Annotated in this window: 229 protein-coding genes, 1 tRNA gene, 1 other RNA gene, 2 pseudogenes and 2 other annotated features (2 of these 235 only partly in view); of the genes and pseudogenes, 88 read left to right on the top strand and 145 right to left on the bottom strand. The window is 40.1% G+C overall.

The features are described 5' to 3' along the window. On the top strand, nucleotides 1-254 hold the 3' portion of the coding sequence (gene leuD, locus DWW33_RS01675) for a 3-isopropylmalate dehydratase small subunit (protein WP_022243891.1). It extends 235 nt beyond the left edge of the window; only the last 254 of its 489 coding nucleotides appear in the window; the start codon falls outside the window, past its left edge; it ends in the stop codon at nucleotides 252-254. On the opposite strand, the gene DWW33_RS01670 is transcribed toward leuD, so the two are convergent. Further along, nucleotides 241-1,050 carry a hypothetical protein gene (locus DWW33_RS01670; protein WP_117841096.1) on the bottom strand — a complete coding sequence of 270 codons (810 nt, stop codon included), beginning with the start codon at nucleotides 1,048-1,050 and terminating at the stop codon, nucleotides 241-243. The genes leuD and DWW33_RS01670 overlap by 14 nt on opposite strands. Before the next feature lie 281 nt (nucleotides 1,051-1,331). On the opposite strand from DWW33_RS01670, the gene DWW33_RS01665 reads away from it, so the two are divergent. Both DWW33_RS01665 and thrC read left to right on the top strand, forming a co-directional pair. Continuing rightward, on the top strand, nucleotides 1,332-2,747 hold the full coding sequence (locus DWW33_RS01665) for a WD40/YVTN/BNR-like repeat-containing protein (RefSeq protein WP_118638721.1): 1,416 nt from the start codon (nucleotides 1,332-1,334) through the stop codon (nucleotides 2,745-2,747). A 72-nt stretch (nucleotides 2,748-2,819) separates the two neighbouring features. Continuing rightward, a complete protein-coding gene (gene thrC / locus DWW33_RS01660; RefSeq protein ID WP_118638802.1) occupies nucleotides 2,820-4,310 on the top strand; it encodes a threonine synthase in 1,491 nt (496 codons plus the stop codon). Between the two features lie 122 nt (nucleotides 4,311-4,432). On the opposite strand, the gene DWW33_RS01655 is transcribed toward thrC, so the two are convergent. Continuing rightward, nucleotides 4,433-5,314: a chemotaxis protein CheX gene (locus DWW33_RS01655; protein WP_118638720.1), complete on the bottom strand. Its 882-nt coding sequence runs from the start codon at nucleotides 5,312-5,314 to the stop codon at nucleotides 4,433-4,435. Between the two features lie 2 nt (nucleotides 5,315-5,316). Beyond that, nucleotides 5,317-5,694, bottom strand: a complete 378-nt coding sequence (locus DWW33_RS01650; RefSeq protein WP_118638719.1) for a response regulator — start codon at nucleotides 5,692-5,694, stop codon at nucleotides 5,317-5,319. A gap of 216 nt (nucleotides 5,695-5,910) precedes the next feature. Between DWW33_RS01650 and DWW33_RS01645 the strand changes: the two genes are divergently transcribed. Next, nucleotides 5,911-6,255, top strand: a complete 345-nt coding sequence (locus DWW33_RS01645) for a hypothetical protein (protein WP_117946991.1) — start codon at nucleotides 5,911-5,913, stop codon at nucleotides 6,253-6,255. Between the two features lie 126 nt (nucleotides 6,256-6,381). On the opposite strand, the gene DWW33_RS01640 is transcribed toward DWW33_RS01645, so the two are convergent. Next, nucleotides 6,382-7,743, bottom strand: a complete 1,362-nt coding sequence (locus DWW33_RS01640; protein ID WP_117698988.1) for a citrate/2-methylcitrate synthase — start codon at nucleotides 7,741-7,743, stop codon at nucleotides 6,382-6,384. Between the two features lie 220 nt (nucleotides 7,744-7,963). Between DWW33_RS01640 and deoC the strand changes: the two genes are divergently transcribed. The 9 genes from deoC (at nucleotide 7,964) to DWW33_RS01595 (ending at nucleotide 17,975) form a co-directional block, all read left to right on the top strand. Further along, the gene (deoC, locus tag DWW33_RS01635) at nucleotides 7,964-8,608 is read left to right on the top strand and encodes a deoxyribose-phosphate aldolase (protein WP_117699001.1); all 645 of its coding nucleotides are present in this window, start codon (nucleotides 7,964-7,966) and stop codon (nucleotides 8,606-8,608) included. An 80-nt stretch (nucleotides 8,609-8,688) separates the two neighbouring features. Beyond that, nucleotides 8,689-9,096: a cytidine deaminase gene (locus tag DWW33_RS01630; protein ID WP_022243882.1), complete on the top strand. Its 408-nt coding sequence runs from the start codon at nucleotides 8,689-8,691 to the stop codon at nucleotides 9,094-9,096. An 83-nt stretch (nucleotides 9,097-9,179) separates the two neighbouring features. Then, a non-coding RNA gene (gene ssrS, locus DWW33_RS01625) (6S RNA) lies at nucleotides 9,180-9,359 on the top strand. A 182-nt stretch (nucleotides 9,360-9,541) separates the two neighbouring features. Continuing rightward, complete coding sequence (locus DWW33_RS01620; RefSeq protein ID WP_158577439.1) at nucleotides 9,542-11,770, top strand: SpoIID/LytB domain-containing protein; 2,229 nt, start codon at nucleotides 9,542-9,544, stop codon at nucleotides 11,768-11,770. A gap of 2 nt (nucleotides 11,771-11,772) precedes the next feature. Next, on the top strand, nucleotides 11,773-12,627 hold the full coding sequence (locus DWW33_RS01615) for a YihY/virulence factor BrkB family protein (RefSeq protein ID WP_117698998.1): 855 nt from the start codon (nucleotides 11,773-11,775) through the stop codon (nucleotides 12,625-12,627). 47 nt (nucleotides 12,628-12,674) lie between these two features. After that, nucleotides 12,675-12,891 (top strand) — a binding site (T-box leader). Nucleotides 12,892-12,990: 99 nt separating this feature from the next. Then, on the top strand, nucleotides 12,991-14,010 hold the full coding sequence (gene pheS / locus DWW33_RS01610; protein ID WP_117698997.1) for a phenylalanine--tRNA ligase subunit alpha: 1,020 nt from the start codon (nucleotides 12,991-12,993) through the stop codon (nucleotides 14,008-14,010). A gap of 82 nt (nucleotides 14,011-14,092) precedes the next feature. Next, a complete protein-coding gene (pheT, locus tag DWW33_RS01605) occupies nucleotides 14,093-16,516 on the top strand; it encodes a phenylalanine--tRNA ligase subunit beta (RefSeq protein ID WP_118057488.1) in 2,424 nt (807 codons plus the stop codon). Between the two features lie 17 nt (nucleotides 16,517-16,533). Then, a complete protein-coding gene (queA, locus tag DWW33_RS01600; protein ID WP_117841091.1) occupies nucleotides 16,534-17,559 on the top strand; it encodes a tRNA preQ1(34) S-adenosylmethionine ribosyltransferase-isomerase QueA in 1,026 nt (341 codons plus the stop codon). 74 nt (nucleotides 17,560-17,633) lie between these two features. Next, nucleotides 17,634-17,975 carry a PilZ domain-containing protein gene (locus tag DWW33_RS01595; protein ID WP_022243876.1) on the top strand — a complete coding sequence of 114 codons (342 nt, stop codon included), beginning with the start codon at nucleotides 17,634-17,636 and terminating at the stop codon, nucleotides 17,973-17,975. Between the two features lie 147 nt (nucleotides 17,976-18,122). Here DWW33_RS01595 and aroA read toward each other — a convergent pair whose 3' ends face one another. From aroA to aroF, 3 genes are read right to left on the bottom strand one after another with little or no spacing between them, the layout of a single operon-like run. Further along, on the bottom strand, nucleotides 18,123-19,400 hold the full coding sequence (gene aroA, locus DWW33_RS01590; protein WP_118638717.1) for a 3-phosphoshikimate 1-carboxyvinyltransferase: 1,278 nt from the start codon (nucleotides 19,398-19,400) through the stop codon (nucleotides 18,123-18,125). 54 nt (nucleotides 19,401-19,454) lie between these two features. Beyond that, nucleotides 19,455-20,552 carry a prephenate dehydrogenase gene (locus DWW33_RS01585; protein ID WP_118638716.1) on the bottom strand — a complete coding sequence of 366 codons (1,098 nt, stop codon included), beginning with the start codon at nucleotides 20,550-20,552 and terminating at the stop codon, nucleotides 19,455-19,457. 1 nt (nucleotide 20,553) lies between these two features. Continuing rightward, nucleotides 20,554-21,570, bottom strand: a complete 1,017-nt coding sequence (aroF, locus tag DWW33_RS01580; protein ID WP_022243873.1) for a 3-deoxy-7-phosphoheptulonate synthase — start codon at nucleotides 21,568-21,570, stop codon at nucleotides 20,554-20,556. Between the two features lie 319 nt (nucleotides 21,571-21,889). Between aroF and DWW33_RS01575 the strand changes: the two genes are divergently transcribed. From DWW33_RS01575 to DWW33_RS16260, 19 genes and pseudogenes are all read left to right on the top strand, one after another. Further along, nucleotides 21,890-23,983: an elongation factor G gene (locus DWW33_RS01575; RefSeq protein ID WP_117841088.1), complete on the top strand. Its 2,094-nt coding sequence runs from the start codon at nucleotides 21,890-21,892 to the stop codon at nucleotides 23,981-23,983. A 73-nt stretch (nucleotides 23,984-24,056) separates the two neighbouring features. After that, nucleotides 24,057-25,358 carry an InlB B-repeat-containing protein gene (locus DWW33_RS01570; RefSeq protein ID WP_118172550.1) on the top strand — a complete coding sequence of 434 codons (1,302 nt, stop codon included), beginning with the start codon at nucleotides 24,057-24,059 and terminating at the stop codon, nucleotides 25,356-25,358. Nucleotides 25,359-25,469: 111 nt separating this feature from the next. After that, entirely contained in the window at nucleotides 25,470-27,890 is a 2,421-nt protein-coding gene (gene leuS, locus DWW33_RS01565; RefSeq protein WP_117698990.1) for a leucine--tRNA ligase, read from the top strand. A gap of 317 nt (nucleotides 27,891-28,207) precedes the next feature. Next, on the top strand, nucleotides 28,208-29,491 hold the full coding sequence (locus DWW33_RS01560; protein ID WP_118638715.1) for a hypothetical protein: 1,284 nt from the start codon (nucleotides 28,208-28,210) through the stop codon (nucleotides 29,489-29,491). A 39-nt stretch (nucleotides 29,492-29,530) separates the two neighbouring features. Continuing rightward, nucleotides 29,531-29,728 (top strand): hypothetical protein, encoded by a 198-nt coding sequence (locus DWW33_RS01555; RefSeq protein WP_243088485.1) that lies wholly within the window; start codon nucleotides 29,531-29,533, stop codon nucleotides 29,726-29,728. Continuing rightward, nucleotides 29,706-30,896, top strand: a complete 1,191-nt coding sequence (locus DWW33_RS01550; protein WP_008703824.1) for a CHAP domain-containing protein — start codon at nucleotides 29,706-29,708, stop codon at nucleotides 30,894-30,896. The genes DWW33_RS01555 and DWW33_RS01550 overlap by 23 nt, the downstream gene beginning before the upstream one ends. Nucleotides 30,897-31,054: 158 nt before the next feature. Further along, nucleotides 31,055-31,267, top strand: a complete 213-nt coding sequence (locus DWW33_RS01545) for a helix-turn-helix domain-containing protein (protein ID WP_008703822.1) — start codon at nucleotides 31,055-31,057, stop codon at nucleotides 31,265-31,267. Nucleotides 31,268-31,272: 5 nt separating this feature from the next. Next, the gene (gene vanR, locus DWW33_RS01540) at nucleotides 31,273-31,974 is read left to right on the top strand and encodes a VanR-ABDEGLN family response regulator transcription factor (RefSeq protein ID WP_004853366.1); all 702 of its coding nucleotides are present in this window, start codon (nucleotides 31,273-31,275) and stop codon (nucleotides 31,972-31,974) included. Further along, nucleotides 31,961-33,046, top strand: a complete 1,086-nt coding sequence (locus DWW33_RS01535) for a sensor histidine kinase (protein ID WP_008703821.1) — start codon at nucleotides 31,961-31,963, stop codon at nucleotides 33,044-33,046. The genes vanR and DWW33_RS01535 overlap by 14 nt, the downstream gene beginning before the upstream one ends. A gap of 137 nt (nucleotides 33,047-33,183) precedes the next feature. After that, nucleotides 33,184-34,038 (top strand): hypothetical protein, encoded by an 855-nt coding sequence (locus DWW33_RS01530; RefSeq protein WP_226841040.1) that lies wholly within the window; start codon nucleotides 33,184-33,186, stop codon nucleotides 34,036-34,038. Nucleotides 34,039-34,042: 4 nt separating this feature from the next. Next, nucleotides 34,043-34,756, top strand: a complete 714-nt coding sequence (locus DWW33_RS01525; protein ID WP_004853372.1) for an ABC transporter ATP-binding protein — start codon at nucleotides 34,043-34,045, stop codon at nucleotides 34,754-34,756. Further along, nucleotides 34,746-35,930 (top strand): ABC transporter permease, encoded by a 1,185-nt coding sequence (locus DWW33_RS01520; RefSeq protein ID WP_117456454.1) that lies wholly within the window; start codon nucleotides 34,746-34,748, stop codon nucleotides 35,928-35,930. Before DWW33_RS01525 ends, DWW33_RS01520 begins: the two co-directional genes overlap by 11 nt. A 27-nt stretch (nucleotides 35,931-35,957) precedes the next feature. Next, nucleotides 35,958-36,461 (top strand): hypothetical protein, encoded by a 504-nt coding sequence (locus tag DWW33_RS01515; RefSeq protein WP_015514509.1) that lies wholly within the window; start codon nucleotides 35,958-35,960, stop codon nucleotides 36,459-36,461. Between the two features lie 43 nt (nucleotides 36,462-36,504). After that, nucleotides 36,505-37,461, top strand: a complete 957-nt coding sequence (locus DWW33_RS01510; RefSeq protein ID WP_012744280.1) for a D-alanyl-D-alanine carboxypeptidase family protein — start codon at nucleotides 36,505-36,507, stop codon at nucleotides 37,459-37,461. Nucleotides 37,462-37,466: 5 nt separating this feature from the next. After that, nucleotides 37,467-37,925, top strand: coding sequence for a winged helix-turn-helix domain-containing protein (locus DWW33_RS01505; protein WP_012744279.1), 459 nt, complete (start codon nucleotides 37,467-37,469; stop codon nucleotides 37,923-37,925). A gap of 441 nt (nucleotides 37,926-38,366) precedes the next feature. Beyond that, on the top strand, nucleotides 38,367-38,969 hold the full coding sequence (locus tag DWW33_RS01500) for a hypothetical protein (RefSeq protein WP_118638714.1): 603 nt from the start codon (nucleotides 38,367-38,369) through the stop codon (nucleotides 38,967-38,969). 42 nt (nucleotides 38,970-39,011) lie between these two features. After that, the gene (locus DWW33_RS01495; protein WP_012744277.1) at nucleotides 39,012-39,596 is read left to right on the top strand and encodes an SOS response-associated peptidase; all 585 of its coding nucleotides are present in this window, start codon (nucleotides 39,012-39,014) and stop codon (nucleotides 39,594-39,596) included. A gap of 23 nt (nucleotides 39,597-39,619) precedes the next feature. Then, nucleotides 39,620-40,078: a YaiI/YqxD family protein gene (locus tag DWW33_RS01490; RefSeq protein WP_117841085.1), complete on the top strand. Its 459-nt coding sequence runs from the start codon at nucleotides 39,620-39,622 to the stop codon at nucleotides 40,076-40,078. A 132-nt stretch (nucleotides 40,079-40,210) separates the two neighbouring features. Next, nucleotides 40,211-40,354 (top strand): annotated as a pseudogene (locus tag DWW33_RS16260) (tyrosine-type recombinase/integrase); the annotation flags it as partial. Nucleotides 40,355-40,505: 151 nt separating this feature from the next. On the opposite strand, the gene DWW33_RS01480 reads toward DWW33_RS16260, so the two are convergent. After that, on the bottom strand, nucleotides 40,506-40,796 hold the full coding sequence (locus DWW33_RS01480; protein ID WP_117698642.1) for a hypothetical protein: 291 nt from the start codon (nucleotides 40,794-40,796) through the stop codon (nucleotides 40,506-40,508). Nucleotides 40,797-40,860: 64 nt separating this feature from the next. Next, a complete protein-coding gene (locus tag DWW33_RS01475) occupies nucleotides 40,861-41,190 on the bottom strand; it encodes a hypothetical protein (RefSeq protein ID WP_117841084.1) in 330 nt (109 codons plus the stop codon). Nucleotides 41,191-41,302: 112 nt separating this feature from the next. Between DWW33_RS01475 and DWW33_RS15775 the strand changes: the two genes are divergently transcribed. After that, entirely contained in the window at nucleotides 41,303-41,443 is a 141-nt protein-coding gene (locus DWW33_RS15775; protein WP_197420807.1) for a hypothetical protein, read from the top strand. Between the two features lie 151 nt (nucleotides 41,444-41,594). On the opposite strand, the gene DWW33_RS01470 is transcribed toward DWW33_RS15775, so the two are convergent. Both DWW33_RS01470 and DWW33_RS01465 read right to left on the bottom strand, forming a co-directional pair. Further along, nucleotides 41,595-41,822 carry a hypothetical protein gene (locus DWW33_RS01470; RefSeq protein ID WP_022243866.1) on the bottom strand — a complete coding sequence of 76 codons (228 nt, stop codon included), beginning with the start codon at nucleotides 41,820-41,822 and terminating at the stop codon, nucleotides 41,595-41,597. 65 nt (nucleotides 41,823-41,887) lie between these two features. Then, nucleotides 41,888-43,639: an Rqc2 family fibronectin-binding protein gene (locus tag DWW33_RS01465; RefSeq protein WP_118638713.1), complete on the bottom strand. Its 1,752-nt coding sequence runs from the start codon at nucleotides 43,637-43,639 to the stop codon at nucleotides 41,888-41,890. A gap of 151 nt (nucleotides 43,640-43,790) precedes the next feature. Between DWW33_RS01465 and DWW33_RS01460 the strand changes: the two genes are divergently transcribed. From DWW33_RS01460 to DWW33_RS01415, 10 genes are all read left to right on the top strand, one after another. Next, nucleotides 43,791-44,669 (top strand): YicC/YloC family endoribonuclease, encoded by an 879-nt coding sequence (locus DWW33_RS01460; RefSeq protein WP_117698640.1) that lies wholly within the window; start codon nucleotides 43,791-43,793, stop codon nucleotides 44,667-44,669. A gap of 42 nt (nucleotides 44,670-44,711) precedes the next feature. Beyond that, entirely contained in the window at nucleotides 44,712-44,975 is a 264-nt protein-coding gene (locus tag DWW33_RS01455) for a DUF370 domain-containing protein (RefSeq protein ID WP_117698639.1), read from the top strand. Between the two features lie 3 nt (nucleotides 44,976-44,978). After that, a complete protein-coding gene (gene gmk, locus DWW33_RS01450) occupies nucleotides 44,979-45,614 on the top strand; it encodes a guanylate kinase (RefSeq protein ID WP_117698638.1) in 636 nt (211 codons plus the stop codon). A 3-nt stretch (nucleotides 45,615-45,617) separates the two neighbouring features. After that, complete coding sequence (rpoZ, locus tag DWW33_RS01445) at nucleotides 45,618-45,872, top strand: DNA-directed RNA polymerase subunit omega (protein WP_022243861.1); 255 nt, start codon at nucleotides 45,618-45,620, stop codon at nucleotides 45,870-45,872. An 89-nt stretch (nucleotides 45,873-45,961) separates the two neighbouring features. After that, entirely contained in the window at nucleotides 45,962-47,284 is a 1,323-nt protein-coding gene (gene rimO, locus DWW33_RS01440) for a 30S ribosomal protein S12 methylthiotransferase RimO (RefSeq protein WP_118638712.1), read from the top strand. Further along, entirely contained in the window at nucleotides 47,281-47,823 is a 543-nt protein-coding gene (pgsA, locus tag DWW33_RS01435) for a CDP-diacylglycerol--glycerol-3-phosphate 3-phosphatidyltransferase (protein ID WP_022243859.1), read from the top strand. The genes rimO and pgsA overlap by 4 nt, the downstream gene beginning before the upstream one ends. Nucleotides 47,824-47,834: 11 nt before the next feature. Continuing rightward, complete coding sequence (locus tag DWW33_RS01430) at nucleotides 47,835-48,329, top strand: CinA family protein (protein WP_117698637.1); 495 nt, start codon at nucleotides 47,835-47,837, stop codon at nucleotides 48,327-48,329. Next, complete coding sequence (rsmD, locus tag DWW33_RS01425) at nucleotides 48,329-48,883, top strand: 16S rRNA (guanine(966)-N(2))-methyltransferase RsmD (protein ID WP_117698636.1); 555 nt, start codon at nucleotides 48,329-48,331, stop codon at nucleotides 48,881-48,883. Before DWW33_RS01430 ends, rsmD begins: the two co-directional genes overlap by 1 nt. A 6-nt stretch (nucleotides 48,884-48,889) precedes the next feature. After that, nucleotides 48,890-49,375 carry a pantetheine-phosphate adenylyltransferase gene (gene coaD, locus DWW33_RS01420; protein ID WP_022243856.1) on the top strand — a complete coding sequence of 162 codons (486 nt, stop codon included), beginning with the start codon at nucleotides 48,890-48,892 and terminating at the stop codon, nucleotides 49,373-49,375. A 12-nt stretch (nucleotides 49,376-49,387) separates the two neighbouring features. Then, a complete protein-coding gene (locus DWW33_RS01415) occupies nucleotides 49,388-50,017 on the top strand; it encodes an ATPase (RefSeq protein ID WP_117698635.1) in 630 nt (209 codons plus the stop codon). 7 nt (nucleotides 50,018-50,024) lie between these two features. Here DWW33_RS01415 and DWW33_RS01410 read toward each other — a convergent pair whose 3' ends face one another. Beyond that, the gene (locus tag DWW33_RS01410) at nucleotides 50,025-50,780 is read right to left on the bottom strand and encodes a hypothetical protein (protein ID WP_330408373.1); all 756 of its coding nucleotides are present in this window, start codon (nucleotides 50,778-50,780) and stop codon (nucleotides 50,025-50,027) included. A 200-nt stretch (nucleotides 50,781-50,980) separates the two neighbouring features. Here DWW33_RS01410 and DWW33_RS01405 point away from each other — a divergent pair, with 200 nt between their 5' ends. The 23 genes and pseudogenes from DWW33_RS01405 (at nucleotide 50,981) to rsfS (ending at nucleotide 70,745) form a co-directional block, all read left to right on the top strand. Continuing rightward, on the top strand, nucleotides 50,981-51,835 hold the full coding sequence (locus DWW33_RS01405; protein ID WP_158577438.1) for a M23 family metallopeptidase: 855 nt from the start codon (nucleotides 50,981-50,983) through the stop codon (nucleotides 51,833-51,835). Nucleotides 51,836-51,933: 98 nt separating this feature from the next. Next, entirely contained in the window at nucleotides 51,934-52,650 is a 717-nt protein-coding gene (locus DWW33_RS01400; protein ID WP_118638709.1) for a pseudouridine synthase, read from the top strand. A 4-nt stretch (nucleotides 52,651-52,654) separates the two neighbouring features. Further along, nucleotides 52,655-54,625 (top strand): YgiQ family radical SAM protein, encoded by a 1,971-nt coding sequence (locus tag DWW33_RS01395; protein WP_117698631.1) that lies wholly within the window; start codon nucleotides 52,655-52,657, stop codon nucleotides 54,623-54,625. Between the two features lie 12 nt (nucleotides 54,626-54,637). Continuing rightward, nucleotides 54,638-55,594, top strand: coding sequence for an RluA family pseudouridine synthase (locus DWW33_RS01390; protein WP_117698630.1), 957 nt, complete (start codon nucleotides 54,638-54,640; stop codon nucleotides 55,592-55,594). 50 nt (nucleotides 55,595-55,644) lie between these two features. Next, nucleotides 55,645-56,292 (top strand): histidine phosphatase family protein, encoded by a 648-nt coding sequence (locus tag DWW33_RS01385; protein ID WP_118087457.1) that lies wholly within the window; start codon nucleotides 55,645-55,647, stop codon nucleotides 56,290-56,292. Then, nucleotides 56,292-56,825, top strand: a complete 534-nt coding sequence (locus DWW33_RS01380) for a Holliday junction resolvase RecU (protein ID WP_117698628.1) — start codon at nucleotides 56,292-56,294, stop codon at nucleotides 56,823-56,825. The genes DWW33_RS01385 and DWW33_RS01380 overlap by 1 nt, the downstream gene beginning before the upstream one ends. 93 nt (nucleotides 56,826-56,918) lie before the next feature. Continuing rightward, complete coding sequence (hisZ, locus tag DWW33_RS01375; RefSeq protein WP_117841073.1) at nucleotides 56,919-58,112, top strand: ATP phosphoribosyltransferase regulatory subunit; 1,194 nt, start codon at nucleotides 56,919-56,921, stop codon at nucleotides 58,110-58,112. A 2-nt stretch (nucleotides 58,113-58,114) separates the two neighbouring features. Further along, nucleotides 58,115-58,768 (top strand): ATP phosphoribosyltransferase, encoded by a 654-nt coding sequence (hisG, locus tag DWW33_RS01370; RefSeq protein WP_118172565.1) that lies wholly within the window; start codon nucleotides 58,115-58,117, stop codon nucleotides 58,766-58,768. A 2-nt stretch (nucleotides 58,769-58,770) separates the two neighbouring features. Continuing rightward, on the top strand, nucleotides 58,771-60,069 hold the full coding sequence (gene hisD / locus DWW33_RS01365) for a histidinol dehydrogenase (RefSeq protein WP_117841071.1): 1,299 nt from the start codon (nucleotides 58,771-58,773) through the stop codon (nucleotides 60,067-60,069). Nucleotides 60,070-60,084: 15 nt separating this feature from the next. Then, on the top strand, nucleotides 60,085-60,678 hold the full coding sequence (gene hisB / locus DWW33_RS01360) for an imidazoleglycerol-phosphate dehydratase HisB (RefSeq protein ID WP_022243844.1): 594 nt from the start codon (nucleotides 60,085-60,087) through the stop codon (nucleotides 60,676-60,678). Nucleotides 60,679-60,686: 8 nt separating this feature from the next. Continuing rightward, nucleotides 60,687-61,967, top strand: a complete 1,281-nt coding sequence (gene hisIE / locus DWW33_RS01355; RefSeq protein ID WP_118172566.1) for a bifunctional phosphoribosyl-AMP cyclohydrolase/phosphoribosyl-ATP diphosphatase HisIE — start codon at nucleotides 60,687-60,689, stop codon at nucleotides 61,965-61,967. Nucleotides 61,968-62,047: 80 nt separating this feature from the next. Beyond that, nucleotides 62,048-62,359 (top strand): hypothetical protein, encoded by a 312-nt coding sequence (locus DWW33_RS01350; RefSeq protein ID WP_147404693.1) that lies wholly within the window; start codon nucleotides 62,048-62,050, stop codon nucleotides 62,357-62,359. Nucleotides 62,360-62,413: 54 nt separating this feature from the next. Then, nucleotides 62,414-64,279 (top strand): TIGR03960 family B12-binding radical SAM protein, encoded by a 1,866-nt coding sequence (locus DWW33_RS01345; protein ID WP_118638708.1) that lies wholly within the window; start codon nucleotides 62,414-62,416, stop codon nucleotides 64,277-64,279. After that, nucleotides 64,263-64,985 (top strand): TIGR03936 family radical SAM-associated protein, encoded by a 723-nt coding sequence (locus DWW33_RS01340; protein ID WP_118638707.1) that lies wholly within the window; start codon nucleotides 64,263-64,265, stop codon nucleotides 64,983-64,985. Before DWW33_RS01345 ends, DWW33_RS01340 begins: the two co-directional genes overlap by 17 nt. Beyond that, nucleotides 64,978-66,243 carry a ribonuclease E/G gene (locus tag DWW33_RS01335; protein ID WP_158561848.1) on the top strand — a complete coding sequence of 422 codons (1,266 nt, stop codon included), beginning with the start codon at nucleotides 64,978-64,980 and terminating at the stop codon, nucleotides 66,241-66,243. Before DWW33_RS01340 ends, DWW33_RS01335 begins: the two co-directional genes overlap by 8 nt. A 222-nt stretch (nucleotides 66,244-66,465) precedes the next feature. Beyond that, on the top strand, nucleotides 66,466-66,771 hold the full coding sequence (gene rplU / locus DWW33_RS01330) for a 50S ribosomal protein L21 (protein WP_022243838.1): 306 nt from the start codon (nucleotides 66,466-66,468) through the stop codon (nucleotides 66,769-66,771). A gap of 16 nt (nucleotides 66,772-66,787) precedes the next feature. After that, nucleotides 66,788-67,117 carry a ribosomal-processing cysteine protease Prp gene (locus tag DWW33_RS01325; RefSeq protein ID WP_022243837.1) on the top strand — a complete coding sequence of 110 codons (330 nt, stop codon included), beginning with the start codon at nucleotides 66,788-66,790 and terminating at the stop codon, nucleotides 67,115-67,117. Nucleotides 67,118-67,120: 3 nt separating this feature from the next. Continuing rightward, the gene (rpmA, locus tag DWW33_RS01320; protein WP_022243836.1) at nucleotides 67,121-67,411 is read left to right on the top strand and encodes a 50S ribosomal protein L27; all 291 of its coding nucleotides are present in this window, start codon (nucleotides 67,121-67,123) and stop codon (nucleotides 67,409-67,411) included. A 150-nt stretch (nucleotides 67,412-67,561) separates the two neighbouring features. Continuing rightward, nucleotides 67,562-68,851, top strand: coding sequence for a GTPase ObgE (gene obgE / locus DWW33_RS01315; protein WP_117841065.1), 1,290 nt, complete (start codon nucleotides 67,562-67,564; stop codon nucleotides 68,849-68,851). A 6-nt stretch (nucleotides 68,852-68,857) separates the two neighbouring features. Further along, the gene (yhbY, locus tag DWW33_RS01310; RefSeq protein WP_117698619.1) at nucleotides 68,858-69,151 is read left to right on the top strand and encodes a ribosome assembly RNA-binding protein YhbY; all 294 of its coding nucleotides are present in this window, start codon (nucleotides 68,858-68,860) and stop codon (nucleotides 69,149-69,151) included. A 45-nt stretch (nucleotides 69,152-69,196) separates the two neighbouring features. Beyond that, nucleotides 69,197-69,784 (top strand): annotated as a pseudogene (gene nadD, locus DWW33_RS16255) (nicotinate-nucleotide adenylyltransferase); the annotation flags it as partial. A gap of 30 nt (nucleotides 69,785-69,814) precedes the next feature. Continuing rightward, entirely contained in the window at nucleotides 69,815-70,399 is a 585-nt protein-coding gene (gene yqeK, locus DWW33_RS16250) for a bis(5'-nucleosyl)-tetraphosphatase (symmetrical) YqeK (protein ID WP_242997800.1), read from the top strand. Continuing rightward, a complete protein-coding gene (gene rsfS / locus DWW33_RS01300; RefSeq protein ID WP_118172571.1) occupies nucleotides 70,392-70,745 on the top strand; it encodes a ribosome silencing factor in 354 nt (117 codons plus the stop codon). The genes yqeK and rsfS overlap by 8 nt, the downstream gene beginning before the upstream one ends. 154 nt (nucleotides 70,746-70,899) lie before the next feature. On the opposite strand, the gene lexA is transcribed toward rsfS, so the two are convergent. After that, nucleotides 70,900-71,517: a transcriptional repressor LexA gene (gene lexA, locus DWW33_RS01295; protein ID WP_022243831.1), complete on the bottom strand. Its 618-nt coding sequence runs from the start codon at nucleotides 71,515-71,517 to the stop codon at nucleotides 70,900-70,902. A gap of 165 nt (nucleotides 71,518-71,682) precedes the next feature. On the opposite strand from lexA, the gene DWW33_RS01290 reads away from it, so the two are divergent. The 3 genes from DWW33_RS01290 (at nucleotide 71,683) to DWW33_RS01280 (ending at nucleotide 73,847) form a co-directional block, all read left to right on the top strand. Then, complete coding sequence (locus DWW33_RS01290; RefSeq protein ID WP_118638706.1) at nucleotides 71,683-72,159, top strand: LysM peptidoglycan-binding domain-containing protein; 477 nt, start codon at nucleotides 71,683-71,685, stop codon at nucleotides 72,157-72,159. Between the two features lie 227 nt (nucleotides 72,160-72,386). Further along, entirely contained in the window at nucleotides 72,387-73,004 is a 618-nt protein-coding gene (locus DWW33_RS01285; RefSeq protein ID WP_022243829.1) for an SGNH/GDSL hydrolase family protein, read from the top strand. Nucleotides 73,005-73,133: 129 nt separating this feature from the next. Then, nucleotides 73,134-73,847, top strand: coding sequence for a lysophospholipid acyltransferase family protein (locus tag DWW33_RS01280; RefSeq protein WP_022243828.1), 714 nt, complete (start codon nucleotides 73,134-73,136; stop codon nucleotides 73,845-73,847). Nucleotides 73,848-73,984: 137 nt separating this feature from the next. Here DWW33_RS01280 and DWW33_RS01275 read toward each other — a convergent pair whose 3' ends face one another. Then, a complete protein-coding gene (locus tag DWW33_RS01275; protein WP_117946960.1) occupies nucleotides 73,985-75,034 on the bottom strand; it encodes a tyrosine-type recombinase/integrase in 1,050 nt (349 codons plus the stop codon). Next, entirely contained in the window at nucleotides 75,027-75,755 is a 729-nt protein-coding gene (locus DWW33_RS01270) for a tRNA 2-thiocytidine biosynthesis TtcA family protein (protein WP_118638705.1), read from the bottom strand. Before DWW33_RS01270 ends, DWW33_RS01275 begins: the two co-directional genes overlap by 8 nt. A gap of 116 nt (nucleotides 75,756-75,871) precedes the next feature. On the opposite strand from DWW33_RS01270, the gene dtd reads away from it, so the two are divergent. The 9 genes from dtd (at nucleotide 75,872) to DWW33_RS01240 (ending at nucleotide 81,059) form a co-directional block, all read left to right on the top strand. Further along, a complete protein-coding gene (gene dtd, locus DWW33_RS01265) occupies nucleotides 75,872-76,321 on the top strand; it encodes a D-aminoacyl-tRNA deacylase (RefSeq protein WP_117946959.1) in 450 nt (149 codons plus the stop codon). A gap of 350 nt (nucleotides 76,322-76,671) precedes the next feature. After that, the gene (locus DWW33_RS01260; protein WP_118638704.1) at nucleotides 76,672-77,616 is read left to right on the top strand and encodes a rolling circle replication-associated protein; all 945 of its coding nucleotides are present in this window, start codon (nucleotides 76,672-76,674) and stop codon (nucleotides 77,614-77,616) included. Further along, complete coding sequence (locus DWW33_RS15600) at nucleotides 77,603-77,767, top strand: hypothetical protein (protein ID WP_158577437.1); 165 nt, start codon at nucleotides 77,603-77,605, stop codon at nucleotides 77,765-77,767. Before DWW33_RS01260 ends, DWW33_RS15600 begins: the two co-directional genes overlap by 14 nt. Before the next feature lie 4 nt (nucleotides 77,768-77,771). Beyond that, complete coding sequence (locus tag DWW33_RS01255) at nucleotides 77,772-77,999, top strand: hypothetical protein (RefSeq protein WP_118638703.1); 228 nt, start codon at nucleotides 77,772-77,774, stop codon at nucleotides 77,997-77,999. A 7-nt stretch (nucleotides 78,000-78,006) separates the two neighbouring features. Next, a complete protein-coding gene (locus tag DWW33_RS15595; RefSeq protein ID WP_158577436.1) occupies nucleotides 78,007-78,183 on the top strand; it encodes a hypothetical protein in 177 nt (58 codons plus the stop codon). 151 nt (nucleotides 78,184-78,334) lie between these two features. Then, nucleotides 78,335-78,499 carry a major coat protein gene (locus DWW33_RS15590; RefSeq protein ID WP_158577435.1) on the top strand — a complete coding sequence of 55 codons (165 nt, stop codon included), beginning with the start codon at nucleotides 78,335-78,337 and terminating at the stop codon, nucleotides 78,497-78,499. A gap of 72 nt (nucleotides 78,500-78,571) precedes the next feature. Further along, on the top strand, nucleotides 78,572-80,188 hold the full coding sequence (locus DWW33_RS01250; protein ID WP_118638702.1) for a hypothetical protein: 1,617 nt from the start codon (nucleotides 78,572-78,574) through the stop codon (nucleotides 80,186-80,188). Between the two features lie 10 nt (nucleotides 80,189-80,198). Next, on the top strand, nucleotides 80,199-80,426 hold the full coding sequence (locus tag DWW33_RS01245; protein WP_118638701.1) for a hypothetical protein: 228 nt from the start codon (nucleotides 80,199-80,201) through the stop codon (nucleotides 80,424-80,426). Between the two features lie 12 nt (nucleotides 80,427-80,438). Further along, a complete protein-coding gene (locus DWW33_RS01240) occupies nucleotides 80,439-81,059 on the top strand; it encodes a zonular occludens toxin domain-containing protein (RefSeq protein ID WP_118638700.1) in 621 nt (206 codons plus the stop codon). 1,745 nt (nucleotides 81,060-82,804) lie between these two features. Here DWW33_RS01240 and DWW33_RS01235 read toward each other — a convergent pair. The 7 genes from DWW33_RS01235 to DWW33_RS01205 all read right to left on the bottom strand — a co-directional run bounded on the left by DWW33_RS01235 (nucleotide 82,805) and on the right by DWW33_RS01205 (nucleotide 88,593). Further along, nucleotides 82,805-83,434, bottom strand: coding sequence for a cytidylate kinase-like family protein (locus tag DWW33_RS01235; protein WP_022243824.1), 630 nt, complete (start codon nucleotides 83,432-83,434; stop codon nucleotides 82,805-82,807). Between the two features lie 180 nt (nucleotides 83,435-83,614). Next, nucleotides 83,615-84,535 carry an RluA family pseudouridine synthase gene (locus DWW33_RS01230; protein ID WP_118638699.1) on the bottom strand — a complete coding sequence of 307 codons (921 nt, stop codon included), beginning with the start codon at nucleotides 84,533-84,535 and terminating at the stop codon, nucleotides 83,615-83,617. Nucleotides 84,536-84,550: 15 nt separating this feature from the next. Then, nucleotides 84,551-85,072: a signal peptidase II gene (gene lspA / locus DWW33_RS01225; protein WP_118057458.1), complete on the bottom strand. Its 522-nt coding sequence runs from the start codon at nucleotides 85,070-85,072 to the stop codon at nucleotides 84,551-84,553. A 62-nt stretch (nucleotides 85,073-85,134) separates the two neighbouring features. Next, nucleotides 85,135-85,887 (bottom strand): YlmH family RNA-binding protein, encoded by a 753-nt coding sequence (locus DWW33_RS01220; protein ID WP_118176843.1) that lies wholly within the window; start codon nucleotides 85,885-85,887, stop codon nucleotides 85,135-85,137. A gap of 36 nt (nucleotides 85,888-85,923) precedes the next feature. After that, complete coding sequence (locus DWW33_RS01215) at nucleotides 85,924-86,445, bottom strand: cell division protein SepF (protein ID WP_117699220.1); 522 nt, start codon at nucleotides 86,443-86,445, stop codon at nucleotides 85,924-85,926. A gap of 19 nt (nucleotides 86,446-86,464) precedes the next feature. Then, nucleotides 86,465-87,157 carry a YggS family pyridoxal phosphate-dependent enzyme gene (locus DWW33_RS01210; protein WP_118638698.1) on the bottom strand — a complete coding sequence of 231 codons (693 nt, stop codon included), beginning with the start codon at nucleotides 87,155-87,157 and terminating at the stop codon, nucleotides 86,465-86,467. 59 nt (nucleotides 87,158-87,216) lie between these two features. Continuing rightward, nucleotides 87,217-88,593: an HlyD family efflux transporter periplasmic adaptor subunit gene (locus tag DWW33_RS01205; RefSeq protein WP_117841054.1), complete on the bottom strand. Its 1,377-nt coding sequence runs from the start codon at nucleotides 88,591-88,593 to the stop codon at nucleotides 87,217-87,219. A 91-nt stretch (nucleotides 88,594-88,684) separates the two neighbouring features. Between DWW33_RS01205 and DWW33_RS01200 the strand changes: the two genes are divergently transcribed. Beyond that, nucleotides 88,685-88,897 (top strand): DUF378 domain-containing protein, encoded by a 213-nt coding sequence (locus DWW33_RS01200; protein ID WP_022243817.1) that lies wholly within the window; start codon nucleotides 88,685-88,687, stop codon nucleotides 88,895-88,897. A gap of 65 nt (nucleotides 88,898-88,962) precedes the next feature. On the opposite strand, the gene DWW33_RS01195 is transcribed toward DWW33_RS01200, so the two are convergent. The 28 genes from DWW33_RS01195 to rlmH all read right to left on the bottom strand — a co-directional run bounded on the left by DWW33_RS01195 (nucleotide 88,963) and on the right by rlmH (nucleotide 119,117). Continuing rightward, nucleotides 88,963-89,382, bottom strand: a complete 420-nt coding sequence (locus tag DWW33_RS01195) for a twitching motility protein PilT (protein ID WP_117698372.1) — start codon at nucleotides 89,380-89,382, stop codon at nucleotides 88,963-88,965. Between the two features lie 82 nt (nucleotides 89,383-89,464). Further along, on the bottom strand, nucleotides 89,465-90,457 hold the full coding sequence (locus DWW33_RS01190) for a D-alanyl-D-alanine carboxypeptidase family protein (RefSeq protein WP_022243815.1): 993 nt from the start codon (nucleotides 90,455-90,457) through the stop codon (nucleotides 89,465-89,467). Beyond that, nucleotides 90,441-90,836 (bottom strand): methylglyoxal synthase, encoded by a 396-nt coding sequence (locus tag DWW33_RS01185; RefSeq protein ID WP_022243814.1) that lies wholly within the window; start codon nucleotides 90,834-90,836, stop codon nucleotides 90,441-90,443. The genes DWW33_RS01190 and DWW33_RS01185 overlap by 17 nt, the downstream gene beginning before the upstream one ends. Before the next feature lie 4 nt (nucleotides 90,837-90,840). Next, entirely contained in the window at nucleotides 90,841-91,953 is a 1,113-nt protein-coding gene (locus tag DWW33_RS01180) for an FtsW/RodA/SpoVE family cell cycle protein (protein WP_117698373.1), read from the bottom strand. A gap of 27 nt (nucleotides 91,954-91,980) precedes the next feature. Then, entirely contained in the window at nucleotides 91,981-92,256 is a 276-nt protein-coding gene (minE, locus tag DWW33_RS01175; RefSeq protein WP_117698374.1) for a cell division topological specificity factor MinE, read from the bottom strand. A 13-nt stretch (nucleotides 92,257-92,269) separates the two neighbouring features. Next, on the bottom strand, nucleotides 92,270-93,061 hold the full coding sequence (minD, locus tag DWW33_RS01170) for a septum site-determining protein MinD (RefSeq protein ID WP_022243811.1): 792 nt from the start codon (nucleotides 93,059-93,061) through the stop codon (nucleotides 92,270-92,272). A gap of 22 nt (nucleotides 93,062-93,083) precedes the next feature. Continuing rightward, nucleotides 93,084-93,761 carry a septum site-determining protein MinC gene (gene minC / locus DWW33_RS01165; RefSeq protein ID WP_022243810.1) on the bottom strand — a complete coding sequence of 226 codons (678 nt, stop codon included), beginning with the start codon at nucleotides 93,759-93,761 and terminating at the stop codon, nucleotides 93,084-93,086. Between the two features lie 18 nt (nucleotides 93,762-93,779). Then, a complete protein-coding gene (locus tag DWW33_RS01160; RefSeq protein ID WP_118638697.1) occupies nucleotides 93,780-96,641 on the bottom strand; it encodes a penicillin-binding transpeptidase domain-containing protein in 2,862 nt (953 codons plus the stop codon). After that, nucleotides 96,634-97,152 (bottom strand): rod shape-determining protein MreD, encoded by a 519-nt coding sequence (gene mreD, locus DWW33_RS01155; protein WP_022243808.1) that lies wholly within the window; start codon nucleotides 97,150-97,152, stop codon nucleotides 96,634-96,636. The genes DWW33_RS01160 and mreD overlap by 8 nt, the downstream gene beginning before the upstream one ends. Further along, entirely contained in the window at nucleotides 97,152-98,009 is an 858-nt protein-coding gene (mreC, locus tag DWW33_RS01150) for a rod shape-determining protein MreC (protein WP_117698377.1), read from the bottom strand. The genes mreD and mreC overlap by 1 nt, the downstream gene beginning before the upstream one ends. 9 nt (nucleotides 98,010-98,018) lie before the next feature. Then, nucleotides 98,019-99,035, bottom strand: a complete 1,017-nt coding sequence (locus tag DWW33_RS01145) for a rod shape-determining protein (RefSeq protein ID WP_022243806.1) — start codon at nucleotides 99,033-99,035, stop codon at nucleotides 98,019-98,021. A 19-nt stretch (nucleotides 99,036-99,054) separates the two neighbouring features. Beyond that, nucleotides 99,055-99,732: a RadC family protein gene (radC, locus tag DWW33_RS01140; RefSeq protein WP_118057451.1), complete on the bottom strand. Its 678-nt coding sequence runs from the start codon at nucleotides 99,730-99,732 to the stop codon at nucleotides 99,055-99,057. A gap of 62 nt (nucleotides 99,733-99,794) precedes the next feature. After that, complete coding sequence (locus DWW33_RS01135; protein WP_117841050.1) at nucleotides 99,795-101,096, bottom strand: methionine gamma-lyase family protein; 1,302 nt, start codon at nucleotides 101,094-101,096, stop codon at nucleotides 99,795-99,797. Between the two features lie 90 nt (nucleotides 101,097-101,186). After that, entirely contained in the window at nucleotides 101,187-102,137 is a 951-nt protein-coding gene (gene miaA, locus DWW33_RS01130) for a tRNA (adenosine(37)-N6)-dimethylallyltransferase MiaA (protein WP_118638696.1), read from the bottom strand. A 6-nt stretch (nucleotides 102,138-102,143) separates the two neighbouring features. Next, complete coding sequence (mutL, locus tag DWW33_RS01125; protein ID WP_118638695.1) at nucleotides 102,144-104,117, bottom strand: DNA mismatch repair endonuclease MutL; 1,974 nt, start codon at nucleotides 104,115-104,117, stop codon at nucleotides 102,144-102,146. A gap of 17 nt (nucleotides 104,118-104,134) precedes the next feature. Further along, complete coding sequence (gene mutS, locus DWW33_RS01120; protein ID WP_118638801.1) at nucleotides 104,135-106,759, bottom strand: DNA mismatch repair protein MutS; 2,625 nt, start codon at nucleotides 106,757-106,759, stop codon at nucleotides 104,135-104,137. A 58-nt stretch (nucleotides 106,760-106,817) separates the two neighbouring features. Beyond that, nucleotides 106,818-108,425 carry an NAD(P)/FAD-dependent oxidoreductase gene (locus tag DWW33_RS01115; RefSeq protein ID WP_118638694.1) on the bottom strand — a complete coding sequence of 536 codons (1,608 nt, stop codon included), beginning with the start codon at nucleotides 108,423-108,425 and terminating at the stop codon, nucleotides 106,818-106,820. Next, a complete protein-coding gene (locus DWW33_RS01110) occupies nucleotides 108,422-109,666 on the bottom strand; it encodes an NAD(P)/FAD-dependent oxidoreductase (protein WP_118638693.1) in 1,245 nt (414 codons plus the stop codon). Before DWW33_RS01110 ends, DWW33_RS01115 begins: the two co-directional genes overlap by 4 nt. A 101-nt stretch (nucleotides 109,667-109,767) precedes the next feature. Continuing rightward, entirely contained in the window at nucleotides 109,768-110,145 is a 378-nt protein-coding gene (locus tag DWW33_RS01105; protein WP_117698382.1) for a hypothetical protein, read from the bottom strand. A gap of 85 nt (nucleotides 110,146-110,230) precedes the next feature. Further along, nucleotides 110,231-111,889, bottom strand: coding sequence for a putative polysaccharide biosynthesis protein (locus DWW33_RS01100; protein WP_118638692.1), 1,659 nt, complete (start codon nucleotides 111,887-111,889; stop codon nucleotides 110,231-110,233). Between the two features lie 29 nt (nucleotides 111,890-111,918). Next, a complete protein-coding gene (locus DWW33_RS01095) occupies nucleotides 111,919-113,031 on the bottom strand; it encodes a DUF3048 domain-containing protein (protein ID WP_118638691.1) in 1,113 nt (370 codons plus the stop codon). Between the two features lie 15 nt (nucleotides 113,032-113,046). Then, nucleotides 113,047-113,544, bottom strand: a complete 498-nt coding sequence (gene ybeY, locus DWW33_RS01090; RefSeq protein ID WP_022243795.1) for an rRNA maturation RNase YbeY — start codon at nucleotides 113,542-113,544, stop codon at nucleotides 113,047-113,049. Continuing rightward, nucleotides 113,541-114,722 (bottom strand): hypothetical protein, encoded by a 1,182-nt coding sequence (locus tag DWW33_RS01085; RefSeq protein WP_118544383.1) that lies wholly within the window; start codon nucleotides 114,720-114,722, stop codon nucleotides 113,541-113,543. The genes ybeY and DWW33_RS01085 overlap by 4 nt, the downstream gene beginning before the upstream one ends. Next, entirely contained in the window at nucleotides 114,709-115,707 is a 999-nt protein-coding gene (locus DWW33_RS01080; protein WP_022243793.1) for a PhoH family protein, read from the bottom strand. Before DWW33_RS01080 ends, DWW33_RS01085 begins: the two co-directional genes overlap by 14 nt. After that, nucleotides 115,694-116,953 carry a sporulation protein YqfD gene (locus DWW33_RS01075; RefSeq protein WP_118638690.1) on the bottom strand — a complete coding sequence of 420 codons (1,260 nt, stop codon included), beginning with the start codon at nucleotides 116,951-116,953 and terminating at the stop codon, nucleotides 115,694-115,696. The genes DWW33_RS01080 and DWW33_RS01075 overlap by 14 nt, the downstream gene beginning before the upstream one ends. 9 nt (nucleotides 116,954-116,962) lie before the next feature. Continuing rightward, complete coding sequence (locus DWW33_RS01070) at nucleotides 116,963-117,229, bottom strand: YabP/YqfC family sporulation protein (protein WP_118638800.1); 267 nt, start codon at nucleotides 117,227-117,229, stop codon at nucleotides 116,963-116,965. Between the two features lie 51 nt (nucleotides 117,230-117,280). Next, nucleotides 117,281-118,588: a pyrimidine-nucleoside phosphorylase gene (locus DWW33_RS01065; RefSeq protein ID WP_199650688.1), complete on the bottom strand. Its 1,308-nt coding sequence runs from the start codon at nucleotides 118,586-118,588 to the stop codon at nucleotides 117,281-117,283. 46 nt (nucleotides 118,589-118,634) lie between these two features. Continuing rightward, on the bottom strand, nucleotides 118,635-119,117 hold the full coding sequence (gene rlmH, locus DWW33_RS01060) for a 23S rRNA (pseudouridine(1915)-N(3))-methyltransferase RlmH (protein WP_117841040.1): 483 nt from the start codon (nucleotides 119,115-119,117) through the stop codon (nucleotides 118,635-118,637). A 102-nt stretch (nucleotides 119,118-119,219) separates the two neighbouring features. On the opposite strand from rlmH, the gene DWW33_RS01055 reads away from it, so the two are divergent. Then, nucleotides 119,220-119,699 carry a hypothetical protein gene (locus DWW33_RS01055; RefSeq protein ID WP_118057445.1) on the top strand — a complete coding sequence of 160 codons (480 nt, stop codon included), beginning with the start codon at nucleotides 119,220-119,222 and terminating at the stop codon, nucleotides 119,697-119,699. Nucleotides 119,700-119,745: 46 nt separating this feature from the next. Continuing rightward, nucleotides 119,746-120,324: a xanthine phosphoribosyltransferase gene (locus DWW33_RS01050; protein ID WP_117698389.1), complete on the top strand. Its 579-nt coding sequence runs from the start codon at nucleotides 119,746-119,748 to the stop codon at nucleotides 120,322-120,324. 82 nt (nucleotides 120,325-120,406) lie between these two features. Here the strand turns inward: DWW33_RS01050 and DWW33_RS01045 are convergent, their stop codons facing one another. From DWW33_RS01045 to DWW33_RS00955, 19 genes are all read right to left on the bottom strand, one after another. Next, nucleotides 120,407-121,555, bottom strand: a complete 1,149-nt coding sequence (locus DWW33_RS01045) for a chitobiase/beta-hexosaminidase C-terminal domain-containing protein (protein WP_118638689.1) — start codon at nucleotides 121,553-121,555, stop codon at nucleotides 120,407-120,409. A 9-nt stretch (nucleotides 121,556-121,564) separates the two neighbouring features. Beyond that, on the bottom strand, nucleotides 121,565-122,407 hold the full coding sequence (folD, locus tag DWW33_RS01040; RefSeq protein ID WP_117841038.1) for a bifunctional methylenetetrahydrofolate dehydrogenase/methenyltetrahydrofolate cyclohydrolase FolD: 843 nt from the start codon (nucleotides 122,405-122,407) through the stop codon (nucleotides 121,565-121,567). A gap of 8 nt (nucleotides 122,408-122,415) precedes the next feature. Continuing rightward, nucleotides 122,416-124,086 carry a formate--tetrahydrofolate ligase gene (locus DWW33_RS01035; protein WP_118638688.1) on the bottom strand — a complete coding sequence of 557 codons (1,671 nt, stop codon included), beginning with the start codon at nucleotides 124,084-124,086 and terminating at the stop codon, nucleotides 122,416-122,418. Nucleotides 124,087-124,126: 40 nt separating this feature from the next. Next, the gene (locus tag DWW33_RS01030; RefSeq protein WP_118638687.1) at nucleotides 124,127-126,742 is read right to left on the bottom strand and encodes an FtsK/SpoIIIE family DNA translocase; all 2,616 of its coding nucleotides are present in this window, start codon (nucleotides 126,740-126,742) and stop codon (nucleotides 124,127-124,129) included. 13 nt (nucleotides 126,743-126,755) lie between these two features. Next, nucleotides 126,756-127,628 carry an undecaprenyl-diphosphate phosphatase gene (locus tag DWW33_RS01025; RefSeq protein WP_199535111.1) on the bottom strand — a complete coding sequence of 291 codons (873 nt, stop codon included), beginning with the start codon at nucleotides 127,626-127,628 and terminating at the stop codon, nucleotides 126,756-126,758. A gap of 89 nt (nucleotides 127,629-127,717) precedes the next feature. Further along, nucleotides 127,718-128,545 carry a ClpP family protease gene (locus DWW33_RS01020; RefSeq protein WP_118057440.1) on the bottom strand — a complete coding sequence of 276 codons (828 nt, stop codon included), beginning with the start codon at nucleotides 128,543-128,545 and terminating at the stop codon, nucleotides 127,718-127,720. A gap of 106 nt (nucleotides 128,546-128,651) precedes the next feature. Further along, nucleotides 128,652-130,109, bottom strand: a complete 1,458-nt coding sequence (gene glgA / locus DWW33_RS01015; RefSeq protein WP_117841034.1) for a glycogen synthase GlgA — start codon at nucleotides 130,107-130,109, stop codon at nucleotides 128,652-128,654. An 18-nt stretch (nucleotides 130,110-130,127) separates the two neighbouring features. After that, on the bottom strand, nucleotides 130,128-131,411 hold the full coding sequence (locus DWW33_RS01010) for an O-acetylhomoserine aminocarboxypropyltransferase/cysteine synthase family protein (RefSeq protein ID WP_118540653.1): 1,284 nt from the start codon (nucleotides 131,409-131,411) through the stop codon (nucleotides 130,128-130,130). A 90-nt stretch (nucleotides 131,412-131,501) separates the two neighbouring features. After that, entirely contained in the window at nucleotides 131,502-132,230 is a 729-nt protein-coding gene (locus DWW33_RS01005; RefSeq protein ID WP_022243778.1) for a YebC/PmpR family DNA-binding transcriptional regulator, read from the bottom strand. Between the two features lie 33 nt (nucleotides 132,231-132,263). Next, on the bottom strand, nucleotides 132,264-133,172 hold the full coding sequence (locus DWW33_RS01000; protein ID WP_118638686.1) for a hemolysin family protein: 909 nt from the start codon (nucleotides 133,170-133,172) through the stop codon (nucleotides 132,264-132,266). Between the two features lie 66 nt (nucleotides 133,173-133,238). Continuing rightward, entirely contained in the window at nucleotides 133,239-133,586 is a 348-nt protein-coding gene (locus DWW33_RS00995; RefSeq protein ID WP_022243776.1) for a type II toxin-antitoxin system PemK/MazF family toxin, read from the bottom strand. Between the two features lie 64 nt (nucleotides 133,587-133,650). Beyond that, nucleotides 133,651-134,820 carry an alanine racemase gene (gene alr / locus DWW33_RS00990; protein ID WP_118176813.1) on the bottom strand — a complete coding sequence of 390 codons (1,170 nt, stop codon included), beginning with the start codon at nucleotides 134,818-134,820 and terminating at the stop codon, nucleotides 133,651-133,653. A 21-nt stretch (nucleotides 134,821-134,841) separates the two neighbouring features. Beyond that, nucleotides 134,842-136,329 (bottom strand): NAD(P)H-hydrate dehydratase, encoded by a 1,488-nt coding sequence (locus tag DWW33_RS00985; RefSeq protein ID WP_118638685.1) that lies wholly within the window; start codon nucleotides 136,327-136,329, stop codon nucleotides 134,842-134,844. Between the two features lie 3 nt (nucleotides 136,330-136,332). Further along, the gene (locus tag DWW33_RS00980) at nucleotides 136,333-136,986 is read right to left on the bottom strand and encodes a hypothetical protein (protein WP_117946931.1); all 654 of its coding nucleotides are present in this window, start codon (nucleotides 136,984-136,986) and stop codon (nucleotides 136,333-136,335) included. An 11-nt stretch (nucleotides 136,987-136,997) separates the two neighbouring features. Then, nucleotides 136,998-137,648, bottom strand: coding sequence for a redox-sensing transcriptional repressor Rex (locus DWW33_RS00975; protein WP_022243772.1), 651 nt, complete (start codon nucleotides 137,646-137,648; stop codon nucleotides 136,998-137,000). A 77-nt stretch (nucleotides 137,649-137,725) separates the two neighbouring features. Continuing rightward, nucleotides 137,726-139,714 (bottom strand): ABC-F family ATP-binding cassette domain-containing protein, encoded by a 1,989-nt coding sequence (locus DWW33_RS00970; RefSeq protein WP_118638684.1) that lies wholly within the window; start codon nucleotides 139,712-139,714, stop codon nucleotides 137,726-137,728. A 115-nt stretch (nucleotides 139,715-139,829) separates the two neighbouring features. Continuing rightward, nucleotides 139,830-141,038: an NADP-dependent isocitrate dehydrogenase gene (locus tag DWW33_RS00965; RefSeq protein ID WP_117841030.1), complete on the bottom strand. Its 1,209-nt coding sequence runs from the start codon at nucleotides 141,036-141,038 to the stop codon at nucleotides 139,830-139,832. A gap of 18 nt (nucleotides 141,039-141,056) precedes the next feature. Next, a complete protein-coding gene (locus tag DWW33_RS00960; RefSeq protein ID WP_117698399.1) occupies nucleotides 141,057-141,716 on the bottom strand; it encodes a GntR family transcriptional regulator in 660 nt (219 codons plus the stop codon). Between the two features lie 17 nt (nucleotides 141,717-141,733). Then, nucleotides 141,734-143,116 (bottom strand): isopropylmalate/homocitrate/citramalate synthase, encoded by a 1,383-nt coding sequence (locus DWW33_RS00955; protein ID WP_022243768.1) that lies wholly within the window; start codon nucleotides 143,114-143,116, stop codon nucleotides 141,734-141,736. A gap of 186 nt (nucleotides 143,117-143,302) precedes the next feature. Here DWW33_RS00955 and DWW33_RS00950 point away from each other — a divergent pair, with 186 nt between their 5' ends. Next, entirely contained in the window at nucleotides 143,303-143,506 is a 204-nt protein-coding gene (locus DWW33_RS00950) for an alpha/beta-type small acid-soluble spore protein (RefSeq protein WP_022243767.1), read from the top strand. 130 nt (nucleotides 143,507-143,636) lie between these two features. On the opposite strand, the gene DWW33_RS00945 is transcribed toward DWW33_RS00950, so the two are convergent. The 4 genes from DWW33_RS00945 to DWW33_RS00930 all read right to left on the bottom strand — a co-directional run bounded on the left by DWW33_RS00945 (nucleotide 143,637) and on the right by DWW33_RS00930 (nucleotide 149,969). Next, on the bottom strand, nucleotides 143,637-145,703 hold the full coding sequence (locus DWW33_RS00945; RefSeq protein ID WP_118638683.1) for a methyl-accepting chemotaxis protein: 2,067 nt from the start codon (nucleotides 145,701-145,703) through the stop codon (nucleotides 143,637-143,639). A gap of 142 nt (nucleotides 145,704-145,845) precedes the next feature. Then, on the bottom strand, nucleotides 145,846-147,906 hold the full coding sequence (gene recG / locus DWW33_RS00940) for an ATP-dependent DNA helicase RecG (protein WP_118638682.1): 2,061 nt from the start codon (nucleotides 147,904-147,906) through the stop codon (nucleotides 145,846-145,848). Nucleotides 147,907-147,917: 11 nt separating this feature from the next. Further along, nucleotides 147,918-149,594, bottom strand: a complete 1,677-nt coding sequence (locus DWW33_RS00935; RefSeq protein ID WP_117698402.1) for a DAK2 domain-containing protein — start codon at nucleotides 149,592-149,594, stop codon at nucleotides 147,918-147,920. Between the two features lie 15 nt (nucleotides 149,595-149,609). Beyond that, nucleotides 149,610-149,969 carry an Asp23/Gls24 family envelope stress response protein gene (locus tag DWW33_RS00930; protein WP_022243764.1) on the bottom strand — a complete coding sequence of 120 codons (360 nt, stop codon included), beginning with the start codon at nucleotides 149,967-149,969 and terminating at the stop codon, nucleotides 149,610-149,612. Nucleotides 149,970-150,191: 222 nt separating this feature from the next. Here DWW33_RS00930 and rpmB point away from each other — a divergent pair, with 222 nt between their 5' ends. Continuing rightward, entirely contained in the window at nucleotides 150,192-150,377 is a 186-nt protein-coding gene (gene rpmB, locus DWW33_RS00925; protein WP_117698403.1) for a 50S ribosomal protein L28, read from the top strand. Between the two features lie 318 nt (nucleotides 150,378-150,695). Here the strand turns inward: rpmB and DWW33_RS00920 are convergent, their stop codons facing one another. From DWW33_RS00920 to proB, 17 genes are all read right to left on the bottom strand, one after another. Next, nucleotides 150,696-151,142: a GerW family sporulation protein gene (locus tag DWW33_RS00920; RefSeq protein WP_117698404.1), complete on the bottom strand. Its 447-nt coding sequence runs from the start codon at nucleotides 151,140-151,142 to the stop codon at nucleotides 150,696-150,698. A gap of 36 nt (nucleotides 151,143-151,178) precedes the next feature. Further along, the gene (locus DWW33_RS00915) at nucleotides 151,179-152,147 is read right to left on the bottom strand and encodes a DUF2953 domain-containing protein (RefSeq protein ID WP_118638681.1); all 969 of its coding nucleotides are present in this window, start codon (nucleotides 152,145-152,147) and stop codon (nucleotides 151,179-151,181) included. Nucleotides 152,148-152,149: 2 nt separating this feature from the next. Beyond that, nucleotides 152,150-152,491: a hypothetical protein gene (locus DWW33_RS00910; protein WP_022243761.1), complete on the bottom strand. Its 342-nt coding sequence runs from the start codon at nucleotides 152,489-152,491 to the stop codon at nucleotides 152,150-152,152. 44 nt (nucleotides 152,492-152,535) lie between these two features. Beyond that, nucleotides 152,536-152,988, bottom strand: a complete 453-nt coding sequence (locus tag DWW33_RS00905; RefSeq protein ID WP_022243760.1) for an NUDIX hydrolase — start codon at nucleotides 152,986-152,988, stop codon at nucleotides 152,536-152,538. A 133-nt stretch (nucleotides 152,989-153,121) separates the two neighbouring features. Then, entirely contained in the window at nucleotides 153,122-154,600 is a 1,479-nt protein-coding gene (locus DWW33_RS00900; protein WP_118087435.1) for a peptidoglycan D,D-transpeptidase FtsI family protein, read from the bottom strand. Then, nucleotides 154,524-155,912, bottom strand: a complete 1,389-nt coding sequence (locus DWW33_RS00895) for an FtsW/RodA/SpoVE family cell cycle protein (RefSeq protein ID WP_118638680.1) — start codon at nucleotides 155,910-155,912, stop codon at nucleotides 154,524-154,526. The genes DWW33_RS00900 and DWW33_RS00895 overlap by 77 nt, the downstream gene beginning before the upstream one ends. Nucleotides 155,913-155,925: 13 nt before the next feature. Further along, nucleotides 155,926-158,178, bottom strand: coding sequence for a peptidase U32 family protein (locus DWW33_RS00890; RefSeq protein WP_118638679.1), 2,253 nt, complete (start codon nucleotides 158,176-158,178; stop codon nucleotides 155,926-155,928). A 71-nt stretch (nucleotides 158,179-158,249) separates the two neighbouring features. After that, nucleotides 158,250-158,765, bottom strand: coding sequence for a cell division protein ZapA (locus DWW33_RS00885; RefSeq protein WP_117698409.1), 516 nt, complete (start codon nucleotides 158,763-158,765; stop codon nucleotides 158,250-158,252). Nucleotides 158,766-158,860: 95 nt separating this feature from the next. Next, nucleotides 158,861-159,853 carry a Holliday junction branch migration DNA helicase RuvB gene (ruvB, locus tag DWW33_RS00880; protein WP_022243755.1) on the bottom strand — a complete coding sequence of 331 codons (993 nt, stop codon included), beginning with the start codon at nucleotides 159,851-159,853 and terminating at the stop codon, nucleotides 158,861-158,863. Between the two features lie 12 nt (nucleotides 159,854-159,865). Beyond that, on the bottom strand, nucleotides 159,866-160,483 hold the full coding sequence (gene ruvA / locus DWW33_RS00875; protein ID WP_118087432.1) for a Holliday junction branch migration protein RuvA: 618 nt from the start codon (nucleotides 160,481-160,483) through the stop codon (nucleotides 159,866-159,868). Further along, nucleotides 160,447-160,956 (bottom strand): Gx transporter family protein, encoded by a 510-nt coding sequence (locus DWW33_RS00870; protein ID WP_118057426.1) that lies wholly within the window; start codon nucleotides 160,954-160,956, stop codon nucleotides 160,447-160,449. The genes ruvA and DWW33_RS00870 overlap by 37 nt, the downstream gene beginning before the upstream one ends. Nucleotides 160,957-160,964: 8 nt before the next feature. Further along, nucleotides 160,965-161,342, bottom strand: coding sequence for a NusG domain II-containing protein (locus DWW33_RS00865; RefSeq protein ID WP_118638678.1), 378 nt, complete (start codon nucleotides 161,340-161,342; stop codon nucleotides 160,965-160,967). Beyond that, on the bottom strand, nucleotides 161,343-162,782 hold the full coding sequence (miaB, locus tag DWW33_RS00860; protein WP_118638677.1) for a tRNA (N6-isopentenyl adenosine(37)-C2)-methylthiotransferase MiaB: 1,440 nt from the start codon (nucleotides 162,780-162,782) through the stop codon (nucleotides 161,343-161,345). A gap of 30 nt (nucleotides 162,783-162,812) precedes the next feature. Further along, a complete protein-coding gene (locus DWW33_RS00855; RefSeq protein WP_118057425.1) occupies nucleotides 162,813-164,057 on the bottom strand; it encodes a glutamate-5-semialdehyde dehydrogenase in 1,245 nt (414 codons plus the stop codon). Nucleotides 164,058-164,069: 12 nt separating this feature from the next. Then, nucleotides 164,070-164,657 carry a 5-formyltetrahydrofolate cyclo-ligase gene (locus DWW33_RS00850; protein ID WP_118638676.1) on the bottom strand — a complete coding sequence of 196 codons (588 nt, stop codon included), beginning with the start codon at nucleotides 164,655-164,657 and terminating at the stop codon, nucleotides 164,070-164,072. Further along, nucleotides 164,629-164,856: a DUF896 domain-containing protein gene (locus DWW33_RS00845; protein WP_118638675.1), complete on the bottom strand. Its 228-nt coding sequence runs from the start codon at nucleotides 164,854-164,856 to the stop codon at nucleotides 164,629-164,631. Before DWW33_RS00845 ends, DWW33_RS00850 begins: the two co-directional genes overlap by 29 nt. Before the next feature lie 4 nt (nucleotides 164,857-164,860). Then, nucleotides 164,861-165,715, bottom strand: coding sequence for a glutamate 5-kinase (proB, locus tag DWW33_RS00840; protein ID WP_118087429.1), 855 nt, complete (start codon nucleotides 165,713-165,715; stop codon nucleotides 164,861-164,863). A gap of 174 nt (nucleotides 165,716-165,889) precedes the next feature. Here proB and DWW33_RS00835 point away from each other — a divergent pair, with 174 nt between their 5' ends. Then, nucleotides 165,890-166,921 carry an FAD:protein FMN transferase gene (locus DWW33_RS00835; protein ID WP_243088478.1) on the top strand — a complete coding sequence of 344 codons (1,032 nt, stop codon included), beginning with the start codon at nucleotides 165,890-165,892 and terminating at the stop codon, nucleotides 166,919-166,921. A 12-nt stretch (nucleotides 166,922-166,933) separates the two neighbouring features. Here DWW33_RS00835 and DWW33_RS00830 read toward each other — a convergent pair whose 3' ends face one another. From DWW33_RS00830 to rsxC, 7 genes are all read right to left on the bottom strand, one after another. After that, on the bottom strand, nucleotides 166,934-168,328 hold the full coding sequence (locus tag DWW33_RS00830) for an MATE family efflux transporter (RefSeq protein ID WP_118638673.1): 1,395 nt from the start codon (nucleotides 168,326-168,328) through the stop codon (nucleotides 166,934-166,936). An 82-nt stretch (nucleotides 168,329-168,410) separates the two neighbouring features. Further along, nucleotides 168,411-169,202, bottom strand: coding sequence for an RnfABCDGE type electron transport complex subunit B (locus tag DWW33_RS00825; protein ID WP_117946913.1), 792 nt, complete (start codon nucleotides 169,200-169,202; stop codon nucleotides 168,411-168,413). Between the two features lie 13 nt (nucleotides 169,203-169,215). Further along, a complete protein-coding gene (gene rsxA, locus DWW33_RS00820) occupies nucleotides 169,216-169,791 on the bottom strand; it encodes an electron transport complex subunit RsxA (RefSeq protein ID WP_118638672.1) in 576 nt (191 codons plus the stop codon). 14 nt (nucleotides 169,792-169,805) lie between these two features. Further along, on the bottom strand, nucleotides 169,806-170,528 hold the full coding sequence (gene rsxE / locus DWW33_RS00815) for an electron transport complex subunit RsxE (RefSeq protein ID WP_118638671.1): 723 nt from the start codon (nucleotides 170,526-170,528) through the stop codon (nucleotides 169,806-169,808). Next, nucleotides 170,528-171,136 (bottom strand): RnfABCDGE type electron transport complex subunit G, encoded by a 609-nt coding sequence (locus tag DWW33_RS00810; protein WP_117841015.1) that lies wholly within the window; start codon nucleotides 171,134-171,136, stop codon nucleotides 170,528-170,530. The genes rsxE and DWW33_RS00810 overlap by 1 nt, the downstream gene beginning before the upstream one ends. Then, on the bottom strand, nucleotides 171,129-172,076 hold the full coding sequence (locus DWW33_RS00805; RefSeq protein ID WP_118638670.1) for an RnfABCDGE type electron transport complex subunit D: 948 nt from the start codon (nucleotides 172,074-172,076) through the stop codon (nucleotides 171,129-171,131). The genes DWW33_RS00810 and DWW33_RS00805 overlap by 8 nt, the downstream gene beginning before the upstream one ends. 21 nt (nucleotides 172,077-172,097) lie before the next feature. Then, nucleotides 172,098-173,426, bottom strand: a complete 1,329-nt coding sequence (gene rsxC, locus DWW33_RS00800) for an electron transport complex subunit RsxC (RefSeq protein WP_118087424.1) — start codon at nucleotides 173,424-173,426, stop codon at nucleotides 172,098-172,100. Between the two features lie 196 nt (nucleotides 173,427-173,622). Here rsxC and DWW33_RS00795 point away from each other — a divergent pair, with 196 nt between their 5' ends. Beyond that, nucleotides 173,623-174,729: a ribonuclease H-like domain-containing protein gene (locus DWW33_RS00795; protein ID WP_118638669.1), complete on the top strand. Its 1,107-nt coding sequence runs from the start codon at nucleotides 173,623-173,625 to the stop codon at nucleotides 174,727-174,729. A 123-nt stretch (nucleotides 174,730-174,852) separates the two neighbouring features. Here DWW33_RS00795 and DWW33_RS00790 read toward each other — a convergent pair whose 3' ends face one another. The 16 genes from DWW33_RS00790 to DWW33_RS00715 all read right to left on the bottom strand — a co-directional run bounded on the left by DWW33_RS00790 (nucleotide 174,853) and on the right by DWW33_RS00715 (nucleotide 190,383). Further along, a complete protein-coding gene (locus DWW33_RS00790; RefSeq protein WP_022243737.1) occupies nucleotides 174,853-175,626 on the bottom strand; it encodes a CheR family methyltransferase in 774 nt (257 codons plus the stop codon). 20 nt (nucleotides 175,627-175,646) lie between these two features. Continuing rightward, the gene (gene rpsA, locus DWW33_RS00785; protein ID WP_117946910.1) at nucleotides 175,647-176,738 is read right to left on the bottom strand and encodes a 30S ribosomal protein S1; all 1,092 of its coding nucleotides are present in this window, start codon (nucleotides 176,736-176,738) and stop codon (nucleotides 175,647-175,649) included. Further along, nucleotides 176,719-177,597, bottom strand: coding sequence for a 4-hydroxy-3-methylbut-2-enyl diphosphate reductase (gene ispH / locus DWW33_RS00780; RefSeq protein WP_022243735.1), 879 nt, complete (start codon nucleotides 177,595-177,597; stop codon nucleotides 176,719-176,721). The genes rpsA and ispH overlap by 20 nt, the downstream gene beginning before the upstream one ends. A 1-nt stretch (nucleotide 177,598) precedes the next feature. Further along, nucleotides 177,599-178,264 (bottom strand): (d)CMP kinase, encoded by a 666-nt coding sequence (cmk, locus tag DWW33_RS00775; protein ID WP_117946909.1) that lies wholly within the window; start codon nucleotides 178,262-178,264, stop codon nucleotides 177,599-177,601. A 36-nt stretch (nucleotides 178,265-178,300) separates the two neighbouring features. After that, complete coding sequence (locus DWW33_RS00770) at nucleotides 178,301-179,536, bottom strand: NAD(P)/FAD-dependent oxidoreductase (protein ID WP_117946908.1); 1,236 nt, start codon at nucleotides 179,534-179,536, stop codon at nucleotides 178,301-178,303. Continuing rightward, nucleotides 179,529-180,458, bottom strand: coding sequence for a MurR/RpiR family transcriptional regulator (locus DWW33_RS00765; protein WP_022243732.1), 930 nt, complete (start codon nucleotides 180,456-180,458; stop codon nucleotides 179,529-179,531). The genes DWW33_RS00770 and DWW33_RS00765 overlap by 8 nt, the downstream gene beginning before the upstream one ends. Nucleotides 180,459-180,531: 73 nt before the next feature. Then, a complete protein-coding gene (locus DWW33_RS00760) occupies nucleotides 180,532-181,173 on the bottom strand; it encodes a hypothetical protein (RefSeq protein WP_117841009.1) in 642 nt (213 codons plus the stop codon). A gap of 240 nt (nucleotides 181,174-181,413) precedes the next feature. After that, entirely contained in the window at nucleotides 181,414-182,832 is a 1,419-nt protein-coding gene (locus DWW33_RS00755) for an oxaloacetate decarboxylase subunit alpha (RefSeq protein WP_022243730.1), read from the bottom strand. Nucleotides 182,833-182,842: 10 nt separating this feature from the next. Further along, a complete protein-coding gene (locus DWW33_RS00750; RefSeq protein WP_117697187.1) occupies nucleotides 182,843-183,994 on the bottom strand; it encodes a sodium ion-translocating decarboxylase subunit beta in 1,152 nt (383 codons plus the stop codon). A 10-nt stretch (nucleotides 183,995-184,004) separates the two neighbouring features. Beyond that, the gene (locus DWW33_RS00745; RefSeq protein ID WP_117946906.1) at nucleotides 184,005-184,367 is read right to left on the bottom strand and encodes a biotin/lipoyl-containing protein; all 363 of its coding nucleotides are present in this window, start codon (nucleotides 184,365-184,367) and stop codon (nucleotides 184,005-184,007) included. 28 nt (nucleotides 184,368-184,395) lie between these two features. Further along, nucleotides 184,396-185,130 carry an OadG family protein gene (locus DWW33_RS00740; RefSeq protein ID WP_117697185.1) on the bottom strand — a complete coding sequence of 245 codons (735 nt, stop codon included), beginning with the start codon at nucleotides 185,128-185,130 and terminating at the stop codon, nucleotides 184,396-184,398. Between the two features lie 13 nt (nucleotides 185,131-185,143). After that, the gene (locus DWW33_RS00735) at nucleotides 185,144-186,580 is read right to left on the bottom strand and encodes an acyl-CoA carboxylase subunit beta (RefSeq protein WP_117697184.1); all 1,437 of its coding nucleotides are present in this window, start codon (nucleotides 186,578-186,580) and stop codon (nucleotides 185,144-185,146) included. A 141-nt stretch (nucleotides 186,581-186,721) separates the two neighbouring features. Further along, entirely contained in the window at nucleotides 186,722-187,984 is a 1,263-nt protein-coding gene (locus DWW33_RS00730; protein ID WP_243088476.1) for a D-alanyl-D-alanine carboxypeptidase family protein, read from the bottom strand. Nucleotides 187,985-188,075: 91 nt separating this feature from the next. Beyond that, complete coding sequence (scpB, locus tag DWW33_RS00725; protein ID WP_117841006.1) at nucleotides 188,076-188,645, bottom strand: SMC-Scp complex subunit ScpB; 570 nt, start codon at nucleotides 188,643-188,645, stop codon at nucleotides 188,076-188,078. 23 nt (nucleotides 188,646-188,668) lie between these two features. Beyond that, on the bottom strand, nucleotides 188,669-189,418 hold the full coding sequence (locus DWW33_RS00720) for a segregation and condensation protein A (RefSeq protein ID WP_022243723.1): 750 nt from the start codon (nucleotides 189,416-189,418) through the stop codon (nucleotides 188,669-188,671). A gap of 107 nt (nucleotides 189,419-189,525) precedes the next feature. Continuing rightward, nucleotides 189,526-190,383, bottom strand: a complete 858-nt coding sequence (locus tag DWW33_RS00715) for a metallophosphoesterase (RefSeq protein ID WP_118638668.1) — start codon at nucleotides 190,381-190,383, stop codon at nucleotides 189,526-189,528. Between the two features lie 98 nt (nucleotides 190,384-190,481). On the opposite strand from DWW33_RS00715, the gene DWW33_RS00710 reads away from it, so the two are divergent. Beyond that, complete coding sequence (locus DWW33_RS00710) at nucleotides 190,482-191,744, top strand: D-alanyl-D-alanine carboxypeptidase family protein (RefSeq protein WP_118638667.1); 1,263 nt, start codon at nucleotides 190,482-190,484, stop codon at nucleotides 191,742-191,744. 8 nt (nucleotides 191,745-191,752) lie between these two features. On the opposite strand, the gene cls is transcribed toward DWW33_RS00710, so the two are convergent. The 17 genes from cls to galE form a co-directional block, all read right to left on the bottom strand. Beyond that, entirely contained in the window at nucleotides 191,753-193,288 is a 1,536-nt protein-coding gene (gene cls, locus DWW33_RS00705; RefSeq protein WP_118638666.1) for a cardiolipin synthase, read from the bottom strand. Nucleotides 193,289-193,446: 158 nt separating this feature from the next. Then, nucleotides 193,447-194,337, bottom strand: coding sequence for a S8 family peptidase (locus DWW33_RS00700; protein ID WP_118056739.1), 891 nt, complete (start codon nucleotides 194,335-194,337; stop codon nucleotides 193,447-193,449). A gap of 239 nt (nucleotides 194,338-194,576) precedes the next feature. Beyond that, complete coding sequence (locus DWW33_RS00695; protein WP_117697175.1) at nucleotides 194,577-196,670, bottom strand: polyribonucleotide nucleotidyltransferase; 2,094 nt, start codon at nucleotides 196,668-196,670, stop codon at nucleotides 194,577-194,579. Nucleotides 196,671-196,963: 293 nt separating this feature from the next. Then, nucleotides 196,964-197,230, bottom strand: coding sequence for a 30S ribosomal protein S15 (rpsO, locus tag DWW33_RS00690; protein ID WP_022242572.1), 267 nt, complete (start codon nucleotides 197,228-197,230; stop codon nucleotides 196,964-196,966). Nucleotides 197,231-197,374: 144 nt separating this feature from the next. Continuing rightward, nucleotides 197,375-198,493, bottom strand: a complete 1,119-nt coding sequence (locus DWW33_RS00685) for a C40 family peptidase (RefSeq protein WP_117946901.1) — start codon at nucleotides 198,491-198,493, stop codon at nucleotides 197,375-197,377. Nucleotides 198,494-198,667: 174 nt separating this feature from the next. Beyond that, entirely contained in the window at nucleotides 198,668-199,591 is a 924-nt protein-coding gene (locus tag DWW33_RS00680; RefSeq protein ID WP_022242574.1) for a bifunctional riboflavin kinase/FAD synthetase, read from the bottom strand. Between the two features lie 32 nt (nucleotides 199,592-199,623). Next, nucleotides 199,624-200,556: a tRNA pseudouridine(55) synthase TruB gene (gene truB, locus DWW33_RS00675; RefSeq protein WP_022242575.1), complete on the bottom strand. Its 933-nt coding sequence runs from the start codon at nucleotides 200,554-200,556 to the stop codon at nucleotides 199,624-199,626. A gap of 12 nt (nucleotides 200,557-200,568) precedes the next feature. After that, the gene (locus DWW33_RS00670) at nucleotides 200,569-201,519 is read right to left on the bottom strand and encodes a DHH family phosphoesterase (protein WP_118638665.1); all 951 of its coding nucleotides are present in this window, start codon (nucleotides 201,517-201,519) and stop codon (nucleotides 200,569-200,571) included. 35 nt (nucleotides 201,520-201,554) lie between these two features. Then, nucleotides 201,555-201,917 (bottom strand): 30S ribosome-binding factor RbfA, encoded by a 363-nt coding sequence (gene rbfA, locus DWW33_RS00665; protein WP_022242577.1) that lies wholly within the window; start codon nucleotides 201,915-201,917, stop codon nucleotides 201,555-201,557. A gap of 23 nt (nucleotides 201,918-201,940) precedes the next feature. Continuing rightward, the gene (gene infB, locus DWW33_RS00660) at nucleotides 201,941-204,898 is read right to left on the bottom strand and encodes a translation initiation factor IF-2 (protein ID WP_118638664.1); all 2,958 of its coding nucleotides are present in this window, start codon (nucleotides 204,896-204,898) and stop codon (nucleotides 201,941-201,943) included. 15 nt (nucleotides 204,899-204,913) lie between these two features. Beyond that, nucleotides 204,914-205,231: a L7Ae/L30e/S12e/Gadd45 family ribosomal protein gene (locus tag DWW33_RS00655; protein WP_022242579.1), complete on the bottom strand. Its 318-nt coding sequence runs from the start codon at nucleotides 205,229-205,231 to the stop codon at nucleotides 204,914-204,916. Further along, nucleotides 205,218-205,496, bottom strand: a complete 279-nt coding sequence (gene rnpM, locus DWW33_RS00650) for an RNase P modulator RnpM (protein WP_022242580.1) — start codon at nucleotides 205,494-205,496, stop codon at nucleotides 205,218-205,220. Before rnpM ends, DWW33_RS00655 begins: the two co-directional genes overlap by 14 nt. Continuing rightward, nucleotides 205,483-206,643: a transcription termination factor NusA gene (gene nusA / locus DWW33_RS00645; RefSeq protein ID WP_118540631.1), complete on the bottom strand. Its 1,161-nt coding sequence runs from the start codon at nucleotides 206,641-206,643 to the stop codon at nucleotides 205,483-205,485. The genes rnpM and nusA overlap by 14 nt, the downstream gene beginning before the upstream one ends. A gap of 51 nt (nucleotides 206,644-206,694) precedes the next feature. Then, nucleotides 206,695-207,162, bottom strand: coding sequence for a ribosome maturation factor RimP (gene rimP, locus DWW33_RS00640; protein WP_022242582.1), 468 nt, complete (start codon nucleotides 207,160-207,162; stop codon nucleotides 206,695-206,697). A 144-nt stretch (nucleotides 207,163-207,306) separates the two neighbouring features. After that, nucleotides 207,307-210,024: a type I pullulanase gene (gene pulA, locus DWW33_RS00635; RefSeq protein ID WP_118638663.1), complete on the bottom strand. Its 2,718-nt coding sequence runs from the start codon at nucleotides 210,022-210,024 to the stop codon at nucleotides 207,307-207,309. A gap of 318 nt (nucleotides 210,025-210,342) precedes the next feature. After that, nucleotides 210,343-210,414 (bottom strand) — tRNA-Glu (locus DWW33_RS00630). An 83-nt stretch (nucleotides 210,415-210,497) separates the two neighbouring features. Continuing rightward, nucleotides 210,498-211,514 (bottom strand): UDP-glucose 4-epimerase GalE, encoded by a 1,017-nt coding sequence (gene galE / locus DWW33_RS00625; RefSeq protein ID WP_022242586.1) that lies wholly within the window; start codon nucleotides 211,512-211,514, stop codon nucleotides 210,498-210,500. A 184-nt stretch (nucleotides 211,515-211,698) separates the two neighbouring features. Here galE and DWW33_RS00620 point away from each other — a divergent pair, with 184 nt between their 5' ends. Further along, a complete protein-coding gene (locus DWW33_RS00620) occupies nucleotides 211,699-212,541 on the top strand; it encodes an AraC family transcriptional regulator (protein WP_117840997.1) in 843 nt (280 codons plus the stop codon). On the opposite strand, the gene spoIVA is transcribed toward DWW33_RS00620, so the two are convergent. The 9 genes from spoIVA to DWW33_RS00575 form a co-directional block, all read right to left on the bottom strand. Then, nucleotides 212,521-214,008: a stage IV sporulation protein A gene (spoIVA, locus tag DWW33_RS00615; protein ID WP_117840996.1), complete on the bottom strand. Its 1,488-nt coding sequence runs from the start codon at nucleotides 214,006-214,008 to the stop codon at nucleotides 212,521-212,523. The two genes, DWW33_RS00620 and spoIVA, sit on opposite strands and share 21 nt — an antisense overlap. 52 nt (nucleotides 214,009-214,060) lie before the next feature. Next, complete coding sequence (locus DWW33_RS00610; RefSeq protein WP_117840995.1) at nucleotides 214,061-214,990, bottom strand: diacylglycerol/lipid kinase family protein; 930 nt, start codon at nucleotides 214,988-214,990, stop codon at nucleotides 214,061-214,063. Between the two features lies 1 nt (nucleotide 214,991). Beyond that, nucleotides 214,992-216,509 carry a 4-alpha-glucanotransferase gene (malQ, locus tag DWW33_RS00605; RefSeq protein WP_117840994.1) on the bottom strand — a complete coding sequence of 506 codons (1,518 nt, stop codon included), beginning with the start codon at nucleotides 216,507-216,509 and terminating at the stop codon, nucleotides 214,992-214,994. Nucleotides 216,510-216,534: 25 nt separating this feature from the next. Further along, nucleotides 216,535-217,545, bottom strand: coding sequence for a LacI family DNA-binding transcriptional regulator (locus tag DWW33_RS00600; RefSeq protein WP_118638662.1), 1,011 nt, complete (start codon nucleotides 217,543-217,545; stop codon nucleotides 216,535-216,537). Nucleotides 217,546-217,599: 54 nt separating this feature from the next. Beyond that, the gene (locus DWW33_RS00595) at nucleotides 217,600-218,484 is read right to left on the bottom strand and encodes a carbohydrate ABC transporter permease (RefSeq protein ID WP_117840993.1); all 885 of its coding nucleotides are present in this window, start codon (nucleotides 218,482-218,484) and stop codon (nucleotides 217,600-217,602) included. Beyond that, nucleotides 218,484-219,326, bottom strand: coding sequence for a carbohydrate ABC transporter permease (locus DWW33_RS00590; RefSeq protein ID WP_117697151.1), 843 nt, complete (start codon nucleotides 219,324-219,326; stop codon nucleotides 218,484-218,486). The genes DWW33_RS00595 and DWW33_RS00590 overlap by 1 nt, the downstream gene beginning before the upstream one ends. An 85-nt stretch (nucleotides 219,327-219,411) precedes the next feature. Beyond that, nucleotides 219,412-220,806 carry an ABC transporter substrate-binding protein gene (locus DWW33_RS00585; protein ID WP_118087409.1) on the bottom strand — a complete coding sequence of 465 codons (1,395 nt, stop codon included), beginning with the start codon at nucleotides 220,804-220,806 and terminating at the stop codon, nucleotides 219,412-219,414. Nucleotides 220,807-221,036: 230 nt separating this feature from the next. Further along, on the bottom strand, nucleotides 221,037-221,447 hold the full coding sequence (locus DWW33_RS00580; protein WP_117946894.1) for a C-GCAxxG-C-C family protein: 411 nt from the start codon (nucleotides 221,445-221,447) through the stop codon (nucleotides 221,037-221,039). A gap of 90 nt (nucleotides 221,448-221,537) precedes the next feature. Then, a complete protein-coding gene (locus tag DWW33_RS00575) occupies nucleotides 221,538-222,275 on the bottom strand; it encodes a class II aldolase/adducin family protein (RefSeq protein WP_117697145.1) in 738 nt (245 codons plus the stop codon). Between the two features lie 228 nt (nucleotides 222,276-222,503). On the opposite strand from DWW33_RS00575, the gene DWW33_RS00570 reads away from it, so the two are divergent. Further along, nucleotides 222,504-223,778, top strand: coding sequence for a chloride channel protein (locus tag DWW33_RS00570; RefSeq protein WP_118638661.1), 1,275 nt, complete (start codon nucleotides 222,504-222,506; stop codon nucleotides 223,776-223,778). A 171-nt stretch (nucleotides 223,779-223,949) separates the two neighbouring features. On the opposite strand, the gene DWW33_RS00565 is transcribed toward DWW33_RS00570, so the two are convergent. The 6 genes from DWW33_RS00565 to argS form a co-directional block, all read right to left on the bottom strand. Then, nucleotides 223,950-225,653: a proline--tRNA ligase gene (locus DWW33_RS00565; RefSeq protein ID WP_118638660.1), complete on the bottom strand. Its 1,704-nt coding sequence runs from the start codon at nucleotides 225,651-225,653 to the stop codon at nucleotides 223,950-223,952. Between the two features lie 72 nt (nucleotides 225,654-225,725). Next, nucleotides 225,726-225,953 (bottom strand) — a binding site (T-box leader). 38 nt (nucleotides 225,954-225,991) lie between these two features. Next, the gene (locus tag DWW33_RS00560) at nucleotides 225,992-226,630 is read right to left on the bottom strand and encodes a DUF4340 domain-containing protein (RefSeq protein ID WP_118638659.1); all 639 of its coding nucleotides are present in this window, start codon (nucleotides 226,628-226,630) and stop codon (nucleotides 225,992-225,994) included. After that, nucleotides 226,630-228,735, bottom strand: a complete 2,106-nt coding sequence (locus tag DWW33_RS00555) for a Gldg family protein (RefSeq protein ID WP_118638658.1) — start codon at nucleotides 228,733-228,735, stop codon at nucleotides 226,630-226,632. The genes DWW33_RS00560 and DWW33_RS00555 overlap by 1 nt, the downstream gene beginning before the upstream one ends. Further along, nucleotides 228,735-229,676 (bottom strand): ABC transporter ATP-binding protein, encoded by a 942-nt coding sequence (locus tag DWW33_RS00550; protein ID WP_118638657.1) that lies wholly within the window; start codon nucleotides 229,674-229,676, stop codon nucleotides 228,735-228,737. The genes DWW33_RS00555 and DWW33_RS00550 overlap by 1 nt, the downstream gene beginning before the upstream one ends. 113 nt (nucleotides 229,677-229,789) lie before the next feature. After that, entirely contained in the window at nucleotides 229,790-230,437 is a 648-nt protein-coding gene (locus DWW33_RS00545) for an HAD family hydrolase (protein WP_118638656.1), read from the bottom strand. A 10-nt stretch (nucleotides 230,438-230,447) separates the two neighbouring features. Beyond that, a protein-coding gene (argS, locus tag DWW33_RS00540) for an arginine--tRNA ligase (protein ID WP_022242603.1) crosses the window boundary here: on the bottom strand, nucleotides 230,448-230,686 show its 3' end. 1,531 nt of this gene lie beyond the right edge of the window; 239 of the gene's 1,770 nt are visible here — the last part of the coding sequence; its start codon lies off the right edge, out of view; it ends in the stop codon at nucleotides 230,448-230,450.

The following is a 230,686-nucleotide window of genomic DNA, read 5'->3' as shown; positions in this document are numbered from 1 at the left end:
GTGTAAGTTGCGTCATAGCAGAGACTTTTGCACGTATTTTCTATCGTAATGCAATCAATATCGGACTTCCGATTATTGAATGTAAGGAAGCAGCTTTGGAAATCAAAGCAGGAGATGAGGTAGAGGTAAATTTTGATACTGGTGTCATTACCGACAAGACCACTGGAAAGAGTTTCCAAGGTCAGGCATTCCCACCATTTATGCAGAAGATTATCGATTGCGAGGGACTGGTAAATTACATCAATCAGAAATAGCAGAAAGTGTAGAAAGATAATTGATATATTTTGGAGAGATTTTAAGATTAGTATAAATTTCTGCATATTCTCTAGCGGATAGCTCTGTAATATAGTTTTCTTCAAAATTCTTATGAATACCGGCTGCCTTTGCCAGATCAACAGCTTTGTTGTAGGCAATGGCAGCTTTTTCTTCGGAAGAATAAGTACCAATGGAATAATTGCCATTGATATGGATAAAAGCCTGATAACGGAGGAGTCCGTTGTGTTCTGTTTGGGCAACTCCACGGTAGCGGTTAATGACAATAATATTGGCGTAGCTGTAATCGAAGGGGTTACCATTGGCGAAAGTGTAATCTACATCCAGTACCGCATGATTACGGACTCCATAGCGGGAAAGAATCCCGGTCTGCATGCCGTATTCATTTACAAAAAGCCGGCCACCACGCTGCATAATCTTGTGGCTGGAATAAAAGAATAAATCATCAATATCAAATTTATATTCCGTCTGTGGTGCGAGAAAATAGAGAAAATAATTCTGCTTCAGATAAATCGGATTCTTGATATAGACGCCGTTGTCACGGAAATTTAAAAGTGTAATGGCTTTGGCAAAATCTAAAAGTTTAATATATGCGGTATAATTTTCCAGTGTGATTTCAGACTCAGAAAGTAGAGAAGTCCCCTCTTTATAGGCAAGATGGGCTTCTTCTTCCGTTGGAAAGCTTCCAAGACTAATATGTTTTCTTTTATAGGTAAGGCTGGAACGGTAGTAGATGGTTCCGTCTTTTGTTTTGGCTGAAAAAGCACCGGAAAGCATGGTAAATCCTCACATTCTAAAATTCTTAGTTACAAATCATCTGTAAGAAGCTGCCGGTGGCGAGTTCTTACGGTAAGCGTCACTTTAAGTATAACATTTTTAGGAAAGCATGAAAACAGGAAAATATCTTAAGAAAATATCAAACTTTTGAAATGAAAAATATGCTATGATGCCAATATATATTGGAAATTGCAAGGATATAAAAATTCGTGGAAATATCAGGAATATTTGGCGGCGTTATTGGAATAGTGATATGATTGCAGGTGGAAAGGAGCAATTCGTTGAAGCAGGAAAATACAAGAAAGAAATATCAATTAAAAAACTGGCTAAAAGCAGGGATGATTCTGTTACTGGTATGCCTTGGAGGGTTATATTTTTTCAAGACATCCGAACGGTTTCAAAAAAGTGATGAAGTAAAGATAACATTAAAGCATGATAATTTCTTTGATGACAGTGTGGCAGGGATATTGGAGGATCTGGATAATGAAATCGGGCTTCCTAAGAAAATTTATCTGGTGAACCATTTTAATGTGACTTTCTATGCTACCGGAGAAATTGCTGCAATAGATACGTTTTTCTATGGTGAGGATGAGAATGGAGAAACCAGAACCTATCTTGTGGACTATAACCGGAAGAAAAGCAGCAAAATGACAGTTTACATCAATAATTATGCCAAGACAGATTATGAAGAAGATATGTGCCTGACACCGCTTTTTGAACTATTGGGAAATATAAAGGTGAAAGAACGTGTAGATAGCTGGTCAGAAGAAACAAAGAGCCATACCTTTGGAATAAGTTATTCGGGGAAAAGAGCTTTTACCAGTGCAGATAGCCTGCAGGTGATAAATGCAGAAAGTGCAGAGATAGATGAAAATGAAAATATAGATGGAAATGCAGATACAAATGAAAATTCAATTTTAAGCCAGTTGGAATATGGCGGAGAAGTTACAGGTTTTGCAGTTACATTTTCTACTGGTGGCGAAGAAAATACAGGTGAAATTATAACTTATATCATAAATCCAAAATATACCAGTGCTGCAGTGTTAGCCCAGCAAAACCGGCAGGAGCAGATTGATGAAGCAAAAAACGGTGCTGGAAATGACACAACGGATAACAACGGGAATGCAGACACCAATGCCGTAGCCGGCAATGATGGCAATGATGAGGAAGAGAGCGGAGATGGCACTCCGTGGACGGAAAACAGGGAAGATGGAAGCGTATACTTTTTCCTGGACAGCAATACCGGTTATCGTCTGTTGGTGGCGGATGCAGCTGCCGGCAGCCGTTTTTATGAGCTTGAAATGACAAAGGATGGCGGGCAGAGCTGGAATCAGCAAAATGCAGATCCGTTTGATGGAAATATTGGTGTGGCAGAAGGAATAGAATTCTATAATGAAAATCTGGGCGTTATCGGATTGGCTGGAGCGTCAGGTGATTATTCCACACTTTATCTGACACAGGATGGCGGGAAAACATTTTCCATGATTGAACTTTCCATGGATGAAGTGACAGAACTTCCGGACACGGCAGCAGAGTATGGATTTTCCATATCAGACTATGATTATTGCAAGATGCCACAGCAGAAAGATGGAAAACTTATAATAAAAGTAATATCTGCTATGGGTGAAAACGATGGAATTCTTTTTGAATCCATAGATAGTGGGAATACATGGAATTATTCTGGGATAAGTTATTGACAGTAAACTGCAGGTTCTTATATAATGAAAGACAGAACAAATTTTATGCAGAGAGCAAAAGAGGGACAAAAAATGGATTTGATTTACACAAGTACAAGAAACTCAGATGAAAAGGCAACAGCTTCACAGGCAATTTTAAAGGGTCTTGCAGGAGACGGTGGTTTATTTGTGCCGGATTCATTACCAAAACTTGACGTTGATATGGATACCCTGGCAAAAATGAGCTATCAGGAGACTGCTTATGAGGTAATGAAACTTTTCTTAACAGACTTTACAGAAGAAGAGTTAAAGCATTGTATCAATAGTGCGTATGATTCTAAATTTGATACAGAAGAGATTGCTCCGTTAGTAGATGCAGACGGTGCATATTATCTGGAGCTTTTTCATGGAGCTACGATAGCATTTAAGGATATGGCATTATCCATTCTGCCTTATCTTATGACAACTGCTGCAAAGAAAAATCATGTAAAGAATGAAATTGTTATTTTAACAGCAACTTCTGGTGATACCGGAAAAGCTGCTTTAGCAGGATTTGCAGACGTTCCTGGTACTAAGATTATTGTATTCTATCCAAAGAATGGTGTCAGCCCGATTCAGGAGAAGCAGATGGTTACCCAGAAAGGGGCAAATACACATGTAGTTGGTATTCATGGTAACTTTGACCAGGCACAGACCGGCGTTAAGAAAATGTTTTCTGATAAAGAACTGGCAGAATTGATGGACAAAGCCGGATATCAGTTTTCCTCTGCTAACTCCATTAATATCGGCCGTCTTGTTCCTCAGATTGTTTATTATGTATATGCATATGCAAAATTATATGAAAATGGTGCAATTGCAAAAGATGAAAAGATTAATATTGTAGTTCCAACCGGTAACTTCGGAAATATCTTAGCAGCTTTCTATGCAAAGAACTTAGGACTTCCGATTGCAAAATTAATCTGTGCTTCCAATGAGAACAAAGTATTATTTGACTTCTTCTCAACCGGAACCTATGACAGAAACCGTGAATTTGTACTAACTTCTTCTCCATCCATGGATATACTGATTTCCAGCAACTTAGAGCGTCTGATTTATCGTATTGCCGGAAATGATGCAGAGAAGAATGCAGAATTCATGCGTGCATTAACAGAAGAGGGCAGATATATGATTACCGATGAGATGCGTGCCCAGCTTGCTGACTTCTATGGCAATTACACCACAGAGGAAGAAACAGCAGAAGTAATCCGTGACCTCTATGAGAAGACCGGCTATGTGATTGATACACATACTGCTGTAGCAACCGGTGTATACCACAAATATGCAAAAGAGACCGGTGATAATACCAAGACTGTTATTGCATCAACAGCAAGTCCGTTCAAGTTTACCAGAAGCGTAATGGATGCCATTGATAAAGAAAAATATGATTCCATGACTGATTTTGAACTGGTAGATGAGTTAAGCAAGATTGCAAATGTAACAGTTCCACAGGCAATTGAAGACATCCGCAGTGCAGAAGTACTTCATAAGACAGAATGCGATGTAGAAGATATGCCTAAGACGGTAAAAGCATTTTTAAATATCTAAATGCTTATGTAAAACATAGAGAATCTGCTACCGGCAGTTTCTTATGGATACAAGGTAACAAAACCCTGTCAGAGAAATCTGACAGGGTTTCGTTTATGTAAATAAAATGTAAAGGTTTAAGATTAGATTTCCATCAGGAAGTGAATGGTTCCAAATGGGAAAATAATTGGAAATACATAAATCTTAGTGGCATTTGTAAGTGTTTCTTCCTCATGAACTTCCGGAGGACATAAGTTTAATTCCAGGGAAAATTCATTAGACATATTTACATTAAATAATCCGTTGTGAAGATTTAAGAAATCTTCGATAGAAGCTTTTACATACTCATCGAATTCATGGAATTCTTCTTTGGCATAACGGGATGCAAAAGCAATTGCAACAGATTTACTCATGTCTACACCAGAATTGAAAGAAAGTAAACCTTCATCTTTCTGGGTAACACAATAGTTGGTCATATACTCGGATTTCATCAGTGGATTTAATGGTGTAAAATCCTTTCCGATGAAACGAACGATATCATTAAAGAGAAGATTAAGGTATGCAACAATCTTTCCTGACATATCAGAATTATCAAAATGGAAGAATTTATGAATCAGCTTTTCAACCATATCATTCTGTTCGTTAGCAACATTTAAATCATCAATTTCATTACTTGCCTGATATTCTGCAAGTAATTCCTCAAACTGACTGTTGGTAAGCAGTCCGTCTTCAATCAAAATCTGACCTAAAAGCAGGTAGTCTGGTTTCTGCGAGGAGAGTAATTTGTCAACCTGTTCCTTTGTAAGATATCCGCCTTCGATTGCAATTTCACCAAATTTCTTGTCTTCATGGGTCTGACGGCATACAATAGCGTCAACCTGGGAAGCATTTAATAATCCGGCATGAATTGCCAGAGTACCTAATTTCAGATAGGAAGAGGACTGCCTCTCTAATGCATCTACCAGTTTATCTGCAGGAACAGCACCTTTGCTTAAAAGAAAATTACCAAAAAACTGTGTATACATAATTATCTCCCTTCAAAATGATTCTTCAGTACCCGCTCAATCTGTTCAACATTCAACGGTTTCTGGATAAAGTCCTTTGCACCGGCTTCAATTGCATTCTTTAACTGAGCCTGTGTACCAACAGAAGATACGATAATAATAACCGCTTTCGGGTCAGATTCTGTAATTTCTTTTACAGCGGCAATACCATCTTTTACCGGCATAACAATATCGAGAAAAACGATATCAGGTTTATCGGATTTGAATTTGTCAATTGCTTCCTGACCATTTGCTGCCTCAACAAAAGTTGTACCACCATACTGCGCAATAATGTCTTTTAACTGTTTTCTTGCCAGAATGGAGTCATCTCCAATCAGGATTTTTGCTTCGTCTAATTTCATATATAATCCCTCCAAATACAACTAGAATAATTAGAACATATTAATATACTACAATAGTTGACCAAAAGTTTCAATGGCTTTTTCGATAAAATTCGTGGTTTTGCATAAAAAACAAATAAAAATAGAAGGTTATATGATAAATATGTTCACATAGCAATGTAAAGTGTGGTAAGATAAATCAGAATCAGGAAAAAAGAGTAAAAGAGGTTACATATTATGAAAGTAAACTGGAATTTAGTAGTAGATGTTGTAGTAGCACTGGTAGGTATCTATGTTCTTATGAATGGCATATGGATGAAAAGTACCGGAAAGACAAGCAGCCTTCTGGCAACGCCGGAGGAATTAAAGAAATGTAAACATCCGGAGAAGATAAGAGAAGAGGTAACACCGAAAATGCTTCTTTGCGGAGCACTGGCATTAGTATATGGCATTGTGACGGCATTGGGTGAGACCATCTTTAAACTGCCGATTATTATTAAATCAGGAATCCTTCTGCTGCTGGTGTTATCTTGTCTGTTTTTGGTCAGTACATTAAAGAATGCCAGAGAGAAGTATTTATAAAAAATATTTACTTATAATAATTTATAAAAAACTGTAGTTTATATCTGGAAAAGATACCGGATAAGAACTACAGTTTTTTGTGTCTAAGCATTCCGTAAGAAACTGCAGGTGGCAGAAGCTTGCGATTTAACGTTTGTCAATCGGAACATATTCTTTGCGTTCCCCGATGTTACGATATGCAGGACGCATAATTTTTCCGTTCTGGGAAAGCTCCTCTAAGCGGTGGGCACTCCAGCCGGCAATTCTTGCAATTGCAAAAATCGGTGTATAAAGCTCTAATGGAAGGTCAAGCATATGATAAACAAATCCGCTGAAGAAGTCTACGTTCGGACTTACGCCTTTATAGATTTTACGCTCTTTGGCGATGATTTCCGGTGCAAGACGTTCTACTAAAGAGTAGAGTGCAAACTCTTTCTCATAGCCCTTTTCCTGGGAAAGTTTTTCCACAAAACCGCGGAAGATGACTGCTCTTGGGTCGGAAAGAGAATATACTGCATGACCCATTCCGTAGATAAGACCGGCATGGTCAAAAGCTTCTTTGTGAAGAAGTGCGGTAAGATATTTACCTACTTCGTCTTCATCTGTCCAGTCTTTTACAGTGCGTTTCATATCTTCAAACATCTGAACCACTTTGATATTGGCACCACCATGTTTCGGACCCTTCAGGGAGCCAAGGGATGCGGCAATAACAGAATAAGTATCGGTTCCGGAAGAAGATACCAGATGGGTAGTAAAGGTAGAGTTATTTCCACCACCATGCTCCATATGTAAGATTAATGCAATATCTAAAAGTTTTGCCTCTAATGGGGTATATTTACTGTCTGGCCGCAGAATATGAAGAATTGTTTCTGCAGTAGATAATTCCGGCTGTGGGGTATGAATATAAAGACTGGCACCATCATGATAATGGCGGTAAGCCTGATAACCATATACAGAAAGCAGTGGAAATAAGCTGATAAGCTGTAAACACTGTCTCAATACATTTGGAAGTGAAATATCATTGGCACGGTCATCATAGGAATAAAGTGTAAGCACACTTCTTGCCAGTGTATTCATCATATCTTTGCTTGGAGCTTTCATAATAATATCACGCACAAAGCTGGTTGGAAGTGTACGGTATTCGGAAAGCAGTCCGCAGAAGTTTTTTAACTGCTCTTTGGTTGGAAGCTCACCAAACATCAGAAGATAAGCACATTCCTCAAATCCAAAATGGCTGTCCGGTGCAATTCCTTTTACTAAATCTTTTACATTATAGCCACGGTAATAAAGTTCGCCCTCAGCTGGAATGTATTCTCCATTTACCAGCTTGGTAGAGCATACATCAGAAATGTGTGTAAGTCCTACCAGAACACCCTTTCCATTTAAATCACGAAGACCACGGTTAACATTATATTTCGTATATAATTCAGAAGGAATGATGGATGATGCGGAGCATTTATTCGCAAGTTCCATTATTTCCGGTGTGATTTCATAAAAACGTCCTGTCATATTGTTCCTCCTCTTTTAATTATTTTAATATGTTATCATATTTCGGTTGTAGAAAACAAGAAAAAAGTGTAAATTTTAAAGAAAGTTTAAAATTGTTTTCTAAAAAATTTAGAATTATAGGAAGATAGTACTAATGTAAAAATGTTCTCTGATAAAATGTTTTTTGCTGGATAAATTACAGAATATATATTACAATTAAAAAAAATACCGGAGGTACAAAATGGAAAAAGAAGAATTATATCGTTATGTGGATCATACTGCGTTAAAAGCCTTTACCACATGGAAGGACATAGAAAAATTATGTGAAGAAGCAATAAAATACCATACCGCATCGGTCTGTATCCCAAGCTGTTACATCAGCCGGGTAAAAGAAACTTACGGCGATAAAATCAAAATCTGTACCGTAGTAGGATTTCCGTTAGGATATGCGAACACTGAAGGAAAGCTGGCAGAGACAAAGAAAGCATTGGAAGACGGCGCAGACGAAATTGATATGGTAATTAATATCTGCGATGTAAAGAATGGGGCATATCATAAAGTAGAAGAGGAAATCCGTCTTTTAAAAGAGGCAACAGGAGGTAGGATCTTAAAGGTTATTATCGAAACCTGTTATCTTACAAAAGAAGAAAAGATTGCCATGTGCCATGCGGTAACCAATGCCGGAGCAGATTTTATCAAGACATCTACCGGATTTGGAACGGCAGGTGCTACCATGGAAGATGTATTATTAATGAAAGAACACATTGGAGCAGAGGTTAAGATTAAGGCGGCCGGAGGAATCCGTACCAAAGAAGATATGGAAAATTATATTAAGGCAGGCTGTTCACGGCTTGGCACAAGTTCTGCCGTTGATATTCTGGGATAGCAGATATTAAGAGCAATGAAGAATGATAAGATAATGAAAAAAATTTGTAAAACAGAAATAATTTAGAAAAGGTGAGTGTCATGGAGACGGACAAAAGACAATTATTAGAAGCGGCAAAAGAAGCCAAAAAATATTCCTATGCACCGTATTCCAATTTTCATGTAGGTGCAGCCCTTTATTGTAAGGATGGCAGTATCTATACCGGATGTAATATCGAAAATGCAGCCTTTACGCCGACAAACTGTGCGGAGCGGACAGCAGTTTTTAAAGCAGTATCGGAAGGAAAAAAAGATTTTCTGGCGATTGCTGTGGTAGGCGATAGGGAAGAACCGCTTACACCTTGTGGTGTCTGCCGGCAGGTGTTGACGGAATTTGTAGATGGAAGCACGTTTGAGGTAATTATGGAAGATGGAGCTGGCGGTATCAAAGTTATGAAATTAGAAGAGCTTTTTCCGGCATCCTTTTCACCGAAAGATCTGCAATCATAAATTGTTCCACAATTTGACAGGAATTTTACATTGAAAAACAACACATATTAGAGTATAATAACAATTACAAAAAGCAGATAGTTTTATGCCTGGGATGTTCGACACGCCTGTTATTTTGAACCTACATTTACTTTAAACGGGATTCCAATATTTCCAATAGGATGTCAGGCCTCCGTTTGCAGTGGAAGGCAGAGTATTGGTTGAGGTTACCCACCTAGCTTTGCTAGGAGTCAAAATACAGGAAACGGCATTTTGGGTATATTTGCTAAAGATAAGGTATGAATAGACGAAAGAATCTTTGTGTACAAAAGAATCATAAGGTACGGAAGATAAACATATAGTATACCAAAGAAGCATGTTTACAAAAGAACCGAAAATACAAAAGAGAAAAAAGAAGCTGCTGAAAAGCAGCTTCTTTTCTGCAACAGGCAATAAAGGAGTTATTATGCGAAAAGTGAAAAGTAAAAAAAGTAATTATCTGTTGCTGTTTTGTGGAGCACTTCTGGTTCTTATACTGGTGGTTCTGATAACGGATACAAAAGGGGAGAAAAATGGATATTCCGAGCAATGTGTTTATCGGAATGAGATTCCCTCCTTGTTGCAGTTTACTTATTATTCCAAGGACGAATGGGCTGAGAAACTGCCGCAACAGGGAACACTTACCTATGATGATGTAAGTGGCATTCTGGAATTGCTTCATTTAAAAGAATATATTCCTTTGGATGATTCGAAAAAAAACATTGACCGGGCAGCCTGGTTTGCTATATATGATGAAATTTTAAGTTATCTTGATACCGATACGTCTGTCTTAAAAAAGGACATTCTTGTATTGAAAAAAGAAAAAAAACAGCTTACCACACAGGATGGCACTTATGCCATTATATCCAATCCAAAGTGGTATCAAAAGCTTCACAGTTATGGTGTTTATCTGTTGGAGGATAAAGTAATCGGGGTCGCCGCAAAGGATAAAGAAGATGTGGCATTGAAAAATGCCTATCTCATTTCAAATATAGAAGGAAATCTTACATTTCTTTATCAGGGAACAGAATACCAGCTGCCGGTTGATACCGATGAAGAATTATCAAATGTCGTAGCAGACATTTTTTTCAGTGAAAAAGAGATACATAAAATCAGCCGGAAGGAAGATACCATTACCGGAAAGCTGATATCAAAAACAGATACCGCAATGGAGATTAAGGGATATGGACAAGTTGCGATAGATGAAGCTATGAAAATATATGCAACTTATGATGGAATCCGGGAAGTCTCCATGGATGCACTGATGCTGGAAAACATGGAAATTACATTTGTAGTGGCAGAAAAACAGATCTGCGCCATTCTTTTGACAGAGCCTGCTAAAATAGAAAACATCCGTGTTTTGTTATTAGACAATGATAATATGTTCCGTTCTGATGTATCATTGGTATCGGATGTGCCGGTGCATCTTTATTATGGAGAAACGGAAACTGTATTAGAAGCAGGAAGCGTGATTACAGCATCCTGTTATGCCAATATACTGACAACATCGTCTGTTTCATTAGTCGCAGAGGATGGCACATCGCCATTCTATTTTACTGACAATCAGGGCAATCGCATATCTCCGGCTTATGCAGGCAGCATGGAGCTTCGTATGTATCCGGAAGGATATACCGTGGTAAATGTAGTGGATTTAGAATCCTATGTAAAGGGCGTTATCCCAAGTGAGGTTCCATCTTCTTATGGAATGGAAGCCTTAAAAGCACAGGCTGTCTGTGCCAGAAGCTATGCTTATATCCAGATGATGCACAATAAATATGAAGCTTATGGAGCACATGTAGATGACAGTGTGAATTTTCAGGTGTATAATAAGCAGAATCAGACACCGGAAACGGTAGCTGCGGTAGATGAGACGAAAGGTCAGGTACTTTCTTATAAAGGTGATATTATAGAGACTTATTATTATTCCACATCCTATGGCCATACCGGAGATTACGAAGCCTGGAATCTTGATAAAGATGCTTATGGTTATTTGCAGGGCGTCTGGGTGCGCAGTGAAGAAAATCCCATTGATTTATCGGATGAAAAAAGCTTCTTGGATTATATCAGTAACGTAGACAGTGCCTGCTATGAATCGGATTTGAAATATTTCCGTTGGAATACTGTGCTTGATTTCCAGGGAAAAGATGAGACATTGCTTCATACGATAGCCGATAGAAAAGAGCACCAGCCGGAGGCAATTAGTTATTATAAAGATACATCTAAGACGGAAATAACAGACAGTTGCAGCAACTTTGGCTCATTGCAGGCAATAAATGTGGTAAAACGCAATCAGAGTGGTGTTATTTTAGAACTGGAACTTGATTTCCAGAATGGTGCAGTCAGCGTACAGTCTGAATATAATATGCGTGCAATTTTGGGCTGTGGTATTACGAATATTAACCTTTTGGATGGAAGCAGTGTGGAAATGAGTATTCTGCCCAGTGCTTATATCAGTATACAGGCAAAAGGGGATGGAACTTATGCAGTCCTTGGCGGTGGTTACGGTCATGGAATCGGCATGAGCCAGAATGGGGCACAAAAGCTTTGCGGGCAGGGCTTTGATTATAAAAGGATATTAAATTATTTTTATCAGGATACAGAACTGACTGAGTTATATCAGCCACAAAATACGACGAAGGAAGAAGGGGGTGCATAAGTTTGCTCTGGAAACTGATTGGAAATGTAAAATCATTTTTAGATAAATGTAAACGGGATAATATCAATGCATTTGCAGCACAGGCAGCATTTTTTATCCTCTTATCCAGTATCCCGTTTCTTATGGTGTTCAGTTCCCTTTTGCAGTACACGCCGGTAACGGAAGGGATGATTTTACAGATTGTAAATGAAACAATGCCTGAATATATTGCGCCGTTTCTGGTAAATATTATCAATGAAGTCTATACCAAATCCTTTGGAATCGTATCGATTGCAGCCATTGCAGCAGTGTGGTCGGCAGCCAAGGGTGTGCAGTATATGGCAAATGGGTTGAATGTGGTAAATGATATTGTGGAGACCAGAAACTGGTTTGTTCTCCGTTTCTGGGCGATTATTTATACCGTTGTATTTGTCATTGCTATTGTAATCTCGCTGGTATTACTGGTATTTGGCAAATCATTAGAACATCTTCTGGTGAAGCATATTCCGATAATGACACATATTGTAAGCCTCATATTTGAACGTGGAAGCCTTATTATGATACTGGTGTTAGTCATTCTCTTTGTAGTGATTTTTACATTGATACCAAACCGTAAGGCAACCTTTCGTTCCCAGCTTCCGGGTGCAGTACTTTGTGCCATTGCCTGGTGTGTGTTTTCTGCCGGATTATCTATCTATGTGAATTATTTTAATGGATTTTCCATGTATGGAAGCCTGACTACATTGGTATTAATTATGTTGTGGATGTATTTTTGCATGTATATCCTGATGTTATGTGCGGAATTCAATGTGGTATTCGACGAATATATTGCAGGATTCATACAGCAGAAGAAGGAGCGGAAACGGGATAAAAAATAACTTGAAGTTTTAGAAACCCTGTGGTATTATAACATTTAGTGAAAAAGTAAAAGGCAATGAAAGTGTTCAGTAGGTTATTGTACTTTTTAAAGAGAGAGGAAATCATCGGCTGAAAGTTTCCTTAAGGTAAGGCAGTAATTGAATTTCGCACGGAAGCTGCACAGGTGAATGTTAGTAGTCTGTGACGTGATACGCGTTAAGTATTTATAAGTGTCTAATGATTTAGAAATCAGGGTGGTACCGCGGAGTAATTTCGTCCCTATGGGAAGAAAATGCTTCGCGTTTTTTACGTGAAAAATTCGCAAAGCGTATTTCTCGTAGTTTATTTATGAATGAAATAAAATGATAGAAGGAGATATTATTATGAAAGAAAAGCTGCAGAAAATCAGGGAAGAGGCAATTCATCAGATTGAATCATCCGGCGAACTTGGCAAACTGAATGATGTCAGAGTTGCATTTCTCGGAAAGAAAGGTGAACTCACCGCAGTATTAAAAGGAATGAAGGATGTTGCACCGGAGGACAGACCTCTGGTAGGACAGCTGGTAAACGAGACCAGGGAAGCTATTGAAAAGAAATTAGATGAGACAAAGCAGAAATTAGAAGCTGCCCAGATGGAACTGAAATTAAAACATGAAGTAATTGATGTTACACTTCCGGCTAAAAAGAACCGTGTCGGCCATCGTCATCCGAATACCATTGCATTGGAAGAAGTAGAGCGTATCTTTACCGGTATGGGCTATGAAGTAGTGGAAGGACCAGAAGTAGAATATGATTATTATAACTTTGAAGCGTTAAATATTCCGGCAAATCATCCTGCAAAAGACGAGCAGGATACGTTCTATATTAATGATAAAATCGTGCTTCGTACCCAGACTTCACCGGTACAGGTCCGTGTCATGGAAAAAGGCAAGCTTCCAATCCGTATGATTGCACCGGGAAGAGTATTCCGTGCAGATGAAGTAGATGCAACCCATTCACCATCTTTCCACCAGATTGAGGGAATGGTAATCGATAAGAATATTACATTTGCAGATTTAAAGGGAACGCTGCAGGAGTTTGCAGCCCGTCTGTTCGGACCGGAAACCAAAGTAAAATTCCGTCCGCATCACTTCCCATTTACAGAGCCAAGTGCAGAGATGGATGTCACCTGCTTTAAATGTGGCGGTAAAGGATGCCGTTTCTGTAAGGGAGAAGGATGGATTGAAATCTTAGGCTGTGGAATGGTTCATCCGAAGGTGCTTCGTATGAGCGGTATTGATCCAGAAGAATATTCAGGATTTGCATTCGGAGTTGGTCTTGAGCGTATTGCTTTATTGAAATATGAAATTGATGATATGCGTCTCTTGTATGAGAATGATGACCGTTTCTTAAGACAGTTTTAATGAACAGGGAAGTTGAAGGGACATGTTTCCTGTAGTCGGAAAGAAAAGAACACAGTAGAGAGTTGATAGAAGGAGAAACAATATGAATACATCATTAAAATGGATAGAAGCTTTGGTTCCGGGACTTAATGTAGATGCACAGGAATATACCGATGCAATGATTCTGTCCGGTTCAAAAGTAGAATTTTACAAGAAAATGGATGCCGATTTAGAGAAAATCGTCGTTGGACAGATTAAGAAAATCGAGCCGCATCCGGATGCTGATAAATTAATTATCTGTCAGGTAGATGTGGGAACAGGTGAGGACGTACAGATTGTAACCGGTGCTCCGAATGTAAAAGAAGGAGATAAAGTTCCGGTTGTATTAGATGGCGGACGTGTTGCCGGTGGACATGATGGAAAGATGACAGAAGGCGGCATCAAAATAAAAAAAGGGAAATTAAGAGGAATTGAGTCCAATGGAATGATGTGCTCCATTGAAGAACTTGGTTCTACCCGTGATATGTATCCGGAAGCTCCGGAATATGGTATCTACATCTTCGCAGAGGATGAGGTAAAACCGGGTGATGATGCAATTAAAGCATTAGGCCTTGACGATACTATTGTGGAATATGAGATTACAAACAACCGTGTAGACTGTTTCTCAATCCTTGGAATTGCCAGAGAAGCAGCAGCAACCTTTAAGAAAGAATTTGTACCGCCGGTTGTAACTGAGACCGGAAATGATGAGGATGTCAATGACTATATTAAAGTAAATGTAGTAGACAAAGAATTATGTCCTCGTTATACCGCCCGTGTGGTAAAGAATATTAAGATTGCTCCATCACCAAAGTGGATGCAGCGCAGACTTGCAGCCCAGGGAATCCGTCCAATCAATAACATTGTGGACATTACCAACTATGTTATGGAAGAATACGGACAGCCGATGCATGCATATGACTGGGATACCATCGAGGGAAAAGAGATTGTTGTAAGACGTGCCGGAAAAGGCGAATTATTTACAACTTTGGATGGTCAGGAGCGTTCTTTGGATGAAAACGTTCTGATGATTTGTGATGGCAGGAAAGCAATCGGTATTGCAGGTATTATGGGTGGCGAGAATTCCATGATTACAGACAATGTAAAAACCATGCTTTTTGAAGCTGCATGCTTCGATGGAACCAATATCCGCCTTTCCGGTAAGAAAATCGGGCTTCGTACCGATGCGTCTTCCAAATTTGAAAAAGGTCTGGATCCGAACCTTGCTATGGAAGCTATGAACAGAGCCTGCCAGTTAATCGAAGAATTAGGCGCTGGTGAAGTAGTTGGCGGAGCCATTGATATTTACGAGAATAAGAAAGAGGGCAGACGGATTCCTTTTGAACCGGAGAAATACAATAAATTATTAGGAACCAATATTAAGCCGGAAGAAATGCTTTCCTATTTTAAACGTCTGGAATTAGGTTATGATAAAGAAACCAATGAAGTATTAGTTCCATCCTGGAGACAGGACTTAGAGTGTGATGCAGACCTTGCAGAAGAGGTAGCAAGATTCTTTGGTTATGCAAACATTCCAACAACCCTGCCAAGCGGAGAAGCTACTACCGGAATGTTATCCTATAAATTAAGAATCGAAGCAATTGCAAGAGAAATTGCAGAGTTCTGCGGTTTTTCACAGGGCATGAATTACTCCTTCGAAAGCCCGAAGGTATTTGATAAATTATTACTTCCGGAAGATTCACCATTACGCCAGACCGTAACAATTTCCAATCCTTTGGGAGAAGATTTCAGTATTATGCGTACCACATCCTTAAATGGAATGCTGACATCTTTATCAACCAACTACAACAGAAGAAATAAAGATGTACGTCTCTATGAATTAGGCAACATTTATCTGCCAAAGAGTGTACCGGTAACGGAACTTCCAGACGAGAGAATGCAGTTTACCCTTGGTATGTATGGTGAAGGTGATTTCTTTACCATGAAGGGTGTGGTAGAAGAATTCTTCTATAAAGTTGGAATGACGATGAAAGCTGAATATGATCCGAAGTCCGGAAGACCTTATCTGCATCCGGGCCGTCAGGCAAACATTGTATATGATGGTAAAGTAGTTGGTTACTTAGGAGAGGTTCATCCGATTGTAGCTGCTAATTACAATATCAAAGACAGAGTATACGTTGCAGTGATTGATATGCCATCTATTATGGATGAAACAACCTTTGACCGTAAATATGAAGGTATTGCCAAATTCCCGGCAGCAACCCGTGATATCAGTATGGTTGTTCCAAAAGAGATTCTTGCAGGAGATATCGAAAAAGTATTCGACAGCAAGGGCGGCGCTTACTTAGAAAGCTACGCACTGTTCGATATTTATGAAGGAGCCCAGATTAAACCGGGTTATAAATCTATTGCTTATTCACTGACCTTCCGGGCAAAGGATAAGAACTTAGAGGAAGCAGATTTGAGCGGAGCAATGAACCGCATTGTAAAAGCATTAGAAGCAATGAAGATTGAACTGAGAGCTTAGAAATAGAGGAAAGAAACATGGATGTAAAAGCTTTTGATTACGATTTACCGGAGGAACTGATTGCGCAGGATCCTCTGGAGGATCGTTCCAGTTCCAGACTCATGGTCTTGGATAAGAAAACAGGAGATATTGAACATAAAATATTCCGTGATGTAGTAGATTATCTGCAGCCGGGAGACTGTCTTGTGTTAAATAATACCAAGGTAATTCCGGCAAGACTGTTTGGAGTCAAAGAGGGAACGGAAGCCAAAATAGAGATTCTTCTTTTAAAGAGAAAAGAAAATGATATCTGGGAAACACTGGTAAAACCGGGAAAGAAATGTAAGCCTGGTGTTAAGATTTCTTTTGGAGAGGGACTTTTGACTGGAGAAGTCTTAGAGGTCGTAGAAGATGGTAACCGGCTGATTCAGTTTCACTATGATGGAATCTTTGAAGAAATTTTAGACCAGCTTGGTCAGATGCCATTGCCGCCTTATATTACCCATCAGTTAAAGGATAAGAACCGTTATCAGACAGTATATGCCAAGTATGATGGTTCTGCCGCTGCCCCAACAGCGGGACTTCATTTTACACCGGAATTATTACAGCAGATTCGTGATATGGGCATAGATATAGCAGAAGTTACCCTTCATGTGGGACTTGGCACTTTCCGTCCGGTAAAAGTAGATACCATCGAAGAGCACCATATGCATTCGGAATTCTACCGGATCGAACAGTCGGAAGCCGATAAAATCAATCGTGCCAAAGCAAATGGCCACCGGGTAATTGCCGTGGGAACCACCAGTACAAGAACTTTAGAGTCTGCAGCAGAAGAAGATGGCACCTTACGGGAAAAGAGCGGATGGACGGATATCTTTATCTATCCGGGCTATAAGTTTAAAGTTATAGATGCTCTGATTACGAATTTCCACCTGCCACAGTCTACCCTTGTGATGTTGGTGTCTGCTCTTGCAGGCAGGGAACATATTCTGGCTGCCTATAAGAAAGCAGTAGAAGAAAAATACCGTTTCTTTAGTTTTGGGGATGCTATGCTGATAAAATAATTTCTTATTGTCAGAATTCGAAATATAGGATAAAATAATTTTATTAGCTTTAATCTTGATAGAAGGAGAGGACTATGGACGAGAGAAGAAAACATAAACGATTGGATTTAGATGTATCTGTTCAGCTGGAACGTCTGGATCAGGATGATATTACTACTTTAAAATTTATTCATGTGGTAGTTACTGATATTTCACGTTCCGGAATCGGATTTGTTTCTGACCAGAATTTGAAAGTTGGAACCTACTATGATACCAAGATTCAGATTTGGACGAAAGAGGTCATTGATGCGGTACTTGAGATTGTCAGATGTGACCCGAAGGGGGACGGAACCTATAAATATGGCTGTGTATTTGTTGGAATGTCAGATACCGATGCATTAAAAATTGATATTTATCAGATTTTCAATGATGTCTAAAAGATAAACTGAGTTATAGAATAAAATGTGTTGATGAAAACCGCTTTTAACCCTTGAAAATAAAGGGCTGAAAGCGGTTTGATGTTTTCAAAACTGCCTGTAGCAGATTTTGTGCTTTTTAAGTGGATTTATAATCTGACATATGATTTACATAGATAATTTCTCTAAATCTTTGTAGAAATCAGGGTAAGAAACCTCTGCAATTTCGGAATGCTCTAATTCGATACCACCATCAATATTTAACGCAGCAATGGCAAAGCTCATAGCAATCCGGTGGTCAAGTCCTGCATCTATGGCTGCGGTGTGTAAGGTCTTTCCGCCGTGAATAATCATGCCATCATCCGTTGGGGTAACATCACAGCCTAATAACTTTAAGTTATCTGTTACCGTAAGAATACGGTCGGTTTCCTTTACCTTAAGTTCTGCAGCATCCCGGATAATGGTGATTCCTTCTGCAAAGGCTGCCATAACAGCAATCACAGGGATTTCATCGATTAAAGTCGGGATGAGTTCCCCTTCCACCACGGTACCATGAAGTGAACTGCCTTTTACCAGAAGGTCGCAGACCGGCTCACCGGATGCAGTTCTTGGATTCAGCCGTTCGATGGAGCCGCCCATTGCTTTGGCAACCTTTAAGATGCCGTCTCTTGTGGGATTGACTCCAACATTGCGGATTAAGACTTCGGAACCAGGAGTAAGTAACGCTGCCGCAATAAAATAGGCTGCCGAAGAAATATCTCCAGGAACTTCCACTTTCAGTCCGTTTAAAACAGGATCCGGTGCAATGGATGCAGTTGTTCCTTCAGAGGTGACTTTAGCACCGAAAGAGCGAAGCATTAGTTCTGTGTGGTTGCGGGAGAGTACCGGTTCCGTTACGCTGGTAATTCCGTCCGCATATAAGCCGGCTAAAAGGATACAGGATTTTACCTGGGCAGATGCAACCTTTGAAGTATAATCAATGGCATGTAATTCATGTCCGGTTATTTTTAAAGGAACACAGTTGTTATCCTTTAAACTTTCGATATCTGCCTGCATGAGACGAAGCGGTTCCATGATACGCTTCATGGGACGGGTGCGAAGGGAATCATCGCCATCTAACTGGCTGACAAACGGATTACCGGCTAAGATACCGGAAATCAGCCGGGTAGTAGTTCCACTGTTCCCTGCATCTAAGATATGCTGTGGAGCCTTTAGACCGTGTAATCCTTTTCCATGGACGAGTACACGGCTTTTTTCCCGTTCAATTTCAATGCCCATTTCCTGAAAGCAGGAAATCGTAGAAAGACAGTCGGCACCCTCTAAGAAATTGGTGATTTCGGTTGTGCCGTTGGAAAGCGAACCAAACATAATTGCACGATGGGAAATGGATTTGTCTCCCGGAATATTTATTTCTCCATGTAAGGCATGGGCTTTTTTGATCAGCATAATAAAATCCTTTCTGGATGTATTCTGAAATATTGTCAATATTTTATCTAAATATTATCGTTCATAAACTGTATAATGATATTTGCGAAGCAGTGCAATGGCACAGTTAAGTGCTTCTTCTTCATATAATTCAATACGAAGTACACCGTTTTCAAATTCACGGTTATGGATAATTCCAATATTTTTAATACTGATATTGTTGCTGGCAAGAATCGTTGCAATGGTCGCAATTCCACCAGCTTCATCAATCAGATCACAATAACATTCAAAGACTTTACGCAATGGACCGGAAGAAGTAATGGTGATAGAATCCCGGTAATCCTTGGCATGAGAGAAGAAATCATAGATTTCCTTTTCTTTTTTTTCAGCAATCAGACTACGCATGGTATTTAATTCTTCCGTATAGCAGTCAATGAGTGTTAAAATCTGCTCCCGGTTAGAGGCACAGATATGCTGCCACATTACAGGAGAAGAGGATGCAATTCTTGTAATATCTTTAAATCCGCCTGCTGCAATCGTCTTCATCGTCTCATTTTCATCATCGGTTTCGCGAATCAGATTCACAAGACTTGCTGCAATAATATGCGGCAGATGACTGATAGAAGCGGTTGCATGGTCATGGGTTTTCGCATCCATAATCATAGGAACTGAGCCTAAGGATGCAATATAATCCCGGAACGCATGAAGCACTGTGGTATCAGTTTTTGCAGTCGGGGTTAAAATATAATAAGCATTTTCCAATAAATAGGCGGTTGCAGCCTGATAGCCGGTCTTTTCAGAACCTGCCATAGGATGTCCGCCAATAAAAAAGGATTCTAAATCAAGGGCGGTAATACTTTCGTGAATATCCCCCTTGACACTTCCTACATCAGAAAGAATACAGCCCTTTTTCAAAAAGGGCTTTAATTCTTTTATGTATTCAATATTTTTCTGTACCGGACAGCAGAGAAAGATAATATCACAGTCGGAGAAATCTTTCATTGCAAGCAGCGTATCATTGGAAATAGTATGGTCCTCAAAAGCTGCAGTTATGGTAGAAAGATGACCGGATGTGGCAATCAGTTCTGTTTCCGGATAAATGCGTTTTATGGTCTTAGCCATCGAACCGCCGATAAGACCAAGACCAATAAAACCGATTTTCTTAAAGTCCATGTTACATTAAGCTCCTTCCGCTTAAGGAAATATATGGTTTGATATGTTCCATAACAGAATCGAACTGTTCGAAGTTCAGAGACTGCGGACCATCGGAAAGTGCATGTGCAGGGTCATTATGTACTTCAATCATCAGACCATCGGCACCGCAGGCAATACCGGCTTTAGCAAGCGGCTCAACGAAAGAGCGGACACCGGTTGCATGGCTTGGGTCAACGATGACCGGAAGATGGGTACGTTCCTTTAAGACACATACTGCACTTAAGTCTAAGGTATTTCTGGTGGAAGTTTCAAATGTACGGATACCACGTTCACATAATGCAACGTTTGGACTTCCGGAAGAAATAATATATTCTGCTGCATTCAACCATTCATCAATCGTAGCAGACAGACCTCTCTTTAATAAGACAGGAAGACCGGCACGGCCAACTTCTTTTAATAATTCGAAGTTCTGCATATTTCTGGCACCGACCTGAAGCATGCTGACATATTTTACAGCAGATTCTACGGCATGTGCACTGGTTACTTCACAAATGGTTGCAAGACCTGTTTCATCAGAAGCGGTCTTCATATATTTTAAACCTTCTTCCTCAAGACCCTGGAAAGAGTATGGGGAAGTACGAGGTTTGTAAGCACCACCACGAAGAATGGTTGCTCCTGCCTTCTTGACTGCACGGGCAATGCAAAGAAGCTGTTCTTCTGTTTCAACGGCACATGGACCTGCCATAATTGTCATGGTATCAGGACCGATTACGGTATCCTTAACCTTGAAACTGGTTGGCTGTGGGTGGAACTTCTTATTGGCTAGCTTGTAGCTTTCGGTAATCGGAACTACCTTTTCTACTTCAGGGCTGGCTTCAATGCGCTGAATATCTAATTTGGTTTTATCACCGACCACTCCGATGATTGTAACTTCTTCCCCATGTGAAAGATGTGTTTTTAATCCTTCTTTTTCCACTGCATCTACAATTTTATCTACATCCTGTGGAAGAGCGGATGGTTTCATAACAATAATCATAATTTATAATCCTCACTTAAAAAAATGTCACCTGACCGGACTATTATAATATGAGAAGAAACGGAATGCAACCGCATCTCTCCGGTGGTGCATGTATACTATAACGGAATCAGAATATAATGTCAATACTTTAAAGCATTAAAGTTTAACGTACGAAAATATAAAATTTCACAATAAAATTATCAAAAATAGTGCAAAATGTTTACTACACATTTACAATTCATTCATAAATGTTGTGTATAATACATAATATAGTTGAAGAAAATAACTTGATTTAGTAAAATATATACATAAATCTATAGTACAGGAGGAATAACATATGGAAGTATTTACAACGGACAGAATCAGAAACGTCGTGCTTTTAGGACATGGTGGAGCGGGAAAGACCAGTCTGGTGGAAGCAATGGCATATTTATCCGGCATGACAACCCGTATGGGAAAGATTTCTGATGGAAATACTATCAGTGATTTTGATAAAGAAGAAATCAAAAGACAGTTTTCCATCCATACTTCGGTTGTTCCGGTTATCTGGGATAATACCAAGATTAATTTCTTAGATACTCCGGGATATTTCGACTTTGTCGGTGAAGTGGAAGAAGCAGTCAGTGCCGCAGATGCAGCAATTATCGTGGTATCCGGCAAGAACGGAATTGAAGTGGGTACGAAGAAAGCCTGGGACATCTGCGAGAAATACAATCTTCCGAGAATGATATTTGTTACGGAGATGGATATTGATAATGCAAGCTTCCGGCAGGTAGTAGAAGATTTACAGCAGTTATATGGCAAGCGGATTGCTCCATTCCATCTGCCGATTCGTGAAAACGAGAAATTTGTAGGCTATATCAATGTGGTTCGTAAGAGTGCCCAGAGATGGAATGATAAGGGTGAAGTAGTAGAATGTGAGATTCCGGAATACAGCCAGAATAACCTTGGAATCTGTACCGATGCCCTGATGGAAGCGGTAGCAGAAACCAGTGAAGAATTCATGGAGCGGTATTTTAATGGTGATGAATTCTCAGAAAACGAAATACGTCAGGCACTTCGCGTGAATGTGGCGGATGCCAGCATGGTTCCGGTTTCCATGGGTTCCAGTATTCTTGCACAGGGTATGTACACCTTGTTAGATGACATTATAAAATACTTCCCAAGCCCGGATAAGCGTTCCTGTACCGGAATCAATGCCAAGAGCAATGAAGTATATTCTGCAGATTATGATTTCTCAAAGCCAAAATCAGCATATATTTTTAAAACAATTGTAGACCCGTTTATTGGAAAATATTCTCTGATAAAAGTAAATTCCGGTGTGTTAAAAACCGATGATTTGCTTTTTAATCATCATCGGGATACAGAAGGCAGGATTGGAAAGCTCTATGTAATGTGCGGCAGCAAACCACAGGAAGTACCGGAGCTTCATGCCGGAGATATCGGAGCATTAGCAAAGCTTTCCGGAGCTATGACAACCGATTCCCTGTCTACAAAAGCCAATCCGATACTCTTTATCCGGACAAGTATTTCAGAGCCATATACCGGCATGAGGTATAAAGCAAAGAATAAAGGTGATGAAGATAAAATTTCCCAGGCACTGCAGAAAATCATGCAGGAAGACTTAACCATTAAGACGGTAAATGACAGTGCTAATCACCAGACACTGATTTATGGTATCGGGGAACAGCAGTTGGAGGTTCTGGTAGAAACCTTAAAAAATAAATATAAAGTAGAGATTGAACTGAGCCGTCCGAAGGTTGCATTCCGTGAAACCATCCGAGGAACCTCAGATGTGGAATATAAATATAAGAAACAGTCTGGTGGACATGGCCAGTATGGACATGTAAAGATGCGTTTTTCACCATCGGGAAATCTTGAGGAAGCTTATGAGTTCTCGCAGGAAGTGGTTGGCGGAGCGGTTCCGAAGAATTTCTTCCCTGCAGTAGAAAAAGGGCTTCAGGAGGGCGTGCAGAAAGGACCTTTGGCGGCATATCCGGTACTTGGTATTAAGGCAGTGCTTTATGACGGTTCCTATCATGCAGTAGATTCTTCGGAAATGGCATTTAAGGTTGCTGCAAGAGAAGCCTTAAAGAAAGGAATCTTAGAAGCAAAGCCGGTGCTTTTAGAACCGATTGCCAGCCTTAAGATTACATTACCAGACGTTTATACCGGAGATGTAATGGGAGATTTAAATAAGAAGCGGGCAAGAGTTCTTGGTATGACACCGGATAACAAAGGAACCACCGAGATTTTAGCGGATATTCCTTATATTGAATTATATGGTTATGGCACAAGACTTCGTTCCATGACACAGGGAAGCGGAGATTTCTCCTACCAGTTTGCCAGATACGAACAGGCACCGGAGGAAGTCGCAAGGGTACAGATGGAAGAACGGGCATCCAAGCTTGCTTCAGAAGAAGATAAATAGTGTAGTGAGATAAGTGTAATGAGAAAAAATATCTGTTAAGACAAACGGATGACGAAAGAGAGGTGGTGGTGACATGGGAAAGAAAAGAACTTTTTTTGCAATTGTTTTAATTATTGCGCTGTTTTTCGATAATTCGCAGTTTTCAGAAGCAAAAGCACTTCGTTCTCTGCCAATCACTACCTCTCTTTATTACAGCATGGAGCCGGAAGATGCCAATGTATTAAAGGAAGATTATGATATCACCTATTACTTAAATGGTGGAATCCCTTCTTCTGATTTGACTTATAACTATATTATAGAAGAACTTCCTCTAACCCTTGATATACCGGAAAAACCGGGATATAATTTCGCTGGCTGGTATACCGAAAGCAGTTATCAGAATAAGATTACAGAGATAAACATTGATAATTTCGGAGACGTATCTTTATACGCAAAATGGACCAAGAAGATTGATTCTTCTTACAGCGTGGAAATGTATCCATATTCCACGGCATCACAGATGAGCGGAAATGACCGGATGTTAAAGGATTGTGGATTCAGCTTTGCCTATGATGTAAATATTCCGGGAATGCCATCCACCAGGGAACAGGATTATGCACAGAATATGACATCCACGGACAACCAGTGTCCGCAGGGAATCTGCATTACCGAAGATTATTATATGATTACAGCATATAATACGGATGATTCGGAAAGCCTTGGAGCCCTTTATATCTTTGACAAAGAGACCGGAGAATATATGGTTACTCTTGGCATGAAAAAGAACAGCCATCTTGGAGGACTTACCTACGATGGAAGAAATGTCTGGATCTGCCATTCGGACACAAGGTCTTTGGAGCGGCTTAGTTACAGTTATATAAAAAAGATTGCAGAGTCCAAACCGAAGATTTTTGTGGATGCCACCGGAATGTTTGAAGAATACCGTGTAGCGAATATGCCATCCTGCATTACCTGGCATGATGGAATTCTCTGGGTAGCAACACACAATGCCTTATTCAAATCCATTATGATTTCTTATAAATATCAGGATGGAGAACTGATGGAACAGCAGCGCTACCAGATACCGGAAAAGGTGCAGGGAATTGCTTTTGATGAACAGGACAGAGTGTATTTAAGCACATCCTATGGAAGAAGCAATTCATCCTATTTAAAGATTTACCAGAATGTAGATGCAATGGATACAAAGCCGCGGACACCGGAACTTAAGGTGGAAATGCCACCATGTTCCGAAGAAATTAATTATGCAGACGGCAATATCTATGTGCTGTTTGAATCGGCAAGCTCGAAATATTTTGAAGGCACAGACGGAAAAGGGAAGAGCATTTGTCCGATAGACCGGATTCTTACAATTGATACAAATACCATTTTTCCTTGACAAATTGAGGGCATGTGATAGAATTTTATGAGTATAAGTCTCTAAAAAGGCATTCTATCAGCATGTCCTTATTTTATGGACGAAAGCTGTTTAAATTAGGAGGAATTGAAGATGTCACAAACAACAGTACCGTATAATCATAGAGCGGTAGAGCAGAAATGGCGTAAAGTCTGGGAAGATAAGCCAATTAACGTAAATGATGGCAAGAAGCCGAAATACTATTGTCTGGATATGTTTCCATACCCATCCGGAAACGGACTCCATGTAGGTCACTGGAGAGGCTATGTAATATCTGATGTATGGAGCCGCTATAAGCTTATGCATGGATATTATGTCATTCATCCGATGGGATGGGATGCATTTGGTCTTCCGGCAGAGAACTACGCAATTAAGATGGGTGTTCATCCGGAAAAATCTACCGCTGAAAATATCAGGAATATCAAGCGTCAGATTCAGGAAATTGCTGCAATCTATGACTGGGATATGGAAGTAAATACCACCGATCCTGAATTCTACAAATGGACACAGTGGATTTTTGTAAAAATGTTTAAAGCCGGACTTGCTTATGAGAAAGAGATGCCAATTAACTGGTGCCCATCCTGTAAGACTGGTCTTGCCAATGAAGAAGTTGTAAATGGTAAATGTGAGCGTTGTGGTGCTGATGTTACCAAGAAGAACTTAAAGCAGTGGATGCTTAAGATTACCAAATATGCTGACCGTCTTCTTGCAGACCTTGATAAGCTTGACTGGCCGGAAAAGGTTAAGAAAATGCAGACTGACTGGATTGGTAAGAGTAATGGAGCAGAAGTCAACTTTAAGGTGGATGGAAGCGATAAAGAGATTACTGTTTATACCACAAGACCGGATACTCTTCACGGAGCAACCTTCATGGTACTTGCACCGGAGCATGCTTTGGCAAAAGAGCTTGCAACTGATGAGACAAGAGCTGCAGTAGAGGATTATATCTATCAGTCATCCCTGAAATCTTCTGTAGATCGTTTGCAGGATAAAGAAAAGACTGGTGTATTTACCGGTTCTTATGCAATCAATCCGTTGAATGGTGCAAAGGTTCCAATCTGGCTTTCTGATTATGTATTAGCTGATTATGGTACCGGAGCAATTATGTGTGTTCCTGCACATGATGACCGTGACTTTGAATTTGCAAAGAAATTCAATATTCCAATTATCCAGGTTATTGCCAAAGATGGTAAGGAAATTGAAAATATGACCGAAGCTTATACCGAAGCAAAAGGTATTATGATTAATTCTGGTGACTGGAATGGAATGGAGTCGTCCGTTCTTAAGAAAGAAGCTCCGGAAATGATTGAAAAGATGGGCTTTGGTAAGAAGACAACCAACTATAAATTAAGAGACTGGGTATTCTCCCGCCAGCGTTACTGGGGCGAGCCAATTCCAATCGTACATTGTCCGGATTGTGGAGCAGTTCCGGTTCCGGAAGAAGAGCTTCCATTACTGTTACCGGAGGTTGAATCTTATCAGCCGACAGGTACCGGAGAATCACCGTTGGCAGATATTACGGAGTGGGTAAATACCACATGTCCTTGCTGTGGTAAGCCTGCAAAACGTGAGACCAATACCATGCCTCAGTGGGCAGGTTCATCCTGGTATTTCTTACGTTATGTAGATAACAAGAACAAAGATGAATTAGTAAGCCGCGAGAAAGCAGATAAATATCTTCCGGTTGATATGTATATCGGTGGAGTAGAGCATGCAGTACTGCATCTTCTGTATTCCCGTTTCTATACCAAATTCTTATATGATATCGGAGTAATTGACTTTGATGAGCCATTTACCAAACTGTTTAATCAGGGTATGATTACCGGTAAGAATGGTATCAAGATGAGTAAATCTAAAGGAAATGTCGTCTCACCGGATGATCTGGTTCGTGACTACGGCTGTGATTCCTTAAGATTATATGAGCTGTTTGTTGGACCACCGGAATTGGATTCTGAGTGGGATGATCGTGGAATCGATGGTGTATACCGTTTCATCACCAGATTCTGGAATCTTGTAATGAGCCAGAAGGATGCAGATGTTGCTGAAACCAAAGAACTGGTTAAGATTCGTCATAAACTGGTATATGATATCACCCAGAGACTGGAAAGCTTCAGCTTAAATACTGTAATTTCAGGGTTCATGGAATACAACAACAAACTGATCGACCTTTCCAAGAAGGGCGGCGTAGATAAGAAGACACTTGAAACTTATGTGCTTCTTCTTGCTCCGTTTGCACCACATATTGCAGAAGAACTGTGGAGCGAGCTTGGTCATGATACTTCCGTATTTGCAGAAAGATGGCCGGAGTATGATAAAGATGCAATGGAAGATGATGAAGTTGAAATTGCAGTACAGATTAACGGCAAGACAAAGGGTGTTGTCAGCATTGCAAAAGATGCTTCCAAAGAGGATGCACTTGCTGCAGGAAAAGCTGCAATTGCAGATAAGCTTACCGGCAATGTAATCAAAGAGATTTATGTACCGGGTAAAATCATTAATATTGTAATGAAATAATTTGAGAAGAAATTCTCACAACAGAATAAAGTGCTTGGAAATATTGAAAAGTTCGCTTAAAATCAAGGTTTGCAGACATTTTTCTTCAAAGAAAAGGTATCATAGAATACCGCATAATATCGTAACAGATTTTTAAAATGGAGTAAATTTGGAGTAAAAGTTGAAAGAAAATGGAGTAAATATTTCAAATAAACAAGGATATGCATTTTTGCATATCCTTGTTTGCTATAATCCTTTTATAGAAATGTGACTTTGCTTGTCAATTATGGTAAAATCTATTCAGATAGTTATATGTTTATGTAGGGAGATAAATTGTAATGGAAAATACAGAAAAATATCGGGGTACTACTTCGGAATTAGATTCGGAGGCAATACAGAAATTATATTACGAGTATCAGATGACAAATCAAGAAATAGCAGATATGACATGGAGTACAAAAGCAAATGTCAATAAAGTGTTAATTCATGGGATAAAGCATTATACATCTTGGTTTATGGAAATGTTATCAGAAGATGATGAGAAAATTTTTAGAAAAATGTTAATGTACCACAAATTCAGTTATTGGAATGAGAAACAGCAAAGACGGTATCTTATTAAAAATAGTAGGGATGGAAAAATATGTTTAATATATTTTGATGAAAAATGTGTTAAATGTATGTTTGATGAATTTGTTCCAGAGGATTTAAAAACTCTTTCAATAGTTGAAAAAATGAATATATATAATGAAATGGACTATGAGGTGCTGAAATGTAGTGAACGGGATAGCATTTTGAAAAAGGAATGTATTTTACTAAATGGAGATTCTAAACAGCTTTTTAAAAAAGCGGCTCATAAAAGAAATATGAAAGGAAAAGAATATGCTCAATTTCTTGGATTTGAAAGTTGTTTAACAGAAAAGGATTCAATTAGAGATTCTAGAATAATCAAATTTTTTGAGGAACATATGGTTGATGGTGTTGTACAATTAAGTTCATCACCAGAAAATCAATGGATTCGAAATTATGCACATCGTTGTGGAATGCATTTAGATGAATTTCTTGATTTTTATGGATATAAAAAATCAAGGCGTGCTGATGAGTATGTTTCTGAAAATAAGAATATAAAGTATAAGAAAGAGTTAAGTAAATACATTATAGAGCCACCCAATATCGTATATTTTTCTTCACAAGACAAAATTTATCAAACAATATATAATGTAGCAAAGTTGAATGAAATGTCAATAGATGAGTATATTTTGTCATTAGGGTATGTTCGTTCTAAAAAAAGTAATACGATAAAAGAACTAACAGAGGAAATTGATGAAATTATAGATTTGGAAGAGCAGGAAATCAGAAAAAAAGAAATATCAGAAAATAAGATAGAACGAAATCATAAGTTAATAGATAAACTAAAAAGAGCATATGATTATGAATGCCAATTATGTTCAAATGAGCAAAGAATGCCAATAGAAAAACAAGATGGAACAAAATACGTAGAAGTACATCATATAAAAAATCTGTCTGAAGAATATGATGAAGAAGGAACTTTGGATAAAAAAGGATATAGCAGACCAGGATTCTTTGGATCCATAAACCATTATGATGCAAACGGAAAAAAGTAGGCGAGAGCAGACCAGGATTCTTTGGTGGTATGAACGACTATGATGCAAATGGAAAGAAAATCGGACATAGTTCGCCTTCCTTTTTTTGGTGGTATGAATCATTATGACAATAACGGGCATAAAGTAGGTGAGAGTCGACCAGGATTCTTTGGCGGTTTAAACCATTATGATGACAAGGGGCATAAGCGGGGGCATAGCAATCCAGGATTTTTAGGTGGATTCAATCATTACGGTTAAAACTGCACAGAGAGCAGCACAAGCGGCAAGGGCTGCGGCAAAAGCCGCCGTGGTTACGGTAAAGGCGATTGCCAAAGCGACCGCACTTGCCATTAAAGCGATTATTGCCGGAACGAAAGCCTTGATTGCCGCTATCGCCGCAGGCGGCTGGGTGGCGGTTTTGGTTATTATCGTGATTTGCCTGATTGGTATGATCCTCGGCTCAGTATTTGGCATTTTCTTCTCAGACGAAGATTCCGGCACTGGAATGAGTATGCAGACCGTTGTGCAGGAAATCAATACCGAATACGATACCAAGCTGCAAGAGGAAAAGAACTCGGTATCCTATGATGTTCTTGAAATGAGTGGCAGCAGAGCCGTTTGGAAAGAGGTGCTTGCCGTTTACTCTGTAAAAACGAATACGGATCAAGATAACCCCCAAGAGGTTGCCACAATGGACGATGGCAAAAAGCAACTCTTAAAAGACATCTTTTGGGAGATGAATCAAATATCTTCCCGAACAGAGAGCAAGACCGAAACAGTTATTACCGAAACCGATGACGGACACGGTAATATCGTGGAAACTGAAAGCACGGTCACACAAACCTATCTGTATATTACCGTCAGCCACAAGACTGCCGAGGAAATGGCGGCGCAATATGGTTTTAACGAAGAACAGAAAGGCTACCTCGCTGAACTGCTTGCAGATGAAAACAATTACCTTTGGTCACAGGTGCTTTACGGCATTACAGGCGGCGACGGACAGATCGTGACCGTTGCACTCTCTCTGGTTGGCAATGTGGGCGGTCAGCCGTATTGGTCGTGGTACGGTTTTAACTCCCGTGTAGAATGGTGTGCTTGCTTTGTATCTTGGTGTGCCAACGAGTGCGGCTATATCGACGCTGGAGTTATCCCAAAATATGCAGGCTGTGTCAACGGAGTACAATGGTTTAAGGATCGTGGACAATGGCTGGATGGCAGCGCCGAGCCTGCCCCCGGAATGATTATTTTCTTCGATTGGGCAGACGAAAGTGGTCAGGATGGATTATCCGACCATACGGGTATTGTTCAAAAGGTCGAAAACGGCAAGGTTTATACGGTCGAGGGCAACTCCGGCGACAGTTGCCGAGTCAATGAGTATTCTATCGGTTATTACGAGATTCTTGGCTACGGCGCACCTGCCTATTAAAATACACAAGCCGCCTGCATTTTGCAGGCGGTTGGATTACATATCAGAAAGATATTGTGCCGGTTTGAAAACTAAAAGTCTCAAAATACAGACTTAATAATTGCGATTTCACTCTCAAAGTGCTATAATACAAACTATATTTGGGTGGAGGTGCGGAAATGAAAGTACGGTACAACAAACTTTGGAAACTTCTGATTGACAAGGGAATGAAAAAGAGTCAATTACGAGAAGCGGTCGGGGCAAGCAAAAGTACATTTGCGAAACTCGGAAAAAATGAAAATGTTACCCTTCCCGTGCTGTTGAATATATGCGAATACTTAGAGTGTGATTTTGGCGACATAATGGAAGCCGTACCCGAAAATGAGGTGTAGGATCAATGAACAAGAAGATTTTAATTGTGGATGACGAAAAAGAAATCGTTGATCTGCTTGAAGTGTATTTGAGTAACGATGGTTATTCAGTATATAAATGTTATAATGGGTTAGAGGCGATGAAATGTATCAAACAGTCGCAGATTGATTTAGCGATACTTGATATTATGCTGCCGGATATTGATGGTTTTCGACTTTGCCAAAAAATTCGGGAAAAGTTTTACTTCCCTATTATTATGCTTACCGCCAAAATTGAGGATAGCGACAAGATTATGGGGCTTACGATTGGTGCGGATGATTATATAACGAAACCGTTTAATCCTTTAGAGGTTGTGGCAAGAGTAAAGACGCAATTAAGGCGTTATCAGAGCTATAACAGTCCTAATTTGAGCCAATCCGAAGAAAAAGACGAGTATGACATCAGAGGTCTACTGATAAACAGAGTCAGCCACAAGTGCTACTTGTATGGCAAAGAAATAGCCTTGACTCCGTTGGAGTTTTCTATTCTGTGGTATCTGTGCGAACATCAGGGTAAAGTTGTCGCCTCGGAGGAATTATTTGAAGCCGTGTGGAAAGAAAAGTATCTTCGCAACAGTAACAATACGGTAATGGCGCACATTGGGCGGCTTCGGGAAAAATTGAATGAACCTTCAAAAAATCCGAAGTTCATTAAAACTGTTTGGGGGGTAGGGTATGAAATTGAATAAAAAAGAAAAAAACTATCTGCTCTCTACCTTGTTCAAAGGGTATGTAATTCAATGTGCGATTTGCTCTGTGCTTATTTTTGGCGGTACTTTTCTTTTAGGAATTATGGCAGAGGAAATTCTCCGCAAGTATGTTTTGTATTATTACTTGTATTACAGAACAGTATATCTTTATATAGTGGCTGTAATCGTGTGGGGTGGCTGTATTATATACATGACATACCTACTTTTGAAAAAAGTAGTCGCCTATGTGTACGAGGTACAGGCTGCGACAGGAAAAATGTTCGATCAGAATGTCAGTTACATTGAAATGTCCCCGGAGTTGAGTGAAATCGCCGCTAACATCAATCAGTTAAAACAAGAGGCTGAAAGTAATGCAAGGCTTGCAAAAGAAAATGAGCAGCGAAAAAATGACCTGATTATGTATCTTGCACACGATTTGAAAACACCGCTTTCTTCTGTAATCGGGTATCTTACTTTACTGCGTGATGAGTCGCAAATCTCAAAGGAACTTCGAGAAAAGTACCTTTCAATCACTCTTGGTAAGGCAGAACGGTTAGAGGATCTGATTAACGAGTTTTTCGAGATAACACGATTCAATATATACGATATTACATTACAATACACGAAAATCAATTTAACTCGCCTGCTGGAGCAACTTGTATATGAATTTAAGCCTATGCTCAAATCAAAGAATTTGCAATGTAATCTTTGTGTTGATGATGATATAATGCTTCGATGTGACGCAGACAAAATTCAGCGTGTTTTTGATAACCTTTTGAGAAATGCGGTTATCTACAGTTTTGAAAATACGGATATCACGATCAGCGCACAATGTCAGGAAGATACGGTCAGCATTATTTTTTGTAACCACGGCGATACTCTGCCGGAAGAAAAGTTAAACAGGATTTTCGAGCAGTTTTATCGGCTTGACGCAGCGAGAAGTACAAGCAGTGGAGGAGCTGGATTAGGTTTGGCGATTGCAAAGCAGATTGTTGAACTACACAATGGTACAATCGTTGCAGAGAGCCAAGAGGATCAAAACAAGTTTTCAATTACTTTGCCGTTGGCGTAGGAAAATTGTAAGAATTTGCATAGAAAAAAAGAGGAATATCTTACGAGCAATCAAGAAAATACGGGCTTCTGTTTTGGTACAATAAAAGTATCAAGATAGAGGCTCGTATTTTTTGTGATACAGCATAAGGAGGAATGATGAAGTTGCTAAGAAAACAAATGCTGCTATGTTCTATTTTGTTTCTTGTATTTACGCTATCTGCCTGCTCTGCAATTGGGCAGACAGACGAAAACAATCTTACAGATAGCGCAACATCCGCAGAAAAAACGGTATCAGTTGTACGAGGGACAATTACTCCAACCGTTTCAACGCAAACGACTATTGTTCCGGCAGTACCGTTTATTATTTTCTCACCCGAAAATGGCATATTTAATACAGCGGTAGAATTAGAAGAAAAAATCACTGCCGGGCAAATTATTGGAACTGTGAACGGCAAAGAATTGAAATCTCCGGTGGATGGTACAATTACCTCTATTGCCCCATCCAATGAAAGCGTACCGAGTAATTATCCCGTAGCGATAGTGCATTATACAGGATTTGCCCTCAATGTAGAGGCAGATAATTTTTTGAGTACCTTACCGGAGTATGCAGAGTTGAAAGCAAAATTTCAAGTATATGATGGTGTAGGACCAACCGATATGATTGCCGTGGTGTCGCCTGCCGCAGATGAAAATGCGTTTACGGGAATCGTGCCGCAAGAGGGCATTCTGCAATGCTTGATCAGTCAAACAGTCGATGTGAAATCGGGGCAAAGTGCAACGGTAGTCATAACGGCGACAACGAGAAATGATGTCCTTATATTGCCGCTGTCGGTAATAGCGGGTAGACAAGGGACGGGATTGGTTACTGTAATTACTCCGAATGGAGAAAGAGTGGAAACAAAAGTGACATTGGGTGTGACAGACGGAGCCAATATAGAAATACTGTCCGGCTTAGAGGAGGGCGATGTAGTTTCTGCTACTCCGCCAAACCTTGATCCGAGGGGGATTTGATAAAATGAAAGGAATTTCCGAAAAGACTTTAATCAAAATAAAGGATTTGAAAGCAAGCGTCAAATTGAATAATGGCGATATGCTGACAACAGTAACCAACGCTAATATGGAATTGCAACGAGGGCGCAGTTATGCCATTGTCGGAAAGTCCGGCTCAGGCAAAACAAGCCTTATATCCATTATTGGCTTGTTAAATCGGGAATATGAGGGCGAGTACCTTTATGATGGTATATCTATTTCTGCTTTGAAAGACCGTGATCTGTCTATACTGCGAGCCAATAATATCGGATTTGTATTTCAGAACTACTCTCTGATTAAGCACTTGCGGGTATGGGAAAATATCGAATTACCCCTACTCTATGCCAAAAAGTCGTTTACCGCCAAACAGCGTCACGAGATAATTACAGGCTTGCTAAAAAGTGTCGGCTTAGAAAGCAAGGAAAATGATTACCCAATCAATTTGTCCGGCGGTGAACAACAAAGAGTTGCAATCGCAAGGGCGCTTGCAGTATCTCCGGAAGCCATTTTATGTGATGAGCCTACGGGAGCGTTGGATAAAAAGACGGGAACGCAGATTATGGAACTGTTGCACAGCGTCGTAAAAGAAAATGGAATTATGCTGCTGTTGGTTACGCACGATCCTGATATTGCAGATACCTGTGATACGATTTTTGAAATGGATGGAGGGAGGATAACTTGTGCTAAAAATGATACTTAAAGACCTTCGTCTGTCTCCACTTAGAAGTATTCTGACAAGTGTTTCAATGCTTGTAGGCATTATCGCAATGCTTGGATCGGTATTAGTTGGTACGCTTGGACGGGAGTATTTGATTTCCGTAAACGCACAGGTATATGGCTGGTCACCTACTTACTCATTCGTGATAACGGAATCCGATTTTCACGATAGAAATAAAATGGAACAATTATTCCAGAGATTTGAAGCCATTGATGATGTAGCCGCTGTTACTTTTTCTATGGGAGAAGATATTCGATTTGCACCAATGAAAGATTTAACGCCAATACCGCCGAATGATGTTTACCAAAACCTGATGGCTTTTGATTTAGTTTGCACCACGGAGGCATATAGTCAAGTCTATAATCTTCCAATGACATCCGGTAGATGGTTAGAGCCTTCGAGTGAGGGCGGATCGCTTGAAGTGGTCATAAACAAAGAAGCTAAAAACTATTTTAATGATTCGCCCTATGCTGCAGGAAATGTAAAAAGCACACTTTCGTTAACCCCATTCAATATTGTCGGAGTAGTAAACGATGGCAGGGATTTTCCGACTATCTATGCGGATTCTGCGGCGATCCTCAATTTCGCACCAGCAATGTGGCAAGTACAAAATGCAAATGTGTATTGGCATCCCACAACAGGACTGACAATCGAACAGATACATTCTGCCCTTGGCGACATTTTGACTGATACCATTGGCGGTTACTGGGAAAGTGCTGGGCGGAGTGATATTGGAGATACCTATGATTCGGTATTGTCCATACTGCAATTAGGGCTTTTGGTTACTTCGCTTTTGTTGCTGTTTGTTTCCGTATTAGGGCAGATCAATATCGGACTATCTTCATTGGAACAGCGCACACATGAGTTGCTGATCCGCAGAGCGATAGGTGCTTCACGAACAAATATTGTGGCATTGGTTTTAGGCTCACAGTTGATTTTATCAATATTCGTTTGCTTTGCAGCTATTTTGATTTCGCTGATTTTGGTGCATTGTATTGGAGCGTTGCTCCCTGTGGATTCCCCGGTGGGAACACCGAGTTATCCAATCAGCGTTGCTGTTGTTGCAGTTGCTGTGTCTGTGCTTACAGCATTATTGGGCGGATTATTACCAGCATTGAAAGCAGCAAAATTAGAGCCTGCATTGGCTCTTAGATAATAAAACTCAATTCAAGGAGGAAACAAAATGAAACGAACAATCTCAAAATCCGAAAGACCGTACAGACTGTTATTGTGTGTTATGATTTCTTTGCTGGTGATTATGCTGGCAGGCTGCTCCACTTCTTCGGACTCCGACACAAACACAAGAGGTTTCACGGACTTTGCTACCATTGAAGAAGAATACCTAACGACCATTGAGAGTTTGAATTGGCCGGAGGGCTTTACGCCGCCTGATGCTTTGGAAGGCGAAGATACGGGAGCGTCTTTTCAGATAGGATATGGCGATACAAGAGCATCTAACCTTTGGGAATATTCTTGGATGCAGGAATGGCTTGATACTTACAATACGGATTCGGAAAGGGCGGCAAAAGCCTTAGCTGAACTCGAAAAAGCCTTTGATATGCCTTATATGGGAACAGATCGCTGTGATGACGCCACACGCAAATATCTTCGTGATAATATTGATAAAGCTAAGTTGGGAGATCCGTCTGGATTTACAGAGTGTATTCAGGCAAATTATGCCGATTAAAAATGGCACATAGGAGTTTTGGTGTTGGGAGGTGAGCACATATATGCAGAGAAAACGCCGTAAGAAAAAACGATTTGGAGTATTTTTGTTTTTGCTTGTAGTTTGTATCGGCATAGGTATAATGTTTGTGCCGTGGGCAATGCAGCCGGAAAATTTCAGAGAGGTAAAGAATAAAATAAATGGTTTTCTCTACAAAGAAGATTTTCCTGACTCTTATAATGCAAAATCGCTGATTTTGGTGGATTGTTCTGATGATGAAATATTTGTTTCAAAAAACGAGAACGAGCCACAAATTCCTGCAAGTTTAGCCAAGCTGTTTGTTATTGAGTATGCGTCAACTTTAGCAGACCTTGATAGTATCGTTGTTGCAGACTATGGTGCTATTTCACTCACGAAACCTGGCTCGTCTGTTGCTCAAATCAAGGAAAAAGAATACTTTTTACACAATCTATTTGCGGCAATGTTAGTACCGTCAGGGAATGACGCAGCTTATGTGGTTGCTGATTATTGTGGAGGATTACTTTCGCCGCAAGCAGAAAGCTGTCAAGAGCGTGTGAGGATTTTCATGGAGAACTTAAACCTGCATTTGCAACAGCAGGGGTACTTAGACACAGTTTTATATGATCCGAGTGGTTTTGATATGGAGGCACTTACCACCACTTTAGATTTGAAAGAAGTAGTATATCGGTTGTTGGAATACTCGTGGTTTAGAGAAATTGTATCTCAAAACACTTATACGGCAACACTGCCTGATGGCAGTACACAAATATGGCAGAATACAAACGCCTTCCTTGATCCGACATCCGAATATTACAACGAAAATGTATGCGGAATTAAGACTGGCTCTCTGTCTGACGACTATAACTTGATTGTGCTTTATCAGCAGCACGGAAAAGAGTTTTTGATATGCAGTTTAGGCTCTCAGTCCGATTCCTCTCGTTATGACGATGTGAATTTTATTCTGAAAACGATTGATGAATCGTATTATCTCACGCAATAAATCTTATGTTGTCCAAGACAAAAAAACTAACCAAGGGGGGTGATAATATCGGACGAATCGTAATAATGGAGTTCAAAGCACAAGACTCAACAGCCTTTGACGATATGCTGGCTTTTGTAAAACAGCACCCTGATTTTGAAAAATTAGAGATTTCATATGAGCCGACATTATCCCTTTCCGGCTTAGAAATCAATTTGAGCCGGCGCAGAGTTATCAATAACGGTCAGGAAATTGAACTGACCGTCAAAGAGTACGATATACTCTGCTTGCTCGCAGCCAATAAAGGTCGTGTTCTTACATACGAGCAGATTTATGATAAGGTGTGGGGCGAAATATCAGCAGGCAATGAAAAGGATACCGTAGGCTTTCACATTCGGAATCTTCGTAAAAAACTTTGTGATACAAACTCTCACTTTTCCATAGATAGTGTTCGTGAGATCGGCTACCGCTTTAACAGTCAGTAAGCAGTCCCTCGTAGTTCATAATGAATTGCGAGGGATTATTCATTTTCTAAGACGGTATGTCGGAATTTGATAAATCCCTGCAAATGTTGATTTTATACGACTGTTAAGAGCAATATCGTGTCTAAACTTGCGACTGGACTTTGCATTTTCTACGAGTTATCTTCGTAATATCTCGGCATTATACTACTGGAATGTTTATCATAAACAGGGCATGATTTATGGCAGAATGGGCAGTCGTTCTCGTGCCATTTATTAGGTCTTGCTTGGATACGAATATGTTTAACTCCATTCTTATCAGAGTAAAGATTACAATTTTTTATAACTGTGTTCTTGACATTAAGGACACTTTTGCATAATGTATTAACTGAAGCCACTTGTGAATACTCCTTTTGTGTTTTTCTTCGCAGTTAATACATTAAAGGACACAAGTGTTTTTTCAATATGGTGTTGTTAATTTATGGTGTTAGGCTTCCACCATTATGCCAGAAGCCTCATATAAATTTATTGGGAAGAGTTACCAATCAAGTTTTCTCAGAATCCGAAGAATGGGATATTGATACGGTGTCAGAAACTATTGCATCGGAATATGAAAGAGCAACGAATCTTTCGATAAATAAAGAGAAGCAGAATTTGCCAATAGAAGAAAAACGAACGATAGATGTTAAAGAAATACGAGAATGGCTGAACTTTATTATTACGATTATATCAGTTGTTTTGGGAGTTACGAATTCTTCAGCAACAACGATAAATAATTACAATTATACACAACAAGTCAATAATTATTACATCGTTGGAATGGGATATGATGCGAAGGAGCTAAATACGACTAAATATAGAATCGTTAATAGAGAATCTATTGTACGACTGAAGCATGACTGCCATTCGATTGTAATTGAAAAGCTTGAGGAAGGGAAAGTTGTTAGAATTATAGATAAATATAAAAAGTGGCGACAGATAATTTGGGAGAATGAAGATGGTGAAGAATGTATGGGGTGGATTCAAAATTATAGATTAACTGAGTTTAAAGTGCCTAGAAATAAATGATGTATATTTGATGAAATAGAATCTATAAGTGAAGGAAGTATTATGTGTGGTAGATATTATATTGATTCTGATATGGCAGATGAAATCGAAAAAGTAGTGCATGATATAGACCAACGGATCCGGCAGGAACATTTTGCAGGAGATATCTTTCCAACCAATGTAGCACCGATCATTGAAAAATCAGAACATGGATTGAAACTGGATGTTTGCAAGTGGGGATATCCATTGTCACAAGGAAAGAATCTGGTTATAAATGCAAGAGCAGAATCTGTTATGGACAAACCTTCTTTTCGAAATGGAATCCTCTATCACCGCATTTTGATACCGGCAAGTGGGTTCTATGAATGGAATCGGTTAAAAGAGAAAAATACATTTTCCAGATATGATGCACCAGTATTGTATATGGCTGGCTTCTGTGATTGGTTTGAGAATGAACGACGATTTGTGATTATGACTACAGCAGCCAATGAATCTATGATAAAAGTACATGATCGTATGCCGCTGATATTGGAAAAAGGACAGCTGAAAGATTGGTTCGATGACAGGAAAATGGAGCAAATTCTGCATCAGGTACCGGTTCAGCTAAAACGAGAGGCAGAATACGAACAGCAGAGCTTATTCTTATAATGGTTCAGAGGAGAAATAGAAAGATGCAAATATTTGTTGATGCAGATGCCTGCCCAGTGGTTGCGATCATTGAAAAGATTGCAAAAGATAATAGTGTTCCGGTAATGTTGTTGTGTGATACAAACCATGTTCTGTCATCGACTTATAGTAAAGTTGTTGTTGTCGGTGCAGGAGCAGATGCAGTAGATTATAAACTGATTAGTATCTGCCATAAAGGAGATATTGTCGTATCACAGGACTATGGTGTGGCTGCAATGGCATTGGGAAAAGGTGCTTATGCTATTCATCAATCAGGTAAATGGTACACGGATGATAATATTGATCAGATGCTAATGGAACGTCACCTGGGTAAAAAAGCCAGAAGAAGTTCCCGTAAATGTCATGTCAAGGGACCGAAGAAGCGGACGGAGGAAGATGATGAAAGATTCGCTCAGTCTTTTGAAAAAATGCTTTTGATGGCACGGGAGAAAGAAGGCAGATGAGGAATTGTAGATGCAGAGGAACGACAGAAGCTATAAAGACTTAAAACAAAAACAGAAGAGTGCAATAGCAGATAAAACATACAAAATGCACTTGAAGTTTTATCTTGAGAATCAGCGAATACATACGCTACAAGGTGTTATGAAAATGGAGTAGACCAACAGGTAGTGCAGAAACTCTTAGGTCACTCAATATTGGCAATGACAACCGATTTATACACTCACGTTTCAGAAGAGAAGAAAAAAGAAGAAGTAGCTGAACTGAAAATATTGGCTTAAATTTGGAGTAAAAATAGAGTAAATCAGAAGATAAATAGCGAAAAACAGCGTAAAACCAACATTCTCAAGTAGATATAAATATTGTTCAGAAATAAATATTTCAAAAAACGAGGATGTGCATTTTGCATATCCTCGCTTGCGTTATAAGAGACTATTTTTTCTTTTTCTGTAACATCTGCATCATCTGCAGCATTTTATCTGCTTTTACACGTTCTGCTTCGGACATATTCTGCTTTAATAATTCAATTAATAAAGTTGTTTCAGTATTCGAAAATGTCATACCGTTTTGTTTGGCATTATTGGCGGCGTTCATGACCGTGGAAGCCATGGATTTGGCATCCTTTGTATCAGTATTATTAGAAGCAAAATCCATAAGAAACTGCAGCTTTTCCGGTGAAATATCATTTAAGGCAGGATTGCCTTTCAAAAAGTCTAAATTCATAAAATCCTCCGTTCTTAACAAGTTGACAGGGAACCATAAAATAACAAATGATAAAGTGATGAAATCAGGAAAACAGGGTATCATAAGCAGACAGCATCTGATACATATTTAAAAAGTTTTCAATATTTTCTTTCTCGCCGGGTGTACACTGTTCGCTGATATCGGTAAGCATCTGAAACATCCGCTCCTGGGGAGAATGGCTGCTGACTTCCTGAATCGTAAGCGTGTCATTGGAAAAAAGCTGGGCTGTTTTTTGTAGTTCCATATATTTGATGAGAAGCGCAAAGGGACGCTGCTGACCGGCGGAAAGATATGGAATCATGGTTTTCATAATCTGTAACTGGTGGTTTTGTAACTGCGAGTCAAAGAAGGTTGGTTTATACTCAGAATCCATAAAATAATCCTTTTTCTTTTAAATTATGATGGAACAGCGGAAAATATAACTTTGACGCATATAATAAAATGTAGAACCTTTTTATAGAAACAGGAAAGGATTTGATGCCAGCATGGGAAAATTAATCATTGACGGAAATGAAGTATATGAAATAGATGAAGAATGTATGAAGAAAAAAGAAACGGAAAAGAAGAAACTGACCGCACCGGAAAAAGGCGGTCAAAGATATGACAGAACAAAGAATGTGTCTTGACACATTCTTGTGCCTGCGGCGGTCGCTTGCGACATCTACCTTATACGCCGCAGTGCGCATCCTCGCGGAGCATTTTTTTGCTTTACAGGAAAGCAATTTCCTGTAAAGTGAAAAAGGGACCTCGTTGAGAGGCCCCCGCTTTGCAGACGAATTAGCATCCACAACCGTTGTTGTTAAATCCGAAGCTGTCACCACAGCCACCACAGAAGAGCAACAGTAAAATAATCCAGATACAGCTGTCGTTGCCGCATCCATTGCCACATCCTCCAAATCCATTGTTGCCGCAGCAGGAGAGTAACAGGATAATCCAGATTAAAGAACAGCAGTTATTTCCTTCGTTACATCCACATCCGCAGCCAGTAGCAGCTAAATCACTCATTTTCAAATCCTCCAAAATTTATCTTACACTTCATAATATGGAAGAAGTAAAAATGTGTGACTAAATTATTCTGAAATTTTTTCGATGCCGGAAATGTCCGGGTGAATTGTCAGGGAATAATTCGTATAGTAAATGACATAACCGGCAACAGCACCGTTTGGTTTCTTTACATTTTTACGCTGTAAATAATCGATTTCAATTTTTTCGTTATCACGGCCGGAAGAATAGTAGCCTGCCAGTCTGCCGGCCTCTTCAAAAGTCCGATCCGGCAGCTCCCTGCCTTCGGTTTTTACAATAACATGGGAGCCGGGCATTCCTTTGGCGTGGAACCACCAGTCATTTCCGTTGGCAACCTTGAAAGTAAGTTCGTCATTCTGGAAATTATTTTTTCCAACATAAATATCAAAGCCATCACTGGAACGATAATGGAATGGTTTACTTTTGGATTTTTGTTTTTTCTTACCGCTCATTTTCCTGCGGATATAGCCATAGGTTTCCAGCTCGTCCCGGATCTGGGCAAGGTCGTCTTCGGATTCTGCAATGGCAAGCGCAGCCTGAATGGTCTGTAAGTGTGCTATTTCTGCCTTGGTTTCTTCGGTCTGGGTATTTAATGCTTCAAAGGTACGCTTTAATTTATTGTACCGGGCAAAATATTTTTTTGCATTGTCCAGTGGAGAAAGTGTTTCATCCAGAGGAATGGTAAGCATTTCACCGGTATAGTAATTTGGCACCTCTACTGATTTGGCTCCTTCGGTAACCTGATAGCCGTAGGTATTTAATAATTCGCCGTATACTTTAAATTTATCACGTTTTTCCGTATCTTTTAACTGTTTTAACTGTAAATCCAGTTTTTTGCTGCTTCGCTCTAAGTGAGTGGATACAATTTTACGCAAATCCACAGATTTTTGACGCATACGGGTGTAGAGGCTGCGGCTGGCATAAAATTGTTCTAATACGGCGGAAATAGAATTTACCGGTTCAATGTGATAGCCTTCCGTATGTTCATAGCGGGTTGGTAAGATGGCAGCATATTCTGCCGGTTCTTCTCCTTTATAAAGAATACATGGCTTGAAGTTGGCGTTTCCGACATCCTCCATCAGCCAGCTGAAATTATGATAAAGGTGCAGCAGTGCGTCTTCTTCTAAGGTATTAATCGGTGTATCTGCATCTAAGGAAGCACGGTAACAGATTTCTGCTGCAACCTGACCGCTGATTCCGGTAAAAGCAGAAGTAAGTGCTTTCGCAATCGGTAATGGGAGGAGAGCAGCCTTTTCACGGAACTGTTCATAGGAACAGTCAAGGGGATTCCGCTTGTTCTGGGTCTCCGGGATAAAATAGTCTCTTCCTGGCAGAACTTCACGGACGGAACTCATCTGGGATGGAACCCGTTTGATGCTGTCAATGATGCGTTCGTTTTCATCACAGAAAATAATATTGCTGTATTTCCCCATTAATTCTATAATCAGGTGTTTCTTTTTCAGGTCACCCATTTCATCCAAATGCTCGACCGTAATCCGGATGATTCGTTCTAATCCGGGCTGACTGATGGCAATAATCCGGCCGTTGGCAATATGTTTTCGTAATACCATGCAGAAATTCGGTGCAGTCATGGGACTGACTTTATTCTGAGCTGTAAGATAGATATAAGGCAGGGAAGCACTGGCACTTAAAGAAAGCCGGTACTGGCCGGATAGTGCCTTTATGGTAAGCAGCAGCTCGTCCGCCTCAGGCTGGGCTATTTTGCTGATTCGTCCATTTAAAATTGTCTGATTTAATTCTGCAGTAAGTGCAGCTACGGTAATTCCGTCTAGTGCCATATAATATGACCTCCTTTGGAAAGAATAGATTCTTTTACAGGATTTTATTATAAAGAAATCTTTCTAAAATTTCAATAAATACGGCATTTTGAATTTGACTAATAAAGAAAATTCTACTATAATACATATATCTATGCATTAGGAGGCAGCTATGATTAAAAGTATGACCGGCTTCGGCAGGTGTGAGATAGAGGAAGACAACCGTAAGATAACGGTAGAGATTAAATCAGTAAATCACCGCTATCTGGATGTAAATGTTAAGCTTCCTAAAAAATTAAGCTTCTTTGAAAGTGCCGTGCGTAACTTAATCAAAGAATACATACAGCGTGGAAAAGTAGATATCTTCATTACCTGTGAAGATTTCAACGAAGCCAACTTCTCACTGAAATACAACGAAGAACTTGCTGGCGAATATTTAAAATATTTACAGCAGATGGCAGAGCATTTCCAACTGGAAAATGATATCCGTGTCAGCACATTGTCACGTTATCCGGATGTTTTTATAATGGAAGAACAGGATAATGACGAAGAAGAACTTTGGGCACTTCTTGAGAAGACATTGCGTAATGCATGTGAGGCATTTGTTGAAACCAGAGAAAAAGAAGGCGAGAATTTAAAAACTGACCTTCTGAATAAATTAGATGAAATGATTGGCTATGTGGACTTTATTGAAGAACGTTCTCCAATCGTTATGAAAGAATACCGTGAGCGATTAGAAACCAAGGTAAAAGAAATTTTAGAAGATAAGCAGATGGATGATGCAAGAATTGCAACGGAGGTTACAATATTTGCTGATAAAATATGTGTGGATGAAGAAACTGTCCGCTTAAAGAGTCATATTGAAGCTATGAAAGCTGCTTTAACAGGCGGCGGAACCGTTGGAAGGAAGCTTGACTTTATTGCCCAGGAGATGAACCGGGAAGCAAATACGATTCTTTCCAAGGCAAGTGATCTTGCAATTTCAGATACCGGTATTAATCTGAAAACGGATATTGAAAAAGTCCGCGAACAGATTCAGAATATTGAATAAATGATTTCCGTAAACCCTGTAGTAAGAATGGAATGGTGAAAAATGGCAGCACTTATGAATATTGGATTTGGAAATGTAGTAAATACAGATAAGATTGTTGCTGTGATTCAGCCGGATTCTGCACCTGCCAAGCGCATGATTCAGAAAGCCAAAGAAGAAGAGTGTGTGGTGGATGCAACCCAGGGAAGACGTACCCGTGCGGTGATTATTACCAACGCCGGATATATCGTTCTTTCTGCGTTACAGCCGGATACACTGACTGGCAGATTTAACGAGATTAGTGGAAATAAACTGAGTGAGGAATAGTAAATGAAAAGAAAAGGTATATTAACCGTAGTATCCGGTTTCTCCGGTGCCGGCAAAGGCACTGTGATGAAAGCTCTGATGGCAGAGTATAAGGATACGTATGCATTATCTGTTTCAGCTACCACGAGAAATCCGAGACCAGGAGAAGTGGATGGTGTTGATTATTTCTTTCGTACCAAAGAAGAATTTGAACAGATGATAGCAGACAATGCGTTAATTGAGCATGCCTGTTATGTAGGAAATTATTATGGTACACCAAAAGCCTATGTAGATGAACAGTTAGAGGCTGGAAAAGATGTAATTCTTGAGATAGAGATTCAGGGAGCACTTGACGTAAAGAAACGTTTCCCGGACACCATCTTAATCTTTGTAACACCACCGGATGCGGATGAATTAAAGAACCGCCTGGTGAATCGTGGAACTGAAGATATGGCAACCATCAATGCAAGATTAAGCAGAGCATCCCAGGAAGCAGAGTTTATGAATCAGTATGATTACATTGTGGTGAACGATACCGTCCCTGCATGTGTGGAGAATATCCACAGCATCATTGAGAACGAGCATGATTGTGCATCACGTAATATAAATTTCATCAATAAAATCAGAGAAGAGCTGAAGTGCTTTTCGAAAGGAGAATAAATTATGATACATCCATCTTATGTTGAGTTAATGAAGGTCGTAAATAACGACGTTGAAATCGGAGAAGAACCGGTCGTAAACAGCAGATATTCTATTGTAATTGCTACTGCAAAGAGAGCAAGACAGATTATCGGTGGAGATGAACCATTGGTTGAAAATGCCAAAGGAAAGAAACCACTTTCTATCGCAGTAGAAGAGCTTTATACCGGAAAGGTAAAAATCATGGGAGAAGATGCTGTTTCAGAAGATAACGAGTAGCATAGCGGGGTTGCCAACATGGTTTGGTAACCCTTTCATCATGTAAGAGAAAAATATATACAGGACTTTTTCCTGTTACGGAGGAATGAATGAATATTTTCTTTGTATCACTGGGTTGTGATAAGAATCTGGTAGATTCAGAATATATGCTTGGTATGATCCGTGATGCCGGATATACCATTATTGATGATGAAACGCAGGCAGATGTGATAGTAATTAATACCTGTTGTTTTATCAATGATGCCAAAGAAGAGAGTATTAACACAATACTTGAAATGGCAGAATATAAGAAAACCGGACATGCAAAGGCATTGATTGTAACCGGGTGCCTTGCCCAGCGTTACCGGAGTGAGATTGAGGAAGAAATACCGGAAGTAGATGCAATTCTTGGAACTAATTCCTATGATAATATTGTTTCTGCTGTGAAAGAAGTTATGGCAGGAAAACATTATACCAATTTAAATTCACTGGAAGGACTTCCGACCTTGCATACCAAACGATGTGTTACCACCGGTGGACATTATGCCCATTTAAAAATTGCAGAAGGCTGTAACAAACGCTGTACTTACTGCATCATTCCATATATCAGAGGTAACTACCGCAGTATTCCGATCGAAGAACTGGTAGCAACAGCCAGAGAACTGGTAGAGGGCGGTGTAAAGGAGCTGATTCTGGTAGCCCAGGAGACCACCCTTTACGGAATTGACCTCTATGGAAAAAAATCCCTGCACCGGCTTTTGGATGAATTAAACAAGATTCCGGGATTGTACTGGATTCGTATTCTTTACTGTTATCCGGAAGAAATTGATGATGAACTGATTGAAGCAATCAAACGAAATGATAAAGTCTGCCATTATCTGGATATTCCGATTCAGCATGCAAATTCAGATGTATTAAAGAGAATGGGAAGAAAGACCAATAAGGATGACCTTGTTCGTATTATTCATCATCTGCGGGAAGAAATTCCGGATATTACGCTCCGGACCACTTTAATTTGTGGCTTCCCGGGAGAGACAGAAGAGCAGCATAAAGAGCTGTTGGAATTCGTACAGGAAATGAAATTTGACCGTCTGGGCGCATTTACCTATTCTCCGGAAGAAGGAACGAAAGCAGCTGAGATGGAAAATCAGATTCCGGAAGAGACGAAAAAACTGTGGCAACAGGAAGTCATGGAGCTTCAGGAAGAAATTATTTTTGAGAAAAATGAAGATATGGTTGACCGTGAACTTTATGCTTTTATCGAAGGAAAAGTTGCAGATGAGAATGCTTATGTAGGAAGAACCTACCGTGATGCGCCATCTATTGACGGATATATTTTTGTAAATGCAGAGGAAAACTTAATGACCGGAGACTTTGCCAAAGTAAAAGTAACCGGAGCTTATGAATATGATTTGATAGGAGAATTAGCATGAATTTACCAAACAAATTAACAATTTTCAGAGTAATTTTGATTCCGTTTTTTGTAGTGTTTATGTTGGCACCGATTTGTCCGGGTTATGCAAATTATATTGCTGTAGCAATCTTTATTGTAGCAAGTCTTACAGACCTTTTGGATGGGAAGATTGCAAGAAAGTATAATCTTGTGACAGATTTCGGCAAATTTATGGACCCGCTTGCGGATAAACTGCTGGTATGTGCCGCAATGATCTGCCTGATTGAAACCGGACAGCTTGCAGCCTGGATTGTAATCGTAATTATCAGCCGTGAGTTTATCATCAGTGGTTTCCGTCTGGTAGCAGCTGATAACGGCGTTGTAATTGCAGCCAGCTACTGGGGCAAATTTAAGACCACATTCCAGATGCTTATGGTCATTGTATTGATTCTTAATTTTGATAACTGTTACTTCCAGTTATTAGGAACCGTACTTACTTATATTGCACTGGTATTAACGGTTGTATCTCTAATTGATTATCTCTGGAAAAACAGAGCTGTTTTAAAAGAACAGAAATAAAGAGGATTCCCATGGAAAAAAGACAGGAAAATCTGGAAGATAAAATTGTAAAAAGGCTGACGGAGAATCATTTATCCATTGCTGCCGCAGAATCCTGTACCGGAGGACTTGTAGCCGCAACTTTGATTAATGTGCCGGGTGCTTCGGATGTGCTGGAAGAATCTTATATCACATACTCGGATGCGGTAAAGCATAAAGTACTAGGTGTATCGGAAGAAACCTTACAGAAACACACTGCAGTAAGTAAAGAAGTAGCAGAAGAAATGGTTCGTGGCGTAACAAAAGTTGCCGGTACGAATGTCGGAATCTCAGTAACCGGTATTGCAGGTCCAGGCGGTGGAAGTGAAAAGTTCCCGGTAGGACTGGTATACATTGGTTATAAAATTAATGATTTTGTGAAAGTTATACGTTATGTATTTTCCGGAGACCGTAGTGAAGTGCGTATGCATGCGGTGGAGACGGCATTGCAGGAACTGAATGATTTACTGATAAAAGAGGGATTTTGATGAGAATAATAGCCGGAAAAGGAAGAAGCCTTCCATTGAAAACAATTGAAGGGATAGACACAAGACCGACAACAGACCGTATTAAGGAAACGCTTTTTAATATGCTGCAATACGAGATTGCGGACTGCCGGTTCTTAGATTTGTTTGCAGGAAGCGGACAGATTGGATTGGAAGCTGTCAGTCGTGGAGCGAAAGAAGCTGTTTTTGTGGAAAGTGGGAAAAAAGCAGCAGCATGTATACAGGATAATATTAACTTTACCAAATTTAATGACCAGTGCCGTTTACTGCAGATGGACGTCATGGCAGCTATCCGGAGTCTGGAAGGGAAAGGGGCATTCCAGATTATTTTCATGGATCCGCCTTACAATCAGGAGCTGGAAAAGGATGTGCTGATGCTACTTTCGAAATCGACCCTGGTAGATGAAGATACGGTAATTATTGTAGAAGCGTCCCTAAAGACGGGTTTTGAGTATCTTGAGGAGCTTGGTTTTACACTTGATAAATGCAAAAAATATAAGACAAATTTACATGCCTTTATATCCAGAAAGGAATAACCTATGATGAAAAAAGCAATCTATCCGGGCAGCTTTGACCCGGTCACAAATGGTCATGTTGACATGATTGAACGTGCTTCGAAAATAGTGGACGAGCTGGTTGTGGGAGTTTTAAATAACAGTGCAAAAAACTCGTTGTTTTCTTTAGATGAACGTGTTAGTATGTTAAAAGAGATAACAAAAGATATGCCGAATGTAACAGTTGCTTCTTTTGATGGTCTTTTAGTTGACTTTATGGAAAAAATTGATGCAACCATTATCGTCAGAGGATTGCGTGCGGTAACGGACTTTGAATATGAACTTCAGATTGCACAGTCGAACCATCGTGTAAATCCAAAGATAGATACGGTATTTCTTACAACGAATGTAAAATATTCCTATCTCAGCTCTACAATTGTAAAGGAATATGCTTCTTATGGTGGCGATATTTCTCATTTTGTCCCACCACAGTTTATAGAGCGGATTTATGATAAATATAATATCAAAAAATAAGGAGTGTGGACGATGAGTAGCAGAATGGAACAAATCATAGAAGAAATCGAAGAATATATTGATAATTGCAAATATCAGCCATTATCCAGTACAAAAATTGTTGTTAATAAGGATGAGTTAGAAGAACTCCTGACGGAATTAAAAATGAAAACGCCAGAAGAAATCAAGCGTTATCAGAAGATTATCAGCAACAAAGAAGCTATTCTGGCAGATGCCCAGGCAAAAGCAGATGCCATCATTGCTCAGGCACAGGTACAGACCAGCGAGCTTGTCAGTGAACACCAGATTATGCAACAGGCTTATGCCCAGGCAAATGAGGTTGTTATGATTGCTACCAAGCAGGCACAGGAGATTCTTGATAAAGCAACCAATGATGCCAATAATATCCGTATGGGTGCAATTCAGTATACGGACAGCAGTCTTAAGAATATTGAAGAAATTTTAAGTCATGCCATTGAAGGTTCACAGGCAAGATATGATAATCTGATTCATACCCTTCAGGGTTGTCTGGATGTTGTAACGGCAAACCGGAATGAACTGCTTCCAGAGGAAGAAGAGGCTTCTTCCGGACAGGCAAAACAGGAAACAACAGCAGAGCCTGCCACACAGGAAGCTCCGGCAAATGAGACTCCGGAAGAGTAATATATATTTATCCTGCCGGATATATCATGTACCCCAGAAGGAAAGCACAGAATGCAAGACTGATTCGGACCAGCAGATAATATTTCATGGAGAGCTTCTGGCATGCAACCATGGAATAGGTCTGGGCGAAGCCACATAATCCGCCAAAAGAGGTAAGACTTAAAATTAAGGCATAAGCAAGTTGTGGAGAGAGAGCTTCTTCAGAAATCTGCCGGATTCCATTAGTAACTTCCAATGGAATACAAAGTGGTAATTGTAAGAGCTTTTGTGGCACATAAAAGGTAATCTGTTCTAACAGAATAGAAAAGAGCATGATATATCCACCGAGTTTACAAAGAATTTCAAAACCGTTCATGATACCGGCATCTATGATTGAAAAGTTTAATTTTAATCGTGGTGCCGTTTCTTTTTGCGTTAGACTTTTTCGTTGAAGGGCATAAAGAATGCGGCAGAGAATCAGTGGCGGCAGATAGAGAATCCCAAATGTTGGCAATAAAAGACTGTCCTGCCGAAGCGTGTCATGAACAATGTAGCTTGCAATAAACATAGGACTGATATTGTTACAGATTGCAAAGAGAATGGTTGCTTCTTCCTTTGATAATTGATTTTCCTCTAACATTTGGGCACAGATACGGCTTCCCATAGGAAAACCAAATAGAAATCCTGACAGAAGTGGAAAACAGGCATTTCTGCTGCAGGGAATCAGGAGATGGATGAATGGATAGAGGATTCCTGAAATATGATAAAAAACTCCGGATGAAATCAGAATATTGGATAGAATGGCAAAAGGAAGCAATGCAGGCAGAATATTCTGATACCAGAGCATAAGGCCATTTGCTGCGGCTGATACCGTAAGCATGGGATGCACAAATAATAATATTAAGCACAAAAAAAGAATCAGAAGAGAAATAGTTTTTTTCATAGTTCAATATATTGTATAAAATAACTTTTATGCGGATTATTATGAAGAAGAAAATTTGTGTCATTATTCTCTTTTTTTTGCTGTTGGTCATAGACTGCAGCCTGTTACAGCAGATTCAAAAGCGGGCAGCCTTTTATATAGCATTTGAACAACAGGAGTTCTTTCAGAAACTTCGGAATCAGGAAGTCTCTCCGGAAACGGTGTTAAAATTCAGGAAATATGAGTCTGAAGATGGTGAGGCTCAGGACGATATGACATTTACCCGCTATCTTCTGGCATATTATGCTTCAGATTTAACAGAAAAAAACGAGCTGAAAGATGTATACAAAAGATTGCTGCATTTTCATAAAGAAGAAATTGAAAAGCAGGAAGCCTATTTAGACAGTATCTGGTCTGACATTGTCTATTTTCCGGTTCCGGATACCATCTGGGACGAAGAGAAAAAAGTAACTTTTGGAGACACCTGGATGCAGAGCCGCACTTATGGTGGAGACAGAGGACATGAAGGCTGTGATATTATGGCAGATATCAATGAGCGGGGAAATTACCCGGTAATCAGTGTCTGCGATGGAACCATAGAGCAGATGGGCTGGCTGGAACTTGGGGGTTACCGTATCGGAATCCGGAGTCCTCATGGAGCATATTTCTACTATGCACATCTGTCGGATTATGCAGAGGGACTTTCCATCGGAGACGAGGTTCATGCCGGAGAGCTGATTGCATTTATGGGAGATACCGGATATTCTAGGACAGAAGGAACCGCAGGTAATTTTGATGTGCATCTTCATTTTGGAATTTATTTAAATGATGAAAATAAACGGGAGTTTAGTGTAAATTCCTATTCCATCCTGCAATATCTCTATCAGGAGAAGAAAATATTACATTATCAATATTAAGATTTAAATTAGAATTTGAATTATAAGAAACACGCTTTGCGAGCTTCTGGAGTTATCGCGGTGTCTGCTAAATCAGAGTAGTAAAGGAACGTATCAGAATGAAAGATTTGAGATTAGATAAATTTTTAACAGAAATGGGCAAGGGAAGCAGGAGTCAGGTGAAAACATATATTTCCAAGGGACGTGTTACCGTAAATGGAGAAATCATCAAACGTCCGGAATACAAGATTTCACCGGAAAAGGATATTGTTAACCTCGAAGGCGAAAAGGTTAATTATTCCCAATGGGAATATTATATGCTAAATAAGCCTGCCGGCTGTGTCAGTGCCACGGAAGATAAGCATTTTCCAACTGTAGTTTCCTTCATAGAAGATGCTGTAAGAAAAGATTTGTTTCCGGTAGGCAGACTGGATAAGGATACGGAAGGGCTGCTCCTTATCACCAATGACGGTGCGTTGGCTCATGAGCTTTTATCTCCGAAGAAACATGTGGCAAAAACTTATTATGCCAGAATAGAAGGAAAAGTGACTGCTGAAGATGTTACGGCTTTTCGGAAGGGTCTTGATATCGGAGAGAAAAACCTTACAAAGTCTGCTGAACTTGTGATTTTAAAAAGTGATTCAGAATCAGAAATTGAAGTTACTATTACCGAGGGAAAATATCATCAGATTAAGCGGATGTTTGAAAAAACAGGAAAAAAGGTCATTTATTTAAAGCGGCTTTCCATGGGAAACTTAAAGCTGGACGAAACCCTGGCAACAGGAGCGTATCGTCCGTTGACAGAGTCAGAATTACAGGCATTAAAGGAAGGATAAGAGAATGCAGAACGGTTTTTTACCAATTTCAAGAAAAGATATGGAAGAAGCAGGGATAAAGCAGCTGGATTTCGTCTATATATGCGGAGATGCATATGTAGACCATCCTTCCTTTGGACATGCTATTATCAGTAGAATATTGCAGGCACATGGTTATACCGTGGGTATCATTGCACAGCCGGATTATCGTGACAAGGAAAGCGTAACCATATTGGGCGAGCCACGGCTTGGCTTTTTAGTTTCCGGTGGGAATATGGATTCCATGGTAAACCATTATTCTGTATCGAAAAAGAGACGTGCCCATGATGCATTTTCACCGGGTGGCGTTATGGGAAAACGCCCGGATTATGCAGTGGTAAGTTACTGCAATCTGATCCGTCAGACCTATAAACATAATCCAATCATTATCGGCGGTATTGAAGCAAGTCTTAGAAGACTTGGGCATTATGATTACTGGTCTAATAAGGTAAAACGTTCCATTCTTCTGGACTCCGGTGCTGATTTGATTTCTTATGGAATGGGCGAGCACAGCATTGTTGAAATTGCAGATGCGTTAGCTTCCGGTCTTGCGGTAAAGGATATTACTTATATCGATGGAACTGTTTTTAAGACCCGAAATAAAGAAGATATTTATGATGCCTTGGAATTGCCGTCTTTTAATAAAATCAAAGAGGACAAGACAGCGTATGCCAAGAGCTTTTACCTTCAGTATCAGAATACAGACCCTTTTACGGCAAGAAGAATTTATGAAACCTATGATGAGAAAATGTTTGTCGTACAGAACCCTCCGGCAAAACCATTGACCCAGATGGAAATGGATGATATCTACGCACTGCCGTATATGAGAACCTATCATCCAATCTATGAAAAGGATGGTGGTGTACCGGCTATTGAAGAAGTAAAATTTTCACTGGTCAGTAACCGTGGCTGCTTTGGTGGCTGCAGTTTTTGTGCTTTAACTTTTCATCAGGGCAGAATTATTCAGACCAGAAGTCATGAATCCATTCTTGCAGAAGCAAAAAAGATGACACAGGATAAGGATTTTAAAGGATATATCCATGATGTAGGTGGCCCGACTGCTAATTTCAGGGCACCGGCATGTACGAAGCAGCTCACAAAGGGAGTTTGCAAGAACCGGCAATGTCTGTTCCCGACACCATGTAAAAATCTTGTTGCTGACCATAGTGATTATATCAGTCTTCTTCGTAAATTACGGAATATCAAAGGCGTGAAAAAAGTATTTGTCCGTTCCGGTATCCGTTTTGACTATCTTTTATGTGATACGAAAAATAATTTTCTGGAAGAACTTTGTAAATATCATGTCAGCGGACAGCTAAAGGTGGCGCCGGAGCATATTTCAGACCCGGTATTACAGAAAATGGGAAAACCTCCCGTTTCCGTTTATAATGAATTTGTCCGCAAGTATCATGATATGAATGAACGGTTAGGATTAAAACAGTATCTGGTACCATATCTGATGTCCTCCCATCCTGGTTCGACCCTGCAGGAGGCAGTAGATTTGGCTGAGTATTTAAGAGATTTAGGTTATATGCCTCAGCAGGTACAGGATTTCTATCCGACCCCATCCACCATATCGACCTGTATGTACTATACCGGTTTAGATCCGCGGACCATGGAGCCGGTATATGTAGCAACCAATCCGCATGAGAAAGCCATGCAGCGTGCACTGATACAGTATCGTAATCCGGAAAATTATGATTTGGTGCATGAAGCGTTAGTTAAGACGAACCGGACGGATTTAATCGGCTTTGATGCCCATTGCCTCATCCGTCCAAGAAAGCTTGCCAAAGAAGAAGCATTTTCGGATAAGAAAAAGACGAAGCGGACACTGAATCAAAATCAGACAAAGTATAAAACTGGAAATTCCAGAAATACAGAAAAATATTCGGGAAAGACTTCCAGTCAGAATACGAAGAAGAAGCATACGATTCGAACCGTTCATAAAAAGAAATAGTAAGGATATGTTATGAAAACATTTATCATTAAAGAAAATGAAGCAGGACAACGTTTTGATAAATATTTAAAAAAGCTTTTAAAAGAAGCACCGTCAAGCTTTGTCTATAAAATGCTTCGGAAAAAGAATATTGTATTAAATGGAAAAAAGGCAGATGGATCCGAAAAACTGAATGCCAGAGATGAGGTAAAGCTGTTTTTAGCAGATGAAACTTATGATAAGTTTGCAGGAGCAGAGGTAAAAGAAAGTTTTCCAACCACAGCACTGGATATCGTTTATGAAGATGAAGATATTTTAATCATCAATAAACCTGCAGGAATGCTGTCACAGAAGGCACAGCCATCCGATATTTCTGCCAACGAATATATTATCGGATATCTTCTTCAAAGCAGAGCTCTTAAGGAAACGGATTTGCGGACCTTCCGGCCGTCCGTCTGCAACCGTCTTGACCGCAATACTTCAGGACTTCTGACAGCCGGAAAGACGTTAAAGGGATTGCAGGATTTATCCGAGACATTGAAAAAAAGAACCGTAAAGAAATATTATCTCTGTCTGGTAGCTGGATGCATTACAGTACCGCAGCATTTAAAGGGTTATCTTATGAAGGATGAAAGGCAGAATCGGGTATTTATTTCAAAGGAAAAAACAGAGGATGCACTCTGTATCGAAACCGAGTATGAGCCACTGGAAGTATATCAGGATGTCACACTGCTGCAGGTGCATCTGATTACCGGACGCAGCCATCAGATCCGTGCCCATTTAGCATCCATTGGTCATCCGATTATCGGAGACAGTAAATATGGTAATGAAAAAATCAATCATTTTTACCGGGAACGCACCGGCGTAAAACATCAGCTTTTACATGCTTATCGTATGATATTTGCAGATGGCAGATGTGTAGAAGCAGCTCCACCGGATGATTTTAATAAGGCTATTTGTTATGCAAATCAGAATGCCACAGAGCAGTAATTGTTTTTAACGAAAGACTACTGATGTTACAGGAAGGATGAATAAGTAAGATGAAAGTATATCTGATGCGGCATGGAGAAACCGATTACAATAAAAAAGGACTGATACAGGGAACACTTGACATTCCATTAAATGAATTCGGACTGGAATTAGCCGAAAAGACCAAAGAGGGATTCCAAAACGAAGGATTGACTTTTGACTACTGTTATTGCAGTCCGTTAATTCGTGCCAGACAGACGGCAGAGATTATTCTGCGAGGAACGGACACCCCGATTTCCTATGATGAACGTATCCGTGAAATGAACTTCGGAGAAGGGGAAGGACAGAAGCTTGCTGATCTCAGCTGGAATCCGGCCCTTAAAAATATTGATGCTTTATTTCATGCGCCGGAACAGTATCGTGCCACGGAACAGGGCGAAAGCTACGAAGCATTACTTGGCAGGGTGGAAGATTTTTTAAAGCATGAAATCCTTCCACTGGAAGAAAAAATGAAGCGTGTGCTCATCTGCTGTCATGGTGGAATCATCCGGGCATTTCTTGCATACATAAAAGGACTTGAAATCAAGGATTTCTGGAACAGCCACCAGCCAAACTGCAGTGTAAATATATTAGAAGTAAAGAATCAGAAAATAAGGATTCTCGAAGAACATAAAATTTATTACACACTGCCGGAAGAAAAGAAAGGAAGTATACTCTGATGCCAACTTGGAATTCCAGAGGATTAAGAGGTTCTACGTTAGAGGAATTTATCAACCGGACCAATGAAAAATATGCAGAGCATAATTTAGCAATGATACAGAAAATTCCGACACCGATTACACCAATTAATATTGATAAAGAAACAAGACATATTACCCTTGCCTATTTTGACCAGAAAAGTACCGTAGATTATATCGGGGCAGTACAGGGCATTCCGGTCTGCTTTGATGCCAAGGAATGTCACACCGATACGTTTCCTCTTGCCAATGTGCATGCTCACCAGATTCAGTTTATGCAGGATTTTGAAAATCAGCAGGGTATTTCTTTTATTCTGATATTTTATACCCAACGGGATGAATTTTACTATATGCCATTCCGACAGCTTTATGAATTCTGGGAGAGAGCCCAGAATGGCGGACGGAAGAGCTTCCGGCTAGAAGAATTAAATCCGGAATTTTTCCTGCCAAAGAAGTCGGGAATCCTGGTTCCCTATCTGGAAGGCTTGAAAAAAGATTTGGAGCTAAGGGATTGACAATTATTTCCAGGTAATATATACTAGGAAAAGCAATTCACCGTGGTAGCATGGTAGCACGCTAAAGTGCTTTGAGAAAAACTGGAGGTTTATATGAAAAATCAATTGTTACATACACCAGAGGGTGTCCGGGATATTTATAATGAAGAGTGTGAAAAAAAATTAGAGCTGCAGGATCGGCTGCATAAGGCTTTAAAACGGCACGGATACCACAGTATTCAGACACCGACCTTTGAATTTTTCGATATATTTGGAAAAGAAGTTGGAACCATTCCATCCAGCGAATTATATAAATTTTTTGACCGGGAAGGAAATACCCTTGTATTAAGACCGGATATTACACCATCTATTGCACGGTCTGCCGCAAAATATTTTATGGATGAGGATATGCCAATCCGCCTTTCTTATATGGGAAATACCTTTATTAATAACCATAGTTATCAGGGAAGATTAAAGGAATCCACCCAGCTTGGAGCAGAGTTAATCGGAGATGATACCGTAGATGCCGATGCAGAGATGATTGCCATGGCAATTGACGCATTAAAGAGCAGTGGTTTAAAGGATTTCCAGATTAGTGTGGGACATGTGGAATTTTTCCGTGGCTTAATGGAAGCGGCAGGACTTTCCGAAGAACAGGAAGAAGTTATCCGGGAACTGATTGCCAATAAGAATTTCTTTGGTGTAGAAGAAGAGATTTCCGACTGCTCCATGAACCAGAATTTAAAAGAATTATTCGGAATGCTTGGAACCATTTATGATAATGCATCTTCCTTTGAAGAAGCAAAGACCTATGCAGCTGATTATCCAAGGGTTTATAAAGCGATACGCAGACTGGAAGACTTAGATGCGGTGCTTAAAGTATATGACGTAGACAAATATGTGACCTATGAATTTGGTATGTTAAGCAGCTATCATTATTATACCGGAGTAATTTTTGCCGGTTATACTTACGGAAGCGGTGAACCGATTGTAAAGGGTGGCCGTTATGACAAGCTTCTTACTTATTTTGGAAAAGATGCAGCTTCCATTGGATTTGCGATAGTAGTAGACCAGTTAATGGCAGCAATTTCAAGACAGAAAATTGAGATTACCGTAAAACATGACAATCAGCTGATTGTATACAAACCGGAATACCGCAGGGAAGCAGTAAAGAAAGCCATTGCACTGAGGGCAAAGGACTGCAATGTGGAACTGATTGCCTGGGCAATGGATAAATCAAAAGCAGATTATGAAGCATATGCATTGCGAAATCAGATTGCAGAACTGACATTTATGGATGGAGAATAGAAATGGAAGATATGAGATATTTAACCTTTGCATTAGGTAAGGGAAGACTGGCAAATAAAACCTTAGAGACTTTTGAAAAAATCGGCATTACCTGTGAAGAAATGAAAGACAAGGATACCAGAAAACTTATTTTTGTCAATGAAGAATTAAAGCTTCGTTTCTTCCTTGCCAAGGGACCGGATGTACCAACTTATGTAGAATATGGTGCGGCAGATATCGGTATTGTGGGAAAGGATACAATTTTAGAGGAAGCAAGAAATATTTATGAAGTATTGGATTTGGGCTTTGGAAAATGCAGAATGTGTATCTGCGGTCCAAAAGAATCCAAAGAATTATTACAGCATCACGAATTGATCCGTGTGGCAACCAAATATCCGCGCATTGCAAAAGACTATTTTTATAATAAGAAACATCAGACTGTAGAAATTATCAAATTAAACGGTTCCATCGAACTTGCCCCGATTGTTGGACTTTCTGAGGTAATATGTGATATTGTAGAGACAGGCTCAACCTTACGTGAAAACGGACTTGAAGTATTAGAAGAAGTTTGTCCGCTTTCTGCCCGGATGGTCGTAAATCAGGTTAGTATGAAAATGGAACATGAGCGGATTACGAAATTAATTACAGATTTAAAATCGGTATTAAAGGAGGCATAAACATGCGTATTTTAGAGTTGACAGAAGAGACAAAGGGTAATATATTAGAGAATCTTTTAAAGAGAAGCCCCAACAGCTACGGCAAATTTGAAGCCAGCGTACAGGAAATCATTGAAACGGTACGTGCCAACAGAGATGCTGCATTATTTGACTATACAGCGAGATTTGATGGCGCAACGATTCATAAAGATAATATTTTAGTAACAGAAGAAGAGATTAAGGAGGCTTATGATGCAGTAGATCCGAAGCTCCTTGAAGTCATCCGGAAATCTCTTGTAAATATCCGTACCTATCATGAAAAACAGCGTCAGAACAGCTGGTTTGACAGCCAGGATAAAGGTATTATCTTAGGTCAGAAAGTAACCGCATTAGCCCGTGTCGGTGTTTATGTACCGGGTGGAAAAGCCGTTTATCCTTCTTCCGTACTGATGAATATTGTTCCGGCCAAGGTTGCCGGAGTTGATGAAATTATTATGACAACACCGCCTGGAAAAGATGGTAAGGTAAATCCTTCTACATTGGTTGCAGCAAGAGAAGCTGGTGCAGACCGCATCTATAAAGTAGGAGGTGCACAGGCAATTGCAGCTCTCGCCTTTGGTACCGAAAGCATTCCAAAAGTAGATAAAATTGTTGGCCCTGGAAATATTTATGTAGCTTTAGCGAAAAAAGCCGTATTCGGTTATGTCAGCATAGACTCCATCGCCGGACCAAGTGAGATTTTAGTATTAGCAGATGAAACAGCCAATCCAAGATATGTTGCAGCCGACCTTTTATCCCAGGCAGAGCATGATGAAATGGCTTCCGCAATTTTGATTACCACAAGCCGTGAACTGGCAGAGCGTGTTTCTGAGGAAGCAGCAAAATTTACCGCACAGCTTTCCAGAAAAGAAATCATCCAGAAATCCTTAGATAACTATGGATATATTTTAATTGCAGATAATATGGAGGAAGCCATTGCTGCAGTAAATGAAATTGCATCCGAACATATGGAAATTGTAACAAAGAATCCATTTGAAGTTATGACCAAGGTAAGAAATGCCGGAGCAATTTTCATCGGTGAATACAGCAGTGAACCGCTTGGTGATTATTTTGCAGGACCAAACCACGTTCTTCCAACCAATGGAACCGCAAAATTCTTCTCTGCATTATCCGTAGATGATTTTATTAAGAAATCCAGCATTATTTCCTATTCCAGGGAAGCATTAGAGGAAGTATATAAAGATATTGCCCAGTTTGCAGAGTGCGAACAGTTGACGGCACATGCAAATTCCGTTAAAGTAAGATTTGAAGACGAAAACTAAACGGAGGTTTGTTTCATGGAACAAAGACGTATTGCAGAATATACAAGAAAAACAAAAGAAACCGATATTTACCTTTCCTTTGATTTGGACGGCAGAGGGGATGCAAAGGTAGATACCGGAATTGGATTTTTCGACCATATGTTAGATGGCTTTGCAAGACATGGATTATTTGATTTAAATGTCAAAGTGACCGGAGATCTGGTGGTGGACTGTCATCATACCATTGAAGATACCGGAATCGTCCTTGGCAATGCCATTAAAAAAGCAGTCGGTGACAAAAAGGGTATCAAACGTTTTGGAAGCTGTATGCTGCCAATGGATGAGACACTGGTGCTTTGTGCGGTAGATTTATCCGGAAGACCGTATCTATCCTTTGATGCAGAATTCACCACAGACCGTGTGGGTTATATGGATACTGAGATGGTAAAAGAATTCTTTTATGCCATTTCCTATAGCGCCGGAATGAATTTACATCTTAAGGTCATTACAGGCGGAAATAACCATCATATGATTGAAGCCATGTTTAAGGCATTTGCAAAGGCATTGGATGAGGCAACCATCATTGACCCGCGTATTACCGACATATTATCAACGAAAGGCAGTTTATAGGTGAGCATATGAAACACAAGAATATAGTAGCAACCATTTATCTGAAAAACGGAGAGGCAGTAAAGAGCCCGAGTGACCTTAGTTCTGCAGGAGATTTAAAAGAACTTACCAAGCTTTATAATGACAGTGGAATTGATAAGATTTTAATCTATGACTTATCAACCGATGATGAAGAGCATGAGAAAAATATTCATACGGTAAAAGATATTTTCCGTACTGTAGAGATTCCGATTTATGCAGGTGGAAATATCAACCGTCTGGAAGACATTAAGAAATTTATCTATGCTGGATGTAAACAGGTTGTTTTAAACGGTGCCAAATCTGTCAGCATGTCTTTGGCGGAGGAAGGTGCAAAACGATTCGGAAAAGACCGTATGATAGTTTCTGTAAAGAATATTGATTTCTTATTCAAACACAAAGATGAACTGGATGAATATTTCCATGAAATGATTGTTCTTGATCCATCCATGATGGACGGAGTAGAAAATATTACAAATCTGCCATATGTCGTTCAGTATGATAATTATGACAAGGATGCACTGGTGGATGTATTAAACCGTGAAAATGTCAGAGGAATCTGTGGTGCATTTATTAATGATACCAGGACAGATATCATGAAATTAAAGACAGAATTTGCAGCCAGCGGAATCCGTATGGACAATTTTGCTCCGGCATTAAAATGGAGTGATTTCAAATTGAATTCGGATGGAATGGTACCTGTTGTAGTACAGGATTACCGTACCGATGAAGTACTTATGGTAGCTTATATGAATGAAGAAGCGTTCAATACCACCATTTCCAGCGGAAAGATGACTTATTACAGCCGCAGCCGTAAGGCATTGTGGATGAAGGGTGAGACCAGTGGCCATATCCAGTATGTGAAATCTTTAACGGCAGACTGTGACTTTGATACCATTCTTGCAAAGGTATCCCAGATTGGCGTGGCATGTCATACCGGAGCACCAAGCTGCTTTTTTAATGAAATTGTCAAGAAAGAATATGCTGAGAAAAATCCACTGCAGGTATTTGAGGATGTCTACTCCATTATTGCGGATCGTAAGATTCATCCAAAGGAAGGCTCTTATACCAACTACCTTTTCGATAAGGGAATTGATAAGATTTTAAAGAAGGTCGGCGAAGAAGCAACCGAGATTGTCATTGCCGCAAAGAATCCGGAACCGGAAGAGATTATTTATGAAATTTCAGATTTCCTTTATCATGCAATGGTATTGATGGTAGAAAAAGGCGTAACATGGGAGGATGTTACCCAGGAACTTGCCCAGAGATAATATACATAGTTCCTGCACTTTCTGCATAGATTACAGCAGAATAACAATCAGGCAATGATATGCAGAAAGGTGCGATTTATTTGGAACAGGATTATATTGCAAACAGACGGGAATATATTCTTCGTGCCAGAAATTCTTTTTCGGAATCACGGAAAGACACGGACGAGGAGTTAATAAACACAGGAAAAGCAGCCATTTGGAAAGTAAAATGGCTGCTTTGTATTTGCCTTTTTGTGGTGTTTGTTTTATGTGATAAAGGAAAGCTTCCTTTTCCGGGAACTGCCGGTGAAAAAGATACCAAATGGATGTACCGGCAATTAGAAGAAAACTATGATTATACAAAACTGCAAAAGTATGTTATGATGATTTCGGATTTTGCAAAAAATAAATAAGCGTTATTTTTTTACAAATCGGATTATGATATTTAAGAATGATTGAGGTACCAGATGAACACTTTAGCATTAAGTGATGAAATACTTTTAACAATTGATAAACCGGCCCGTTATATCGGAAACGAGCTGAATATGGTAAAGAAGAATCCGAAGGACGTTGACATCCGTTTTGCAATGTGCTTTCCGGATGTCTATGAAATCGGAATGTCTCACCTTGGCATTCAGATTTTATATGATATGTTTAATAAACGGGATGATGTATACTGCGAACGGGTTTATTCTCCGTGGCCGGATTTACACAAGATTATGAAAGAAAAAAATATTCCTTTATTTGCACTGGAAAGTCAGGAGCCGATTAAGGATTTTGATTTCCTTGGTATTACCATCCAGTATGAGATGTGCTATACCAATATTTTACAGATTCTTGATTTATCCCAGATTGCCATGCTGTCTTCTGAGCGAAAAGAAGATGACCCGATTGTAATCGGTGGCGGTCCTTGCAGCTATAATCCGGAGCCGATTGCAGATTTCTTTGATTTGTTCTATATCGGAGAAGGCGAAATTTCTTATACGGAATTATTTACGCTGTATAAGCAGTGCAGGAAAGAAAAGGTCAGCAGAAAGGAATTCTTACGCCGTGCAGCGTCTATTCCTGGAATCTATGTGCCTTCCATGTATGAGGTGGCTTATAAAGAAGATGGAACGATTGCATCCTTTACACCAAAATATGAGGATGTGCCGGCAACGGTAAAGAAACAGATTCAGATGGATATGTCCCATTCTGTTTACCCGGAGAAACCGGTTGTTCCTTTTATTAAAGCAACCCAGGATCGTGTGGTATTAGAGATTCAGCGTGGCTGTATCCGCGGCTGCCGTTTCTGTCAGGCAGGAATGATTTACCGTCCGGTCCGCGAAAAAGATGTAGAAGTCTTAAAACATTATGCTTACGAAATGTTAAAGAATACCGGACATGAAGAGATTTCTTTAAGTTCTTTAAGTTCCAGTGATTATTCGCAACTGGAAGAACTGGTTAATTTCCTGATTGATAACTTTAAGGATAAAGGCGTAAATATTTCTCTGCCATCTCTTCGTATCGATGCATTTTCCTTAGATGTTATGGGAAAAGTGCAGGATATCAGAAAGAGCAGCCTTACCTTTGCTCCGGAAGCCGGTTCCCAGCGTCTTCGTAATGTTATTAATAAAGGACTGACGGAAGAGGTGATTTTAAGTGGTGCCGGAATGGCGTTTGAAGGCGGCTGGAATAAAGTAAAGCTTTATTTCATGCTAGGACTTCCGACCGAGACGGAAGATGATATGCGTGCCATAGCAGAACTTGCCAATAAAATTGCAGTCCGTTATTATGAGATTCCAAAGGAAGAGCGGAATGGAAAATGTCAGATTACTATCAGTACCTCTTTCTTTGTACCAAAGCCATTTACTCCATTCCAGTGGGCGAGAATGTATGATAAGGACAGCTATCTTGGCAGAGCCAAGGTGGTAAATGATGCTGTAAAAGAACAGTTAAACCGCAAGAGCATCAAGTATAACTGGCATGAAGCAGATGTTACGGTATTAGAGGGTATTCTTGCAAGAGGAGACCGCCGGATTGCCCCTGCCTTGCTTAAGGTTTATGAAAAAGGTGGTATCTTTGATGCCTGGACGGAATTTTTTGATAATAACCGCTGGGTAGAGGCTTTTGCGGAATGTGGCATCGATACCGATTTCTATACCATGCGGGAACGTCCTCTGGATGAAATTTTCCCATGGGATTTTATTGATGATGGCGTTTCGAAAAAGTTCTTAATCCGCGAATGGGAACGTGCCAGAAAAGAAGAAGTAACTCCAAACTGCCGGATGCAGTGTCAGGGCTGTGGAGCTGCTCAGTTTAAGGGAGGTGTCTGCTTTGAAAATAAGAATTAAATTTCGAAAATATGGTGTAATGAAATTTATCGGACACCTTGATATGATGCGTTATTTCCAGAAAGCAATGCGTCGTGCTGAGATTGATATTGCATATTCCGAGGGATTTTCTCCGCATCAGATTATGTCTTTTGCGGCACCGCTGGGAGTTGGAATCACCAGTGATGGAGAATATCTTGATATTGAAGTACATTCTACCAGAAGTTCAATTGAATCCGTTAAGGCTTTAAATGATACCATGGTGGAAGGTGTTGAAATCGTATCTTACCGGATGCTGCCAGAGCATGCAAAAACAGCGATGTCCATTGTTGCCGCAGCAGACTATAAAGTATTTTATAAAGATAAGGTAAACTGTCCATTCGCTTTGGATGAACTGAAAGAAAAAGTGAAAGTATTTTATGAAGATGCTCCGGAGATTCTGGTTACGAAAAAGACAAAAAAAAGTGAAAAAGTCATGGACTTAAAACAGCTGGTATATGACTTTCAGGTTGAAGCGACCGATGGCTGTCCGTTCTTTTACCTTAAAGTATCCACAGGAAGCGTAGATAATGTAAAACCAGAGCTTTTGTTAGAAGCCTTTTACCGGTATCTGAATCTTCCTTATAACGAAATGCAGTTCCAGATTCATCGTGTAGATGTATATGCCAGAAAAGAAGACGGCACTCTGATTGCATTGGATGAAATGGGAGATGACATTCTTGAATAAATTTATCATTACAAGGCAGCATTATGTAGGCGACTCCTATTTTACGGCACTGTTAGATGAAAAGGACAAGTTTAGGGAAATTGCATTTCATCCGTTATCCGAAGAAAATCAGGTTGTACCGGGAATAATTTGTATTGCCAGGGTAAAAAAGATTGCCGCGAACTTAGATGCCGCTTTTGTGGACATTGCAAAGGGAGTAACCTGTTATCTGGAAACAGCACATATAAAAGATGCCTGGTTTTCGAAACAGTGCAGAAGCGGAAAGCTGACCGAAGGGGATGAACTTGTGGTGCAGATTACCAAAGAGGCAATCAAGACCAAGTATCCCATTGCAGATACCAAGATTTCCCTTACCGGAAAATATTTTGTCCTGACAAATGAAAAACGTCCCCTTGCCATTTCTTCTAAATTAAGTGCGGATGAAAAAGAAAGGTTAAGCAGTCAGGTACAGCTTTTCGAACAGATGCGGCTTTTTGAAAAAGAAGCAGTTACCGATACAAAGCAGAATGCCGGACAGGAAGAAAAAAGAAAGCCGCATAGTCTTATCGTAAGAACCAATGCGGCAGGAGCTTCTCCGGAAGAATTGGAAACAGAATACCGGAAACTTTTATCTGACTATCAGAAGTTAGCTGCAACTTTTCATTTCCGTACCTGTTACAGCATTCTGATGCTGCCAAAGAAATTTTATGAAAATGCCATCAATCACCTTTACCAGGAAGAGCTTGGTGAAATTATTACGGATGATAAGAATATCTATGAAGAGCTTCAACAGCTTTATGCCGGAAATCCTGATATTTTATCTAAGATACGGTTCTATGAAAATGATGCCATTTCATTAGGAACCCTTTATTCCTTTGAGACGCAGATACAGCGTGCAATATCGGAACGGGTCTGGATGAAGTCTGGTGCTTATCTTATCATTCAGCCAACGGAAGCTCTGACAGTTATCGATGTAAACAGTGGAAAGAATACTTCCGGAAAAAATGCAGAAGAATATTATTATAAGATTAATTTAGAAGCTGCTGCAGAGATTTCAAGACAGCTCCGGCTTCGTAATATTTCAGGAATTGTCATTGTGGATTTCATCAATATGGCAAAAGAAGAGCAAAGAAAAGAGCTGATGCACCAGTTCCGGTTATCCTTAAAAGAAGACCCGGTTCCGGTACGGCTTGTGGATATTACAAAGCTTGGCTTAGTGGAACTGACCCGGAAGAAGGAGCGTAAGACGCTTTTGGAGCAGGTGGCTCAGCTAAGATGATAGCAGCTGCAAAAGCCACATCAAGGTATCTATCAAGATATGCAAAGAAATATCTGAATACAATACCCGAAAGTACCTGAAAAATAATTAAAATTATAGCGTTAAATAGTTGACGAATCGTAATTCGTGTGCTATGATACAACAGTATGCCGCACAGTGAGGTATAAGTCTATCGTAAGGATAGCACCACAACTGGCGAGTAATGATAATAGGAGGTGCCATATGTACGCAATTATAGCAACAGGTGGTAAACAGTACAAAGTATCTGAAGGCGATATCATTACCATTGAAAAGCTTGGTGTTGAGGCTGGTGAGAAAGTAACTTTCGATCAGGTTTTAGCAGTATCTGACAACGGATTAAAAGTTGGTGCAGACGCAGCTAACGCAACTGTAGAAGCTTCTGTAGTAAAAGAAGGCAGAGCTAAGAAAGTTATCGTTTACAAGTATAAGAGAAAAACCGGCTATCACAAGAAGAACGGTCATAGACAGGCGTTCACACAGGTGAAAATCGAAAAAATTAATGCGTAATCGATAGGAAATTGTTATGACAAAGATAACGATTTTTCGAAACCAGAAACAAGAGTATCTTGCTTTTTCCTGTGTCGGACATGCTGAATATGCAGATGCCGGAGAGGATATTGTATGTGCAGGAATTTCGGTTCTTGTGATTAATACAATCAATGCCCTTGGAATGTTCACAAAAGAACAGTTCAAGACCAATCAGGACGAAGAGACCGGATTGATTTCCGTATCTTTTGAGCAGCCGGCAGGACATGATGCAAAGTTACTTTTGGACACAATGGTTTTAGGCTTACAGGGAATACAAAACAATTATGGAAATGATTACATCATTTTAAACTTCAAGGAGGTGTAGAACATGTTGAATATGAACCTTCAGTTTTTTGCTCATAAAAAGGGAGTTGGTTCTACTAAGAACGGTAGAGATTCTGAATCCAAGAGATTAGGTGCAAAAAGAGCAGACGGACAGTTCGTTAAGGCTGGTAACATTTTATACAGACAGCGTGGAACAAAGATTCATCCAGGCGTTAACGTTGGTATCGGCGGAGATGATACTTTATTCGCATTAACAGACGGTGTTCTTAGATTTGAAAGAAAAGGCAGAGATAAGAAACAGGCTTCTGTTTATCCAGTAGCAACAAACGAATAAGATGCATGATAGACCCGACACGAAAGCGCCGGGTCTATTTTCACTTATAGGAAACTATATTTTAACTTGAAGTAATTTAGAAGCACTTAAAGTTATCATTCGATTACAGTAACTGATGTTTGTTCACAATCAATAATGAGGTAGAAAATTATGTTTGCCGACAGTGCAAAAATTATTATAAAATCAGGAAAAGGCGGTAACGGTCATGTGAGCTTCCGCCGTGAAAAATATGTTCCGGATGGCGGTCCGGACGGTGGTGACGGAGGAAAAGGCGGCGATATCATCTTTGAAGTAGATGACAGCATGAACACCTTAAATGATTTCCGCCATAAACACAAATGGGCTGCAGAAAACGGAGAAGAAGGAAAGAAACGAAACTGCCACGGAAAAAAAGGTGAAGACCTTGTCATCCATGTTCCTGCCGGAACCATTATCCGTGATGCAGCTACCGATAAGGTAATTGCAGATATGTCCGGTGAGAATAAAAGACAGATTATTTTAACCGGTGGAAAGGGTGGACTTGGCAATCAGCATTTTGCAACCTCTTCCATGCAGGCACCGAAATATGCACAGCCGGGGCAGGAAGCCCTGGAACTTGAAGTTCGACTGGAACTTAAAGTAATTGCTGACGTTGGATTAGTCGGTTTTCCAAATGTTGGAAAATCAACTTTATTATCCAGTTCCACCAATGCAACACCAAAGATTGCAAATTATCATTTTACAACTTTAAATCCGATTCTTGGTGTTGTTGATTTAGGCGAAGGTGCCGGATTTGTCATGGCTGATATTCCGGGACTGATTGAAGGCGCATCCGAAGGAATCGGTCTTGGACATGAATTCTTAAAGCATATAGAGCGTACCAAGGTTATCATTCATGTCGTGGATGCTGCCGGAACAGAAGGCAGAGACCCAATTGCAGATATTCATGCCATTAACCAGGAGCTGGAATCCTTTAATCCGGAATTATTAAAGAAACCTCAGGTCATTGCAGCAAATAAAATTGATGCTATTTATGAAGGCAATAATGAAATTATTGAGAAATTAAAAGAAACCTTTGAGCCATCCGGCATTAAAGTATTTCCAATTTCTGCGGTCAGCCGTCAGGGTGTCCGTGAGTTAATGTTTTATGTGAAGAGTCTTTTAGATGAAATGGACGATACTCCGGTCATCTATGAACAGGAATTCTTCCCGGATTCCAGAGCATTAGAGGGTGAACCTTATACCATTGAGGTTGATCCGGAAGATGGTGCTTATGTTGTAGAAGGTCCTAAAATTGATAAAATGCTGGGTTACACCAATATTGATTCGGAGAAAGGTTTCCTTTTCTTCCAGAAATTCTTAAAAGAACAGGGAATCTTAAAGGAATTAGAGGCTAAGGGTATTCAGGAAGGTGACACCGTCCGTATGTATGGACTTGAATTCGATTATTATAAGGAGTAAATCATTATGGAATTAACGAGTAAGCAGCGTTCCCATTTAAGAGGAATGGCAAGTACGATAAATCCAATTTTTCAGATTGGAAAGGCATCTCTTACACCGGAAATTATTTCAGCAGTAGATGATGCCATTGAAAAACGTGAATTAATCAAGATTTCTGTATTAAAAAACTGTGCAGATGATCCTCGCGAATTAGGCGAAATAATTGCAGAGCGTACGCATGCACAGGTGGTTGCGGTAACTGGTAAAAAAATCGTTCTTTACCGTAAATCAAAGAAACATCCAAAGATTGAATTGTTATAAACGAAAGCTTTTATACCTTGGAAGGGTGGTAGAAGATTGAAGAAAGTGCGTATTGGAATTATTGGCGGAACCTTTGATCCGATTCATATCGGGCATCTGATTATTGCACAGAATGCGGTAACACAATATCATTTAGACCAGATTCTTTTTATTCCAACGGGACATTCGCCTCATAAGGATGATAAAGAGATTGAACAGTCTGCCCACCGGCTGGAAATGATTCGCCTGTCGATTAAAAATAATCCGGATTTTTATTTTTCGGCCATGGAGATTAATGCAGCCCGTACCAGTTATACGTATCTGACGCTGCAGGAGCTTCATCGGACCTATCCGGACTGGGAACTCTATTTCATTATGGGAGCAGATTCCCTTGATTATCTGGATAAATGGATGGAGCCGGCAGAAATTTGCCGTCTTGCAACGCTTTTAGTTGCCATCAGAGACGATTTGGATATGAACCGGATAAAGAATAAGGCTGCAGAGTTAAAGCGGCTCTATTCGGCAGATATAAGGCCGATTATCACACCAAATGTTTCCGTTTCTTCTCATAATATCCGGGAGCGGGTAGCAAAAGGGGAACCGATACGTTACCTTGTCACACCGGAAGTGGAAGAATATATTGCCCATCAGTGTTTATATCAGGAGGATGAAGGTCAGACACCAATGAACGAAAGATTAAATAAGATAAAAAAAACATTAAAAAAGGAATTGGATAAAGACCGTTACGAGCATACTTTAGGGGTCATGTATACTTCAGCCTGTCTTGCCATGGCAAATGGTTATGATATGGAAAAGGCTCAGCTTGCAGGTCTGCTTCACGATTGTGCCAAATGTATTCCAAATGAAAAAAAGTTAAAAATATGTGCAAAGAATAACATTCCTGTCACGCAGGTGGAAAAGGATAATCCTTTTTTACTTCATGCTAAAGTCGGTGCATTTCTTGCCAGAGTATTATATGAGGTAGAGGACGAAGAGATTCTTCATGCAATTTCTGTTCATACCACCGGGGCACCGGCAATGAATACACTGGATAAAATCGTATTTATTGCGGATTATATCGAACCAAAACGGGATAAAGCAGCAAACCTAAAAGAAATCAGAAAAACAGCCTTTGAAGATTTAGATGAAGCACTGAAAATGATTTTAAGTGATACCATTCATTATCTCAATGGCAGTAAAAATGATAAAAATATCGATCCAATGACAATTGAAACATATCATTACTATACAGGAGGTTCTCATGAATAAACAGTCGAAAGAAATGGCGAAGATTGCATATCAGGCATTATCGGAAAAGAAGGCAGAAGATATCCGTATTATTGATATCAGTGAAATATCTGTTATCGCAGATTATTTTATTATCGCCAGTGGAAGTAATGCCAACCAGTTACAGGCTATGCAGGACAGCGTAGATGAACAGTTATATAAAGCCGGTTATCATGCAAAACAGATTGAAGGAAATCAGCGTTCCAGCTGGATTCTGATGGACTACAGTGATATTATCGTTCATATCTTCTCAAAAGAAGATCGTCTCTTCTACGATTTAGAGCGCATCTGGAGAGATGGAAAAGATATTGACCCGGAAGAACTTTAAGAAATATATAGTTAAGAAGTATATTATGAAAAGGTATATATAAAAAGTTATATAATAAGATGTGCATATCAGGAAGGCACTATCGTACAAACACAGTCTGTATGGTAGAGCCTTCTTTCTAAAATATACTTACTTAATAAGCCTGAAATTATTACTAAGCCAGGAAACGGAATACGCCGAATACCTTTCCAAGAATAGAACATTCTTTCACAATAATTGGATCCATGGAATCATTTTCTGGCTGCAGACGATAATAACCATCCTCCTTATAAAAGGTCTTAACCGTTGCAGAATCATCTACAAGAGCAACCACAATATCACCATTAGATGCAGTAGACTGACGCTTTACAAGAACATTATCCCCATCGAAAATACCTGCATTAATCATACTTTCTCCCTTAACTCGAAGCATAAAGCTTTCTGCATTTGGCATAAACTCTGCCGGAATAGGAAAATAGCTGGTAATATTTTCTACTGCAAGAATCGGCTGTCCTGCAGCAACACTTCCTACCATAGGAACATTAACAACCTCACGTCTGGTTAAATTAAAGCTGTCATCAATGATCTCAATTGCTCTTGGCTTCGTAGGGTCACGTCTGATATATCCATTCTTCTCAAGAGTTTCCAGATGAGAATGAACCGAAGAAGTTGATTTCAGATTAACTGCTTCACAAATTTCACGAACAGCAGGTGGGTATCCTTTATTTAAAATTTCCTGTTTAATATATTCAAGAATTTCCTTTTGTTTTGAACTGATTTTTCCGTATGCCATCTCATTACCTCCTTTTTATATTCTAAGTCTAACATATGTTCACAGAAAAAGCAAACACATATTCCGAAAATTTGTTCGCTTTTCTTCTTGACAAACGAATGTTCCCTATATATAATGCATGTATAAACAAATGTTCGCAACAGACGTTCGAAAGGAGACGAAACAATGAATCGTGATAATAGAGTATATGGATACAACGAATATAAAGAATACTACGGAAGGGGAAATAGAATGGACAACAGGCGCAGATATATGGATGGAACTCAGTATACATCGAATCGTACGATGGCAATTCGTGCAAACGGAAGAAGAAACAAAGCATATATGTGCCAGATTCAAAGATATCTTATTATTTCTTTTCTGGCAGTGCTTTTAACCATCCTTGGTGTTATTTTAGGAAGCAACCTGCTTGCTTCTTCACAGAGCAAAGCTTCCAATGAGGTAAATACCTATAAATATTATACCAGCATTGAAGTACAGAAAGGGGATACTCTCTGGACGATTGCCCAGCAATATGCCGGTGATGATGCCGATTATGCCTCTTATATCGAAGAAGTAAAAGAGATGAACCAGTTGACCAGTGATACCATCCATGCGGGAGAGTACCTTACTGTTTCTTATTCTTCCAGTGAATTTAAATAGGATTTCAGATATGACAGAACACAGACCGCTTTTAGATAAATTAGATACCTTTCTGGATAAATAAGATATGCAAGAAGAGATTTTGTTTTAATGCTATTTTAAATATTATTTTTAATTTTATATTGACTTTCCATAGTAACCATATTAATATAGTAGGAAATAAGAAAAAGTATTGTTTTCAACTACATATATCAAATTACATTATTTTAGACAAATGGAGGTTTACTATGAAAGAAATATTATGCTTTGGCGATTCAAATACTTACGGTTTAATTCCTGGCACAAAAGAGAGATATGGACGTGATACCAGATGGACAGGTCTTTTAGAACAACATTTATATGAAAAAGGTTATCGTATTATAGAAGAAGGTTTATGCGGTAGAACCACCGTCTTTGAAGATGAGCTAAGAGAGGGACGGAAGGGGGCTGCCTTACTTCCGACACTGTTAGAAAGCCACGCTCCAATTGACCGGGTTGTTCTTATGTTAGGAACGAATGACTGCAAAAGCTTATATAATGCATCAGCAGAAGTAATCGGACTTGGAATAGAACAATTATTAAAACAGATCCGGAAAATTGATTCAGATACCCGTATTTTGTTAATTTCTCCAATCCAATTAGGTGAAGGAGTTTGGGAGCCGGAGTTTGATCCTGAATTTAATCAAAAATCTGTTGAAGTATCTAAAAAACTAAAATCCGTTTATCAAAGAATTGCCCTAAAATATAACTGCGATTTTCTCGCTGCATCTGATATTGCAGCACCAAGCAGTGCTGATAGAGAACATTTAAATGAAGAGGGACATCAGAAGCTGGCAGAAGCAGTCCTTAAAGTGATTGCAGCATAATATGCTAAGAAATTTAAAATAAAAATTTATCAGAAAAGAAAGAATAGTTGTCGAATTTTCGGAATGTGGTATAATAGTTATGTATTATTTTACGCATAGTACAAGATTAAAATATCAAGGAGTTAGAAAATGTTACGTTTTATATATGTTATTCTAATGAATCTTTTTCGAGCCCCATATATTATACCGAAAATGAGAAAGTGGGCAGATCATCCGGAAAAATATTCGGAAGAAGAACGATATAAACTGGTTCGTCATGTCATTTATTTAATGAAGCGTTCCGGTAAAATCAAGACTGTAGCCTATGGCGAAGAAAATCTTCCAAAAGAAGGTGGATATGTTATGTATCCGAATCATCAGGGTAAATATGATGCTCTTGGTATCATAAGCACTCATAAGGAACCTTGTTCCCTTGTTATGGACGAAGCAAAATCCCATACTATTCTGGTAAGTGAATTTGTTGACTTACTTCAGGGTAAGCGTTTAATAAAAGATAATGTCCGTCAGGCTTTGAAAATTATTACCGAAGTTTCAGAAGATGTAAAGAACGGAAAGAAATACATTCTTTTTCCGGAAGGTGGTTACGAATTCAATAACCGTAATCGTGTCTGTGATTTTAAAGCGGGTAGTTTTAAATCTGCAATAAAAGCACATGTACCAATTGTACCAATTGCGCTGATTGATTCCTACAAAGTCTTTAACAGTTTTTATCTGTGGCCGATTACTACACAGGTTCATTATTTGGAGCCGATTTATTACGAAGAGTATAAAGATATGAAATCCAAAGAAATTGCCGAATTAGTAAAACAGCGGATTCAGGATAAGATATCAAGTATTTTATAAGATTCCTTTTATTATCTTATATTAAAACAGTTTCCCTTCTGGTGATTATAAATATATTTTTACTTTTATAATACCGGAAGGGAAACTGTTTTTCTTATAAAATATTAATTATAATATAATGATAAGAATGCTTATTTTTATTCATCCCGCAAATGAATATATTTTGGAGCAGTTCTTCGACGTTCATCCTCTAAGGCCGCATAATGCTTTTTCGTGGTATTTACATCTTTATGGCCTAAAACATCAGCCACCAGATAAATATCGCCTGTTTCGCGATATAGTGACGTTCCATAGGTACTTCTTAATTTATGCGGTGTAATATTCTTCATGGTAGTAATTAATTTTGAGTATTTTTTTACCAGATTTTCTACTGCCCGGACACCGATTCGTTTCTTCTGCATGGAAAGGAAGAGGGCATGGGTGCTTCCTTCCACAGCTTCAATGGTATTTCTTTCTTCCAGATAATTCAAAAGAGCAGTGCGAACCTCATCACCGAAGTATACAACGACTTCTGCACCACCTTTTCGATGTACTTTGATTCCGTTGTTACGAAAGTCTACATCTGTGATATCAAGTCCCACACATTCAGAAACACGGATTCCTGTTCCTAAAAGCAATGTCATAATTGCAAGGTCACGACATTTGGTCTGTTCATGAAACTTTTGCTGGCGTTCGGTTAATTTTTCACCAGATTCAACTTCATCTAACAGCATAGCAACTTCATCTACATCAAGTCTCGTTATGGTTTTTTCGTGTTTTTTTGGCATCCGGACAAGCTGTGCAGGATTTTTTGTTATCATTTCTTTACAGAAATAGTAATTATAAAAGCTTCGTAAGCTTGCCAGTTTACGTGAAATGCCTCTTTCATCATTGGTATGCGCAACACCATCTTTTTCATAAACCCTTAAATAATCAAGATATTCCTCAATATCCATAGGCGAAATCTGGTCTAACAAATCGATGGTGAATTCATTTACCGGCTTTTTCGCACAAATGGGATTATTCTGATGTATGAAATCAAAAAATATACCTAAATCATATGCATAAGCCAATAGGGTCCGGGACGAAACAGACGCTTTCATTCCGATAAAAAACTCTCGGCAGAAGGGGGGCAGCTCCTTCTGAAGTTCACGTAACTTTAATTCATTTTTTGTATTTACTGATTCATAATATGCCTTTTCATTCATTGGATAATTGCCTCCAGTCTGGAATATTCCCATTTATAATTGCTGTAAATAAACGGTTCTTTACACCAGGATGATCTTTATTAAGCTGTTGTAATAAATCCTTGGCATACTGACGCTTTGTTTTTCCATCAAATGTACATGGATTTTTAACAACAGGAAGATTGTAATGATTTTTAAAACCAATTACATCGACTTCTGGAACATACATCAGTGGCCGGATAACATCGAGATTGCTACGGTCGAGATGTGTAACCGGTGGAAATGCATAAAATCTTCCTTCAAACATAAGAGAAAGCAGCATCGTTTCTATGATATCATCTTTATGATGGGCATAAGCAACCTTGTTGCAGCCAAACTCAATGACAGCATGATTCAATGCTCCTTTACGAAGCTTTGCACAAAGAGAGCAGGGGCTATTCTTTTTGTTCTGCTCTTTTATAATTGCCCCAATCTGTGTTGGAATAATATGATATGGCACATCCAGCTTCTGACACAATGCTTTGATTTCTGTTAAATCAAAATCCGGATATCCTAAATCAACTGTTATGGCAGTAAGAGAGTAGTGCACCGGATAAAATCTGCGTAAACCAGCCAGGGCATATAACAGCGTAAGACTGTCTTTTCCTCCGGAAATACCAACGGCAATAGAATCATTTTCCTTAATCATCTGAAAATCATCCATCGCCTTTCTGGTATAACTATATAATTTTTGAAGTTTCATGAATAGCCTCCAAGTTTTGTGTTTTACGAATACATTATACATGAAAACTACTGGAAAATCCATGTCTTTACATATATAATAGGATAAGAATATGTAATGAAAGGAATTATAGAAGAATGAAATTTGTAATACAGCGTGTTACACATGCCAAAGTTGAAGTTGAACAGAAAATTATTGGTTCCATTCAGAATGGCTACCTGGTATTAATCGGAATTGCTGAGGATGATAATGAAGAAATTGCAGATAAATTAGTTAAAAAGCTATTGGGATTAAGAATTTTTGCAGATGAGAATGGCAAGACAAATTTAAGTCTAAAGGATGTAAATGGATCCCTCTTGTTAGTTTCACAATTTACATTATATGCAGATTGCCGTAAGGGAAATCGACCGTCCTTTGTAAATGCAGGTAATCCAGAAAAAGCCAACGAATTATATGAATATATCATTGAAAAATGTCGTGACGAAGTTCCGGACGTACAAACTGGTTCCTTTGGAGCAGATATGAAGATAACTTTGCTGAATGACGGTCCATTTACAATTATATTAGATTCAAAAGACTTGATGTAAAATCTGCTTTGTGCGTTGATAAGGTATATATAGTGGTAGTGAAGTATCTATTCGCAAAACTCGCTCGTAGTTTTGCGAAAATGTAGGCAACGCCGGAATGGTAGTTTGTGCCATGCGATATTCATACTCTCCCCTTTGAGCATGGCGCTTATAAACTATTCGCAAAATGGGTGTTTTGCTGAATAGATTAATGTACGATATAAAAAAAATAAAATAGATAACTCATAATCAGAAGAAAGGTTATGAGCTATCTATTTTTTTTGTACCCAATTTAAATAGTTAGTTTCGGGTGGCAGGGTGTTGCCCCTACTTGACTATGGCAACACATTTCAACCATTAAGGAAAAAAATATGGCTTACAATGTGAAAATAACTGAATATGCCAATGGTCAATTAGAAGTCGTAACGTATAAGCAGGGTGTTTATACAATGTTGGATGGAGAGAGTTCTTATCGTGCTGATATGATTGATAAAAATGCTGATGCTTTGGCTTGGCGGTTTGCATCTTATGTAGTTGATGAAAAGACTGGACAAGGTCGTTTTATACCTCGTATTGATGATGCGGAATATTGTTATAATCCGTTTACTGAAAAGATTCAACGTGTTTATACGGATGCTGACGAATGGGCTATTGAACGTAAAAAAGAACATTCTTTATATAGTTCGCTTAACCGTACACGTTCCGCCTTGTATATGTATGCTAGGCAATGTAATTGGGAATATTTTATTACTTTGACCTATTCGCCGGATAAGATAGAAAGCCGTTATGATTTTGCATTATGCATGAAAAAAGTTCGTGTATGGATTAATCATTGTAGACTGCGTAAAGCAAATGACTTGTTATATCTGCTTGTGCCGGAACATCATAAAGATGGTGCTTGGCATATTCATGGACTGCTATGTAATACTACTGGGTTGACGTTTATTGATTCCGGCAAAAAATATGATGGAAAAATCGTTTATAACTTGGATGATTGGAAATTAGGTTTTTCAACAGCTACAAAAGTTACTGATACTTTCAAAGTATCAAATTATATTACTAAATATATCACAAAAGACTTGTGCGCTATAACTCCGGGAAAACAACGGTATTTTGTATCTAAGTCGATTCCAAAACCGAAAACATTTACTGCATTAATAAACTCGGATGAAGTAGATAGTTTTATTCAAGAAGTAGCTGATTCCTGCGGCGCTGATTTGGAGTATCAAAAGGATATTAGTGGTTACTTGGATGTTAACTATAAATATTTTAAAAAATGTCAAAAAGGAGAAAAGAAAGAAAATGGCAAACAGTGAAGAAAAAGAAAAAATGGCAGCATTTCAGGTTGTTGTAACTTCAAAATCTCAATCGCAGGCGGTATTTATTGAGGCGGTCGTTATACCGGAGATTGCCGCAGTATTGGAAAAGTACAAAAAAGATATTATTGAATTAGGAGAGGAGCAGTAAAAGGATGGTTAAATTAGTCGGATATGTAGAGATGAAAAAGAAAGTCGGAAAGATACTTTTTGTGGAGCAGGATGGTGTTGATGGTTGCGTTGGTAAAGCAACTGAAAAGATTTTTTTGTTTGATGATTTATCACAAAAAATAAAGCCGGATTCTGTTGGACATGAGGTTATTATCAGTTATAGTTGCGGCTATAATGGCAAAGCTTATGTTGCTGATGTTGTTGTAAAGTAGGTCTGTTATGGAAAATGTATTAAATACAGAAATATCAGATACGGTTACGGAAGTTCCGTCCAGTGATTTATTTGCTACCCATGCTGGAAATATGGAAGTATTGCTTATATGTGTATTGTTCGGAATCGGTGTATTGTGTGGACTGGTTATCGCAAGAATATTGTTCAATAAGGTGAGGTATTAAGATGCAAACATATGATATTTATGGTGCAATTACAATCTTCGGAATGGGTATTATAGGCGGTTTTCTATTCGGTTGCTCATGTGAAGTCGTGTCATTTGCAATCGGTGGAATTATAAAGATTTTTAAAAAAGCATGAGAGGAGGAAATAACAATGGAAGGTATTCAGACTGCATTGACAGACGCGTTTACGACTGTTGCTACCAATTGCAATACTGCAATTGCTAATGTTTTACCTATCGCATTAGGCGTTGTTGGTGCTGTAATGGTTGTTACATTCGGCATTAAAGTGTTTAAGAAGCTGACCGGTAAAGCGTAAGGTACATTTTGCAACTGACTGGCATGGAATGAATTTTCCATGCCAGTTTTTGAATTAAAAGGAGATAACATAATGAAAACAATTGCTAAAAGAATATGTATGTTATTTATGGCATTTTATTTATTTGTATCAACTGTTGTATGTGACTATCAGCAGGCGCAGGCGGCAGAATGGGCGTATACGTTATGGTCATTGAGTGAAGTTATGGGAACACTTTTAGGTATGCTGGGAATAACTTGGACTGCTGCTGAGGCGTATGAAAATAAGGATACCATAGAAAAAGATGCAAAATCAATATTAGAATCCATGAAAAGTGCTGTTGATTCTGAGATGGATGGTATAGATGAAACATTTGATATATGGTTAGATAATGTAGTACAAGATGCGCAGGAAACTGGTCGTATTGTTATGGATGCCGGCTCGGATGGGTGGCGTAAGTTGAAAGAATGGGCGGCGGATATGTTCGCCGGGACTGATGGGTCAAAGGTCGGAAGTAAACCGCATGAAGCTTATCCAACGTTAACGCCGGGTTCGATTGCTGATACGCTTTCTATACAATTACCGTATTTAACCACTGCACAAATGGAACAAATCAAAGCTAAATATGATAATACGGATTTTAACGCATTGACTATTTATAAATTTCAATCAAGTCAAACTAAATTATATCCTTATGCGGGTTCTGACATTCCATGTGCTGTATATTATTATTATGTCACAGCTTATAACGTGCCGGATAAAGCAACTGTAAAAGGGCGGTATGCGGGGTATAATAGTTATTCCGGCGGCTTGGTTTATGATATATATAATGCGGATGGAACGCTATATAATACAATTGATGCAATGTCCGGAAACGGTATGGTTTATCAAGTTGCTATAGGTACTGACAATAAGCCTATCTATCGTTATGCGCCTAGTTATGGTGTAGGGAAAGCTATTGAAGCAACGCAAGGTACATATTTGTTTAATTCATTTATTACTAACAAATATGGTATTAAACAATTGCTAGACTGCGCAAATTGTAAGGGGCGTGTATTGTATTCAACAATTCCGGTAGATGGCGTGCGTGGAGACCTTGCGCCGGATGTTATATTTCCCAAAATATTAGGCGGACTGTCTGTGCCTGATTCAATATTAGACTTAATAAATAGCGGTACTTATCCGGACGCATATGATGTTGTTATTCCGGGACAAACTGCCGGAGAGGATGAAGCGGGAAATAAAGTTATAAACGGTGATATTGATGTACCTGTGTCAGATATTCCAGTTGGTGGAGTTGCGGAGGGTGACGCTGTTATTGACTTACCTATACCGGGGGTAACTCCAGTTGATAAAGTTGGTGACGTTGTAATTGATACGGATATTCCGATTGATGACGTTATTGATGATACAACTAATCCAGACCCTCCTACAGATGATAAGAATAACAAATTAAAATATGACGGATGGACAACTATTTTCCCGTTCTGTATACCGTTTGACTTGGTTCGGTGCTTCGAGGTATTAAAAGCGAAGCCAGTAGCTCCGGAATGGGAATACACTTTGAAAGTTGATTCTTTGAATTTTGAATATACTTTTCATCTGAATTTTGATAAAGTGCGTCCTTTGGTGACGATATTTAGAACTGGTGTATTGCTTACATTTATAGTTGGATTAATATTAGTTACACGAAATATAATAAAAGGATAGGAGGGTTTTTATGGATTTTTCAGCAGTATCGGGCATATTCGATAAAATATTAAAGTTCTTGCCAACAAGTCCATTTATAACATTTATAAATAAGATGCAGGATTTGCCATACTTAGGCTATCTCAATTACTTCTTGCCTATAAGTCAGATTATTGCAATTGGTGAAGCGTGGCTTGTGGCAATTGGTTTGTTTTATGCATATCAGATTGTATTAAGATGGATTAAGGCAATAGAATAGAGGTGAATATATTTGATAACGTTGTATTCAGGAACGCCGGGGAGCGGTAAATCATTGCATCTAGCGGAAAAGTTATACTATAGAATCCGTTCCGGGCGTCCAACAATATGCAATTTTGATGTTCATGTGAACTATAAAAAGATAAAAGCTAAAAGATTCTATGATTCGTTTTGCTATATTGATAACTTGGAATTGACGCCGCAAAGACTTATAGATTATTCACAAAATCTATTTAAAAACAAAAGACCGAAAGAGGGTAGTATATTATTAGTAATTGATGAGTGTCAGATTCTATTTAATTCAAGGGATTGGGGACGTACTGGACGTAATGAGTGGCTATCATTTTTTACACAGCATCGAAAATATGGATATGATATTGTTCTGGTTAGCCAGTTTGACAGAATGATAGATAGACAGATACGTTCACTAATAGAATATGAATTTGTCCATAGAAAAGTATCTAATTATGGTTGGATGGGAAAAGTATTATCCATATGCAGCATAGGCAATTTATTTGTATCGGTTAAAATATGGTATCCAATGAAAGAAAAGGTTGGTAGCCAGTTCTTTAAGGCTCATAAAAAATACTATAGTTTATATGATACCTATAACATATTTACAACGCCTGGTTGAATGGGTGGGGCATGGGGTCCCCACCATGATGCCAGGCGTTGCGATATGTTAAAAAATCATATAACCATTTTTGCGTAGCCACATTACGAATAATATGATTACAAAAGTCGCAACAATTCCGCAAATATCGGTAAGAACGGATTTGTTCCCTCTGCCAGATACACGATATGTCTTAGGTTTAATTTTGATTTCTTTGAATCTGTTTTTTCTGCTCATGATGTACCCCCTATATCATTAGAATGAATAATTGTATTGTAACATATCTTATAGTGGAGCGTCCAGTAATCCCGAAGTAGCAAGTGGAAATTGGCGCAAGCGCAGCTTGTCTAAGCTGTGCTTGTTCGCCTATATATATAAAAGATTATTTTTGTCAACGGCTACGTTTTTTTTAGCCACTGTTTTTGTGGCTTAAAAAAAATTAACCAAACGGTTAACCGTTTACTAAAATTGGCTTTTATGTAAAAAGTAGCTCGCCCATCAGGAGCTAACAACAATTTTCTGTTCATGGTCGCCGTGAGCGAATCGAACGAAGTGAAGACGTAGCTCCCTGCGAACGTGAACATAAAAAAAAGTTGACTACCGTGCGTTAATATGGTATATATAGGGTGTGAGTTATCTATTCGCAAAACACAGCTTTTACGAATAAATACTGCCATTTTAAGCCGGTTAGCACCGACGCACGCATAAATGCCTTTGACCTATGCAGGCATTCCCTTATGGCTGTTTCAGAGCTTTTTATAGCTCCTTTGGCAGTCCGGCTTTATAGCAAATGGCGGGAAAGTGTTGCCATAGTCAAGTAAGGGCGACACTTTTTTTCTTCACGTTGTCCGCTTGTCTGTTGGCGTGCAAGCTGTACGCCAAACAGACGGCGCTTGAACATTCCCCAGTACCAGTTTTGCCCCGAGTGGCGAACCACTACATACGTCCTGACCATGATATGGTCATTGATTTTCAGATAAATACTTGGTGCGCATGAACCCGAATTACGGTGGTTTTAAGGCTGACGCAGGGCAACCGATAAAGCATGGTCACCCTAGGCAGTCAGCCTACCACCTATTCCCCTACGCACAAGCATTTTTCTTACAATCAATGACACCCTATTGCATTTTATGATTCTGTATGCTACAATTCTGGCACAATTTCATATCGGGGCGTAAGCCCTTTAACAGTCACAACCTACTCCGGCTTGTGGCTGTTTTTAATTTACACAGACAAATCCCTAGGAATGCCTTTTACGCACATACGCATTTATTTAAAGTGCTGTCCGCACCGTAAAAGCTGGCATTTAGCGCAATCTTTCTAAGCACTTCGGGCGGAGTAAATCCGCCCTACGCAGAAAGACTATATATCCGTTCGTTCGGATTCCACCGAGAAATATATCACAGATGCCCCTCGACTGGTCTTCGGGTACGGGTAGATATATTTTTATCAGCCAAGGTAACAATCTTCCCTCACGGATATATGACGGTCTTCTAAGCATGTCCTACATGCCTTATATCGACTTGCGCTAAATAGAGTTACTTTTACGAATAAATGCTGCCATTTTAAGCCGATTAGCACCGACGCACGCATAAATACCTTTGACTTACACAGGCATTCCCTTATGGTTGTTTCAGAGCTTTTTATCCCCCTTTGGCAGTTCTGCTTTATAGCAAATGAGTGAAAACTATGAATGAAAAATAAAAAGTGCATGAACCCTAAAGTTTCTTTTGGAATACTTTAAAAGTTCATGCGCTTTTTGGTTCTTATTTCATAAGATATAATGCACGATACTGCAAAATCATTTCTACACATTTATCAATGCCAAGAGCGCTGCTGTCTAAGGTCAGATGATAGCTTCTTGAGTCGCCCCATTTCTTGCTGGTATAGTAATTGTAGTAGCTGGCACGCTGTTTATCCTTTTTCTGGATTGCATCCTTTGCTTTGGATTCATTTACCTGTAATTCCGCAGCTACACGTTTTGTCCGGAATTCCTTGTCAGCATGAATAAATACATTGATGCAGTTTGGATTTTCTGCCAGTGCATAGTCGGCGCAGCGACCAACAATGACACAGGATTCTTTTTCAGCAATTTTCTTAATGGTTTCAAACTGTGCTAAAAATACTTTGTGATTTAACGGCATATCTAAAAATGGTGCGGATGAATAGCCATTTATGGAATATGTATCCATAACTAAAGAATATAAGAAACTGTTCGTTGGCTTTTCGTCCTGATTTTCAAAAATTTCACGGCAGAAACCGCTTTCTTTTGCAGCCTCCTGTAAAAGCTCTTTATCATAAAACTTTATGCCGAGACGATCTGCAACTTTCTTGCCAATTTCTCTTCCGCCACTTCCAAATTCACGTCCGATGGTTATAACAACATTATTTCCCATAGCAATCACCTCTTTATGCAAAATATATAACTTGATAGATGAATTATAACATATTTAGTGCATTATTCCTAGTATTTTCTGAAAATAAATAAAATTTTTTAAAATTAAAAACAGTCAATCACTAAATATTACTGAAAATAATACCGGAGAAAGCATAAAAAATTGAAGAAGAATCACGAACTAATTCTTCCTCAACTTATTTAAAAGATCTTCAAAATATTCCGGAATCGGTGCTTTAAACTCAACATATTCTCCGGTTGCCGGATGCACAAATCCAATGATATAAGCATGAAGGGTCTGTCCTTGCAGATGATATGGATTCTTCAGACTGCCATATACGGTATCGCCCAGTAAGGGATGACCAATACTTGCCATGTGAACACGAATCTGATGGGTACGTCCCGTTTCCAGTTTGAATTCCATATAAGTTGCATCTTTTAGACGCTCTATAACACGGTAATGGGTAATTGCGGTTTTCCCATTTCGTTCATTAATTGCCATTTTCTTACGGTCTTTTGGATGACGTCCGATTGCGCCTTCAATGGTGCCGGAATCTTCTTTTACAATGCCTTTTACAATGCCACGATACAGCCGGTTAACGGAATGCACTTTAATCTGTTCTGCAATCAGACGATGGCTCTGGTCATTTTTGCATATAATCAGTGAACCGGTGGTATCCTTATCAATTCGATGAACGATGCCTGGCCGGATTTCACCATTGATTCCGGAAAGATTTTCCCTGCAATGGTACATGATTGCATTTACAAGCGTTCCGCTGTAATGTCCGGGACATGGATGTACAACCATATCTTTGGGTTTATTAACGATAATTACATCATCATCTTCATACAAGATGTCTAATGGAATAGCTTCTGGTAAAATGGTTGTCTTTACCGCATCTGGTATGGTCACAGAAACCATATCTTCTATATGCATCCGATAATTTGCTTTTGATTGCGGCACATCATTAACTGATACCAAACCATCCTTTATCAATTTCTGAAAGAAACTTCTGGACTGTTCCGGGTAGATAGCAGCCAGAAACTTATCCAGACGTTCCTCTTCATATTCATCTGTAACTTCAAAAGTTTCCTTATGCATAAAAGAAATTTCCCCCTACTCTTCCGCTTTTTTGTTCTTCATAAATGGGAAAATCTGACCTAATTCCTCTTCCTTATAATAAAACAGCATCAGCAGAATAAAGAGAATACATGCTACTACCACATAAATATCTGCAACATTAAAAATTGGGAAATTAATTAGCTTAAAATAAAAGAAATCAATGACATACTGGTGTACAACACGGTCAATCATATTTCCAATAGCACCGGCAACAATCAGTACAGCAACAATGCGGATTGGTGTAAATCTTTTCGTCAGTGGAATATTATGATAAAGAATTATCACTATTACAAGGAAAATCAATGTCCCAATCACAAAAAAAGTTTTCTTTCCCTGCATAATACCAAAGGCTGCCCCCTGATTTTCAAGATACTGCAATTCAAAAACGTTCTTAATAATTGGAATTGCAGCCTGTCCTTTGAGATGAAGCACGGCTAAATATTTTGCTATCTGGTCGAGAAAAAGCAATACTGCTGTACTCAATATAGTAATTATATACATGATTTTCTTATTCATAAATCTATCGCCTTTCGTCTTTTTTATGAAACATACTGCCGGAAGTGGATTTTCATCATTAATCAAACATACTGCCGGAAACGGATTTTCATCTTACTTTTCTTTGTGGTGCCAATTTCCCCATCAAAAATAAATTTTCCGGTGCCGCGGATGGAAATCACATCATTTTGTTTACATAAGTATGTGTTATGTAAACACTCTGCGCCATTGATAAAAATTTTACCGGATTGTATCAGCACAACCGACTGGCTTCTTGATTTTCCGCTCATGGCAGCTATCACACTATCTAAGCGATTCGATGCCACAATTTTTTCGAATTCTTTTAATTCTGGCTCCACTGCCATAGCTGATGGTTCTTCTAAAACACAATGTACTATAGTATGACATACCTGTTGAAGTTCCTCGGCTATGTAATCGGCAATTTCCCTTTTTACAAAAAGGTAAGCCTTATTATCCTTTATCAGAATGTCTCCAAGCTTCTCTCTTGCAATGCCAAGATTCATCAATGCTCCCAATACATCACGGTGGGAAATTGTATCTGCAAATTTCGGATAAGCCGGTGCAATTTCAATACATTTAATCGGATAACTCCATTCATAATAAAGAGCATCAGGAAGAAAAGCTGCTATCTGACGCTCTGCATAAAAACAGCCGCCCGATAATTCATAGGTAATTCCCAATGATCCGGCGCAGCTATTTAAGATATTCTGTTCATTCAGGGTAAGAAAATCGCTGAAACAGACAATCCCCTTGCGTTGTGCCTGCTGGAACAAGTCCAGGAAGCGTTTTTTTATTAATTGTTCATCCTGCATCATAGCTATATCACATCATATATTTTGATTGTAATACTATTAACGAAAATCTGTCTGAATGGACGAACCGGAGAAGCTGTCTAAAATCTCCTGGAAGTCACCTGAAATATCAACAGATTCCGGTGTAATAATAAAGATATAATTGGATATCTTTTGCAAATTCCCATTGATTGCATAACAGGAACCAGAGGTAAAGTCAATAATTCTCTGGGCAATCTCAACATCCAGACCCTCTACATTCAATACAACGGTACGGTTCATAAGAAGAGTCTCAGTAATCTCTCTTGCATCCTCAAAAGAGGTTGGCTTAATCACACAGACTGCCATATTACCATTCTGCTTCCGGCTGCTGCGCATTGGAGTAATCTTGCTGACTGCCTTTGGTTTCTCCTTTACAACAGGCTCATCGAAATCGTCATCCTCTTCCTCATGCTTATGGAAAAGCTTTTTCTTTGGCTTTTCTTCTTCCTCATCATCATAATAATCGTCATCATAGAAATCATCATCGTCATCATCTGAGTTCAAACGCATAACATCCATAAATTTATCAAAAAGACCCATTGTTCATTCTCCTAACTACTTATTTATTATAATTTCTTTCGCCAAAAATTCCGGTACCGACACGAACCATTGTAGCACCTTCCTCAATGGCAACCATATAATCTCCTGTCATACCCATGGACAGGACATTCATAGATACATTATCAATGTTTTTTGCGGCTATGTCAACAGATAATTGGCGGATATTCCGAAAATATTGACGGTTATCTTCTGGATTTTCTACCAACGGCGCAATGGTCATAAGTCCTTTTATCCGTACATTTTCAAGCTGTGCAATCTGTTCTACCAGTGCAATGGCATCCTCTGCATGAATACCAAATTTGCTGCTTTCTTCAGCAATATTGATTTCCACAAGAATCGGAACTGTGATATTTTTCTTCTTTGCCTGAATATTAATTTCTTCAGCAAGACGATAAGAATCTACAGAATGAATCAGGCAGACCTTATCAACGATATATTTCACTTTATTTCTCTGTAAATGACCAATCATATGCCATTTGATATCCTGTGGAAGCTCATCATATTTTTCTACCAGCTCCTGCACTTTATTTTCCCCAAAGTCACGGATGTTTTCATCGTAAATTTCCTGCAGCATTGGTACCGGCTTGGTCTTGCTGACAGCAATCAATGTTACATCTTCCGGATTCCTTCCGGACTTTTCACATGCCTTTAAAATACTTTCCTGCACTTCTTTTAAGTTTTCTTTCAGCATTTTATACACCTCTTAATCTCATGATATCATTTTATGATAATGTTACTTTTTTAACAATATTAATTAATCAAATCATCCTCGGAAACAGCATCGCCCTCTAATGCAATGTGATCATAAATGGAGATTCCAAAATCTGTTCCAGCCTTTACAATGGTATATTCTTCATTCTGATACAAAATATCAATCTGCTTGAATACCGCATATCCCTTGTTGACATTGTATACACCCTGAAGTGTGGACTGCGCCTGCACCTCAAAAGTATCGTTGGAATCCGGCTTTTGAATGATACTGCCGGCAGTAATTTCTTCTTCGTCAATATAATAATCCGTTTCGGCTTCCTGGAAAATTGCTGTTGCAACAAAATTAACAGCATTGGTCTTACTGTCCCTTACATATAAGCCTAAGGAGTTAGAATCGCCTCCACGGGTAAAATATTCCTTCGGAACAGTATAGAAAGCCTTTTCCGTAATGGAAGAATTTGGGATCTTAAGTCCACTCCGCTCTGTCAGCAGTAATTCCACATCGGTAAAACGGTCTCCTGCAAAGCGAACCATGTTATTATGCAGAGATAATATCACATAATAATCATTCCCCTGGGCTTTTAATTCATAATTCACCCAGCAGCTCGTATTGTCTTTTTTAAATTTGATTTCAATAACATTGCTGTCTGTTAACCGGTCATAGGTTGCTTTCTTGACCGGAAGAATGATATTCCAGTTTTCACTGGTAATCTGCTTATAAATCGGGTCACCTGCAGCAATCGTACTGTTATTTTTAATGGTTGTCTTCTTATAATCCAGCGGCTGAATATCATCTGCCGTAAAATTATCTGTCGTGATATTTTCATAGCCATCGGTATAATAAGCAATCAGCCCCGGAGTCTGGGCATAACTGATATGGAAAGTATCACTTGCCGTTGCCCCGGATGCTGTCAAATCGGATAATGCACTCATATTTACCGATTCCATGACCTGAGAGCTTACATTTTCTTTAAAATCATATACATGATAAAAAGACAATGAATCATAGGACTGGGTAAACTGTGATACATTGGACTTCAGATTTTTAAAATAATCACTGTCAAGCCCCGTGGTATCTGAAGCAGCTGCTGCAGCCAACTGATCACTGACAGAGCCTGTCTCATCCACAGAACAGATAATATTGTTCCAGCCAGCCTGGGCATTGTCTGCAATGTAATAATTAAAGGTACCACTATAGTCGGAAGTATAAACACTTTCTGACCTTACAATCAATCCGGTATAAGTATTATTCTCGGCAATTGTACCCTGGGTCACTTCATATATTCCAATGTGTTTTTCAGTGAAATAAGAAAATACATAAAAAAGAATATATACAAGAATAATAACAAAAATGACAATCTCTATATTTAAATGAAATGGTTTTCGATACTTTACAATCTTTTTTGTTTCAGCCACAATCGTTCCGCCTTTATAAAGAATAAATAGAAATTGATGTATAATGTTATCCACTTTGCACCATACTACATAGTAAAGGAGGACTTTGGCTATGAGTTCAAAAGGATTAGATTATACATTACTAACACTTGTAATCATTGGAGCCATCAACTGGGGACTCATCGGATTCTTCCGATTTGACCTGGTGGCATTTCTGTTTGGTAATATGAGCTGGCTTTCCCGCATTATCTATGCGCTTGTCGGAATCAGCGGACTTTATCTGCTTTCTGCCTATGGACGAATCCGCTCTATCGAACAGGCTTAGTAAAAAAGGTGTCTTAAGCATTTTAAGGACTTAAGACACCGCTTTTACTGCCAATTCAGGCATTTTTAAAGTGCTACAACTACTTTTGCTTTTGCACATTCTGGAAGTTTTGAAGCATCCATAGAAATACTTAAAATAAATTTAACTTTATACTTCTCACTGATGACATCAAGTTTTTCAATAGCATGGGTAAATTCTTCGTCCTTCATACCGGAAATCGTAAGAAAACTATCCAGATACATCTCATGTAAATCATGATCAGATGAAACAATACCACATATAAAACCTAAAAACTCATCACAATTGGATATTGGAAAATCTGCAACATTGACAAGTCTGACTTTATTGTCCAGCTCATACATATGTTTCTGGCTCTTATCCAGATATACAATGCTGCCACCGACTGTTTTTACAGCTTCGTTTACCTTATCCAGTAATACTTTTGTCTTTCCTTTACCCTTTTCTCCTGCAATTATTTCAATCATCGCATTTCCTCCCAGACATTATTTTCTTTAATGAAGAACTATATAAGTTCATTATATAATATGTTGCTGCTTTATACAATGCCTAGTTACCACATCCGGCAAGTATTTCATTCATCATAAGATACAGATTGGATTTACAGTCTGCCTTTAATACAATGGATATCACCGGTTGTCCACCGGCATTATCCGTAAGTAACACAAGACAGAATCCTGCGTCCCCGGTGGTTCCTGTCTTACCGCCCACCAGTGTAAATCCATCCGGTAATTTGGATTCACCGGTTTTATACTGATTGGTACTGCTCCAGTCCTGGGTCTTAGCACTGCCATCTGCCGCTGTATAATTGGTGGTATAGGAACTGGTAGAAATCAGCTGGTAAAAGGTCTCGTCCTGTAATGCCTTTTGGAAAATCAGATACAAATCATAAACGGTTGTATAATGATTCTCATCCGGCAGTCCATTTGGATTCATAAAATGAGAACCGGTTGCACCAAGTTGCTGTGCTTCCTGATTCATCAAATCCACAAAAGCTTCTACGGAACCGGAAATATGTTCTGCAATTGCAATGGCTGCATCATTTCCGCTTCGCAGCATCAGACCATAAAGTAAATCCTGTAAAGTCATCTGGTCTCCCGCCTGCAATCCACATTTAGAAGAATCAGATGCCAGATTTACGGCATTGTCACTGATTGTTACCACATCACTGAGATTTCCATATTTGATAGCAAGATAAGCGGTCAGTATCTTTGTTGTACTAGCCGGATACATCCGCTCATATATATTCTGGGCATATGTAATTGTATTAGTTGCCGTGTTAAATACTCCGGCGGCCTCTGCCACACTGTTATGTTCTACGGATTCCTGCCCGATATTTTCAGTTCCGCCAACACATAAATTGGCACCAAAATAAGAGCTGACCGTATCCTCTGCACCGGATAGCACATTTACGCTGCTGCTTTCTCCATATACCGGATAGCCATTCTCTACAACGCTTTTGGCTTTCCCACAACCCGTTACAGATACGAACACACATACAACAAGCAGACCTGCCAGTACACGTTTATTTATACATTTCACGCCACTCAAGGTCTCCTCTGTCTAATGATTTAATCAAAAGCTCTGCAGTAGCAAGATTTGTTGCCAGCGGAATATTGTGTATATCGCATAAACGAACAACACTGTTTACATCCGGCTCATGTGACTTCTGTGATAATGGATCACGCAGGAAAATCACAAGGTCAATCTCGTTATGCTCAATCTGTGCACCAAGCTGCTGTGCACCGCCTAAATGACCTGCGAGATATTTGTGGACATTCAGATTTGCTACTTCCTCAATTAGTCTTCCGGTAGTTCCCGTTGCAAAAAGTTCATTTTTACAAAGAATTCCCCGGTATGCAATACAAAAATTCTGCATAAGCTTTTTCTTCGCGTCGTGTGCAATCAAACCGATATTCATTCGTTTAGTCCCCCTGTCCATATTTTCTAGGCTGAAGCCCTACATTCATTACCAGACCAATTCCCGCAAACAGCGTGACTAACGATGTTAATCCATAGCTTACAAAAGGAAGTGGAAGTCCGGTATTTGGCATCAAGCCTGTGACAACGCATATATTTACAAAACTTTGGAAACCAATCAATGCAGCAATTCCGCTGGCAATCAACCGGCCTGCCATGTCTTTTGCACGTCTTGCAACCAACAGACATTCTATGGTAATAAGAAACAGTAATACGATAATAATAACACTGCCGATAAAGCCCATCTCTTCACCTACTATAGAAAAAATAAAGTCTGTCTGTGGTTCTGATATAAAGTTACCGTTTTTAACAGAAACAATATTCGTATTATTAAGTCCCTTGCCCCAGAGTTGTCCGGAGCCCACTGCCATAATCGAGTTCTGCTGCTGATATGCAATGTTAGGATATTTATCGGGTTCCAGCCAGCCTAAAATACGAAGTGCCTGATTTCCTGTCAAAAGTTTCTGTCCCGGCTGTAATACCAGCGTTAAGACCACAACCAGTGACGGAACTGCCACTGCCAGCACACCCATTACTATTTTATAACTTAATCCGGCAATAAACAAGAGGGATGCAAAAATTAATGCTGTAACAATTGTGGTAGAAAGATCCGGCTCCTTAAAAATCAGAAGAAGCGGTACTGCTGCCAATACCAGCGTACAAAACAGCGTCCGGATATTATTCAGTTTATCTTTATTTTTGCTTAGATAATAGGCAAAAAACAAAACTAACAGGATTTTGCCTAATTCGGAAGGCTGAAAGCGGATTCCAAGCTTCAGCCAGCGGCGCGCGCCTTTTGTCTTTTCTCCAATGACAAAGATAGCTGCCAATAAAGCCACATTAACAAAATAGAATATCCAACTGAATTTCAATATAAAATTGTAATCAATCAGCGATATACCAACCATAACAATCAGACCTAAGATTAATCCTGCAATCTGCTTATTCTGTACGGAAGGCTTTGCACTGCCAACTACCATAATTCCAATGATGGTCAGTGCCACCACATAAAATACCAGTCGGAAACGGTAGTCTCTTAAGCGGTATTGTTTTAACATAAATCACTACTTCCAATCTGAAGTCTATTATTTTCCGGAATGCTTCAAATCCTTAATCGGAATATTTGCAAACAATGCCGGAACAGCTCCGTTATTACCATCTGATTCGGTCTGGGTAATCTGAATATCAAGCCCTTCCGCATCAATTTCCATATACTTTGATATTACCTGGATAATATCGTTTTTGATATTTTCCATTACATCCGGTGAGCAGTCAGCACGGTCTGAAATCAACAATAATTTCAGACGGTCTTTCGCTACATTACCGGAATTCTTTTTCTTAAAAAAATCCATGAATCCCATAATTATTATCCCCCTAGTTTTTCTTAAATAAACTTACGAATTTAGACCATACGCCATTTTTAGACTCTAAGTCAAGAAGCGGTACTTCTTCTCCCATGATACGTTTACAGATATTTAAATATGCCTGTCCTGCAAGGCTGTCAGAGCCTACTAACGGCTCACCCTGGTTGGTTGAGATTACAATCTGTTCGTCATCCGGAACTGCACCGATTAAATCGATAGCAAGAATCTCATGAACATCTTCAATGGACATCATATCGCCACGTTTTACCATATCCATACGCAGTCGATTTACGATTAACTCGATTTTCTTAATCTCATTTGCCTCTAAAAGACCAATGATACGGTCTGCATCACGGATTGCAGATACCTCCGGTGTGGTAACAACCAGTGCACGGTCTGCTCCTGCAATTGCATTTTTAAATCCCTGCTCGATTCCAGCCGGGCAGTCTAATAATATGTAATCAAATTCTTCTCTTAATTCTTCTACTAATTTCTGCATCTGCTCCGGTGTAACAGAGGTTTTATCTCTGGTCTGGGCAGACGGCAATAAGAAAAGGTTCGGATATTTCTTATCTTTGATTAATGCCTGTTTGATTCTGCAGTTGCCTTCTACAACATCTACCAGATTGTATACAATACGGTTCTCAAGACCCATAACTACATCAAGGTTACGTAATCCGATATCGGTATCAATCAATACTACTTTTTTATTTAACTGTGCAAGACCGGTTCCTACATTTGCAGTAGTTGTTGTCTTACCAACACCGCCTTTTCCTGATGTAATAACAATTACTTCGCTCATGATTTATTCTTCCTCCTAAATCTTATATATTCATTAATAATCCACTTGTAATCGGTTCGATTAGTATGGAATCATCCATAACAACAGCTACCTGCGGTTCTAAAGTCTTCCGCCGGTTCTTAATGGCACTCAGTGGTCCGCGGTCAGAGCTTCTTCCAATTACATTACCTATTTTAATCTGTACCGGGTCCATATCAAGGGCAGCTACAAAGGTATGCTCATCTCCTGCCGCTCCAGCATAGGCATTGCCACGAAGCGAGCCTAATACCACAATATTTCCTTTTGCAATAATTTTTGCACCTGGGTTCACATCGCCAAGTACAACAATGCTTGTCTTACATTCGATGACTTGTCCACTTCGCAGTGTTCCCTTATAGAATTCACCGGTTCTTCCAGACTGGCTTTCATCAAATTCCTGAATCTTTCGGGCACAGATTTCATCCCGCAGGGAATTATTATCTAAAATACATACCACATCAATGCTGGTATTTCGACTGATCAAATCAACGATTGCAAGTTCTTCTTCCTGACTTAATTCCCTGCCCTCAAAAGACAAGGCAATTCTGGCATTTTTAAAGAATTTGTCGGATTCTTTAAATTTATGAAGTATCTCGTCTAATAGCTCCTGAAATGGAATTCTATCATCTAAAATCAGATTGATTCCATGGGGATTACTCTTTAAAACAACTGGTTGCGACATATACTTCCCTCCTGACATTTAATCATTAAAGGCATTGGCAGCAGCTCCAACATCTTCTGCCTGACCATCTAACAAGGTAGATGTATCCTCCAAATGGAAATAATATTTATATACTGATGCAGCAAGTTCTGCAGTATTGGCTGATGTATATCCGTATGCAATACGGGTTGCAATGGAAATCTCAGGATCATTATATGGTGCATATCCTACATATAACGCATGGTTTGGTCTGGTTGGTACCTGCTGTGCGGTACCCGTTTTACCGGCAGAATCCACAGTAAGTCCATCAAACTGCTCATGGGTTTCTACCACCATCTTCATACCGGAATGAATGGCATCCCAGGTACTCTCTGAAATGTTGTCTATTGTGTTTTTAACGGTCGGTTCATAGGTTTCTAATACGTTACCATCGGAATCTGTAACCTGTTTTAACAGGGTATAATTATATACGGTTCCACTGTTTGCAACTGCGGTTACATAACGGGATAACTGTACCGTAGTAAAACTGTTGTTACTCTGTCCGATTGCAGAAGTAATCGGGAACTCTGTGGTCTGCTTCGGTTTACTTTCTGCAATTTCAATTCCGGTTTTAGAATCAAGACCATACATGGATGAGTATTTATTAATCATTTCCACACCATGGTCTTCATTATAAGTTCCATTTACCATACTTAAATCGTAACCAACTTTATAAAAGAAATAGTTACAGGAATCTCTTAATGCCTCTGAAACATTGATGGAACCGTGACTGCTTGGATAAATCCAACATTTTGGTCCATTTGCCACTTCTTCAAACTGTCCTTTATCCAAAATAGTTGTACCAGGTGAAATAATACCCTCAGTAAGTCCTGCTGATGCAGTAACCATCTTAAAGGTAGAACCAGGTGCTGTCGTCTGCTGTGTTGCATTATTATAGAACGGATTTGATAAATCCTGATACAGCAAATTATAATAATTACTGTCTACTGTATTTGCCAGACGGTTGGTATCATAGCCCGGATAAGTAACACAGGCCAACAGTTCGCCGGTCTTTACATCTGTAATGACACAGGAGCCGGAACAAGGATCCAGTGCAAGCTGTGCCGGTGTAATCTCAAGATTCTTCACCTTTTCTTTTATAAAATTAAAGGCACTGATGCTGCCGGACTGTAACCCGCTTACTGCCGTGTCATCATAGTTTAACACTTTTTGGTCAAAAAGTGCAAGACAAAGCTGCGTTCCATTAATCAGGTCATCGTGAATCATGTACTTATACATAATCTTTGAAAATCCCTTATCTGATGCCAGTTCTTCTACAATATAGCTGACCAGTGCATCATAGATTTCGGAAGAATCAGAATACTTCTCGTCTACGGAAAACTTCGTGATATCAATCCATTTCTGGCTGATAGCATAATTTAAATATTCATTTACACTGATTTTATTATCTGCATAATTTTTATAGGTTTCATCCGATTTGTCAATGGAATCTGTAAGCAAAATTTTATTATTGACCAGCATTTTCGGAATATAGGTCATATAATCCTGCATTTCCTCCGGCAACTCATCCACTGGAGTTGCTGCTGAACTGCTAAGGCTGCTTTCCACCTGGGATAATACCGTTTGCTGTTTACTTCCAAAGGCACTGAAAATCTGTTTTTCCACATCGGAAGCATCTTCAGCACTAAAGTGGTTTAAATCCAATACATTATTATTAATCAATGCAAAATACACATCATCAATTGGAATCAGAATATCGGACGCTGTTCCGGCTGCGGTATTATATTCTTTGATATTCACAATTTTAGAATATAAAATTCCGGCAATTTCCTGTTCCAAAAGATTATAAACCGCTTCCTGCAAATCTTTATCAATAGAAAGGTAAACATCATTTCCAGCCTGTGGCTCAATCCGCTCGGTTGTCTCCATTACTTTTCCAAGGCTGTCTACATAAACGGTTTCACTGCCCTTTTTACCCTGCAGTGTTTCGTCCATAACCTGCTCAATTCCGGATTTTCCAATGACATCATTTAAAGAATACTCATCATTATCAGCAGATAATTCATCATATTCTTCCTGGGAAATCTTTCCGGTATATCCGATAATATGGGAAAAATACTCGCTGTCTACATATTTTCGGATGGTATCTTCCGAGATATCCACACCCTGCAATGCATTCATATTTTCTGTAATATATGCTACGGTTTCATCACTAACATTTTGGGCAATGGTTGTGGAAATATATTTCTGATAGCTGTTTTCTGCAATGGCACAACGCAATACCACAATCCGGTATAAGTCTTCTCTGGCATAATCATCTTCCGATAAATCATAGCCATTTTTGTCACTGGATCTGCAAAGATAATCCATTACCTGCTTTGGGGTTGCTTCTGCTTCGTTATATTTCAGCTTCTTATTATAGACTAAATCATCTGCAGAAGAATGTCCATAAGTGTCAGCAAGGAAACGCTTTAATGTGGTTCCCTCTACCGTATAATAATAGTTCCCGTCATCATCCAGTCCGATTTCAAAATCATTTTCAATGACATCGCCGTTTTTATCCAGCTCTTTGATAATATTGTAAAGTTCTGTATTAAGAGCCTCATTCTTTTCTGAAGTCTTGTCATAAGAACCATTATCCTCAATGGTTACGCTGTTTGCCAGTTCGTTGTAGGCTAAAAGATTACCATTACGGTCATAAATATTGCCACGGGAACCATTTAAGATACGTGGTTTCTGGATTTTTAAACTGTAATTATCCTGATACTCTTCACCTTTGATAATCTGAAGGTAAAATAGTCTGCCTATCAGAGTCGATGACAAAAGAATCATGACAACGCAGAGTACAAATATTCTTGATTTTGCAACTTTATGAAGTATTTCTTTCAGTGTATCAAACAAATTTCGCTGCACTCCTTTTTTCAATACGCTCTAACCGCTGGTTAATTTTCAAAATAATGAAATATAAAACTACAGAAATCAAAAGCGTGTATACAAGTTCCGGTATGATAATGTGTAACATATAATATCCAATTGCAAACTGCTTGCGGAATAAAAACCGGAAAAAGTAGATAAACAGATTATAAGATAAATCACTTCCGGCAATCAAAAGCATTGGAAGCTTAATATCGTCCGGGTAAAACATCTTCTTAAAGCATCCGTTTAAGAAGCCTGCATACATATATAAAAGGGCATAAAATCCAATCATCTCCCCAAAAAAGATATCTATCAGCAGTCCACTGAAGAAACCGATAAATATCCCTTCTTTTCTTCCGCGCATAAATCCAAAAGATGCACAGACCACAATCAAAAGATTCGGGGAAATAGACGCAAAGGATAACGCCTTAAATAATGTGCTTTGCAATAAAAAGCATACAATAATAATTAATGTAACGGTGATTTTTCTTCTCATCAATCAGACCCCGTTTCCTTTTTGTCAAGTATAACCAAAACCTGCTGAAGATGTTCAAAGTCAACTGCCGGAGTAATGGTTCCTGATTTGGTCAGGTGGTTGGAATCTTCCGAAATACTGCTGACATATCCAACCAGAATGCCCTGCAGATATTTGTCACTGACATTGGAAGTTACAATCTGATCTCCTATCTGAACCTTGTTCTCACTGTCGTTTAATCCGGAGAACTCGATTACCTGGTCTTCATTCATACTCTGAAGATTACCATTTATGATACAGTTATCTGACGTATTTAATATCATACCGTATACCTTGGCAGAATCATCAATCACAGAACGCACCTTTGCATAATGTGGTCCCACATCAATAACAATTCCTACCAGTCCGTTTCCGGCAATAACATTCATATCTACTTCAATTCCATCTTTAGAGCCTTTGTCAATGGTGAAGATGGAAAACCAGTTGCCTGGATCCTTTCCGATAACATTTGCTCCGGTTTTCTTGTAATCCGAATACTGCTGGTCTAAAGCTAACAGTTCCCTTAAATTATCCAGTTCATACTGTTCTAATTTAATGGTGTTTAATTCGTTGGTCAGTTCTTCTACCTGTCCCTTCAACTGTTCGTTTTCTTCCATGACGTCATTCAGATTTTTTAAATTATCTGCCTTGTCAGAAAGCCATGTACCAGCATAATTGATTCCCTTCTGCATTGGTTCAAAAATTGCACCGGCAATCGAATTCAACGGTCCGCCACCAAGATTCAATGAAAAACTGACATACATTGCCAGAATACATAATGCGGTCATGGACAATAATATATACTTTGTTGGAATTTGATGTTTTGGTCTACGTCTCATTTTATGCCTCTATTTATATATTTTGGACTTCATACTGAATCCTAAATGTTTATATTTTTCATCTGAAACAATCTTATTCAATCCGCGAACTGCACATTCTTCCGGATTCTCGCAGGAATTTACCTTTATATTGGTAATCTCAGTAAATAATTTATCCAGATTATGTATTTTAGAACCGCCACCGGTAATATAAATACCGGAATGAATAATATCCTTTGCAAGTTCAGGCGGAGTCTTCTCCAAAATCATTTTAATAGAGTTACAGATAGAATTAAGATTATCCTTAATTGCAGCATAAATGACTTCTGCAGTAATCTCCATCTCAATCGGCAGACCACTGACTACGTCACGGCCAACTATAACCATACTCTTTTCCATGCCAGGTGTACCGGAACCAAGTTCTTCTTTTAAAGTCTTAGCAGTTTTGCGTCCGATCACAAGATTAAAGTTCTTTTTGATGTAACTGCTGATGGAGTCATCAATGCGGTTTCCACCAAAATGCAGTAAGTCACTTAATACAAGTCCACCCAGGGAAATTACTGAAATTTCTGTGGTATCTGCTCCGATATCTACAATCATGGCTCCGGTCGGCTCATTAACATCAAGTCCCAAACCAACAGCATCAGCCAATGGCTTCTCACATAAAAGGACAGACTTCGGTTTCATTTTGCTCTTATAAAAGATATCAAAGAAAGCTTTTTTCTCAACTTCCGTAATATCTGTTGGTACTGCAACGATAAATTCTGCACCACGGGTCTTGCCCTTTGCGTGTTTTTCTAAAAATTCCTGTATCATGGTCTGCATATTATTAAAATCTGCAATAACACCACAGATAATCGGAAAAGAAACCTGAATCTGCTCCGGTGCCTTCTCATACATTGCATACGCTGCATCACCATAAGCATACATCTGATTCTTATTTATGATGGCAATCGTATTTTTTTCATTTAGTATTTTCCCAGTTGCCTTGCAATATACCTTCATATTAGAGGTTCCAAGATCAATTCCATAAATGTTATTCGACATTTCTTTCTCCCTCCGGAAATCATAGCATTTCCTGTTCTTTAAAACTAAAATATTTTTTATCACCAATAATAATATGATCAGCAAGCTCAATTCCAAGAAGCCTGCCGCCTTCTACTATCTTTCTGGTAACTTCAATGTCCTGCCTGCTTGGTAGCGGATTTCCGCTGGGATGATTATGCACTAAAATCACATGTACTGCATGATATTCAAATGCTTTCAAGAAAATCTCCCTCGGGGAAATCAGTGAGGCATTTACTGTGCCAATTGAAAGAATGGAATCTGCAATCAGATGACACTTCGTATCAAACATGCAAAGCATCAGATGTTCTTTTTCTTCATGCCGAAGCTGCTCCATATAATAGTCTGCTACGGAAAAAGCATTCTGCATTACAACTGCCTGCTGGCGTCCGGTCTGTGCAATCCGTTTTGAAAGCTCTGCAATACACTTTAACTGGATTGCTTTTACTTTCCCGATACCCGGAACCTCCTGTAATTCCTTAAGACTCATCTGATAAAGCCCTAAAAGATTTCCGGTGCGTTTGCTCAATACTTGCTTTGCTACTTCTGTTGAAGAACTTCCATTTGTGCCACAGCGGATAATTACCGCTAAAAGCTCTGCATCCGATAGGGATGCCGCCCCGGATTTCAAGCACTTTTCATAGGGCTGTTCGGAGACTGGCAGATTTTTTGCCGTCATATTATAACCTCTTTCTACTCTCACCGGTAACCCATTTCTTCCAAAAAGGCATATACTTTATATTAACACATCATATCTTCATTAACAAGTTTCTGTTCATAAAGTTTTTGTAAAGACATCAGGATTCCAAGTTTTGCATGATACCAGGTCAGTCCACCCTGAAAATATACGGCATACGGCTCTCTTAACGGACCATCGGCACTTAATTCAATGGAGGAACCCTGTACAAATGCCCCGGCAGCCATAATGACATCACTGTCATAGCCCGGCATTGCCCATGGCTCCGGTGTTACATAGCTGTCCACCGGCGCTGCAGCCTGAATTCCTTTGCAGAATGCAATCAGACCTTCCGGGCTGTTTAAGGTAACTGCCTGAATAATATCGTGACGGCTCTCTGTACCATTCGGTACAACGGCAAAGCCCAGTCTTTCGTAGATATTTGCAGCAAAAATTGCACCCTTTAATGCACCTGCTGTAACTACCGGTGCCTGAAACAGTCCCTGATAGAAAGAAGAAATTACATTTAAGGAAGCACCCACTTCTTTGCCGAGTCCCGGAGAAGTCAGGCGGTATGCTGCATTTTCCACACATTCTTTTTTGCCGACAATATAGCCGCCGATTGGTGCCAGTCCGCCCCCTGGATTCTTAATCAAGGAACCTACAATCATGTCTGCTCCTACATCCAGTGGCTCTCTTTCTTCTACAAATTCACCGTAGCAGTTATCTACCATACAGATAACGTCCGGTTTTATGGATTTGATAAAGGAAATCAGTTCTCCAATCCGCTCTACGGATAAGGTAGGTCTTGTCTGGTATCCCTTGGAACGCTGAATGGTCACAAGATGTGTTTTCTCATTGATTGCTTTTTTGATATTCTCATAATCAAAGCTGCCATCGGAAAGTAAATCTACCTGGCGGTAAGTAATGCCATATTCTGCCAGTGAGCCTTTGGATGGTCGGATACCGATAACTTCCTCTAAGGTATCGTACGGTTTTCCTACCGGTGATAATAATTCGTCCCCCGGTCTTAAATTTGACATCAATGCCAGTGCCAGTGCATGGGTTCCACAGGTAATCTGCGGACGAACCAGAGCATCTTCTCCATGGAAACAGCTTGCGTATACTTTTTCCAGTGTATCTCTTCCCAGATCGTTATATCCATATCCATTGGACATGGCAAAGCATTCTGCGGAAACTCTGTTTTTCTGCATGGCATCAATTACTTTCATCTGATTATATTCTGCTGTTGCATCAATTGCTGCAAAACGTTCTTTTAATTCATCCTCTATCTTTTTTCCAAAACGGTATACTTCTTTGCTGATACCCATTTCTTCATATTTCTTTTCAATCATTTCTTCTCTCATCATTTTCCTCGTCTTTCCGGCTGTAATTTCTTTCTAAATTACAGCAAGTCTATCATATAATGTTCTCTTTCTTTTTGTATGAATAAAAACTTAAGAAATAATAGCTTTTTCCTTAAGTATCTTTATCATGTATGCAAGAATTGCCTCATTTTTATAATCAAACTCATTTTTGTTAAGCCAGATAACATCCCGTTCCCGTTTAAACCATGTAATCTGCCGTTTTGCGAAATGTCTTGTTTCCCGCTTGATAATATAAACTGCTTCTTCCAAAGAATAACCGCCATCAAGATAGGATAACATTTCTTTATAGCCAATTCCCTGCATTGCCACCATATCTTTGGTGCAGCCCATTTCCTTTAAGCGGCGGACTTCTGCTTCCAGTCCATCTTCTATCATTTTATCTACTCTGGCATCGATTCTTTTGTATAAGTGGCTGCGCTCATCATTTAATACAAAATAGGCAAAATTATAAGGTGAAGTCCGCATCTGCTCTTTTGCATTATGCTCAGAAATCTTTCTACCGGTCTCCTGATAGAATTCCAACGCACGGATGACGCGTTTTTTGTTATTCGGATGGATGGCTTCGGCAGATTCCGGGTCCACTTCCTTTAACCGGTCATGAAGATACTGATTGCCATGTTCTTCTGCCAGCGCTTCCAACTCTTTCCGGTATGCACTGTCACTTTCCTGTTCCGTAAAATCAATATCATTTAACAGCGCCTGGATATAAAATCCGGTGCCGCCGGCAATAATCGGAATCTTTCCGTGGGCATATATTTCATTTAAATATTTTTTGGCATATTCCTGAAATTTTACCACATGAAATTCATCGAAAGGCTCTAATTCATCCACCAGATAATGACGTACACCATCCATTTCTTCCGGTGTGATTTTTGCGGAACCTACATCCATATGTTTATACACCTGCATGGAATCGGCGGAGATAATCTCTCCGCCAATGACCTTTGCAAGCTGAATGGATAATTCTGTTTTTCCTACCGCAGTAGGACCTGTCAGTACTACAATTGGTTTCTTCATCATCTTTTCCTACACAATCCGCTTGAATTTTTTCTCAATTTCATATTTTGACATGGCAATAATCGTTGGTCTTCCATGTGGACAATTATATGGATTATCAAGCTTCATCAAATCTTTCATAAGCTGTTCCATTTCCGGCAGGCTCAGTCTCTGGCTTCCCTTTACTGCAGCTTTGCAGGACATGGATGCGATTTTATCTAAAATAACATCCGTCGTTGCCCGCTCGGATATGCCATCGGTAAGCTCGTCTAACATTTCAATCAATACATCCCTGGTATTCAGCCGGTAAAGATTACCCGGAACTCCGCAGATACTGTATTCTGCGCCACCAAAGTGCTCAATTTCGAAACCTAGCTTCGTAAACTGTTCTTTGAATCGCTCCAGTACATCTGCCTCACGCATGGATAATGTTATGACAATCGGCGGGCTGATAGCCTGAGAAGTAAACTCTTTCTTCTCAAACTGCTTTTTTAATTTTTCATACATGACTTTTTCATGGGCAGCATGCTGGTCTACAATGAAAAGTCTGTCATTATATTCTACCAGCCAGTAGGTATCAAAAAGCTGTCCGATAATCTTCTGCTTTGCCATCTCCTCTTCTTTTAAGAAAGAACCCTGTTCATAGCTTCCTTCCGGCTTTGCTCCGTAGGTTTCTTCCTCCCGGAGGACATAGGCTTCTTTTGCCAGTTCTTTTTCCGTTTCTTTTTTCGATTGTTCCGGAATCGGCTCTTTCTGAATCCGTTCTTCCATCATATCTTCCGGTGGCATTGATTTTATCGTATCAAGAAGCTTTTCCTGTGCCGCAGAGCTGACTGACCCGGTTCCCATTGGTCTGCTGACAGGATATTTTATTTCGTAAGGACTGTCTTTTCGTACTGCCTTCCGGATTTCTTCCAAACGTTTCTGCTCAAATGGCTCCGGCATTACCTTCTCTATCTTAGGAACTTCCATTTCGTTTTTCTTTAGTGTATCCACCGGAACTTCCGGTATAATATCACGGTGCACTAGCGATGCCGATAAAATACTCTGCACTTCCCTGTACAGTTCCTGCTGGTTGGAAAAACGAAGTTCCATCTTGGTGGGATGCACATTTACATCCAAAAGACTGCTGTCAATCTCAAAATAAAGTACCGTAAAGGGATACTGATGCTGCATCAGAAACGGTTTAAAGGCATCCTCTATAGCTTTGGATAAAATCTGGCTCCGGATAAATCTGCCATTGACAAAATATAATTCGTAGCCCCGGTTTCCTCTGGAAATCATCGGCTTTCCAATAAATCCACTGACTTTAAAAAGCTCGCTTTCATGTGCAATCGGAAGCAGCGCTTTTGTAATATCCCTTCCGTATAAATGGTAGATAATATCCTTGATATTTCCATTTCCGGATGACTGCAGTTTTACCTGATTATTCATGATAAATTTGAAAGCTACGTCTGGATGGGATAAAATCATCCGCTGCATCAGTTCATGAATATAGGTGCCTTCTGTCTGGGCGGATTTTAAGAATTTCTTTCTTGCCGGTGTATTATAAAAAAGATTCCGTACAATAAAAGTGGTTCCATCCGGCGCACCGATTTCTTCTAAAGAGACTTCCTTTGAGCCTTCAATGAGATAACGGGATCCGGTAAAATCACCGTTCGTCTTTGTAATGAGTTCCACCTGACTTACTGCTGCGATACTTGATAATGCTTCACCTCGGAACCCTAAGGATGTAACGGTAAACAAATCTTCTACGGATTTAATCTTACTGGTGGAATGACGCAAAAATGCCAAAGGAATCTGTTCCCTTTCGATTCCGCAACCATTGTCCGAAATACGGATAAAGGATATTCCACCTTCTTTGATTTCAACCGTTACTGCACTGGAACCTGCATCTATCGCATTTTCCACTAACTCCTTTACCACCGAGCTTGGTCGTTCGATGACTTCTCCTGCCGCAATTTTATCAATTGTTTCCTGACTTAACAGTGCAATCTGTGGCATAACGCCATCCACCTCCTTTACCATCTGTTTTTTACTTTATTCTGTAATTCGTATAACTTATTCATTGCTTCGATTGGTGTCATCTGACCCAAATCCAGTTCTTTTAATTCGTTTAATATCGTATCGTTGTCCATGGTATCAAGCAGTGAAATCTGTTCTAAATCCACCTCGTCTAACTTCGGTTTGCTGCGTTTACTGCTTCCCTCCGCACTGATATTCTGAACGATTTCCGTAATATCATTATTACTTAATTCTTCTACAATTTCTTTGGCACGCTCAATGACATTATCCGGCACTCCCGCAAGCTTTGCTACCTGGATACCGTAACTCTTATCAGCTCCGCCTTTTACAATCTTGCGCAGGAAAACGATATCATCACCCTTTTCTTTTACTGCAATGCAGTAGTTATTTACGCTGTTTAATTTGCCTTCCAGCTCCGTCAGTTCATGATAATGGGTTGCAAATAATGTCTTTGCGCCAAGAAGCCTTGGATTACTGATATGCTCTACCACTGCCCAGGCAATACTCAATCCATCAAAGGTACTGGTTCCACGTCCGATTTCATCTAAAATCAAAAGACTGTTGGAAGTGGCATTCCGTAATATGTTTGCCACTTCTGACATTTCAACCATAAAGGTACTCTGTCCGCTGGCGAGGTCATCAGAAGCCCCTACTCTGGTAAAAATACGGTCTACAATTCCAATTTTGGCTGATTTTGCCGGAACAAAGCTTCCGATTTGAGCCATCAGTACAATCAACGCACTCTGTCGCATATAGGTGGACTTTCCTGCCATATTCGGACCGGTAATAATGGACACACGGTTGCTGCCATTATCAAGATAAGTATCATTTGCAACAAACATTTCATTCTGAATCATCCGTTCTACTACCGGATGTCTGCCGTCTTTGATGTCGATAAGACCTTTTTCGTTTAATTTCGGACGGCAGTAATTATTCTGTTCCGCTACCGTTGCAAGAGATGCAAATACATCAATCTGCGCCACTGCTTTGGCGGTCTTCTGGATACGGACCACTTCATCCGCCACCTTCTGGCGGACTTCCCGGAACAGTTCATATTCTAAGACAATCAGCTTGTCTTCCGCACCTAGGATAACATCCTCTAATTCTTTTAATTCCGGTGTAATAAAACGCTCAGCATTTGCCAGAGTCTGCTTTCTGGTGAAATAGTCCGGCACCAGGTCTTTAAAGGAATTGGTTACTTCAAGATAATAGCCAAATACTTTGTTATATTTGATTTTCAGATTCTTGATTCCGGTTTTCTCACGCTCTTTTGCCTCCAAATCAGCAAGCCAGCTCTTTCCATCTGTCTTTGCTTTCCGCAGGCGGTCCACCTCTTCGTTATAGCCCTCTTTTAAGATGCCGCCGTCATGAAGGGTAAGTGGCGGTTCTTCCGTAATGGAGCGTTCGATTAATTCGTATAATTCATCCAACGTATCCAGCTGCTCATATAAACGTTTTAAAAGTGGTGACTGAAAGTCACTCATCAGTGTCTTAATCGGTGGCAGCATATGTATGGAATTGCGAAATGCAATCAAATCCCTTGGATTTGCGGTCTGATAAGTAACACGGGTAATCAACCGTTCCAGATCATAGACCGGATTTAAATATTCCCGGATTTCTTCTCTTGTGATGGCATTGGTATTAAATTCGTCAATGGCATCATAACGTTCTTCTATTTCCGTACGCTCAATTAATGGCTGTTCCACAAAGCTTCTTAAGGTTCTTGCTCCCATGGCTGTCCTGGTCTTATCCAATACCCAAAGGAGAGAACCACGCTTTTGTTTTTCCCGGAGGGTTTCAACCAGTTCTAAGTTTCGTCTGGTAGAACTGTCAATAATCATGAATTTTCCGGTGGTATACGGATGAATTGCCACCAGATTGGAAAGGGTTGTTTTCTGTGTCTCGTAAAGGTATTTTAATAATGCACCGGCTGCAACGACACCGCTGTCATAATCTGCAAGACCAAGTCCTTCTAAATCCCTGACTTTAAAATGATCCTTTAAAGTCATCTGTGCTGTCTCATCAGAAAAATACCATGCATCCAGAGAATAAATTACGATTCCCATACGGTTTTTCATATCATCGATATCAATTCCGCTGATATAAAATGCTTCATTACAGATGATTTCTGTCGGCTGGTATTTATTGACTTCGTCCAATAATTTCCGTTCCGAATCCACTTCTGTCACATAGTAATCTCCGGTGGTAATATCTGCAGAAGAAATACCATAATGGTCACCGATATATGCGATACACATGATATAATTATTTTTCGTTTCATCCAGTGCCTGTGCATTTAAGGTAGTTCCCGGCGTTACAACTCTTGTTACTTCACGCTTTACCATTCCCTTGGCAAGCTTCGGGTCTTCCACCTGCTCACAGATAGCAACCTTATAACCCTTTTTCACCAGTCTGGTCAGATAAGTTTCTGCTGCATGATATGGGATTCCGCACATGGGTGCCCGTTCCTCTGCACCACAGCTCTTTCCGGTTAAGGTAAGCTCTAATTCTTTTGATACAACCTTTGCATCATCAAAAAACATTTCATAAAAGTCACCCAGACGGTAAAACAAAATACAGTCCTTGTATTCTTCATGCGTTTTTAAATAATGCTGCATCATTGGTGTATATTCCGTCAATGTTCTGTATCTCCTTTTCTGTTTCAAAACACCTGTTGTTTTAATCTATTTTAAGTCTTGCATATTTTCCTGCAATTGCTTCCGCTACTTTCAATCCGTCCATGGCTGCTGACATAATACCGCCGGCATAACCGGCACCTTCTCCGCAAGGGTAAATGCCTGCAATATTACTTTCAAAGGATTCATCTCTTGTAATCCGCACCGGAGAGGAAGTTCGGCTCTCCACACCGGATAAAATGGCATCCTCCCTGTTATAGTCCGGAATGTATTTCGGAAAGAGCTCCATTCCTGCCTGAAAAGATACTGCTAATTCTTTTGGAAAAATTTCCCTGAGATTTGCAAATGTATGTGCACCCTTTGTGGTACTTTCAAAAGCCCCATATCCTGTGGATATGCGATTCTCTTTAAAATCTCCGTAAAGCTGCTGCGGAATTGCTCCGTTTCCAATGCGATAGGCATTTTTTTCCAATTTCCGCTGAAACTCAATTCCAGCTAACGGTCCATCCCCTTCAAAATCATCCGGTCGAACCGATATGATAATGGCACTGTTGGCATTCTGCCCGGCTCTTGCATGATAGCTCATGCCATTGACTGCCAGCATACCTTCCTCCGAAGAAGCATTTACTACATAACCACCCGGACACATACAGAAAGAATATACCCCGCGGCGATTCTCAAGATTTGCGGTCAGCTTATAGGATGCAGCAGGCAGCAGGGCATTTTTATGTCCGTTATACTGGCATGCATCAATCATCGCCTGCGGATGCTCTACACGAAATCCCACCGCAAATGCTTTGGTTTCCATCATAAGTCCCGCTTCCTGTAACATTGGGAAAGTATCTCTGGCGGAATGTCCGATTGCCAGCACCAGAACGTCTGTTGCTACTTCCTTTTCTCTGTTAATCCGGATGGCTTCTACTTTATCTTTCTTCCCATTCAGCGTAATGTCTGTAAGCTGGCTGAAAAAGCAGTAAGTTCCACCCATTCTTTCAATTTCCAGCCGGATGTTTTTTACGACTGTTTTTAAAATATCAGTTCCGATATGAGGCTTATTTATATATAAAATTTCTTCCGGAGCGCCCATTTTCACAAAGATTTCTAACACTTCCCGGTTTCTTCCTGCCACATCTTTTACCAGCGTATTTAATTTCCCATCGGAAAAAGTACCTGCTCCGCCTTCGCCAAACTGTACATTCGTCTTTGGATTTAAGATGCCGTCTTTCCAGAATCGTTCTACTTCAGCAGTCCTCTCTTCCACACTGCTTCCACGCTCCAAAATAATTGGACAATAGCCATGCTTTGCCAGTTCATAGGCACAGAACATTCCTGCCGGACCGCTTCCTACAATAACCGGTCTGTGGGACAGCTGTTTCTCTCCGGCATCCGGGAAATGATAATGTATATCCTTTGCTTTACTGATATTGGAATTTTTATTCTTATGTAAAATCATACCTTCCTGCTTCAATTCCACATCCACTGTGTATACAAAGGAAAGTTCATTTTTTCTTCTTGCATCAATGGATTGCTTTCGAATCTGATAACGGATCAGATCCTTTTCATTTTTTAGATGAAGTGTTTTGATAATCTGTCTTCTTAACATCTCTTCCGAATGTTCAATCGGAAGCTTTAACTGATTTACTCGTATCATGATAACTCCCTTGCCACATGTATCCCGGCTACTGCGCCGCTGCTCCATGCCCATTGCAAATTATAACCACCGCAGATTCCGTCAATATCCACCATTTCTCCGGCAAAATAAAGTCCCGGACAAAGCTTTGACTCCATGGTTTCTGCATCTATTTCATCAGTGTCTACGCCACCGGCAGTCACCTGTGCCGTATCAAAGGTATTCCAGTCAGTAATATCCACCCGGAGTCCCTGCACCGTATCTATAAAGCTCTCTAATTCTTCTGTCTGCAGCCGGTTCGCATATTTTGCAGCTTTTATATGTGACTCTTCTAATAATACCGGAATTAATTTTTCCGGGAAAAAGCCAATTAAGGCTTCCCCGATGTGTTTTTCATCTGCTTTCTTAAATCTTTCCTTGAAATAGGTTAAGCACTGTTCTTTCTCCCAGAATGGCACAAAATTAAGTGTCGCATAGACTTTTTTCTGTTCTGATAACGCTCTTGTGGCAACTCTTGAAAGCTGAAATACCGGAATGCCGGATATTCCATAATTCGTAAGCTGTAATTCACCCCGTTCGCTGCATACATGCGTGCTTTCTATGTATAAATCGACCTTTACATCTGCACGAATTCCTGCAATATCAGCAAAAAATGACTGTTTTCCCTTCAATCCGATAAGCCCCGGTACTAAATCTATGATATGATGTCCCAGACTTTCAAGATATAGGAAACCGCTTCCGTCACTGCCACTTTTCTTTAAGGTCTTACCACCGGTTGCCATTATGCATTTTGTTGCATAAAAATCACCGCCCTTGGTATGAAAAGTGAAGCCCTTTGTGGTCTTTTCTATGCCTCTTATGCCACAGCCACAGACCACTCCAACGTTCTGTTTCTTTAATTCCATCAGCAACACATCCCTGATTGCAGTTGCCTGCTCGCTCTGAGGATAATATCCGCCATTACGCTCCTTTGGATATATGCCAAGTTCTTTAAAGAACTGCAGTGTCTCTTCCAGTCCAAACTGCTCAAATACAGGTGCAACAAAAGCAGGGTTCTGTCCGTAATATTTGTCCACACCCTGCACTTTATTTGTATAATTACATTTACCGTTTCCGGTTGCTAAAATCTTCTTACCAGGTACTTCGTTGTGCTCTAAAATAAGAACTTTTGCACCGTTTCGTGCCGCCATAATGGCTGCCACCAATCCGGCAGCACCTCCACCGACTACAACGACACCTATGCGTTCTGTATGCTTACTCATGCCAGTTATTTACTCTTCTCTCTATTTCTTTTGGACTGCTATGCAATCAGACCTATTCAGCCTTTTAGATTGTATCATAACAGTCTGAAACAATCAACTTTTTAACTGGAATAGCTTTCTAAGAAACGGTATAAATCTTCCAGTGTATCAAAGGTTTTTCCATTGCTGATTTCTTTTTTCAATTCTTCCGGCAGTCCCTGATACGCAATTCCAGTATACATGTATAAGGCATCCTCTTCGCCGAAATAGACATTCAGGTACCCGTCCTCTTCCCGGATAACAAATGCTTTTTTATTCTGAATGTTTGCACTTTCCACGCTATCCTCGAATTGCTCCGTCTCAGCTTCCTGAATCTTTATTATTTTTTCCTGTTCTTTTTCATTCAGTTTCAGATAATACTGTCTTCCACCAATCCATGCAGAGATAGATAATACCAGTGCTCCAAGGAAAAAAGTGCGCATACGTTTTGTGTTTTTCATATTCATCACCACAAACAGTATGCGCAGGTTTTTTCTTTTTATACAATTTTTTCAAGAATTCTATGTTTTGCCCTTTTATTGCATTTTATAATAAATGTAATTTCTTGGCAATGCGGACGAGAAGGTAGCCCTTCGGGAATTTCTTTAATTCTTCCTCACTTAAGCCTTTTAATAATAAAAGCATTGCACCATATACAACAGCTCCGATTACAATCGCAAGTATAGCTGCAATGGCATTTACCTTAATAACAGCAAAAATACCTTTGTAAACACCAAAGACTACGACACCCATAATGGCAGAAGCTGCCACAGGGATTAAGAAAGTTTTCACAACTTCCTGACGATAACCACTGTATTTCCGTAAAGACATTGCGTTAAAGAGGCACATAAAGAATGCAAATAAAGCATTCGAATATACCACTGCATAAATGCCAAGATGTAAACCAAACATCATCACTAATAGTGCAATCAGATGCAGTCCCAATGCGATAGCCGCATTTTTAACAGGCTCTCTCATCCGGTTAATTCCTTGTAACAATCCATTAGATAATGTGGAAAGAGAATAGAACAAAATTGCAACAGCTCCCGTTGTAAGCATGGTTGCTGCAGTAGTTCCGGTGCTGCCATAAAGATGCAGCAGCTTTAATATCGGTCCTGACAGCACTGCAATTCCAATGGTACAAGGGAATGCAATTACCATAATAAAGCGGATTGCAATATTAATCTGGCTTCGTACGGACTCTCTGTCCCTTCTTGCATACGCACCGGTAAGATTTGGTACACAGGAAGCCGCCATCGCAGAAGCAATGGAAATCGGAATATTGATAATGGTCTTATATTTTCCGGAAAAGATTCCCCACCAGACATCAATATCATCTGGCTTATAGCCCTGTAATTCCGCTACGTTCTTATAGATACCCTGATCTAAAATTGCACTGATATTATAAATTGTTGTACTTAAAAGTACCGGAACAATGGTCATAATCAGTACACGAAAGACATTCTGATAGGATTCTGTTTTGCTGCTGGTATCCCGGCGCATCTGTCGTTTAAAAATACGTTTGTATGCCAGAAACAACATTCCAAGGAATAAAAGTGCAAACACCGCTCCCATATTGGTACCCAGTGTTCCGCCTGCAGCACCGTAAGCAGAACCATACTTTTCCTTATTTCCAAGCACTGCTCCGATTCTTGCCCCATATCCATAGAGGATATAGGCAGCTGCAATACTGACAATCGCATTGACAATCTGTTCGATAATCTGTGAAATGGCACTCGGCATCATGGTACCAAGTCCCTGGAAAAATCCACGTAAGACTCCTAATACAGCAACTACCAGTATCGTCGGTGCCAGAACCTTCAATGCAAAAATACTAAGGGGCGTATTCAGCATGTTTGTGAAGAATGACGCACCAAAGAAAAGAATCAAACTTGCAGTAAGTCCGGTACCAGTTGCTAAAAGCAGGGCACCTTTTACAATTCGATATGCATTTTTTCTTTGCCCCTTCGAGACACGGGCAGATACCAGCTTGGATACCGCCAATGGCAGGCTGTATGCAGAAATAATCAGCAGGATATTATAAATTTCAAAGGCTGCACTGTAATAACTGTTACCGGTATCTCCAATGATATTGGTCATCGGGATACGATAGAGTAGACCGATTATCCTGCTGACTATAGAGGCAATTGCAAGAATGGAACCCTGTACTAAAAAGTTGGAGTCACTCTTTTTTCCTGAACTCATAAATTTACCTCAAGTAATTTTCGAAATAATTATTTTGCGGAAGGTGGTGTAAACTCATCTTCTGTTGCATAGATATTTAATTTCTTCTCCATATCATTTAACAATACACATACCATGGTTTTACCCTGGTTTAATGTGATTTCATTTCCGGAAGCGTCATAGTATCTGGTTGGCTCATTTTCGCTTGCTTTCTTCCATGTCACATCAATTACTTTACCGTTAGTAATATATTTTCCGGTTCCTTCACCGGTGCTCTCAACATCCAGATAACCGTGTGCATCATCTAACTTGGTATAATCGCAGTACTGAAGCAGAATGTTCTTAAAAGCAAGCTGTGTGCCTGTATTTTCATCCATATGCTCTTTTTTATACTGGAAACGATAGTATAAACCATCTTCACTGTTATATACAAACCAAGGATTGTTTACATAATATCCCGGCTGAACCACTGCTGCATCTGCTCCGTCTGTAAGTTCAATTTCTTTTTCATCATCTTCATTAAACTGATAATGTCCTTCATAATCGGAAGGCAGCTCGGTATCATAACCTTTTAATTCAATTCCGGCATCAATACCATCTGTGCTTACAAATGCATTGTGTGGAGCCTTTCTTGACTTGTCACGATAGAAAGTAGCAGAATCAATGGCACCCTCTAAACCGTTTAAGTCCTCAACTTTGCCACTCTCTAACAGCTCAGTTGCGTAAATTGCCTGTCCGTAATGAATATAAATTGCATCAAATTCCATTGCATAATATGCGTAGTAGTGACGGCAGCTTCTTACCGAACCAATCTTGTCTAATCCGGAATAATCCTGGAAAATTGGCATCAGACGGGTAATTCCGCCTTCAGCAGGAGCTTCGTAAAGTACGTCTGCCTGTGACAGCCCATACTGTGGCAATGCATCATTGGTATTTCCAATCATGATTGCAACCGGTTTCTTCTTTGCTAAATCTTTATCAATCCATTCACCGGTCAGGTAACTTCTTGCCATACCATCTTTGCCGGTTTCAGTTTCGGTTTCAGGTTCTGCTTCAGAAACGGCTTCTGTTGGTTCCGGAGCTTCCTCTTTTTTCTTACATCCAGCTAAAAGACTGGTTGCCATCAGTGTCATGCATAAAACAATACTTAATCTCTTTTTCATGATGTTCCTCCATTTTTATCTTAAAATATTTAAGCATTCTAAAATCTCGCGCTGCTTTCCTTCCATCACTGCAGCTTCCTGCTCTTCCATGTGGTCGTAACCAAACAGATGCAACATACTATGTACAATCAGAAATGCAAATTCTCTTTGCATACTGTGGCCATATTCCTCTGCCTGTTCCCTGACCTTGTCCACAGAAATAATAATATCCCCCAGCAGAATTTCCCCTGTATCCGGATTAAAGCAATCCTCCGTCTGATTCTCTATCTGGGAAAAATCTCCCGGTACATCATATTCTAACATTGGAAAGGATAAAACGTCCGTCGGGCGGTCTATCTCCCGGAACTCTTTATTAACCTTCCAGATACCTTCGTTATCTGTCAGTGTAAGACTGATTTCTGCTTCAAAAGGAAAATGCTCATGTTCCATTGTAAACGATATTACATCTTTTGCAAGTGTTTCATAATCAAAATCGAAGGTAACCTCCGCTTCTTTTTCTATCGCAAGGCTCAAAATAAATCCGCTCCTTTCGTTAAAAACTCTCTGATTTTAATAAACTGGTTCATGCCAAGATTCGCTTCATCATATAATCCGGCAGCCGATTTTTCGTTTAATGTCTGATAAATAATAATATCATGATTCCAGCTGTTCTTCACGGTTTCCTTGTCCAAAAGTTCAAATTTGGTAACAATACTGTCCACAATATGTACGATTGCGGACTCTATAGAACTAATAGCATTTAATTCACCATTGTATTCGCTTAGAATCTTAACCACGTTTTTCGGGAAACAGTTAATCTCAGCAAGACGAACTCCATTTTCTACAAACGGTTCTCCCTCCAGCTTGCCAATCCGGTAGTAAAATCCTGCCGCAGCTACCGTTTTATCATCTGCCCCAAGCTCCTTTGCACATTCTTCTGCCACACTCGAAACTTTACGGGCATGTGCATAATCAATTTCCGAATAGTTTTTAATCTCCTGTACCAGTGGAAAATTTTCTGCAATAATTTCAGCTAAAGTACGTTCTTTTTCATGCTTCGCATAATAATACAGCCTGTCTGCAAAAAAGTACGAAAAAACTGCAGTCAGTATCATGCTGCATCCTGCGGATAAGTACTGATGATAATTGATTTCAAAGCTGCTGATGTAATAGAAGATACTCGGAACAGCAAACGACAATGCAACAGTCATGATGCATCCATAAATTTTATATTTTTTCTGGCTGATTACCATAAGCAGAATTCCGGAAAGTACCGTCAGCATAGTATATGCCGCATATTCATAAAAACTGCCGCTGGAACACATGCAAAGCAGTGTATTAAAATAAATTCCACCTAAAATACCAATCAGCTCATTTCCGCCACAGGAAAGAATCATGACCGGAATCATGACCGGTGCCATATATGCCGGCATAAAAAAGAAACCCACATAACAGGCTGCTGCTGCAAGAAAGCAAAGAAACAACTGATGAAAATCGCTTTTTTCATTCCGGTTCAGATGCCCTCTGATACGTTCCATTTCAATCACTGCAATCAGCAATGGCAGATATAGAGCATTTATAAAAACAAGCACCAGTACACGGTCTATGGTAAACTTGCAGATTATTGCCAGAAAAACAGAATAAATCGCAACGGAAATAAGGATTCCCAGCATACGAATCATTCTTTTGGGTGAAAATCTATCTTCCTTCATTTTTCGTTACTCTTTTCGTTCTTTTATTTGCTTTTGATTCATAATCGTCATAGGCTTTTACAATCTTCTGTACCAAAGGATGTCTTACTACGTCAGCGCTGGTCAATTTGCAGACGGATATCTCATCTACATTTCGAAGTACACGTAATGCCACATCCAGTCCCGACTTCGTTCCAGGAGCCAGATCCTTCTGGGTAGCATCTCCGGTCACCACAACCTTGGAGCCAAATCCAATACGTGTTAAAAACATCTTCATCTGTGCCGGTGTAGTATTCTGTGCCTCATCCAAGATAATAAATGCATTATCTAAGGTACGGCCTCTCATATAAGCCAATGGTGCGACCTCAATAAGCCCCTTTTCCATATTCCGCTGAAAGCTTTCTGCTCCCATAATCTGATACAGTGCATCATACAGCGGGCGAAGATACGGATCTACCTTGCTCTGTAAATCTCCCGGAAGAAATCCTAATTTCTCACCGGCTTCAATTGCAGGACGGGTTAAAATAATACGATTTACTTCTTCATTCTTAAATGCAGTAATTGCCATTGCCATGGCAAGATAAGTCTTTCCGGTTCCGGCAGGCCCGATTCCAAATACAATCATCTGCTTACGGATGGCATCCACATAAGCCTTCTGACCTAAAGTCTTTGGTTTCACCGGTTTGCCGTTTATCGTATGGCAGATGCAGTCCTTATCGATTTCTACCAACGAGCCTTCTTTATGTTCTCCCAAAAGAGAAAGTGTATATGCAACCTTCTGCTCATCAATCATGTTTCCTCTCTCTGCCAGTTGTAAAAGTTCTGCAAACACCTTGCATGCACCCTCTACATTTGCGGTATCTCCAATGACTTTGATTCCTTCATTGCGGGGCACTACCGTAACATTTAAGGTCCGTTCAATCAATTTTATATTATGGTCAAATTGTCCGAAAATATTGGAAACATGCTCTGCCGGTATATCAATTCTTGTTTCATTCAAGCTCATTTAATACTAGCCCTTCCTCTGTGTCTTCTGTATCAGGTGCTGTAAGCTGTTCCGTTTCGTGCCTTAAAGCAGCTTTTGTGCGCACTTTGATGATTCCTTCCATGATACAGTTTTTATCGTCCATATCTATAATAACATTTTTTTCTAAAATTTGAATATTTTTTTCTGCTAAATGTGACAAATAAATATTAAAATTTTCTGTAGCAACCGCTTCTGCCTGCTCTTTCGTATAAATTGCCTGTTCTGTCCGATACTCTTTTAAAGTACTAGAATAGATTCCAAGTGGCAGATAAAAGTCCCCGTGGAGGCAAAGCTGTTTATAATCTGTTGTTTTGTCTGCACATTCAAATTCACCGCTTAATGCCGGAAGTGTTATTACTTTTCCAAAGAAATCAATAGCATACCGTTTCTTTTTTGCACCGGTCATTCTTTTTTCTTCGTGGGCAAGGGAAAATTTATCATGGTAGGAATATTCCGTCAGCAGATATATATCCGCATCCGCATTGCAATATTCATAGGCATACTGTTCCCCGCTGTCATTGGTCAAATCAATCCTGCCACTTACTAATATATCTCCTGCCTTTACTGCATCGCCGTTCTTTACTAGTGGGGTTCCATTTCTTGTAACAATGGATTCCACTGTCGCATCCTCTTCTGCTATCAGGTCTGAAGCTTCATACGGCAATTCTTCCATTGCTTCCTGCTGTACCAGATTTTCCTTGATTAATACCGTCATTTTCGTTCCGTAAATCTGTACCGATGCCCAGATGATTTCCGGAAACTGTGCCCGCAGATCCCGTTCTAACTGTTCGCAGTCAATTGTACGAATCCGGTCTCCGTAACCACAATCCTCCTCATCAAGAAATGTTAAAACGGTTTCTGTCGTAACAGATGAATTACCATCTACCTCCACATTCCAGAGAAATCGTGATAAAAACCACACCAGACCAGCTGCAAGAATTACTCCCATCAGGAGGCATTTTCGTTTCCGGTAACGGTTCATCCAGAACGGAAATCCTATTTTGCGCAGAATCCGAATCCTGCATCCGGTCTTGCTTACGAACGGACGGATACTCCAAAATGCACGAATGCTGATAAAAAAGCGATAAACATCTTCCTCTTTTCGAAGATTCCAGATTAAAATATTGTGATTGCCACACAGATTTAAAAATCGTTCCGGGGCATAACCACTTAAGACTACCTCAAGGTAACCGCCTATATATTTAAACAGGGAAAGTGTTGTCATCGAAAACCTCTATTCATACTCAATACTTTGGATGATTCCTGTTATTTTCATCTCTTCATTCGTATAATAGGAAATGTTGAGATTTTTCCCACGAACAAGAATCCGGCAGCTTTTCGCCTGAATCCTGATATATTCTTTCTCGTATTCTAAGATTCCCTTATAATTTTCCAACAGCAGTTCCCTGTTACCCATAACGGTTACAATTGCTGCCCGGTAGACTAAGTCTTTCGGCAGTTCTAAGGATTCCACCATATGATTTTTAAAATCTTTTTTCAACTCTTTCTTATTGTTTTTCCTCATATATAACTATATGAGTTTTTTTCTTTTCTATGCGGTAATATATTTTAAAACTGTTTCCGGTGCATCCAGTGGCTCTTTACTGAAAAGAAATGCATTTTGAACCAGTTCCTTTGCATCGTTGCATTTTGCTGCATCATTACCATATAATTCGGCCAGACATTCTCCTTTTTTTACGCTGTCTCCTATTTTTTTCTTAAGGCGGATACCGGCAGTTAAATCAATCTGACTCTCCTTTGTCTCTCTGCCGCCGCCAAGGCTCATGCAGGCAGTTCCAATTGCCATAGCATTTAAAGCTTCTACATATCCATCTTCCGGTGCGGTGATGGTTTCTGTAATTGCTGCTTTTGCCAATAACTGCGGATGATAAACCTGTTCCTTTCTGCCACCCTGTGCTTCTACAAAGTCTGCAAATTTATCCAGTGCCTTTCCGCTTACAATGACTTTCTCCATCATTGTTCTTGCTTCTTTTTCATCTTCTGCTACACCGGCAGCCTTTAACATAAGATACCCTAATGCATAGACAACATCCATCAGATCCTTTGGCCCTTTTCCATTCAATGCTTCAATGGCTTCCTGCACTTCCACAATATTGCCCACTGTATTGCCAAGGGGCTGTGACATATCTGTAATAACCGCATAAGTTTTCTTTCCAGCACCATTTCCGATGGCCACCATAATCCGGGCAAGTTCCTCTGCCTTTTCCACAGTCTGCATGAATGCACCGTTTCCGGTCTTTACGTCAAGGACAATAGCATCCGATCCGCTGGCTAATTTCTTACTCATAATGCTGCTGGCAATTAAGGATTTCTCCGCTACCGTAGCAGTGACATCCCGGAGTGCATACAGCTTCTTATCTGCTGGTGCAAGATTAGCAGTCTGTCCCGCAATTGCAACGCCAACCTCTGATACCTGCTTTAAAAAGGCTCCTTCTGATATGGATGTGCTGAATCCTTCAAAGCATTCTAACTTATCAATGGTTCCGCCGGTATGACCCAATCCTCTTCCGGACATTTTTGCTACCGGAACACCAAGTGCAGCAATAATTGGTGTCAGAATCAGAGAGGTCTTATCTCCCACACCACCAGTGCTGTGTTTATCCACCTTTACGCCTTTAATACCGGATAAATCAAGCACATCTCCGCTATCCCGCATAGCAAGTGTTAATGCCAGTGTCTCATCGTGATTCATTCCCTGAAAACAGATTGCCATCAGCATGGCTGACATCTGATAATCCGGAATTTCACCGGTTGTAAATGCATTTATCATCCACTGGATTTCTTCTTTGTTTAAAGCAGCACCTTCCTTTTTCTTTAAAATGAGGTCGTACATCCTCATAAAATCTCCTCCTTTTATCCGTTTCTTCTATTTATGATACGGTTGCTTATTTGTGATACGGTTCATGATTGATAATCCGATAGCTCCGGTATAACTGCTCCAATAAAATAACACGCATCAGCTGGTGCGGAAATGTCATCTTCGAAAAGCTTATTTTTTCATCTGCACGTTTTAATACTTCATCCGCAATTCCAAGGGAGCCTCCGATCACAAGAACGATATGGCTGTTGCCCTTTACCATCAAGTCACTGACTTTTTCCGATAAAGCAACAGAATCCAGCATTTTTCCGTTGATTGCAAGGGCAATAACGTAGCAGTTCTTTCCCTCTAAATATTTTAAAAGACGTTCCCCCTCTTTATGACGAATCTGCTGTTCCTCTGCCTCGGATGCTCCATCCGGTGTTTTCTCATCTGCCACTTCCACAATTTCAAGCTTACAGTATCTGCCCAGTCTTTTTTCGTACTCGGCAATGGCATCCCTGAAATATTTTTCTTTGATTTTTCCTACGCATAATATTGTTATCTTCATACTTGCAGTATACCTTATTTCAGAAATACAGACAAGGTTATTGTATCGTCGGATAAAATCACTTATAATAGTATTATTATAACGAAAGGTCAGGTACATAACATGGTATACAAGGAGAAAGATGCCCAGCTGGAAGATAATCGTTCTACCGCTTATACATTCCTTGGAGTTGGAATTGCCGGTCTGATTTTTGTCATTCTTTTTGCTCTGGACATCATCAAATTACCAATGGCTGATTATATGCGTGTTATTATGATTGTTGTAATGTCTGTTCTGTTTGTTATTTTTCTTGGAATCGGAATTACACATTTCCGTAAAATCAACCAGATGTCTGCGGATGCAGATATGGAAAGCAGACGCACCAGCGAAATTATGGAATGGTTCTCTTCCAACTATACTGCGGAAGAAATCGACCATGTCAGTGGTGCTGACAGCGAGCCTTCCATGGAGCAGCGTTACTTTATCCGTTCCGACAAAATTGCCGCACTTCTTCATGCTAAATTTGCCGGTCTGCCGGAGGATTATGAAGAACATATCTTAGAAAAGATTTATGCCGCTTACTATTCAGACACCAATGAATAAACAGCAGATTTCTGCTTAAATATAATACAATCAAAGGAGTAACAAAATGAAATTATTAGAAGACAAAATTCTTGCAGAAGGAATCGCAGAAAGCGAAAACATTTTAAAGGTTGACAGCTTTATTAATCATCAGGTGGATCCTGAATTAATGAAGAAAATGGGCAAAGATATTGCAGAACATTATAAAGGAAAAGGTATCACACGTATTGCTACCATCGAAAGCTCCGGTATTGCTCCGGCTCTTATGGCTGCAGAAGCATTAGGCGTTCCACTTGTTATTTTAAAGAAACAGCCTTCTAAAATTTTAAATCATGATTTATATCAGACTGTTGTAACTTCTTATACTAAAGGAACCAGCTATGAATTAACCATTTCCGCAAAATACATCAGCGAAAATGACCACATTCTTATCGTGGATGATTTCCTTGCCAACGGCGAAGCTGCTACCGGTGCTATCCGCCTAATCCGTAAAGCACATGCCACCATCGCAGGTGTCAGCGTCTTAATCGAAAAAGCATTTCAGCCTGGTCGTGAAAAATTAGAGGAACAGGGCATCGATGTCTATTCTTTAGCAAGAGTATCCAGACTTGACAAGGGTGTCATTGAATTTGTAAAAGAAGACTAATTTTTAAAATCCCCGGAACGAAGGCAGATAAGAAACATTCTTATCCATTTTCATTCCGGGGTATTTTTAAATCTGCCATAGCTTATTCCGGCAGATAAATGTAATTATATCTTATCACCGGGCTTGCCAGTCCATGGTCATCTACCACAAGAACAGACAACACATTATTGCCCTGTGGCATTTCAAGTGGTTCACTGTATACATCAGAATCCTGTGTTGGTGTTGAACCATCCCAGGTATAGTAAGCGGTGGAACCGGCGGGAACCTGTATACTGATGCTCTGTGCATCATAATATGTTCCGGCAGCAGGTGTCACATTAGCAGAATCCGGAGCTTCAAAAGTAATTTCATAATCTGCTTCTGCAATCTCACTATAAAAGCCTCTTGCGTCCTTTGCTACTGCTTTGATGGTATATTCTTTCTCATCCTCTAAAGAAATCGGTTCTGTATATTCCATTCCCTTTTCAATCGGAGAATCACCGTTTAACGTATAATAAATGGTACAGTCTGAGTCTGCCATCAGTTCAATTTCAATCGTATCATTGTATTCCCCGGCTTCTTCCGAAAACTCCGGAGCCTTTACTTCATAATTATCAAACAGCGCTTTTATTTTATCAGAGTCTGACTGCTCATATAAATCCTGTAGTTTATCATATTCCTTTTGCTTATCATATAAGGCAATCAGCATCTGATACGCTTCTTCATTGTTCTTATCAAGGGTAAGTATCTGTAACAAATACGCTTCTTCTGATGTTTCATCTTTTCGGAGACGGTACAAATCAGCCATCCGCAGTAATACATCCACATTATCCGGCTGCAATTTCTCAGCCTGTTCAAAATAGGTCAATGCCTTGGTATAATTCTTCTCTTCCGTGTAACTGATTCCCTTCTGATACTGATAATCAAAAGATTTCTTATGGCTGTTCTGCACCAGAAGCACAATGATAACACCAATGATTGCAATAGCAATCAGAACTGATACTGTAATCAGAAGTCTTTTCTGTTTCTTTTTCTGTTCTGCCTCTTTCTTTTTCTTCTGGCTGTTTTTCAATGATTTTTTCTTCTTTCCGTTGGAAGAGGCATTCTTATTCGTTTTATCGTCTTCTTCTAATAATTCTTTTAAAATATCCTCTTCCACATTATAATCCGGAACAATCTGTGCTTCTTTTCCACATACAGAACAGTACACACAGCCTAATTTTATTTCTGCTCCACAATTTGCACACTTCATAGCCTTCTCCTATTCATGTCTCATAGCTTCCACACAGTTGTTCATTAACATTGCAATGGTCATTGGTCCGACTCCACCCGGAACCGGTGTAATCGCACTACAAAGCTGCTCTACTTCATCAAATTTTACATCACCGGAAAGTTTATTGTTCTCATCGCGATGAATTCCTACATCAATGACAACTGCACCATCTTTTACATAGGATGCATCAATAAATTCTTTTTTCCCAATTGCAACAATCAGAATATCTGCCTCTTTACAGATTTCCTTTAAATTACGGGTTTTTGAATGCGTTACTGTAACAGTTGCATTCTCACGCAGCATTAAGATTGCCATCGGTTTTCCAACAATATTGCTTCTTCCAACGATAACACAGTGTTTTCCCTCAATATCAATGTCAGAACGCTTCAGAAGCTGGATGATTCCGGCAGGTGTGCAGGAAATATATCCTTTCTGTCCAATCATCAATGCGCCGACATTTTCCGGATGGAAACCATCTACATCCTTCTTCGGAGAAATGGCACGGATTACCGCATCCTCATCAATGCCCTCTGGCAATGGAAGCTGTACCAAAATGCCTTTTACATGTTCTTCTTTATTCAATTTATCGATTAAAGCCAGTAATTCATCCTGGGAAGTCTCTTCCGGAAGCTCATAAGAAAGAGAATCTATCCCAATATATTCACAGGCACGTTTTTTGTTTCTGACATATACACTGGATGCAGGGTCATTTCCCACCTGGATTACAGCAAGTGCTCCTGTGATTCCCTGTTCCTTTAACTGTGCTACTTCTTCTTTTAATTCATCTTTTATTTCAGCAGAAATTCTTTTTCCATCAATTAATAATGCCATGATACCTCCTAAAATAATCCTGTAATTACGCCATCATTGGTTACATCAATATTATTTGCAGCCGGTACTTTCGGAAGTCCAGGCATGGTCATAATAGAGCCGGTAATAGCTACTACAAAGCCTGCTCCGGCAGATACATATACTTCACGGACATTTACGGTAAAGCCAGTCGGTCTGCCAAGTTTTGATGCATCATCAGAAAGAGAATACTGGGTCTTTGCCATACATACAGGGAAATTGCCCATCCCCATTTCTTCAATATGTTTTAATTCTTTTAATGCAGCCTTACTGTAAGTTACATCATCTGCTCCATAAACCTCAGTTGCAATCGTCTTAATCTTATCCATAAGAGACATCTCATCCTCATACAGAGGTTTGAAATGTGCCTCTTTATGCTCTAAAGTATCCAGTACTTTCTTTGCAAGTTCGATTCCGCCTTCGCCACCTTTTTCCCATACTTCAGATAATGCGAATTCACAGTTTCTTTCCTTGCAGAAGTTCTCTACAAATGCAATTTCTTCTTTGGTATCGGTTACAAAGGAGTTTAAGGTAACTACTACCGGTACACCAAATTTTTGAAGGTTCTCGATATGTTTCTCTAAGTTTACAATTCCCCTCTTTAAGCTTTCTAAATCTTCTTTTGCAAGGTCTGCCTTTGGAACCCCACCGTTATATTTTAATGCACGGATGGTTGCTACCAGTACAACTGCGTCCGGTTTAAGTCCCGCCTTACGACACTTGATATCAAAGAATTTCTCAGCACCAAGGTCAGCACCAAAACCGGCCTCTGTAATTGCAATATCACCTAATTTTAAAGCTGTCTTAGTAGCACGGACACTGTTGCATCCATGAGCAATATTTGCAAATGGTCCACCATGAACAATGGCCGGATTGTGCTCTAATGTCTGAATCAGATTTGGTTTGATGGCATCTTTTAAGAGTGCTGCCATAGAACCGGTTGCATGTAAATCATCTGCCGTAATCGGATTTCCGTCAAAGGAATAGGCAACTATGATTCTGCCCAGACGGCGTTTCAAATCTTCCATATTGTCCGCCAGACATAAAACAGCCATAATTTCAGATGCCACTGTAATGATGAAATGGTCTTCACGTACCATACCATCCATCTTGCTTCCAAGACCGATTACAATATTTCTAAGTGCACGGTCATTCATATCCATACAACGTTTCCATACTACCTGACGTGGGTCAATTCCAAGCTGGTTGCCCTGCTGGATATGATTATCCAATAATGCTGCCAACAGGTTATTTGCGGATGTGATTGCATGGAAATCTCCGGTAAAATGCAGATTTAAATCTTCCATCGGAACTACCTGCGCATATCCACCACCTGCAGCTCCACCTTTGATTCCAAAGCACGGTCCTAAAGACGGCTCACGAAGTGCAAGTACCGCTTTTTTACCAAGTAAAGCCATCGCCTCACCAAGTCCGATACTTGTTGTGGTCTTTCCTTCGCCGGCAGGTGTCGGGTTAATTGCTGTTACAAGAACCAGTTTGCCATCTTCCCTGTCTTTTACAGACTCCCATAATTCATCGGAAATCTTTGCTTTGTATTTTCCGTAAAATTCCAGCTCATCCTCGTTTATTCCGAGCTTCTCAGCCACTTCCTTAATATGTACCAGTTCTGCTTCCTGTGCAATTTCAATATCTGACTTCATCTTCATTTCCTCCTCATGGATTGTATTCTATAAATCTTTCTTAATTACCCTCTTCAATAAATGCTTCCAGCTGTTCCGGAGACATTAACACCTGTCGCGGCTTGGTTCCTTCATCCGGTCCTACTACACCAGCTTCTTCCAGCTGATCCATAATTCTTGCCGCCCGGTTAAAACCAACTTTAAAATAACGCTGAATCATTCCGATGGAACCTTTATCTTTATCAATCAAAAGCTTTGCAGCATCCAAGAAATAAGCATCTCTGTCATTTCCATCACCAGATGCCGCATCAGCACCAGTGCTTGCGGATACAGAAATATTGTTCATCCGCTCTTCAATATCACTACTGTAGCCTTCTCCCTCATTGTGTTCCTTTAAGAATTCAACCACATCTGATACCTCTTTATCGGATACAAACGCACCCTGTACACGAAGCGGTTTCTGTAAGCCCTGCGGATAATAAAGCATATCGCCTTTTCCTAAAAGCTTTTCCGCACCGTTCATATCAAGAATGGTTCTTGAATCCACACCGGACGTTACAGAAAATGCGATTCGGGATGGCATATTTGCTTTAATCAGTCCGGTAATGACATTTACGGAAGGACGCTGTGTTGCAATGACAAGATGGATTCCTGCGGCTCTTGCAAGCTGCGCCAACCGGCAGATAGCATCTTCCACATCCCCCGGTGCAACCATCATCAAATCCGCCAGCTCGTCCACAATAATTACAATCTGCGGCATCTTCTTTGGCTTATCCGGGTCATCAATATCTTTGATTCCTTCTATTTTCTGGTTATAGCCCTTCAGATCACGGACACCGTATTCTGCAAATTTCTGATAACGGTCTGTCATTTCAGCTACCGCCCAGTGCAATGCACCTGCCGCCTTCTTCGGATCTGTAACAACCGGAATAAACAGATGTGGGATTCCATTGTATACACTTAACTCAACCACCTTCGGGTCAATCATGATAAGCTTTACATCCTCCGGATCTGCCCGGTACAAAATACTCATAATAATTGTATTGATACAGACAGATTTACCGGAACCGGTAGCTCCTGCAATCAATAGATGCGGCATCTTTGCAATGTCCGCAATCATGACTTTTCCGGCAATATCTTTTCCGGCTGCAAAAGCAATCGGTGATTTATTGGCATGAAATTCCTCTGACTCTACCAGATCACGGAACATAACCGGAATACTTTCTTTATTCGGCACCTCGATACCAATGGCTGCTTTACCCGGAATCGGTGCTTCAATCCGGATATCCGCCGCCGCAAGATTCATCTTGATATCATCGGACAAATTTACGATTTTGCTGACCTTTACACCCATTTCCGGCTGGAATTCATATCTCGTTACTGCTGGTCCGCAGTTGATAGCCGTAATTGTAATATTAATTCCAAAATTCTTTAGAGTCTCTTTTAATTTTGCTGCTGTCTGATTCAGATAATCCCTGGTATCACCAGAAGCACCTGTATTTCCTTTTTTCAGCAAATCTACCGGCGGGAATACATATCTGCCACCGGAACTTTCCTGTTTTACGATGGATTCTTCTACTGCCGCCACTTCATCTTCGATTTCCATCTTGTCCTGCTTTTTATTTTTCCTTGGCTTTTCTTCTTCCATTACAGGATGCGCCGGTTCTTTTGGCAGATTGCTTTCTGCCTTTTTCACTGCAATTGGTTCCGGCTCAAACACAGGTTCAGATGCAGGCTGAATGATCGGTTCTACCGGTTTTACCTCTGCTCTGTGTATCGTTGCCACCGGCTCATTCATCGTATGAATTACCGGCTGTTCCATTTTCTGGCTGCCGTTGGTTGCCGTAAGCACAACTTTATTTTCTTCCTGTACCACCGGCATATCTTCGATATCACTCAAAGTAATTTCATTAATATCATCTGATTTGACTTTCTTTTTATCCGGGGATGGTAATTTGGTATCCAATGCCACACCACTTACCTTCTTCTCCATCCGCCGTCTTGCCTGCTCTTTTTCTCTTTCTTTCTCCCGCTCTTCCCGGCGTTCCCTGGCAGCATCCATACGACGGATTGCATCATCCTTCGCTGAATCGTAAATGACTTTTCCGCCTTTTTGCATGCCTTTCATAATAGAGCGTTCTGTAATCAGCACCAGCGATATTATCAAAACAATAATATCAATGACATAAGTACCCGGCACACCAAAATTCGGACACAGAAGCTGTTCTAATAATCCACCGATTATACCGCCACCAGCCTTATTTTCAAAGCCATAGCGGAAAGCGGATATTGCGCCTGCTTCCTTGCTGCTGTCTGTCGCCATCTGAATAAAAAGGCATAAGAATGATACAAATAATACAGCTGCTACGATTTTAACTGCCGCCACTTTATTTTCCCGGTTAGATACTGCGAACACCACGGCTAAAAAGAGACAGATTGGAAACACATATGCCATTAATCCAAATATTCCAAAGAAAAAGGAACTGACTCCGCTTCCGATTTTTCCGCCGATTCCAAAATTAGCAAGCAGCAAAACAATACAGACTGCCAGTGCAATCCAAAGAATCACTTCATTCCGGAAGGATTCCTGCTGTTCCCGCTGTTTTCTTGCCTTTGATGCTGTTGTTCCCGTTGTTTTTTTCTTCTGAGTTGTCTTTTTTCTAGTTCCAGTTGCCATTTCAATCTCCCGTTTACATATAGAAATATCCTCCAATTGATACCAGTCCCATTATGAGACAGTAGATGGAAAATATCGTGAATTTCTTTTTGCGCACTACTACCAGCATGGTCTTAATGCAGATATAACCGACTATCGCTGCCACCAGCGTTCCAACTATGTAATTCAAAATATCTGCAGACTGTAATGCTGCAAATTCAACATCCTTAATCTCTACTACCAGTGCTCCAAGTATTGCCGGAATAGACATGATAAAAGAATATTTTACCGCAAATTTGCGGGTCATTCCGGTAGAAAGACATGCTGTGATTGTGGTTCCTGACCGCGATAAGCCCGGCATGGTTGCGATTCCCTGACTGATACCGATTAAAAATGCATTGGTATAAGTTACCTGCTTTGGTGTCTTGCCGCCATCCGGAATTCGGTCTGCAATAAATAAAAGTACTGCCGTAATAATAAGGCAGATTCCAGGAACCAGTAAAATCTGCTCTGCCGCAGACACCAGATCTTTCGCTGCAATTCCAATAATTCCGGTTGGAATCGTGGAAACAATGACAAGCATCACAAATTTCCGGTAACTATTATGCACGATTTTACGGTATGGTAAATCTTCTTTTGTTATCACACGTTTAAAAAAGGTTGCCACATTTGCAAAAGAATCACCAATAATGGCAAAGCCTTCTTTAATCATGCGGAATATATCCTTATAATATACAATAAATACGGCAATCAGTGTTCCGATGTGAAGCAGAATATCAAAAAACATTCCGCCGGTTTCTATTTGAAAAAACTGTTTAAATATTGCCAGATGACCGGAACTGCTTACCGGCAGAAATTCGGTTAATCCCTGTATCAGACCTAATAAAACAGACTGTAATAATGACATAGCTGCCTCCTTGGTATCTCTCACTACAGTTACTTGTATAAAATTATCAACACTGTGCATTAGTATACCATATTTTGATGCGTTTGTCATTACAGGCATTCGTTTTTCTGTTCTCGTATAATCTCATGCAATTTATGAAGTGCCTGGTCGATTCCCCCCACTTCGTCAATCAGTCCTTCTTTTACTGCATCCGCTCCTACAAGAATGGTTCCCAGATCCTTTGCCAGCATGGTGGTATTCATCATGAGCTGCTCTAATCTTTTTTCATCCGCTCTGCTGTGAGATGCTATAAAATGAATAATCCGATTCTGCATCTGCTGGAAATAATCATAAGTTGGCGGTGCTCCGATTACTGTCCCGCTCATACGCACCGGATGGATGACCATGGTTCCCGATGGCACAATAAAAGAATAGTCCGTTGAAACCGCCAGCGGCACACCAATGGAATGACTTCCGCCTAAGACAAGGGACACTGTCGGTTTACTTAAGGAAGATAGCATTTCTGCAATGGCAAGTCCGGATTCCACATCACCGCCTACTGTATTCAAAAGCACAAGAACACCGTCCACCTGGTCAGAATCTTCTATTTCTGCAAGCTTCGGCAGTACATGCTCATATTTCGTTGTCTTGGTATTGGAAGAAAGACATTCATGACCTTCAATCTCACCAATCACCGATAATAAATGAATCTTCTGATGCCATCGGCTGTCAGATAAGGAAATCTGCCCGGATTCCCTGATTAGTTCCTGATCGTCTAACTGTTCCTTTTTCGATTCATCTTTTTTCCGTTCTTTGTTTTCTGTTTTTTCTAGTTTTGATTCTGTATTTTGTAATTCTGCATTTTTGTTTTCTGCATTTTTCAATTCCACATTTGGGACTTTTTTCTTTGGCAGCACTTTGTTTTCTTTCTGCTCCATATCAGATGCTCCCTTCTTTCTGTCTGGATTATTTTTCGCTACTCGCTGAAAAAATAAGACAGGCAGTTTTACACTGTCTGTCTTATTATCTACATGATATTCTTTTTTATACCGGCCAGCCCTTTAAATAATTGTAAAGGTTCTCATAACGGCACTTAGAACTCTTCCAGGAGAAGTCTTTTGCCATGCCACGGTCAATAATCTGGTTCCACTGTTTCTTCTTGTCAAAGAAAATGTGTTTGGAATAATTAATGACAGAAAGCATTTCCTCCCCATTGTAATTACTGAATGAGAATCCATCTCCGGTATTCTCATATTCATTATATGGAACAACAGTATCTTTTAATCCACCAGTCTCGCGGACGATTGGCACTGTTCCGTAGCGGAATGAAATAAGCTGTGTCAGTCCACATGGCTCAAACCGGGATGGCATTAAGAAGGCATCGGCAGATGCATATAACTTATGTGCCAGGTCATCGGAGTAACAGATATTTGCAGACACACGATCCGGATATTTCCATGCATAATAACGGAACATATTCTCATACTGACCTTCACCAGTTCCGATTACTACAAGCTGTGTAAAGTCATCTACGATACGGTCGATAACGAAGTTAATCAAATCTAAGCCCTTCTGGTCAGTCAGACGGGAAATCAGACCAATCATATATTTCTTCTTATCTACGGTCAGTCCTAAGTCTTCCTGTAATTTCAGCTTGTTATTGACTTTCTTTTTACGGAATGACTCAGCATCATAGTTACAGTAAATCTTATTATCTGTTGCCGGGTTGTAAACCTGATAATCGATACCGTTTACAATTCCCTGCATATCATAATGACGGGCGGAAAGCAGACCATTTAAACCCTCCCCATAATATTCTGTCTGAATCTCATTGGCATAAGAATCACTGACTGTGGTAATGTAGTCTGCATAAACCAGACCACCCTTTAACATATTAGCATCTTTCTTATATTCCAGCTTATCCGGTGTAAAAAGTGATGCCGGAAGTCCGGTTAACCCCTGCATGGTCTTAATATCCCATACACCCTGGAATTTTAAGTTATGAATAGTCATAACAGATTTCATACCCCAGAAGAACATATCTCCCTGAAACTCGTTTTTCAGATATACCGGAATGAGACCTGTTTCCCAGTCATGACAATGGATAATATCCGGCTGGAAGCCGATAACAGGAAGCATAGATAATACTGCCTTATCAAAGAAACAGAATTTTTCGATATCCTGTCTGATATTTCCATAAGGTGAAAAACAGTCAAAATACTCTTTATTATCAATAAAGTAATATGTAATTCCATCTAATTCATATTTTAATACGCCCACATATTTGCTTGGGATATAAGAACCTGTTCCCATGTAAAAATGTGTTACATATTCAAACTGGCTCCGGAAATGTTCCGGTATACAACTATAGTTTGGAATTACCACACGAATATCCCAATACTGAGGGTCAAATTCCTTTGGCAGTGCACCACACACGTCCGCAAGCCCTCCGGTTTTAATAAATGGTACACATTCTGATGCTGCAAATAGAATTTTCTTCATTTTGCTACCCCTTTCTGCTTATACATTCTCCAATGCCTGTTCCAGGTCTGCAATGATGTCTTTTACATTTTCCGTTCCAACGGAAAGCCGGATTAAATCCGGTGCTACACCTGCTTCAATTAACTGCTCATCTGTCATCTGACGATGTGTATGGCTGGCAGGATGCAGGACACAGGTTCTGGAATCTGCTACATGTGTTACAATTGCAGCTAATTTCAGATGATCCATAAAGGATACGGATACTTCCCTACCACCCTTTAAGCCAAATGCAATAACACCACAGGTGCCATTTGGCATATATTTTTCTGCCAGTGCATGATATTTGTTATCCCTTAAGCCCGGATAATCTACCCATGCCACTTTATCATTTGCATTTAAATATTCTGCTACCTTCTGGGCATTTTCACAATGTCTTGGCACTCTTAAATGTAAAGTTTCCAGCCCGACATTCAGTAAGAAAGAATTCATTGGGGATGGAATGGAACCAAGGTCACGCATAAGCTGTGCTGTTGCTTTTTCGATATAAGCCAGCTTACCAAATTTCTGAGTGTATATAATTCCATGATAGGATTCATCCGGCTGTGTCAGCCCCGGATATTTATCCTTATATTTTTCCCAATCAAAATTACCACTGTCAACGATACATCCACCCACTGCCATGGCATGTCCGTCCATATACTTGGTAGTAGAATGAGTTACGATATCTGCTCCCCATTCAAAAGGTCTGCAGTTAATCGGTGTTGCAAATGTATTATCTACGATAAGTGGTACCCCATGTGCATGGGCAACATGTGCAAACTTCTCAATATCAAGTACTACAAGGGATGGATTAGATAAAGTCTCCGCAATCACCGCCTTGGTATTTGGTAAAAATGCCGCTGAAAGCTCTTCTTCCGATGCATCCGGATCCACAAAGGTACAGGAAATTCCCTGTTTCTTAAGTGTGGTTCCCAGCAGATTAAAGGTTCCACCATATAAGGAGCTGGATGCCACAATATGGTCTCCTGCTTCACAGATATTAAATACTGCAAAATAGTTGGCTGCCTGTCCGGATGAGGTCAGCATTGCTGCTATACCACCCTCTAAATCTGCAATCTTTGCAGCTACTGCATCATTGGTCGGATTCTGAAGTCTCGTATAAAAATATCCGGCTTCCTCTAAATCAAATAACCGTCCCATCTGGTCACTGGTATCATACTTAAATGTAGTGCTCTGGTAAATCGGTAATACTCTCGGTTCCCCCTTGGTTGGTTTCCAGCCAGACTGAATACATTTTGTCTCAATCTGATAATTCTCTTCCATCTTTCCTTCTCCTTTATACCATATGTAATATATTATTAGAAAATACCTGCATCTATCTATCATTGTCTCTGATAAATGCAGGTATCAGTTTTATTCCTCCCAGTTGTGATATACTTCCTGTACATCATCATCTTCATCCAAAAGATCTAGGATTCTCTGGATATTGGTAATATCTTTCTCGTCTGTTAAAGAAACATAAGTCTGAGGAATCATGGTAACCTCAGCACTTGCCATTGGAATATTTTCTGCTTCCAAAGCTTCACGTACTGCACTGAAATCATCTGGTGCTGTAATTACTTCAAAGCTGTCTTCCTCTTCTGAGAAATCCTCTGCTCCAGCATCCAATGCCATCATCATCAAATCATCTGCATCCATATCGCAGTCTTCCTTGGCAATGATAATCTGACCCTTCTGGTCAAAAAGGTAAGAGACACAGCCCTGTGTTCCGATATTTCCCTGACCCTTTGTAAATGCATTCCTTACATTTGCAGCGGTACGGTTCTTGTTATCGGTTAATGCGTCTACAATAATTGCAGTTCCGCTTGGACCGTATCCTTCATAAGTAACCTGTACATAATTTACGGAATCACCATCTCCGGCTGCTTTTTTAATACCACGCTCGATGGTATCATTTGGCATATTATTCGCCTTTGCTTTTGCAATTACGTCTCTTAATTTACTGTTGTTAGCAGGGTCTGCTCCACCCTCTTTTACCGCAATTGCAATTTCACGTCCTATAATTGTAAATATTTTTCCTTTTGCCGCATCATTTTTCTCTTTCTTATGTTTGATATTGGCAAACTTGGAATGTCCTGACATAATAAATCCTCTTTTCTATCCGTATTTCGTGTATTATTCTACCATTTTTTCATCCTGCTGACAAGTCGCAGTGTCAGACTCGGCAGATTCTTCCGTTTCTGGAACAACATGTACATATTTTATCATCTTATCTTCCACGGAAAGTACTTCGAAAATATAGCCTTTGTATTTTACTTCAAAGACTTCGTGCTCCGATGGAATTTTATCAATAAGCGAAATCAGAAGGCCATTTAAGGTGTCATAATCCTCATCTTCAAAATCAAGATTCAGTGCTTCCCCTACTTCCTCTAACGGTGTCATTCCATTCATTACAAATGTTCCGTCCGGTTTCTTCTCTATATAGGTATCTTCCTCATCATGTTCATCTAAAATATTTCCGACGATTTCCTCTAAGATATCCTCCATGGTGACCAGTCCGGCTGTCTGACCATATTCATCCACAACAATTACCATATGCTCTTTTGCCGACTGCATCTCCTGAAACAATGCATTGATGTTGCGTGTCTCCGGTATAAAATCCACCGGACGGATTAACCCGTCAATTTCCTTAATCGGCTTCTTTAAAAGCTCCGGTTGTCTGCTGTAGGATAAGGTCTCTTTGATATGTAATACTCCGATAATATTGTCTATGGTATCAGAGTATACCGGCATTCTCGAATAATGGCTGTCTATCACCAGAGTGATTACATCTTCAAAAATGTCATTTCCATCCAGTGCAGAAATATTTTTACGGTGTGTCATAATATCACCGGCTTCTTTATCACCAAATTCAAAGATATTATGTATCATCTCCGCTTCATTTTCCCGAAGGACTCCCTGCTCATGGCCTTCATTTACCATGGAAATAATTTCTTCCTCTGTTACATCCTCGGAATCTTTGAATGGAAGTTTATGAAAAATTTTTTTAAAAAATCCTGTATTCGGACTCCCTCCGTCATCCATTTTTGAATACTCTCCTTTTTATACATATTTCTGAAAAATATAACATTTTAGGCAAAAATAGTCAAGTTATGTATATAATTCCAGACTAATCTTCAGTGCTTTGTCGATTTTCGACAGAATTTTTCCATCCAGATGACACACCTTATCTTTTAATCGTGTCTTGTCAATGGTACGAAGCTGTTCCAATAAAATAACCGAATCTTTTACAATGTCATATTCATGACAGGACAGCTCCACATGGGTCGGCAGCTTCGCTTTATTCATCTGTGATGTGATTGCGGCACAGATAACCGTAGGACTGTGCCGGTTTCCCACATCATTCTGTATAATCAGAACCGGTCTGATTCCGCCCTGTTCCGAGCCTACTACCGGTCTTAAATCCGCATAATAGATATCTCCTCGTCTGATAATCATAATATACACTCCATAGAATAGGTTTTACTGAAAGTATTACCAATTTTATCGAGTGTATACTGTTCTAATCCTGAAAATAATCTTTATGTTCTACTTCTTTGTTGTTTTCGAAATAGATTCTTGGAATACGTTTGCCAAGACAGCAGACAAATTCATAATTGAATCTGCCGGATAAATCCCCGATTTCTTCCGCTGTAATGATTTCATCGCCGTCTCTGCCAAGAAGTGTTACCTCTGTTCCAACAACAACATCCGGCACATCAGTAACATCCACCATAAACTGATCCATGCAGACTCTGCCAAGAATCGGTACTCTTTTTCCCTGAATCAGTACAGAACCTTTGTTAGATAAAGTTCTCGGATAACCGTCTCCATAACCGACCGGAATCGTTGCCACCTTCGTCTCTCTGGTTGTGGTATAGGTTCCACCATAGCTGATTTCCCTTCCAGCCGGCAGTGTCTTTACATAAGAAACATGACTCTTTAATTCCATTAACGGGTGCATTGACAGTCTGTCTTTTTGCACTTCATCCGATGGCCAGAGTCCGTATAATGTAATTCCCGCTCTTACAATGTCCATATTTGCTTCCGGCAAATCAATAATTCCTGCACTGTTTGAACAGTGTGCATGATGAAAAATAACGCCTTCTTCTTTGCACATTGCAATCATTTTCTGAAACAGTTCAAGCTGCTTATGGGCACCCGTTTTGTCCTTTTCATCTGCCCTTGCAAAGTGGGTAAAAATCCCCTCCATTATTATATGTGGCAGCTTACTGATTTGCGCTATCTCTCCTGCATTTTCTTTTTCCACCTGATAACCAATCCGGCTCATTCCAGTATCCACTGCAATATGAATTGCCACATCCTGATTTTTCTTTGTTGCAGCTTCAGATAGTGCAACTGCCATATCATACGTAAATACGGCAGGCTCTAATTTCTGTTCTACAATAATATCATATTCATCCGGGAATGCAAAACCAAGAATCAGAATCGGTTTCTTAATTCCATGATTTCTTAAAATTACGCCTTCTTCCACTGTGGCCACACAGAAGCCATGGAGATACGGAAGCGGCTCTAATACACGGGCAAGTTCCGTTGCACCATGTCCGTATCCATCTGTTTTAATTACCGCAAACATGCTGGTATCTTTCTTTAAAAGCCGGTGCATTGCCTCCATATTCTCAATGGCCGCATCCAGATTCACGCTGGCATATACCCTGCTATATCTTTTCATTTCATTCACCTCAAATTATTATTATGACAACACATCGGATAATCCGTTTATAATTTCGCCTGCAGTCAGTCCATGCTCTGAAACTGTTTTGCTCCGTTCATCTGCTGCCGCCGCATGTACATATACCCCAAGCGGTGCCGCCTGCTCTGCAGATAGGCCCTGCGCCATCAGACTTCCAATAATTCCGCTCAGTACATCACCACTTCCCGCAGTAGCCATTCCGCTGTTACCGTTCCGGTTAATAAATGTTTTCCCATAAGGAATTGCCGTTACCGTTCTGCTGTCTTTCAAAACACAGATTACATTATATTCCCTTGCGAAATCTTCCGCAACCTGCTCAATATTTTCTTTGATATAGGAAACGGCAAGCTGTTTTAACCGGGACATTTCACCCAGATGTGGCGTTAATACCAGTTCTGTATGCGGGCGAAGAAGCTGTTCGGTCTGCTCTGCTATGATATTTAATGCATCGGCATCTACTACCATTGGTACTGCCGCATTCTTAAGTACCGTCTTTACAATACTGTGTGCCACATCACTTTTGCCAATTCCAGGTCCTAAAATAATAACATCTGCCCAGGACAGACATTCTATCAGCTGCTGTGTATCAGCCTTTTTTGCAGAATAGGTAGTAAGAACTGCCTCCGGCACTGCTGTCTGTAAGATAATACGGTTTTCTTCCGGTGTATATATTCTCACCAGACCACAGCCACTGCGATAAGCTGCCTTTGCTGCAAGAACCGCCGCACCTGCCATATTCACGCTTCCGGCAACCAAAAGGACTTTTCCAAAGGTTCCCTTGTTCGAATCAGCAGCACGATTATTTAAAAAATTTAAATCTTCCTTTGTGATTGCATAAGCTGCAGGTCTTTTATCTAACCAGCTTTCTTCTCCAATTCCGATATCCTTAACCGTAATATTTCCGCAGTATTCTGCACCAGGAAATAACACCATTCCGGTCTTGCAGTAAGCAAAGGTTACGGTATCATCTGCTTTGAATGCACCACCTAATACAGCTCCATTATCTGCCGAGACACCGGATGGTATATCCACCGCCAGCCGGTGGGCACTGCTCTGGTTTAGCCGTTCCATCAAGTGCACCAGTTCATCATCTAATTTTCGTGATAATCCTATACCAAATAACGCATCAATAATCAGGCTGTAGGAATTTGCATCCTCCATTTCATCAATAAATGGTACACCATATGATGTCAGGATTTCATACTGTTCTTTTGCCTGCTTTGAAAAATGTGTTTTATTTCCATAGAGATATACTTCAACCGGAATGTGGGATAAGTATAACAATCTTGCAATTGCCATACCATCGCCGCCATTATTTCCGGTTCCACACACTACCAGCACGCGGTTACATGAAATTTCTTTTTCCTGTATTACTTCTATCACAGAAAGTGCTGCCCGCTCCATTAGAACCATGGATGGCACTTTAAAATGTTCGATTGTATTGGTATCACATGTTTTCATTTCCCGGGAATTTACAAGATATTCCATAAATTAATTCCTTTCGTCCGCATTTTCCACCGCTTTTTTCCCCTGCAGACGGTCTTCATCTTCCTGCCGCAGATCAAATATATTTAAAATATCCACACCAAAAATATCATGCATATAAGAATAAATCTGCCGGTTGTTGATTTCACGGTTCTGTTTTTTGATGATATTTTTCTTAAGTTCTACCCTTACCTTATCAATCCAGGCCGTAATTTCATCTGCTTCTTTGCTGTTCTGTCTTAGTCTCTCATAGCAGTAACGCATGCTTTCTAACATAAGTTCCTGATTTGCACTGTTTATATTTCGTGGAAGTTCAATTAATTCATCCTCAATTTCTTCCATTTTGACATTGACTTCATCAATCAGTCTCTTGTCTTCATCTAATTTTCTGGAAGAAATATCCCCCTCATTTTCCTCATGAGTTCCTTCCATGTTGACAACAATGCTTTTCATCAACCGATTCTTTGTCTTTTTCAGTTCTTTCAAATCATTATTAAGCTTTCCCTGCTGTTCTAACAACTGATTTAACTTTTCTTCCAGCTGCTTGATTTCACTGGTTTTTCCGCTTAAAGCAAAAAGCCTGTGCCATTTCTGATCCAATACAAGTATTGGTACTTTTCTGCTTTCTAATGCTTCCAGAAATTCCTTGTCATCTTTCATGCAAAACACCTCTATTCCAGCGTTTCCTTTTTCCTTTTGTTCTTTGTCATATTATAGGATAACTGCATCAGGCTGTCTGATAAATGTACATTTTCCACTACAACATTTTCATCCAACACTTCCAGATCCACATGGGCAAAATTCCAGATTGCATGTACACCAAGGCTTACCAGCTGGTTTGCCACAGCATCTGCCTTTTCTTTCGGCATAGTCAGTGTAGCAATATCTACCTTATGTGTCTTTACAAATTCTTCCAGTTTATCAATCATTTCGATTTTATTGCCACGAATGGATTTTCCGCATAACTCCGGATTCACGTCAAACAATCCTACTATGACGAAGCCGAGTTTTTCAAACTTCACATAATTGGCAAGTGCCTGTCCTAAGTTACCAGCTCCAATAATAATAATATTATGCTGTTCATTTAATCCCATAATCTTTCCGATTTCTTCATACAGAAATTGTACATTGTAACCATATCCCTGCTGTCCAAAACCACCAAAATTATTTAAATCCTGTCTGATCTGCGATGCGGTCACTTTCATTCTTGCACTCAGTTCATTCGATGAAATACGTTCTACCCCTTCATCTAAAAGTTCCCCCAGATATCGGTAATATCTTGGCATTCTACGAATTACTGCCTGTGATATTTCTTTGCTCATTCTGCCAGTTCCTCCTGCTCTCAATACCCTACAATAATTATAGTTTCTTGCCGAAAGGATGTCAATGTGTTACAACTTTAACAATCTTTCTGTAAACTTAATTCTTCCCATTTTGCATAGAGTTCTTCCAGCGCTGCCTCTTCCTGCATCTGCTCCTCATGGATTTTGTTTAATTCATAGGAATTTGATGCTACCTCCGGCTTTGACAGTTCATCATTTAATGCTTCTATCTTTGCCTCTCTCTTAGCAATTTCATCTTCTGTACGCTTTAATTCGTTTTCCAGCTTACGTTTTGCTGCCTGCTGTTTCTTCATTTCTTCCCAGCTTAACTTCTGTTTTCCTCCGCCGGATATCTGCTCTGTTCCATTATTTTCTCCAGTTCCATCGGAAACAATGACATTTCCTTTTGCCACTGAATTGTCTGCACGATCCTGTGTAGCTGTGCCAAACGCCGCTAACTCCTGAACTTCCTTTTTCTCCAGATAATAATCGTAATTTCCAATATAATTTAGAATTGTTTCATTCTTTAAATCAAGAATTCTGCTGGCAGTTTTATTAATAAAATAACGGTCATGGGATACATAAAGCACCGTTCCGGTATAGGAATTGATGGCTGACTCTAAAATTTCCTTTGACATAATATCAAGGTGGTTGGTCGGCTCGTCCAATATCAGGAAGTTTGCATTGGATAACATCAGTTTTGCCAGTGAAACACGCCCTCTTTCTCCACCACTGATATCACGAATCCGCTTAAACACATCATCATCCGTAAATAAAAATGCTGCTAACACATTTCGAATCTTCGTTGCCTTCAGATTCGGATAAGCATCTGCAATTTCATCAAATAACGTCTTATCCGGGTCTAAGTTCTGCTGTTCCTGATCGTAATATCCGATTTCCACATTGCTTCCAAGCTTTATCTCCCCGGCATCTGCGTCTACAATTCCATTGATTATCTTTAAAATGGTGGTTTTCCCGGTACCGTTATTTCCGATTAAAGCAACTTTTTCCCCTCGCTTAATCTGAAAATCAATGTTTGAAAACAGTTTATGCTCGTAAGATTTTGAAAGACCTTTCACCGAAAGTACATCATTTCCACTGGTAATTTCCGGCTCCAATGTAATATGTATATCTGTTTTTCCATCGATTGGCTTCTCAATACGTTCTATTTTATCCAATGCCTTCTCACGGCTTTCCGCACGCTTAATGGACTTTTCCCGGTTAAAGGATTTTAACTTGGATATCACTTCTTCCTGGTGCTTGATTTCCCGCTGCTGGTTATAATACTGTCGCAAAAGACTTTCCCGCTGTATTTCCTTCTGCCTCGCATATGCGGTATAATTTCCCGGAAATACCGTTGCCGTATGGCGGGATATTTCCACTACCTTCGTAACAATCCGGTCTAAGAAATAACGGTCATGGGCTACGATAATTACGGCTCCTTTATAATTCAAAAGATAGTTTTCAAGCCATGCAATCGATGCCATATCAAGGTGGTTGGTCGGCTCGTCGAGCATGATAATGTCAGGCTTGGTTACCAGAAGTCTGCCTAATGCCACTCTGGTCTTCTGTCCTCCGGATAACTCTGACATTTTCTTTCCGAAATCATTTTCCGAAAAACCAAGTCCCTTTAACACACCGTTTATCTCACTGCGAAAAGTCAGTCCACCCTCTAACTCAAAGGCATGGCTGAAACGGTTATACTGCTCCATATATTTCTCTAATTCATCTGCGCTTACATGCTGCATGTCTTCTTCCATTTTACGAAGCTTTTCTTCTTTTTCGATTAATGCATCGCAGGCATGAAGCACTTCATTATAAATGGTCTCGTTGCTGTCTTTATCCTGATACTGGGCAAGATAACCGATGGTTTTTCCTTTTGCAACGGTTACCTCGCCACTGTCCGGTGCCAGCTCTCCCACTATAATTTTCAATAACGTAGATTTGCCGGCACCATTGATGCCGACAATTGCTGTTTTCTCATTATCTTCTACATGAAAAGAAACATTCTGTATTATGGTGTCTGTCCCAAAGGATTTACTGATATTCTGACAGGCTAAAATCATGGAAGTCTCCTCACTTTTTCTCTTCGCCCCATAAGTAAAGCATTCTTTACAAGGGGCTTTTTATAGCTGAAAATTCCGGGACGGCACACTATTCTGCCCTCCCGGAGTATAAAATTTATAACATTTTCTCTAATGTAGCACGGATTGCCTTGATAAAGTCTTCACTGTTTAATACAGTCGGATTTTCAATTGTAGTAATCAGTGCAAGGTCTTTGGTCATCTTTCCGGATTCAATCGTATCTACACAGGCTTTTTCCAGTTTATCGGCAAATGTGCTTAACTCCTGGTTGCCATCTAATTCACCTCTCTTACGGAGTGCTCCGGTCCATGCAAAAATAGTTGCTACGGAGTTGGTGGATGTTTCTTCTCCCTTGAGGTGTTTATAATAGTGACGCTGAACTGTTCCGTGTGCAGCTTCATATTCATAATATCCTGCCGGTGATACCAGTACGGAAGTCATCATGGCAAGGGAACCAAATGCAGATGATACCATATCACTCATAACATCTCCATCATAGTTCTTACATGCCCAGATAAAGCCGCCCTCTGCTTTCATCACACGGGCTACCGCATCATCGATTAAGGTATAGAAGTAGGTAATTCCTGCTTCTTCGAATTTTTCTTTATATTCCGCATCAAAGATTTCCTGGAAAATATCTTTGAAAGTATGGTCATATTTTTTGGAAATGGTATCCTTGGTTGCAAACCATAAATCCTGTCTGGTAGAAAGTGCATAGCTAAAGCAGCTTCTTGCAAAGCTTTCGATAGAATCATTTAAGTTATGCTGTCCCTGGACAACACCTGCTCCGGTAAAGTTATGAATCAGCTCTCTTGTTTCCGTTCCGTCCTCTGCTGTATAAACCAGTTCACATTTTCCCGGTCCCGGTATCTTCATTTCAGAAGCCTTGTATACATCACCGTAAGCATGTCTTGCAATGGTAATCGGTTTCTTCCAGTTCTTAACACATGGCTCAATTCCCTTTACAACGATTGGTGCACGGAATACCGTTCCATCTAACATTGCACGGATAGTTCCATTCGGACTCTTCCACATTTCCTTTAAGTTGTACTCCGTCATACGTGCTGCATTTGGTGTAATGGTAGCACATTTTACTGCAACACCGTATTTCTTTGTTGCATTTGCAGAATCTACAGTTACCTGGTCATCCGTTTCATTACGATGTTCAAGACCCAGGTCATAATATTCTGTGTTCAAATCAATAAATGGTAATAACAGTTCATCCTTAATCATTTTCCAAAGGATTCTTGTCATTTCGTCTCCGTCCATTTCAACCAAAGGGGTAGTCATTTTAATTTTGTCCATCTTTCTATCCTCCATTTACTATTTCAGCAGATTGTCCCAGCCATAATTATCCATATTTTCAATAGTATTTAACATATGACTTGTCGCAAGCAGTTCTGCTTCTTTTGCATTGTGCTGCTTCAATGCTTCTACAATCTTTTTATGTTCATCATTTGATTTTACCACACGATCCGGCATTGACAAAGTGATTTTTCGAACTCTTTCCACATAATGATGAAATGCAGACAATTCATGCTTTAACATTTTGCTTCCGGAAGCTTCATAAAGCACCTCATGAAACTTATTATCCAGCTCCAATATCTGTGCATAATTTTCCTTCTTAGCATGAAATTCCACCAGAAAAATGTTTTCTTCCAGTTCCGCTATCTGCTCCTTGGTAATTCTGTCTGCCGCCCACTTTGTGCAAAGTCCCTCCAGCCGTGCACGGATTTCATAGATATCTTTTACGTCTTCTTTCGTAATTCCCTCTACGAATGCTCCGCGGTTTGGAATGATTCTGACGAGTCCTTCCAGTTCAAGCTGCCTTAAGGCTTCTCTTACCGGAGTACGGCTGACACCCAGTTCATCACCCAGGGTTTTTTCTTTTAATTCTTCATCGCACTTGTATTTTCCGGATAAGATATTTTCACGAATCGTATGAAATACTCTTCCGCTTAAAGAATATCCTTCTTCGCCCACGATAAAGCCTCCTTAATTTATAATACAATTCCGAGTTTTTTACAACAGTCAGTTATCTGTACTACAAGTTCGTTATCTGTAATTACAGTTACACGTCCCTCATCATACTGCTCGTCTACCCACTGTTTGATGGTCTTTACCAGTTCCGAATTCTTATCTACTTTACGGTCATCACTGAGACGGTAATAGGTATTAATCCAGTGTGCAATTCCAGCAAGTCCTGATGTATTGGAAACAGATACCAGTGCCGGACGATTTAAGAATTTTTCGGTATCAAAAATGTTATAAATTTCTTCATTTTTCAAAAGTCCGTCTGCATGGATACCTGCTCTTGTAACGTTAAAATTACTTCCGACAAATGGTGTACGGCTTGGAACCTTATAATTCAATTCCTTCTCATAATATTCTGCCAGTTCTGTGATAACTCTGGTATCCATTCCATCCAGGGTACCCTTTAACTGCGCATATTCAAATACCATTGCTTCCAGAGGTGTGTTACCGGTTCTCTCACCAATACCAAATAAGGAACAGTTTACGCCGGATGCACCGTAAAGCCATGCTGTGGTCGAGTTATTGACTGCTTTATAGAAATCGTTGTGTCCATGCCATTCAATCAATTCAGAAGGAACTCCTGCATGTGTGGTAAGTCCGTAAATGATACCCGGTACACTTCGCGGAATTACTGCTCCCGGGAAGTTTACACCATATCCCATGGTATCGCAGGCACGAATCTTAATCGGAATATTGTATTCTTTCATTAACTTCATCAGCTCTAAGCAGAACGGAATTACAAATCCGTAAATATCAGAACGTGTAATATCCTCCAAATGACATCTTGGACTGATTCCAGTCTCTAAGCATTCACGAATCACACTTAAGTAAAGATTCATAACTTCGCTTCTGGTCATTTTCATTTTATAGAAAATATGATAATCGGAGCAGCTTACCAAAATACCGGTTTCACGCAGTCCCAAATCTTTTACCAGCTGGAAATCCTGTTTGCTGGCACGGATCCAGCTGGTGACTTCCGGGAATTTATAACCACGCTCTAAGCATTTATATACGGCATCACGATCCTTCTTGCTATATAAGAAGAACTCGCTCTGACGAATTTTACCCTTTGGTCCGCCTAATTTATGTAAGTAATCATAGATGGTTACAATCTGTTCTGTGGTATACGGTGCTCTTGACTGCTGACCATCACGGAATGTTGTATCAGTAATCCAGATATCCTCCGGCATATTATGCGGAACGATTCTGTCATTAAATGCAATTTTCGGAATTTCCTCATATGGAAAAAGATTGCGGAATACATTTGGTTCCTCAACATCTACAAGCTGATAAAAATGCTCTTCCAACTGTAATAGATTAGTTTTTTCATTCATAACGACTTCTCTCATGGAACACACTCCTTTTGATTCACAAATATTCTTGAATAATTGTATACAATTATACTTGTATGTGTCAAGAGCTTTTTCAAGATTATTCCAAAAAAGTGAATATTTATTAGTATTATCCTTTTTTATCGGTAGATAATAGTATTGTAACCATTCGGTTATATACAAATGCTAAGGAGGAAATTTACTATGTCTAATCGTTCGAAAAAATCTTCTGTTCCAGAAGCACAAAGTGCATTAAACCGTTTCAAATTCGAAGTTGCAAGTGAGTTAGGTGTACCACTGTCTGAGGGATATAATGGGGATTTAACTTCCCGTCAGAATGGTTCCGTAGGCGGTTATATGGTAAAGAAAATGATTGAGGCGCAGGAAAAGCAGATGGCTGAACGTTAACGCATCTTTTTCATTGCACGCTTAGATGTCAGAAGAGGCTGTCCACCGGAATCGGTGAACAGCCCCTTTCTCAGGTTCCCCCTTTTCTTTCTATATCATTTTTCTATCATGACACATGCAGTAACACTTATTACAATATGAATTTTCCGACAACCTCTTTTAATTCTCCGGCAATCTTTTCCTGCTGGGAAGACATTTCAGACACCTCTCCAACAACTGCAGATACTGAATTTACAGACTGCATAATCTGTCCACTATTATCCACTGTATTCTGGGAAGATTCCGCCACACTGGACACTGCCTGGCTGACCTCGTGAATGATTGTCTCAATATTTGTTGCCATCCGGGCAATATCATTGGAAAATTTTTCAATTGCCTGGGCATCATCTCCATACTGCTGTGCTACATTGACGAAAGTATCGTAGTCCGGTGCGACCGTATCTGTCACGAAGTTTAACATAGACTGTGACTGTTCCACAATTCCGCTAAAGGCATGTTCTACTTCGCCAATTGTTTCTTTAATCTTATTAACTGCAGCTGTAGTCTCACCTGCCAGATTGCCAATTTCTCCGGCAACAACTGCAAATCCCTTTCCCTGTTCTCCTGCCCGGGCGGCCTCAATGGAAGCATTTAAGGACAGTAAGTTAATCTGATCTGCGATTTCGGAAATCACTTCTGCCAATGCACCAATGGATTTTACAACATCTGCATTCTTAATACTCTCCTCCAGACCAGCTCTGTTCTGCGCTGCAAGCTTATTGGCAAGTTCATAAGCACTGCGGCTGGTATCTTCAATTCCATTTGCACGCTTCTTAATTTCTCCTGCCAGTTCCAGACTCTTTTCTGTCTCAGAAGCCAGCATATTAACAGAGGAATTCACTTCCTCTACTGCAGCATTTACTTCTTCCGTCGCTGCGCTAGAGGAAGTCATATCGGAATTAACCTGATTCATCAGTGACTCTATCATCTCATAATCCTTCTTTAATTCCTCTACCGAACGCTTCAGTTCAATGCTGGAATCACTCAGAAGTTTTGCATGACCACTGATTTTTGAAATCATGTCCTTATTATTTCCATACATTTCATTTAAAGACTGTCCCATTGCTCCCAGTTCATCACTGCGTCTGTTCTCAAGCGACTGTACTTTAAAGTTACCCTCTGCCAGCTGTACAGCAAAGTTCTTAACTCTATTAATCTGTCTGGAAACTGATTTTACCTGTGATAAAATCACAAGTATCATAATAATAAGAATCACTGCCGCAATGATTGCCAGCTTAATCCCAAGGCTGATAACCGGTGCATTCAGTTCTGAATTTTCAATCGCAATTCCAAGCTTCCAGTCCAGATCCGGAATTGTCTCATAATATACCGTATATCCGGTAATCCCTTCTGTAAAGCAGGCTTTTCCACTATCAGAATCTAACATTTTTGTTCCTACTTTAGCAAGAGAACTATTTTTAGAATCCGTTATTTTCTCATTCATGATTTTACCGGAATCCTGTGTATAAAGATAGGTTCCATCCGATGAAATCAGAAATGCTTTTCCTGTTTTTCCTACTGACATCTGGCTGACCAGATTCTGAATCTCATCCAGCGTAATATCAACAGTTACGCATCCCATATAAGTTCCATCTGCATTATACATCGGTGCAGAACAGTTTACCATATCACAGTCTAAAACCTCATCATGGTATGCCTTTGTAAACTTTGGTTCTGTTTCACCATTCGAAACAATCTTGTAGAAATCCCTGCTTACATAATCATAAGAGGACTGGCTCCTGTCATAAGTCAGAATCGGCGTATCTCCATCCTTATATACATAAGGTCCTACAAAACGCTGTTTGGAGTCATACTTATTCGGTGCAAAATAAATTCCGGCACCATAAATAAAATCCTCCTCATAAATCATGGTATTTAAGAAATTAACATATGCCAGCAGTTCCTCATTTTCATAAGTAATCCCAACAATTCCAGCCATATGTTTTGCAAGGCTTGCCGCAGACTGCATCTGTGACTCTACCTCTGTCTTCTCGTTTTCCAGACTCAGCGTCATTTCCTTCCCAATCTCATCGTCAATAATCTGCTTACTGGAAAATACACTGACTGCCCCTAATACAGCCATACCAAGAATCAGTACCGGGAGCATTGCACTTAACATTTTCGTGCTAATTTTCTTCCCTTTTTTCTTCTTAGCCATAAAAATATATCCCCCGCCTTCACTAAATTGTAATTTTGTACTTATTGTATCAACATTTAGGCAATTTAGCAATAAAAACGAGGGGTTTTGCGTTAATTTTCGTAAACTTTTCACAAATTATTCCTTAATTTTTCGAAACTTTCTAAATATTTGTGCTGTATTCTGTCATTTTGTACGCATTTTTCAGTGTTGTTTCAAGTCTCATGTCTTTTTCGCAATCGTTTAAGTTACACTTTTCGACATATTCTTTTGCTTCTTCGGATGCAATAGAAAGCATATCGGCATCCGAAAAGACATCTGCAATTTTAAATTCCATTAAACCACTCTGACGTACCCCGAAGAAATCTCCTGGTCCACGCATTTTCAAATCTTCACTGGCAATATAGAATCCATCATTAGAGCCCGCCAGAATATTCAATCTCTCTTTGGCATTCTTTCCATTGGAAGAATTCATAAGAATACAATAGGATTGTGCATTTCCTCTTCCGACACGTCCCCGCAGCTGATGGAGCTGTGCCAGCCCGAAACGCTGTGCATCCTCAATCATCATAACGGTGGCATTCGGCACATTTACACCTACTTCCACTACCGTTGTAGAAACCAGAACCTGGATTTCACCAGTGACAAAGGCTTCCATTACTTTATTCTTCTCTGCCGGGCGCATTTTTCCATGAAGTAATCCTACGCTGATTCTGTCTCCATAATATTGTTCTAATTTCTTTACATATGAAGTAACATCCTGCAATTCCAATTCCTCATTGGCTTCTACTAGAGGACAGATGATATATGCCTGATGTCCTTTTTGAACTTCATCTAAAATAAAATTCCAGGATTTCTCCCGCATTTTCGGTCCAACGACACAGTTCTTGACCGGAAGACGTTCTGCCGGAAGTTCATCGACAACTGAGATATCCAGATCTCCGTAAAGAATTATTGCAAGGGTCCGCGGAATCGGTGTTGCACTCATAACCAGTACATGCGGCAGCCGGCTGCTCTTATCTGCCAGTGTCTCCCTCTGTCTTACCCCGAAACGATGCTGTTCATCCGTTACTACCAGCGCCAGTTTCTGATAAAGTGCCTTTTCCTGTATCAGTGCATGGGTTCCAATTATCATGGCATTCTGTTCTGTTTCCATTCTCGCATATGCTTCACGTTTTTCCTTTGTGGTCAACGAACCGGTAAGAAGAATAACAGGAAAGTCCAGTTCAAACATGGCAATCCAGTTCTGAAAAGTGTCATAATGTTGTCTTGCCAGAACCTCAGTTGGTGCCATAATAGCAGTCTGATAACCTTCATGAGCAAATTTTGCCATAATAAGGAATGCAAGAATGGTCTTACCGGAGCCTACATCCCCCTGTATCAACCGCTGCATGGCATAAGGACTGTATATATCTTTTTCCAGATCTTCCAGTGTTTTCTTCTGGGCATTTGTCAGTGGAAACGGAAGCTGTTCTGCCACCACTTCAATAAATTCATCCCTTACTACCGGAAATCCATTTGGCGTCTGCTCATGATGTTCCTTAAACCGCTGTATCTGTAGCAGAAATAAGAAAAATTCGTCAAAAGCAAGACGTTTTCTTGCTCCGGTCAGTTCTTCTAAATCTGTTGGAAAATGCACTTTTTCCAATGCCTCTCTCAATCCCATAAACTGATGGCGGGCTAAGATTTCTTCCGGAATATATTCACCATCTTCTTTTACACTGTCAAGGGCTGTACGTACAAGCTTACCAAACTGCTTGCTGGATATTCCCTTAGTCAGCGGATATACCGGCTGAAGTGATATCTGCATTTTCCTGTATTCATCCGGCTTCCACACTGCCGGCTGTTCCATGACATATTTCTTATTTTTTAAGGTCAGCTTTCCATATAATATTACTTCCGGTTCCCGGTTCAGCTGATTACAGATATAGGGCATCCGAAACCAGACCGCCTCTACTTTCCCTGTTCCATCGCTAAACTGTGCAGTAGATATCTGCATGGCTCTGGTACTTCTTGTTACCGGAGAAGAACACAGCCGTACATGAAAAGCATAGACTTTCTCCGGCTCTGCCACACTGATATGCTCCGGCTCCGGCATCTGCTTATAATCCCTTGGAAAAGCAAGGAGTATATCCCCAACGGTATATACTCCAAGTTTTTGCAATATTTTTTCAGTTTTTGGTCCAACTCCATTCAATTCCTGAATGGGTGCATTTCTGTCCATAAACACTCCTGTTACTCTACTGATATTACATAATAGTAAATTGGCTGTCCGCCAAAGTGAATCTCCACTTCTACCTCCGGATACTTCTCTTCTAAAGCAGCACCTAATGCATTGGCATCTTCTTCTGTTACTTCTTCACCATAATAGATACAGATAATCGCAGATTCTTCATCTATCATCTCAGCAACCATATCTTCTGTAGTGCTCTTGATATCCTTACCAACAGCAAGGATGCTCTTGTCGCCAATTCCCATATAATCGCCCTGTTTAATCTCTTTGTCATCGATTACGGTATCACGGACTGCATAAGTTACCTGACCGGTCTTTACATTTTCTAATTCCTCGGTCATACGCTCTGCATTTTCCTCTGCCGACTGATCCGGAATAAAGTTAATCAGTGCTGTAATTCCCTGTGGAATTGTCTTGGTTGGAATAACAATAATCTTCTTATCTTCTACTAAAGATGCTGCCTGATTTGCAGCCAGTACAATATTCTTATTATTCGGAAGAATAAAGATGTTATCTGCATTCACATGGTCGATGGCATTTAACATATCCTCGGTACTTGGGTTCATGGTCTGACCACCTTCGATGATATAATCCACGCCAAGTCCGTTGAAGATTTCATTGACACCGGCACCAATGGATACGGAAATGAAGCCCATTTCTTTTCTTGGTTCCTCTGCCTTTTCTTCTTTGGTTTCTTCCTCTTTCTGCTCTTTTGCGAGTTTCTCAGCATCCTTGATTAATTTTTCCTGATGCTCTTCACGCATATTATCAATCTTGATTTTGCTTAATGAACCATGTTTCAATGCTTCCTGGATGGCAAGACCAGGGTCATTGGTATGTACATGGGTTTTCACAATCTCATCATCTGCCACAACAACGATAGAATCACCAATGGACTCTAAGAAGTTTTTATATTCATGCTCCTGCTTCTCTGTTAATGGCTGATTTAATACAATGATAAATTCGGTACAATAACCAAACTTAATATCAGCTTCTGTCTCAGCAGTAATCTTCATAACACCTGCAGATGCTGCAGAACCTTCAATGCTGTAATCAATTTCTTTGCCAATCAGGGAATCATAACCGCCCTTTAATACCTGAACCAGTCCCTGTCCGCCGGAATCTACTACGCCAGCCTGTTTTAATACAGGAAGCATATCCGGTGTCTTGCTTAACACATGGTCTGCTTCTTTAATAACTTCATCTACAAAGAATACAATATCATCGGTATCATCACAAAGTTCTAATGCTTTGTTGGCTGCCCCCTTAGCAACAGTAAGAATCGTTCCTTCCTTTGGTTTCATAACTGCCTTATATGCAGTCTCAACAGCCTTCTGCATAGCTTCTGTCAGAATCACTACATCAAGCTCATCATATTCTGCAATCACCTTGGTAAATCCACGGAATAACTGGGAAAGGATAACTCCTGAGTTTCCTCTTGCTCCTCTTAATGAACCCGATGAAATTGCCTTTGCAAGTTCCTTCATGGTCGGATTTTCAAGCTCGCTTACTGCCTTTGCTGCTGACATAATTGTCATAGACATATTGGTTCCTGTATCTCCATCCGGTACAGGGAAAACATTCAGTTCGTTAATCCACTCTTTCTTTGCTTCAAGATTCTTTGCTCCGGCCAAAAACATTTTAGCAAATACCGCAGCGTTTATTGTACTTACTTCCACTTCAACAGTTCCTCCTTAATCAATCACTCTGACGCCTTCAACTAAAATGTTGACTTTCTTAATCTGCATTCCGGTAAACTCTTCCACTTTATATTTTACCGTATGAATCAGATTGTCTGCTACTGTCTCAATACTTACGCCATAGGCAACAATTACATGGAAATCAATTGTAATTTTATTATTTTCATCCACATCCACATTTATACCATGTGTCAGATAATCTCTCTTTAATAATTTAACCAGGCCATCTTTCATATTAACTGCAGCCATTCCCACAATGCCAAAGCACTCAACTGCAACAGAACCGGCATAGGTTGCAATTACTTCATTATCAATTACGACTTTACCTAATTCGTTTTCCATTTTACCTGTCATTCTATAACCTCCAATTAAAATTAATCTTCTCGCATTTCCGCCAGTATATACATAACATGAACTATATTATAACCTCTTTTTCCGAAAAAAGAAACAGTATTTTTCTTTATTTTCAAAAAATGCAATTTTTTTCTTGCATTCTGTCTGTATTTCTGTTAAGATAGCTTTGTTGTGAGCTTGTGTCATAACAGGCTTAGTGAAGAATTTAAAGGAGGTGCTATCATGGCAAAATGTGCAGTTTGTGGAAAAGGCGCTCATTTCGGTAACAATGTGAGCCATTCTCATAGAAGATCTAATAGAATGTGGAAATCAAACATCAAATCTGTAAAATGTAAAGTAAACGGAACTCCAAAAAGAATGTACGTATGTACTTCCTGTTTAAGATCCGGATCCGTTGAAAGAGCTTAATTAGCATTTTCTATCTGGACTGTCCTTTTGGACAGTCCTTTTTTTACTTTACAGGAAATTCAAGAAATTGCTTTCCTATTACTTACAGCAGAAAAGATTATACCCTATCAACAGCAATATCAATATAATAATAATCCCAATCACGTCACTTGGGATAATAAACATAAAAAACATGCCAAATCCCACCATGAAAAAGGAATACCCCATCAAGCGTTTCATGTTTTTTCTCCAATCAAAAAGACATATACCATTATAGTATATGCCCTTCTTTTTCACTTAGCACGCTGTACATTCTTCTGTTACTATTCTATACTGTTCTTATTCTTCATCCTTATTTACTGCATCAGATAAAATTTCATTCATCTCAGACTCTGCTGCTTTCTTGGATTCTTCATCTAATTTTGCAGTTGCTGCCTCATCCTTCTTTCCCCTGGATGCAAACTTATTTACGAAATCTGGTACCATATCAAGAATTTTGGTCACACCATCCTGATTCTTAATATTTACAAGCTTGGTGGTGCCATTCTGAATGACGAGAACCGCACTCGGTGTAATCTTTCCACCCATTCCTCCTGCTCCGTTGTTCTTCTTCTCCTGTGAAAATGCACCTGCGCCTACACCAAAGGATACATCCACTAATGGAAGAATGATGGTATCTCCGATATGAATGGCATCTCCTACAACCGTCTTGGTTGTAATGAAGCTGTCCATTCCTTTGAATAAAGATTCTACCGTATTGCGAAATGTGTTATTACTGTCTGCCATAATAATTCCTCCTGATTCTACTTCATATTGATTCTGTTAAAATTGCTTTATAAAGTGTTTCACATCCGGATTTCTCCAGATTCGAATTGCTGCCTTTAATAAATGAATCACCTGTATCCGTCCCTTTATATCCCAGCTGCCTTCGATATAAAAACGTTCTGCCTCGAAATCCGGCATAATAGATACCTTATCATAATATAAAAATGGTAATACGCTGAGCACTGCTAAAACCTGTCCTGTGGCTGCCGGATCTTCCATACCATAAGCAACATCTGCCTTCATATGCTTTGGTCCGTATTTTTTTAACAACCCTATTACATCACCCATGACAAACCGGACGGCACTTCTATTCTGCTCATCCTGTATCCACTGATTCACTTTTTTTATTTTACTGCCGATATTTTTTAATTTCTGCGGAATTGCTTTTATCTTTTCTACTATCGAGCGTATTGTCTTGCTGATTTTACCAAATACGGAAACAGACTTTTTCTTATATGTCTTCTTATGGTGTTTCTGTTCATACTGTTTTTCCGTCTGTTCTTCTTGCACTTCAGCCGGTGGATTCTGTTCTTCTAACCCCGTTACATCTATCTTTTTTTCAATCGCCGGTGCTGTTTGTTCTTCCGGCTTCTGACGTTTCTGCACTAAGTCTTTTTCTGGTTCCTTATGGGATTTTTCCCCGGATTTCTTTTTCTGCTTTTTCTTTACTTTCTTTTTCTCTAATTTCTTTTTGGATTTTTCATCCGATGGATACTTCCATGCTTTTATGCCAAAAATCTTTAAAACTGCAAGCCGCTTTCCCTGCTCCATTAGAAAGGAAAAACGCAAAGCCATAAGACACCATGCTCCATGCACTTTTAACGTAGTCTGTCCCTGCCTTGTCTCTCCACGAATCCGGTAAGATACCGGAGCAAACAGCAAAAGCATGATAAGTAAAACCAGTAAACCTAATATGCATAATAATATTATGCCCAGGATTTTCAAAATAGATAACAGCACTGTCATCCTCATGTCTCCATTTCAGTATTTTTACGAGTCTGCTGTTTCAGTACAAATTTACGCACTTCAAATGTTCCTGTTTTATGATAAATATCATTCACAATTGCTGCTGACATCTCTAATGCTGCGTCATATCCTTTTTCCAGACCGATAATAAAAAGTTCTTTCTTCGGATATGCCTTTTGTAATAAATCTGTTGCCGGTATAATATCCAGAAGATTCTCTTCATTTGACGGAAGGGTCAGAAGATAAAGCGACGGCTGTGGCACATTCCGCTCCACTCTGCTTTTTACCTTTGCTTCCTGATTTTTCAGCCTTTCTCCCAGATATAAATTAGAATACCAATGCATGCTACACCTCATATCTGATTTAAAAAAGCAGTCAGATGGCTGCTCTAATAATATTTGTGGGTTCCCCACAGATTACACTTTTTCAAATCCAGATATTCATTATAAGCTTTTTCCAAAATCTGCTTCTCATTGGCAAATTTTAAAAGATGATAGGCTTCATGATATTTATAATATCCGGAATCTACAAAGAACTCTTCACGTTGTGGCTTACTGTAATAACTGTCTGCCATCATCAGATACCAATGTACCTGTTTCTCCACCGTATCTTCTGGCACAGTAAAGCTATACTGGCTCTTCCCGACATATTTGATTATGGATGCATCTACGCCCGTTTCCTCCAATACCTCTCTTGCTGCGGTATCTTTGAATTCTTCCCCGGGTTCTACTGTTCCCTTTGGAAGCACCCAGCCTTCGTACTTATTCTTATAATTCTTATAAAGAACAAGCACCTTACCCCGAAATATTACCACACCACCACAACTTGTTGCTTCAATCATTGCAATACCTCCTGATGTGGTCACTACCTTTTGTTTAACAAACAGTATACCCCTTTTTTCATAAGGATGCAACAATCCATTTCAGAAGTCCCGGATGATTCCTGACGCAGCATGTCATCCTATCTGTTTTCATTTATCTGTAATATACATCAAAAACCTGTTTTGCTGCCGGAACTGCAACGGTACTGCCTGCACCTGCACCTTCTGCAATTACAACAACTGCAATATCTTCCTTATCCTCCCGGTGTGCATATCCAACAAACCAGGAATGGCTTTCTCCCTTATTGTTATTAAACTCTGCGGAGCCGGTCTTGCCGTATGCAGTATAACTCTGCCCATTTAACTTGGATGCAGTACCATCTGCAACTACACCTGCCATAAATTCCTGCATGGTCTTTGCTTCTTTTTCCGAAAGAAGCTGTTTGCTTGCAGCCGGCTCATATTTCTTTACTTCTATACCATTTTCATTTTCCGTATGGTCTACCACATAAGGTTTCATCAGAATACCATCGTTGGCAATTGCACTGGTAATCAATAACATATGGAGTGGTGTTACCAGCGTCTCTCCCTGTCCGATTGCCGTCTGCATTTTCATACTTTCCGGGGATTCATCTGTTAATTTAAACTGACTTTTACTTGTTTCAAAGTTTCCCGGCAGTGTCTTATCAAACATCAGATTTGAACAAAGGTCCGAAAGAGAATCTGTGTCCAAAGATAATCCGATATTGGCATAAGATGAATTACAGGAATTTGCAAAGGACTGCTTCAAATCCTGCGTTCCATGCACGGCATTATTATAACAGTGTATTGTAAAATCATTCTCTGTAATACTTCCGTTACAGCTATAACTGTAATTCTCATAATCCGGATTTTCCCGGATATATTCTAAAGTTGTAATTATTTTAAAAGTAGAACCAGGCGGATATAATCCCTGGGTCGCCCGGTTTAAAAGAACCGAGTTATTATTATCTTCTGAAATAATGGAATCCCAGTCTGCCGCAATAGTATTCGGGTCAAAATCCGGTTTGGACACCATGGCAAGCACTTTTCCGGTGGAAGGCTCCATCACAACAACTGCACCATCATAATTACCCAATGCCTGATATGCAGTTTCCTGCAAAGTGGAATCCAACGTGGTAACCACATTGTCTCCCATGCTTTTTTCATCTTTAATCTCGTTAAACATACGCTCTAATACAAAAGAATGGGAACGTAAAAGATTAAAGTTCATATTGGATTCAATACCTGACTTTCCATTGGTGGAAAAACCGACCACATGCGCATACATATTACCATAAGGATATTTCCGGGTTTCATTACCGGCAGCATCCACTACGGTCTCGGCCAAAACTTTGCCATCTGCTGACATAATCTTTCCTCTGACCACACGGTCTGCAAAAGTATCCTGTCTGCTATTATATGGACTATTGATAAAATCTTCGCTTTTTACCGTCTGAAAATATACCATATATCCCATCAGGCAGATAAAGATAGCAAGGAAAAGATAAGTAATCACTGCAAATTCTTTATTCTTACTAACTGAGGTCCCTGACTTCTGTTTCGAATCCCGATTTTGCTTTCTTTTTTGCTGATTTATATTCTCCTTTTTCATTATGTGACACTCCTTCGTCTTCCCGCAAAATATATAATCCCTGAATAATGCCAAATATAATCAATGTACTTAACATGGAGCTTCCTCCATAACTGACTAACGGAAGGGTTACTCCGGTGGATGGAATAAATTTTGTTACTCCGCCAATGGTTAAGAATACCTGAAATCCGTAAATCGTTCCAAGTCCAAGTGCCACCAGCTTATAAAAGGAATCCTTTAACTGCATGGCAATATTTAAAAACATCAGGAAACAGCTTACACAGACCAAAATAAGACACAGGGCAAACATTCCACCCAGTTCTTCTGAAATTGCTGCGAAAATAAAATCCTGTTCTACTACCGGTATTTTATTTGGCATGCCCTGATATAACCCCAGACCGAAGAAGCCTCCGGTCCCGATTGCAAAAAGTGACTGGCAGATCTGATAGCCCTCTTTGTCAATTACTTTTAGAGGTGTTTTCCATGCCACCACACGGACTCTGACATGGTTAAATAATTTATAGGCAATTACTGCCGCTACACTTCCCGCCAGCAGTCCACCAGCAAAATAGAGTGGTTTTCTCGTTGCCACATAAAGCATTGCCATATAAGCCACAAAGAAAATCAATGCGCCACCTAAATCCCTGGATAATACCAGAATCAATACATGCAGCGCTGCAATCAAAGTGGTAATTATCACCTGACGGAATTCCGTTGATTTATGATACATGGCAGCCACAAAAAACACAAAAAGAATCTTAATAAATTCGGACGGCTGTACCGTAATTCCTGCTATGGTAAAGGAAATCTTTGCTCCATAGCTGGTGCTTCCTGCGATACATACAATACCAAGTCCCACAATACCGATTGCCGCATAAATCCAGGTAAGATTCCGGAAAAATCCCATCCTCCGTATCATCACCGGAATCACAAGGGAAATCACACAGGATACCGCTGCAATTGCAAACTGTTTGATAGCATGTCCAAAGTTCAGGCGGGTCAGAATAATAAACCCGATGATCATAAGCATACACATATTATTGGCTAAAAGTCTCGAAGCCTTCGGATAACATAATTTGTACACATTCCGCACCACAACAAGAAGAATTATCTGCGCCAGATAAAAAATAAAGGTATATGCATCCTCTGTCACCGCAAATATGACTAAATATGCCGTAAAATGAATCACATACAAAATCCTTGCCTGCCGTTTAAATTTCTTTTCCTGTTTTCGTTCTGATATATTCCGGAATACCGCAAAACATTCATATGTATACACGGAAAACAGAATAATCAGTGCATATTTTGATAACTCCACAATTAAATGAACCATAAATACCTCTGCTTTATTCTACGCCTCGTTTAAAATGACCATTGGTGCATTCCATTGGCAGCTGCCCCAAAATGCCACCATTTTTATAAATATCGCCATAAATTGTTAAAATCTGTTCTGTCTCTTCTTCAGTCTCTGTCGTAAAGGAAAGCCTTACGGCAGCTGGTGCAATCTTTTTCACGGTTACATCTTCCTTAAAGAGACAGACCGGAAGCGAATTATAAATTACGTTATAACATTCCGAGCAGAAATTTTTCACCGGAAAATGTACCGAATAACGGTCTTTTAAGGTCAGCACGTCAGGCTGATGCATACAGCCCAACGTGTTCTTATGAATACACTGTGCCGTTATCATAAGCGGAAGCCTGCCATAGATAATCATTTCAGACCGGCTGTTTTCTCTTCTTAAAATCTCCTTCCGGTTCAATTCCACCGGAATTGTATCCTGCATCATTCCAAGATGATAAAAATATTCTGCTGCTTCATTGGAATAGGTATATAAATTACTGTCGGATACCATCTGCCAGTTTTCATTGCCCCATTCCTTTATAAACGCAATCTCATCAAGACTCCGCACCATAATACCATCTAATGGAAGCTTTTTTAGCTCCGGCATGATTTTTTCATAAAAAAGACTGGTCTGCTGCCGGAAAATAAACGGGAATACATAAAATGCTTTCTTACCGGATGCCTGTACCCTGTCTATATCCTCACTTAACTTGCGAATCAGATTTTCTCTTGTATACAACATACAATCAAGATAAACCGTATCCACGAAATCGGCTTTTAATACTGCCGGAAGCTGTTCTGCGTCTTCAATCAGTACCCGGACTTCTGTGGATGAACCGGCGGATTGTTGTCCAGAAGTCTGTGATAATGACTGTCCGGAAATCTGCTTTTCTTTTATGGCATTTCCTGTTGTCTGCCTATCTGTTTCAGCGGAAGAAGTTTCCACCAATTCTGGAAGCGTTCTTTCATAAGGTTTCAACAACGCTTCTTCTAATGCTTCCAACGCACCTCTTCGCAGCTGGTTCAACTGGTTTACCGGCATAAAAATATCATCATCCATTGTAACTTCAAGATTTTCAAAAACAAATGGTGTATTTCCAGTCTTTGTAATCTTTTCTGTTACAACTTCTTCCGTCAACGGACGATTCTGCGCTACAAGAACCATATCTCCCTGATAAGAAACTTTTATTTTTCCATATTGCACTTCTATCTTAGCAGGGCATTCTTTATTTAATATTAACTTTCCTTTAATCTTTTCTTTTAATTCGGTGTCTACATATTCTCTACGGATGTTATCCTGAAGAACACCTTCGCTCTTATTATGGGAAGCACTCTCTCCGCTTAGCATATCACTGTCATTATGATGATAGTAATATCCGTTGGTAAAGCCACCTCGGTTTCCAAGTTCTAAAAGTGCCCTGATATCCTTCTTCTCCACCGGAATACGGCTTCCATCCAGATAGGAATCCATATATTTTCGGTAAATACTTACTACACCGGCAGCATACTCCGGTGTCTTCATCCGTCCTTCTATCTTAAAGGAATATACCCCATGGTCTGCCAGTTCATACAAAAATGGCAGTGTACACATATCCTTAAGGCTCAGAATCGGTGTTGCATGATGTCCGGTAAGACTTTTTTCTCCCTGCAATACTTCATAGGAAAGGCGGCATGGCTGTGCACATCTGCCACGGTTTCCGCTTCTTCCGCCGATGATACTACTGAAAAGGCACTGTCCGGAATAACAGTAACACAATGCGCCATGAATAAAGCTTTCCAGTTCCACGCCTACTTCATCATGGATTCTTTGAATTTCTTCTAAGGACATTTCTCTCGCTGTCACCACACGCTCTACACCCTGTTCCTTTAAAAGCCTGGCTCCCTCTACATTGGTAATGGTCATCTGGGTACTGGTATGTATCGGAAGATTTGGAAAATGAGTTTTGATAAACTCCATAACGCCCATATCCTGCACGATGACAGCATCTAATCCCGCTTCATAATAAGGGTGCAGATAATCATAGAGCTGTCCTAATTCATATTCTTTTAACAGAGTATTCACCGCAAGAATAATTTTGCGTCCATGAATATGTCCGAAACGGATTGCTTCTAATAATTCTTCTTCGTTAAAATTATTGGCATATGCTCTTGCACCGAACATACTTCCGCCAAGATATACGGCATCTGCTCCGGCATGAATGACTGCCTTTAATGTTTTCAAGGAACCTGCCGGTGCTAAAAGTTCTAACTCTTTCATCTTTCCTCATCTCCTATGGCAACAAAAGGGACAGATAAATGTCTGCCCCCTTTCATAGTTTTTATTCTCTATTACGCTTTCTTTCCGGAAGGCTTTTCCTCTTTCTTTTCTTCCGTATGGTCTGTTTTCTTTTCCTCTGGTTTTTCAGTTTTTTCCGGTTTTTCAAGTTTATCTACTTTACCAAGTAAAGCATCTTCTAAGGTTGCTTCTAATCTGGTCTTATTTAAAAGCAGCTCTTTATTTTCTTTTTCCAGATCCTTTAATGACTTGGCATCACTTTCCATGCGGATCTGGTTGGAAATCAGTTCATGCTTTAAATCATAGATTTCACGGTCTTTTACCTCTAAATCCTGCTCTAATTTTTCAACCTGATTTTTCGCTTTGAAGTAATCATCTGCAATGTTCAATGCCAGCAATGTGGAACGCATATCACTTGGAATTCTCTTATATTCATCCAGCATTTTAAATTCTGCAATCTTATCATTGATATAAGTTGCTACCTTCTGTAAATACTCCTGACTCTCATATCCACTTAAAGTATATACTTTTCCATCAATAATCACTTCTGTATTATTTTTTGCTGCCATTTTCATTTCCTCTCTGCGTATCTGCCTAAAAATATTCTCTGACTACTACATATAGCATATTATAGCTATAAATCTGTCGAAAAACAACTATTTTCTTAGCCCTCTATTCCAAAGTGATGATATGCAAATTCTGTTGCGACCCTTCCCTTTGGTGTCCGGTTGATAAATCCATTCTTTACAAGATATGGTTCATAAACATCCTCTATGGTTCCGGCATCTTCCCCAATCGCTGCCGCAAGGGTATCCAGCCCTACCGGACCACCCTGGAATTTTTCAATAATCGTAAGCAAAATGTTCCTGTCATTCTGGTCTAATCCCATCTTGTCTACTTCCAGTAAATCCAGTGCAAAGGATGCTACTTCTTTGGTAATTTCACCATTGTACTGCACCTGTGCAAAATCACGCACCCTCTTTAAAAGGCGGTTGGCAAGACGCGGCGTTCCTCTGGAACGGCGTGCCAATTCGATTGCACCTTCCTCATCAATCTTTACCTCTAACTTTTTTGCAGAATGGACAATAATTGTCTTAAGTTCCTCCACATTATAAAATTCAAGATGATGAACCACTCCAAAACGGTCTCTTAAGGGTGCCGATAAAAGTCCGGCTCTGGTAGTGGCACCCACCAGCGTAAAATGCGGTAAATCAAGGCGGATTGAACGGGCAGTTGCGCCTTTTCCCACCATAATGTCAATGACATAATCCTCCATGGCAGGATATAATACTTCCTCTACCTGCCGGTTCAAACGATGAATCTCATCTACAAATAAAATGTCACCTTCTGCAAGATTACTCAAAATAGCTGCCATTTCTCCCGGCTTTCCAATTGCCGGACCGGAAGTGACTTTCATATGTACGCCCATTTCATTGGCAATAATGCCGGCAAGAGTAGTCTTACCAAGTCCCGGAGGACCATAAAACAATACATGGTCTAAGGACTCTCCACGCTGTTTTGCAGCCTCTATATACACTTTAAGATTTGCTTTTGCTTTCTCCTGACCAATATATTCATCCAAGGTCATCGGACGCAGTGTTTTTTCGATTTTGATATCTTCATCCTGCATCTGCGTTGAAATTACACGTTTTTCCATTTTCTGCTCCTCTTATAAGAATGCCATCTGCTTCAAAGCCAGTTTTAAAATATCTTCTACCGAACTGTCTTCCGTAATTTCAATATCACGAAGAACCTTCAAAGCCTCTGTGGAAGAATAACCCAGTGAAACCAGTGCCTCTACTGCTTCATTGCGGATTCCTTTTAAGCCGTTGCCAGAAGCAGCTTCCTGTGTATGGCTTAATTTCTGTTCAAAGGCATCCTCTAAACTAAGCTTGTCTTTTAATTCTATAATCAACCGCTGTGCCGTCTTATTTCCAACACCCGGAGCTTTTGCAATTGCTTTTGCATCATCAGATAATACTGCAAAACGCAAATCATCCGTTGACATGACAGAAAGAATTGCCAGTGCACCCTTTGGTCCGATTCCGGATACACCAATCAGCAATTTAAATACATTCAAATCATCTCTGGTAAGAAAACCATATAAAATAAATGCATCCTCTCTGACACAAAGATAAGTATAGATTTTTACTTCTTCGCCAACTCCCGGTAGCAGAGATAATACCTGTCCCGGAATATAAATATTATAGCCGATTCCGCCATTTTCAACGACAATATGATTCTCTGCCACTATTTCGGATAATTCGCCTTTGATATATGAATACATAATCTTCCTCCTACTTCCTTTGCCACAATTCCAATCAGGGCACCCGTCACAAAGCCTGCAATCAATAAAACCGGCATATAGTAAATGACATAGTATGAGCTTACCAGAAATCCTGCTACGATAAGCTGTCCCATATTATGTATGATTCCGCCACAGATACTGACCGTAACTACATGAAAACGGTTTATCCGAATCAGAATAAACATAAGTACAAAGCTTAATAATCCGCCGGCAAGTCCATAACAGATGCTGACCAAATTTCCAAATAAAATTCCGGTAAGCACAATACGAAGCACCGATACACAAAGAGCCTCTCTCCAGCCAATCAGATACAGCATCAGCACCGTAACAAGGTTGGCAAGTCCAAGCTTTACTCCCGGTATTCCAATGGCAAAGGGCAATATTGCTTCCACATAACTTAATATCATGGCCAGTGCCAAAAACACGCCAAGATATGCTACACTTTTCTTCATGCTTTCACCTACCCAGCCACATCATCCAATGTATTTTTCTGCTCACTTTCTACGGTTACTACAACCCGGTTTGGCAGACAGATAATGGATTCTTTATCTTTGGAAATTGCTTTCTGATGCATACACAACTGATCCGGGCAGTTCGCCTCAAGCATATAGGCAGTCCCATTTTCAATCGTTACGATATTGGTAACTTTTCCATCTATTTTAATTGGAATCTCTTTATTTTCTGTCAGGGAATATCTGCCATATTCGCTGCCATTTACCGTAATGATAATACTGTCACCGCTTTGTAATGCAGAGGTCATTCCTACATAGAAAACTAAAATAACTACTGCAAGCATTCCCAGCAACAGGATATCATTTTTTCCAAAACGACGGTTCATTTACTCTGCAACCTCTCCCATATAATAAAAGCCTTTGCATTCTTTTAAATATACCGGTACGATAGTTCCAATCATGGATACATCACCCGGCAGATGTACCACTGAGTTATTGGATAATCTTCCGGTTACAAGGCCTTCCTGCTGTTCATCTAATTCTTCAACTAATACATCCTGCACGCTTCCGGTTAATGCTCCGGCTTTCTTTGCGGAAATCTCCTGTACCTGTTTTAACAGCCGGTCAAAACGGTCTTTTATCACATCTTCCGGAATCTGATTTTCCATTTTGGCAGCAGGCGTTCCGGTACGTTTTGAATAAATAAAAGTAAACGCGCTGTCATACTCTACCTGTCTTACCACATCCATGGTCTCTAAGAAATCTTCTTCAGTTTCTCCCGGAAATCCTACAATAATATCTGTTGTAATTGCCAGATCCGGCATTGCTTTTTTGATTTTTTCAACCAGTGCAAGATAATGCTCCTTGTCATAGTGACGGTTCATTTCTTTTAACACTCTGCTGCTGCCGGACTGAAGCGGCAGATGAAGATGTCTGCAGATTTTCTTGGAATTCTTCATTACTTCAATCAGTTCATCGGATAAATCCTTTGGATGGGATGTCATGAACCGGATTCTTTCCAGACCTTCAATCTTTTCTACTTCCTGTAAGAGCTGTGCAAAGGTCACTGGTGTATCTAAGTTCTTTCCATAGGAATTGACATTCTGTCCTAAGAGCATAACCTCTACTACACCATCTGCTACCAATTTTTCAATTTCTCTTATGATATCCTGCGGTTTTCTGCTGCGTTCTCTTCCTCTTACATATGGCACAATACAGTAACTGCAGAAATTATTGCAGCCAAACATAATATTAACACCGGACTTAAAGCTGTATTTCCGTTCTACCGGAAGTTCTTCTACAATTTCTTTCGTATCATCCCAGATGTCAATGACCATTTTCTGCTCTTCAAAGCAGCGTACCAGAAGTTCTGCAAATTTAAAGATATTATGGGTTCCGAAAACCAGGTCTACAAAACGATAACTCTGTTTTAATTTTTCCACAACCTCCGGTTCCTGCATCATACAGCCGCATAATGCAATCATCATATCTTTATTCTTTTTCTTAAAGCCGCTTAAATATCCCAGACGTCCGTAAACCTTATTGTTGGCATTTTCACGTACGGTACAGGTATTATAAATGACAAAATCTGCTTCCTCGGAATCGGTCTCTTCAAAACCTACAGTCTCTAAAATTCCGCATAATTTTTCAGAATCTCTGGCATTCATCTGGCAGCCAAAAGTTGTCACATGAAAGGTAAGCGGTCTGCCTTTTTTCCTTGAAATCTGCGCCACATACTGCTTTGCAAGGTCCATAAAATAAAATTGTCTCTGTGGTTCCATTACCGGAACTTCACCGGTGTGATTTATCTTTTCTATTTCTCTCATTTCTTTTCCTGTTTTCTTTATATTTTCTTATTATTCTCTGATCTGTCCATCCCCGTAAATGATATATTTGGTGGTCGTCAGTGCTTCTAAGCCCATCGGTCCTCTGGCATGCAGCTTCTGGGTACTGATTCCGATTTCTGCCCCAAAGCCAAACTCAAATCCATCAGTAAAACGGGTGGATGCATTTACATAAACAGCCGCAGCATCAATCTCATTTAAGAACTTCTGTGCATGCTCATAATTATTGGTAATGATTGCTTCCGAATGTCCGGTATTATATTTATTGATATGTGTAATGGCTTCATCAATATCTGAAACTGTCTTTGCAGAAATAATATAATCCAAATATTCGGTGCCCCAGTCTTTTTCTGTTGCAGCCACTGCATCTTTTGTAGCTTTCTGAACCCGCTCATCCCCACGGATTTCTACATGGCTTTCGGATAATTTTGCAGAAAGGCGTGGCATCAGTTCATCTACGATGCTCTCATGCAGCACTAAAGATTCACAGGCATTGCATACACCGATGCGCTGTGTTTTGGCATTATTAATGATATTCACCGCCATATCAAGGTCTGCGGTTTCATCCACATAAATGTGGCAGTTACCGGTACCGGTCTCAATCACCGGAATTGTAGCATTGGCTACCACAGCACGAATCAGTCCTGAGCCACCTCTTGGAATCAGTACATCCACATACTCATTCATTTTCATAAATGCAGTAGCAGTTTCCCGGCTGGTATCTTCGATTAAAGAAAGCACTCCTTCCGGCAGCTGGTTATTACTTAAAGTTTCATTGATGCTCTTTACGATTGCCATATTGGAATGAATGGCATCACTTCCACCTTTTAAAATCACGGTATTTCCAGTTTTAAAGCACAAAGCAAAGGCATCTGCTGTTACATTTGGACGTGATTCATAAATAATTCCAATGACACCTAATGGTACACGCTTCTTTCCAATCATAAGTCCATTCGGGCGCTGTTTCATGGAAAGGACTTCTCCTACCGGATCTTCTAATTCTGCTACCTGGCGGATTCCTTCTGCCATCTGTGCAATACGCTCTTTATTTAACATCAGACGGTCTAAAAGTCCCTGATGCATTCCGGCTTCTCTTCCTGCATCCATATCCTTCTGGTTTGCTGCTAAAATAGCATCGGTATCTTCTACTAAATGTTCTGCAACTTCAAGCAAAATCTTTTCTTTTTCTTTCATGCCCATATTCCGCATGATGACTTCTGCTGCTTTTGCTCTCTTACCTAATTCCTGTAATTCCATAATTCCCTCCTGCTACTTATTTTCGTCTCTGTTATCCGTTACTTTATAAATCTTCTCCGGTGTTACAAGATAATCCATCAGAATATCATAAGCCTCCATAGGTACCTGTTCTGCAAGCTGACAGGATAATGCAATTCCAACCCGGATTACTTTCTTATATTTCTGAAAAAAACGATCATAAAAGCCCTTACCATATCCGCTTCTTCCACCGTTAATATCAAAGACCAGTCCCGGTGTGAATACAATTGTTTCCTCCTGCTCAAGTTCTGCTAAATCCATCGCCGGTATCTCATCCTTTGGCTCCATCACATGAAAATACCCTTCCTGAAAATCATCTGTACTATTGACTTCACAAAAGTCCATTTCTTCTCCACGTACCCGGGGGAAAGCTGCTCTTTTTTGAATACTTTCTTTAAAAAAAGGCAATAAAGAAGCTTCTTTCCCAAGGGGATAATAAAAGAAACAATTTTGTGCTTTCTGAAAGATTTCCCAGGTACTGATATTCTGACAAATCCTTTGGGATTCTTCTCTTACAATATTCTCCGGCATTGCATTTCGCAGTGTCTTATACTTAGTTCTGAAGCTTGCCTTTGTTTCCATATTTTTCTCCCAGATTGGTTACCGTTCCATCTGCATTTACCATATCAATATTATCTAACTGTCCCTTCAGATTCCGCTTTACACTTGCTATGTATTCCTTGCGAAGTGCTGCCTGTTCTTCCTTTTCTTCCGGTGTCAGTCCTTCTTTCTGGGATTTATGATATAATTCATTGATTCTTGCTATTGTATTTTCAATCATCTTTTTACCCCATGCTTTCTTCTACATAATCTGCAATATAGAAATCATCATTTTTATTGGCTTTGAAAAAGGTTCCCACCTGTTTTCCTTCGAAAATCTGATGCAGAACTCCCACATCCTTTGCATTGGCAATAATCATATCTGCTCCGGATAAGGTTGCAATCCTTGCTGCCGTTAATTTGGTGGTCATTCCACCGGTACCAACATCACTACCTACTGTATCTCCTGCCATGTTTTCAATCCGGTTATCAATTTTTTCTACTACCGGTATCAATTCTGCTTTTGGATTCTTTCTCGGATCATCCGTATACAACCCGTCAATATCAGATAAAAGAATCAACAAATCTGCTCCTACCAATGAGGCTACAATAGCCGACAGGGAATCGTTATCACCAAACTGCATCTCATAAGTAGATACGGTATCATTTTCATTTACAATTGGTATAATTCCCATTTCAAACAATTCTTCAAAAGTATTCTGGGCATTTTTTCTCGACACGTTATCAACCATAGTTTTTTTTGTCATAAGAACCTGTCCCACATTCTGGTGGTACTCTGAAAAAAGCTTTTGATAAGTCATCATAAGTCTCGCCTGTCCCACTGCCGCACATGCCTGTTTTACAGCTATTTTCTCCGGTCTTTCTTTGAATCCCATGGACTGTCTTCCTACTGCAATAGCCCCGGAGCTGACCAGGCATACATCCATGCCCTGATTCTTAATATCACATAATTCTCTTACCAAACGTTCCAGTTTTAAAAGATTTAATTTTCCGGTCTCTTCATGTAAAAGAGATGAAGAACCGATTTTTACAATTACACGCTTCTTATTCTTTAATGTTTCACGCAACTGTGTATCCATTTTTCCGCCTCTTAATCATCTACGGCATATTCACTATCTGAATGCCGGTTATAATTTTTTATTAATATGCATACATTTTATACTTTATCATACCTTTCGAAAAAAATCATCTGTAAATTTTATCTTCCTTGTGCTATGCTTGTGCTATATGATTTTAAAAGAACCGGAGTATACATGATGAAAACAAAAAAGACGATATTTTCTTATAAATTAGCCTGCAGTTTACTTGCTTTCTTTCTCTTCTTCTGCTCCTTCTCCTTCGTGGGATGCGGACGCAGCAAAGAACCTGTTTCCAAATCTGATTTTTATTTTAATACAGTCATTACCATTACACTATATGGAGAAGAAAATGCTTCTTATATTGATGACTGCTTCAAGCTTGCTTCCCATTATGAGAACCTTTTCAGCAATACCATCGCAGACAGCGATATCAGTAAAATAAACAATGCTGGTGGCACACCGGTTACTGTGGATGATGATACGATTGAATTATTACAAAAAGGTATTTATTATGGTGATTTAAGCCTGGGACAGTTTGATATCACCATTGGTAAATTGTCTTCCCTCTGGGACTTTCCAAATAACAGCGGTACTGTTCCATCTGAATCTGATATTGAAGCCACACTTTCCACCATCGACTATCATGCGATTGTTATTAATGGAAACGAAGTTAGTCTTTCCAATCCGGATGCCATGATTGACTTGGGAGGCATCGCCAAAGGTTATATTGCTGATAAAATGAAAGATTATTTAAATGAAAAAGACATTACCTCCGGCATGATTAACCTTGGAGGCAATGTCCTTACGCTGGGTGATAAACCAGATGGAAGTAACTATAATATCGGTATCCAGAAACCATTTTCCGATGATGGCACTGCCATTGCTAGTGTTGAAGTCTCTGATGAAACGGTAGTAAGTTCCGGTGTTTATGAACGTTATTTCTATGTGGGTGATAACTTCTATCACCACATTTTAAATCCGAAAACCGGTTATCCTTATGACAATAACCTGCTGGGTGTCACCATTATCTGTCCGAAATCCGTAGATGGTGACGGACTTTCCACCACCTGTTTTGCTTTAGGATTAGAGGACGGCATGAAGCTGATAGAATCCTTGGATGACACGGAAGCCATTTTTATCACCGACGATTACGAACTTCATACCACTTCCGGCATCGGCAGCAATATTCCATTTCATGAAATGTAAGCCTTTTTCCTGTCAATGCTCCATAACCATATTGTTGACCCAGATTTTCTTCTTTACCATAACATATCCGATGATGCATTTTATAATCTCTATTAACTGACAGGATAAATAAATAGATACAATCGGAAGTCCTGTAAATCTGGTTAACACAAATGCCAGTGGAATATCTACCACCCAGATATAGACACTGTCAAAAAGGAAGGTAATGACTGTCCTGCCACCGGAACGCAGTGTGAAATAGGTTGCATGCATAAATCCATATAACGGCATGCAGGCTGATGCAATCCGGATAAATTGTTTTGCCAGTCCACGCACTTCTTCTGTCGTATTGTATATTCTTGGAAAGAACGGAGCAATTGCAAACATGCAGGCTCCTATGACAAAACAACAAAATACAGAAAATACAATCATCTTGCGGTCCGTATCCACCGCCTCTTCCAATTTACCAGCGCCAAGCTGCTGTCCTACAATGATGGATATTGCACTTCCTAACGCAATAAATACAACATTAAAAAGATTGGCTACTGTATTTGATATATTAAATCCAGCTACAACAGCAAGACCTCTTGTGGAATAACACTGCATCAGGACTGCCATTCCTCCAGCCCATAAAGTCTCATTTAAAAGCAATGGTGTTCCTTTTATGATAATCTGTCGTACCAGTGTTCCCGGTATTTTAAAATCACGGTAAGCTCCTACAATAAAATGATTCTTATCTGCTCTCGCATGGGTCCACAAGACAACAATAATGCATTCCACAACTCTTGCCAATACGGTTGCTGCCGCTGCACCTCTTACTCCTAATGCAGGCAGTCCAAATGCACCAAATATTAATACATAGTCAAACATCAGATTTACTGCTACAGAAGCAATTCCAGCTTTCATCGGAAGAACCGTTTCTCCTGTTTCACGTAATGTCTGGGCATATGCCTGAATCAATGCAAAAGGAACCATGGATGGCATTACCGTCTGTAAATACTGTTTTGCATACAATAATGTAGCTTCAATATCTCCCGTGCTTCCTCCTTCATGCAAAAACAGCCGAATTAACGGTTCATTTGCAAAGCCCAATATCAGCATCCATATGACTGCTAAGAAACCACAGGCTACAATTTTAAAACGGAAGGCATTCCGCACTCCTTTATGGTCCCCTTTTCCATAAAACTGTGCCCCAAAAATGCCTGCACCGGATACTGCTCCAAAAATACAGATATTGTAAACCAGCATCAACTGATTGATGATTGCGACACCGGACATCTGCTCCGTTCCAACCAGTCCTACCATGATATTGTCCAAAAGACTCACAAAGTTAGTGATGGCATTCTGTATCATAATTGGAATAGCTACCAGCAGAACCATTTTATAAAAATCTTTATTTCCAATATACTTTTCTCTAAATTTTCTCATATCCAATCCTCATATAACATCAACTACGCAAAACGGGACTGCCAAATCAATGACAATCCCGTTCTTTCTATCACAGAAACGATTATAAAATAATCTTCTTCGGACATTTCTCGGCACAAATGCCACATCCGGTACATTTCTCCTGGTCGATATAAGCCACATTATCTACGACATGAACTGCATCATTTGGACAGTTCTTCTCACAGAGATGACAGCCAATACAACCTACGGAGCAGGCTTTCATAACGTCTTTGCCTTTATCCTTGGAACTGCACTGTACCAGATGCTTTGCTTCATATGGTACCAGCTCAATCAAGTGCTTCGGACAGGCTGCAACACATTTTCCACATGCCTTACATACTTCCTTATCCACCTTTGCAATACCATCTACAACATGGATTGCATCAAACGGACATGCCTTTACACAGTTTCCAAAGCCAAGGCAGCCATAGCTACAGCTCTTTGCTCCGCCGCCCGGAATAAATGCCATAGCAGCACAATCTTCTACTCCGGTATATTCATAATCATGACCGGCTTTTTCACAGGTTCCTGCACATTTTACAAAGGCAACCTGCTTTGTGCCTTCTTCTGCAGCAACACCCATGATTTCACCGACTTTTGCTGCAACCGGCGCACCACCAACAGGACATCCATTGACCGGGGCATCACCTTTTACAATAGCAGCTGCAAGACCGGAACATCCGGCATAACCACAACCACCACAGTTATTTCCAGGAAGAACACCAACAATTGCTTCTTCCCTTTCATCTACTTCTACTTTGAACTTTTCTCCGGAAACGCCGAGGAAAAATCCAATAAAAAGTCCTACGCCGCCTACAATAACGGCTGCAATAATAATTGCCTGTACACTCATCTTTTCTTTCCTCCTAAATCATTCCTGAGAAGCCCATAAATGCAATGGACATCAGACATGCTGTAATTAATACAATTGCTGTTCCTTTAAATGGCTTAGGGATATCATTATATTCAATTTTTTCACGAATTCCAGCCATAATTGTAATAGCAATAAAGAATCCAAATGCGGTTGCAAAACCGTTCACAACGCCCTCTAAAATACCATACTCTTTGGTTACGTTAGTAAGTGCTACACCTAATACTGCACAGTTGGTTGTAATCAAAGGAAGATACACTCCAAGGCTCTTATAAAGAGCAGGCATGGATTTCTTTAAGAACATTTCTACAAACTGTACCAGTGCTGCGATTACAAGGATAAATACAATGGTCTGTAAATACTGTGTTCCCGTCGGAGTCAGTATAAACTTATAAATCAATGAGGTAACAAAGGAGGATATCGTTATGACAAAGATAACGGCTCCACCCATTCCAGCAGCGGTCTCTGTTTTCTTTGATACACCCAAGAAAGGACAGATACCAAGGAACTGGCTTAATACTACGTTATTTACAATGGCTGAACCAATTGCAATCAATAATAATGTCTGCATCTGTCATATTCCTCCTATTCACTTTTTTCCTCTGCATCTGCAGCTTTCTTGTCTTTCTCACCGCAGGTTGCAGACATGCTGCATCCGGCACAGTCTCCACTGATACAGCCGGCAGGCTCTGCCAGTGGTTTGCCTTTTGCTTCCATCTTCTGACGAACAATACTCATTAAAGCAACTAAGAATGCCAGTACCAAGAATGCACCCGGTGCCATAACAAAGATATTGATTGGTGTATACCATTTCAGTGAAAGAATCTGGAATCCAAACAACTGTCCTGCACCTAAAATCTCACGGACAATACCGATACAGGTTAATCCGAAGGTAAATCCAAGTCCCATACCAACACCGTCTAAGATAGATAATACAGGTGGATTTTTAGATGCATAGCTTTCTGCACGTCCAAGGATAATACAGTTAACAACAATAAGAGGAATATATACACCAAGCTGTGTAGCCAGTGCCGGTGTATAAGCTTTCATAATAAATTCTACAATGGTTACCAAAGATGCTACGATAACAATGTATGCCGGCATTCTGACACCATTTGGAATTGCTTTACGGAATAAGGAAATCAACAGGTTAGAGAAAATCAATACCACTGTTGTAGATAATCCCATTCCCAGTGCATTCATTGCTGATGTTGTTACTGCCAGTGTCGGACACATACCAAGCATCAGTACAAAGGTAGGATTTTCTTTAATCAATCCGTTATATACGCGTTCTAAATACTTATTCATTATTCAGCGCCTCCTTCCAATTCATTCTGGAAGTATGTAATGCAGGCATTTACACCATTGGTCATTGCTTTTGATGTAATGGTTGCACCGGAAATTGCTTCAATCTCGTTATCAGCAGATGGTGCCTGTTTCACAACGGTAAAGCTGTCTACATTCTTATTCTTATACTGTTTGGAGAAGTCTTCTGTCTTTGCCTTGTCTCCAAGTCCAGGTGTCTCTGACATACTGGTAACGGAATAGCCGTTTACGGTTCCATCATTCTTTATGCCAACAGAAAATGTGATATTACCCTGGCTTCCGTCTTTAGCTGTTACAGTAATCACATAGCCTAATACATTGCCATCTTTATCTAATGCTTCCTGCACACCATTGATTTCATCACTGTAACCATTCTGCTCTAACAGGCTGGCTGCGGCTTCTGCATCAAAATCATAGGTGGAAAAAGAATCTGCATCTTCAAACACTGCTTTGTATGCAGCCTGTGCAGTTGCCTCTTCTGCCTTTGCAATCGGATCCTTGGTAATCTCATATACCAGTCCGAGAATAAATCCGATTACTACGGTAAATACGGTTAAAATCAACGCGTCATGTACAATCTTCTTATTCATGCTGCTTTGCCTCCTTTACCTGACCAAAGGCCTTTGGAATTGTAATCCTTTCAATCATTGGAACCAGAAGGTTGCTTAAAATAATTGCAAAGGATACACCTTCTGCGTTTGCTCCAAAGATACGGAATAATCCGGTAAGAATACCTAAAAGAATTCCATATAAAATCTGTCCCTTCGGTGTGATCGGTGATGTTACATAGTCGGTTGCCATAAAGAATGCACCAAGCATTAATCCACCACCACAAAGCTCAGCAACGATATAGTCGATGTCAAAGCCATGTCCGCCGAACAAGCTGATAAATATTATAAATGTAATGATATAGGTTCCCGGAATCCGAAGTGTAATGACACCCATCAGGATTAAGAACATTGCTCCAATTAAGATAGCAATAGCGGATGTCTCTCCGATGGTTCCGGCGGTCTTACCAATTAACATATTCATGGTATTAACAGCTCCAACACCCTGTTCTCTGATCAGAGCCAGTGGAGTTGCTCCTGAATATCCATCTACGGTAAAGTTTGTCATGTCTGCGGCAAATGCTATCAGTAAAAAGCATCTTGCACCCAGTGCCGGGTTCATAAAGTTCTGTCCCAGTCCGCCAAACATCATTTTAACAATAACGATTGCAAATACACTGCCGATTACAGCTTCCCACCATGGAAGGGATGCCGGCAGGTTTAATGCAAGTAACAGTCCGGTAACTACCGCACTTAAATCACTGACGGTATTCTTCTTATGTACAATCAGATTGAAAATCCACTCTGATGCAATACAGCTTGCAACAGATACCAAAATCAATACTGCTGCTTTATATCCAAAATTAACAATACCAAATATACTTGTTGGAAGCAGAGCTATAATTACATAAAGCATGATTCTGCTTGTTGTATCTTTGGCTCGTACATGTGGTGATGATGATACATGATATAACTCACTCACAATAGTCCACCTCTTTCTTTGTTATTTATTTTTTTTCTTTTCAGCAAGAACCTGTTTTTTCATTGTCTTAATAAGCTGTGCTAACGGACGTTTTGCCGGGCAGATAAAACTGCAGCTTCCACATTCCACGCACTCAAGACCATGCCATTTTTCAAATCCTGCCATATCTCCATGCTCTGAGAATTTAGATAATCTGGATGGAACAATCTGTTCCGGACATGCTTCTACGCAACGCCCACAATTGATGCATGCTGTTGCATCTGCATCTGCTTCTGCCACTTCATCTTTGGTCATACAAAGGAGTGCTGAGGTAGTCTTGGTTGTCGGCACATCTAATCCGAACATGGAAAAGCCCATCATTGGTCCACCGGAAATAATTTTCTCCGGCTGCTCTTTAAATCCACCGGCAGCATCTAAAAGTTCCTGGAAACTGGTTCCGATTAAGAACTCAAAGTTACCCGGCTCTTCTACTGCATCACCGGTAACTGTAAAGATTCTGCTTGTAACAGGTTTTCCTTCTTTTACTGCATGGTATACAGCAACCATGGTTGCAACATTATCTACGATACATCCTGCATCTGCCGGAAGCATCTTGGAATTAATTGCACGTTTAGTTACTGCATAAATAAGCTGACGTTCACCACCCTGTGGGTATTTTGTCATAAGAGGTGCGACCTCCATACGAGGCTCATCTTTCGTTAATTCTAATAATTTTGCGATACAATCCGGTTTATTATTCTCGACTGCAAATACACCCTTGGCATGTTCAAACATACTGAGAATAATACGCATGCCTTCTACCAGTTCTTCCGTGTGGTCTAACATGATGCGGTAATCAGATGTCAGATATGGTTCACACTCTGCACAGTTGGCAATAATATAGTCGATTTTTTCCGGTTCCTTCGGAGATAATTTTACGTGGGTTGGGAATCCTGCTCCACCCATACCAACAACTCCCGCTTCTTTTATACGGTTAATAATTTCTTCTTTGGAAAGAGCACTGACATCTTCTACTGCCTGATACTCTACCTCATTAAATTCACCATCGCTTTCAATTACAATGGAGTTCACCATATCACCTGTTGGAACTCTTCTTGGCTCAATTTTCTTAACAGTTCCGGATACGGACGCATGGATTGGTGCAGATACAAAGCCGCCTGCTTCTGCTATCTTCTGCCCCTTCAAAACGGTATCTCCTACCGCTACGATTGGTGTTGCCGGTGCTCCAATATGCTGCGATAATGGATATACCAGTTCACCTTTGGGTAATAATTCACGTATTGGCTTATCTTTTGATAAATCCTTTCCTTCGAAAGGATGGACGCCACCTTTAAATGTCATTAAACCCATCTTATGTGCCCCTCTTTCTATGATAGTATTGTACTGCATATGCAATGCATTTAACATAAAATGTATTATAACACAAATTAGTTTTTTTTGACACACTAAAAAGATTTTTTCTCAATATTTTTGTCGATTTTAAACAAGGAATGATTACTTTTTTCCCATACATCGTGTATAATAAAAAAATAACAGGAGGACAGATATGAAAACAATTGTACATGAAATTCCATATAGTCCGGCTTCGAATTTAGATGAGGAAATATTCACTGCTTCCTCTGTCTTTTTCGATATCGAAACTACCGGATTTTCCCCGGCTCATACCAGTCTTTATCTGATTGGATGTGCCTATCACATAGAACAGATGCTTTATATCAAACAGTTTTTTGCCGAAACACCGGAAGAAGAAAAAGAAGTACTTGAGCAGTTTCTTTTGCTATTAGACGGTTTTGATACAATTATCACTTTCAATGGAATCGGCTTTGATATTCCTTATCTGAAAGCAAAATGCAATACTTATGAATGTAACGAGCACTTTGCTGATTTTACTTATGTGGATATTTTCAAATCCATTTCCCAGATAAAGCATATTCTCCAGCTGCCAAATTACAAGCAGAAGACCATCGAAGCTTTTCTTGGTATTGGCAGGGATGACTTATATTCCGGCGGTGAATTGATTGAGATCTATCATTCGTATACCAAGGAACCACGTCCGGATAAATTGGAAATTCTTCTGCTCCACAACTACGAAGATGTTCTGGATATGCCTGCATTACTTCCCGTCTTATCCTATGTCCATCTGTTTTACGGACAGTATTTATCCTGCAGTGCTTCTGTTTCTGAATATACAGATTATAAGCAACAGAAAAAGAAAGAACTGATTCTTTCTATTGAGCCGGAATTTCCATTTCCAAAGCATATTTCCTGCCGCATAGGTTCTGTTTATTTCTATGCAAAGGGCAAAAAATGCACCCTCTCCGTCCGTTTAGAAGAGGATGCCCTGAAATATTTCTTTCCAAATTATAAGGATTATTATTATCTTCCGGCTGAAGATACTGCAATGCACAAAAGTGTAGCATCATATGTCGATAAAGAACACCGCAGACAGGCTACCGCTGCCACCTGCTATACCCGGCATGAAGGAAGCTTTCTTCCACAGTACGAAGAGCTTATTTCTCCTTCTTTTAAACACGACTATAAGGAAAAAATTTCTTACTTTGAACTTACGGAAAAATTTCTTTCATCGCCGGAGCTTATCAAAAGTTATGTAAATCACTTGTTAGACGCTATAAAAAACAAGAAAATTAAGTGATACCTACCTTATACGCCGCAGTGTGCATCCTCGCGGAGCGTTTTTTACTTTACAGGAAAGCAATTTCCTGTAAAAAAAGACCTCTTTCCCAATTTTGAGAACGAGGTCTTTACTATGTCATTATTATTTCTGAAAGAAAAATGACTGATGCCTTTTTAAATTCAACTCACGATAATTCATAATCTGCTCTGTACTTCCGATAAATAACATTCCATCTTTTGCCAAAGAATCATAGAACTTGCGATAAATCTCATCTTTTGCTTCTTCTGTAAAATAAATTACTACATTTCTGCAGACAATCAAATGACAACCTGATGGATATGGATCCCGCAAAAGATTATGTTCCCGAAATTCTACATGCTTTTTGATTTCATCGGAAATCTTATAGGATTTTCCTACCTGTGTAAAATACTTACGCTTCAAATCATCCGGTACAGATTCAATGCTCTTTTCGTTATAAAGTCCAACTCTTGCTTTCTCAAGTACCTGTTTATCAATATCAGTAGCAATTATATGTATCTGGTTCAGCGGAACATGCTTTGATAAAGCCATTACAAGAGAGTATGGCTCATCTCCGGTAGAACACGCTGCACTCCAGATTTTCAAATTGCTGCCAAACTGTTTTATAAGTGCCGGGAAAACCTCTTCGTCCAAAAACTTCCACTGTTCCGGGTTCCGGTAAAATTCTGAAACATTAATAGTCAGGAAATTAATAAACTGGTCAAACTTCTCTTTATCTGTATGAAGCAGATGTACATACTCATCATAGGACTGAGCCTTATTCTTTACCAAAAGGCTGTCAATCCTACGACGCATCTGTTTCTCTTTGTAAGCATTTAAGTCAATCGTGGTCATTGCATATATATCTTTTTTAAACTTTTCATAGCCTTCAAACATATATGCTACCTCCTACCTTATTATTCTTCTGTAGGAACTTCTTCTGTATCAGCTTCCTCTTCTGGCAGAAGCGCTTTCATGCTTAAGCTGATTTTCTTGTCTTCTTCATTAAAGTCAACTACTTTAGCTTCTACTTCCTGACCTACTTTTAATACATCAGAAGGTTTCTCAACATGCTCTCTAGAAATCTGGGATACATGAAGTAATGCATCTACTCCAGGAGCTAATTCTACGAATGCACCAAAGTCTGTCATTCTTGCAACAACACCTGTTACCACATTACCTACTGCATATTTCTCTGCAGCATTATTCCAAGGATTCTCATCCTCAAATTTCATGCTCAGTGCAATCTTACTCTCATTGATATCTTTGATGAATACTTTTACAGTATCGCCAACTTTGAATACTTTCTTAGGACTTTCAACACGTCCCCAGGACATTTCAGAAATATGTAACAGTCCGTCTGCTCCACCAAGGTCGATGAATGCACCAAAGTCTGTTACGTTCTTTACTGTACCTTCTACAACATCACCAACATGGATTCTCTCCATGAGTTCTTTCTGTTTTTCAGCTTTCTCTGCTACTAAAAGCTGTTTTCTGTCACCAATAATTCTTCTCTTTCTTGGGTTGAACTCAGTGATTACAAATGAAATTTCCTGTCCTTCATACTTAGATAAATCTTTCTCGTAAGTATCTGATACAAGGCTTGCAGGAATAAATACTCTTGCTTCGTCAACTACAACACTTAATCCACCGGATAATACCTGTGTAACCTTTGCGGTAAGCACTTCCTGATTGTTAAATGCTTCCTCTAAACGCTTGCTTCCTTTTTCAGCAGCAAGACGTTTGTAAGTAAGAAGTACCTGTCCTTCTCCATCATTTACCTTTAAAACTTTGGCTTCCATAGTGTCACCTACGGATACAACGGTGGTCAGGTCTACATTTGCTTCGTTCGTATATTCATTACGTGTAATAATTCCATCTGACTTATATCCAATATTAAGGATGATCTCATCTGGCTTAACACCGATAACGACGCCTTCGACTACCTCTCCATTTCTTATTGTTTTAAAAGATTCTTCCAACATTTGTTCAAAACTCATTTCTGACATTATTTTGAACCTCCTCAATAATTTTATTTGGGGTAGATGCCCCTGCGGTAATACCTACGTTATCAATGGTCCGAAGTACTGCCGGATCCAAATCATCTATGGTTTGTATATAGTAAGTATTTGCACATTCGTTTTTACATATTTCAAATAACTTCTGTGTGTTGGAACTGCTCTTCCCACCAACCACAATCATTGCTTCAACTTCTTTTGCCAAAGCCCTCGACTGGGTCTGCCGCTCTTCCGTTGCATTACAGATTGTATTTAAAACAATTATATCATAACCTTTTTTATTTATAATTTCAACTAATTCTTGAAATTTATTGTAGTTAAATGTCGTTTGTGATACGATACAAACCTTTTTTCCTGCTGAAACCCGGAAATTTTCTGCTGCTTCCCTCGTTCCAATTACCGTAATTTCCTCTTCATTTCCCCATCCACGGATTCCTTCTACCTCCGGATGGCTGGCATTTCCGATAATTACAACATGATAACCGGCATCTCCATATTCCCGTACATGACGATGTATCTTCTTTACAAAAGGACAGGTGGCATCCACGATATGGTAACCGGCATTTTCTAATGTCTGATATATTTTTTCGCCTACACCATGGGAACGGATGACGATGGTTCCTTTTTCTGATTCTTCTATTTCTGAAATATCATGGATTACGGTTACGCCCTTTGCCTCTAAATCCTTTACCACTTCTTCATTATGAATAATCGGTCCGTAAGTATAAATCGGGTCTTTTATTCCATCCTTTGTTTCATCGTTTGTTTCAAGCTGTGCATAAACCATATCTACTGCACGCTTTACACCGAAACAGAAACCTGCACTTTTTGCAACTCTGACATTTTTCATATTAACATTTTTCCCTATAAATATTTTTGATGGTTTCTACCACTTCTTCAATTCCCATATCCGAAGAATCTACAAGAATGGCATCTTCTGCCTGCTTTAATGGTGAAATCTCCCGGTGCATATCCTGATAATCACGGTCCGCAATATCTTTTTTAATCACTTCCAAGTCACAGGCAGCACCTTTTTCCTGCAATTCCTGATATCTTCTCTCGGCTCTTGTTTCAACACTTGCAGTAAGATAAATCTTTACCTGGGCATTCGGCAGCACACAGGTTCCGATATCTCTTCCATCCATGATAACATCTTTATTTGCTGCAAGCTTCTGCTGTAATTCAACCAGTTTTTTGCGGACTTCCTTATAAACACTGGTGGCAGATGCCATTTTTCCAACTTCTTCTTTCCGGATTTCTTTGCTGACATTCTCACCGTTTAAAAGCACCTGCTGTTCTCCGTTCTCATAGGCAATAGATACTTCCACGGTTTTACAGGCATCTGAAATTGCTGCCTCATCTTCCTTTGCAATGTCATTTCTCATAAAATACAATGCCATACTCCGATACATGGCTCCTGTATCTACATATATAAAAGAAAGTTCCTTTGCAAGCTGTTTTGCTATAGTGCTTTTTCCGGCTCCTGCCGGTCCGTCAATTGCTATATTAAAGCTCATTTTTTATCCTCCGATTTTTCTGCTTTTTTATTCTCTTTATTCATTTCCAATACTGCTTCCTGCCAGATATCCGGTAGACCAGGCAATCTGCAGATTAAAGCCGCCGGTAAATGCATCCAAATCCAATACCTCTCCGGCAAAATAAAGATGCTTTGTTAATTTTGATTCCATGGTCGATGGATTTACTTCTTTTACGGAAACACCACCCTTTGTAATAATGGCTTCCGAAAAGCCCCGTAAACCAGTCAATGTAACCGGGAACTTCTTTGTCAAGTCCACCAGTCGCTGCCGTTCCTCTTTGGTTACTTCATTGACACGCTTTTCTGCTGGAATCTTAGCAAGTCTTAAAATAATCGGCAGGAATTTGGACGGATATAATTTTTCAATTCCATGAATCACCTGCCGGTTCTTTGCTTCTTCAAAGTCCCTTAAAATTCTGTGATCTAACTGTTCTTCCGAGAGTGCCGGTTTCCAGTCAATATATAATTGCAGCGGCTGTTTTCTTACTGCATCATTTACCACGCTGCTGGCACTTAACATCAGCGGTCCACTTACGCCAAAATGGGTAAATAACATTTCTCCAAAAGCTTCATACAAAAGCTTTTTGCCCTGATAAATGCTCGCCTTTACATTTTTCAACGATAGCCCCTGCAATTCTTTGACATATTCCTCTTCTGCGTTAAAAGGCACAAGGGATGGACTGCAGGTTTTTATGGTATGTCCGCAGGCTTCTGCGAAACGATAACCATCCCCGGTAGAACCGGTAGATGCATAAGAACAGCCACCTGTTGCAATAACTACTGCATCTGCCGGCATTTTCTTTCCCTCTGCAGTAATTACTCCATGTACACAATTCTCCGATACCATAAGTTTTTCTACCGTTGTATGATACATAATCTTTACTTTATGTGCATTCAGGGAGCGTTTTAAGGCTGCAATGACATCCGATGAATGGTCTGATACCGGAAATACACGGTTTCCCCGTTCCACCTTTACCGGTGTTCCATTCTGTTCAAAGAAATCCATGACCCGGAAATTGTCATAAGAATAGATTGCGCTGTATAAGAACTTGGAATTCCTTGGAATGTTTGAAAATAGTTCTTCCGTATCACATGCATTGGTAAGGTTGCATCTTCCTTTTCCGGTAATGAATAATTTTTTCCCGATTTTCTCATTGCGTTCTAACAATACGACCTGATGTCCCTGCTCTGCCGCAGCAATTGCTGCAAAACAGCCCGCCGGTCCACCACCGATTACAAGTACCTTACTCATCTGCATCTCCTAATTTGGCATATCTCATTTTGATTTTATCATCAATATAATTAATTTCATCATTTTCATATACCTGATATTCATTCCAGATATCCTCTAGGGTCTCCAATGTCTTGGCAACCTCACCCTGCTTCTTCATACACAGAGCAACAATCAGTGCGTTGATAACACTAAGCGGTGCCACCAGAGAATCCACAATAGATGCCATATCACTTCTTGCAATCAGATTACAGGAAGAATATAAATTCATTGGGGAATGCACACTATCTGTTAATGTAATTACTTTTGCATTCCGGTTATTGGCAAATTCCATTGCCTTTAAGGTACGCATGGAATATCTTGGAAAACTGATTCCGATAATGACATCATCCTTACTGATTCGCACCATCTGTTCAAATAATTCACTGGAATTATTGGTCTGAAGCAATGTCACATTTTCAAACATCAGATTAAAGTAAAACGCCATAAAAGCTGCCAGTGGAGCGCAGCTTCGTATTCCAACAATATAAATATGTTTTGCTTTGATAATGGTATCTACTGCCAGTTCAAAAGCATGCTCATCAATATGTTCCAAGGTATCCTTAATTTTCTCCTGATCCGACTGCAATACCGTTTCTAATATATGCGACTGGCTGATTCTTCCATAAGTCACTTCCATACGCTGAATGGAGTTGAGCTTATTGCGAACCATCTCCTCTAAAGCCTTCTGAAATTCCGGATAACCCTTATAGCCTAAATGTGTAGCAAATCGTACTACAGTCGATTCGCTCACACCTACTACCTGTCCCATTTTTGCTGCCGTAAGAAATACCGCCTTATCATAATTATCCGTAATATAGGTTGCTAATATTTTCTGTCCTTTGCTTAAACTTCCATAACATTCGTTGATTCGACTGGTCAAATCATTGGTATTCCCATTCATAGTTCCTTCTTCTCGATTCTACAAATATTTTGCATTTTTTATGTCGTTTTAACATCTTTTTGCAGGATTTTCGTCAGTTTCCATGTCGTCTGGCAATTTCCTGCTTCTGCTTGGAGGCGACATAAGTCCCCAAGTCGAGATTTGCCTGCTTTACCGTACATCCTACAATCACTTTCGTTTCATCTACCGGCTCCTGACGAACAGCCATACCGGATAACTGCACTTTAAGCCTGCTTGCTTTATCTTCAAACGTCAAATGAAACGGTCCCATGGAAAGATAATTCATATCCGGCATCCCCACAAATGACACTCCGGTAGCACTGATATCCTTCACAACCACAGAACGATTTGCTCTGGTACTGTCAATGGACAACATTCCATCCAGTCCCAGATACTGGCGATACGCCTGTCTGCGGTTCCATTTTATTCCTTCACGCTTGCATACAATTGCATGATATTTTTCTTTTCCTGCCTGGACGGTCTGCATTCTGCACCCCTCCCATATCAGCGGTTTGATTCCATCTTCCATATAAATTACACTGATATGCACCTTATCTCCGGAAAAATTAATAATTTTTCCATCATAACGTATTGGCTCAATTAATAAAATGCCTTCTTTTCCAAAAGCAACTGTACTATCATATTCTGCTGAAGCATTCTCCACTTTCACCAGCACCTGCACCGGCTCCCCTGTCCCCAATTCATACAGTTTCATTGTCCTTCACCTTTTTCCTCTCCAAATACCGTGAAAGAACTGCCACAATATTTTCAAATGCTTTGCAATTAAAATTGTCTACCCCATGACAAATCATGACTTCATCATAGCAATCTTTTGTCCTCTTGTCCATAGAATTTTTATGTAATTCTGATATTCCATTATACCAATCAAAAGGAAAACAGCTACAGACATATTTGTCTGTAGCCGCTTCTTTACTGCTATAGATAGCAAGGTACCCTATACCGGATATGCTCCGTTCTTTGTATCTGCAATTGTTGTATCAACTTTCGTCTGCTGTGCCTGACGATATTTGAAGAACTCAGTAGCAACCTGTGGGAATAATGCATAAGATAATACATCTTCATCCTGCTGTTTGTACTGTTTCATTTCAGCTTCAATCTTATCTAATTCAGGCTCAAGTAAGTCTGCCGGACGGCAGGTAATTGCCTTATCTTTGTCAGCACCAAGAACCTTATCCACAACTTCCGGATTGAAAGGTTTTACAGTCTGACCATATTTTCCAAGAAGAATATCCTTGGTCTCTTTGGTAGCAACTTTGTAACGCTCACCCATTAATACGTTAAATACAGCCTGTGTACCAACAATCTGGGAAGAAGGTGTAACAAGTGGTGGCTCACCAAGGTCTTTACGAACGCGAGGTACTTCAGCCAGTACTTCTTCGTATTTATCTTCCTGTCCCTGCTCTTTTAACTGGGAAATCAGGTTGGATAACATTCCACCCGGTACCTGATATAACAAAGTCTTGATATTAACACCAAGTACCTTTGGATTCATCAGGCCGCTGTCTAATGCTTCCTCACGCATTGGGCGGAAGTAATCAGCGATTTCAGCCAGTTTGTTCTGGTCAAGACCAGTATCATACTGTGTTCCCTTGAATGCTTCTACCATAACTTCGGTTGCAGGCTGGCTGGTACCAAGTGCAAATGGTGACATTGCGGTATCGATAATGTCACATCCAGCTTCTACTGCTTTCATGTATGTCATGGAAGCAACACCGGAAGTATAATGTGTATGCAGTTCGATTGGAAGGCTGGTTGAAGATTTCAGAGCCTGAATCAGTTCGGTTGCTTTCTGAGGAACCAAAAGTCCTGCCATATCCTTAATACATAAGGAATCAGCACCCATGTCTTCTACTCTCTTTGCCATTTCCATCCAGTAATCCAAGGTATAAGCATCTCCTAATGTATAGGATAATGCAACCTGAGCATGTCCTTTTTCTTTGTTACATGCTGTTACTGCTGTCTGAAGGTTACGAACATCATTTAAGCAGTCAAAAATACGGATAATATCAATTCCGTTTGCAATAGATTTCTGTACGAAATACTCAACCACATCATCTGCATATGGACGATATCCCAAGATATTCTGTCCACGGAACAGCATCTGAAGTTTAGTTTTCTTAAATCCATCTCTTAATTTACGAAGTCTCTCCCATGGATCTTCTTTTAAGAAACGAAGGCAGGCATCAAATGTTGCTCCACCCCAGCACTCTACTGCATAATATCCAACTTCATCCATTTTCGGGATAATTGGAAGCATCTGTTCTGTTGTCATTCTGGTTGCAATCAGAGACTGATGTGCATCACGAAGAACAGTTTCTGTAATTTTTAAAGGTTTTTTCATTTCTTCTGACATTTCTATCCTCCTATATACCAAAGATTGCCATAAATACACCGGCAGCTACTGCTGTACCGATAACGCCGGCAACGTTTGGTCCCATTGCATGCATAAGTAAAAAGTTTGTCGGGTCTTCTTCTGCACCAACCTTCTGCGATACACGCGCAGCCATAGGCACGGCGGAAACTCCGGCAGAACCAATCAACGGATTAATTTTTCCTTTGGTAATCCAGCAAAGCAGTTTTCCAAAGAGGACTCCGGCTGCAGTACCAAACATAAATGCAATCAGTCCAAGAGCAACAATCTTAAGTGTGCTGAAATTTAAGAATGCTTCTGCACTGGTAGATGCACCAACGGAAGTACCCAGAAGAATAACTACGATATACATCAAAGCATTGGATGCTGTATCTGTAAGCTGTCTGACTACACCAGACTCACGGAAGAGGTTACCAAGCATAAGCATACCAACCAACGGAGCGGTTGTCGGAAGAATCAGACATACAATTGTAGTAACTACGATTGGGAACAAAATCTTCTCCAGTTTGGATACCGGACGAAGGTTCTCCATCTTGATTGCACGTTCTTTCTTTGTTGTAAACAGTTTCATAATTGGCGGCTGAATAATCGGAACCAAAGACATATAAGAATATGCTGCCACCGCAATCGGTCCCATCAATGCAGCCTGTCCTAATTTACCGGCAAGGAAGATAGAGGTCGGACCATCTGCTCCACCGATAATAGATACGGCTGCTGCTCCCTTGTCATTGAATCCCATCAGAATTGCAAGCAGGTAAGCTCCGAAAATACCGAACTGTGCTGCTGCTCCTAAAAGGAAGCTGATTGGGTTTGCAATCAAAGGGCCAAAATCTGTCATCGCACCAACTCCAAGGAAAATCAGAGAAGGTAAGATTGACCACTCATCCAGAGTATAGAAATAATAAAGTAAACCACCGACACCATTGCTGGTCTCTTCCGGACTTGCAATAATGTCCGGATAAATGTTAACCAGAAGCATACCAAATGCAATCGGAACCAGAAGAAGAGGTTCATAACCTTTCTTGATTGCCAGATATAAGAATACGCAGGCAATTACAATCATAAGGTAGTTACCCCAGGTCAGGTTAAAGAATGCAGTCTGATGCAGGAGGTTACTCATTGTGTCTCCAACATAACTTAACATAATTTTCCTCCTAGTTGTTCATTGTAGCAAGTAATGCTCCTGCTTCTACGCTGTCACCAACTGCAACTTCGATGCTTGCAACTGTTCCGTCTTCCGGTGCAACAACAGGAGTCTCCATTTTCATAATTTCAAGAATCAGAACTGCATCACCTTTCTTTACTGCTGTTCCAGGCTGAGCCTCAATCTTGAATACTTTTCCGGCTGCTCCGGCTTCAATCTTAATGCTTCCTGCTCCGGCTGCTGCCTTAGGTGCTGCTGCTTTTGCTGCAGGAGCTGCTGCCTTTCTTGGTGCAGCTACAGGTGCAGATGCTCCGTTCTCTTCTACGGTAACATCATAAACATTTCCATTTACTGTAATTGTATAGTTTTTCATCTTTATATCCTCCTAATTATTCTTCAAACTATCTTCTCTTAATGGAACGTACTACAAATCCATCTGTAGAACTTCCTGTTGCTGCCGCAATTGCAGCAGAGATAACTGCAACAAGTTCCAAATCATCCTGAACCAGCTCTTCTTTCTGAGCAATCTGTTCTACTACTTTATCTTCTTTTGCAGCAGTTGCATCAGCCGCATTCTTTTTCTTATTCTGTAAATAAGGAATAATGCGGAATGCATAAATAATAATACTGATTAAAATTAAGATTACAAATACGGTACCCATGCCCATAAGTGTATTCATTCCGGCTTTGCCCATTTTCTCGCCAAGTGAATATACCTTGTCAAATGTCATACTGGTAAGTTCCGGTGTGTCTGTAGTTGTATCAAATACAACAGTAAAACTCAAATCACGGTTGGTATAATTCAATGTCTGTTCCATTACCATTGTCTTATTTGACTCTGTCATGGTAAAGTCACCAAATCCCTGGAAATCTCCTTCGTCAGCAACAGCTTCTTTCCAACTGCTATAGAAGTTGTAGTTTACTGCATCGCTCTTCTCTGAAATGGAAGAAAGAGCATTATCAATATCAGCTTCTGACACAGTAGTTATCTGCTGTACTGTCTGTTGTACTGTATCCTTCCACTGGTCATAGGTGCCTCCATTGAATGTTATTGAAGTCTGATCTGTCTTACCACAGGCCGTAACAGAAAATGCAAGCAGACAAACACATACAAGCATCCACAATTTTTTCTTCATAAGATTCACCTTTCTATTTTGTTCCATGTTTCTTATATGGAGTATCCATACGTTTTGTAAACAGCATTTCAAAAGCTGCTACAAGATATTTTCTGGTATCAGCAGGCTCAATAATCAAGTCTACATATCCTCTCTTAGCTGCAGTTACAACGTTAGACTGTAATGCCTCATATTCTTTTGCTTTCTCAGCAAGCTTGTCCGCATCAGCGTCTGCATACATAATCTCTGCTGCAAGACGTGCATCCATCATACCGGTCTTAACATCCGGCCATGCGTATACAAGGTCAGCACCGATTGCTTTGGAGTTCATCATTACTGCTGCACTTCCGTAAGCATTACCGGTAAGCAGGCTAACCTTAGGAACGGTAGCATTTGCAAATGCATATGTAAGTTTAGCCAGAGCTTTTGCAAGTCTTCTTTCGCTGCATTTTGTTGCTGTAAATCCAGCCACATTGGTAAGAGATAATACAGGAATATCAAATGCATCACAGAACTGGATGAATTCAGAAGCTTTTTCACAGCCTTTTGCACAAAGTGCTGCATCATGCTCTGCGACTTTCTTTCCTTCTTCATCATATTCTTCTGTGCAGTTAGCAACAGCACCGACAGTCAGTCCGTTTAACTGGATGAATCCGGTTACCATGCTCTTTGCATAATCCTTCTTTGTCTCTAAGAAATTGTGATTATCAGAAATCTCGCTTAATACGAAACGAGGATCGCCTTTCATGGTATCTACATTTTCGCATGCACGGTTCAAATCATCTTCACAGTCTTCCATATAACCATTCTCTGTGTTATCTGCCGGAAGCATGCAGACCAGTTCACGAATCTGTGCAAAGATTTCTTCTTCAGAACCTGCCATATCAATGACGCCGGTCTCTGTGCTCTGGAAATCTGCAGAAGAAGTATCACATTTTCCAACGTAATTTCCTTCGATTGCGTTTGGTGCATTTACAAACATTTTGGCTTTATCAGCTTCCATATATGCAAAATCACATAATCCAGGTACTACGGTAAGTCCGCCGCCACAGTTGCCAAATACAGCACAAATCTGTGGAATTACTCCGGATGCCATAACCTGTTTTTCATAAATCATTCCTAATGCATTCAAAGCATCTACTGATTCCTGAAGACGAACTCCGGCACAATCCAAAAGTCCGATTACCGGTGCACCCATCTTCATCGCCCTGTCATAAACAGCTGCAATTTTCTTTGCATGCATCTCGCCAATTGTTCCATTTAATACGGAAGAATCCTGACTGTAGACAAATACCAGATTACCATCAATCAGACCATGTCCGGTAATGACACCATCTGATGGCGTAGCTTCATCTGCCAGATTAAAATCCGTATTTCTTGCGGTTACCAGAGAACCTATTTCCATAAAGCTGTTTTCATCCAGCAAACGGCAAATTCTCTGTTCTGCTAAGTTATTACTTCTGTTGCTCATCTCTTAGTCCTCCATCTATTTTAGAAAAAATAAAATTTTTCGCTAGGGTAATTGTAGTACATTGACCAAAACTTTTCAATAGCAAATTGTTAATTTTTTCACAGATTTTACATATCGCATTTTATGGCTGATTTTCTGACTTTATAAAGAAAAAAGGTCAACCATTCTGAGGCAGCTGTAGCGGTAATCCCATGCCGGAACACTGTCTTTTAAGACAAGTTCTTCCTCTCTCACCACCTGCCCGTTCAGTATATACTTAAGGGTTCCAACAGTAGTTCCTGCTTCCACCGGAGCCTCAAGTCTCTGCTTTCTCTCCAATTTAAATTCAATGGATTCATCCTTACGAAGCAGTATATTTTCTATCTGTTTTTCCTCTGTCCTGTTCTGAACCTCTGTCATCTTAATTCTGCTATAGTCTTCTGTCTTTGCCCCACTTATCTCAAGAGGACATTCTGCTTCCTTGGGGATTTCCAACTCCAGAAGATTTACCTTTTCAAATGAATCAATTCCATACTGCATCAACTGTTTTGTGTCTGACCATTTATAATTCTTATTGTTTGGCCAGCCGCAGCCCAAAAGTGCCACCACATAGGTACGGTCATCCCGCCGCAATGCTCCCACATAACAGTATCCGGCATTGCCCGTAAAACCGGTTTTACCACTGATTGCTCCGTCCATCATCGTAAGGAAACGGTTGTGATTATTGCAGCTGTAGTTTCGTGTTCCTTCTATATTAGAAAAGGAATAGGACGGTGTCTGCGTAATTTCAAGAAAAGTCTCTTTCATGGGAGACTCATTGATGCAATAGCTCATAATCCGGGCAAGGTCGGCTGCTGTCGTTCCATGGAATCCGTTTTCATCTTCCTTATCCAGTCCGTTTGGCGTAATGAAATAGGTATCCATGCAGCCAAGCTCCGCCGCCTTCTCATTCATCAAGCCAGCAAATGCCTCCACACTTCCTGCCACATGTTCCGCAATTGCCACTGCCGAATCATTGTGGGATTCTAACATCAGAGAGAAACAAAGGTCTTTTAATAAAAACCGTTCCCCACTTGCTCCATTCAGCTGCACATCCGGCTGGGAGGCTGCATAATCAGAAAATGTAACCACGTTATTTAAATCTGCATGCTCTAATGTTACAATCAATGTCATAATCTTTGTCGTACTGGCATTTGCCCGGCGCACATCCTCTTCTTTTCCAAACAAAATACGCCCTGAATCCGCATCCATTAAGCATGCAGACAGTGCGTACAAATTCTTTGGTTCTTCAATTTCTATTTCATTTTCTTCCTGCGTTTCATCCGGATTATCCTGTGGCAGCGGTTCTGCCGGAATATGATTGGAACTAAAAAATATAAAAAACAGAGATAATGCTGTCATTTTCTTCCACCGTCTCTTTTTCATGACCGCTCCGAAATACATTTTCTCTGCATTCTATTCATTTCTTTCTATGATTATACTTCGATTATACTTCCGCTTACTACATTCCCTGTTGCTATACTTCAAGCTTCATTTCTGCTTCCTGTTCAGCCTGATGCTTGAATTCTTCCACCTGGTCTTCATTCAGCACCGGGAGTTCATCGATGGAATGCACACCAAAGCTCCGTAAGAATTCCTCTGTTGTGCCAAATAGCATAGGTCTGCCCGGAGCATCCAATCTTCCCACTTCATTGACCAGATTATATTCCACCAGTTTGCTTACTGCATGGTCGCAGGATACGCCACGGATTTTTTCAATCTCCGCCTTAGTGATTGGCTGCTTATAAGCAATGATGGATAAGGTCTCTAACAGTACGTCTGTAAGGACACGCTTCTTCGGCTGTTTTGCAATCCGAATCAGATATTCATACATTTCATTCTTCGTACACATCTGATAAGCACCGTCCAGTTCGATAATCTGGATACCTCTTTCTTCCTGCTCATATTTCTGCTGGAGTGCTTCTATTTTCTTTTTGGTTTCCTGTTTGTCTAATTCAATTGCATTGGCAATTTTATCCAATTCTACCGATTCCCCCATGGTAAATAAAATTGCTTCTATAATTGCTTCATAATTCTTTTCTTCCATTACTACCCTCATATAATAAGAGCCTAGGCTGCAACCTTGGACTCTATTCTGATATCATCAAATATTTTATCCTGATAAATGGTTATCTTGCCCATCTTCATCAGCTCAAGCACTGCAAGGAAGGTCACGATAATCTCCATCTTGCCACACTGTGCTTCTAAAAGACTGCGGAAGCTGAAATGTGGATGTGTCATTGCATACTGCTCTAAATATACCATTTTATCGGACAGTGATACTTCTTCTTTCTCAATCTTGCCAAATTTGGAACGAACCGGGTCAATCTTATCTTCCTGCTTACGCATGATGGATTTGAAAATATCATTCAATTTCTTCAATGTGACATCTGCCATCAGTTCCTCTAAATCCACCGGCTCTTCATAGGCAGCTACCTCGTCCGGAATCGTCGGCTCCTTAAACATCACCTTTTCCGCATCCATCTGACGGTCTTTTAATTCATAGGAAATGCATTTATACATCTTATATTCCAAAAGCTGTTCTACCAGTTCTGCTCTCGGGTCTTCTGCTTCCTCTTCTTCTGTCTCTTTTGCCGGAAGAAGCATCTTTGATTTAATATCAATCAGTGTGGCTGCCATGACTAAGAACTCACTCATAACATTTAAATCCTGCCGCTTCATTTCCCGGATATATTCCATATACTGATTGGTAATCTCCACAATTGGGATATCATAGATATTTACTTTATTCTTATCCAGCAGATGAAGGAGCAAATCTAACGGTCCTTCGAACACCTGCAGCTTTACTGTTAATTCCATTTCAAAACCTCTCCATTCTTTCCTAGCACATCTATTTTAACGGTATCTAAGAAAAAACGCAAGTGTTTTCACAAGATTTAGTGTTTTTCACAACTTTATGTCACAAATCAAGCAATATCTTGTGGTTTTATAACCATAAACACAAGTTCCGCCCGGTTAAAGATTCTGATATGAAAGGTATGGGTTCCAAGCCCCCGGCTTACGATTACTTTCTTTCCCTCAAAATCAAAGGCTCCTGCATCATATTTCGGGAACCACTGAAACTGCGGAGAAATCAGGCTTCCAACGCCCGGAATCCGTATCAGTCCTCCATGATTATGTCCGCAAAAAGTCAAATCCGCTCCCCAGTCTGCATATTCCTTCGCGTATCTTGGATTGTGTGCTAACAGCACCTGAAATGTATCTTCCGTCTGCTCCGGAAGCATTTTCTCAAGATAATCCTGTGGAAGTGGCACATCCACTCCTTTTTTATAACAGGACAATGGAATTTCAAGCCCGGTAACCGCCAGTTCTCCAAAAGCTTCTGTTTCATTATGCAGTACATGGATGCCAAGCTCTTTTACCTTATTTTCAAAAGCGAAAAATTTCTCCTGATACTCACTTTTTCTTATGTGGGCACGGGATTCATGATTTCCGTAAGAATAATAAACCGGTGCAATCCTGCACAGCTCTTCCAATATCTTTAACGCTGTCTCATAGGTGTCACTTTTCCTGCTGACCACCATATCTCCTGGAATCAGAATCAGATCCGGCTGTCCACTTCTAATTGCATCTAAAAGCCGGATGTTGTCTTTTCCATACTGAAAACCATGCAAATCTGCCAGTACTGCTGCCTTATATTCTCTTTGCACTTTACCACTTTTTATCTCATAATCCGTTCTTGCAAATTTTTTTAATTCCTGCCATTGCCAGATTATGTAAACCAAAATCACACATGCTATTACAATAATGATTTTTAATAACATCTTTCACCTCTTTGCATCAACAAAATAAACCATGCTTTATCTGCATATTTCTTTCTCTTCTCTATTAAAATGTAATAGAACATACCGGAGGTATTCTTATGCATACCATTCTTTCCATTTTCATAAGCCTGTCTCTTCTTGGCCCGGCCTTTTTACCAATGGCATCACAATTTTCTGTTCTTGCAGAAAACGAAACTCCTGCAGAATCCAACAATCCATCCCCTGATGCTTCCATGCCAGATGCTTCCAATCCGGATGCTGCTTCCGATGCATCTGCTCCGGTCACATTGTCTGCTCCCAGTGCTCTTTTAATGGAAGCATCTACCGGAACCATCATCTATGAAAAGGATGCTCATTCCATCCTGCATCCTGCCAGCATTACGAAAATCATGACACTGATTCTGATTTTCGATGCTCTGGACGCACAAAAAATTTCCTTAGATGATGTTGTCACAGTTTCGGAACATGCTGCAAGCATGGGCGGTTCCCAGGTCTTCTTAGAGCTGGGTGAAACCCAGACCGTTGATACCATGATAAAGTGTATCAGTGTTGCCAGTGCCAATGACGCCTGCGTTGCCATGGCAGAATTCATTGCCGGTTCGGAAGATGCCTTCGTTGCCCAGATGAATGAGCGGGCTGCCGGTCTTGGTATGAAGGATACCAACTTTGTTAACTGCTGCGGTCTTGACGTTGACAATCATATGACCAGTGCCTATGATGTTGCTCTAATGTCCCGGGAATTAATCACAAAATATCCGCAGATACATAATTATTCTACCATCTGGATGGAAAATATTACCCATGTCACGAAAAAAGGGTCTTCCGAATTTGGTTTAACCAACACCAATAAGCTCATCAAACAATACGCCTATGCCACTGGATTAAAAACCGGTTCCACCGGTCTTGCCAAGTACTGTGTCTCAGCCACTGCTGAAAAAGATAACATTAAACTCATCGCAGTCATTATGGCTGCACCGGATTATAAAGTGCGTTTTGCTGATGCGTCCGCCCTTTTAGACTATGGTTTTTCCGTATGCCGGCTCTATCAGGATACCACACCGCCCGCTCTGCCGGAATTATCAGTACGGGGTGGCACTGATAAAAAGGCCAGTCTTTCCTATGAAGGAACCTTTTCATATCTTGATACTGCAGGAAATGACTTAAATCTTATTGAAAAAAAGCTTTCTCTTCCAGAAGAAATAAAAGCTCCGGTAACACAGGGAAAAGAAGCCGGCACACTTTACTATACATTAAATGAAAAAGAAATCGGCTCCATCCGGGTCTTATATGATACTACGATTCCAAAAGCTACCTATCAGGATTATTTTCGTAAGACGCTTACTTATTTCTTCTCCCTGTAAAACCTTTTCTACAAAAGCGGGGCCAGCAGACGCAGACAGGTCTGTATCATCCGTACTCCTACAAATCTGTGTTTGCAGAATTCCAGATCAATCTGCTGTGACTGTCCGATTACCGCAAGTGCATCTTCTTTTAACTGCAGCACTGCCTCGGTCTTATAGCACCAGACTCCGCATTCAAAATGCAGATACATACTGCGGTAATCCAGATTGATACTGCCTACGGTAGCAATTTTATCATCACAGACAAAACTCTTTGCATGAATAAATCCCGGTGTATACTGATAAATCTTTACACCACTTTCAATAAGAACACCATAATCTGCCTGTGTCAGAAGATAAACAAATTTCTTATCCGGAATTCCAGGTGTTACAATCCGCACATCCACACCACGTTTTGCCGCATTCTGAAGGCTTACCAGCATTTCATGGTCAATAATCAGATACGGGGTGAAAATGTAGACATACTTCTGTGCTGAATTAATAATGTTCATGTATACATTCTCGCCGGTATTTTCGTGATCTAACGGTGTATCACTATACGGCTGCACATATCCAACGGATGGAATCTTTGCCACATAGTCTGCATCCGGCCGGAACTTCTCATAATCCTCCGTGGAATTTATTATATAATTCCACATTTCAAGAAACATACAGGTAAAGCTCCATACCGCTGCACCTTTCATACGGATTCCGGTATCCTTCCAGTATCCAAACCGCTCAATTTCATTGATATATTCATCTGCAATATTGATTCCACCAGTAAATGCAACATTTCCATCAATAACGAGGATTTTTCTGTGGTCACGGTTATTCATAATGACAGCAAGTCTCGCCCGCAACGGATTAAACGCCGCACATTTAATTCCGATTTTCTGCAATTCCTTATAGAAATTATTCGGCAGTGTCGTAATGCAGCCAACATCATCATAAATCAGACGTACTTCTACGCCCTCTTCCACTTTTTCCTTCAAAAGCTGAATCAGCTCCCGGAACATCTTTCCATCATCTAAAATAAAATATTCCAGAAAAACAAACTTTTTCGCTTTCCGGATTTCTTCTAACATAACCGGAAACATTTCTTCTCCGGACGGATAATAATTTGTTGCTGTATGTTCATAAACTGGAAAATGCGCCCAGTCACTGATATATGAAGACTGTCCAGCGGCAACCGGATCTTCTTCTGCCAGCCGTTCTCTGCACGCTCTATCTTCTGTAAGAAGCGGTTCTACTTCCTCATTTACGCGGTTCATTTTCTCTCTTGCCTTTCTAGTGAGTTCCGGTCTTCCAAATACCACGTACAGCAATAATCCGAGCAATGGAAACATCAGAATAATAAATACCCATGCCAGCCGGTATGCCGGATTCATTCTTCGATTTACAACGAATAAAGCTACGATAAATGCAAGTATATTGAGAATCAGGTTGATGTAAGTAGACATTTTACCAACTTCCAGCAGCAGATAAAATAAATATCCAAACTGAAGTAAAATAAGTAAAACTGTGATAAAAAGTCTGCTGATTAAAACTTTAAATATTTTCTTCACCTTATTCCCTCCTCTTTCTTTTCTACCCCTTGTTTTATGCGTATTCTTCATTTTACCGCATTTTCTCCCAGAAATCAAATGTCCGGCGTATTCCTTTCCCTCTGTCTCTGTCTCTTTCTCTTTCTTTCTGCTTTTTATCTCTTCTAGGCTATTTTCTTTTATCGAATCAGCCGCATGACATCCAGCCTCCCCCAGCCCTGTGCATGCTTGGATTTTCCAGTATCTACACTCGTCTCATAAAGCCGCAGTTTTACTTCTGCCGGTTTTAGATTTGGATAACGGCTTAAAAGCACCGCGACCGCCCCGGCCACCACCGGTGTTGCCATAGAGGTTCCACTTTTCATCTCATAACCATTTCCCATCCGCTTACAGCTGACAATCGCTGTTCCAGGAGCCACTACTTCTGGTTTCATAATGCAGGCTTCCGTCGGACCCCTCCCACTATACCCACGCATCAGACCCAGATTTTTTACTTCTCCTTCCTCATCATCACTGCTGCCCACCGTTATAATCTTCCGGCATAGCCCCGGTATCGTAATACTCTTATCCTTTGGCCCGTTATTTCCTGCAGCAGCAACCACTACGATTCCTGCGTCCCAGACTGCTTCAATTGCTGCTAACAATTCCTCCTGTTCTTCCCTTCTGGCCGAAGCAAGCATTCCTACGGAAATATTTAAGATTCTTATATTCATTTTCCCATAATTTGCAATCAGCCATTTTAATGCAGATACCACCAGTCTGGTATTACCTTTTCCCATGCGGTCTAATACTTTTATCGAAAATATCTGTGCTCCCGGAGCCATTCCCCGGTAACGTCCATGGGAAGCGAAACCAGAACCTGCAATAATTCCGGAAACATGGGTTCCATGACCGTTATCATCATAAAGTATCTTCTTATCACCTACATAATCACGAAATCCTCTGATTCTTTGTCCAAAATCAATATGAGTTCCAATTCCTGTATCCATCACGGCTACCGTGACATTATTTCCAATATATCCTAGTTTATGAGCTTCATTCACCCTTGTAATCTGTCTGACCCGTTCCATACTGCACCATTTTATGTTTTCTTATAGTATATGCAGTGCAGCATTTTTGACCACCGGTAGAGCTTTCCGGATACCCGAAAAAGAAGTTTGCTCAGCAAACTCGGCTCTTTTTTTCTGCCAGACTTTTTCTTCGCTACTTACGTAAAAAGGCGTATACCCTTGTGGATTTTCATCCGCAAAAGCATACGCCTTATTTTATTTATGTGAGTATTGAAAAATCACATGCCACGAATCTGCAATTAGTTCTGAGCAGGAACATCCTTGATGGAGAAGCTGATTCTTCCCATTCTGTCTTTGCCCATGCAGATACAGGTTACTGTATCACCAAGAGTCAGAACATCTTCTACATGTTCGATTCTCTCTTTCGCAATCTTGGAAATGTGAACCATTCCCTCTTTGCCCGGTGCAAATTCGATGAATGCACCAAATTCTTTGATGCTTACTACTTTACCAGTGAAAATCTGACCTTCTTCAAAATCAGTTGTAATGATACGGATCATGTCAGCAGCTTTCTCAAGCATTGCTTTATCGGTACCACAGATGCTTACTGCACCTTCATCATTGATGTCAATCTTAACACCAGTGCGGTCGATAATCTCGTTGATTGTCTTACCCTTCTGACCTACTACATCACCAATCTTAGCCGGGTCAATCTGAACCTGAAGAATCTTTGGAGCATACTGTCCAACTTCTTTTCTTGGCTCAGCAATTGCTTTGGACATAACTTCGTCCATGATATAAAGTCTTGCTTCCCTGGTTCTTCTGATTGCTTCTTCTACGATAGGTCTTGTTAATCCGTGAATCTTAATATCCATCTGGATTGCAGTAATACCGTCATGTGTACCAGTTACCTTGAAGTCCATATCTCCGAAGAAGTCCTCAAGTCCCTGAATATCGGTTAATACGATGTAATCATCATCTGTCTCACCAGTTACCAGACCACAGGAAATACCTGCAACCATTTTCTTAATCGGAACACCTGCAGCCATAAGTGCCATACAGGATGCACAGGTAGATGCCATAGAGGTAGAACCATTAGATTCAAAGGTCTCGGATACGGCACGGATTGCATATGGGAATTCTTCTTCAGAAGGAAGAACCGGAACCAATGCTTTCTCAGCCAGTGCTCCATGTCCGATTTCACGACGTCCCGGTCCTCTGGAAGGTTTTGTTTCTCCAACAGAGTAGGATGGGAAATTGTAATGGTGCATATATCTCTTGGTGGTAATATTCTCATCTAATCCATCGATTTTCTGAACTTCAGATAATGGAGCTAATGTTACAACATCACAGATCTGAGTCTGTCCACGGGTAAACATAGCAGAACCATGTACTCTAGGAATAATATCAACCTCAGATGCCAGCGGACGAATCTGGTTGATTGCTCTTCCATCCGGACGTTTGTGGTCTTTTAAAATCATCTTACGAACGGTCTTCTTCTGATACTGATATACAGCCTCACCAACTAATGGAAGCCACTCTTCGTTATCTGCAAATGCCTCTTCCATTTTCTCTGTTACTTTACGGATATTTTCTTCTCTGGTCTGTTTGTCGTCAGAGAATACTGCTACTTCCATCTCATCCGGTGTAACAATCTCACGCATAGCTGCAAACATTTCCTCTGGAACTGCACAGCTTGTATATTCATGTTTTGGTTTACCAACTTCGTTTACCAGTTTCATAATGAAATCATTAATGGTCTGGTTGATGTCGTGTGCCATGTAAATTGCTTCAATCATTTTATCTTCCGGAATCTCATTTGCTCCGGCTTCAATCATGATTACTTTCTCTCTGGTAGAAGCAACCGTCAACTGTAAATCACCATTGTCCCAAACTTCCTGGGATGGGTTGATTACAAATTCACCATCTTTCATTCCGACCTGTGTCATAGCACATGGTCCGTCAAATGGGATGTCCGAAATGCAGGTTGCAATCGCAGAACCAAGCATTGCTACGATTTCCGGACGGCATTCCGGGTCAACGCTCATAACGAGGTTGTTTAATGTTACATCATTACGATAATCCTTTGGGAATAACGGACGCATAGGTCTGTCAATTACACGGGAAGTAAGAATTGCATTCTCAGATGCTTTTCCTTCTCTCTTATTAAATCCGCCAGGGATTTTTCCTACTGCATAAGATTTCTCTTCGAACTCTACGCTAAGAGGGAAAAAGTCGATTCCGTCTCTTGGCTTTTCAGATGCTGTTGCAGTAGATAATACAGTGGTATCACCGTAGTGCATGAATGCACATCCATTTGCCTGTTTACCCACACGGTTAATATCAACCGTAAGAGTTCTTCCGGCAAGTTCCATTGAATAACTCTGGTACATATCATTTCTCCTTTTTTGTATACAGGATATTCCTGCTTATTATGGCAGAAGTTCCGAAATGGTGCTGTTTGCAGCCATCCGGAGGTGTATCGACCGAAACTACTGATTAACACAATCTGTAATTGCACTAATCAGTGGTCTCGGAATCGTCCTTCTGCCGTTCTTACATTGTCATCCATAAGACTCTGTACTTGCAGTTCCTTACGGATATCCGGCAACCTGTGGAAGCCTAGCAACCGAAAAATAGAGCGGACAACTCCGCTCTATTCTATACGGTTTCCTTTTACAAGAAATTACTTTCTTAAACCTAAACGTTCGATTAAAGAACGATATCTTTCAATATCAACTTTCTTTAAGTAAGCCAGTAAACGACGTCTCTGACCAACCATCTTTAAAAGTCCTCTTCTGGAATGATGATCCTTCTGATTTACTTTTAAGTGCTCATTCAGCTCATTGATTCTGGCTGTTAAAAGTGCAACCTGTACCTCTGGTGAACCTGTGTCTGTAGCAGTTTTACCATATTCTGCGATGATTGCTTCTTTTCTTTCTTTTGATAACATTTACGTTTCCTCCTTATATTTTCTTATCGCCTGATAATCAGCAAAAGGTCGGAGTGTCCATCTACCGAATATCGGCTAAATCATACCTAACAAATATAACATACTACTTATTATTTGTAAACAAAATTCTGTTAGTTTCCTTATCTAGTTTCCTAATACACGGACAACACATACTGGTGAACGATAATATGCATTGGAAATCTTGATTCCGGTAGAAGGTGAACTTGCATGAACAATCTGACCATTTCCGATATAGATTGCCACATGGTTGATGCCCTTACCGCTACCATAGAAGAACAAATCTCCCGGCTGTGCTTCGGATGCACTGATTCTGGTTCCGCATCCTGCCTGTGCTCTGGATGAGTGTGGCAGATATACGCCATAATTTGCATATACGGATAATACAAATCCGGAACAGTCCGCTCCTCTGGTAAGGCTGGTTCCGCCCCATACATATGGATTACCGACAAACTGTGTTGCATAAGCCACCAGTGATACTCTTGTATCTGAAACACCCTGACCATATTTTAATTCTGTCATGGTCTGTGCCTTTGGCAGCTGCTGTGAAATCTCTACATAGTCGGTGCTTGCATATCCTACATCACCATCTAAGTCTACTTCCACCCAGCCATCATACTGATTTAAAACCTCTAATTCTTCTCCTTCCGGCATCAATGCCAGTTTGGTACAATCGGTATTCATCTCAGCACGTACATTTAAAGTCTGTGTTGTAACGGTTGCAATGGTCTTCATTACTTCCTGGGCTTTTGCTACAGCTGCCTCTCCGGTAATGATATATTCTGCTTTTACATATCCGGTTACCTGACCAGATTCAATTTTAAGCCACTCGCCATCGTCCTCTAAAATTTCACATCCGGCATCACTCTGCATCTTTCCTACGATATCAGAATTGGTATCCGGCTGTTCCCTTACATTTAAACTGCTGTCAACCTGTGCAATACCAAGATTGGTATATCCACAGATTGTTGTATCTACAGGTACCGCTGTATCGGTTGCTGCTGTATCTGCAGGTACCGTTGTATCAGTTGCTGCAGCATCCTCAGACTGTCCTTCCATCGTTGTAACAGTATTGGTTGCTGAAACAACAATATCTGTATTATAATAGGAATCCATTGTAGCAAATATTCCTGCATTTAAGCCGGAACCTGCTGATGTCTGTGCAGCTGCGCCACCCTCAAGCGCCACTGTAAGTCCACAGGTAAGAATAAATGCTGTTGTCTTCCACTTTCTATTGTTCTTCATAAAAATATGCCTCCTGACATTGTAACGATGCAAAATGCACCCTGCATTTCCGCATCTGTTCGAATCAATATGCTTCTCCATATTTTAAGATTATAGCAACGTGATTTCATAATGTCAACATAAATATGTAACAATTATGTAACAATTGTTCGAAATTTTACGAAATTCATATATTTAATGCTGCTGTACATAAAATCTGCCATAGGCAATATCCTGTTCGAGCTGTTGCTTTAAAGCCTCTAAGGATTCAAACTTCATCTCGCTGCGCTCTCTGCTCCGGAAGCAGACACGCACTTTCTTTCCATAGAGATTCTCATTAAAATCAAAAATATTGGTTTCCACTGCCACCGGATTAACCCCTTCGATAGTCGGCTTACATCCAACATCTGCGATTCCATGATACGTCTTATCCCCTACTACAACATCACAAACATAGACACCAAACGGCGGAAGCAGTTTGTTTTCCGGCGGTATGATATTTATGGTCGGGATTCCAAGTACCTTCGCGCCCATTTCTCTGCCATGTATTACAACACCTTCCACAAAATAATCATAGCCAAGAAGGTATTTTACTTTTTCCATATTGCCCTTTTCTACTTCTTCCCGGATAAAGGTACTGCTGATATCCCGATTCTCATACTGAACCTTATCTATTACCTTAAGTTCATAATGCAGCTTCTTCGCATATATTTCCAGCAGATGGTAATCTCCGCGGCGGTTATGTCCGAAATGAAAATCTGTTCCAACCACAATGCCACGGATTTTCATGGAAGAAGCCAGCATTTCAATAAATGCTTCCGGTTCCATGGTCATGACTTCTTTGGTAAAAGGATATTCAATCAGATAATCAATGCCCTGCTCTTCACAGATTGCAACCTTCTCTTCATTCGTCGTAAGCACCTTCTGGACTTCATTTATCCTGCCCGGTCTCGGCGGAATGGCAAAGGTAAATAGTACCGTTGCACAGCCTTTATTCTTCTGCTCCATCATATGTTCTAATAAAGTCTCATGTCCTCTGTGCAGACCGTCAAATTTGCCAAGGGAAAGCACGCATTCTTCTTCAATATGAAATTCTGTTGTTCCATGTATATACTTCATTTTTTATACCTGCTTAAATGTCTTTTTCCTTCTCATTGCTGTGTAAAGAAAAGTTTTACCGGCTTAAACAGCCTGTCCGCTGTACGGTATTCATATATTCCAACAAAATGATTTGCATTGTCATACACTCTGACTTTTTTGCAGTCATCTTCTTTATAAAAAGAAGCAAGCGTATGCTCTATCGTCTCTGCCTCTGCTATCACAGGCAACGGCAGCTTATTTCCATTATATAAAAGTGCAGTACTATCTTTGCGGCTGTGAATCTGTGGCAGATTTTTAAATACGGTATCAATGGGATATAAAATCTCTTCTATCTTACCACTTTTCATTATTGTCTCAATTTCCTGCAGTGTTTTTGCATCTTCTATTTGAAAATCTGAAACTCTTGTCCGTACCAGGTACTCCATACAGGCTCCACAACCTAATTTTTCTCCGATGTCATGGCACAATGTACGGATATAAGTTCCTTTGGAACAGTGCACCCGCATGGTCACTCGCGGCAAGTCGATTGATAAAATTGCAATATCTAATATCTGAACCTTCCTTGCCTTGCGTTCTACTTCCACACCTTCTCTTGCTAAGTCACATAATTTCTTTCCATTGACCTTCAGTGCAGAATACATCGGCGGAATCTGTGCATATTCTCCCACAAAGCTTTCAATACACTGCTTTACTTCTTCTATGGAAAGATTTACCTCGGATTCCTTTAATATGGTTCCTGTCATATCCTGGGTATCCGTTTCTTTTCCCAAAAGCATGACTGCCTCGTATACCTTGTCCTTATCAGTTAAAAGGTCACAGACTCTGGTTGCTTTTCCTATACATACAGGAAGTACGCCCTCCGCATCCGGATCAAGCGTACCTGTATGTCCAATCTTTTTCATTTTTAAAATTCCACGCAGCTTTGCAACTACGTCAAAGGACGTAAATCCTTTTTCTTTTCTTACATTAATAATTCCGTCCATACGTTATCCTGTCTATTTCAAAAGCTGTTTTTCAACGTCCTTTACGATTCCCTCAAGAATCTCTTTGGCATTGCCTTCTATGGTTGCTCCGGCTGCCCGTATATGACCGCCTCCACCATAGGACATCATAATAACTGCCACATCTACCTTACCACTGGAACGCATGCTTGCTTTAAAGCTTCCATCCTCATTTTCGTAAAGAAAGATTGCAGCTTCCACATCTTTGGTAGCACGAAGCTGCTGTACGATTCCTTCTAAATGTTTCGGAAGAACCTGGTATTTTTCCATTTCTTCTTTGGTTACGATAGATGCAATGCATTTTCCATCTAAAAAGAGCTGGCTGTCCACCAATGCCTGACCTAAAATCCGGTTCTGCTCGTAAGTTTTCTCATAATAAGTCTTATCCACGATACGGCTGAAATCAATTCCCATTTCCATCAGCCTGCCGGCAATGTTCATGGTCTTTGCGGAAGTACAGGAATACTGGAACACACCCGTATCATGCACAATTCCCACATAAATACATTCTGCAATTTCCTTTGTAATCTTCTCTTCATCTATGAGTTCATATACAAGCTCACAGGTTGAACTTGCCTCCGGGAAAATGTAGTTTGCATCTGCAAAGTTCTGATTGCTGATATGATGGTCAACACAGAAGGTACGTTTTGCTGCATGAAAATATTTCACTGCATTTCCCAGTCGTTTCTCATCGCCGCAGTCCAATGCAATAAATAAATCGTATGGCTCTTTTTCTATATAAGAGCTGTCAATTTTATCTGCATTTGCAAGGAATTTGAAAATGTTTGGAATCGGTTCCAGATGGAGTTCCACTTCCATTTCCGAATGATATTTTCTGATATAGTTATATACTGCTAACGTGGAACCTACACAGTCTCCGTCAGGTTTTACATGACCGGCTATTGCTACACGCTTCACATCATAAAGCTGTTCCTCTAATTTCATTGGCAACACCTGCTCTCTTTCTCTTCGGATGAGGCTTAGGACTCTTCCTGTCCAATCACCTCATCAATTTTCTTTGACATGTTTACACCATACTCAATGGACTGATCCAGGATAAACCGAATCTCCGGAGTATTTCTTAAATTGATACTTTTTGCGAGGGCATGACGAATATACCCTTCTGCACTATTAAGACCTTTGATTGTATTATTCTGAGCTTCTTCGTCTCCGAATACACTGATATACGCCTTACAGGTTTTTAAATCCGGTGCCACTTCTACGGCAACCACGCTGGTCATCGGCGCAATACGCGGGTCTTTTACTTCACTCCGGATAATGTTGGAGAGTTCTCTTTGAACTTCTCCATTTATCCGCATATTTTTCATACTATTTTTTTGCATAATTTTCCTGTCCTTCTATCAGATTATCTGGCAACCTCTACCATCTTATATGCCTCTACCTGATCCAGTTCTGCAATATCATTAAATCCTTCGAATACAAGACCACACTCATATCCGGCTTTTACTTCCTTCACATCGTCCTTGAAACGTTTCAGGGAAGCAAGATTTCCTTCAAATATCTGTGTTCCCTCACGGGTAATACGGACTTTACATCCACGCTCAAAGTTACCATCCAATACATAAGAACCTGCAATGTTACCAACACCGGATGCTTTGAAAATCTGACGAACTTCTGCATGGCCGATTACTTTTTCTTCGTATACAGGATCTAACATTCCCTTCATAGCAGCTTCTACGTCTTCAATTGCGTTATAGATAACTTTATAAAGACGGATATCTACACCTTCATTTTCAGCAGTAACCTTTGCTGTAGGGTCCGGTCTTACGTTAAATCCAATGATAATTGCGTTAGATGCAGATGCTAAAGTAACATCAGATTCGTTGATTGCACCAACACCACCATGGATAATCTTAACCACAACTTCGTCGTTGGAAAGTTTTACAAGACTCTGTTTTACGGCTTCTACAGAACCCTGGACGTCTGCTTTAACGATGATATCCAGCTCTTTTACATCTCCGGACTGAATCTGTGAGAACAGGTCATCTAAAGACATTCTGGAACGGGTCTCCTCTAACAGTTTTGCCTTTCCTTCGGAAATATATGTCTCTGCAAAGTTTCTTGCATCTTTTTCACTGTCACATGCTACGAATGTTTCTCCTGCATCCGGTACACTGGAAAGTCCTAAAATCTCTACCGGCATGGATGGTCCGGCTTCTTTTACTCTTCTTCCCTTATCGTCAATCATGGCACGCACTTTACCATATGCACTACCACAGGCAATCGGCTCACCAACTGTAAGGGTTCCCTTCTGTACTAAAACAGTTGCTACAGCTCCTCTTCCTTTATCCAGCTGTGCCTCAATGATAACACCACGGGCTTTACGTTTTGGATTTGCCTTTAATTCGCTGACTTCTGCTGTTAATAATAACATTTCCAATAACTGGTCAATACCTTCGTGGGTATGAGCAGATACCGGTACAAAGATGGTGCTTCCACCCCAGTCTTCCGGAATCAGTTCATATTCGGATAACTCCTGTTTTACTCGGTCGATATTGGCATTTGGCTTATCAATCTTATTGATTGCTACTACGATTTCAATTCCGGCTGCTTTAGCATGGTTAATTGCTTCTACAGTCTGTGGCATGACACCATCATCTGCTGCAACTACAAGAATTGCGATGTCGGTAGATTTTGCTCCACGCAGACGCATTGCGGTAAATGCTTCATGTCCCGGTGTATCTAAGAAGGTAATCTTCTGTCCGTTGATACTTACCACATATGCTCCGATATGCTGTGTGATACCACCAGCCTCACGGTCTGTTACATGTGTATTACGGATTGCATCCAGAAGGGATGTTTTACCATGGTCAACGTGACCCATTACACAGACAACAGGTGGTCTTGGAACTAAATCTTCTTCTCTTTCTTCATCCTCTTTTAAAAGCTCTGCAATTACGTCTACCTTTTCTTCCGGCTCTGCAATACAGTTAAATTCCAGTGCAATTTCTTCTGCACTGTCATAGTCGATTTCCTGATTTACGGTAACCATCTGTCCCTTCATAAAGAGCTTCTTGATGATTTCAGAAGCCTGAACCTTCATCTTATCTGCCAGTTCCTTAATCGTCATACGCTCCGGCAGGGATACGCTGCGGATGGTATCTTCTTCCTTTGGTTTCGGCTGTGCAGGACGTTTCTTCTTACCGCCGTTTTTCTCAAGATTTACATATCTTTCCTGTTTCTTGCTTCCTAACTTATCGTGCTCCTGCACCTGTTTCTTACGGGTATTGTCACGGTCACGGTTTTCACGGCTTTCTTTTCTTAAATCATCCGGACCTGCCTGGATAGCTTCTTTATTGAAACGGTTTAATTCCTGATCGAATCTTCCACCATTTCTTCCGCCTCTTCCATTTCTGTCGCCTTGTGGACGGTTATTATTGTATGGTCTGTCTCCCTGTGGGCGGTTATTGTTGTACGGTCTGTCTCCCTGCGGGCGGTTGTTATTGTACGGTCTGTCTCCCTGCGGGCGGTTGTTATTATACGGTCTGTCTCCCTGCTGACGGTTATTATATGGTCTGTCCCCCTGCGGGCGGTTATTGTTGTACGGTCTGTCTCCCTGCTGACGGTTATTATACGGTCTGTCTCCCTGTGGGCGGTTGTTATTATACGGTCTGTCTCCCTGTGGACGGTTATTGTTGTATGGTCTGTCTCCCTGCTGACGGTTATTGTTAAAGTTTCTTGTCTCCGTCTTCTTCTCTTCTGTTTTCACTACCGGTTTCTCCTGAACAGTTTTTGTTTCCGTAGTCTTTACTTCTGCAGTTTTCGTTTCTGCTGGTTTTACTTCTGCAGCCTTAACTTCTGTTGCTTTTACCTCTGCCGGCTTAACTTCTGCAGTTTTTACTTCTGCAGGCTTTGGTGCTGCCGGTTTTGCAGGCTGAGCTGGTCTTGCAGCCGGTGCCGGTCTTCTTGTTTCTCCGGTCTTGGCATTGGTGTGATAAGCCTGACGTCTGCTTCCCGGATTGGTCTTGCTGTTCTGTGGGTTAAATACAGCAGAAATACTTGCTTTTTTCTTCGGTCGAGCCGGTGCCTCTGTTGATTTTGCCTCGCCTGCAGCTTTTGTTTCACCTGCTGGCTTTGCTTCTGTTGCAGCTTTTGCTTCGCCTGCCGGCTTTGTCTCTGCTGCTGGCTTTACTGCCGGTTTTGCTGCTCCGTTTACTTTAGAACGCACCAGCTTCTGTGCATCTTCATCTATACTATTGCTGGATGTCTTTACTTCATACTGGGTTCCTTTTAAGGAATCCAAAACATCCTGCGGCTTTATATTTAATTCTTTTGCGAGTTCATATACTCTGAGTTTTGACATATATAACTACCTCCGTTATTCAGTTGTTAACAGTTTCAATTGCTTTATGACGGCTTTGGCAAGACCTTCGTTGGTAACTGCCAATGATGCCCGAAATTCTTTTCCAATATGATGTCCGAGACTCTCCTTATCAGCATAAGCATAAAATGGCACTTCATAAAAGCTGCACATATCACGGAAATGTTTCTTCGTATTATCTGAAGCATCTCCTGCGACAATGACCAGATGAGCCTTTCCTTCTTTTACCGCTTTCTCTGTTGAAAATTCTCCGCTTGCAACATTTCCTGCCTTGGCAGAAAGTCCAAGCATGGATAACACCTTATCTTGTTTCAATATTCTGCATCTCCTTTTGCAACTCCTCATATATTTCTTCCGGAATCGCCATTTTCAAAGATCTTTCCAAGCCCTTTGTCTTTTTTGCTGCCAAAAAGCAATCCATATTCGGACAGATATATGCGCCTCTTCCATTCTTCCTTCCAGTGGAGTCCACTACAAGTTCATCTTCCGGCGTATGAATAATCCGAATCAGTTCTTTCTTGCTTTTCATTTCCTGGCATCCTACACATTTCCGCATAGGAATCTTCTTATTCGTTGCCATCTATGAACTCACCATCTCCTGCGTTTTCTTCTTCATAACCTTCCTCATAACCCTCTTCATACTCCTCATCATAGTCCTCGTAATCATTTTCATAATCCATGAATTCACCGGACTCTCTTGCCTGTGTCTCACTCTTGATATCAATCTTGAATCCGGTCAGTCTTGCAGCAAGTCTTGCATTCTGTCCTTCTTTACCGATAGCAAGGGATAACTGATAATCCGGAACAACAACCTTTGCGCTCTTCTCTTCGCCATCTGCGATTACGGAAATAACTTTTGCTGGGCTTAATGCGTTCTCGATTAACATAGCAGGATTCTCATTCCAGTTAATGATATCAATTTTCTCACCGCGTAATTCACTTACGATAGCATTTACCCTGGCTCCGTTCATACCTACACATGCTCCTACCGGATCTACATCAGGGTCATTGGAGTAAACAGCAATCTTTGTTCTGCTTCCTGCTTCACGGGCAATACTCTTAATCTCTACAATACCATCTTTTACTTCAGTAACTTCTGCTTCAAACAGACGTTTTACTAATTCCGGATGAGTTCTTGAAACCATAATCTTAGGTCCCTTTGGTGTAGATTTTACTTCCAGGATATATACCTTGATACGTTCGGTCGGTTTGAATACTTCACCCTTTACCTGCTCATTTTCAGTAAGAATGGCATCTGCTTTACCAAGATTAATGGAAATATTTTTTCCAACATATCTCTGTACAATTCCGGTTACAACGTCTTTTTCCATGCTATAATATTCGCTGTAAATTGCTTTTCTTTCTTCCTCACGAATCTTCTGTAAAATTACGTTCTTTGCATTCTGTGTTGCAATACGTCCAAATTCTTTGGATTTAACTTCTACATTTACCACATCACCAAGATTGTACTTAGAATCAATCATGCGTGCATTTGCAAGGCTGATTTCTGTTACATCATCTTCTACTTTTTCCACTACGGTCTTCTCAGCAAGCACATGGAACTCGCATGTTTCCGGGTCAATATTTACTTTAATATTATCTGCCTTTCCAAAATGGTTTTTGCATGCAGTCAGCAGAGAATTCTCAATTGCCTCAAGTAAAGTCTCTTTGCTGATATTTTTTTCCTGCTCCAGTATTGTCAATGCTTCCAACAACTCGTTATTCATTTCTTTATCCTCCTATATACTTATTTTCTAAGTTGTATGCTATGTTAATGATTAAAAATCGATGGCAAGACGGATTAATGCAATATCCTTCTTATCAAATACCTTCTGTCCATAAGATTCGTCTTCAATTGTTACGGTATTCTCATCATATGCACTTAAGACTCCACAAAATTCCTTTTCATGATCTATGGCACGATACAGACGTATCTCCACTTCTTTTCCCATAGAACGGACATAGTCCTTTTCTTTCTTCAACGGTCTGCCAAGTCCCGGCGAACTCACTTCAAAAATATAAGAGTCTTCCACATAATCTTCCCGATCCAGAATCTCATTCATTTCCCGTGCTACCATTTCACAGTCATTGACGGTAATTCCGCCTTCCTTATCAATGTAAGCCCGTAAGTACCAGTCGGAACCTTCCTTGACATATTCCACATCTACCAGTTCAAAATGATACTTATCAACGATTGGCTGAATGAAGCTTTCTGTCTTCTGTTCATAAATTTCTTTTCTGGACATGTAACCACCTTTCCATCTGTCTAAATTTTGTTCTAAACATGAATTGAGAGTGGACGCAACGCCCACTCTCAAAGCCTAAATCATCATGTACTGTATTATTATAGCACTATTTTCTTAAATTGCAAGATTTTATTTCCAAATTATCTACTTTCTGCCGGCTTTTCCTGCCTTTTTCTGTGACCAGACAGAACATGCTCCAATCACTACGGCAACCAGAATTGTAAATACATATGCCATCCATGCTGGTAATGTTCCTGCAGATACTACTGCTGTGCTGCCGTTTCCATCACCTTTTACTAAAATCAATGCAGAAACCGGAGCTACTTCTGCTGTTCCAGAAATTGTTTCAATCGTATCTGTTCCTGCTAAGGTATCATTAATGCATACATTCCAGTTTCCTTCCGGAAGAGTTACTTCTTTTTTCTCATTATTGGCATTGAAGATCACATACATTCCATCTGCTGTCTCTCCGTCAACATCACCAGTAATTGCAAACGCTACTACATTATCATCTAAATCTTCTACCGGAGTCACATGTGCTTTTACATCCTCTGCATTGTCAAGGCGAAGCACCGGATGTGCCTTACGGAATGCAATCAGTCCTTTATAATACTGGTAAACATTCTGATACTGTTCATCTTCCAGATTGCTCCATTTTAAGCTGTTTACTGAATCTGGTGAGGCATAGCTGTTTTCATCAAGACCACCATCTGCTTTCACTTTGCTTCTTAAGAATTCTTCTCCTGCCTGCATAAACGGAACACCCTCTGCCGTCATATAAATGGCTGCTGCAAGATTGTTCATGCGGATTCGCTCCTCCACGGAAGCTTCCGGAGTAGAACGGATAATACGATCCATCAGGGAAAGATTATCGTGACAGGATGCGTAGTTAATGGACTGGGAAGGTGTAGTACACCATTCAGGCGATAATCCCATAAAGCATTTTTGTAAGGTCTTCTCTTTGCCATTTGCTCCGGATACAAAACCTTTTTCTGTAGTTGAAAATGTATTTCCTTTTAACAAATCTCTTAACGTATCACTGAAAAAAGCCATTTCCGGTACTTCCGTGGAATTGGTCTGTGTTGTCATGGAATATCCTTCTTTGGTAAGGCTTGTCTGCATCGACCATCCTTCTCCGTAGAAAATAACATCCGGGTGGTCTTTGTGCACTTCCTCGATAACCTCGTTCATGGTTTCCGTATCCAAAAGTCCTACCAGGTCAAAACGGAAGCCATCAATATGATATTCATCTGCCCAGTATTTTACTGAGTCCACAATATATTTCTTCACCATGGAACGCTCGGATGCGGTGTCATTTCCACAGCCGGAACCATTAGAATAAGTCCCATTATCATTTACTCTCGAGAAATACTCCGGCACAATTACGTTAAAACAGAATTCTCCTGCATTGTATACATGATTGTAAACCACGTCCATAACGACACTGATATCATTATCATGTAACGTCTTTACCATTTCTTTAGCTTCTTTCACCCGGACTTCTCCATGATATGGATCCGTGGAATAAGAGCCTTCCGGTACGTTGTAGTTGACCGGATCATATCCCCAGTTAAATTGCGGTGTATCCAGCTTTGTTTCATCTACGGAACCATAATCATAAAACGGAAGTAAATGTAAATGTGTGATTCCCAAATCCTTGATATGGTCAAGTCCGGTCGGAACACCATTTTCAGTTGTGGTTCCGGTCTCTGTCAGTCCTAAATATTTTCCAACGTTTTCAATTCCGGAACTGGAATCTGAAGAGACGTCACGGATATGCATTTCATAAATAACAGCATCATTAATACCCTCTCCGGCATGTGGGTTACTGTCACTGTCCCACCCTTCTGGATTGGTGGATTCCAAATCAATTATCATGGCACGTTTTCCGTTGACACCTGTGGTTCTTGCATATGGGTCATTGGCTTCTTTTTCCTCACCATTAATGGTAACGGTATAAGTATAATAGGTACCATTTAAATCTCCATCCTTTGATGCCACCCAGGTTCCGTTTATATCTGCAGTCATTGGAATGGATTCGATTAAATCATCGGTTCCTTCTGTTCCTGATTCATAGAGATTTACAGAAACAGCCTGTGCGGTTGGTGCCCAGAGACGGAACGCTGTGCTGTCTTTTGTCCAGGTTGCACCAAGGTCATCTCCGTCATAAGTATATTCTTCTTCAAATTCTTTGGTGGAATATACGCTCGGCATCACTACTTTATATTCAGTTCCTTCGTATGTAATCTGATAGCTCTTATAAGCATCTAATGGTTCTTCCACAACTACCTGATATACGAAATCATCATCTTGTGTTACTTCTTTGATAGTAACCGCCACACCATCGGCACTCTTAATGGAAAATGCCTGCATCAGATCCCCTTCAACTGCTCCGGTCATCTGAACGGTTACTGCGCCTTCCCCATCATATTTGGCTCCGGATAATTTAGTTCCGGTTACAGCATCATCACCATATTCTTTGGTATATCCTTTCACACCGGACTCCACATAAATATCCACAGTGCCGGATACCATCTCAGAAATATCAATGAACTGGTCTTCATCAACATCCTTGGTCCAGTCTGCTGTACGCACAATAAATCCCACAGAGGTTGTACCCGGTGTTACTTCCATGGTTGCCACATGGTCACCATCTTCCTCTGCCAGTTCATAAGCTGCACCATCCGCACCTTCTCCCCACATCCAGACATCCCATCCATCGTAATTGTCGTCTGCTCTGTGGTAATGCAGCTTAATCAAAAGTTCGTCAGCCTTTACCATTGCCGCATCTGAGACTACTGAAAAAACAGTCATCATGATAAGCAGCAATGCCATCCCCAATGCTTTTCCTCTTCTCTTCATGTCACCCTCCATCATACATTTGTTAGATTTGCTTATTTTTTCCTTGTTTATTACCAGAAACATAGTAAATTATAACATAACAAATGCTGATTTGGAAGAGATATTTTCGTAAATTTTAGTTAATTATTGCAATTCGAATTTTTACGCAAAATAGTATAAACACACTTTGAGAGTTTCTCGAGTTATCGCAGTGCTTGCCAAATATGCATGCAAGCATGCGATTTTTCTCGCTACTCGCGTAAATAAAAAATGCTGTAAAACCATTATCTGGCTTTCAGCATCTTCTATGGGTTGGGCTATTAAATTATTAATAGTGAGCAGTTCATAGGGGAATCGAACCCCTGTTTCCGCCGTGAGAGGGCGGCGTCTTAACCGCTTGACCAATGAACCGGACAAGTGATACTATAACACGACGCCCTCTAAATTGCAAGCACTTTTTTAATTTTTTTGCAATTTTTTTCTTCAGCTTCTTTCTAGTCCTCATATCCATTCGGATTATTCTTCTGCCATCTCCAGGAATCGGCACACATTTCACGAATGCCAAACTCTGCTTTCCAGCCAAGCTCCCGCTCTGCCTTTGAAGGGTCGCAATAACAGGTCGCAATGTCGCCGGCACGACGTGGCTTAATGGAATAAGGAATCTTTACGCCTGTTGCTTCTTCAAAATTCTTTACAATATCAAGTACACTATAACCATGTCCGGTACCAAGATTGTAAATACTTAATCCGGCATTTTCCTCAATCTTCTTTAATGCCTTTACATGTCCCTTTGCCAGGTCTACTACATGAATGTAGTCTCTTACCCCGGTTCCGTCCGGTGTATCATAATCATTTCCAAATACGCCAAGCTCTTTTAACTTTCCAACTGCCACCTGGGTAATATATGGCATCAGATTGTTCGGAATTCCATTCGGGTTTTCTCCCATAGTTCCGCTCTGATGTGCTCCGATTGGGTTAAAATATCTTAATAAGATAACATTCCATTCCGGATCAGCTTTCTGCATATCCATAAGAATCTGCTCTAACATGGATTTCGTCCAGCCATATGGATTGGTACACTGTCCCTTCGGGCATTCCTCTGTGATTGGAATCTGTGCCGGATCACCATATACGGTCGCGGAGGAAGAAAAGATAATATTCTTGCAGCCGTGCTGGCGCATCACATCTACTAAAGTCAATGTTCCTGCAATGTTGTTATTATAATATTCCCATGGCTTTACCACAGATTCTCCAACTGCTTTTAATCCTGCAAAATGAATGCAGCAGTCAATCTTCTCTTTTTCCATGATTTCATTTAAGATATCACGGTCTAATATATCTCCACGGTAAAATGTAACTTCTTTTCCAGTAAGCGCTTTTACACGCTCCAATGATTTTTCGCTGGCATTGGACAAATTATCCAGCACTACTACGTCATAGCCTGCCTGCTGTAATTCCACGCAGGTATGACTTCCGATATAACCTGCTCCACCTGTAACTAAAATAGACATATTCTCCACTCCTTTGTACTAAAATATGTATTTTCGTGTTCCTTACAAATAATAGTATACCTTATATTCCTGTATTTGAACAGTATCTATTGTATAAACAATATGTATTTTTGTTGCATCTGCAAAGGACAGCCTCTATAATATATCTATAATCTATCTGCAAATTCCAGAAGGGAGGCATACGATGGACCCAAAATATAAGAATTCTTATAAAGTAAATAAAAAAGAACTGGTTTCCCTTTCCGTCTATAATGTCGGTTTCCAGAAATGTGAACCTCTTTACCAGTGGGGACCGGGAATCCGTGACCATTATCTGATTCATCACATTCTATCCGGCAAAGGATATTATTCTGTTGGTGGTAAAGTTTATGCCCTTTCCACCGGAGATACCTTCCTTGTCTACCCTCAGACCGAAATCACCTATTATGCAGACGAAAAAGACCCGTGGGAATATGCCTGGGTAGGCTTTAATGGCAGTGACGCTGCCATTATTTTGAATGCCACAGATTTTTCCAGGGAGTTTCCACTGATTCACCAGACGCCGCTTTCCGAATCCATCCGGGAACACCTTCTCGGTATCTATGAAGCCTGCGGAAATGATTTCATGGATTCTGTAGAAATGACCGGACGGCTCTATCAGACGCTGGCTCTTTTTATGAAACATGCCAGCAATAATGAACAGTATAACAGTTCCAGCAACTATGTCCAGAAAGGAATTGCCTATATTTCCGCCAACTATTCCTACCCGATTCACGTAGAAGATATTGCTGATTATGTAGGCGTAAGCCGGAGCCATCTGTACCGCTCTTTTGAAACCATACTGGGTCAGTCGCCGAAAAATTATCTGACCCAGTTTCGTTTAAAACAGGCATGCTATCTCTTAGAACACTCCAGCCTATCCATTACTGCTGTAGCTAATTCCGTAGGCTTTGACAATGGGCTGCATTTTTCCAAGACGTTCCATAAGCTGAAAGGAATATCGCCCCGGGATTACCGGCTTGCATCCTTAAATAATAATACAGACTAATCCGCCATTATTATCATTTACAACTTTCTGCATGGTATCCTGCAGTTTCATCTGGCTTTCATCATCCATCATGCCAATCTTGCTGCGGATACCGTCTTCCATCAGTTCTCCAATGGATTTTCCAAAAATGCTGGTTCCCCAGACTCCATCTTCTGTGCTCTGTCCCTCTTTGATATAATGAATCAGGTCGTTTGCCTGCTCTTCACTTCCTACAATCGGTGCAATCTCCGTTTCAATATTTGCCCGGATCATATGAACAGACGGTGCTACTGCCTTGATTTTTACACCAAACTTATTGCCATGTTTAATCAGCACCGGATCATCCATTTTAATATCTGAAAGCTTCGGACTCACCACTCCATATCCTTTCATTTCTACCGATTGTACCGCATCCGCTACCTTCTCATATTCCTTACGTTTCTCAGAAAGCTCTTTTATCATGGAAATAAGCTGGTATTCCCCAGTCACTTCTGTTCCGGTCAGTTCACTGATATTTTCATAATAATACTGATCTGCAATATCCAGCCGGATATCTGCTGTGCCATTTTCCAGATTCACCGCCTGCATCATCATATTGGAAATGTAATCTCCCTCCGGAGCCATCTTGTAATCCATCAAATCTTTAATCAGAGTTACTTCCGACAGCATTTTTCCAGCATTTGCAACCACATTTTCTTTGATTGGATGACTCATTTCCAACATTTCTACCCATTTCGGAAGAAAGAAATTCATCTTCACCACCGGGAATTCATAGAGGATACCCTTCAGCACTGCATAGACATCTTCTTTTCGAAGCTGCTCACAATTCAGTGGAAATACACTGACTTCATATTTTTCTTCTAATTCTTTTGCCAGTTGTGCCGTTTCCTCGCTGTATGGTTTTACGGAATTCAGTACCATAACAAAGGGTTTTCCGATTCTCTGCAGCTCTTTTATGGTTTCTTCCTCACCTTTCACATAATTCTCCCGCGGGATATCTGTGAAACTGCCATCTGCAGTTACTACAATTCCAATGGTTGCATGGTCATTAATAACCTTTCTGGTCCCGACCTCTGCTGCCTTTGTAAAAGGAATTTCCTCTTCAAACCAAGGCGTCTTTACCATTCGCTCCACACCATTTTCCAGATGTCCGGTGGCACCCTCTACCATATAACCCACACAGTCAATCAGCCTCACTTTTACTTCGGCATCTTCGCCAAGCCGGATTTTTGCAGCATCTTTTGGAATAAACTTCGGCTCTGTTGTCATAATGGTTTTCCCCTGGGCCGCCTGTGGCATTTCATCCACCGCACGCTGGCGGCTGTTTTCATCCTCCATAAACGGAAGTACCATCAGCTCCATGAAACGTTTGATAAAAGATGACTTTCCGGTCCGCACAGCTCCAATCACACCTATGTAAATTTCCCCATTTGTCCTTGCACTGATATCTTTATACATATCATAAGTGCCTGTATTAAAATTTTCCATATAAATTCCTCCTGCCTATACTGTTATATGTATATGCAGGAGGAAGTCACCTTTATAACAAAATATTCAGTTTTCCAGAAAGACATCTAAACTCTGCGTGCGTCACATCCCCACAATATTCTCCGTCAGCATGCAATACCATTGGTTTTTCCAAATCCACGCTGAATTTTCTGCAATTATGGATATCAAAGCACTTAAATCCTGTATGTTTTCCCTTTACCAGAAATGGCAGCAGAAAAAAGGTACGCCACCTTGCCACTCCATAGCCACAGCAGACCGAAAATTCTCCGTCCGTAGCCACTGCATCCGGAGCCATCGGCACTCCGCCGCCTTCACAATACTGATTCATTCCAGCAATAAAAATCATCCGGGAAATCGGCTCTTCCACTTCATCATCAAATACTATCTTCGCCTCTGCTGTCGGCATGGTAAACAGGGATTTTATCGTAAGACAGACGTAGGTTAATGAACCAAGTCCCAGTTTATTTAATGCTTTCTTTAATCCGGAATGCAGTGCCTGTTTACATACATCCGCATCCAGTCCAAGACCGGAACTAATTGCAAAAATCTTCTGTTCCTTCTGTCCTTCTTCCACCCAGCTGACACAACCTAAGTCAATCGGCGTTGTCTCTTCCGCCTGAAGTATCCGCTCTAAATTTTCTGTAGGTGTTCCATTGATTTTCATACCTCTTGCGAAATCATTCCCGGAGCCGGTCGGTATGTAGCCAAACCGGATTTTTTCAAAATCATGCATCCCGTTCAGTACTTCATTTAACGTACCATCACCACCGACCACAATAAGATACACTTTTTCTCTATCAATATCACATACACGGTCTGCAAGCTTCTTCGCATGGCCCTCATACTCTGTAAAATGTGCTTTATACCTTATTTCATGCTCCAGAAGGTAATTCTGCAGTTCCTCCCAGACCCGTTTGGACCTGCCGCCTCCCGAGGTATTGTTTACTATAAAATGATACATTTTATTCTGCTGTTTCTAAAGCTTCCAGCTCTTCTTTTGTTTTTCTCTTTCTACAGTAGATTTCCATATTTTTGCAGACTTTCTTTGCAAGTGCCGAAGTAATCTGTCCATCTACTGCACGCCATTTCCAGTTCATGCCAAGTGTAGATGGTGTATTCATACGTCCTTCACTGCCAATTCCAAGAATATCCTGCATCGGAACAATAGCCATATCACCAACACAGCCCCATACTGCTTTCATGGTGCCCCAGTTATATCCTTCTTCTTTGTTTAATCTTAAATATTCTTTGGCATATTTAACGCTTTCCTTTGGAGCCGTCTTGAACCATCCCATAATGGTATCATTATCATGAGTTCCAGTATAAACAACACAATTCTTTTGATATGTATGTGGAAGGTAATCACTCTCTTCTCTGCTGTCAAAAGCAAACTGGATTAACTTCATTCCAGGGAAACCGGTATCCTTTAACAACTGTTTTACGGACGGTGTTAAATAACCCAGATCTTCTACAATAATATTTAATCTGCCAAGTTTCTTTTCCAGAGCATTGAACAGGTCCATACCAGGACCTTCTCTCCACTCTCCATTTCTTGCTGTCTTATCCTTTGCAGGAATTGCGTAATATGAATCAAAACCTCTGAAGTGGTCAATACGAACAACATCATACAATTCAGACATTGCTTTGATACGTTTTGTCCACCAGGTATAACCATCCTTCTTCATAGCATCCCAACGGAATAACGGGTTACCCCATAACTGTCCATCATCGGAGAATGCATCTGGAGGACATCCGGATACATCAATCGGATCCAGGTTCTCATCTAAATAGAACTGTCCCGGATTTGCCCATACATCTGCGCTGTCACCAGCAACATAAATAGGTACATCACCGATAATCTGAATGCCTTTTTCATTAGCATATGCTTTCAGCTCTGTCCACTGTTTGAAGAACAGATACTGCAGCATTTTCCAGAATTCAACATCATCTGCAAATTCTTCTTTCGCATTTTCAATTGCTGATGGTTTGCGGAGTTTTAAATCTTTCTTCCATTCAAACCATGCAACCCCGCCATTTGCATCCTTCAATGCCATAAACAGTGCATAGTCCTCTAACCAGTCACTGTTTTTCTCACAAAAGTCCGCAAAATCATCCGGTAATGCTTTTTTAAAGCGCTGATATGCTTTTTTCAATAAAGGAAAACGGTTTTCATAAAGTGTTCCATACTCTACAAATTCCGGATTTTCTCCCCATTCATAGCTTAAACATTCCTTTTTTGTCAGTAACTTATCCTTACAAAGATAATCTAAGTCAATAAAATATGGATTCCCCGCAAAGCTTGAAAATGACTGATACGGAGAATCTCCATAACTGGTTGGGCATATCGGTAATATCTGCCAGTAAGTCTGTCCTGCTTTATCCAAAAAGTCTACAAATTTTCTGGCTTCCTTTCCCATTGTACCAATTCCGTATGGTGACGGAAGTGAAGATATATGCATTAATATCCCACTTGTTCTCATAATTAAATTCCTCCTGCAAACTAGATTATTTTCCTATCTCACGAACACTTTCCCCCAGTGCAAGTTCAAAAGGTATTATCTCATGTACTGCCTTGGTTTTCAAGTCAATTGTACGAAATAGTATTTCAAGACTGCGTTGTGCCATCGTCTGGTACCGCTGTCTTATAGTGGTCAGCTTTGGATTATAGTAATCCGCCATTGGTATTCCGTCAAACCCCACAACGGAAATATCATCCGGTACCAACAGACCTCTGTCTCGTATCGCACGAATTGCTCCAATTGCCATGACATCACTCATCGCAAATATAGCAGTCACATCCTTTGCCTTCTCCAAAAGCTTTTCCGTAGCCCGATATGCACTTCCAAAGTCAAATCTTGCTTTCACAAAATATTTATCGTAATCAAATATTCTTCCCTTTTCACCAAAGCATTTCTCGCACCCGATATAACGCTGTTCACTGACATAAGAGGAACTTAAATTTCCTCCAATTACCCCAATATGAACATGCCCCTGATTCACCAGATAATTCATGGCACATTTCGCCGCTTCCACATCATCTGTTGCTACACTGGACAGGTTCGGAAAGCCAAGATCTTTTCCTGCTGTAGACACTAATACCGATGGAACTTTTACTTCATGAAACTTTTCCCTGAAAAATGCAGGATTACCTCCGAGGAATAAAATCCCCAGAGGTTTTCTTTCACGACACTGAATAATTGCCTGTTCTACTTCATTTTCTTCTTCATCCAGATATATCATATTCAATGTATAACTAGTCTTATTTACAATCGTCTGGATTTCTTCTGCTATCCCTGAAAAAACCATATTCGACGTACCTTTTATCAGTACGCAGATGGTTTTAGACGCAATCTGTTTCAAATGCTTCGCATTTCCATTTGGAACAAAATTGTGTTCTGCAACAATCCGCCGAATCTTCTTTTCTGCTTCCGGACTCACATCATCCCTGTTATTCAGAACCCTTGACACAGTACTTACTGAATACCCGGATTCTTTTGCAATATCTTTTATTGTCATGTTTTGTCCTGCCTTTACACTATATCTATAGCGAAATACTTATTATATAAATGCTTAACCTTTTACAGCTCCTGCAACAACGCCTTCGATAATATATTTCTGACAGATTCCATAGAAAATGATAATTGGAAGAATTGCCAGTACCAGCATAGCCATCATTGCGCCCCAGTCGATAGAGCCATATCCACCTTTCAAATACTGAATTGCAATCGGAATCGTTTTCCATTTTCTGATATCAAGTACCAGATATGGAAGAAGGTAGTCATTCCAGATCCACATTACCTGAAGAATTGCAACTGTAATTGCCGTAGGCTTTAAAATCGGGAATACAACCTGGAAATATGTCTGAATCGGGCTGCATCCATCAATCATTGCTGCTTCTTCGATTTCAAGCGGGATACTCTTTACAAAGCCGGTAAACATGAATACCGCAAGTCCTGCTCCAAATCCAAGATATACTAAAATGATTCCAACCGGATTTCCAAGATGTAACATATTGGACAGCTTGGATAATGTAAACATTACCATCTGGAAAGGTACAATCATGGAAAACAGGCAAAGGCAATATAAACCTTTTGAAAACTTATCATTCACGCGGATGATATACCATGCACACATAGATGTGCAGAGAATAATTACTGCAACAGAACATACTGTGATAAATAATGATGTTCCAAACGCATTAAAGAAGTTAATCTTGCGGATACCTTCTGCATAGTTGGTTAATCCAACAAATGCCTTCTGTACTCCGGCAACAAATCTGTCCCATCCGTCAGTCATTTTAAACGGTCCTAACTGGAACGGGAATCGGTTAATATATGCCTTTAATTTAAAGGAGTTCATAAATACGATTACAATTGGAAGTACCCACAGTACACTTAAAATAGTAAATATAATGGTAAAAATCCAGCCATGTTTTGCTTTTCTTACATTACTCATTACTGCTGCACCTCCTTACGTCTGGTCAGATAGTTCTGTCCAAGTGCAATTATTGCTACCAGAATAAAGAATACAACTGCTTTTGCCTGACCAACGCCTTCCCATCCGTTTCTACCATAGAAAGTATCATAGATGTTCAATGCTAAAAGCTGTGATCTCTTTGCAGGTTCACCTGCTGTCAATGCTAAGTTCTGGTCGAATAATTTAAATCCGTTGGTCAGTGTTAAAAATGTACATACGGTAATAGATGGCATTACCATCGGTAAGGTTACATTTTTAAGTACCTGCCAGGAAGTTGCCCCGTCGATTTCTGCAGCTTCAATCAAATCTCCAGGAATATTCTGGATACCTGCGATATAGATAATCATCATATAACCTATCTGCTGCCAGCACATCAGGATAATCATACCCCAGAAACCATATTTTTCATTATATACCAATGTTCTGCTGTAATTTGCGAGAATACCATTGAAAATCAACTGCCAGATATATCCTAATACAATACCACCAATCAGGTTCGGCATGAAGAAAATGGTACGGAACGCATTTGTTCCTCTAATACCCTTTGTTAAAAGCATCGCAATTACGAATGCAAAAAAGTTAATGGCAAGCACAGAAACAATTGTAAAGAGTGCTGTATACCATAATGAGTGAACAAATGTCTCATCTCCAAAGATTTTGGTATAGTTAGATAGTCCTACAAACTTTGCATCCGTAACAGTTGTGAATTTACAAAAAGAAAGATAGATACCCATAGCAAAAGGAATTATAAAACCAATTGTAAATGCAACTAACGTTGGAAGTGCAAAAAGAGGAAAATATTTTTTAATTGATTTGTTCATAATATTTTTCCTTTCCCTTTATAAAGGGCAGGCGATATCCGCCCGCCCTTTTTTCACATATTGTTCTGATTATATGTGATAAGTCTTACTCGTTTGCTGCTGCGTACTCAGAAGCCCAGCCATCAACGAATGCAGTTACAACATCATCCCAGGAACCTGTTCCAGCAGCATAAGCTGTTAATGCAGAACCTACGCCATCTTTCCAAGCCTCAGAAGGCATTGTTGTAAAGCACCAAGCTACAGAAGTCTTACCATCTGCAATGTACTGGTTAGCTGCATCCATGAATGCATTGCTTGCCTGATATCCATCATCAAATGTATCAAATGGTGTTGTGAAGCCCATCTGGTTAGCAACAACGTCACGTCCTGTGTCACTTGTAATAACCCAGCTCAAGAAATCTTCTGTTGCTTTGATGTTTTCTTCAGAAGCATTAGCATTAATACACCAGTAGTTCTCAGATCCTGTACAAAGTCCCTGATTCTCTTCTCCATCAGCTCCGATGTAGATAGGCATCATTCCAAGGTCATCATCTGTTAATACACCAGCATTGATAATATCATTGTATGCCCATGTACCATTCTGATAGAATACAGCTTCGCCTAAGCCAAATTCAGCTGTTGCATCATCACCAGTCTTGCTTGCTAACATAGAGCCTTCGCAAGTAGAATCTGTTGTGTATAAATCCCAGATCTGTTTGTAGTTATCAAGGTAAGTTCCTTTGATAGCATCTGTAGATCCGATTCCATCTGCTTTGTATTCATAGTAGATTGGAAGGTTTGCTAAATGGGTTTTGAATCTCCAGTCAGAAGATGAATCCATACCAGCTGAAGTAAATGCACCCTTAAGGTCATATTCAGGACCAGCTGCTTCACTTACTTCTGCAAGTCTTGACTGAATATCATCTGCTACTTCTTTTAATTTTGCAAAGCTGTTGATTTCATCGATAGAAGTAACTTTAGCTCCGTCCATTCCGCAATATGCGTTTAATACTGTTTTGTTGTAAATAAGACCATAAGTCTCAAGTACATATGCAATACCTTTTACTTCATCTCCATCTTTCAGTACAAAGTCATCACTCTTAACATGTGAATAAACATCTGTTCCTGATAAGTCTGCACAGTAATCTTTCCATGTTGCAAGACCAACCGGTCCGTTTACCTGGAAAAGTGTAGGTGCATCAGATTTAGCCATCTCAGACTTTAAAGTCTCTTCATATGTACCAGATGCTGCTGTAACAACTTCAACTGGAACACCAGTCTCATCTGTGTAAGCTTTTGCAAGATCCTGCCACTGCTGATCCTGTTCTGGTTTGAAGTTCAAGTAGTAAACAGAACCACTTGCTGCTTCTTTGCTGTCATCTGTCTTCTCTGTTCCTGCTGCATTATTGTCAGCTGTTTTCTTGTCGTCGCTTCCACATCCAGCAACCATAGCTGCTGTCATAGATACAACTAACATAAGAGATACTAATTTTCTTTTCATAGTACATCCTCCTAAAATATAATATGCTGTCCTTCCTGAAAACCTCTTCCCCAATCTGTATACCGACTTGTCTGAAAACTGGTTGGTTACGTTCTCGGTAACGTTTTCAGTGGATGTATATAATATAACCCCATTACTCAAAAATAGCAATGGGGTTTTCAACATTTTGTACACTTATATAATTTTGGCATTCCATTTTTGTGCACTTTTACCATTAAATTGTGTTTTTTCTATGAAAACAAGCGCTCTGCAATACGGACTGCATCTTCAATACAGCCATCGCAGCTCCGCAAAACCTTTCCGGTTTCAATTCCTTTCAATTCTTTACAGATATGAGAGCCGTTTTTTTCATCAAATGCTGCTGTCAGTCCCTTTACTGTCTGATATGTTCTGCCTTTGGTCATGCCCTTTTCAATTGCTCCCGAGCTTCCCAGTGCTCCTGCAATCATATACATGCCGGTTACTGCTCCACAGGTTCCCTGCATATCTGCCATTCCTGCGCCGAATCCTTCGGACAGACGGAATAAAGTTTCCTCGTCAATTCCAAGCTTATCACTGTAACTGCATAATACTGCCTGCGCACAGTTATAACCACTGTGATGTTTTTCTTCTGCTAATTTTACTCTTTCTTCTATTGTCATCTTCTAATCTCCTTTTTCTGTTTCCCGCTATTCTCTGTAATAACTTTTTCTTGCTTATAAAATGCTGCCTTCTGCCAAACGTTTTCTTTTCTATCCATCTGGCAAAAGATTTTTCCTGCGGATACACTCACGGCAGCTTTCAAATAATAATTTCTTACTGCCACAGACTGTTTCCGGATTCTTCATTCCTGCCTTTTCCCGCATCAGACACAATTTGTGTACCGTATCTGCATCCAGCTCCCGGTCCATTTCCATCATTTTACTCTGGTAAAGAAGTCTTGCATATAATTCTACCGACTCCATCCGGTAATAAGCTTCCGTCAGGTCCTTTCCATAAGTCAGTGCCCCATGATGCGCTAAGAGCAACGCATCAAAATAGTCAAGATATGGTGCAATGGCATCCGGTATTTCCTGCGTAGACGGCAGCCCATATTCTGCTACCGGCACACAGCCAAGACTTACAATGGATTCTGATATGATTGCACGATTTAATGCCTGACCGCCAATCGCAAAGGTTGTGGCATATGGCGGATGCGCATGTACAACTGCTCTTACATCCGGACGTTTTTCATATACTTTCAAATGCATCTTCATTTCAGAAGACGGGCGGAACCCATCCTGACAGGATAAGACTTCTCCCTGCAGATTTATCTTACATAAACATTCTTCCGTCATATATCCTTTAGATATTCCGGTTGGCGTACACAAAATTTCATTCTCTGATATACGCACAGAAAGATTACCATCATTGGCAGCCACCATTCCACTCTGATAAATTCTTTTTCCAATCTCTATCATCTGCCGGCGTATCCTGATTTCTGATTCCATCTTTCTTCCTCCATTGCCTGTAATTTCCAGATTTTATAGAAAGCCTTCACTTATTATAGTCACCCCGGTTATTTTTTGCAAATAAAATTCTCTTCATTTATCTCTTCATTCATCTTGTAAATTTATTTCCAGAATGCTACTATTTCTTATAGAATATATATTTTTCAAAAAATACAAACAATTTCTGCTTATAATATTTACTTTATATAAAAAAGGAGTTACTACATCATGAACGAACCAGTTACCAAAGAACTTGTGATACATAAAATCAAACACAATCTGCGTCGTCTGCGTACCGCCATAAAATGGATTATTTTTTCTATTCTGTCCGGTCTTCTCATCGGTATGGTGGGAATTGCCTTTTACTTTGGCATGACATGGGTCACCGATACAAGAACTGCTTATCCATGGCTCATCTTCTTTCTTCCGCTGGGTGGAATCGTGATTGTACTGCTCTATCATCTTCTCCATGATGAAAAGGATACTGGAACCAACCTGGTGCTTTCCGCCATCCACTCTGGGGATGAAATTCCACTGCGTATGGCTCCGCTTATTTTTATCTCCACCTTAATCACACACCTCTTTGGTGGTTCTGCCGGCCGGGAAGGTGCAGCACTTCAGCTTGGCGGAAGCATCGGAAATTCTCTCGGAAGACTTTTCCGTTTTGATGAAAAAGATAAACATATTATGATTATGTGCGGCATGAGTGCTGCTTTTTCCGCCTTATTCGGAACACCGATGGCTGCAGCTATTTTTCCGCTGGAAGTAGTCAGTGTCGGCATCATGCACTATTCTGCATTAGTGCCATGCGTTATCTCTGCTTTAGTAGCACATGGTCTGGCATTACACTTTCAGATTGCGCCGCCGTCCTTTGCCATTTTAGACATTCCGGAATTTGGAATTTCTTCTGCAGTTACCGTAACGATTCTTGCCGTTTTATGTGCATTGGTCAGTATCCTGTTCTGTATTTCCTTACATTACAGTGAAGCCATTTACCGTAAATTTATCAAAAATCCTTACCTTCGTGCTGCGGCAGGCGGCTGCATCATTATTCTCCTCACCCTTCTGGCAGGTAATCAGGATTACAATGGAACCGGCGTTAATATTATTTCCAAATGTTTTGACGGCACAGTGGCTCCGGAAGCTTTTCTTTTAAAAATCATTTTTACCGCCCTGACCCTTGGTGCCGGCTTTAAAGGTGGCGAAATTGTTCCTACTTTCTTTATCGGTGCAAGCTTCGGCTGTCTCTTTGGAACGTTGACCGGTTTCTCCCCAACCTTATGTGCCGCCATCGGTATGGCTGCCATTTTCTGTGGTGTCACCAACAGCCCGATTACTTCTTTGCTGATCAGCTTTGAAATGTTCGGTTTCGCTGCAATGCCATTCCTGCTTCTTGCGATTGCATTCAGCTATATGCTCTCCGGCTATTACGGACTGTACCGCAGCCAGAAGATTATGTATTCAAAATTTAAGACAAGCTATATTAATAAACAGACGCACTAACTACGAGAAACACGCTTTGCGAGTTTCTCGAGTTATCGCGGTGCTTGCCAAATCTGCATGCAGGCATGCGATTTTTCTCGCTATTCGCACAAAAAGAACTTCTGCTGATTGTTTTCCAACCGGCAGAAGTTCTTCTTATATCATTCACTATATGCTATTTTTAATCTCTTCTTATAAGTACTTCTGAATCTCTTCAAATACGTTTTCTACCGGAACCTGTTCCTTTAAGGTCTTATCACGGGATGTCACTTCAACGATTCCCTGTTTCATATTTCTAGGGCTTACGATAACACGAAGTGGAATTCCAAGAAGGTCTGCATCTGCAAACATAACGCCGGCACTTACGGTACGGTCATCATAGACAACTTCAATACCAGCATTCTGCATTTTCTCATATAAATCATCAGCAAAAGCCTTTACTTCTTCATTGTCCGGTCTTACTGCACAAAGGTGGACCTGCCATGGAGCAATTTCCTTTGGCCAGATTGGACCATACTCATCATGATGGGCTTCACATACAGCAGCAGCAAGTCTTCCGACACCGATTCCATAGCAGCCCATGATTGGAGTCTGTCTCTCACCATCTTTATCTACATAAGTCATCTTCATGGACTTGGTATATTTGGTTCCGAGCTGGAAGATATTTCCCACTTCAATACCTTTAGAAATACGGACGGTCTTCTTACCACATTTCGGGCAGATTCCACCTTCGTATACCTTAGCAAAATCATGATATTCTGCGTCTTTTACATCACGCTCCATATCAAGTCCTTTGAAGTGGTATTCCTCTTCATTTGCTCCGCAGGATAAGTTATTTCTTCCTTCCAGAGACTTATCATATAAAACCACATGAGGTGCATTGATATGTAAGCCAACCGGTCCGATATAGCCTGCATTTAATCCGCACTCTTCTGTAATAACAGCAGCATGAATCTGGTCACCAAGATAATTAACAAGCTTGGTCTCATTGATTTCCAGATCGCCACGGATAAATACAACCACATAGCTGTCATCTGAATTTTTCTGATAAACAACTGCTTTACAGGAGTTGTTTGTCTTATCGCCAAAGAATTCACAGATATCTTCAATAGTATGGATATTTGGTGTATGAACCTTTTCCAGTTCTGCTGATTCTGCGGCTCTTGGAATATCAGAAATATTTTCTGCAGCTTCCATATTTGCTTTGTATCCACAATCATCACAAAGTACAATGGAATCTTCTCCAATCGGAGTAAGAAGCATGAACTCATGGGAAAGGCTTCCGCCCATCATACCGGAATCAGATGCAACGGATACCACTTCCGGAATACCGGCTCTTTCAAAAATACGCTCATATGCCTTGTGTACTCTCTGATAATACTGCTCCAAATCTTCCTGGCTGGTATGGAAGGAATATGCATCCTTCATGGTAAACTCTCTTACACGGATTAATCCGGCACGAGGTCTTGCTTCATCACGGAATTTGGTCTGAATCTGATAAATCATAAAAGGATATTTGGTATAGCTCTGTGCATACTCACGAACCAGCTGTACGGCTGCTTCTTCGTGGGTCATGCCAAGTACCATCCTGGCACCGTTTCTGTCTGTAAAACGAAGCAGCTCGTCTCCGATGCTTTCATATCTTCCGGATTCTTCCCAGATAGATGCAGGCATAACAACCGGGAACTGTACTTCCTGTCCGTCTACCTTGTCCATCTCTTCACGAAGAATCTGCTCAATCTTACGTGTAATTCTCTTTAATGGCAGGAATGAAGAATAGATACCATTTGCCACATATTTGATGTATCCACCTTTTACCATAAGTGCATGACTGTCAATCACACAATCTGCCGGTCTCTCTTTAAACCGGTCACCAACTAATTTTTCCAGTTTCATTTTCTTATCTCCTTTTTCTATTCTTGCAACTCATCTGCTTAAAGCAATATAAAAGCCCTAAGCTATGATTTAGCTTAGGGCGAATGTTTCATCCGTGGTACCACCTAAATTCAGGACTGCTCCTGCACTCCGGCACATCTTCTTATGCCTTCTCTCTGTAACGGGAGAACCCGACATACCTTCACTTCTGCTTGGATATGCAGCTCCAAGACTGGTTCATCATCTTCCGTCAAAAACTCTCACCTGCCGTTTTCTCTCTGAAGGCTTCCAATGATTACTATTTCTCTTCCACACTTTCTCATATATTTTACCAACGGATATTTTACTTGTCAATCCTTTTATTCTGCAATTTCGGTTGTGCTTTCCGTATCCCCGTCTTGTAGAGTATCAGCTTCTTCTGTCTCTTCCGGCTGTTCAGTCGCCGATTCCTCAGTACTCTCCGTTACTGTAAGATCCGCAATGCCTTTCTGATAAGTGGTATATACTGCACTTCCTGCCAGATAAATACTGTCAGACTGATTCGTCTTTACATAATACTGGCTCAGCATGTCATTTTTATTTCCGATCAGAAGTGTTGTTGTTCCATCCCCTGTCGTCAGTGTAATGGTATTTGACGGCGTTTCAAGTCCATACTCTGATAAGTCCTCATAATCCTTGATTTCCTGCTCTGCCGTAAGTTGTGCTGTGGTGGCAATCAATGTTTCCATAGTATCCTGGTCTAAAGAAATGCTTTTATCTGCCTCATAATACCATGTATCATCTTCTTTTACAAAAGACAGTGTCTCATTATTATATTGATAAGAAAATGCATTTACATCTTCTGTGTTAACATCTGTCACCGTTACTTTTGAAGCTTCTTCCTCTTCCTTTTTTTTCTGTTCCTGGCTCTTATTCCACTTCGTCAGGCCAACCCATGCCACAATGCAGATAAGAAGCAGGATGCATAAAGCAATCAACTGTTTTTTCTGTTTCTTCATTACTTCTTTCTCCTTCTCATCCAGATTACGATACCGATTGCAAGAAGCAATAACGGAATTACTGCAATGCCGATTACAGCTGATGCAATGACAACCGAAGCCGGTACGGTCAGGGTACTGCTGTCATATTCTTTGACCGGAATCACAACTGCTGAACCGCTGTCTTCCGGAATATAGCTTGCAATGGATTTTGAAAATACGGATAAATTATTTCCGGATACCATACTGTCTGCATCATCCGTAAACATACTCATGGAAGAATATACAAGAATATCTGCGCTTGTATCATCCATGGTTTTTTCCGCCTTTAATCCTACCGTAAACGGTCCTGCAATATCATCCTCCGTCTGCTCTAAGGAACTTGTAGCATCTGTCTTACTGTACGCTGCATCCGAAGTGGTAAGTAAAGGTGTATAGGTTACATTTTCGGTATCGGTATTATAGGTAAGACCTACTGCATACGGTGTAAATACATAGCCATCCACACCGGAAGTCAGTGCACCGCTTTCTACATTTGGCAAAAGATAATATGGTGCCTGATAATAAGAACCGGTATTGCTCTCCATCACCATTCCATCTACTGCAGTAATGCCAAACTCATTTAAAACCGAATAGAAATTACTCATATCAGCATCTGTATAAGATAGCGTTACCAAAAGTTTTCCACCTTTATTGATATAATCAATTACTTTTGACGCATCATCGGATGAAAAATCAGAGGTCGGTCCATTGATAATAAGTGCCTGTGCATCTTCCGGAATGCTGTCTGCCTGCATCAGGTTGAGGCTGTTTAAAGTGACATTTGCTTTCTCAATAGCATCTTTAAAATCACCGTTCAATGCTGTCTCACCATGTCCCTGCAGTTCGTACATAACCGGCATTTCATCCGATGTGACATAGGAAATGGCACTGGTAAGCTGTCCCTCTCCATCATAACCTGTAGTCTGGCTGCTATAAGTACTGTAATCTATACTGGTCTCATAAATATTGCTGTAATTAATTACTTTGGAACGTTTGCTGCTTTCTACAATCAGACTCTTTCTGGTGATAGAGGTATCATCCGTATAATCCCGATAAAAATTCGGATAAACGGATGGGTCTTTATATTCTACTGAAATATGGGAAGATTCGCCTTCATAACGCTTTAATGTCGTTGCAAGGGTATCATCCATATTTCCTTCCGCTTCCAGAACATAAATAGTGACATCCTCATCCAGATTATGAAGAATCTCTTTTGTATCATCAGAAATGGAATACATCTTCTGGGCTGTCAAATCAATAGACGTAATGGAAGATGGCAATGCATTTACTACAAGGTTTACTACGACTGTAACCACGATTCCGATCACAACCATGGCAGAACTGAATACGCCAAGCTTTAATTTCTTACTGCTCATACTCCAGCGACGCTTCTGTATGGACTGTACCGTCAGGAACAAAAACAGGATAATCATGGAAATATAATATACAATGCCGGATACATCAAGAATTCCCTGCATCAGCATATCCATGTGTTTTGTCAAATCATAACAGCCTAAAATCTTTGTAATCATATTTCCATTCTGTGAAATCAGATTGGTAATTCCGGTCATCAGATATCCCACAAAGAGAAATACAAAGGTTAATACTGCAGAAATTACAATACTTTCTGTCAGTGAAGATACAAAGGTTCCAATGGCAATACAAGTCATACCATATAACCAGAAGCCCAGTACTCCCACATAGCTCTTTACAAAAGCAACACTTCCATATGCTGACATAATTAACGGTGCCAGACACATAACCGCTGCACTAATGGTAAATACAGTTCCGGTGGCGAGATATTTTGCCAGAACCACTTTTTCTACTGATACCGGCGAAGTTAAAATCAGCTGGTCTGTCTTATTCTTCCGCTCCTCTGCCAGGGTACGCATCGTAAGAATCGGCACAGTAACCAGAAACAGAAACGTTACTGCTGATAAAGTACTGCTGATGTCTGTCGAACCATAATACATATTGTATACATAAAAATAAAGGCCAAACAGTGCCAGTGTTGCTGCAATAAAAAGCCATCCGGTCACTGTCTGAAAATAAGATTTTAATTCTCTTTTCCATATTGCACGCATTATTCTTCCTCCTTTGATGTAAGTTCAAGAAAGATATCTTCCAGTGATTTACCACCATTTATCATTTCCAAAATCGGCATATCACTTTCTGCGCAAATATGAAAAATCTCTTCTCTGACATCTTTATTTTTTTCTGCCGTTACAGTCACCTCAGTAACTCCATCCTCCGGCAGTTCTTTCGTCTCTACTGCAGTAATATGTTCTGCATCTGCAAAAACTTCTTTTACTTTTTCTTCTTCAGCTTTTAATTTAAGCTCGATTACCTGTCCACCGGACATCCGCTCTACCAGTTCTTCTGTTTCTTCCGATGCAACTAATTTTCCATGGGAAATAATAAATATGTAATCACATACTGCCCGGACTTCCGAAAGGATATGGGAACTTAAAATTACAGTATGCTTCTTGCCAAGACTCTGAATCAAATCACGGATTTCAATAATCTGTTTCGGGTCTAAGCCTACTGTAGGCTCATCTAAGATAATAACTTCCGGATAACCTAAAATTGCCTGTGCCAGTCCGACTCTCTGCCGGTATCCTTTGGACAGATTTTTAATCAGTCTGCCTTTCATATCAGTAATCTTTGTGGTTGCCATGGCATCTTCTACATATGGTTTCCGTTTCTCCTTTGGAATCTTCTTAAGTTCTGCTGCAAACAAAAGATATTCTTCCACCGTCATATCCATGTATAAAGGTGGCAGCTCTGGCAAATAGCCAATACATTTCTTTGCTTCCTCCGGCTGTGCCAAAATATCAAATCCATTGATTTTAATGGTTCCCTCTGTTGCCCCCAGATATCCGGTAATCATATTCATTGTAGTTGATTTGCCTGCACCATTTGGTCCTAAGAAGCCATAAATTCTTCCCGGCTCAATAGTAAGATTCAAATCATCTACCGCTACATGCGTCCCGTATTTTTTCGTCAAATGACTAATCTCTATCACGTCTCTTCCTCCTTATAACATCTTACCTCAGAAAGTCTATGAGAAAGTTGTGTTAAAAAGACGATGATTTTGTGATAAAAATGCGGTCAAACTGTGTTTTTTGTGTGACAGAATTAATCTAATAATTCTTCAAAGCTTAGGATATAGCGGTCGGACAGCTGCATGATTTCATTTTTCTCATAGGAGGAATGGATATCTTCCACACCTACCACATAGAAATCATCCATCTTTGCACCTTCCACACCTTTTAAAATATCTTCATATACCACACACTGCTTTGGTTTCAAAGAAAGCTTTTCTGCTGCAAGCTGGTACACATCCGGGAATCCCTTTCCCCGTCTCACTTCCTGCGTCACTGTAAATGCATCAAAATATTTCATGATGCCACAATGGGTAAGACAGGGACGAAACAGCCTCTCATCGGAAGAAGTTGCTGCTGCAATCTTAATTCCTTCTGCCTTCAATTGCTTCAGGTAATCTATAACGCCGGCTTTCAGCTTCACCTCATTGGTATAAGCTTCAATCGCCATATCAAACCATTCTTTTATAATCTCCTCTTCGGACTCCGGCAGATTGAAACGCTCTTTGGTATATTCTGCTGCCGCATCAAAGTTCTTTGAAGTAATTGCTACCAGATAATCATCCGGCACAATAAATCCTCTTTTGCCAAGAAAATCCTCATCAATTTTCCGCCATACTCCCATGGAGTCTAAAAGAGTGCCATCTAAATCAAAGATGGCACCCATTCTATTGTCAATCATATATTTTCCTTTACATTCTGTCTGGTGCAGAGAAACCTAATACATCGATACAAACCTCTAATGTCCGCCTGGTCAGTGTTAATAAACGAACATAGGAAGCCTGCACTGCCTCGTCTTCTTCTGCCATAATCTTTGTCTCATGATAAAAATGATTCAATGCATTTGCCAGGTCATAGATATAAGAACATACCTTATGTGGTGCTGTCTCTTCGTAGGCATTTTCCATCATGGCATTGAAACGGGTCAGCT

The organism is Roseburia sp. AF15-21 (assembly GCF_003479505.1).
In the GTDB taxonomy this organism is placed as follows: domain Bacteria; phylum Bacillota; class Clostridia; order Lachnospirales; family Lachnospiraceae; genus Roseburia_C; species Roseburia_C amylophila.
This window is presented reverse-complemented; position numbering and strand designations above follow the sequence as displayed.

Excerpts from the sequence above, each read along its gene's own strand:
- hisZ (WP_117841073.1), top strand. The coding sequence starts at position 56,919 with ATGAAAAATCAATTGTTACATACACCAGAGGGTGTCCGGGATATTTAT.
- galE (WP_022242586.1), bottom strand. The coding sequence starts at position 211,514 with ATGTCTATTTTAGTTACAGGTGGAGCAGGTTATATCGGAAGTCATACC.
- DWW33_RS00930 (WP_022243764.1), bottom strand. The coding sequence starts at position 149,969 with ATGACAGGTAAAATGGAAAACGAATTAGGTAAAGTCGTAATTGATAAT.
- DWW33_RS01345 (WP_118638708.1), top strand. The coding sequence starts at position 62,414 with ATGAACACTTTAGCATTAAGTGATGAAATACTTTTAACAATTGATAAA.
- ruvA (WP_118087432.1), bottom strand. The coding sequence starts at position 160,483 with ATGTATTCATATATCAAAGGCGAATTATCCGAAATAGTGGCAGAGAAT.
- ruvB (WP_022243755.1), bottom strand. The coding sequence starts at position 159,853 with ATGGAAAAACGTGTAATTTCAACGCAGATGCAGGATGAAGATATCAAA.
- DWW33_RS01530 (WP_226841040.1), top strand. The coding sequence starts at position 33,184 with ATGAAGTTGCTAAGAAAACAAATGCTGCTATGTTCTATTTTGTTTCTT.
- miaA (WP_118638696.1), bottom strand. The coding sequence starts at position 102,137 with ATGATGAAGAAACCAATTGTAGTACTGACAGGTCCTACTGCGGTAGGA.
- DWW33_RS01250 (WP_118638702.1), top strand. The coding sequence starts at position 78,572 with ATGAAAACAATTGCTAAAAGAATATGTATGTTATTTATGGCATTTTAT.
- DWW33_RS00575 (WP_117697145.1), bottom strand. The coding sequence starts at position 222,275 with ATGGAATCAGAAATCAGGATACGCCGGCAGATGATAGAGATTGGAAAA.
- hisG (WP_118172565.1), top strand. The coding sequence starts at position 58,115 with ATGGAAGATATGAGATATTTAACCTTTGCATTAGGTAAGGGAAGACTG.
- DWW33_RS01180 (WP_117698373.1), bottom strand. The coding sequence starts at position 91,953 with ATGTTAAAACAATACCGCTTAAGAGACTACCGTTTCCGACTGGTATTT.
- recG (WP_118638682.1), bottom strand. The coding sequence starts at position 147,906 with ATGGACAGAAATGCACCCATTCAGGAATTGAATGGAGTTGGACCAAAA.
- DWW33_RS00855 (WP_118057425.1), bottom strand. The coding sequence starts at position 164,057 with ATGGAATTACAGGAATTAGGTAAGAGAGCAAAAGCAGCAGAAGTCATC.
- aroF (WP_022243873.1), bottom strand. The coding sequence starts at position 21,570 with ATGATTATTGTTATGAAACCATCCGCTCTTCCACAGGATGTAGATAAA.
- DWW33_RS00735 (WP_117697184.1), bottom strand. The coding sequence starts at position 186,580 with ATGAGCAACAGAAGTAATAACTTAGCAGAACAGAGAATTTGCCGTTTG.
- rimP (WP_022242582.1), bottom strand. The coding sequence starts at position 207,162 with ATGTCCAGAAAAGAAATTTATGAACAGAAGACAGAAAGCTTCATTCAG.
- DWW33_RS00680 (WP_022242574.1), bottom strand. The coding sequence starts at position 199,591 with ATGAAGTATATACATGGAACAACAGAATTTCATATTGAAGAAGAATGC.
- DWW33_RS00895 (WP_118638680.1), bottom strand. The coding sequence starts at position 155,912 with ATGGTTCATTTAATTGTGGAGTTATCAAAATATGCACTGATTATTCTG.
- DWW33_RS00740 (WP_117697185.1), bottom strand. The coding sequence starts at position 185,130 with ATGAAGAAAAAATTGTGGATGCTTGTATGTGTTTGTCTGCTTGCATTT.
- rnpM (WP_022242580.1), bottom strand. The coding sequence starts at position 205,496 with ATGGCAACGAATAAGAAGATTCCTATGCGGAAATGTGTAGGATGCCAG.
- rplU (WP_022243838.1), top strand. The coding sequence starts at position 66,466 with ATGTACGCAATTATAGCAACAGGTGGTAAACAGTACAAAGTATCTGAA.
- DWW33_RS01405 (WP_158577438.1), top strand. The coding sequence starts at position 50,981 with ATGAAGAAGAAAATTTGTGTCATTATTCTCTTTTTTTTGCTGTTGGTC.
- DWW33_RS00745 (WP_117946906.1), bottom strand. The coding sequence starts at position 184,367 with ATGAAAAACTATACAATTACAGTAAATGGAAATGTTTATGATGTTACC.
- DWW33_RS01655 (WP_118638720.1), bottom strand. The coding sequence starts at position 5,314 with ATGTATACACAGTTTTTTGGTAATTTTCTTTTAAGCAAAGGTGCTGTT.
- DWW33_RS01465 (WP_118638713.1), bottom strand. The coding sequence starts at position 43,639 with ATGGCACTAGACGGAATTACCGTAGCTGCACTTACTGCAGAATTAAAT.
- DWW33_RS01100 (WP_118638692.1), bottom strand. The coding sequence starts at position 111,889 with ATGAGTTCAGGAAAAAAGAGTGACTCCAACTTTTTAGTACAGGGTTCC.
- DWW33_RS01110 (WP_118638693.1), bottom strand. The coding sequence starts at position 109,666 with ATGAGTAAGCATACAGAACGCATAGGTGTCGTTGTAGTCGGTGGAGGT.
- proB (WP_118087429.1), bottom strand. The coding sequence starts at position 165,715 with ATGGATACACAGTTGCGTGAAACATTAAAGAATAAGAAGCGTGTAATT.
- DWW33_RS00590 (WP_117697151.1), bottom strand. The coding sequence starts at position 219,326 with ATGAACAAATCAATTAAAAAATATTTTCCTCTTTTTGCACTTCCAACG.
- hisB (WP_022243844.1), top strand. The coding sequence starts at position 60,085 with ATGGAACAAAGACGTATTGCAGAATATACAAGAAAAACAAAAGAAACC.
- DWW33_RS01510 (WP_012744280.1), top strand. The coding sequence starts at position 36,505 with ATGCAGAGAAAACGCCGTAAGAAAAAACGATTTGGAGTATTTTTGTTT.
- rpmA (WP_022243836.1), top strand. The coding sequence starts at position 67,121 with ATGTTGAATATGAACCTTCAGTTTTTTGCTCATAAAAAGGGAGTTGGT.
- DWW33_RS00710 (WP_118638667.1), top strand. The coding sequence starts at position 190,482 with ATGCATACCATTCTTTCCATTTTCATAAGCCTGTCTCTTCTTGGCCCG.
- DWW33_RS01650 (WP_118638719.1), bottom strand. The coding sequence starts at position 5,694 with ATGAAATTAGACGAAGCAAAAATCCTGATTGGAGATGACTCCATTCTG.
- DWW33_RS01460 (WP_117698640.1), top strand. The coding sequence starts at position 43,791 with ATGATTAAAAGTATGACCGGCTTCGGCAGGTGTGAGATAGAGGAAGAC.
- DWW33_RS01620 (WP_158577439.1), top strand. The coding sequence starts at position 9,542 with ATGCGAAAAGTGAAAAGTAAAAAAAGTAATTATCTGTTGCTGTTTTGT.
- DWW33_RS00825 (WP_117946913.1), bottom strand. The coding sequence starts at position 169,202 with ATGAGTGTACAGGCAATTATTATTGCAGCCGTTATTGTAGGCGGCGTA.
- DWW33_RS00975 (WP_022243772.1), bottom strand. The coding sequence starts at position 137,648 with ATGAGCAAAGAAATATCACAGGCAGTAATTCGTAGAATGCCAAGATAT.
- hisD (WP_117841071.1), top strand. The coding sequence starts at position 58,771 with ATGCGTATTTTAGAGTTGACAGAAGAGACAAAGGGTAATATATTAGAG.
- DWW33_RS00970 (WP_118638684.1), bottom strand. The coding sequence starts at position 139,714 with ATGATTTTAGCCTGTCAGAATATCAGTAAATCCTTTGGGACAGACACC.
- yhbY (WP_117698619.1), top strand. The coding sequence starts at position 68,858 with ATGGAATTAACGAGTAAGCAGCGTTCCCATTTAAGAGGAATGGCAAGT.
- thrC (WP_118638802.1), top strand. The coding sequence starts at position 2,820 with ATGGATTTGATTTACACAAGTACAAGAAACTCAGATGAAAAGGCAACA.
- DWW33_RS00570 (WP_118638661.1), top strand. The coding sequence starts at position 222,504 with ATGAACGAACCAGTTACCAAAGAACTTGTGATACATAAAATCAAACAC.
- deoC (WP_117699001.1), top strand. The coding sequence starts at position 7,964 with ATGGAAAAAGAAGAATTATATCGTTATGTGGATCATACTGCGTTAAAA.
- minC (WP_022243810.1), bottom strand. The coding sequence starts at position 93,761 with ATGTCGCAACCAGTTGTTTTAAAGAGTAATCCCCATGGAATCAATCTG.
- DWW33_RS01285 (WP_022243829.1), top strand. The coding sequence starts at position 72,387 with ATGAAAGAAATATTATGCTTTGGCGATTCAAATACTTACGGTTTAATT.
- obgE (WP_117841065.1), top strand. The coding sequence starts at position 67,562 with ATGTTTGCCGACAGTGCAAAAATTATTATAAAATCAGGAAAAGGCGGT.
- DWW33_RS00755 (WP_022243730.1), bottom strand. The coding sequence starts at position 182,832 with ATGTCAGAAGAAATGAAAAAACCTTTAAAAATTACAGAAACTGTTCTT.
- DWW33_RS01630 (WP_022243882.1), top strand. The coding sequence starts at position 8,689 with ATGGAGACGGACAAAAGACAATTATTAGAAGCGGCAAAAGAAGCCAAA.
- DWW33_RS00670 (WP_118638665.1), bottom strand. The coding sequence starts at position 201,519 with ATGAAATTAGAGGAACAGCTTTATGATGTGAAGCGTGTAGCAATAGCC.
- DWW33_RS01380 (WP_117698628.1), top strand. The coding sequence starts at position 56,292 with ATGCCAACTTGGAATTCCAGAGGATTAAGAGGTTCTACGTTAGAGGAA.
- pheT (WP_118057488.1), top strand. The coding sequence starts at position 14,093 with ATGAATACATCATTAAAATGGATAGAAGCTTTGGTTCCGGGACTTAAT.
- DWW33_RS00560 (WP_118638659.1), bottom strand. The coding sequence starts at position 226,630 with ATGAAGAAACAGAAAAAACAGTTGATTGCTTTATGCATCCTGCTTCTT.
- DWW33_RS00750 (WP_117697187.1), bottom strand. The coding sequence starts at position 183,994 with ATGTTAAGTTATGTTGGAGACACAATGAGTAACCTCCTGCATCAGACT.
- mutS (WP_118638801.1), bottom strand. The coding sequence starts at position 106,759 with ATGATGCAGCATTATTTAAAAACGCATGAAGAATACAAGGACTGTATT.
- DWW33_RS01185 (WP_022243814.1), bottom strand. The coding sequence starts at position 90,836 with ATGAATATCGGTTTGATTGCACACGACGCGAAGAAAAAGCTTATGCAG.
- rsmD (WP_117698636.1), top strand. The coding sequence starts at position 48,329 with ATGAGAATAATAGCCGGAAAAGGAAGAAGCCTTCCATTGAAAACAATT.
- infB (WP_118638664.1), bottom strand. The coding sequence starts at position 204,898 with ATGTCAAAACTCAGAGTATATGAACTCGCAAAAGAATTAAATATAAAG.
- DWW33_RS00720 (WP_022243723.1), bottom strand. The coding sequence starts at position 189,418 with ATGGAATTAACAGTAAAGCTGCAGGTGTTCGAAGGACCGTTAGATTTG.
- rpoZ (WP_022243861.1), top strand. The coding sequence starts at position 45,618 with ATGATACATCCATCTTATGTTGAGTTAATGAAGGTCGTAAATAACGAC.
- DWW33_RS01280 (WP_022243828.1), top strand. The coding sequence starts at position 73,134 with ATGTTACGTTTTATATATGTTATTCTAATGAATCTTTTTCGAGCCCCA.
- spoIVA (WP_117840996.1), bottom strand. The coding sequence starts at position 214,008 with ATGGAAAATTTTAATACAGGCACTTATGATATGTATAAAGATATCAGT.
- DWW33_RS01430 (WP_117698637.1), top strand. The coding sequence starts at position 47,835 with ATGGAAAAAAGACAGGAAAATCTGGAAGATAAAATTGTAAAAAGGCTG.
- DWW33_RS00900 (WP_118087435.1), bottom strand. The coding sequence starts at position 154,600 with ATGAAAAAGGAGAATATAAATCAGCAAAAAAGAAAGCAAAATCGGGAT.
- DWW33_RS01555 (WP_243088485.1), top strand. The coding sequence starts at position 29,531 with ATGATGCAAATGGAAAGAAAATCGGACATAGTTCGCCTTCCTTTTTTT.
- DWW33_RS00915 (WP_118638681.1), bottom strand. The coding sequence starts at position 152,147 with ATGACAGTGCTGTTATCTATTTTGAAAATCCTGGGCATAATATTATTA.
- DWW33_RS01670 (WP_117841096.1), bottom strand. The coding sequence starts at position 1,050 with ATGCTTTCCGGTGCTTTTTCAGCCAAAACAAAAGACGGAACCATCTAC.
- DWW33_RS00715 (WP_118638668.1), bottom strand. The coding sequence starts at position 190,383 with ATGTTATTAAAAATCATTATTGTAATAGCATGTGTGATTTTGGTTTAC.
- DWW33_RS01210 (WP_118638698.1), bottom strand. The coding sequence starts at position 87,157 with ATGCTGAAAGAAAACTTAAAAGAAGTGCAGGAAAGTATTTTAAAGGCA.
- DWW33_RS01260 (WP_118638704.1), top strand. The coding sequence starts at position 76,672 with ATGGCTTACAATGTGAAAATAACTGAATATGCCAATGGTCAATTAGAA.
- DWW33_RS01135 (WP_117841050.1), bottom strand. The coding sequence starts at position 101,096 with ATGAGAGAAGAAATGATTGAAAAGAAATATGAAGAAATGGGTATCAGC.
- truB (WP_022242575.1), bottom strand. The coding sequence starts at position 200,556 with ATGGACGGAATTATTAATGTAAGAAAAGAAAAAGGATTTACGTCCTTT.
- DWW33_RS00730 (WP_243088476.1), bottom strand. The coding sequence starts at position 187,984 with ATGAAAAAGAGACGGTGGAAGAAAATGACAGCATTATCTCTGTTTTTT.
- alr (WP_118176813.1), bottom strand. The coding sequence starts at position 134,820 with ATGAAAAGATATAGCAGGGTATATGCCAGCGTGAATCTGGATGCGGCC.
- DWW33_RS01475 (WP_117841084.1), bottom strand. The coding sequence starts at position 41,190 with ATGGATTCTGAGTATAAACCAACCTTCTTTGACTCGCAGTTACAAAAC.
- DWW33_RS01235 (WP_022243824.1), bottom strand. The coding sequence starts at position 83,434 with ATGGGAAATAATGTTGTTATAACCATCGGACGTGAATTTGGAAGTGGC.
- DWW33_RS01500 (WP_118638714.1), top strand. The coding sequence starts at position 38,367 with ATGGTGTTGTTAATTTATGGTGTTAGGCTTCCACCATTATGCCAGAAG.
- DWW33_RS00850 (WP_118638676.1), bottom strand. The coding sequence starts at position 164,657 with ATGGAAACAAAGGCAAGCTTCAGAACTAAGTATAAGACACTGCGAAAT.
- DWW33_RS01455 (WP_117698639.1), top strand. The coding sequence starts at position 44,712 with ATGGCAGCACTTATGAATATTGGATTTGGAAATGTAGTAAATACAGAT.
- DWW33_RS01575 (WP_117841088.1), top strand. The coding sequence starts at position 21,890 with ATGGAAGTATTTACAACGGACAGAATCAGAAACGTCGTGCTTTTAGGA.
- DWW33_RS00810 (WP_117841015.1), bottom strand. The coding sequence starts at position 171,136 with ATGAATAAGAAGATTGTACATGACGCGTTGATTTTAACCGTATTTACC.
- rpsO (WP_022242572.1), bottom strand. The coding sequence starts at position 197,230 with ATGTTATCAAAAGAAAGAAAAGAAGCAATCATCGCAGAATATGGTAAA.
- DWW33_RS00835 (WP_243088478.1), top strand. The coding sequence starts at position 165,890 with ATGATGAAAACAAAAAAGACGATATTTTCTTATAAATTAGCCTGCAGT.
- DWW33_RS01075 (WP_118638690.1), bottom strand. The coding sequence starts at position 116,953 with ATGACAACACTTTCCCTGTTTAAATATATAGGCGGTTACCTTGAGGTA.
- mreD (WP_022243808.1), bottom strand. The coding sequence starts at position 97,152 with ATGAGAAGAAAAATCACCGTTACATTAATTATTATTGTATGCTTTTTA.
- pulA (WP_118638663.1), bottom strand. The coding sequence starts at position 210,024 with ATGAAGAGAAGAGGAAAAGCATTGGGGATGGCATTGCTGCTTATCATG.
- DWW33_RS01570 (WP_118172550.1), top strand. The coding sequence starts at position 24,057 with ATGGGAAAGAAAAGAACTTTTTTTGCAATTGTTTTAATTATTGCGCTG.
- DWW33_RS01005 (WP_022243778.1), bottom strand. The coding sequence starts at position 132,230 with ATGTCAGGACATTCCAAGTTTGCCAATATCAAACATAAGAAAGAGAAA.
- glgA (WP_117841034.1), bottom strand. The coding sequence starts at position 130,109 with ATGAAGAAAATTCTATTTGCAGCATCAGAATGTGTACCATTTATTAAA.
- DWW33_RS00555 (WP_118638658.1), bottom strand. The coding sequence starts at position 228,735 with ATGCGTGCAATATGGAAAAGAGAATTAAAATCTTATTTTCAGACAGTG.
- malQ (WP_117840994.1), bottom strand. The coding sequence starts at position 216,509 with ATGAGAACAAGTGGGATATTAATGCATATATCTTCACTTCCGTCACCA.
- DWW33_RS01505 (WP_012744279.1), top strand. The coding sequence starts at position 37,467 with ATGTTGTCCAAGACAAAAAAACTAACCAAGGGGGGTGATAATATCGGA.
- DWW33_RS01000 (WP_118638686.1), bottom strand. The coding sequence starts at position 133,172 with ATGGATGACGGAGGGAGTCCGAATACAGGATTTTTTAAAAAAATTTTT.
- ispH (WP_022243735.1), bottom strand. The coding sequence starts at position 177,597 with ATGAAAAATGTCAGAGTTGCAAAAAGTGCAGGTTTCTGTTTCGGTGTA.
- lexA (WP_022243831.1), bottom strand. The coding sequence starts at position 71,517 with ATGGCATACGGAAAAATCAGTTCAAAACAAAAGGAAATTCTTGAATAT.
- DWW33_RS01395 (WP_117698631.1), top strand. The coding sequence starts at position 52,655 with ATGCAGAACGGTTTTTTACCAATTTCAAGAAAAGATATGGAAGAAGCA.
- DWW33_RS00870 (WP_118057426.1), bottom strand. The coding sequence starts at position 160,956 with ATGAAGAAAAGTGTAGCATATCTTGGCGTGTTTTTGGCACTGGCCATG.
- DWW33_RS01270 (WP_118638705.1), bottom strand. The coding sequence starts at position 75,755 with ATGAAACTTCAAAAATTATATAGTTATACCAGAAAGGCGATGGATGAT.
- DWW33_RS01595 (WP_022243876.1), top strand. The coding sequence starts at position 17,634 with ATGGACGAGAGAAGAAAACATAAACGATTGGATTTAGATGTATCTGTT.
- DWW33_RS01080 (WP_022243793.1), bottom strand. The coding sequence starts at position 115,707 with ATGAGCTTGAATGAAACAAGAATTGATATACCGGCAGAGCATGTTTCC.
- DWW33_RS00955 (WP_022243768.1), bottom strand. The coding sequence starts at position 143,116 with ATGAGAGAAGTCGTTATGAATGAAAAAACTAATCTATTACAGTTGGAA.
- DWW33_RS00980 (WP_117946931.1), bottom strand. The coding sequence starts at position 136,986 with ATGAAAGATGACAAGGAATTTCTGGAAGCATTAGAAAGCAGAAAAGTA.
- DWW33_RS00950 (WP_022243767.1), top strand. The coding sequence starts at position 143,303 with ATGTCTAATCGTTCGAAAAAATCTTCTGTTCCAGAAGCACAAAGTGCA.
- DWW33_RS00545 (WP_118638656.1), bottom strand. The coding sequence starts at position 230,437 with ATGATTGACAATAGAATGGGTGCCATCTTTGATTTAGATGGCACTCTT.
- DWW33_RS00700 (WP_118056739.1), bottom strand. The coding sequence starts at position 194,337 with ATGGAACGGGTCAGACAGATTACAAGGGTGAATGAAGCTCATAAACTA.
- hisIE (WP_118172566.1), top strand. The coding sequence starts at position 60,687 with ATGAAACACAAGAATATAGTAGCAACCATTTATCTGAAAAACGGAGAG.
- DWW33_RS01030 (WP_118638687.1), bottom strand. The coding sequence starts at position 126,742 with ATGGCAACTGGAACTAGAAAAAAGACAACTCAGAAGAAAAAAACAACG.
- DWW33_RS01010 (WP_118540653.1), bottom strand. The coding sequence starts at position 131,411 with ATGGAAGAGAATTATCAGATTGAGACAAAATGTATTCAGTCTGGCTGG.
- DWW33_RS01480 (WP_117698642.1), bottom strand. The coding sequence starts at position 40,796 with ATGAATTTAGACTTTTTGAAAGGCAATCCTGCCTTAAATGATATTTCA.
- leuS (WP_117698990.1), top strand. The coding sequence starts at position 25,470 with ATGTCACAAACAACAGTACCGTATAATCATAGAGCGGTAGAGCAGAAA.
- DWW33_RS01400 (WP_118638709.1), top strand. The coding sequence starts at position 51,934 with ATGAAAGATTTGAGATTAGATAAATTTTTAACAGAAATGGGCAAGGGA.
- DWW33_RS01020 (WP_118057440.1), bottom strand. The coding sequence starts at position 128,545 with ATGGAGCAGAAAGAAAACAAAGTGCTGCCAAAGAAAAAAGTCCCAAAT.
- dtd (WP_117946959.1), top strand. The coding sequence starts at position 75,872 with ATGAAATTTGTAATACAGCGTGTTACACATGCCAAAGTTGAAGTTGAA.
- DWW33_RS00830 (WP_118638673.1), bottom strand. The coding sequence starts at position 168,328 with ATGAGAAAATTTAGAGAAAAGTATATTGGAAATAAAGATTTTTATAAA.
- DWW33_RS00695 (WP_117697175.1), bottom strand. The coding sequence starts at position 196,670 with ATGTACCAGAGTTATTCAATGGAACTTGCCGGAAGAACTCTTACGGTT.
- DWW33_RS01025 (WP_199535111.1), bottom strand. The coding sequence starts at position 127,628 with ATGTCATTATTACAGTCTGTTTTATTAGGTCTGATACAGGGATTAACC.
- DWW33_RS01065 (WP_199650688.1), bottom strand. The coding sequence starts at position 118,588 with ATGAGGATGTACGACCTCATTTTAAAGAAAAAGGAAGGTGCTGCTTTA.
- DWW33_RS00685 (WP_117946901.1), bottom strand. The coding sequence starts at position 198,493 with ATGAAGAACAATAGAAAGTGGAAGACAACAGCATTTATTCTTACCTGT.
- DWW33_RS01105 (WP_117698382.1), bottom strand. The coding sequence starts at position 110,145 with ATGAAAAACACAAAACGTATGCGCACTTTTTTCCTTGGAGCACTGGTA.
- DWW33_RS01290 (WP_118638706.1), top strand. The coding sequence starts at position 71,683 with ATGAATCGTGATAATAGAGTATATGGATACAACGAATATAAAGAATAC.
- DWW33_RS01035 (WP_118638688.1), bottom strand. The coding sequence starts at position 124,086 with ATGAAGTCAGATATTGAAATTGCACAGGAAGCAGAACTGGTACATATT.
- DWW33_RS01145 (WP_022243806.1), bottom strand. The coding sequence starts at position 99,035 with ATGTCGAATAACATTTATGGAATTGATCTTGGAACCTCTAATATGAAG.
- DWW33_RS15775 (WP_197420807.1), top strand. The coding sequence starts at position 41,303 with ATGGGAAAATTAATCATTGACGGAAATGAAGTATATGAAATAGATGAA.
- gmk (WP_117698638.1), top strand. The coding sequence starts at position 44,979 with ATGAAAAGAAAAGGTATATTAACCGTAGTATCCGGTTTCTCCGGTGCC.
- yqeK (WP_242997800.1), top strand. The coding sequence starts at position 69,815 with ATGAACGAAAGATTAAATAAGATAAAAAAAACATTAAAAAAGGAATTG.
- DWW33_RS01470 (WP_022243866.1), bottom strand. The coding sequence starts at position 41,822 with ATGAGTGATTTAGCTGCTACTGGCTGCGGATGTGGATGTAACGAAGGA.
- rlmH (WP_117841040.1), bottom strand. The coding sequence starts at position 119,117 with ATGAAGATAACAATATTATGCGTAGGAAAAATCAAAGAAAAATATTTC.
- nusA (WP_118540631.1), bottom strand. The coding sequence starts at position 206,643 with ATGAATAACGAGTTGTTGGAAGCATTGACAATACTGGAGCAGGAAAAA.
- DWW33_RS01200 (WP_022243817.1), top strand. The coding sequence starts at position 88,685 with ATGAGTTCAAAAGGATTAGATTATACATTACTAACACTTGTAATCATT.
- DWW33_RS00585 (WP_118087409.1), bottom strand. The coding sequence starts at position 220,806 with ATGAAAAGAAAATTAGTATCTCTTATGTTAGTTGTATCTATGACAGCA.
- cmk (WP_117946909.1), bottom strand. The coding sequence starts at position 178,264 with ATGAGCTTTAATATAGCAATTGACGGACCGGCAGGAGCCGGAAAAAGC.
- DWW33_RS01245 (WP_118638701.1), top strand. The coding sequence starts at position 80,199 with ATGGATTTTTCAGCAGTATCGGGCATATTCGATAAAATATTAAAGTTC.
- mutL (WP_118638695.1), bottom strand. The coding sequence starts at position 104,117 with ATGCCACAGATTGCACTGTTAAGTCAGGAAACAATTGATAAAATTGCG.
- DWW33_RS01545 (WP_008703822.1), top strand. The coding sequence starts at position 31,055 with ATGAAAGTACGGTACAACAAACTTTGGAAACTTCTGATTGACAAGGGA.
- DWW33_RS00885 (WP_117698409.1), bottom strand. The coding sequence starts at position 158,765 with ATGGCAGCAAAAAATAATACAGAAGTGATTATTGATGGAAAAGTATAT.
- DWW33_RS00795 (WP_118638669.1), top strand. The coding sequence starts at position 173,623 with ATGAAAACAATTGTACATGAAATTCCATATAGTCCGGCTTCGAATTTA.
- DWW33_RS00845 (WP_118638675.1), bottom strand. The coding sequence starts at position 164,856 with ATGATTGAAAATACAATAGCAAGAATCAATGAATTATATCATAAATCC.
- rimO (WP_118638712.1), top strand. The coding sequence starts at position 45,962 with ATGAATATTTTCTTTGTATCACTGGGTTGTGATAAGAATCTGGTAGAT.
- DWW33_RS01415 (WP_117698635.1), top strand. The coding sequence starts at position 49,388 with ATGAGTAGCAGAATGGAACAAATCATAGAAGAAATCGAAGAATATATT.
- rsxA (WP_118638672.1), bottom strand. The coding sequence starts at position 169,791 with ATGCAGACATTATTATTGATTGCAATTGGTTCAGCCATTGTAAATAAC.
- DWW33_RS01045 (WP_118638689.1), bottom strand. The coding sequence starts at position 121,555 with ATGAAGTGTGCAAATTGTGGAGCAGAAATAAAATTAGGCTGTGTGTAC.
- DWW33_RS01195 (WP_117698372.1), bottom strand. The coding sequence starts at position 89,382 with ATGATTGAAATAATTGCAGGAGAAAAGGGTAAAGGAAAGACAAAAGTA.
- DWW33_RS01055 (WP_118057445.1), top strand. The coding sequence starts at position 119,220 with ATGGTATACAAGGAGAAAGATGCCCAGCTGGAAGATAATCGTTCTACC.
- DWW33_RS00945 (WP_118638683.1), bottom strand. The coding sequence starts at position 145,703 with ATGGCTAAGAAGAAAAAAGGGAAGAAAATTAGCACGAAAATGTTAAGT.
- DWW33_RS00905 (WP_022243760.1), bottom strand. The coding sequence starts at position 152,988 with ATGATTGAAGCAACAAGTTGTGGTGGTGTGGTAATATTTCGGGGTAAG.
- rbfA (WP_022242577.1), bottom strand. The coding sequence starts at position 201,917 with ATGCAAAAAAATAGTATGAAAAATATGCGGATAAATGGAGAAGTTCAA.
- DWW33_RS00985 (WP_118638685.1), bottom strand. The coding sequence starts at position 136,329 with ATGGAATATCTTGTAAATTCCCGGGAAATGAAAACATGTGATACCAAT.
- DWW33_RS01050 (WP_117698389.1), top strand. The coding sequence starts at position 119,746 with ATGAAATTATTAGAAGACAAAATTCTTGCAGAAGGAATCGCAGAAAGC.
- DWW33_RS01385 (WP_118087457.1), top strand. The coding sequence starts at position 55,645 with ATGAAAGTATATCTGATGCGGCATGGAGAAACCGATTACAATAAAAAA.
- pgsA (WP_022243859.1), top strand. The coding sequence starts at position 47,281 with ATGAATTTACCAAACAAATTAACAATTTTCAGAGTAATTTTGATTCCG.
- DWW33_RS00760 (WP_117841009.1), bottom strand. The coding sequence starts at position 181,173 with ATGAAACTGTATGAATTGGGGACAGGGGAGCCGGTGCAGGTGCTGGTG.
- DWW33_RS01585 (WP_118638716.1), bottom strand. The coding sequence starts at position 20,552 with ATGGACTTTAAGAAAATCGGTTTTATTGGTCTTGGTCTTATCGGCGGT.
- DWW33_RS01560 (WP_118638715.1), top strand. The coding sequence starts at position 28,208 with ATGGAAAATACAGAAAAATATCGGGGTACTACTTCGGAATTAGATTCG.
- DWW33_RS01115 (WP_118638694.1), bottom strand. The coding sequence starts at position 108,425 with ATGATACGAGTAAATCAGTTAAAGCTTCCGATTGAACATTCGGAAGAG.
- DWW33_RS00565 (WP_118638660.1), bottom strand. The coding sequence starts at position 225,653 with ATGAAACTGGAAAAATTAGTTGGTGACCGGTTTAAAGAGAGACCGGCA.
- DWW33_RS00890 (WP_118638679.1), bottom strand. The coding sequence starts at position 158,178 with ATGAAAGAGTTAGAACTTTTAGCACCGGCAGGTTCCTTGAAAACATTA.
- rsxE (WP_118638671.1), bottom strand. The coding sequence starts at position 170,528 with ATGAATAAGTATTTAGAACGCGTATATAACGGATTGATTAAAGAAAAT.
- DWW33_RS01490 (WP_117841085.1), top strand. The coding sequence starts at position 39,620 with ATGCAAATATTTGTTGATGCAGATGCCTGCCCAGTGGTTGCGATCATT.
- DWW33_RS01325 (WP_022243837.1), top strand. The coding sequence starts at position 66,788 with ATGACAAAGATAACGATTTTTCGAAACCAGAAACAAGAGTATCTTGCT.
- rsfS (WP_118172571.1), top strand. The coding sequence starts at position 70,392 with ATGAATAAACAGTCGAAAGAAATGGCGAAGATTGCATATCAGGCATTA.
- DWW33_RS00995 (WP_022243776.1), bottom strand. The coding sequence starts at position 133,586 with ATGATTATCAGACGAGGAGATATCTATTATGCGGATTTAAGACCGGTA.
- rsxC (WP_118087424.1), bottom strand. The coding sequence starts at position 173,426 with ATGGGTTTAATGACATTTAAAGGTGGCGTCCATCCTTTCGAAGGAAAG.
- DWW33_RS01095 (WP_118638691.1), bottom strand. The coding sequence starts at position 113,031 with ATGAAAAAGAGATTAAGTATTGTTTTATGCATGACACTGATGGCAACC.
- DWW33_RS15600 (WP_158577437.1), top strand. The coding sequence starts at position 77,603 with ATGGCAAACAGTGAAGAAAAAGAAAAAATGGCAGCATTTCAGGTTGTT.
- DWW33_RS15595 (WP_158577436.1), top strand. The coding sequence starts at position 78,007 with ATGGAAAATGTATTAAATACAGAAATATCAGATACGGTTACGGAAGTT.
- vanR (WP_004853366.1), top strand. The coding sequence starts at position 31,273 with ATGAACAAGAAGATTTTAATTGTGGATGACGAAAAAGAAATCGTTGAT.
- radC (WP_118057451.1), bottom strand. The coding sequence starts at position 99,732 with ATGACGGCAAAAAATCTGCCAGTCTCCGAACAGCCCTATGAAAAGTGC.
- aroA (WP_118638717.1), bottom strand. The coding sequence starts at position 19,400 with ATGCTGATCAAAAAAGCCCATGCCTTACATGGAGAAATAAATATTCCG.
- miaB (WP_118638677.1), bottom strand. The coding sequence starts at position 162,782 with ATGAGAGAAATAGAAAAGATAAATCACACCGGTGAAGTTCCGGTAATG.
- DWW33_RS01255 (WP_118638703.1), top strand. The coding sequence starts at position 77,772 with ATGGTTAAATTAGTCGGATATGTAGAGATGAAAAAGAAAGTCGGAAAG.
- DWW33_RS01525 (WP_004853372.1), top strand. The coding sequence starts at position 34,043 with ATGAAAGGAATTTCCGAAAAGACTTTAATCAAAATAAAGGATTTGAAA.
- DWW33_RS01230 (WP_118638699.1), bottom strand. The coding sequence starts at position 84,535 with ATGCATAAGGAAACTTTTGAAGTTACAGATGAATATGAAGAGGAACGT.
- DWW33_RS00910 (WP_022243761.1), bottom strand. The coding sequence starts at position 152,491 with ATGCATTGGTATTCTAATTTATATCTGGGAGAAAGGCTGAAAAATCAG.
- DWW33_RS01085 (WP_118544383.1), bottom strand. The coding sequence starts at position 114,722 with ATGAAGGAAGATAGATTTTCACCCAAAAGAATGATTCGTATGCTGGGA.
- rpmB (WP_117698403.1), top strand. The coding sequence starts at position 150,192 with ATGGCAAAATGTGCAGTTTGTGGAAAAGGCGCTCATTTCGGTAACAAT.
- DWW33_RS01515 (WP_015514509.1), top strand. The coding sequence starts at position 35,958 with ATGAAACGAACAATCTCAAAATCCGAAAGACCGTACAGACTGTTATTG.
- DWW33_RS01495 (WP_012744277.1), top strand. The coding sequence starts at position 39,012 with ATGTGTGGTAGATATTATATTGATTCTGATATGGCAGATGAAATCGAA.
- lspA (WP_118057458.1), bottom strand. The coding sequence starts at position 85,072 with ATGAATAAGAAAATCATGTATATAATTACTATATTGAGTACAGCAGTA.
- pheS (WP_117698997.1), top strand. The coding sequence starts at position 12,991 with ATGAAAGAAAAGCTGCAGAAAATCAGGGAAGAGGCAATTCATCAGATT.
- DWW33_RS00765 (WP_022243732.1), bottom strand. The coding sequence starts at position 180,458 with ATGAATGGGAATACCAATGATTTGACCAGTCGAATCAACGAATGTTAT.
- folD (WP_117841038.1), bottom strand. The coding sequence starts at position 122,407 with ATGGCATTATTAATTGATGGAAAAAGAATTTCTGCTGAAATAAAAGAT.
- rpsA (WP_117946910.1), bottom strand. The coding sequence starts at position 176,738 with ATGTCAGAAATGAGTTTTGAACAAATGTTGGAAGAATCTTTTAAAACA.
- DWW33_RS00600 (WP_118638662.1), bottom strand. The coding sequence starts at position 217,545 with ATGACAATAAAAGATATTGCAAAAGAATCCGGGTATTCAGTAAGTACT.
- DWW33_RS00610 (WP_117840995.1), bottom strand. The coding sequence starts at position 214,990 with ATGTATCATTTTATAGTAAACAATACCTCGGGAGGCGGCAGGTCCAAA.
- DWW33_RS01645 (WP_117946991.1), top strand. The coding sequence starts at position 5,911 with ATGAAAGTAAACTGGAATTTAGTAGTAGATGTTGTAGTAGCACTGGTA.
- DWW33_RS01535 (WP_008703821.1), top strand. The coding sequence starts at position 31,961 with ATGAAATTGAATAAAAAAGAAAAAAACTATCTGCTCTCTACCTTGTTC.
- DWW33_RS00920 (WP_117698404.1), bottom strand. The coding sequence starts at position 151,142 with ATGGCAGACAGTAATAACACATTTCGCAATACGGTAGAATCTTTATTC.
- DWW33_RS01220 (WP_118176843.1), bottom strand. The coding sequence starts at position 85,887 with ATGATGCAGGATGAACAATTAATAAAAAAACGCTTCCTGGACTTGTTC.
- DWW33_RS15590 (WP_158577435.1), top strand. The coding sequence starts at position 78,335 with ATGGAAGGTATTCAGACTGCATTGACAGACGCGTTTACGACTGTTGCT.
- minE (WP_117698374.1), bottom strand. The coding sequence starts at position 92,256 with ATGGGATTCATGGATTTTTTTAAGAAAAAGAATTCCGGTAATGTAGCG.
- DWW33_RS00580 (WP_117946894.1), bottom strand. The coding sequence starts at position 221,447 with ATGACAATAGAAGAAAGAGTAAAATTAGCAGAAGAAAAACATCACAGT.
- DWW33_RS00965 (WP_117841030.1), bottom strand. The coding sequence starts at position 141,038 with ATGGACAAAATTAAAATGACTACCCCTTTGGTTGAAATGGACGGAGAC.
- DWW33_RS01275 (WP_117946960.1), bottom strand. The coding sequence starts at position 75,034 with ATGAATGAAAAGGCATATTATGAATCAGTAAATACAAAAAATGAATTA.
- scpB (WP_117841006.1), bottom strand. The coding sequence starts at position 188,645 with ATGGAAGAAAAGAATTATGAAGCAATTATAGAAGCAATTTTATTTACC.
- DWW33_RS00790 (WP_022243737.1), bottom strand. The coding sequence starts at position 175,626 with ATGTTTGAAGGCTATGAAAAGTTTAAAAAAGATATATATGCAATGACC.
- coaD (WP_022243856.1), top strand. The coding sequence starts at position 48,890 with ATGAAAAAAGCAATCTATCCGGGCAGCTTTGACCCGGTCACAAATGGT.
- DWW33_RS00620 (WP_117840997.1), top strand. The coding sequence starts at position 211,699 with ATGGACCCAAAATATAAGAATTCTTATAAAGTAAATAAAAAAGAACTG.
- mreC (WP_117698377.1), bottom strand. The coding sequence starts at position 98,009 with ATGAGACGTAGACCAAAACATCAAATTCCAACAAAGTATATATTATTG.
- DWW33_RS01215 (WP_117699220.1), bottom strand. The coding sequence starts at position 86,445 with ATGGGTCTTTTTGATAAATTTATGGATGTTATGCGTTTGAACTCAGAT.
- DWW33_RS00865 (WP_118638678.1), bottom strand. The coding sequence starts at position 161,342 with ATGAACCGTCGTTTTGGAAAAAATGATATCCTGTTGCTGGGAATGCTT.
- DWW33_RS00770 (WP_117946908.1), bottom strand. The coding sequence starts at position 179,536 with ATGAGTAAGGTACTTGTAATCGGTGGTGGACCGGCGGGCTGTTTTGCA.
- DWW33_RS01520 (WP_117456454.1), top strand. The coding sequence starts at position 34,746 with ATGATACTTAAAGACCTTCGTCTGTCTCCACTTAGAAGTATTCTGACA.
- queA (WP_117841091.1), top strand. The coding sequence starts at position 16,534 with ATGGATGTAAAAGCTTTTGATTACGATTTACCGGAGGAACTGATTGCG.
- minD (WP_022243811.1), bottom strand. The coding sequence starts at position 93,061 with ATGAGCGAAGTAATTGTTATTACATCAGGAAAAGGCGGTGTTGGTAAG.
- DWW33_RS01640 (WP_117698988.1), bottom strand. The coding sequence starts at position 7,743 with ATGACAGGACGTTTTTATGAAATCACACCGGAAATAATGGAACTTGCG.
- DWW33_RS01390 (WP_117698630.1), top strand. The coding sequence starts at position 54,638 with ATGAAAACATTTATCATTAAAGAAAATGAAGCAGGACAACGTTTTGAT.
- DWW33_RS00595 (WP_117840993.1), bottom strand. The coding sequence starts at position 218,484 with ATGAGTAATGTAAGAAAAGCAAAACATGGCTGGATTTTTACCATTATA.